The organism is Bradyrhizobium sp. 1(2017) (assembly GCF_011602485.2).
In the GTDB taxonomy this organism is placed as follows: domain Bacteria; phylum Pseudomonadota; class Alphaproteobacteria; order Rhizobiales; family Xanthobacteraceae; genus Bradyrhizobium.
Map to the genome: position 1 here is coordinate 1874908 of NZ_CP050022.2, position 228995 is coordinate 2103902.

The window sequence follows — 228995 nt, forward strand, 5'->3', positions numbered from 1 at the left end:
CAGAACGACTCTGGTCGCGGGAACGCCGGTGCTGCGTGCACAGCGCTGCGAATCGGATGATTGTCGATTTCGGAATAGTCGCATTCTGCCAGTGTTTTGCCCGACGTGTCAAATGGCGTTTGCGGTCATCCGGCCGGTTCCCGGTTTTGAGGCTTCGGTAAACCGCTGTGATTGCTCACCTCTCCTACTGTGCATGGGGTTGTTTTCGCACTTATTGTGTTGAGGGGGGCCTCTCGGCTCCCTCAAACGTCTGGGCAATGAGTGGCCGACCGTGCGGCGGCCGCTGGCTAGTCCACCGACACCCCGGCGAACTCGACCACCTTGCGCCACTTCTCGGTCTCGTCCGCGACCAGCTTGCCGAACTCCATCGGCGCCATCGCCTTGGGGAGGCCGCCGACTTCGGTGAGGCGGGCGACCAGCTTGGGGTCTTTCAGCGCTTCGCCGACGGCCTTGTTGAGGGTCTCGATCACCTCGGGCGGCGTGCCCTTCGGCGCGGAGATGCCGTAGAAGCCGACCGATTCGAAGCCCGGCACGGTCTCGGCGATCGCGGGCACGTCGGGCACGCTCGGCCAGCGCTGCGGCGAGGTCACGCCAAGCGCGCGGACATTTCCGCCCTTGGCCTGCTCCAGCGCGGAGGGCAGATTGTCGAAGATCAGCTGCACCTTGTTGGAGATGATGTCGGGGAAGGCGATGGCCGAGCCGCGATAGGGCACGTGCACCATGTCGCATTTGGTCATCACCTTGAACAGCTCGGCCGACATGTGCACCGAGGTGCCGTTGCCGGAGGAGGCGTAGGAGATCTTGCCGGGATTGGCCTTGCAATAGTCGACGAACTCCCGAACCGTCTTCGCGGGGAACGCGTTGGAGACGACCAGCATGTTGGTGAGCTGCATGATGCTCGCCACCGGCACGGTGTCGCGCAGGAAGTCGAACGGCAGCTTCTTGTAGAGCGAGGTCGAGATCGCGTTGTTGGGCGCGACGAACAGCAGCGTGTAGCCGTCGGGGGCTGAGTTGATCGCGGCCGCAGCCGCGATGTTGCCGCCGGAGCCGGTGCGGTTCTCGACGATGACTTGCTGGCCGAGCCGGTCCGACAGCCACTGCGCCATGATCCGCGCCACGATGTCGACCGGGCCGCCGGCGGCAAAGCCGATAAGCCAGTGCACGGGACGGTCGGGATAGGCGGCGGAGGCGGGAGGGATGTTGCTGAAAAGTGATGCGAGAATGACGAGCCCGAAAACACCTTGACGCAAAATTCGCAACATGACGCCTCCCATTGTTCTATTGTCGTTGGGGGCATGCTTTCACAAAATCGCGCTGCTGCCTACATCGTCGCAAGTCGGTGTTGACGCAGTTTCGTCAGGGACCACCATGAGATTCGCGACCATCGTTCTCGCTGCAGTGCTACTCGCCAGCCCCGCCGCTGCTCAAACCGGAGGCAACGCCATTCCGACCACGACGATCAGTTTGGGCACTGCGACGCCCGGCGGCGGCTTTCCGCTCTATGGCAACGCCTTCGCGGAGGTGATGAACGCGGTCGATCCGCAAATGTCCATCGCGCCCCGCAACACCAAGGGCAGCAACGAGAACATTCCGCTGCTGGAGAAGGGCGAGCTCGATCTCGCGCTGGTCGCGGGCGAGCCGGCCTATGAAGCCTTCGCCGGCATCGGCCGCGCCCCCGTGCGCCTGAAGATCCTCACGGCGATCTATTCCAACCCCGGCATGTTCGTGGTGCGCGCGGACAGTCCCTACAAGACCATCCGCGATCTCGTCGGCCAGCCGGTTGCCTTCGGGGCGAAAGGCTCGGGCCTGCCGATCCTGGCGCGCTATGTGCTGGATGGTCTTGGGTTGAAGCAGGACGAGGACTTCAAGGCGGTCTATCTCGACCGTGCCGGCGACGGTCCCGCGATGGTCGAGGACGGCCGCGTCGCCGCGCTGTGGGGCGCCGGCATCGGCTGGCCGGGTTTTGCCGCGGTGGCGTCGAGCCCGTCAGGCGCACGCTTCATCGCACCGAGCGCAGACGAGATGACGCGGATCCGCGCCAAGCATGCGTTCCTCAAGCCGCTGCTGGTGCCGGCAAACAGCTATCCGACGCAGACCGCGCCGATCGCTTCGCTGGGGTCGTGGAGCTTTGTCCTGACGCGCGAGGATCTGCCGGACGACGTCGCCTATCGCCTCGCCAGGACGCTGCACGGTGTCGAGGCGGCGTTCTGCAAGAAGCTCGCGCAGGCCTGCGAAACCACAGCCTCGAACACGGTCGCGGCCGCGCCAAAGGCGGAGCTGATCCATCCGGGGGTAATGAAATATTTTCGCGAGATCGGCGTGGTGAAATAGGGCGCTTACTTCCTTCTCCCCTTGTGGGAGAAGGTGGCGCGAAGCGCCGGATGAGGGGTTCTCTCCACTCGCAAAGCTGCTCGTGAGGATAGATACCCCTCACCCGGCTCGCCGCTATCGCGGCGAGCCACCCTCTCCCGCAAGGGGAGAGGGTGCACTGTCGTCGCGGCTACAAACTCGCCAATCTCACTTCTTCACCATCGCACAGGCCGGGTCCGGCGGACCGAACGCCTTGTCGCCGGAGATGGTCGTGAGGATCTTGTAATAGTCCCACGGATATTTGCTCTCCTCCGGCGTCTTCACCTGCACCAGCCAGAGGTCGTGCACCATCAGATTGTCCTCGCGCAATTTGCCGTTGCGGGCGAAGAAATCCTCGATCGGCTTCTCGCGCATCTTGGCGGCGACCTTGAGCGGATCGTCGGTGCCGGTCTCCTTGATGGCGTTGAGATAGTGCATCACGCTGGAATAGACGCCCGCCTGCCACATCGAGGGCATCTTGTTCATCTTGGCGAAATAGCGCTTCGACCATTCGCGGGTCTTGTCGTCCATGTCCCAATAGAACGACGTGGTCAGGAGCAGGCCTTGCGCGGCCTGCAGGCCGAGGCCGTGGATGTCGGTGATCAGCGCCAGCAGCGCCGCCATCTGCTGGCCGCCCTTGAACACGCCGAACTCCGAGCCGGTCTTGATCTCGTTCATGTTGTTGGGGGGACCTGCGGCAATGCCGATGATCTTGGCCTTGGACGCCTGCGCCTGCAGCACGAAGGAGGAGAGGTCCGGGGTCGCCAGCGGCGGCCGCACCGAGCCCAGCACCTTGCCGCCATTGGCAGTGACGACTGCGGAGGCGTCGCGCTCCAGCGAATGGCCGAAGGCGTAGTCGTCGGTGATGAAGAACCAGCTGTCGCCGCCGCGCTTGACCACGGCATCCGCCGTGCCGACCGCGAGCGCGCGGGTGTCGAACACCCATTGGATCGCGTAAGGCGAGCAGAACTTTCCGTGGAAATCCGCGGTGCCGGTGGAATGGGTGATGAACAGCCGCTTCTTCTCGTTGGCGACGTTCTGCACCGCGAGCCCGACCGCGGAGACCGGCACGTCGACGATCAGATCGACCTGGTCGACGTCGTACCAGCGCCGCGCGATGGTGCCACCGATGTCGGCCTTGAGCTGGTGGTCGCCGATCACGATGCTGATCGGCTTGCCGAGCACCTTGCCGCCGAAATCGTCGATCGCCATCTGCGCCGCCGTCACCGAGCCCTGGCCGGTCGGCGCCGAGGCCGGGCCGTTCATGTCGGTGAGCACGCCGATCTTGACGACGTCGTCGGACAGCTGCGCCGAGGCCGCACCGGACAGCAGCGCCGCCGTCAGGGCGGCCGCGACCGGCAGTCCAGATCTGATTGGATTCATGCTTTTCCTCCCTCGATCCGGCTCGTTGGCCGGTGTTGCCCGGGTATGCCCCCGGCTGAATTGGTTTCTTTTGCAACTATTTGGGGGCGGGCGTCAATGTCAGGCCGCGAAGCGGATCTGCCCGGCCGGCGAGGGGTCGTAGCCGGTCAGCTCCTCCGCACGCTGGCGCAGCCGCTTTTCGCCCACAAGCCGGAGCAGCGCCTGCATGGCCGGGCGGAAATAGCTGCGCTGCCGCAACGCAAGGTCGAAGTTTTCCCAGACCAGAGGCACGAAATCGAGGCCGGCCGAGCGCGCCGCCGCGCGCGTCGCGATGCCGCAATCGGCCTGGCCGGCGCGGACGATCTCGGCGAGGTCGGGCCCGGTCAGCGCCGGCGTCTCCACGCGGCGCAGATCCCGTGTCGAGGCACCCGCGCGCTTCAGGAGCACGTCCAGCAGCATCTGCGCGCCTGTGCCTTGTTGTCGCATCGCCATCCTGGCGCCGAGGGCGAGCACGTCGGACAGGCCGTGCAGATGCTTGGGATTGCCTGGCGGCAGCACGAGGCCCTGTTCGCGGCGCACGAATGCGACCAGCAGGGCATCATGCAGGTCGGGAGCTGCCCGCAACGCTTCGACGCTGGCATCGCCGGCGAGATTGTCGGACGCGTCCAGGGCGTGGAAATGCACCGCCGCCGCCATCACCTCGTTGCGCTGCAAGCGCTCGAGCCCGCGGGCGCTGCCTTCCGTCATCGATCCCAGGCCCGAGCCGGATTCGCGCAGGCTCCAATCCAGCAGCTCGTCCTGGCTGCCGCCGACGACCGGCGGCGGCTCGGCGATCAGCATGCCGGCTGGACGCGCGAGGCCCGACAAGACCCAGAGATCGAGCTCGTGCCGCGGGAAGAGCCACTTCCCGGTCACCTTGGTGCAGGGGATCGCGCCGGTGGTGACGAGTTCGTAGAGCTTGCGTTCGCCGAGCCGAAGATAGTCGGCGGCTTCGCTGGTGGTCAGGAATTCCATCCTGCATTCCTATGCAAATTCTTGCTTCTTTTTGACGTTCGACGCAGGTGGAATTCTGCACTTCAATTCGTGTCCGCCGGAACCATGCCCGATCATCTCGCTGCTTTGCAACACATCCGCGCGCGCGATCTTTGCTTTGGTGAACGATCCCCACAGCGCGCATCCTTGCCGAAATTTCCCGAGCGGGAAGCGCGAGGGAGGAGAGATGCGTCACGAGTGCGGCGCAATCGCGCGCCATCATGGCCATGTCTTGTCCAGTGGGAACCCGATCATGGCCGTCCGCCGCCTCTTCGTTGCATTCGCGCTTCTCTGCGGCCTTGCCGCGGGCGTTGCGGCGTCGTCCGCGGAGGACCGCAACATCGTCCTCGCCACGACGACGGCGACGCAGGAGTCCGGCCTGCTCGATCATCTGCTGCCGATCTTCCGCGCCAAGACCGGGATCGACGTGACGGTGATCGCGCGGCGTGCCGACGAGGTGCTCGACGGCGCGCGGAGGGGCGAGGTCGACGTCGTGCTGATGCATGCGCGACCGCAGGAGGAGAAATTCGTCGCCGACGGTTTCGGCGTGAAGCGCTTTGACGTGATGTACAACGACTACGTGCTGATCGGGCCGAAGAGCGATCCCGCCGCGGTGAAGGGCAAGGACATCGCCACCGCGCTGAAGGCGATCGAGGGCAAGGGCGCGCCGTTCGTGACGCGCGGCGACCGCTCGGGCACCCATGCCGCCGAGCTCGCGCTCTGGATCGTCGCCGGCATCGACATCGCGAGCGCCAAGGGCGGCTGGTATCGCGAGGCAGGCGCGGGCATGACGGCGGCTCTCGATGCCGCGCGTGCCGCGAACGCCTATGTGTTGTCGGACCGCGGCAGCTGGATCTCGTTCAAGGAGCGCGGCGATCTCGACATTGTCGTCGAAGGCGACAGGCGGCTGCTCAATCAGTACGGCGTGATGCTGGTCAATCCTCGGAAGTTCCCGAACGTGAAGGAGGATCTCGCGCAGACCTTCATCGACTGGCTGACCTCGCCGGAGGGACAGACCGCGATCGCCGGCTACAAGATCGACGGGCAGCAGCTGTTCTTCCCCAACTCGGACAGATCGGGCGGCTGAGGCGCGCCTCGCCGGCGGTTGCCAAAGCGGGCGATGCATGGTCCATCATGGCGCATGACCCAGCGCCTGCCGTCCTCGCTCACGCCGCTCGACACTGCGCTCGCCGCGTTGGTGCGCGGCGTTGATCCCGTCGCGCCGGTGGAGTTGTCGCTGCCCGACGCGATCGGCTGCATTGCGGCGGGCACGCTGCTGCTTGTGGCTTGTCCGCCCCGCGACATCGCCGCCGCAGACGGCTGGGCGCTGTCCGCCAACGATCTCGTCGGTGCGTCCGCCTACGCGCCGCTGCCGCTGGCGGTGGCCCCTGCGTGGGTCGATGCCGGCGACGCGATGCCGGAGGGATGCGACTGCGTGCTCGATGCGGGCGCGGTCGAGCTATCAGGTCCGATTCCCCAGGTGCTGGCGGAAGCCGTGCCGGGGCAGGGCATCCGGCGCGCCGGAAGTGATGCCGCCGCCCGCATGCCCGCCTGCGTCGAGGGCCACCCGGTCGGTGCGGCTGATGTTCTGGTCGCGCGCGTCGCGGGCCTGGAGAAACTTGGCGTGCGGCAGCCGCGGCTGCGTATCGTCAATGTGCCGGGCGCAACGGCAACGGCACGAATGATCGGCGACATTGCGCGCGCAGCGGGACTGGACGTGACGACGATTGAGGCCGGCGCGCGCGACGAAGCATCGATTGCCGATGCGCTCGATGCGTCCTCCTGCGATCTGCTGCTGACGATCGGCGGTAGTGGCGTCGGCCGCCGGGATGCCGCCATCGCAGCACTGGCCCGACGCGGTGACGTGCTGGCCCACGGGCTTGCGCTGCAGCCCGGACGCACCGCCGCGGTCGGACGGCTCGGACGGATTCCCGTGGTCGCCTTGCCCGGCTCGCCCGATCATGCGCTCGCGGCCTGGCTCGCGCTCGTGCTGCCGCTCATCGACCGGTTGTCGGCACGCCGCCGTCCGCGCCGGCAGGTGGCACTGCCACTTGCGCGGAAAATCGCATCCGGTGTCGGCATCGCCGAAATGGCCCTGTTGTCCTGGGAACATCATGCGTGGATGCCGCTTGCCGTGGGCGAATGGCCGCTGCAGGCGATGGCCCGTGCCGGTGCATGGCTGCTCGTCCCCGCCAGCCATGAGGGTTTCGCGGCGGGCATGTCCGTCGATGCCTATTTGATGCGGGAATGATATGGATTCCGGCATGCCGATGATTCCGAGATCGCCAGAGCGCAGCGCGCTCGAACAGGAGCAGTTCCTCAAGATCCTGTCGCGGGAAGAGGCGCTGGCACGCTTCGATGCCGCGCTGTTCCCGCGCGCGCTTCCGACCGAAATGCGCATGCTCGCCGATTCACTCGGTGCGGCGCTTGCCGAAGACGTCACGGCGCCGATCGACGTGCCGCCGTTCGACCGCTCCAATGTCGACGGCTTCGCCGTGCGCTCGGCGGACGTCGTCGCGGCGGGCGAAGGCAAGCCGGTTCGCCTTGTGCTGAATGGCGAGACCATCCATTGCGGCACCGCGCCGACGCTGCAAGTCGCGGCCGGCTCCGCAACGGCGATCGCCACCGGCGGGCCGCTGCCGCGTGGCGCCGATGCCGTCGTCATGGTCGAGCACACCCAGCCGGCGGGGACGGATGCGATCGAGATTCGGCGCGCCGCCTCCCCCGGGCAATTCGTCTCCTATGCCGGCTCCGACATCGCGCGCGGCGAAGCGCTGCTGCGCGCCGGCACCATCATCGGCTCGCGCGAGATCGGCATGCTGGCCGCGTGCGGCATCCCCGAGGTGACGGTCGCGCGCCGGCCGCGCGTAGCCGTCATCTCCACCGGCGATGAACTGGTGCAGCCCGGCCGGCCGCTCGCGCCCGCCGAGATCTACGACACCAACGGCGCGATCGTCACGGCCGCAATCGATGAGAATGGCGGTGAGGCGGTCTTCCTCGGCGCCATTCCCGACGATGAAGCCAAGCTCGAAGCCGCCATGCGCCGCGCGCTCGCGGACGCCGACATGCTGGTGCTGTCGGGCGGCACCTCGAAAGGTGCGGGCGATGTGTCCCACCGCATCATCGGCCGGCTCGGTGCGCCGGGCATCATTGCGCACGGCGTTGCGCTCAAGCCCGGCAAGCCGCTGTGCCTTGCGGTGTGCGACGGCAAACCGGTGGTGATCCTGCCGGGCTTTCCGACCTCGGCGATGTTCACCTTCCACGACATGATCGTGCCGATGCTGCGCAGGATGGCCGGGCTGCCGCCGCGCTCCGATGCCAAGGTGAACGCGACCGTGCCGGTCCGCATCGCTTCCGAGCTCGGCCGCACAGAATTCGTCATGGTCTCGCTGGTCGAGGGCAAGGACGGCCTCATCGCCTATCCCTCGGGCAAGGGCTCCGGTGCGATCACCTCGTTCGCGCAGGCCGATGGCTTCCTGCGCATCGACGCGCTCGCCGACCAGATGCCGGCGGGCACCGAAGCCGAGGTGACCTTGTTCACGCCGCATGTGCGCGTGCCCGATCTCGTCATCGTCGGCAGCCATTGCACTGGCCTCGATCTCGTCACCGCGCAACTCGCTCATGCGGGCCTGACCGTGCGCTCGATCGCGGTCGGCAGCCTCGGCGGGCTTGCAGCCGCGAAGCGCGGCGAATGCGATCTCGCGCCGATCCATCTGTTCGACGATCAAAGCGAGACCTACAACACCCCCTATCTCGTCGAGGGGCTCGAGCTCGTCCCCGGCTGGCGGCGGATGCAGGGCATCGTGTTCCGCAAGGGTGACAAGCGCTTCGAGGGCCTCGGTGCAAAGGACGCCGTCGCCGCCGCGCTCGCTGATCCCGCCTGTATCATGGTCAACCGTAACCAGGGCGCCGGCACGCGCATCCTGATCGACCGGCTGCTCGGTGGCGCGCGCCCGGAAGGCAATTGGAACCAGCCACGCTCGCATAACGCGGTGGCCGCCGCCGTTGCGCAGCACCGCGCCGATTGGGGCATGACCATTGCGCCGGTCGCCCATGCGGTCGGCCTCGGTTTCATTCCGTTCGCAGAAGAGCATTATGACTTCGCGCTGGTGACGGCGCGCAAAGGCCGGCCGGCAGTGCAGGCCTTTCTCGATGCACTCGGCTCGCATGAGGCGCGTGCGGCGCTCGAGCAAGCGGGTTTTCGGCCCGCCTAGACGACAGATGACGACGCGGCGTTCAAGCCGCGCGCGACGGGGGACGCGATGGCAAGGCCGCTTTCGGTTGCGATCGTCGGTGCCGGCATGGGCGGGCTTGCGACCGCCGCGGCGCTGCGGCGGGTCGGCATCAACGTGATGGTCTACGAGCAGGCCTCCCACTTCGCCCGCATCGGCGCCGGCATCCAGATCGGCTGCAACGCGATGAAAGTGCTGCGCGCACTGGGTCTCGAGGCGCGGATGCGCAAGCACTCCTTCTATCCGCGCTCCTGGAACAATCGCGACTGGAAGAGCGGCGACATCAAGTTCGACATGATCTTCGGCGAAAGCGCGGAAGAGAAATTCGGCGCGCCCTACCTGCTCGCCCATCGCGGTGATCTGCATGCAGCGCTGGCGAGCGCGGTCCCGGACGAATGCGTGCGGCTCAACCATAAGCTCGCCGGTCTCGACCAAACCAGTGACCGTGTCCGGCTCAGTTTCGCCGACGGCACGAGCACTGTCGCCGATGCAGTGATCGGCGCGGACGGCGTCCATTCATTGGTGCGCGATATCCTGTTCGACACCGCGCCGGCCAAATTCACCGGCCGTATCGCCTATCGCACCACTTATCCGGCCGCCCTGCTCGGCGGCGCAGGGATCGACGACTGCACCAAATGGTGGGGCGAGGACCGCCACATCGTGATCTATTACGTCAAGCCCGACCGCAGCGAAGTCTATCTCGTCACCAGCCAGCCGGAGCCTGACTTCCGCATCGAGTCCTGGTCGGCGAAGGGCGACGTGCGCGATTTGCGGGCATCGTTCGAGGGCTTTCATCCGCAGGTCGGCCAGGTGCTGGCGGCGTGCCCCGACGTGCACAAATGGGCGATCATGGATCGCGATGCGCTGGGGCGCTGGACCGACGGCAGGGTGACGCTGCTCGGCGATGCCTGCCATCCGATGACGCCCTATATGGCGCAAGGCGCGGCCATGGCGATCGAGGACGCCGCCGTGCTGTCGCGCTGCCTCGATGGTGTCGATCGAGACGGGGTCGCGGATGCATTCCGCCGCTTCGAGGCGACGCGCAAGCAGCGCACGACCAAGGTGCAGGAGACCTCGCGCGCAAATATCTGGCTGAAGGAACGGACCGATACCGGCTGGGTCTACGGTTATGACGCCTGGTCGGTGCCGCTGGCGACCTGAGTGGCCTGGTCCCGCTTGCGCTCACGATCCTCGGCCTCGGCAAGCGCGCGTCGTGCGGCGGGCGGCACCGGCTTCGGGTCCGGCGGAACCTCGACGATGTCATGCTTGCTCGGTTGTCTCGTGCGATCGATCGTCTCGGAGAGATCGAATACGTAATCGACGAATTCGAAAATGGTATTCAGGAGAGGGGCGGCCATGGCTCATCCGGGACTGTCCAGACCTGTGGTCGCTCCCGTGCCCGGCCCGGTTCAAGACGTCATGAACTTGGTTGGCCGCCATCGCGACCAAGGCATATGAACCAGGCCATGACCGCGTCAACGCCCCTCAATTTCCGCAAGATCGCTGCACTCGTCGCGGCGGCCGGCACGCTGTTCTGGCTCTACACCTTCCATTACATCGCGAATGTCCCGTCCGGCGACGGCAGCGGCTTTCAATGGCTCGCCGTGTTTCCGTTGGGTATGGTCTTCGGGGCGTTTTTCCTGCCGGCCTGGCTGCTGATTGCGATCGGCCGTTTGCCGCGCTTCACCATTGCCGTCGGCCTTTGCGGCCTGATCGCCTTTGCGATCATCTGGGCGCAGCTCCTCAACGAGATTCCGAAATCGTAAAATCGCTAGGACGCATCGAGGGCCGCCAGCCGCTCGGCCTCGGCGATGTCCTCGACCGTGTTGGCATTGAAGAACGGATCGAGTGGCTCGGCGGGCCACGTCACCGTCGCGAGCGGATAGCGTGCCGTCCAGCGGTCGATCTTGCGGAGGTCTTCAACGACCAATGCGTGACGCAGCTCGTCGCGTAAGGCGACGCGCCACAGGCCGATCACCGGATGTGACTGATCGCCTGATGCGGCGACCGCGAGCTCCGCGCTCTCGCGCTCTCGCGCCTCGTGCAGGCGGGCGACGAGGTCGCGGGGCAGGAACGGGCAGTCGCCGGCGGCGCTGAGCACCCACGCGATCTCCGGCCGGTTCGCCGCGGTCCAGTCGAGCGCCGCGAGAATGCCGGCGAGCGGACCGGGAAAGCCGGGCAGGTCGTCGGCGATCACCTGCAAGCCGAACGCGGCGAAGCGCGAGGGATCGCCGTTCGCATTGAGGATCAGCCCGCTGCACTGGGGCGAAAGGCGTGCGATCACGCGCTCCAGGATGGTGCGGCCGCCGATGGTGCGCATCGGCTTGTCGCCGCCGCCCATGCGCCGTGCGAGGCCGCCGGCGAGCAGCACGCCAAGAGTTGGTAGAATGCTCGTGGCCGGAAAACTAGTCGTCACCACCTTCACCCTTGCGCTTGTGCTTGGCCGATTCCTCCTCGACATAGGCGAGGTCCTGGTCGTAGACGATGCGTTCTTCGCCCGCGAGCACGATGAAGCGCTTGCCGCGGGTGCGGCCGACCAGCGTCAGCCCGACCTGCCTTGCGAGATCGACGCCCCAGGCGGTGAAGCCAGAGCGCGATACCAGGATCGGAATGCCCATGCGCACGGTCTTGATCACCATTTCCGACGTGAGGCGCCCCGTGGTGTAGAGGATCTTATCGGATGCGTCGACGCCGTGGCGATACATCCAGCCCGCGATCTTGTCGACGGCGTTGTGGCGGCCGACGTCTTCGGTATAGCAGAGCGGCGCGCCCTCCTTGCACAGCACGCAGCCATGGATGGCGCCGGCCTCCAGGTAAAGCGAGGGCATGGTGTTGATGGTTTGCGTCATCTGGTAGAGCCACGAGGTGCGCAGCTCCGCTTTCGGCAGCGCGACGCTCTCGACCGCCTCCAGGAGGTCGCCGAAGGCGGTGCCTTGCGCACAGCCCGAGGTCTGCGTGCGCTTCTTCAGCTTGGCCTCGAAATTGGTGTGGTGCGAGGTGCGGACGACGACGACCTGGAGATCGTCGTCGTATTCGACCTCGGTGACCACGTCATTGTATTTCAGCATGTTCTGGTTCAGCAGATAGCCGAGCGCCAGATATTCCGGATAGTCGCCGATCGTCATCATGGTGACGATCTCCTGCGAATTCAGGTAGAGCGTCAGTGGCCGCTCCATCGGGACCTTGATCTCGACCCTGGCGCCGGTCTGGTCGGTCCCGATCACGCTCTGGGTCAGGCGGGGGTCGTCCGTGTCAGGGACGATCAGGGGCACCGGGGTCTTGTCCATCTTCATCATGGCCACGACGTTAGCATGACATTCGGGTCAAGCCGATATATGCATGGCGGCGAGAGAGCGAAATGCCTCCGCGCGTCATTGCGAGCGAAGCATGCAATCCAGGATCGTTCCGCGGCGGCAGACTGGATTGTCCCGCTCGCAATGACGGGGAGGGGACGGTGGTTCCGTTGGCGAGCATTGGTTGCCGGAAAAGAGAGCTGGAATGAAGGTCATCGGCCTTGCAGGCTGGAGCGGGGCGGGCAAGACCACGCTGTTGACGCGGCTGATCCCGCATTTCAACGCGCAAGGTCTGCGCGTCTCCGTCATCAAGCACGCGCATCACCAGTTCGACGTCGACGTGCCCGGCAAGGATTCCTGGCGGCATCGCGAGGCCGGCGCGGCCGAGGTGCTGGTCGCGTCGTCAAACCGCTGGGCGCTGATGCATGAGCTGCGTGGCGCTGCGGAGCCGCGTCTGCCGGAGCTCCTGAGCAAGCTGTCAGCCGTCGATCTCGTCGTGGTCGAGGGCTTCAAGCGCGAGCCACACCGCAAGATCGAGGTGCATCGCGCGGCCAACGACAAGCCGCTGCTGTTCCCCGACGATCCCGGCATTGCCGGCATTGCGTCCGACGTCACGGTTGACACAAGGCTGCCGACTGTCCATCTCGACGATATCGAGGGCGCGGCGGCGCTGTTGCTGCGTGCGGCGATGCCGGTCGAGGAAGCGGTCGCAAGAAGCGCTGCGCTGCGCTGACGAGGCACCCATGGCGCAACTGTCTGACGATTGCTTTGCCTTCGGCGGGCCGATGATGTCGGTGGACGAGGCCGTTGGCTTGATCACGGCGCGCGTCAACGCCATCGCCGATCTCGAGACGGCGGCGCTGGTCGAAGCGGACGGGCGCGTGCTGGCGCGCGACGTTGCTGCGCCCCTGCCGCTGCCGCCGTTCACCAATTCCGCCGTCGACGGTTACGCCGTGCGCAACGCGGATATTCCCGATAGCGCGGAGCAGGCGTTGCCGCTCGACGGCCGGATCCAGGCCGGCGGCCTTGCACAGGCTGCGATCAAGCCCGGCCACACTGCGCGCATCTTCACGGGCGCGCCGATGCCGCCGGGCGCCGAAACCGTCTTCATGCAGGAGGATGTCCGCATCGACGATGCCGGCAGGATCGTGCTGCCGCCGGGGCTGAAGCCGGGCGCCAATGTCCGTCCGGCGGGCGAGGACATTCCGCAAGGGCACATTGCGTTGCGCGCCGGCCAGCGCCTGCGACCGCAGCATATCGCGCTTGCTGCCGCGTTCGGCCTGACGAGCCTCGATGTCGTCAGGCGCATCCGCGTTGCGGTGTTCTCGACCGGCGATGAACTGGCCTCGCCCGGCGAGCCGCGCACGGCCTCGCAGCTGTTCGATTCCAACCGCTTCATGCTGATGGCGATGTTGCGCCGGCTCGGCTGCGAGGTCAGCGATCTCGGCATCTTGCGCGACGAGCGCACGTCGCTCGCGACCGGCTTGAAGCAGGTTGCCGGCGGCCATGACTTGATCCTCACCACCGGCGGTGTCTCGACCGGCGAGGAGGATCACGTCAAGGCGGCGGTCGAGAGCATCGGCTCGCTGGTGTTGTGGCGGATGGCGATCAAGCCGGGCCGTCCCGTGGCGATGGGCATCATCGACGGCACGCCGCTGATCGGGTTGCCCGGAAATCCCGTCGCGAGCTTCGTCACCTTCGTCCACGTGGTGCGGCCGACGGTGCTGGCGCTGGCGGGCGCCCTGCCGGAGCCGCTTCTGCCGATCCCCGTGCGTGCCGCGTTCACTTACAGGAAGAAGGAAGGGCGGCGCGAATATGTCCGCGTCTTCCTGCGCAAGGGGCAGGACGATGCACTCGAGGTGACCAAGTTTCCGCGCGAGGGTGCGGGGCTCTTGTCGTCCCTGGTCGAGACCGCCGGCCTGGTCGAGCTCGGTGAAACCGTCACGGGTGTCGAGCCCGGGCAGAGCGTCGGCTTCCTGTCCTACGCCAGCCTGATCTGATGCCTCGTGCGTTGACGCCACCACTCGGCCCCGCCATGGTGCGGCGATGACCAGGACGACACTCGATCTCACCGGGCTGAAATGCCCGCTACCGGCCCTCAAGACGCGCAAGGCGCTTAAACCGCTCAGGGCGGGGGACCAGCTCGAAGTTCACTGCACCGATCCCCTTTCGGTGATCGATATCCCCAATCTGATCCGCGAAACCGGCGACAAGGTCGAGATCACCGAGCGCAACGAGGCGCGCATCGTGTTCCTGGTCGAAAAGGGCGAAGCCCCGTAGAAAGGCGAATATTCACGGCGGCGACGTTTGACTATGCTGCCACCGCGCGGGAAGCGGCCGGAACTTCGCTGCAATGCGAAAGGCGCCGATTATTGCGGTGGACGATCTCAAACCTAAGACATCGGGCATGACTTTCTCAACATCGAGGGCCAGCGCTGCCGCAAGTCCCGCGGTGGGCCGCGAGCCTGCCGTCAAGCTCGGCAAGACGAATACCGGGCCGGAGTTCAGCGCGCTGGCGCAGGCCTCCATCCTGATCGTCGACGACGAGCCGGGCATGCGCAATTTCCTGGTGCGCACGCTGGCGCCGCGCTGCAAGCTGGTGGACGAGGCAGCCGATACCGACCAGGCCTCGCGCAAGCTCGATTCCAACCGCTATGACGTCGTCATTCTCGACAACATCATGCCGGGCAAGAATGGCGTCGATTGGCTCGCCGAGCAGCGCGCCGTCGGCTTTTTCGCCGATGCCATCCTGATCACCGCCTATGCCGACCTCGACACCGCGATCCAGGCCCTGCGCGCCGGCGCGGCCGATTTCGTGCTCAAGCCGTTCCGCTCCAACCAGATCCTCAACGCGGTGGCACGATGCCTCGACCGGGTCCGCCTCCAGCGCGAGAATTATGTCCTGCGCTATGCGTTGCGTGCTTCGTCCGACCGCACCTTTCTGCGCGATAATCTGATCGGGGAGTCGGCAGCGACGTTGCGCGTGCGTGAGACCATCGCACGCGTCGCGGGCCTGCCGACCTCGATCCTCCTCACCGGCGAATCCGGCACCGGCAAGGAAGTGGCAGCGCGCTCGATCCATTCGCTGTCCGACCGCGCCGACAAGCCCTTCGTGCCGGTGAATTGCGCGGCGATCCCGCCCGAGATGATCGAGGCCGAGCTGTTCGGTCACATCAAGGGCGCCTTCACCGGAGCGGATTCTGGGCGCGAGGGTTTGTTCCTGTATGCCCACGGCGGCACGCTGTTCCTCGACGAGATCGGGGAGCTGCCGCTGCCGATGCAGAGCAAGCTCCTCCGTGTGCTCGAAGACCGTCGCGTCCGTCCGGTTGGCTCCGAACGTGAAGTTCCGGTCGATCTGCGGTTCATCTTCGCGACCAATGCCGAACTTCAGAAGGAGGTCGAGCGGGGCCGTTTCCGAGCCGATCTTTTCTACCGCCTGAACGTAATGCAGATCCGCCTGCCGCTCCTGAAGGACCGGGGCGACGACGTGCAGGAGCTTGCCGCCATCTTCATGAGCAAGCTGTCGGTTCAGCTCGGCATGCCGCCGGTGCCGATCGACGCCTCGGTGCGGGCGGCGCTCGCGAGCTATGACTGGCCGGGCAATGTGCGCGAGCTGCGCAATTTGATCGAGCGCACGCTGATCCTCGGCGCCTTCCCCGACGATTTCGCCGGCCTCCGCAACGACGGGCAGTCGGCGCCTGCCGACAGTCTCGCGGAGCTCGAGCGCCGTCACATTCTCGGCGTGCTGAAGGAGGTCAACGGCAATCGCGAGGAGGCGGCTCGGCGCCTCGGTATCTCGCGCAAGACCATCGACCGCAAATGCGCGTTGTGGGATGTCTGATGCTGCCGGCCGCAGCGGCGAGCTCGTGCGGGGACGCTCCGTCCGTTTCCGGCTGCTCGCGATCGCGCTGCTGCCGATGCTGGTCATCCTGCCGCTGCTGCTCGGCGTCGCGATCTATCGCTGGAACGCGAAATTCGACGCGACCCTGATCTCAAAGGTGAACGGCGATCTCACCATCGCCCACCAATATCTCGCCCGCATCCTGGAAAAGACCGGCGTCCAGCTCCGGGCGCTCGGCCTGTCGGCCCGCTTCCAGGAGGTGCTGGCGCCGGATGCGCGCGACTCCTTACGGGATCTGCTCGAGGAGACCCGCAAGGAAATCGGTCTCGATTTCCTGTATCTGACCAACGACCGCGGCGACATCCTGGCCTCATCGCCGCCGCTGCAGCATCAACCGAGAAGTGACTGGCCGATCATCAAGTCCGCGCTGTCGGGCGAGGTCCCTGCGACGGGCATCGACATTTTCGGCAATGACGAGCTCGCCGCGATTTCGCCGGCCCTGGCCGATCGGGCGCGATTGGACCTCGTGCCGACGCCGAACGCGGTGCCGACCGACCGCAGCACGGAAACGCGCGGCATGGTCGTGCATGCGGCGAGCCGGGCGATGCTGCCGGATGGAGGCGCGGCTGCGCTGGTCGGCGGCACGCTGCTCAACCAGAATCTCGAATTCATCGACACGATCAACGATCTCGTCTATCGCGCGGCGAGCCTGCCGGAGGGCAGCCAGGGCACCGCAACGCTGTTCCTGGACGATGTGCGGATATCGACCAACGTCCGTCTGTTCGAGGGACGGCGCGCGCTCGGCACCCGCGTGTCGGCGGCGGTGCGCTCGGCCGTGCTGGGCGAGGGGCGCACCTGGCTCGACAGCGCCTTCGTGGTCAATGACTGGTACATCTCCGCCTACGAGCCGCTGGTCGACAGTTACGGCAAGCGTGTCGGCATGCTCTATGTCGGCTTTCTGGAGAAGCCGTTCAGCGAAGCCAAATACCAGACACTGGTGATCATCATCGCGGCGTTCATCGCGATCACCGCCGCGACCGTGCCGATCTTCCTGCGCTGGGCGAGCTCCATCTTCATGCCGCTGGAGCGCGTCACCGCGACGATCAGCGAGGTGGAGCGCGGCAACCTCTCCGCCCGCACCAAGATGCCGGTGCTGGGCGACGAGATCGGCCGGGTCGCGGTTCATCTCGACAGCCTGCTCGACCAGATCCAGGAACGCGACCGACAGCTCCGGGAATGGAATGAGGAGCTGAACGTCCGCGTGCGGGAACGCACAAGGGATCTCGAGCACGCCAATCTCAAGCTCGAGGCAACCACCAAGCAGCTCATCATGTCGGAGAAGCTGGCTGCGATCGGCGAGATCACCGCCGGCGTCGCGCACGAGATCAACAACCCGATCGCGGTGATGCAGGGCAATCTCGACGTCATCCGTAGCGTATTCGCGGCCGATGCCGACAAGGCGAAGGTCGAGTTTCGCCTGCTCGACGAGCAGATTCACCGCATCAGCCAGATCGTGACCAAGCTGTTGCAGTTTGCAAGGCCGGAGGAGTATGCCGGCTATGTCGAGCGCCATGCGCCGACGAGCATCATCTCCGACTGCCTGCCGCTGGTGCAGCATCTCCTGAACAAGACCGAGATCGCCGTGGTCAGGGACGACCGCGCCAGCCGGCTGGTGCTGATGAACCGCAACGAGCTGCAGCAGGTCCTGGTCAATCTCGTCGTCAACGCCATCCACGCCATGCCGGACGGCGGAACCCTGACGCTGCGCTCCTTCGATGCCGAGCGCGAGGGCCATCAAGGCGTCGCCATCGAGGTCGCCGATACCGGCATCGGGATGAGCGCTGAGGTGATCGAAAAGATATTCGACGCCTTCTACACCACGAAACGGCGGCAAGGCACCGGGCTCGGCCTCTCCATCAGCCAGACGCTGATCAAGCGCCAGGGTGGGCAGATCACGGCGGAAAGCCGCGTCGGTTCCGGCAGTACATTCACGGTGTGGCTCCCGGAAGCAGCCTGATTGGACATTTTGTCCCAGGGTTTCAGGACATTCTGTCCGGCGCAGCACATTGCACTGCGGGAAGTCTTTGAATCGTCACGATGCGGCTTCTGGCACGCGCGTTGCTCATATCGAGACAGGGTGTTGAGGGGGGATGAGGGCGCGATAGCCGTCACTGCAACGCTGCTCGCGAGGCGAAGGACGTCGCCCGCGCTCAGCTGGTTGCTCGGCGCACATGACGCGATGCGCACCAGACCATTCCACTTCGACCTGAAGTCCGACCTGTCATGCGCGGCCGCCAGGCACGCACGACCGGTCTCAAACCGATGTGCCGGCAAGGCCGCGCTTGGGAGGTAATGCTTATGTCGACTGCCGATACCGTTCTTGCACCGGTTGGTGCCCCCGGCTTTCTCGATCGTGAACGCACGATCGCGACGGCCGGTTTCAATCGCTGGCTGGTGCCACCGGCGGCGCTGTGCATCCATCTGTGCATCGGCATGGCCTACGGCTTTTCGGTGTTCTGGCTGCCGCTGTCGCGCGCGATCGGCGTCACCGCGCCGAAGGCCTGCCCGGACATGCCGCTGTGGCAGGAGCTGTTCACCACCAACTGCGACTGGAAGGTCGCCAGCATGGGGTGGATGTACACGCTGTTCTTCGTGCTGCTCGGTATCGCGGCTGCGGTCTGGGGCGGTTGGCTGGAGCGCGTGGGCCCGCGCAAGGCGGGCTTCGTCTCGGCGCTCTGCTGGTGCGGCGGTCTGTTCCTCGGTGCGATCGGAATTTACACCCATCAGCTCTGGCTGCTGTGGCTGGGTTCGGGCGTGATCGGCGGCATCGGCCTCGGCCTCGGCTACATCTCGCCGGTGTCGACGCTCGTGAAATGGTTTCCGGACCGCCGCGGCATGGCGACCGGCATGGCCATCATGGGCTTCGGCGGCGGCGCCATGATCGGCGCGCCGCTGGCGAACCTGCTGATGAACTACTTCAAGACCCCGACCTCGGTCGGCGTCTGGGAGACCTTCGTCGCGATGGGCATCATCTACTTCGTGTTCATGATGATCGGCGCTTTCCGCTATCGCCTGCCGCCGCCCGGCTGGCAGCCGGAAGGCTGGACCCCGCCGGTCAAGGCCAATGCGATGATCTCGAAGAATAACGTCCACCTCAACGATGCGCACAAGACGCCGCAATTCTGGTTGATCTGGTGGGTGCTGTGCCTGAACGTTTCGGCCGGCATCGGTGTGATCGGCATGGCTTCGCCGATGCTGCAGGAGATCTTCGGCGGCAAGCTGATCGGCCTGCCGGACGTCGGCTTCAACGCGCTTGATGCCGGGCAGAAGGCGCAGATCGCGGCGATCGCCGCGGGCTTTGCCGGATTGCTCTCCCTGTTCAACATCGGCGGCCGCTTCTTCTGGGCATCGCTGTCGGACAAGATCGGGCGGAAGAACACCTACTACACGTTCTTCATCCTCGGCATCGTGCTCTATGCGCTGGCGCCGACCTTTGCGGCGATGGGCTCGAAGCTGCTGTTCGTGGTCGGCTTCGGCATCATCCTGTCGATGTATGGCGGCGGCTTTGCGACCGTGCCGGCCTATCTCGCCGACATGTTCGGCACCCAGTTCGTCGGCGCCATTCACGGCCGGCTGCTGACGGCGTGGTCGACCGCGGGCATCATCGGTCCCGTCGTGGTCAACTACATTCGCGAGTTCCAGCTCGCGGCCGGCGTGCCGCGCGACCAGCTCTACAACACCACCATGTACATCCTGTGCGCGATGCTGGTCGCAGGCCTGGTCTGCAACTACTTGATCAAGCCGGTCGACTCGAAGTGGCACATGAAGGACGCCGATGTCGCCAAGTTGCAGGCAGCGAGCGCCAGCGCTGCCGCTGCGGGGCCGCACGGCTCCTACGGAATCGGCTTTGGCGGGCTCGATGCCAAGGCAGCGCTGTTCTGGGCCTTCGTCGGCGTTCCCTTGGCTTGGGGCGTCTGGAAGACGCTGGAGAGCGCGGTCAAGATCTTCTGATCGCACATTCATCGCGAGCGGGAGCGCGCCAAGGGCGCGCCCCCGCCGCTCATTCGATTGTTTTAATCTGACCTCTGGGGGATTCGATGGTTCGTCAACTCGTTTGTGCCGCCGCCATGCTGCTGGTCGCCGGTGCCCTGCAATCCGCATCCGCACAGACCGCCGCGGCACCGGCCGCAACACCGCCCGCTGCGACCGAGACCAAGCCCGGCAAGATCAAGCTGACCGCGCAGAAGCTCAAGGACATGAAGGCCAAGTGGAGCGCCAACAAGTCGAAGCTCAAGGACTGCCGCAAGGACGTGAAGGCCAAGGGCCTCGCGGGCGACGATCGCTGGTTCTATATTGAGGAGTGCATGGGCAAGAGCTGATCGGTCCAGCACCGGGGCATGCAGGGTCATCTGCGGCCTCGAAGCGGGAGTGCGATACGATTTCGCTATCGCAGCATGGGAAGCCTTTATTGATCTCCAGGCCAATTCAGGCTTCGTTCTATCAGTTGGCGCGTTGCACGAACGCAGGGCCGTGTCCGGGCAGCGATCCCTGTTTGCCCTTGGGCCGCGCTTAACTACTTCCGCAAGCATGATAATTTACTTGGCATCTGGCATGCCAGGAGCTAGAACTGGAGCCGTTCTAAAAGACGAGATTGAGACGAATCGATGAGCGACGACGTGCACAAGATCCGCCCGTTCGAGCACCCCGGTGAGGGGCGCCGACGTGCCAAGGCCACCCCCAAAGGGCGCCAGGTTGATCCGACCGCCGCGCACGAGATCGAGCTTCTCCTTGGCGACAGGCCGCGGCGTCGCGATCTCTTGATCGAATATCTGCACCTGATCCAGGACAAGTACCATCAGATCTCGGCGGCGCATCTGGCCGCGCTCGCCGACGAGATGAAGCTCGCCTTCGCCGAGGTGTTCGAGACCGCGACCTTCTACGCCCATTTCGACGTGGTGAAGGAAGGTGAGCCTGACATCGCCCCGCTGACGATCCGCGTCTGCGATTCGCTGACCTGCGCGATGCTCGGCGGCGAGAAGCTGCTCGAGGATTTGCAGAGCGCGTCGGGCCCCGGCATTCGCGTGGTGCGCGCGCCCTGCGTCGGCCGCTGCGATACTGCGCCGGCTGCCGAGGTCGGACACAATTTCGTGGACCACGCTACGGTGGCCGATGTGATGGCGGCGGCGAAGGCTGGTGACACCCACGCGCATCTGCCGAACTATGTCGGCTATGAGGCCTACGTTGCCGGCGGCGGCTACAAGCTGCTCAATCGCCTCCGCTCCGGCGAGCTGTCGAAGGACGACTTTCTGAAGGCGCTCGACGACGCTTCGCTTCGCGGTCTCGGCGGCGCCGGCTTCCCGACGGGACGCAAATGGCGCGCGGTGCTCGGTGAGCCCGGCCCGCGGCTGATGGCGATCAACGGCGACGAGGGCGAGCCCGGCACGTTCAAGGACCGCGTCTATCTCGAAAGCGATCCGCATCGCTTCATCGAGGGCATGCTGATCGGCGCGCATGTGGTGCAGGCGAGTGACGTCTACATCTATCTGCGTGATGAATATCCGGCCTCGCGCGAGATTTTGGAGCGCGAGATCGCAAAGCTTCCACCGGGCGGACCGACGCTGCACATGCGCCGCGGCGCCGGCGCTTACATCTGCGGCGAGGAATCCTCGCTGCTCGAAAGCATCGAGGGCAAGCGCGGCCTGCCCCGGCACAAGCCGCCTTATCCGTTCCAGGTCGGCCTGTTTGGCCTGCCGACGCTGATCAACAACATCGAGACGCTATGGTGGGTGCGCGACATCGTCGACAAGGGTGCCGACTGGTGGAAGGGCAATGGCCGTCATGAGCGCCATGGCCTGCGCAGCTTCTCGGTCTCGGGCCGCGTGAAGAACCCCGGCATGAAGCTGGCGCCCGCGGGCATCACCGTACGCGAGCTGATCGACGAATATTGCGGCGGCATGGCCGACGGCCATCAGTTCTACGCGTACCTGCCGGGCGGTGCATCCGGCGGCATCCTGCCGGCGTCGATGGACGACATCCCGCTCGATTTCGGGACGCTGGAGAAATATGGCTGCTTCATCGGCTCGGCCGCGATCGTGATCCTCTCGCAAAAGGACAGCGTGCGCGCGGCGGCATTGAACCTGATGAAGTTCTTCGAGGACGAGAGCTGCGGTCAGTGCACGCCGTGCCGTGTCGGAACCCAGAAGGCGGCGCTGCTGATGCAGAAGCCGGTCTGGAACCGGGCTTTGCTGGAAGAATTGAGCCAGGCGATGCGCGATGCCTCGATTTGCGGGCTCGGACAGGCGGCGTCGAATCCGCTCAGCTCGGTGATCAAATATTTCCCTGACGAGTTCAAGGAAGCGGCGGAATGACCAAGATTACGTTCGAGCTCGACGGCAAGCAGGTCGAGGCCAAGCCCGGCGAAACGATCTGGCAGGTCGCAAAACGCCAGGGCCGCGAGATCCCGCATCTGTGCTATTCGCCCGCGCCCGACTATCGGCCCGACGGCAATTGCCGCGCCTGCATGGTCGAGATCGAGGGCGAGCGGGTGCTCGCCGCATCGTGCAAGCGCACGCCGTCGGTCGGCATGAAGGTGAAGACCGAGTCCGCGCGCGCAACTGCCGCCCAAAAAATGGTGATGGAGCTGCTGGTCGCCGACCAGCCGGCGCGCGAGACCTCGCACGATCCGGAATCGAAGTTCTGGCACTGGGCCGAGTCCACCGGCGTCACCGAGAGCCGCTTCCCCGCCGCCGAGCGCTGGGCGACCGACGCCAGTCATCCGGCGATGCGCGTCAATCTCGATGCCTGCATCCAGTGCGGCCTGTGCGTGCGCGCCTGCCGCGAGGTCCAGGTCAACGACGTCATCGGCATGGCCTATCGCAGTCACGGCTCGAAGATCGTGTTCGACTTCGACGATCCCATGGGCGAGTCCACCTGCGTTGCCTGCGGCGAATGCGTGCAGGCCTGCCCGACCGGCGCTCTGATGCCGGCGGTGATGCTCGACGAGGCGCAGACCCGCGTCACCTATGCCGACAAGAAGGTGGATTCGCTGTGCCCGTTCTGCGGCGTCGGCTGCCAGGTGACCTACGAGGTCAAGGACGAGAAGGTGATCTATGCCGAGGGCCGCGACGGCCCCGCCAATCACAACCGTCTCTGCGTCAAGGGCCGCTTCGGCTTCGACTACATCCACCATCCGCATCGACTGACCAAGCCGCTGGTGCGGCTGCCGAACGCGAAGAAGGATGCCAACGACCAGGTCGATCCGGCCAATCCCTTCACCCATTTCCGCGAAGCGAGCTGGGAAGAAGCGCTCGACATCGCCGCCAGGGGCCTCGTCAAGATCCGCGACGAGAAGGGCGTCAAGGCGCTGGCGGGCTTCGGCTCGGCCAAAGGCTCGAACGAAGAGGCCTATCTGTTCCAGAAGCTGGTGCGCACCGGTTTCGGTTCGAACAATGTCGACCATTGCACGCGACTGTGCCACGCCTCCTCGGTCGCGGCCCTGTTCGAAGGCCTGAGCTCGGGCGCGGTGTCGGCACCGTTCGCCGCCGCGATGGACGCCGAGGTCATCATCGTGATCGGCGCCAATCCGACCGTGAACCATCCGGTCGCCGCCACCTTCATCAAGAACGCGGTCAAGCAGAACGGCGCCAAACTGTTCGTGATGGATCCGCGCCGCCAGACGCTGTCGCGCCATGCGACCAAGCATCTGCAGTTCAAGCCGGGCTCCGACGTCGCGATGCTGAACGCGATGATCAACACGATCATCACCGAGGGCCTGACCGACGACCAGTACATCGCCGGCTACACCGAGGGCTTCGACGACCTCAAGGAGAAGATCAAGGAGTTCACGCCGGAGAAGATGGAGCCGATCTGCGGCATCCCGGCGCAGACACTGCGCGAGGTCGCGCGGACCTATGCGCGCGCGAAATCGTCGATCATCTTCTGGGGCATGGGCATCAGCCAGCACGTCCACGGCACCGACAACGCGCGCTGCCTGATCGCGCTCGCGCTGATCACCGGCCAGGTCGGTCGTCCCGGCACCGGCCTGCATCCGCTGCGCGGCCAGAACAACGTGCAGGGCGCCTCCGACGCCGGGCTGATCCCGATGTTCCTGCCGGACTATCAGCCGGTCAGCCGCGACGATCTGCGCGGCAGCTTCGAAAAGCTCTGGCAGCAGGATCTCGATCCCGTCCGCGGCCTGACCGTGGTCGAGATCATGAACGCGATCCATGCCGGCCAGATCACGGGCATGTATATCGAGGGTGAGAACCCCGCGATGTCCGATCCCGATCTGCAGCATGCGCGTCACGCGCTGGCGATGCTCGATCATCTCGTGGTGCAGGATCTCTTCGTCACCGAGACCGCCTTCCACGCCGACGTGATCCTGCCGGCCTCGGCGTTCGCCGAGAAGGACGGCTCCTTCACCAACACCGATCGCCGCGTGCAGCTGGCGCGCCAGGTGATCAAGCCGCCCGGCGATGCGCGGCAGGATCTCTGGATCATCCAGGAGATCGGCAAGCGCATGGGCCTGCCCTGGAATTACGCCGGCCCCGGCGACGTCTTCACCGAGATGGCAGAGCTGATGCCGTCGCTGAAGAACATCACCTGGGAGCGGCTGGTGCGCGAAGGCGCGGTCACCTATCCCGTCGACGACCCGAACAAGCCCGGCAACGAGATCATCTTCACCACGGGCTTCCCGACCGCGAGCGGCCGCGGCAAGATCGTGCCGGCCAAGGTCATCCCGCCGGACGAGATTCCCGACGACGAATATCCGATGGTGCTGTCCACCGGGCGCGTGCTGGAGCACTGGCACACCGGCTCGATGACCCGCCGCGCCCAGGTGCTCGACCAGATCGAGCCCGAGGCGGTCGCGTTCATGTCGCCGAAGGACATGCGCAAGAAGAAGCTCACGCCCGGCGATTTCATCCGTCTGGAGACCCGCCGCGGCGCCGTCGAGGTCAAGGTGCGCTCCGACCGCGACGTGCCGGAGAACATGGTGTTCATGCCGTTCTGCTACGCGGAAGCGGCGGCGAACCTGCTGACCAATCCGGCGCTGGACCCGTTCGGCAAGATCCCGGAATTCAAGTTCTGCGCGGCGCGCGCCGAGCGTGCCGAGATGCGGGACGCGGCGGAGTAAGGCTCCGCCGTCGCTTGGCTGTGCACGCCGCCGGCGCCAATCTCGCTGTCGTCCCGGCGAACGCCGGGACCCATACCGCGTGATCTCTCAATGGTCGGCGGTCGTAGTCCCGGGCCACGAGTCTTCGCCAAACTGCTCCCTGGGGTTATGGGTCCCGGCGTTCGCCGGGACGACGCCGTGGGTGTGACGCTCATCTGGGCCCACACCGTCATTGCGAGCGCAGCGAAGCAATCCAGGCTGTCTTCGCGGCGAGATTCTGGATTGCTTCGTCGCTTCGCTCCTCGCAATGACGGTGCTAAACGTGCTCCATGTCCAAGGTCACCCCCGCCACTCGAGCACTTGATGCCGCCGGTGCCGCCTTCACCGTTCACGTCTACGATTACGATCCTGACGCCGAGAGCATCGGACTGCAGGCCGCAGCTGCGCTCGGCGAGGATCCCGCCCGCGTCCTGAAGACGCTGATGGCGCAGGTCGACGGCAAGCCGGTCTGCGTGGTCGTGCCGTCGGACCAGGAAGTCTCGATGAAGAAGCTAGCCCAAGCTGCGGGCGGCAAATCGGCGCAGATGATGAAGCCGCCCGAGGCCGAACGCGTCACCGGCTACAAGGTCGGCGGCATCAGCCCGTTCGGCCAGCGCAAACCGGTTCGCACCGTGATCGAGCAGCGCGCGCTCGCGCATGATCAGGTTTATCTCAACGGCGGTCAGCGCGGGCTGCAGGTGCGGCTGAGGCCGGCCGATGTGCGGGACGTCCTCAAGGCGGTCGTGGCGGATGTGCTGGCGTGACGGCAATCGGGTGGGAACATGAGATGGCCACGGCTGCCGTGGCTCGCGGTGCTGCTCGGTATTGCGCTTCCGGCTGACGCGCATGAGGTCAACCTCGTAACGGCGCGCGCGGCGCTGAGCCCCGATCGCACGGTGAGCATCGAGCTCGGATTGAAGGGCAGCGATGTCGATCGCCTGATTGGCACAAGGATTTATGACGCGAGACGGGATGCGGTCGATCCTGCCGCGGTCGAAGCGGCCAGGTCCGCCATCCTCGCCTATATGGGCGCGCACCTGGCTGTGACAGGCGGTGGCAGAGGCTGCTTGGCCACAGATGCAGCGATCCTGGCCGACGGCGACGGCATCGTCTATCGCCAGAGTTTTGCCTGCGCCGACGCCGCCGGCGACATCATCTATCGCTCCGCCGTGCTGACCGAGAAGGACCCGGCCGCGCGACAGATCGTGCTGATTGCGCAGGGCCGCTCGGAGGCGCAGGCCTTGCTCGACGCCGGCAATACGACAGTCACGCTCTCGACCGCGCCGCCGTCGCTGTGGTCGACCATGCAGCGCTACGTCCTCACCGGCATCGAGCATATCTTTCTCGGCTACGATCACGTCGCGTTCCTGATTGCCGTCGTGCTGTGGGCGAGACGGCTTCTTCCCGTCGTCAAGATCGTGACGGCCTTCACCGTGGCCCATTCGATCACCCTGTCGCTGGCCGCGCTCGATGTCCTCGTCGTCCCGAGCCGCATCGTGGAGCCTGCGATCGCGGCCTCGATCGTCTTCGTCGCCGTGGAGAACTTCTTCTCGCGCGATGTCGACAGGCGCTGGCGCGTGGCTTTGCTGTTCGGCTTGATCCACGGTTTCGGCTTCGCCGGTGTGCTTCGCGAGATCGGGCTGCCGCCGAACGCCGCGGTGCCGGCGCTCGCGGCCTTCAACATCGGCGTGGAGATCGGACAGGTCGCGATCGTCGCGGTCGCGCTGCCGATGCTCGGCCTGTTGGACCGGCTGACCACGGCCGACCGGACCGCGCCGGCGAGGGCGGCGGGACTGGTCTACACGGTCTCCGCCGTGATCAGCCTGCTCGGCGGCTATTGGCTGATCGCGCGCGTCTTCGAGGCTTGAGCTCAGGCCTCGTCGCCGGCAAGACAAGCTCCATCTCTTCCACTCCGGCTCTTCAGCTCCGGCCTGTGCCCGTCACAGCTCGCCGTCCCCAGGCTTCTGCCCACTTGAGTTCGCGCAGGAGGACTGTATAGAACTGGAATATAAATAGAATAGTGTTCTATCAGACAGAACGCTCTCGAGCGAGGAACGAAACGATGGAGTCCGAACGCGTCCGTCAGAACGACGGCTCACCGGTGCCGTTCACACCCGATGCCGTCATCGCAGCCTTCAACACGATTCCTGATCTGCTGGCCCGCGACGAGGCCCTGACCGCCCGGGGCCGCTGGCTCGATGTCGATTGCCTGCTCGGGCCGAGCACGCACCCATTTCACCTCGCGATTCGGGCCGGACGGATCGTGGACATGGCGCCGGCGCCAGTGCTGATGCGCTCCTGGCGTTTTGCCTATCGCGCGACGCCTGCTGCCTTCGCCGCATACTGGCAACGGATGCCGCCGGCGGGCTGGCACGATCTGTTTGCGCTGACCAAGCGCGGGCAGGCGACGCTCGAAGGCGATCTGCATCCCTTCATGGCGCATCTTCAGTATTTCAAGGATCTGCTGGCGCTGCCTCGGCAGAACGGCTTTGGAGGCGTGTCATGAGCGGCTTCATCGAGCCGATCGTCGGCCGCTACGTGCATGTCGACATCGACGGCGAGATCAACAGGATCTATTTCGAGGAGAACGGCAGCGGCATTCCCCTGGTTTGCCTCCACACTGCCGGCTCCGACGCGCGGCAGTGGCGACATCTGCTCGTGGATGACGAGTTCACCAAGAATTTCCGCATCATCGCCTTCGACATGCCCTGGCACGGCAAGTCCAATCCGCCGGACAGCCGATATGACAGCGAATACCGGCTGACCACCGCAAGCTACACGGCGACGATTCGTGCCTTCTGCAATGCGCTTGGGCTGGAGCGGCCGGTGGTGATGGGTTGCTCGATCGGCGGTCGCATCGTGCTCAATCTCGCGATAGAGCACGCCCGCAAGTTTCGCGCTCTGATCGGGCTCGAGGCCGCGGACTTCCAGCAGCCCTGGTACGACACGACCTGGCTGAACCGGCCCGACGTTCATGGCGGGGAGGTGTGCGCCGCATTGGTGTCGGGCCTGATCGCCCCCGGCGGCCCCGAGGCTGCACGTGACGAGACGCTGTGGGGCTACAAGCAAGGCGGTCCCGGCATCTTCAAAGGCGATCTCTATTTCTATCGCGTCGATGGTGATCTGCGCGGGCGCACCGGCAGCATCGATGTCAACCAGTGCCCGCTTTATCTCCTGACCGGCGAATACGATTTTTCCTGCACGCCGGAGGACACGCTGCGGACCGCTGCCGGCATTCCCGGCGCGAAGGCCACCGTCATGGAGCGGCTCGGCCATTTTCCGATGAGCGAGAACCCAGGCCAGTTCCGTCGCTACATCGCGCCGGTGCTGCAGGACATCCTCGATAAGCAATAGTTGTAAACGGGAGGCGTATGTTATGAAGTTGCGTTGGATGATCGCGGCCGTTCTGGCTGCACAGACGGGGGCCGCGGTTGCGGCCGACAATGTCATCAGGATCGGCGTGCTCAACGACCAGTCCGGTGTGTTCGCCGACAACGGCGGACGCGGCTCGGTCGCCGCCGCAAAGCTCGCCGCTGAGGATTTCGGCAACGAGCTGCTCGGCAAGAAGATCGAGATCGTCTCGGCCGACCATCAGAACAAGCCGGATATCGCATCGGCCACCGCACGCAAATGGTTCGACAATGAGGGCGTCGACATGATCGCGGACGGTGCGGCCTCCTCGGCCGGCTTTGCCATCCTCGAAGTCGCCAAGCAGAAGAACAAGATCTTCGTCATCTCGGGTCCGGGCTCATCCGATTTCACCGGAAAGTCCTGCTCGCCGGTCAGCTTCCACTTCAACTACGACACCTATGCGCTGTCGAAGCTGACCAGCGACGCGATCACGCGGGCCGGCGGCAAGACCTGGTATTTCGTAACGGCCGACTACGCCTTCGGCCACGCGCTTCAGCGCGATGCCACGAAGTTCATCGAGGCCGCGGGCGGCAAGGTGATCGGCTCGGCCGCGCATCCGCTCGGCACCGCCGACTTTGCCTCCTTCCTGTTGCAGGCGCAGGGCTCGAAGGCCGACGTCGTCGGCCTTGCGACGTCGGGCGCGGACGTGCAGACCGCGATCAAGCAGGCGGGTGAATTCGGCATCGTCGAGGGTGGCCAGAAGCTCGCCGGCCTCCTGGTTTTCATCACCGACGTGAACTCGCTCGGCCTGAAGGTCACCCAGGGCTTGCAGGTGACGACTTCGTTCTACTGGGACCTCAACGAGCAGACCCGGGCCTGGTCGAAGCGCTACGCCGCCCTGATGGAAGGCAAGGTCGCGAGCATGGTGCAGGCCGGCGTCTATAGCGGCGTCCATCACTACCTCGCCGCCGTAAAGGCAGCCGGCACCACCGATGCGACCGCCGTCGCGGCCAAGATGCACGAGCTGAAGGTCAACGACATGTACAACAAGGACGTTGCCATTCGCCCCGACGGGCGCGTGCTGCACACCATGTATCTGGTGCAGGTGAAGAAGCCGGAAGAGTCCAAGTACAAGTTCGACTATTACCGGATCGTCAGCTCCAAGCCGGGCGACGAAGTGTTCCGGCCGATCAGCGAGGGCGGCTGTCCGCTGGTGAAGTAAGTAGGTCGGCCGGGCGGGATCGACACACCGCCCGGCCGCGCAGGATTTTCGAGGGAGAGTAAGGAATGTCTGGTTCGATTGGGTTCATCGGTCTTGGCGTCATGGGCGAGCCGATCTGTCGCAACCTGTTGCGAAAGAGCGGCCGGGCGGTGCTTGCGTTCGACCTTGCCGCGGAGCCGCTGGCGCGGATCGTGGCCGACGGAGCGACGGCAGCGAAGTCGGTCGGGGATATCGTCGCCGGCGCTGAGACGATCTTCCTGTGCCTGCCCAGCGCCAAGCACGTGATGTCGGTGTTCGAGAGCATCCTGCCTGCGGTCAGGCGCGGCCAGACCGTGATCGATCTCGGCACGTCCGACGTCGGCCAGACGCGTTCCTTCGCCAAGCAGCTTTCGGACAAAGGCGCGCTCTGGATCGATGCGCCGATCGCCCGCACCCGCCAGGCGGCGCAGGACGGCACGCTCAGCGTCATGGTCGGCGCGACGACCGAGCAGTTTGCCGCGGTCGAGCCGCTGATCCGGCATTTTGCCACGGATGTCACCCTCTGTGGCGGAACCGGCGCGGGGCAGGTGACGAAGATCCTCAACAACATGGTGCTGTTCGAGACCGTGAATGCGCTGGCAGAGGCCGTTGCAATCGCCAAGCACAGCGGCGTCGAGCCGAAGCTGCTGCTGGAGACGCTGTCCAAGGGATCGGCGGACAGTTTTGCCCTGCGTAACCACGGCATGAAGGCAATCGTCGCCAAGGAGTTTCCGCTGCGCGCCTTCTCGACCGAATATGCAATGAAGGATCTCTCCTACGCGCTGGAGCTGGGTGCGCAGGCCGGGCTCGACCTGCGGGGCGCGGCGCTGATGCGCACGATCTTCCAGGAGACGATCGACAAGGGCATGGGCGATGCGTATTTTCCCGTCATCGCAAAGCTCATCGATCCCTCCGGATTTCCCCAATAGGAGACCGCATGCCTTCGCCCGGCGTTGCAGCCGTCGACCGCGCTCTGAGCATCCTGGCGGCCTTCGAGGATGCACCGGAGCCGATGACGCTGGCCGAGCTCGCCCGGCGCACCAAGATGTACAAGAGCACGCTGTTGCGGCTGATGACGTCGCTCCAGGAATTCGGCTATCTCGTGCAGTTCGCCGACGGGCGCTATCATCTTGGTCCGACGCCGTTCCGGCTCGGTGCGGTCTACCAGCGCAGCAACAATCTGCATGATCGAGTGATGCCGCTGTTGCGCCAGCTCGTGGCTGACGGCACCGAGAGCCCCTCGTTCCACGTCCGGCACGATGCCAAGCGACGGCTGTGCGTCTTTCGCGTCGATTCCCAGCATTCGACCCTCGACCGGGTCGAGGCTGGCATGTTGCTGCCGCTCGATCGCGGCGCGGCCGGCCGGGTCATCCTCGCCTTCGACGGTGAGCAAGGCGCAGGCTACGACGAGATTCGAGAGGGCTGCATTGCCGTGTCCTTTGGCGAGCGCGATCCCGATTGCGCCGGGCTGGCCTGCCCGGTGTTCGGTCCCGATGGCAAATGCGCCGGCGCCTTGTCGCTCTCGGGGCCGAAGCCGCGCTTTACGCGCGACAACATCAAAGCGATGACGTCGCTGTTGCTGAAAGCCGCGATCCGGCTGACGCGCGCGCTGGGCGGCCCGACCGAGCTGCTCGACAATGCCTTGCCGGCGCCGGCTGAAGGGGCGCGTCCCGCGCGCCGGGTGAGGCGCTAGTCGTTCTACTGCTTCTGCAACAGCTTGAGCCGGCAGCGCAGCGCTTCGCGGATGTGCGCGCGCGCGAGCCGTTCCGCCGTGTCGCCGTCGCGCGCCGCGATCGCGTCGATGATGGCCTGATGCTCGTCGTGGCTGGTCGAGGGGCGGCCCGATACGGTGAAGGTGGTTGGGCCGAGCAGGGCGATCCAGTCCTGCAGCTCCCGCGAGGCATTGTCGAGATAGCGGTTGCGCGCGGCGCGGCAGACGGCCTCGTGGAAGGCGCGGTTGAGCCGCGCCATCTCGGCCGCATCGGTCGAAGGCGCATCGACAAAAGCCTGCTCGATATCGCGGAGCGCGCCGATCTCCGGTGGTGAGGCGTGGTCGGCGGCGAGGCGCGCGGCGGCGCCTTCCATGATCTCGCGCATGGCATAGAGCTCGAGCACCTCGGAGATGTCGAGATTGCGGACGATCAAGCCGCGGCCACCGGCAGGCTCGACGAAGCCGCGCGCGGCGAGCCGGCCCAGGGCTTCGCGAACCGGTGTGCGGCTGACCTTCAATCGCTGCGCGACCTCCTCCTCGCGCAGGCGGTCACCCGCGCGGTAGCTGCCGGCTTGGAGCGCCTCGCAGAGCGACCGGAACACGGCTTCGCCCAATGCGACACCGCCGCCACGCGCGATGGATCCACCTGCTTTTGCCGGGCGTCTGGCCATTGTCCCCTCGAGGCGCATCCTGCCCATGCAGAGAACGCCGCTTGCATCAGTATTGTATATCTTTGTATACAAAAGTACGCAATGGTGGACCGGCTGACCGGCGCCGCCCGGCGGGCAGAATGTCTCTAATTTCGTCGCATCGGACGGACGGCATGGGTAGCAAGTACGATGTCCTGGTGATCGGCGGCGGCAACGCGGCGCTGTGCGCGGCAATCGCCGCGCGCCGCGGCGGCGCGTCCGTGCTGGTGCTCGAGGGGGCACCGAAATTCTATCGCGGCGGCAACACCCGGCACACCCGCAACATGCGCTGCGCCCATGACGCCGCCACGGATATCCTCACCGGTCCCTACACCGAGGAGGAGTTCTGGGAGGATCTGCTGCGCGTCACCGGCGGGCAGACCGACGAGGTGCTGGCCCACCACATGATCCGGGAGTCCAAGGACATCCTGAACTGGATCGTGGAGCAGGGCGTGCGCTGGCAGCCCTCGCTCGGCGGCACGCTCAGCCTCGGCCGCACCAATTCGTTCTTTCTCGGCGGCGGCCGGGCGATGCTGAACGCGCTCTATCTCACTGCAGAGCGGCTCGGCGTCGAGGTCGCATACGATGGCGAGGTCACCGATCTCGTGGTCGAGGACGGCATGTTTCTCGCCGCGCGCCTCAAGCGGCCGGTCAACGGCGAGACCGAGATCCGCGCGACCTCGCTGGTCGCAGCAGCCGGCGGGTTCGAGGCCAATATCGAATGGCTCAAGCAATATTGGGGTGAGGCCGCCGACAACTTCCTGATCCGCGGCACGCCCTATAACCGCGGCTCGATCCTGAAGATGCTGCTCGACAAGGGCGTGCAGGAGGTCGGCGATCCCACCCAGTGCCATGCTGTCGCGATCGACGCCCGCGCGCCGAAATTCGACGGCGGCATCATTACGCGCCACGACTCCGTCGTGTTCGGCATCGTCGTCAACAAGCATGCGCAGCGCTTCTATGACGAAGGCGAGGACATCTGGCCGAAGCGCTACGCGATCTGGGGCCGGCTGGTGGCGGCGCAGCCCGACCAGATCGCCTACATCATCTTCGATTCGACCGTGGTCACGAGCTTCATGCCGACGCTGTTCCCGCCGATCGCCGGGCAGACGATCGCGGAGCTCGCCGGCAAGCTCGAGCTCGATCCGGTCGCGCTGGAGAAGACCATCACCGAATTCAACGCAGCCGTGCGGCCCGGGACGTTCGACCATACCATTCTGGATGATTGCGTGACGGAGGGCATAACGCCACCCAAGACGCACTGGGCGCGCAGGATCGAGACGCCGCCTTATCTCGCCTATCCGGTGCGGCCCGGTATCACCTTCACCTATCTCGGCACGCGGGTGAACAAGGAGGCGCGGATGCTGATGGCTGACGGCAAGCCGTCGGCCAACATGTTCGCGGCCGGCGAGATCATGGCCGGCAACGTGCTCGGCAAGGGCTATGCCGCCGGCATGGGCATGACCATCGGCAGCGTATTCGGACGGATCGCGGGACGGGAAGCGGCGAAACATGCACGGAACTAGGATCTTGGACGAAGCCGACCGTCTGATGACGGTGTGCAATTCCTGCCGCTATTGCGAGGGCCTGTGCGCGGTGTTTCCGGCGATGGAAATGCGCCGCGCCTTCTCTGATGGTGACCTCAACTATCTCGCCAATCTCTGCCATGGCTGTGGCGCCTGCTATGTCGACTGCCAGTTCTCGCCGCCGCACGAGTTCAACGTCAACGTTCCCAAGACACTGGCGATGGCGCGCGCCGAGTCCTATGCGGCCTATGCCTGGCCGCGGGTGCTATCCGGCACATTCGCGCGGAACGGCCTCGTCATCAGCATTGTCGCCGCGCTCAGCATGGCCGCCTTCATCCTCGGCTTCGCGGCCCTGAACGACCGCAGCGTACTGTTCGGCGTGCACACCGGCCCCGGCGCGTTCTACAAGCTGATGCCGCATAACGCGATGGCCGCGCTGTTCAGTGCCGTCTTCCTCTATGCGATCCTGGCACTCGTGCTGAGCGTGCGCGCGTTCTGGCGCGACATCGGTCCGTCGATCGGCGGCCGCGCCGACGGCGCCTCGATTTTTCAGGCGATCCGCGATGCCGGCGAACTGCGCTATCTCCATGGCGGCGGCGTCGGCTGCTACAACGAGGACGACAAGCCGACCGACCGGCGCAAGCTCTACCACCACCTGACCTTCTACGGCTTCCTGCTCTGTTTCGCCGCAACATCGGTCGCCACGCTGTATCACTATCTGCTCGGCCGCGAGGCGCCGTATCCGTGGTGGGACCTGCCCGTGGTGCTGGGCACGCTCGGCGGCATCGGTCTCATCGTCGGGCCGATCGGCCTGTTCACGGCCAAGATGCGGCGCGACCCCGCGCTGCTCGACGAGTTCAGCTACGGCATGGATGTCGGCTTCATCGCCATGCTGTTCCTGACCGGTCTCACGGGCATGGCGCTTCTGCTGCTGCGCGCGACCCCTGCGATGGGCCCGCTGCTGGCGCTGCATCTCGGCGCGGTGTTCGCGCTGTTCGTCACCATGCCCTATGGCAAGTTCGTGCACGGCATCTATCGTTTTGCGGCGCTGGTGCGTTACGCGCAGGAGCGGCGTAGCGAAGCCGGCTCTTGAGGGACGTGCGGCGCTGAACTATCCCTTGGGCCATTCGCAATGCGAATCGCACCGGGAGCCCGCGCTCATGTACATGTTTCTGCCCTTTCTGCTGGCGCTGGCAGGCTGCGCCAGCGTCTGGCGTTCGCGCGCCGGGCTGAGCTATGCGCTCTGGAGCGCCACAATCGCTGTCACCATCGCGTGGTTCTTTCACCACGCGACCGACCCGCTGGGATTTTCGTTCTGACCGCGCCAAGCATGGAAACGACGACAATGGGCGGACGACGATCGGTCGGCGCGATCCTGAACATGCTCGGGCTGCTCGGCGTCTCCTCGGTTCTGGCGGTCGCGTTCTATTATCAGCTTGCGCTTGGCGAATTGCCTTGCCCGCTTTGCCTGCTGCAAAGGGCCGGGTTCATCGCGATCGGCATGGGATTCCTGTTCAACCTGCGCCTCGGTGAGCGGCGCTCGCACGATGCGATGATCCTCATCGCCAGTCTCGTCACCGGCTTCGTCTCGTTGCGGCAGGTGTCGCTGCATCTCGCCCCCGGCGATCCCGGCTACGGCTCGACGCTGTTCGGGCTGCACTTCTACACCTGGGCGCTGATCGCGGCGGTCGGGGTCGTCTGCTATGTCGCGCTTGTCCTTGTCCTGAAGGATGTGGCCGGCGACCGGGACGGAGACGCGCCAACGGGCGGGCAGGCGTCCAACGCGGCGTTCGCGATCTTCACGCTGCTGGTCGCCGCAAATCTCCTGTCCACCGTGCTGGAGTGCGGCGCGGGTCAGTGCGAGGACAACCCGGTCCGTTATCTCCTGCTCAGGTGAGGAGGCCGTCGCACCGGACGCGCCATGGTGCGACGGTCGTGGGCTTCACGCCACCTCGCGGTCCGGCGATGACGCCTGCTCGCGGGCCATCGTCGTTGCCGTGACATAGTCGGTCTTGCCGGTGCCGAGCAGCGGCACCTTGTCGACCACCATGATCGTCGCAGGCACCGTCAGCTCGGACGCGCCGATCGTCTTGGCTTGTCCCTGCATCGCGCTGCGCTCGGCGTTCTTCTCGGTCGTCAGCAGCACGATGCGTTCGCCCTTGCGCTGGTCGGGGATCGAGACGGCGACGGATGCAGCCTGCGGCCATAGCGACGTCGCGATGGCTTCGACCGCCGACAGCGAGACCATTTCGCCCGCGATCTTGGCAAAGCGCTTGGCGCGGCCCTTGATGGTGATGAAGCCGGCCGCGTCGATCGAAACGATGTCGCCGGTGTCGTGCCAGCCTTCGGCGAGCTTTTCGAGCACGCCGGGATTTTCGGCCCGCAAATATCCGAGCATCACGTTCGGTCCGCGCACCGAGAGCCGTCCGCCTTCCTCGATGCCGGGGACAGGATCGAGCCTGCTTTCCATCAGCGGCGACAGGCGGCCGACGGTGCCGGGACGGTTCGCCATCGGTGTGTTCATCGCCAGCACCGGCGCCGTCTCGGTGACGCCATAGCCTTCGAGGATGCGGATGCCGTAGCGCTCCATGAACACCTGGCGGGTGCGGTCCTTCACCGCCTCGGCGCCGGCGATCACGAGGCGCAGGGTGCGGAAGTCGTAAGCGTGCGCCGAGCGTGCATAGCCGGTGAGGAACGTGTCGGTGCCGAACAGGATCGTGGCGCCGGTCTGATAGATCAGCTCAGGCACGATCCGGTAGTGCAGCGGCGAGGGATACATGTAGATCGGGATGCCGGCCAGCAGCGGCATCATCATTCCGCCCGTCAGTCCGAACGAATGGAACACCGGCAGCACGTTGAACACCTTGTCGTTCGCATTGGCGTCGACCCGCGCCAGCGCCTGCGCCGCGTTGGCGAGGATGTTGCGGTGGGACAGCACCACGCCCTTGGGCGTGCCTTCGGAGCCCGACGTGAACAGCACGACGGCCGGATCGTTGGCCTCGCGGGCGACGCGTGGCGCGGTGCCGGCGAGCAGGCCCTTGATCTTGTCGGCGATGCCGATCGAGGCACGGACGTCCTCGAGATAAACGACGCGCGCCTCTGCTGAGATCGCGGCCATCAGCTTGTCGAGCTTGCCCTTCTCGATGAAGGCCTTCGACGTCAGAACCGTCTTGACCTGCGCGGCTTTCATTGCGGCGAGGACGTTGACGGGGCCCGCCGAGAAGTTGAGCATGGCCGGCACCCGGCCGATGTTCTGCAGCGCCATGAAGACGACGGCGACGCCCGCCGAGTTCGGCAGCAGCACGCCGACATTCTCGCCGGCATTCGTGCCGGCCTCGAGCTTGCGGCTCAGGACCTGCGCACCGAGGATCAGCTTGCGATAGGTCAGCTTGGTGCCGAGCGCGTCCTCCACGATGACCTTGCCGGTGTCGCGGTCGCGATAGGCGTGTCCGAGCGCTTCGAACAGGGTGTGATCGAGCATGGCGTTCTTCACCATCGCATCGATCATCACGTCCTGGAGCGCGGCGCCCGCAGCGTTGCGGCGTGCCTTGCCCTTCAGCGCCGGATCGACCGGCAGCTTGACCGGCGGCAGGATGGTGACCGTGACGCGCGGGAACCAGGAGCGCTTGATCTGGCTGGAGTTGAGGTAGCTGAGATGGGAACGTTGCGCGCCTTCGATGCGCACAGGCACGACCACGGCGTCGGCCTTGTCCGCGATCATTGCGGTGCCGTCATAGACCTTCATCAGCGAGCCGGAGACCGTGATGCGGCCTTCCGGGAAGATGACGACCGGCTCGCCCGCGGCGACGAGCTTGATCAGGTCGCGCGCAGCCAGCGGCTTGCTCGGGTCCATGGTGTAGTGCTTGACCACGCGCAGGAACGGCTTGGCCCACCAGGCCTTCGAGATGCCGGTATCCACCGCGAAGCTGGCGTCGATCGGCAGTACGGCGTGCAGCAGCGGGCCGTCGATCAGGCTGACATGGTTCGGCGCGATCAGCATGCGGGTGCCCGGAGGGGGCAAGTTCTCAAGGCCACGAACCTCGGTGCGGAACAGCGCGCGGAACAGCAGTCCGCCGAAATCGCGCACGCCTTCCTTGCCCCATTTGGTCAGGACGAACCACACCGCGCCGAAGCTGGCGACGCCGAGGCCGAGGAAGATCCAGCCGACATGGAGACCGGCCGCCTGCAACAGTGCGACGAACAGCGAGCCGACCACCATGAAGGCGGCCTGCAACACGTTGCCCGCGGCAATGATGCGAGCACGCTCGGACGGCGCCGACCACGCCTGCACGGCGGCAAAGGAGGGAACGACGAACAAGCCGCCGCCGAAGGCGAAGGCGACGAAATCGATCAGCATGCGCAAGCCGGCGAACGAGGTCGCGAAACCGGCCGCGGTGATGTCCTGACCCTTGGCGGTCACGCCGATGGCCCAGGCGAGATCGAGGCCGGAACATCCCATGATGATGGCACCGATCGGCACCAGCGCGAGGTTTGGGCGAACATGGCTCAGGCTGGCGGCGAACAGCGAGCCGATGGCGATGCCGATCGCGAAGATCGCAAGGCACAGCGTCACCACGCCCTCGGTGCCGCCGACGACGTCCTTGACCAGCGCCGGCAGCAGCGACAGCACGATCGCGCCGACCAGCCAGAACCAGGACACGATCACGGTGCCGTCCCACAGGCGATGGTCGGCATGCAACGTCCTGAGCAGGCTCAGCGAGGTCCAGGGATTGGCATCGACGCGCAGGTCGGGCGCGGAGGGCGTCGTCTGCGGAATGCGGGCGGCGAAGGCCCAGGACAACAGTGCGAGCGCGACCACGGCCGAGGCGACCCAGCCCATATGCGCGGAGCCGGCCACGAACTGGCCGCCGGCGACGGTGCCGAGCAGGATGGCCATGAAGGTTGCACCTTCGACCAGCGCGTTGCCGGTTGCGAGCTCGCCGAGCTCGAGCTGGTCGGGCAGCATGGCGTATTTCACGGGGCCGAACAGGGCGGCGATTGTGCCGAACAATGCGAGCGCTGCGAACAGCAGCGGCACCGAATGCAGGAAGAAGCCGGCGGCGGCAAAGCAGGCGGCGAAGATCTCGGCGAATTTGAGCCGCCTAGCGACGACGGACTTGACGTATTTGTCGGCGAGCTGGCCGCCCAGCCCGGACAGGATGAAATAGGGGAAGATGAAGACGGCGCCTGCGACCGTCACCAGGGCATCGCCGTGGCCGGTCGCGGCACTGTAGAGCAGGATGATGACGAGTGCGTTCTTGAGCACGTTGTCATTGAGCGCCGAGAAGAATTGCGCCCAGAACAGCGGCGCGAAACGGCGTGACGACATCAAATCCCTGATCATGACTAATCCTGTTTTGAAAAGGCAGCCTGAGGTTCGTTACGTTGTCTGTGGAGCGTCACGACCGGAAGGATGGGGAGCGAACGATTGCAGGTGGCGACGCTCGCCGGCCTTGCTTTGCCCCCTCGATCCCTCTGATCCTGTTGGTCTCCAAGCGGTCTCGTTAGGTTCGCAAATATCTCGTCGCGGCCACGGTTCGAGTGGGAAGGGGCGCGCCTGGCGGGATATCGCGTGGGGCGATGAGGAAAAGCTGAACTGCATCGCCAAGGCCCGCGAAATCGGCTGCGAAAGTCGGGAGATGGTAATTCCTTCCTTGCAACCGGATCTTGCATTCGAGCCGATCGGAACGTGCCGGCTGCGCGCCTCAGGTGAGATGGGCGAGGTGGCGAAAGGGCGAGAAGCGGCCGAGCAGGCTGAACCGGCCGCCCTCGTGACGCGCGCGCGCACGGCTCGCCCGCCACATCCGGAAGGTCGCACGCCGCTCGGTGAGCACGCCGGCGATGTCGCAGGCATTGGCGATGCGATCGATCGGGGCCATGGCGAACCGCAGCAGGGCCCGGCCAAGGCTGGTCACGAGCGCGGCGGCGTCATCGACGAAGGTGGAGGCGATATCAACAGCAAGGGTTTGCATTTTGCAGGTCTCCGGGTTAATTTGAACAATGTTCACATGAGTAGCTTGAAAATGAACAATGTTCAAGAAGAATCGCTGCGCGAGCAGAAAAAATATCGGCGGCGGCTCCAGATCGTGGAGATTGCCCGCGACATCATCTCAGCTAAGGGGCTGAGATCATTGAAGGTTCGGGATGTTGCGGAGGCCGCGGGCTGCTCGGTCGGCAGCGTCTATAACGAGTTCGGCGACTTCGACGGTGTGATCCTGACCGTCAATCGGGAGACGGTTCAGGCCCTCACGGCACAGCTCCGCACCGTTCCTGCCGAGGATCCGGTCCGCCAGCTCTATGGCCTTGCCGCGACCTATCTCGACTTCTTTGCTGGACACGCCAATCTGCTGCGCTCGCTGTTCGAGCACCGGATGGAGGACGATCGTCCTTATCCGGACGACATCCTACAGATGGTCATGGACGCCTTCGCGCTGATGCACCCACCCCTGGTGCGGCTCCTGCCGGATGCGGATGATGTGAAGATCGCGCTGCTGTCGCGCACGCTGTTCTCCGCGGTGCATGGAATCATCTCGCTCGGTCTCGAGGAGCGCATGGTGGCCGTGCCGCCGCAGATGCTGCACCAGCAGATCGAGCAGTTTGTCGACGCCCATCTCGCCGGCCTCGGCATCTTGCCGGTGGCCGCAAGGCCATCTCGATGAGGCGCCGCCGCTACCAGGCGTATCGCAGGCTCGCGGTGCCGGAATAGGTGGTGCTAATTTGGCCAAGGCACCACAACGGGGCCGTTCCGTGGCCTTGGGCCTCACGCGAAGGCTGCTCCAGACGTCAATTGAGTGCGGCTCGGAGCGCCACTCGACCTGATCCCGCTTGCGTCCGAGCGGCGCGGTCCTGTGTCCGAAGCGGCTCGCGGGCGGTTATCAGCCGCGTGCCGCGATGGCCTCGCGCGGCCGTGCCGCCACGACGACGACGTCCCGTCGCCCGCCATCGACCTGAACCCGGTTACGTCCTTTTTCCTTGGCGCGGTAGCAGGCCGCGTCGGCGCGCCGCATGGCATCCTCGAGCGTGATGTTGCGGTCTGCGATGCAGGCGACGCCGATGCTGGCGGTCACCGCAAAGCAACGATCGTCCCAGGCGAAATTGAACAGCTCGAACGATCGGCGCAGCCGCTCGGCGATATCGACGGCGTTCGCGGGCGGGCATTGCGGCAGGATCAGGCCGAACTCGTCGCCGCCAAGCCGGGCCACCAGATCATGCCCATGCCGGTCCTGCTGCAGGAGGCGCGAGATCTGGCAGAGCAGGCGGTCGCCGGCGAGGTGGCCGCAGCTGTCGTTGACGCTCTTGAACTGGTCGAGGTCGAGCAGGATCAATCCCAGCGGCCCCGCCGCGGCACTGTCCAGCTCGCTTTGCAGGCGCGCCTCGAAGGCGCGGCGGTTGGAGAGGCCGGTCAGCCAGTCGTGCGACGCCTGCCAGGCCAGGCGTTCCTTCTCGGCATGCAATGCGTCTTCGAACGCCTGCCGTTGCTGCACCAACCGTCGTGTATGCCAGATCAGGAGCAGGATCAGCGTGACGGCGGTGACGACGTTGATACAGGTCAGCGTCACCTTGATCGCGCGCGAGCCTTCACCGAGGACGGTGGAGAACCTGTTGGCATGCACTGTGAATTGGGCATTGAGCTCCGAGAGTCGCGACGACAGGAATTGCAGGCGGCCGTCGTCCTGGATGGGGCCGTGCTGCAGCTCTGACCGGATGACTTCGCCGAACACGCTGAGCTCCAGCAGCATGGGATCGGTGGCGGCCCACTCCCGGATCGCTTCCTGCAGGAAGCTCACGCGGTTGAAGTAGCGAAACAGCCAGATCAATCCCGGCACGTCGTCGGGATGGTTGCCGCCTTGCAGGAAGCCGATGCGGGCGGCCTCGACGTCGACCGGATCACCTTCGAGCGCCCACCGCGCGAATTCGTCGCCGATGGGAACGGCGAGCGAGGATTGATATTGCGCGAACTGGCGTGCCTCGCCCGAATGCAGATAGAGATTGAGGAAATAGACGGCGTTCTTCTGCGAGCGCGACCACAATGCTTCGCCGGCGACATAGGCGCGGACCGAGGACATCACCTCGAGGCTGAATCCCGCGATTGCCGCCTGGAGCAGGACGACCGTCACGAAAGGCAAGACGAGTTTGATGACGTGAAGGAAGTTGTCTCCCTTCGTCGACGACGCTGCTCTGCGAAACACCCTGCGTTCCCCAAATCGACCAACGATCCCAACGGAGCGTTGCGCCTGCAACGCGAAGTAGAGGGGAAGGTTGCCTAACTCGACCTGAAAAGCGCGCAGGACTGCGCCGGACGGTGAAGGTAATGTGACGTGGATGCGGACAGATCGCTTCAAATGCCGCTTAAATCGGAGCTGGCGCGGTATCGGCGAACAAAGCCTTGTCATTGCGGGCGCAGCGAAGCAATCCAGACTGCCTCCGCGGAAGCATCCTGGATTGCTTCGTCGCAAGTGCTCCTCGCAATGACGGCGTAGCGGTGGGTGCGCGCTACACGCTCTCCATTGTCATGCCCGGGCTTGACCCGGGCATCCACGCCTCTCTTCGCGACGGCGCGCGGACCGCCGGGCAAGCGTTGACCTGATCGAGAGAGTTCGGCTTGCCGCTAGACCAGCACCGGCTTGCGCACGCGGCCGGCGTCGCCGAACACGCGCAGGTAACGCTCGATCTCCGAGGGCAGGCCGGTCGCTTTCTCCGGATTGTCGGAGAGCTTGACGGCCGGATGTCCGTCGACCGACGAGACCTTGCAGACCAGCGAGATCGGATCGAGATTGAACGAGCCGTCCGGCGCGCAGCCGACGAAGTCGTTGGTGAGGTTGGTGCCCCAGCCGAAGGAGAGCCGCACGCGGCCGGCGAAGTGGTGATAGGTCTCCTCGATCGAGTCGACGTCCATCGCGTCGGAAAAGACCAGCAGCTTGTCCCTGGGGTTGCGGCCCTTCTTCTGCCACCAGGCGACGATCTCCTCGCCGGCCTGGATCGGCGGCGCGCTGTCGGGGCGAAAGCCGGTCCAGTCGGCGACCCATTCCGGCGCATCGCGCAGGAAGGCCTTCGTGCCGAAGGCGTCGGGCAGCGCGATCAGGAGATTGCCGCCATAGGTCTGACGCCACTGGTCGAGGATGCGGTAAGGCGCCCAGCGCAATTCCTCGTCGTCCCTGGCGAGTGCGGCCGCGACCATCGGCAGCTCATGCGCGTTGGTGCCGATGGCTTCGAGATCGTTGTCCATCGCGAGCAGCACGTTGGAAGTGCCGATGAAGGACGGGCCGAGGCCTTCCTTCACTGCCTCCACGCACCAGCGCTGCCAGAGGAAGCCGTGGCGGCGGCGGGTGCCGAAGTCGGACAGCCGCAAATTCTCCAGCTTGCGCAGCCGCTCCACCTTGGTCCACAGCTTGGCCTTGGCGCGGGCATAGAGCACGTCGAGCTCGAAACGGCCGCGGCCCTTCATCGCCGCGCGCGAACGCAGCTCGTTGAGGATCGCCAGCGCCGGAATCTCCCACATCGTGGTGTGGGTCCAGGGGCCGTGGAAATGCAGCTCGTACTGGCCTGAGACCTTGCGCAGCTCGTACTCGGGCAGGCGGAATTCGGCCAGCCAGCGGATGAAGTCCGCCGAGAACATGTGGGTCTTGCCGTAGAAGGTATTACCGGCAAGCCAGATCAGCTCCTTCTTGGAGAAGCGGATGGTGCGGGCATGGTCGAGCTGGGCGCGCAGCTCGCCCTCGTCGATGGTCTCGGCGAGACGTACATGGCGTGAGCGGTTGATGACCGAGAAGGTGACCTGTTGATCCGGGTAATCTTCCCGAATCATCTGTAACATCAACAGCTTGTAGAAATCGGTATCAAGCAGGCTGCGGATGATGGGATCCAGCCGCCAGCTGTGATTGTAGGTTCGGCTCGCAATGTCGGTCACTGTCATGGGGCGATTTTAGCGTGGCGGCCCTCGCGCAACCAGTGGGTTTGGCGGGAATCAGGTTTTCGCTGCGGGGCCCGTCGCTCGGGCGGCCGCCGTCGCCGCGACGGTCTCGAGCTGGCTCCTGATCCAGCGATGAGCCGGGTCCTTCTGATAGCGCTGGTGCCAGACCATGAACATCGGCAGCTCGGCCAGCGTTCGCGTGCGGGACGCCAGCGGAATCCGCGTTTGCGCGAAGCCGCGCATGACGCCGGACGCGAGCAGGCTCGGCATGCTCGCGAGCATTTGCGAGCCGCGCAGAAATGACGGCACGCCGGAGAAGCTCGGCACCGAGATCGCGATGTCGCGGTGGAATCCATTGGCGGCCAGCCGGCGGTCGAAGTCGAGCCGCTCGTTGTCGGTATAGACCACGGTGATGTGGCGCGCCGCGAGATAGGCGCCGCGGCCGGCCGGAGCGTTGCGCGCCTTGGCGTCGTAATAGCAGACGTAATGATCGCTCAAGAGGCGCTTCTGCACGATGTCGACGCCGGATGGCGGCAGCGGCGTGATCAGGAGATCGCAGCGGTTTTCACGCAGCATCGCGGGCGAGGGCGACTGCGAGGGGATCACGCGCAGATTCAGGCTCTTCACTTGCGCCGCGACATGATCGAAGAACCACGGCAGCAGCAGGTCTCGCTGGAAGTCGTTTGCTGAGATCGTGAGCGAAAGCTGCGCGCGCGGCGGCTCGAACGTGACGCCCCCGGCAAAGCTTCGCATCTCGTCGATCAGCGCGCGTGCCTTGCCGGCCAGCGCCCGGGCATGGGCCGTCGCGACGATGCCGCGGCCGGACTTGGCGAACAGCGGATCGCCGGCGATCCGCCGCAGCTTGTTCAAGGCGTGGCTGACCGCGGATTGCGTCAGCCCGAGCCGCGTCGCCGCCGCCGTCACCGAGCCTTCCTCCAGCACGGCGAGGAACAGTTCGAGGGCGTGGCCGTCGAGGGCCAAATGATCGATTTCCTTCATGCAATTCATTATAATCGATCTATTTATCTTGAGAATAGATGATCACATGATCTCCCGACAAGCCGCGCGCCCGGATGGGCGTCAGAGGGAGAGACAACGCCGATGAACGTCCAGGCGCCAGCCTTGCAGGATCCCCGCCTCAACCGCCCCGAGCCGTTCACGCCGCGTGACGGCGGCTTCTTCCAGCGCGACCGCTCGATCCATCCGCCGGCGCATGCACCCGGCTACAAATCCTCGGTGCTGCGCTCGCCGCGCCAGGCGCTGCTGTCGCTGGAGAATTCGGTGTCCGAGATCACCGGGCCGGTGTTCGGCCACAACGATCTCGGACCGCTCGATAACGACCTGATCCGCAACTACGCCAAGGACGGCGATCCCGTTGGCGAGCGCATCATCGTCCACGGCCGCGTGCTGGATGAGACCGGCCGCGGCGTGCCGAACACGCTGGTCGAGTTCTGGCAGGCCAATGCCGGCGGCCGCTACCGGCACAAGAAGGACACCTATCTGGCGCCGATCGACCCCAATTTCGGCGGCTGCGGCCGCGCTCTCACCGACGCCACAGGCTACTATTACTTCCGCACCGTGAAGCCGGGCCCCTATCCCTGGCGCAACTTCGTCAACAGCTGGCGGCCCGCCCACATCCATTTCTCGGTGTTCGGCTCGGGCTTCGCGCAGCGGCTGATCACGCAGATGTATTTCGAAGGCGATCCCTTGATCCCGGTCTGCCCGATCCTGACGACGATCCCGGACAAGGACGCGCTCGACCGCCTCGTGGCGCCGCTCGATCTCAATGCCTCGACGCCCCTAGACTCGCTTGCCTACCGCTTCGACATCGTGCTGCGCGGCCAGCGCTCCACCTATTTCGAAAACCGCCCGGAAGGAAACTGAGCAATGCCGCAGCCGCTCAACTACCTCAAGGAAACCGCCTCGCAGACCGCCGGGCCCTACGTTCACATCGGTCTGATCCCGGCGATGGCCGGCTTCGACATCTTCGAGAAGAATTTTTCGAACGTTCTGGTGACGCCGGGCACCAAAGGCGAGCGCATTACGCTCGAAGGCCGGGTCTTCGACGGCAGCGGAACGCCGCTGCGCGACGTGTTGCTGGAAATCTGGCAGGCCAATGCGGCCGGCCGCTACAACCATCCGGCCGACCGCTCGGCGGGTGCGCTGGACCAGGCGTTTCGCGGCTGGGGCCGTGGCGGCTCCGACTTCGAAAGCGGCCTCGTGACCTTCGAAACCATCAAGCCCGGCGCGATCACCGACAGGACGGGCCGCAAATGCGCGCCCCATGTCAATCTCTGGATCGTGGCGCGCGGCATCAACATCGGCCTGAATACGCGGCTCTATTTCTCGGATGAAGAGGCGGCCAACGCCGCCGACCCCGTGCTCAACCTGATCGAGCCGCCGGTACGCCGCAAGACCCTGGTTGCCACGCGCAGCGAACGCGCCGGCAAGGTGGTGTACTCCTTCAGCATCAATCTCCAGGGGCCGGATGAGACGGTGTTCTTCGATGTTTGAGAGGGGCGGCCGCCGCCCCAGAATCATTCCACCCGGTCGTCGCGATTGATCGCTCCGCGTGGAAGGAATTGCGGTGACTGACGCATCTCGCGCGTTCCCGGCCGCTCGGCCGGATCGCGGCCCACTTGCGGCTTCAGTTCTGCCAGATCGATGAAGACGTCCGCCTGTCGGCGCAAGTCGTCGGCGATCATGGGGGGCTGAGTGGAGAGTGTGGAGACGACCGTCACGCGGACACCGCGGCGCTGCAACGCTTCCACCAGCGAACGAAAATCCCCGTCGCCCGAGAACAGCACGATCTGATCGACATGCCCGGCGAGCTCCATCGCACTTACGGCGAGGTCGACGTTGATGCTGCCCTTCAATTTGCGGCGGCCGGCCGTGGCGTCGAAGAACTCCTTGAGCTTGGTGACGACCGTGTAGCCGTTGTAGTCGAGCCAGTCGATCAGGGGGCGGATCGACGAATATTCCTGATCCTCGACGACGGTCGTGTAGTAGAAGGCCCGTAGCAGCGTGCCTCTGTTTTGGAATTCACCGAGCAGACGCCTGTAATCGATGTCGAAGCCGAGCGCTTTGGAGGTGGCATAGAGATTGGAGCCATCGATGAAGAGTGCGATCTTCCCAATCGAAGACATTATGCTCAAATCCCCAGTTCCGCACGAAACCGGCCGGTCCAGTCGTCAGGGTGCGGTATGTCGGCGGCCAAACACCGAAGTAGCCGGTGGCTTGCTGAAAAAGCGGCGCAGACGACCGGACAGGTATGGCCGTCTTGCGCCAAGGTTAGGGAGGTCCCATGCCACCAGCGCCAGGGCGCCGAATGCCGCCACGCTAAGGCGGTCGTGCTCCCCGCTCAATTGTACGGAGGTAAAGGGACGCTATCCAAAGGATGGGACCCCATATACGAAGGTAAGTGGCAACGAGGTCTATCGCGGTCTCGCTGCGTGGCTTCCGGCGCGTCAGCCCTCGTCGCCATGGAGCTGCGCCCGAAAGGCGCGCGGCGATAGTCCTGTGGCCGCGGCATAGACCCGGCTGAAATAAGCGGGGTCGTCGAAACCGAGCGCATAGGCGATCGTCGAGACCGGGAGGTTGGTGTAGACGAGGTTGCGCCGCGCCTCGCGGATCAGCCGGTTGAGGATCAAATGCGAGGCGGTGTCGCCGGTCGCCGCCCGCGTGATCCGGTTGAGATGCGTCGGCGTCACGGACAGCGCCCCGGCATAGTCGGCGACGCTCCAGCGCTCCAGATGATGCTGCTCCAGCAGCGCCTCGAAGCGGCGGAACAATCCGCTTTCCGCCGAACCGTTGCCGCCGCTCTCGCTCGCGAGGGCGCGCGCCACGAGCCCGATCATGGCCGACGACAAGGAACGCAGCACATGAGCGCGGCCGAAATCGCGCGCGGCGTGCTCGGCAAAGATCTGCTTCATGGTGGTGCGAATCTGCGGCGTGCCGCGCACCACGGCCGATCGCGACAGCGCAGCCCGCAAGCCTTCGGCGGCGAGCAGTGCCTCGTCGAGAATCTCCGCGGCGATGGTCAGCACCCACCCTTGAGTATCAGGCACGAAGCGGAAGCCGTGAACATGGCCGACGGGCACGTTGACGATCTGCATCGGCTTCAACGGCACCACGCGCCCGTCGAGCGTCGCCTCGCCGCCGCCACGCTCGATCAGCAGCACCTGGTGCAGCCGGGCGTGGCGGTGCACGGCCAGCGTCCAGTCGTGCAGCACCGAGCGGGATGCAATGGTCTCGCAATGCACGACATCGGGCAGATCGCCGGACTCGCCGAACAGATTGTAGACCCGGATCGCCGGGGCCGGGGCGGTGCTCCTCATGTTCGAATAGTACAAGACAAAGGCGAAACCCTCCATCGGTCCGCGGCGCTGAATCTGCAAAAAAGTGCCGACGGGAGGACGCAAAAATGAAGGTTCAGGTCTGTATCATCGGCGGCGGTCCCTCCGGGCTGCTGTTGTCCCAGCTCCTGCATCTGAAGGGCATCGACACCGTTGTGCTGGAGAAATACGGCCGCGACCATGTGCTCGCCCGCATCCGCGCCGGCGTGCTCGAGCACGGTTTCGCGAAGCTGATGCGCGAAGCACAGTGCGGGGAGCGGATGGACCGGGAGGGCGAGATCCACCGGGGCTTCGAGATCGCCCATGACGGCGTGCTCTCCAAGATCGACCTGCACAAGCATTCCGGCGGCAATTCGGTGCTGGTCTACGGCCAGACCGAGCTGACGCGCGACCTCTACGAGGCCCGCGACCGGCTCGGCGGCAAGGTGGTGCACAATGCCGAGGATGTGAGGCCGCACGATCTGACGTCGGACCGCCCCTATGTCACCTATCGCTCGAACGGCGAAACGATCCGCGTCGATTGTGACTACATCGTCGGCGCCGACGGGTTTCACGGTGTCAGCCGCAAGTCGATCCCGCAGGACGTGCTGCGTGAATATGAGAAGGTCTATCCGTTCGGCTGGCTCGGCGTGCTGTCGCGCACCAGGCCGGTGTCGCCCGAGTTGATCTACGTCAAGCACGAGCGCGGCTTTGCGCTCTGTTCTCTCCGCTCCCAAGTGTTGAGCCGCTACTACGTCCAGGTGCCGTTGACGGACAAGGTGGAGGACTGGAGCGATGAGGCGTTCTGGACCGAGCTGAAGCGACGCCTGCCGGAGGAAGTGGCTGGCCGGCTGATCACGGGTCCGTCGATCGAGAAGAGCATTGCGCCCCTGCGCAGCTTCGTCGCAGAGCCGATGAGCTATGGCCGCCTGTTCCTCGCCGGCGATGCCGCGCATATCGTGCCGCCGACCGGCGCGCGCGGGCTCAACAGCGCGGGTTCCGACATCTACTACCTCTATCATGCCTTGCTCGCGCACTATCAGAGCGGTGATGATTCCGGTCTTGCAGGTTACTCCGCCAAGGCGCTCGCGCGCATCTGGAAGGCGCAGCGTTTCTCATGGTGGATGACGATGCTGCTGCACCGCTTCCCCGACCGGCTCGAATATGAAGACCGGCTGCAGCAAACCGAGCTGGACTATCTGCTGTCGTCCGAGACTGCGCAGCGGCTATTGGCGGAGAACTATGTGGGGCTGCCGTTCTAGGCTAGATGACTTTGCCGCGCGCGATGCTGTTTCCCCTTCTCCCCTTGCGGGAGAAGGTGGCGCGAAGCGCCGGATGAGGGGTTCTCTCCGCGAATCTCATCGTTAGAGAGCGGAGAGAGACCCCTCACCATCTTGCCGCTATCGCAGCGAGCCACCCTCTTCCGCAAGGGGAGAGGGTAAAACGTCTTGCGGCTGTCGCCGTTACTTCCCTTCCAGCGTATTGACTGGCGCCCACTCGGGCGGTGGTGGACTTGCGGTAAATACGCGCGCGCGCTTCGCGAACATTGACGAGGCGGGATCGATCGTTGCCACGCTCTCGAACGCATTCGCCGCCTTGGCGAAATCCCTTGCCCGCCAGCAGGCGAGCCCTTCGGCATAGGCTGCGGCCACCTTCGTCTGCTCGTCGGTCGCGGCCGCTTTCTCCGCCAGCGGCTCGAACACCTTGATCGCCTCGCCGCGCCCCTGCACCCTGATCGCATCGAGCTCGCGCCAGGCGAACGTGTCGCCGGTCTGGGCCATCGTGGTTTCCGACGCCATGATCGCGGTGTCGTAGTATTTGTTGGCGCCTTCGAGCCGCGAGGCCACGTTCACGGTGTCGCTCATCACGGTGTAGTTGAAGCGGCGGCGCGAGCCGATATTGCCGACCACGGCCTCGCCGCTGTTGAGGCCGATACGATGCGACAGGCCGTGGCCGGCGAAGGCGGCGTTGCCGGCGTTGAGCTCTGCGAGCTTCTCGTGGCATTTCAGCGCGGCACGCACCGCATTGCGGGCATGTGCGGGGTCGTCGGCCGGGGCGCCGAACATGGCGACGATGGAATCGCCGATATATTTGTCGACATAGCCGCCATGGGCTTCGATGATGTCGGTCATGGCGGACAGATATTCGTTCATCAGCGTCACCAGTTCGCCCGGGGTCATCGTCTCCGCAATGGACGAGAAGCCGCTGAGATCGGAGAAGAACATGGTGACGTTGCGCATCTCGCCGCCGAGCGCCGGCATCTTGCCGGACGCAACCATGGTGTCGATCACTTCAGGGGCGAGGTAGAAGGCAAAGCTCTTGCGCAGGAAGCGCTCGTCGCGATCGGCCAGCACGAAGCGGTAGCCGATCATCATCGCGAGCGCGGCAAGGCTCGCAAGCGCAGGCTCGGCCAGCGGCAGCGCCAGTGCGTGGACGAACGCACCGAGGGCCACGGCGGCGTAAATGGCGGTGAGGCCGAGCCAGGCGATCAGCGCGCCGCCCGGCGCAAGCATGCAGGCCGCGCAAGCGACCAGAAGCGCGAACACGACAGTGAGAATGCTCCGCGCGGAAAAGCCGAGCTCAGTCACGGCATCGCGCTCGATCAGGTTGCGGATCACGGTGGCATGCACGAAGACGCCGGCGACGGCGCTGCGGGCGCGTTGCGCGGCACGCTCCGGCGCGGGGAGGGCGCATCGCGCCGCCGGCGTTCCGTCATATCCGCCCGACAGGCGCATCGAGGTGAGCTTGCGGTCGTCGAAATTGAGGACGCTGCCGAGCAGCACGACCTTGCCGTCGAAGGCGCGGCGGAAGAAGTCGCGGTCGCCCTTCTCGACGCAGGCACGCAGGTCGGCGAAGGAGAAGGTCGGAACGTCGCGGCCGAGCCCTCGAAAGTTGAGCGTCAGCGTGTTCGGCACCGCGCTCGGGATGGCATAGCCGGACAGTTCGGTCGCACCCGACGGCGCGATCCCGGGCTTCGCGCCGAGCGCGCGGGCCGCGAGCTCGACGGCCATGGCGGGCACCGGCTTGCCGTCGATGGAGAAGCTCAGCGGCATTCGGCGGATGACGTCGTCCGCATCGGTGTGGACGTTGAGGGCGCGGATGTTGGTTCGCACCGCCAATTGCTGCGCGCGGTAGGGCCGCTCCGGATGGTCGTTGCTGAGGATCTCGCCGAGCATCAGCTTGCCGGCGTCCGAGAGTTGTCGGAGCGCGATCAGATAATCCCGGTCGAATCCCCTCATGCGCGCGCCGAGCGGCGCCTCGCCAAAGGGAATCTCGGACTGCTCGATCGAGCTCGGAAAGATGACGTCGTAGCCGATGACCTTGGCGCCGCCCTCGCTGATGCTGCCGAGCACCCGTCCGATCTCGCGCGTCCAGGTTTGCGTCGGCGATCCCTTGAAGGGTGGTGTGTCGTAGGTCTCGCCGTCGATTGCCACCACGACGACCGGCGACGTCGCGGGATCGCGGCGCTCGCCGGCCAGCTTGGCGCGCATCGCCGTGAGGATGTCGAGCGAGAGACCTTGCAGCGCCTGAAGCGGCGGGGACGTGAAGATCGCGCCCGCGAGGAGCGCAATCAGCATCGCCGCTACGATGTCCCGTCCCCCGATCCGCCGCATCGCGCCGTCGCAGGCCCTCTATTCGAGACGCAGCAGGCGGCCGATGATCGGGGTCGGCGATGTGGTGGCACTGGCGTCGACCAGGAAGGTGTAGCGCTTGGCGCCGACAATGGCGAGATAGCTGCCGCCCGGGGTCAGCGACTTCCCGGCCGTGGCAAAATCATAGAATTTGTTGCCGACCATGTTGTCGCGCTTGAGCGTTATGCTGATCGTGGGCTCCTTGCCGTCGGTGCGCTCGATCACCAGCGTGCTGCCGCTCTTGGCCTGCACCAGCGGCGAGACGCCGTAGAGTGTCGGCAGCTTGGCCGGGGCGCCCTTGGCGTCCGATCGCATGGTGCGGAAGGTCGTCGCCGCGCTCTGGTTCGCCTCGCGCTCCGAGAGCCTTGCCGCATTGGTGTCGCACGGCACCTTCTCGCGTTTGACCTCACCCAGCTGCACGGTGCTCTGCTCGGCGCCAACAAGGACGACGCCTTCGCTGATCGTCTCGCGCTGGCAGGATTTCAGGTAGCTGAGCGTGATGCTGGCCTTGGGCCCGAGCTTGATGATCTTGCCCGGCGCCACATAGTCCATGAACGCGACGCCATCGACCTTGCCCTGGACGTCCTCGACGATCGCAGCGGGCGTCTCCGCCATGGCGGGGGCCGCAAGACAGAACGCGCCGGCCAGGGCGCCGATCAGGCTTCTCATGGGAGTTCTCATCCAATTCGACGATGTTTATCGGTGTCCGGTCCCGGTTCGATGCTTAGCAGGGGCTGCTCGAGGCAAGTGTGACCGGAATCACTCTCGGTGATTGGTGCCACTCTAGCAGGAACAGGTTCAAACCGGCGACCGGAGAAAAAACGAGCCGCGGCAAGGCGTTGGCGGATTGATGATTCTCAGGCGGCCGGGACGGGCGCAGCCGGATTGTCCCCGACCCGACGGCTCTCCGCCGCACGCTCCGTCATGGGAGCGAGGGAAGCTTCGATTCTCTGAAAAGGAAGCGCCTGTGGACCGGCGATTTCGACCACCTCGTCCCAGCGCGACAGGAAGGCCTCGACGCAGGCCGGGTCGAACTGCCGGCCCTTGTTCTCGACCAGGTAATCGCGCGCCACGTCGAGCGGCATCGGCTCCTTGTAGGGCCGCCGGCTCGTCAGGGCGTCGAAGACGTCGGCGACTGCGACCACCCGCGCGGCGACCGGAATCGAGTCCGCGCTGAGGCCGTTTGGATAGCCGGCGCCGTCCCAGCGCTCGTGATGGCCTGCGGCAATCTGCGCACCGAGCTGGATCAGCTCGCAGCTGGAGTCCGCCAGGATGCGCTCGCCGATCGCTGCATGTGTCCTGATCACCGCCATCTCCTCGGCGGTGAGCCTGCCGGGCTTGAGCAGGATATTGTCGGGAATGGCGACCTTGCCGACGTCGTGCAGGGGCGCGGCGAGATAGATGTCGCGGCAGAGCCGGGCCGGCAGGCCGAGCTGCTCGGCGATGATGCGGCTGTAGCGGGCGACTCGCAAGGTGTGCTCGCCGGTGTCGTTGTCGCGATATTCGACCGCGAGCGCGAGGCGCAGGATGATCTCTTCCTCGCGCTCGCCGAGCTTTCGTGTGGCTGCCGCGACTTCGCTGGCCAGATGTGCGGCACGATCGCTGAGCTTGCGCACGGCTGCACCAAGCTGAATCAGATTCCGCAGGCGCACCGTCATCTCGACGCTTTGCGGCGCCTTGGGCAGGAAATCGGTCGCACCGGCCTGCAGCGCTTCCATCTTGATGTCGTCGGTCTGTCGCGACGTGATCATCGCGATCGGAATGTCGGCGCAGCCGGGCAGGGACCGGAAGACACGAATGAAGCTGATCCCGTCCATGTGCGGCAGCTCGTAGTCGACCAGCACGAGGTCGAACATGCGCTCTCGCGCGCAGGTCAGCGCTTCCACGGGATCGAGGAAGGTGGTGGCCTCGACCAGGCCTTCGGCCTCGAGATGACGTTTCAGGAAGTTGAGGACGGAGCGGCTGTCATCAACCAGGAGCGCTTGGGTCAGCATCGGGTGGCCGGACTCGTTCGGATGCGAGGCAGGACCTTCACGCATAGCCTTTGCGATTTAACGCGGAGCAAACATCCAGACTGCGGCGAACCGACTCACGTCTGCGCACAGCGCATGAGAAACGAGCGAACCATGCAAGCTTGCGTGCATGCGCGAAGTTCTAGGGTTTGTGACCCGTAGTTGTACGGTGAAGTCCATTAGGGGTTTGCATACTCTCCCACGCGAATAGTCGCAGTGCAGGATTCGCGTCATGCGTGCAGCGAGTCCTGAGGAAATCTGGGGGACGAATGCCGTCTGATGTCACTGAGCCGAAGTGGTCCCTGCGGCTGCCTGCCGATTGCAGTATTGCTGCGATCCGCAATGTCTATGACCTGATCCGCGAAGCTTTCGGCCGGCAGGACCGGCTCGAGATCGATTGTTCGAGCGTCGACAAGGCCGACGTGACCTCGATCCAGCTTCTGCTGTCGACGGCCAAGACCGGTGAGGCGCAAGGCCGCCCCGTGGTCCTGACCTCCTTCTCCCAGTCCTTCCGCAACACCCTGCGCCGCGCCGGCTTCGCCAGCGAGGCGATGATCGATCAGCACTTCCCGCAAAAGAAAGATGGCATCTGATGGCCACGATTCTGACCGTCGACGATTCCCCCAGCATCCGGCAAATGATCAAGGTCGTGCTCGAGCCGGCCGGTCACAACGTGATCGAGGCCGGCGACGGCGCACAGGGGCTCGCCAAGGCGCAGGCCGGCAAGCTCGACCTCGTCATCACCGACCTCAATATGCCCGTCATGAACGGGCTCGAGCTGATCCGGGCGCTGCGCAAGCTGCCGAGCGCGGTCGGCATGCCCATCGTGTTCCTGACCACCGAGTCCAATGACACGGTGAAGCAGGAAGCCAAGAGCGCCGGCGCCACCGGCTGGATCACCAAACCGTTCAAGCCCGAGCAGCTGCTCGCCGTCGTCGGCAAGCTGGTGCGCGCATGAGCGCAATGGACCCGACCGAGATCTTTCGTCAGGAAGCAAGCGAGCTCTTCGAAGTTCTCGAAGGCGCCTTGCTCGATCTCGGCCAGCGTCCCGACGACCGCGAGCTGGTCGATTCCGCCTTTCGCGCCCTGCATACGATCAAGGGCTCGGGCGCCATGTTCGGCTTCGACAAGGTCGCCTCCTTCACCCACGAGTTCGAGACCGCCTTCGACCGCGTCCGCAAGGGCGAGATCAAGCCGACGCAGGAGCTGATCTCGGTCGCGCTCGCCGCCAAGGACTATATCCGCGCACTGATCGAGGACCCCCAGTCGACCGACGACATCATCGGCGAAGCCATTCTCGATGACCTCAAGCGCTTCGTTTCATCCGACCAGCCTGCCGCTCCGGTCGCCGAGATCACCGAAGCGCCGCCGCTGGCCCCAGCCGAGAGCAAGCAGGCCGGCTGGCACCTCTATCTCGAATTCGAATCGCACATCCTGCGCAACGGCTCGAATCCGCTCGATCTGCTGGAAGATCTCTGCAAGCTCGGCCCCTGCTTCGTCGTCCCGATCACGGACGGCATCCCGTTCCTCGACGAGATGGAGCCGGAAGACTGTTATCTGAAGTGGGACGTCAAGCTGCACGCGGCCTGCGACAAGGACGCAATCGACGACGTCTTCATGTTCGTCTCGGACGAGATGAAGCTGACGCTCTCGCCGTTGGAGCATGTCGAAGCGCCCGCGCCGATGCCGCTGTTCAATCTCCTCGACGAGGAGCCGGCTCCGGTGATCGAGATGGTTGCGCCGGCGGTCGAGGTTGCTGTCGCGCTTGCCGTCCCGAAGGCGGAGCCGAAACTCGAATCAAAGCCGGAACCCAAATCCGAGTCTAAGCCCGAGGCCAAGCGCGAAGAGCGCGGCATTGCCACCGTCCGCGTTCAGGCCGAGCGCCTCGACGAACTGATGGACCGGGTCGGCGAGCTCGTCATTGCCCAGGCGCGGCTGACCCAGCTCGCTTCGTCCGGCTCGGATCTCTCGATCAAGATGATTGCCGAGGAAATCGAGCGCCTTGCATCCTCTCTGCGCGACACCACGATGGGCGCGCGCATGGTGCCGATCGGCTCGCTGTTCGGCCGCTTCCGCCGGCTGGTGCACGATCTGTCGCGCGACCTGTCGAAGCCGGTCGAGTTCGTCACGACCGGCGAGGACACCGAGCTCGACAAGACCATGATCGAGTGCCTGGCCGATCCGCTGGTGCACCTGATCCGCAACGCCATCGACCACGGCATCGAGGACACGGCGACCCGCGCGGCCAACGGCAAGACCGAGCAGGGCCGGATCGAGCTCGCCGCCGTCCATTCCGGTGCGCAGGTGCTCGTCACCGTCAAGGATAATGGCGGCGGCCTCAACACCGCCCGCATCCGCGCCAAGGCGGAGGAGCAGGGGCTGATCGCCGCCGGGGCCGTGCTGACCGATCACGAAATCCATCAATTCCTGTTCCATCCGGGCTTCTCGACCGCGCAGACCATCTCGGCGCTGTCCGGCCGCGGCGTCGGCATGGACGTGGTCAAGCGCACCATCGAGAACATGCGCGGCTCGATCGACCTGTCGACCAGGCAGGGTCTGGGCACCACCGTGACGCTGCGCCTGCCGCTCACGCTCGCGATCATCGAAGGGCTGCTGATCCGCGTCGGCGAAGGCCGCTACATCATTCCACTGTCGGCGGTGGAGGAATGCGTCGAGCTGACCGCCGATGACGAGCGGTCGCGCGGCCGCAACTTCCTCAACGTACGCGGCGACCTGGTGCCGTTCCTGCGCCTGCGCGAGATCATGTCCGCGTCGGGTTCGCCCGACCGGCACCAGAAGACGATCATCATCTCGACCGGCGAGACCCGCGTCGGCCTCGTCGCGGACCAGATCATCGGCAACCACCAGACCGTCATCAAGTCGCTGTCCAAGCTGCACTCCGACGTCACGATCTTCTCGGGCGCGACGATCCTGGGCGACGGCACCGCGGCGCTGATCCTCGACGTCGCGCAACTGGTCTCGCTGGCGCAGTCGAAGGTCGAGAAGCAGCATATCAACGAGGCGGCGTGATGAACGAGGGGTTGGCGGGCGAGCATCAGTCGGGCGCGATGCAGGTCGTGATGATCGGCCTCGGCGAGGAGAAGTTCGCGCTCGACGCGGGCCTCGTGCGCGAGATCATCGACCCGGTCCCCGTGACCAAGGTCGCGGGCGCGCGGGCCTTCGTTCCCAGCGTCATCAACGTGCGTGGCAACGTCATCCCGCTCGCCGATTTGCGGATCCGTTTCGGGATGCCGCAACTGGACGATACCGCCGACACGCGCATCGTCGTCATCGAGCTCGAACTCGATGGCGAGCCGGTTCTGGTCGGCGTCACCGCGGACAAGGTCTACGAGGTCACGGAAATCTCGCAGACCGACGTGCAGCAGACGCCGCGCGTCGGCATGCACTGGAAGCCGGAGTTCATTCGTTTCATCGCGAAGTGGCGCGAAGAGTTCGTCATCGTTCCCAACATGGAACGCATCCTGAATTGAGGGGAAGTCTCGGGCGAGACTGGGGTAGGGGCTGGAGATGAGATTTACGGTCAAGGCAAAACTTGCCAGCGCGTTCGGCGTGGTCCTGCTGCTCTCGATGGCGGCGGGCGGCCTCGCCTATGTGAAGCTGAGCGAGATGATCGACACCGCCGACAGCCTCGTGTCGCGCGCCGGCCGGATGGATCGTGCGGCGGAAATCGAAAAGGGAATTCTGTCCCAGGTTCGGGCCGAGAAGAACCTGCTTCTCGCGCCGGATAGCGAGGCCGATCGCTTCATCGCGGAGATCGCCAAGCAGCGCGAGACGCTTCTGAAGCTGAAAGAGGAAATCCATGCTGCGGCTTCGGCCGAGGGCAAGAAGCTGATTGAGAATTTCGGCGCCGCCTACATCCGGATGAATGCCGTTCAGGACGACGTCCTCAAGACCGCTAGGACCGACAGGGCGAAGGCCGTCGAGCGCTCGTCGATCGAAGCTCGCAAGGCGGTCAGCGAAGCGATGGAAGCCGCCAGCGTCTACGTCACCAACGTCAAGAAGAACATGGCGGACCAGGCAGCCCGGGCGCATGAGGATGGCAACCGCGCCCACATGATGCTCGTCTCGGCTGTGGTGGCATCGCTCGCCATCGGCCTGATCGCCGCGTTCTGGATCTCGATGAGCATCGCCCGTGGCCTCAGCCGCGCGGTCGGCCTTGCCGGTGCCGTTGCGGGCGGTGATCTCAGCCAGACGATCAATGTTTCCAGCAATGATGAGATCGGCGATCTCGTCAAATCACTGAACATGATGGTCGAGAAGCTTCGTCAGGTCGTCGAGGAGGCTCTGACCGCGGCAAGCAACGTTTCCGCGGGCAGCCAGGAACTGTCCGCCAGCGCCGAGCAACTCTCGCAGGGAGCGACCGAGCAAGCCTCGTCCGCCGAGGAGGCCTCTTCTTCAATGGAGGAGATGGCCTCCAACGTGAAGCAGAACGCCGACAATGCCAACCAAACCGAGAAGATCGCCGCACGATCGGCCCAGGATGCGGAGGCCAGCGGCGTCGCCGTGGGCCGTGCCGTCGAGGCGATGCGGACCATCGCCGACAAGATCACGATCGTGCAGGAGATCGCCCGCCAGACCGACCTGCTCGCGCTCAACGCGGCGGTCGAAGCCGCTCGTGCCGGCGAGCACGGCAAGGGCTTTGCGGTGGTCGCCTCCGAAGTGCGCAAGCTTGCCGAACGCAGCCAGGCCGCCGCGGCGGACATCGGCACGCTGTCGACGGAGAGCGTGAAAGTCGCGCAGGAGGCCGGCGCCATGCTGTCCAAGCTGGTGCCCGATATCAAGAAGACCGCTGAGCTGGTGCAGGAGATCACCGCAGCTTGCCGCGAGCAGGACGTCGGTTCGGCCCAGATCAACCAGGCGATCCAGCAGCTCGACAAGGTCGGCCAGCAGAACGCCAGCGCCTCCGAGCAGGTGTCCTCGACCTCTGAAGAGCTTGCCTCGCAAGCCGAGCAGCTCCAATCGACGATCTCGTTCTTCCGCATCGAGCATGCCGGGCGCAACGAGAGTGCTTCACCCGCGCCGATCGACCGCGCCGTGACCCAGCTCCGCGCCAGGGCAGCGCACATGGCGGCAGCGGATCGGGGCGCGAAGAAGCCGGCGCCTGCCCGCAGGCCGGCGCGGGCGATGAAAGTCGCCGGCGGTGGTGGCTTCGCCTTCGACATGCATGACGGCGAAGACGATCGTGACGCCGAGTTTCAGCGCTGAACAACCGGTCCGGCCCCGTGCCGGACCGTACTCCATTTCCAAACCTTCGGACCCCTGGACTGCATCATGGCCGCCACCTCGCAATATCTGACGCTCGGGCTCGCCGGCGAGACGTTCGGCATCAGCATCCGCAATGTCCGTGAAATTCTCGACATGCGGCCGATCTCGCGGCTGCCGCACGCGCCAAACTTCCTGCTCGGCATGATCGACGTGCGCGGCAGCGGCTATCCCATCGTCGACCTCCGGACCAAGCTCGGGCTGCCGAGCGTCGCCGCCACCGAGGCGACCCGCATCATCATCCTCGACGTGCCTATGAAGGACCGCCTGGTCGGCGTCGGCTTCGTCGCCGACTGCGTGTTCGAGGTCACCGACATCGACGAGCAGGCGATCGAGCCGATCCCCGAGGTTGGCGGCAAATGGCAATCCGATTACGCCGCTGGAATCGGCCGCAAGGGCGAGAAGTTCGTCGTCATTTTCGACCTCGCCAAGTTGATGGCGAACGATGAGTTTCCGGGCGAGCGCACAACCAGGGACGATGCGCCCTGCGCCGCCTGAACTGAGATTACGAAGCGTAAAGCGTTAGCACCCCATTCGAACCCGACGGGACTGAAATGAGATTCTCGGTAAAAGCTAAGCTGGCCTCCGCATTCGGCGCGGTCATTGTTCTCTCGATGATCACGGGAGGCGTGGCTTATAACGGCCTCTCCGCCTTGACGATGCAGCAGCAACGAATCGTTGGCCAGGCCAACCGTACCAAGCTCGCTGCGGACGTAATGGACGCGCTACAAGGTCAACAGCGCGCAGAAAACCGAATGATCCAGGCGTTGTCGGACAAGGAGACCCAGGATAATCACGCCGGGATGCTGACCCGTCGTGAGAAGACGCTTAAGCTCTACAACGACCTGCATGGGCAGGCGAGCGAGGCCGGCAGGCGCGTTCTCGATCAAGCCTCTGGCCCCATGAAGCGAATGAACGAGCTGGAGGACCAGTCCGCGAAATTCGCGCTGCTCAACTCCAACAACAAGGCAGCGGAACTCTGGAAGACTGAGGGCGGGGCCGCGGCCAAGGATCTCGACGCGAAGTTCGAGGCTGTCGTTGCGGAAATGAGCAGGGGGGCATCGGACAACCAGCGCGCCGTCACCTCGATCTTGGAGGCTCGCGCGGACATTGCGCGCCTGTCCCGCGCGATCGTGATGGCCTACACGGCTACGAACACGCAGGACCTCGAGATCGACGTCAAGGACGCCACGCAACGGTTGGGCAACATCAAGGCGGCGGTGGCTCAGGCGGGCCAGGCTGGTACGTCAGCGGGAATGAACGCGCAATTGGAGCGCTTGGCCAAGGCAGTCGACAACGTCGCGCGCCTTGCGCTCGAGGCTGGTAATCTGAAGGCAGCGACGATCGCAAATGGTGAAGGCCGGAAAGTCTTCAACGAGACGCTGAGTGCCGTAGAGCAGTACGTCAAGCTGAATGAGAAGCAGATGGCAGATGTCGCGGAGGAGGGCGCCCAGGAGGCGTCCCTCGCCAAGACGCTGTTGGTCAGCATCATCATCGGCGCGCTGCTGATCGCGGTCGCTTCCGCGACCTGGATTGCCCTCAATATCAGCCGCGGTCTCGGCCGTGCGGTCGGGCTTGCCAATGCGGTGGCCGTAGGCAACCTCAGCCAGAAGATCGACGTGTCGAGCAATGACGAAGTCGGTGATCTCGTGGCGTCCCTCAACGCGATGACGGCCAACCTCAACGCCACCGCTGGGGTCGCCAACGAGATCGCGAACGGAAATCTCATGGTCGAAGTCAAGCCGCTCTCGGACAAGGACACGTTGGGGCTGGCCCTTGAGCGCATGGTCGAAAAGCTCCAGCAGATCGTAACGGAGGCGCTGACCGCGGCGCAGAATGTCTCGGCCGGCAGCCAGGAGCTTTCCGCAAGTGCCGAGCAGCTCTCGCAGGGCGCGACCGAGCAGGCCTCGTCCGCCGAGGAAGCCTCCTCGTCGATGGAGGAGATGGCCTCCAACGTGAAGCAGAACGCCGACAACGCCAACCAGACCGAGAAGATCGCGGCGCAGTCAGCCAAGGACGCCGAAGCCAGCGGCGCCGCGGTCGGTCGCGCCGTCAACGCGATGCAGACCATCGCCGAGAAGATCACGATCGTGCAGGAGATCGCCCGCCAGACCGACCTGCTCGCGCTCAACGCGGCGGTCGAAGCCGCTCGTGCCGGCGAGCACGGCAAGGGCTTTGCGGTGGTCGCCTCCGAAGTGCGCAAGCTCGCCGAACGCAGCCAGGCTGCCGCCGCCGAGATCGGCACGCTCTCGGCCGACACCGTCAAGGTCGCCCAGGAAGCAGGCGCCATGCTGTCCAAGCTCGTCCCGGATATCAAGAAGACGGCCGAACTCGTCGAGGAGATCACCGCGGCCTGCCGCGAGCAGGACGTCGGCTCGGCCCAGATCAACCAGGCGATCCAGCAGCTCGACAAGGTCGGCCAGCAGAACGCCAGCGCCTCCGAGCAGGTGTCCTCGACGTCGGAGGAGCTCGCCTCGCAGGCCGAACAGTTGCAGTCGACCATCGCCTATTTCCGCATCGAGCCGGGCGCGAAGAGCCAGGCGGCTGCGCCGATCGATCGTGCGGTCAACCAGTTGCGGGCCAGGGCGGCCACCATGGCGGCTGCCGAACGTCCGGCGAAGAAGCCGCAGGGCAGGCCGGCGCGCGCCGTGAAGGTTGCCGGCGGCGGCTTCGCCTTCGACATGAACGACGGCGAGGACGATCGGGACGCCGATTTTCAGCGCTGATATCAAACGCAGGGATCGGCCCGCCGTTACGTGGCGGGTCGATCTATCTCCGTAATAGTGTGAACGTTTAGGACGCAAGATGGCCCGTATGGCCCGACATTCAGTGCAGGCGGCGGCCATCCCGGGCGGGGGCATGCAGCGATGATGCCCGCTATGCAGGATACGGCCGTGCATCTGTCGGACCGCCACTTCCGCACCATCGCGGAGCTCATCGAGGGCCAGGTCGGCATCAAGCTGCCGCAGGGCAAGCGGCTGATGCTGGAGGGGCGGCTGCACAAGCGCGTGCGCGCGCTGAACTTCTCCGACCTCAACGAATATGTCGAGAACCTGTTCGAGGCCGATCATTTCGACATCGAGCTCACTCATCTCATCGACGTGGTGACGACGAACAAGACCGACTTCTTCCGGGAGCCGCAGCACTTCACCTTCCTGCGGGAGGTCGCGGTCCCGGCCTTGCTCAAGTCGCATGGACCCAAGAACGCGAACCTGAAGATCTGGAGCTCGGCAAGCTCCACCGGCATGGAAGCCTATACGACCGCGATGGTCCTTGACGACATGACGCGGAACGGCTCGCGCTTCCAGTACCGCATCCTCGGGACCGACATCTCGACCGCCGTGCTGCGCCTCGCCAAGACCGCGATCTACACGAGGGACGTGCTCGCTCCGGTGCCGGAGCCTTTCGTGAAGCGGTATTTCCTGTCGTCGCGGGACAAGTCGCGCGGTGAGGTGCGGGTGGTGCCGGAGTTGCGGCGCATGACGCATTTCATGAGGATGAATCTCATGGACGCGTCCTATCCCGTCGATCGCGACGTCGACATCATCTTCTGCCGCAACGTCCTGATCTATTTCGAGCGCGAGACCCAGCGCAAGGTGATCGAGCGATTGTGCAGCCATCTGCGGCCGGGAGGCTATCTGCTGGTCGGCCATTCCGAATCGATGATTCACAGCGCCGTGCCGGGCCTGAAGCAGGTCCAGCCCACCATTTTCCAGGTTTGATCGGAGCGCCGCCAAAAATGCCGAAGCAGAAAGTTCGCGTGCTGATCGTGGACGATTCGGCGTCGGTTCGCCAAATCCTGCAAACGATCCTCAGCGACGACCCCGAGATCGAGGTGATGGGAACGGCCTCGGATCCGTTCGCCGCGGCGCGTCGTCTCCAGAACGAGCTTCCCGACGTCATGATCCTCGACCTCGAGATGCCGCGCATGGACGGCATGACGTTCCTGCGCAAGATCATGGCGCAGCGCCCCATCCCGGTGATCATCTGCTCCTCGCTGACCGAGGAGGGCTCGGACGTGATGTTCGAAGCGTTCGAGGCGGGCGCGGTCGACATCGTGCCGAAGCCGAAGATCGACACGCGGCAGGCGCTGCTCGAATGCTCCGCGCGGCTGCGCGAGGCAGTCAAATCGGCCGCTCGCGCCCGGGTGCGCCCGCGCGCGGAGCGCCGGGTGATCGAGAAGAAGCTGACGGCCGACGCCATCATCCCGCCGCCGGTGCAGGGCAAGGTCCGGCCGACCACCGAGCGCATCGTGTGCATCGGTGCATCGACGGGCGGGACCGAAGCGCTCAACGACGTTCTGGAGATGCTGCCGGCCCACTGTCCGCCGATCGTCATCGTCCAGCACATGCCGGCGGGATTCACCGCGGCGTTTGCGCGGCGTCTCGACAGCGTCTGCCAGATGCGTGTCAAGGAGGCCGAGGACGGCGAGCCGGTGCTGCCGGGCTGCGCCTACATCGCGCCGGGTGCCCGTCACATGCTGCTTCAGCGCATCGGCCTGCGCTACCAGATCGCGATCAAGGACGGCCCGCCGGTGTCGCGGCATCGCCCGTCCGTCGACGTGCTGTTTCGCTCCGCGGCCCAGCACGCCGGCGCCAATGCGCTCGGCGTGATCATGACGGGCATGGGCGACGACGGCGCGCGCGGAATGCTGGAGATGCGCAAACTCGGCGCCTCGACGCGGGCGCAGGACGAAGAGAGCTGCGTGGTGTTCGGCATGCCCAAGGAAGCCATCGCCCATGGCGGCGTCGAGAAGGTCGTCTCGCTGCACCAGATCCCGCGCGAGATCATGCTCTGGTATCAGGCCGGGAACGCCGCGGTGGCAGGTTGATCGCAATGTCCGTCATTCCGGCCAGCACGCTCACCGAATCGATCGTCGCGATCGAGGACGTCTCCTCGCGGATCGAGGACGTGTTCGCGCGCGTCGGTCACGAGCTTGGACGCGGCCACCTCATCTTCAAGGAATTGAACCAGGGCCTCGCAACGCTTTCCTCGGAGCTCTCAGGTGCGGAGATCGAGGGCGCCGCGACGGCGTTGCAGGAGATCGCCGCGCGGCTGAGCGAGCTGGCGCAGGCGCTTCCGGCCGAGACCGCGCTGCTGGAGACGATCGGCAAGAGCACGGCGGAAGCATCCGCCTTGCTCAAGCCGCTGTTCAAGCACATCCAGATGATCGCCATCATCGCCCGCAGCGCGCGGATCGAGGCCGCCTCGCTCGACGGTGACCGCGAGGGCTTTCTCGCCTTCACCCAGGAGGCCTACGATCTCGGCAAGGCCGTGCAGGGCTCGATCGAGGGCTGCGCGCGGGATCAGCAGCGCCTGTCCGACGCCGTCGCCACCGCGTTCGGCCGGCAAAAGGAGTTCGAGGGCCGCTACCGGAATCAGCTGGCGGCGGAGAGCGTCGAGCTCGGCGCGGCCTATTCCGGATTGCGCGACCAGCGCGGCAACAGCCGCCATCTCGCCGACCTCACGAGCTCCAGCACCAGGAAGATCGCCGAAGCGGTGGGCAGCGCGATCATCTCCTTGCAGGCCGGCGACAGCACGCGCCAGCGCCTCGAGCATGTCTCTCACGGACTTGGTCTTGCCTCGGGACCCATTCCGAGCCTGGCGCCCTCATCGATGCCGAGCGACGACGGCGCGCGCGCGATTTGTCAGTTGCAGGCGGCCCAGCTCAGGGACGCCCAGCGCGAGTTCAGCGGCGACATCGGCCAGATCGTTCGCGCGCTGACCGCCATTTTGCGCGATGCGGGCGGTGTCGTCGGTCACGGCCGCACGCTGTTCGGCGGCGAGGACGGCGGCTCGTCGTCGTTCCTGGCGCGGATCAAGCAGACGCTGGCCCACGCCTCGACCCTGATCGCCACCTGCGAGGGCGCCGGCCGCTCGGTGGACGAGGCCCTCGCGATCGTCGAGGATACGCTGACGAAGTTTCGTCAGGCGATCGCGGGGCTTGCCGAGGCGACCGTCGACATCACGTTGATCGGGATGAATGCCGGTCTCAAGGCAAGCCACCTCGGCAGCCGCGGCAGCGCCTTCGTCGTCATCGCCAACGAGCTCAAGGCGACCGCCGATCAGGTGTCGGCGGGCGCCGCACGCCTGAGGCCGGTGCTCGACGGCATCGAGCGCTCGGCCGGGGAGCTGAAGCAACTCCGCGTGCAGGGCGATCCGACGCAGCTTGCCAAGCTCGAGCCGCAGATCCTTCAGGCGCTGCGCGAAGTCGAGGCCGGCAACGAGCGGCTCGGCAAGCTGATGAACCGGCTCGTCGTCGAAGGCGCCGAGTTCGAGGGACTGATGAATTCGGCGCAAGGTCTGATGAACGCGCTCGGTGAAGGCTCCGCGGCATTGCCCGCGGTCGCTGCCCGCCTCGAGACGGCCAGTGCCGGCGCCCAGAGGCCGCGTCCGCAGGACGAGGCCGTGCTCGATGAGCTGTTCGCGCGCTACACGATGGAGCGCGAGCGGGACATCCATCGCGACTTCCTGCAGGCGCTCGGGATCGCACCGATCGTCACCGCGCGCCGGGTCAAGGCGGCCGCGGCCGCCGATGACGGCATAGAACTGTTTTGAGTCCGCCTGCCGGGCTTTCTCGGCGTCGGCAGCAATTTGATGAGTTGGCTTTGCCTGGCGTTAACCGTGGCGGAATGCCTGCCGGATCGGTCATTGCCGCGCCCCAGAGTTGGTTGCAAATACCAGTGAATTCACGACGGATGTTTCCAATGCTGAGAGAAGGCAAATACGCTGCCTGGTTCAGGACACCGCATGGCCAGGGCACCGGTATCGTCCATCTGGCGGAGGGACGGATTTCGGGCAGCGACAGCTTCTTCACCTATGGCGGCTCCTATCAGTTCGACGATGATCAGCATTTCACGGCGGTTCTGACCACGCGCCGGCATGCCGAGGGTCCGTCGACCGTGTTCGGGCGCGACGAGGTCGAGGTCGAGCTCTCGGGCGTGTCCAGCGGCGCGATGGCGACCTGCTCGGGAACGTCGCGGCAAGCGCCCGGGGTCATGTTCGAGGCGACGCTGATCTACAGCCAGGACGACGCGCCGGCTGCCGGGGCCCGGGGTGCGGTCGTGAAGCTCAATGCCGACAAGCTGCCCAAGGGGCTCGACAGCCGTTCCCTGCCGCGGCACCCGTTCACGGCGGGCCCGCCCAGGTGAAAGCCGGAGCGGCGATGGGGCGCTGACTCTGCTCCCGCCCGAACCGGGCGCCGTGATTAGCGTTGCATTGACGCTGTTGTCTCGAATCGCGCCGCGGCCGTGATGCAGCAACTCAGCCTTTAGGAGCGAGAGCTAGCCTGCGGTCGATCAAGTGTGGTGGAAGAACATGCCTCAAATCTGGATGACATACGATGAACTCGGCGCGCTGTGCGCCTGCGGCGCAATGGAGGCCAGGAATCTCGCCATCAATTTGTCGCTCGATCGTCGCAGGAGTCGCGACGGGACGACGCGCGTGAAACTCGATCTGGCACTGACCGCCAGGTTCCTGGCATCCGTTCGTGAGTCCGATTTCGATCTCGATTGCGCCATTGAGGCGCTGCACAACACCCACCGTCAGATGGCCGAGCTGCTTTCGCCCGCCGAACTCCACAACAGGCGTGGGTTGGCCTGACCGCCGCGGGTTCCGTGTCAGCCCAATTCCCGCGATCGTCGTCCCGAATCAGCTTAAGCTCTGCAATGGAATTTCCGGCCGTCGTTGGGGTTCGATCGCGATGGGGCGCAGAGTCCGCAGGAGGAGTGCATGATCAAAGCCGTCTGTCGGCCCCCGGTGGCACTGTTGGCGACACTCGCGCTGGTCGGAAGCGTCGTGGCGACGAGCGCAACCGCAGCCGCGGAAGTCGTGAAGCTGCAATCCGAGCTCAAGGGAAGCAATGAAGTGCCTCCCAACAGCTCGACCGGCTCGGGCAAGGCCGAGGCGAGTTACGACACTGATACGAAAGTTCTGACTTACGTCGTCACCTATGCCGGGCTCACCGGACCGGTGATGGGCGCGCATTTCCACGGCCCCGGCGAGGCCGGCAAGAACGCCGGCATCGCCCTTCCGTTCAAGACGGTGGAAAGCCCGATCAAGGGCAGCGCGACGCTCACCGACGCGCAGGCAGCAGATCTGCTGGCCGGAAAGTGGTACGCGAACATCCACACCGCCGCGAACCCGGGCGGCGAATTGCGTGGCCAGATGATGAAGTGACGGCCGGTCGTGCATTCCACCGGTCATCTCCGCAAGGCCGGCCGCTTCAGGACGGCGGTCGGGGCAGGAACGCCAAGATCATCTGCGCGAGCATGACGCCGACCGTGCCTCCTGCCGCCTTCTGGAGCACGTCGAGGAAGCCCGGATCGCGGTCGGGGATGAACGATTGCATGAGCTCCAGCCCCACGGCGACCGCTATGACGAGAGAGCAGGCCAGGCTGAGCCGTCCCGGCAGCAGGAAGGCAAGAAGGAAGCCGAGCAGTCCATAGGCACTGAAGCGCTCGATCACCACGACCCAATAGGCCTCGTGATGCCCCATGAGCGCGGGCCTTCCCGCCAGCTTCGCCAGGGTGGCATAGACGATCAGCGCAAGGCAGATGCTCGCGGCTGCAATGAGGTGGTTCCTGCGCATGGCGCCAGCATACAGGGTTGGTCGCCGCTCAGGTTTGAAAGCCGAAATTATCGTTAAGGGGCCGCCGCCGGGCCGGCACAGATTTGCTTTCAAGACAGGAGTTCTGGAGGTTCGGGCTGCTCCGAGGACGCTGGAAGGGAAGTGGAAAGCCTGCCGCGCCGGTCAGGCCACCAAAGCCGTCTCGCCGGAGACCGTCGCGCCTGGCTGCACTGCCCGACGGGATTCGACGAGCTCGTTGAACCCGGCGAGAGGCAGGGGCGGCGCAACGAGATAGCCTTGGCCCTCCTCCACGCCGCATGCGATCAGGGCGCGGAGCTGCTCCTCGGTCTCGATGCCTTCCGCGACCACGGTCATCTGGAGATCTCTCGCGAGCGCCACCAGCATTTCCACGATCGTCGTCGTCGACGCGTCCACGGTGATCGTGTCCACGAAGAACTTGTCGATCTTGATCATGTCGGCGCCGACGCCCTTCAGCCGGGACAGCCCGCTATGGCCGACGCCGACGTCGTCGATGGCGACGCGGAAGCCATGGTCCCGCAGCTCGGCGACGACCGCCGCGGCACGCGCGAGATCGTCGAGCTCGTCGCGCTCGGTGATCTCGACCACGATCTGGCGCGCGGAGACCCTTGCCGTCAGGACCGTGCGACGCAGCGTTTCGACGAAACCAGCACTCAGCAGATGCCTGGGCACGACATTCAAGGACATCTTGAAAGCTTTGTTTGCCCTGAGCAATGGCCTCAGCTCGGCGAGCGCCGATCCCAGGATCTGCCAGGTCATGGCCTGGATGCGCCCGCTGGATTCGGCGAGCGGAATGAAGTTCATCGGCGAGACGACCGAGCCATCGCGGCGCAGCCAGCGAGCCAGAATCTCGCAGCCCCTGATCTGGCCCGTCCTGAGGTCGAAGATCGGCTGGTAGTATGGCTTGAATTCACCGGCCGCCAGCGCCCGATCGAGATCGGCGACCGGCCCCTCCGTTCGGCGGCTGCGCGCCAGCAGAATGCCAAAGATTGCCCCAAGTCCGAGCGCCACCGCGAGCACGGGCCAATATGCCTCGTTGTTCCAACTCGAAAGGACCGCGTGATCGAGCCGGATCTTGGCATCAAGCGGGAAGCGGGTGGAATTCCTGTCGAAGCTGATCGGCGCCGGCAAGGCTTTGTCGGCGTCGATCTGGAATTTGCCGAGCTTCTCGCCACTGCTCAAGGCAAGGATCACCTCGCTATGCGCGCGCAGTTCGGCGGGCATGATGTCGAACAGGCTGGCATTGATGCCGACGATGGCGACAAGGGCTGAGCTGCCGTTGATGTCCCTGAGCACGCCCAAGGCGTCGCCTCCGAACTGCTCCACGCGAAACAGCGAAAGCGTCCTGTCGTGCGAAGGCAGCATATCGCGGCGATCCGCCCATCCCTTGTCGAATTCGAGCGTCTCGGAATAAGCCGAGCAGATCACCGAGCCATTCGGCTTGACGAGACGGATATCCTTGATCGCCGGGCGCTGGTAGACGTGGAGGCGAATGGCTTGCAACGCCCCCGGCTCGCAGCTGGCGAGATTGCGCCCTGCGAGATCGTCCAGGCTGGCCGCGGCAAAATCGACCGCAAACTCGGAGCGGCGCAGAACGACCTCGGTCAACTCGTCGAGCTGATGGGCCTGCTGCTGGTGAATGACGGCCTCTGCGGCGAAATGGCCCGCCAGCCCGAACGCCATCGTACTCGCAAGAACGAGCGCGGCAAACGGGAGTTTCTGTCGCTGGAGTTTCATCCGGTTACTGCGAAATCAGGCGAGCCTGGGCGATTGATCCTAGCCAGCGGGGGCTAAGATAGGGTTTAACGGGCAGACCGGTCTGGAAGGACTTCTCCTGCCGTTGGTCGGGAGCTCGTTGCCTCGGCGCAGGGAACCGCACAGCCGCGAATTCCGCTTCGGACAGCAGGATGGAGCCTTCAAGGGAGCTAGCCGGGCTGTTCCCAGAAGAACACGCAAGACGAGGGTGAACGGCCGGACGAACCGAGGTGACGCTCAATCGGCGATCAGCGAGGGCGCACCGGAATGACCTCTGGGTAAGGTCGGTCGGGCCTGTCGATGTGGGGCATGGCGCGATGGCGGGTGGCCCACAGTCGAAGCACCACGAAGGCGATGTTAATCGCCAGCCAGATCAACATTGCGGAAATGGCAAAATTCACCATTGCCAGACCTCGTTGTGCAGCCTGTCGATAACACCTACGCGTTGCCTTGGTTCCCATCTGCCCCGGCGAAAAGCTCGGCCGCGCTGCACAAAAAGGGTTGCCGTCACGGTGCACGAGGGAATGCTGCGGTCCCCGACGCCCTGTCTCCGCGCGTTAGCCCTTCTTGCCGGCGTTCGGCTTCAACGAAAGGCCAAGCCGCAATGCCATGCGCTTGATCGCATCGGGCGAGCGCCCGAGAACCTTCGCCGCTTCTTCCAGCGAAGCCGATGACTTGGCCAGCTCCATGAGCCGGCGGTCTTCCTTGAACGACCAGGGCTTGCGCGCCATAACCGAAATGATCCTCTCGTCGACACAAGGACAAAGCCGCCAAGCGGACCCATGTTCGCTCGACGGCTTTGCTTGGGTGGGGCCGGGCTTGGGGGAGCCCGGTGCGAGAAGGGATAAGCCAAGCGCGAGACTTCGCAACAAGCAACGCGGATTAAGCTAACTGCTCAACCTTACCGCGATGAAGTTGGTGCATGGCGCTCCGTATAACCACGGATGTTTCCTCGATGCCGTCTGCAGTCGTCGGCAGCCGCGTTCGAAAAATGTCGAAGACGCCTTCATCACACGAAGCGCAGGCGTGCTCGGCCAAGAGTCTCAGCGCTGTCGATCTCGAAGTTCTTGCGACGACCAGATGAAGTAGGGCGGGAAGAACGTTCCGAAAAATGGGATGCCCTATACGCCCCCTCGATGGGAGCTGGTCGAAGCCCGCCCCCTTCATGATCGGGTAGAGCACTCTCCGAAAGAGTGTGTGGCGGTTATGAAAGGTCATGCTCAAACGACAACCTGAAAGCGTGACGATTGATCCCGATCGCATCGCGCTTCAGGCGGGCCGTCAACTGCTGTGGCCGTCGTGGCGAGCCGTAACCATGTGCGGTTAGGTTAATCCGGCGCCGTCCTTGAGAGTTTCGCAGCGGCAACCTAGAACGTGCCGGTTCATGGCGACAGTTTAGCCGCCTCGAGTTTTCGGGGCTCGCGTAGGTAGGCGTGGATGGCGTATGTGATTGCATTGCTGGGCGCGGCGAGCTGCGGCCTCGTTTTGACCGTATTCGTTTTGGCTTATGATCGGCGGTTGAAGGATCTTCCAGGGCCTTGGATCATGAACGAGGGCCATTCGAATGATTGATCAAACTCACGATGCGCCCCGCAGGTATTTCGTCGATGCCCAAGGGCATCGTGTTCTGATCGGCCTTTCGCTGCAGGAGACGGCGGAATTCGAGACGCTGGATCCCTCATCGAAAGAGACGGTTCAAATCGGAGCCCGAATCCGCGAGAATGAAGGAATTGCCGGGCCGGGCGAAATTCGGTGGCTCGAGCTCTATTCCAAGCACGAAGGAGCCTGGCGGGCGTGGATCGCACAAAGCCAGGCGGCTCAAACGCAAGATTTAAGCTTTGTTAACTATGTCTGACCGATGGTAGCCGCCTGAATCTCGAAGGTGGGATGGCCCAAATGTTTCAGCTGTTCCTGAGAGCGCGCGCACACAATCTTCTCGGCTCCCGCCGCGAGGACAAGACCTTCAAGGCGCGCTCCGCCGAGCGTGATGCGCAGACCGACCGCGCGCGGATCGGTGCCGTCCTGGCGGCGATCGAAACTGCATTGCAGGAAGCGGAGAGGGAGCAGGCCGGCCTCAACCGGCGTGTCGACGATGCCCTCGCGCGTGCGTCCGTCACCTTCGGAAACGGCACCGACGAATATCTCGAGCGGGAGCCGCTCGACAATCATCATCAGGATCTCTTTGCAGCCGACATCTCGAACGGCCAGCGGCGGCTGAAGGAGTTGGCAGGCAGCATTGCTCATTTGAAGTTCGTGAAGACCGCGATGCTCACGCGCTTTCCTGATTTCAAGCCGCCGCAGCTCAACAGCTAGAGCATGATCCGGAAAACTGTGCAGCGGCTTTCCGAAGAGATCGCGCTCTGACAATAACCCGAAGAGCGATGACGATTCGTCCTGATCTCGTCGCGCTTGCTTGAGGGCAATGCTCGCGATGCGCCGCCCCATGTCACGGCGACCGCGTGGCAATTCGGCGCCGGTTTGCCGTTTGGTGCTGCGATCCTTTTTGATATGGTTCGGGCAATCATTCACGGGTGAAGGAGCGAAGAGGTGCCGGTCAAGAATTTGCGGACGTTGGTTGGATTGGCAGGTGTTCTGACGCTGGGCGCGCCGGCGACGGCTTCGGCCATCACTGCCGAAGTGGCGCGCGCGTGCGACGCGGCCGTTGCCAAGGCCTTTCCGCCCAGGCAAGTGGGCAACCCTGCGGCCGGGAGCGCCAAGGGATCGGGCAAGGACCAGCGCGAATATTTCCAGAAATGCGTCGCCAATAACGGCAAGGTCGACGACATCCCGGCTGACGCGCCGAAAGGCAACAAGCCGGCCAAATAGGAAACAAAGGCGGCGTTATCGTCGCGGCGGCGGACAGGGCGAGTAGAACGCGCCGTTCGCCGCGTTGATGCGCTCGACGCACTGATTGGGATCGGTGATCGTCCCGGCCACGGTGAAGTCGTAGCCCATGCCCTTGACCACCACGATGTAGCGGCCGGGCGCGAGCGCGAAACCGTCTTGCTCCGGTTGAAGCAACAGCATTCTCGACTGGTCGTCGATCGGACCTACCTTGTAGGGGTAGGACATGCTGCGGATGACCCAGGAATCGCCGGCGCTGACGATGGCGGCTTTCCCGGTGGCATCGACGCCCATCGACCGTGAGACTTTCGCGATCACCCGAACTTCGGTCCCGCTTGCGTCGACACCCCCATCCGGCCTGAACACGACGAATTTGACGTCGCCGTCCATCAAGGTGGTCACGCTCGGCGTGTTGATGGCGGCCGAGATCGCGACGCGCCGGTCCGGGATCTTTCCGGGCACCGGCTTGAGCTCATGCAGATGGCCCTCGCTCAAGGCGTAGACGCCGAACGTCGTCGGCAAGGGCATAGAGGGGTATGCCGCTTGCGCCGGCTCCTTCGGGCTCTCCGGCGCCCGCTCGGCGGTTTCACCCACCGGGGGAGTTGTGATCGCGGTCGGCTGAGGCTCCGGGCTCTTGGGCGTTCGCTCGGGCCGTGCCACCTGCGACGATGCCGTCAGTTGCGCCTTCAGCCGCGGCCAATAGACGGCCGCGGTGCCGGCGCTCGCAATGAGCAGGAGGATGGCGGTCAATCGAACGAGAGAATTGGAAAACCCGCGCCGTCTGGGCTGGTCGGGCGAGCTTGACGGTGTGGCAGAGCGGCGTGGTGTCTCTGCAGCCTTCGGAATGGCTGGTGAAGCCAAGGCAGCCGGAATCGGAATGGGCGGGAGAACGGAGACGTTGACCGGCGGAGAATTCGCCGCGGGGGCCGAAGCATCCTTGTCCGATGAGGACTTCTCGCTTCGCCCAAAGGAGCGTTCGACCTCCCGAATGGCGCGTTCAAGGACTTGCTGGAGTTCCCGCGCTTCCCGCGCGTCGGCATGGGTGAATTGTTCCAGGAGCCTGATGCGGGCCAACTCGTAAACGACCTCCCGCATCTCCCGAGGGTCGTCCGAGATCTCGCGGATCCGCGCTGACAACAGGCGGACAAGTCCGGCCTTGATCTCTTGCGCCGCCAAGGCGTTGGCTGCTGTGTCGCCGGGCTCCGTCATCAAGGCCGATCAACTAGCCCGGATAGTGCTGTTCCGCTAGGCTTTTTCACCCCCGGCTACAATGGGGCGCTTTGATGATCCGGCTGCAAAGGTCCCGCGCGATCAGCTCGAAGAGCTTGCTTTTGAGCAGAAACCTGTGACATTTCGCGCAGCTCCTCTTTCCGGTGTTTGACCATGCGCGGCGTTTTGACAGCGATCATGTTTTCGACCTTTCTGGTTCAATCTGCTTTTGCGCAAGGGACCAAGGACCAGGCCAACACCACCAGTTCCAGCATCGTGACGACACCGGATAAGAAGAAACAGACCACCCAGGCTGCCTCCCGGCCGACCGCCGTCCGGAATGTGACGGGAAGCCTTCCCGCCGGGCGGGCGGCCCAAGGCGTCTGGAGGAACGGCAAGCTGATCGCCGTGCCTCGGTGAGGTCGCGCAACGAACCGTGAAGGAACGGTGTTCGCCTCCCTGACGTTCCTGCTCGGGAGATGTCGCACATGAAACGCTTAGTCTTGATCACATTCGCGCTTGTCGCGCCTGCCGGTGCCTGGGCCCAGGGCGTCAACGATCCGTCGACGCCCAATCGCAACGTGATCATCGTCAATCCGTCGCAGCCCTCGGCCCGCAATGCGACGCGGAATATTCCGAGCCGGATCGAGGGTCCCGTGACGACGACTTACGGACGGGCCCGGCCCTATTACGGGAACAGAACCCGGGGCAGCGGGTCGAGCCGTCGCTACTAGGGCCTCTGCGCAACTGACGATTTTATCCCGATCTCATCGCGCTTTAGCCGCGGTGACCCCTGCCGGGCGTGTGCACGCTATTGCGGGTTGACTTCGACCTCCAGGGTCGACGTTCCGAGGTCGTGTCGGTTCTTGCCCGAGATCAGCAGCGTAAACTTGTCCGCGCCGGGCGTTCTGGTTTCTGCCGAATAGCGGAAGCCGGACCCGACCACCGCCAATTGTCCACGTGATGGTCCGCTCACGACCGATACGTTGAAGATCTGCATGTATGACCAGCGCAGTCCCTGAATGCAGTCGGCTCCAGGAGCGATCGACATCGTCCATTTCACCGTATCGTCCGACAAGGCGAACGGCGTGCGTTCCTTGATGCAGAGGGGGCTCGCCTGCGCCGCGAGGCCAGACATGGCGGAAGCCACAACGACAACAGCCAGCAGCAATATCGGTCTTGCACGCATTCCCGGCAACTCCACGAGGGGATGCCGACGCTAGCAGCAATGACCTAACGAGGTCTTAGAATGGAGCTGTTGGCCCTCGGCCGATCACATGACGCGGAGCGCAGGGGCGCAACCGTCAGCCGGCCTGTCTCCGGACCATGTCATCCTATCCCTGTTTTGCCCGACGCGTCAATCTAATTTCGGAAAAGTCGTATCTCATTGTTTTTGCTGATACCGGCTACTGTGCATGGGGTTGTTTTCGAGCTTTTGATGGGACGGCTCCGAGCTGAAGGTCAGGCGTCCGACCATTGCCCGCTAGCGAAGTCCTCAAGCCAAGGGAAATCTGGCCCGCGGATGCGCTTCCCTGCAATTTGCTGCAAGGATATAGACTGAAGGACTAGGAACGACTGCTTCCGGCCAATCGTCGTCCTTACGATGTGTCCCTTGGAGTGACTGGCGTGCGCACCGCTCGACGTGACCAATTGCCAGCCGACCGACGGCGGCCTGGGGTGCGGGCTGGAGCGATCATCACCATTGCCAGTGCATTCGGCCTCGGTCTCGCCTGCCCGTCATTGTGTCTTGCTCAGAGCGAGCCGGAGCCCTCGCTCAACGACTATCTTCCACCGCGCGAGCCGGAAGTCTCGCGCGACGAATGGCGGCAGCGGATCGAGGAGGCACGGCGGCGGTCCAAAGAGATCTCGCGCGAGCGGCGCGAGCATCCCGAGCTCTACAAGCCGATCCCCAAGGATCCAGACCTTGTCGCGAGCGAACGTCTCCTCCGCGACGACAGCCTGCAACGAGGCGACATCGTCACGACCAAGAAGGGCATGTTCGTCTATCAGGGGCGATCCGACCAACCGCGCCGCGACCAGGACTTCGTGCCGGTCAACCCGAAATCCGTGCGCTGAGCCAAAGCATGATCCGGAAAAGTGCGAAGCGGTTTTCCGGAAAGATCATGCGTAAACAACAACCAAAAGCGCGATGACGATCCATCCAAGTCTCATCGCGCTCTAGTACCGCCGCAGAATCTCGTTGAATCCGGGATCGGTCACCTTCGTGGTCTCGAGCAGCAGCGATTTGCCTTGCGGCGTTGCCTGCACGTAGGCCGCGATCAGCAGTGGCTCGTAGCGAGAGCGATTGGCCAGCGCCGATCGAATATCGGATTGCGCCAGCAGCTTGATCTCATCATCGGTCGCAGCGGCGCTCGAGGTCACGGTCCGGACGCGCGAGAAGGCAACGTCGATCGGGACCGATCCGGTCAGGTACGACATCTTGACCGCCGGCGTTGCCGCTTGGCCCGTCTGGGCCTGCAGCGTGCCGAGCGTGAGCCATAGCGCCGGCCTGACCGGTGAGACTTTCAAGGCGGCCACGACCGCGCTTTGGGCTGCCTTGTTCTCGTTGGCTTTGCCGACCGCATCGGTCGAAGGGCGGTGAAGAATGTCAGCGGCCACCGCCGCCGCGTAATTCGCCAGCAGGTCGCCATCCCACGACACGGATGCCAGAACGCCCGAGGCGGCGAGCTTCGCCTTGCCGGGCGGAATCTCGCCCGAGAACAAATCGCTGGCGTGAAAGCTCGGTCGTACGAGATCGCCATAGAACGCGATGCCGGCGTGAAGCGCCAGCACGATTGCGGTCAAGATGCCGATGACGCGAAGCAGGATCACCGAAGTTCGGCCCAAGCTTTCAAATTGCGAGAAGACTATCGCCTTGGATCGTCAATAGCGTCAAGTTTCCGGTCGCATATGCACCGGTGTCGATGTTGATGCGGTTTGGGCGGATATCGGGCGCGCTGACCGGCGTGTGACCATGCACGATATATTTGCCGAAGCGCTCCTCCGAGGCGAGGAATTCCTCGCGGATCCAGAGCAGATCCTCGTCCTTCTGGCGATCGAGCGCGACGCCCGGTTTGACGCCGGCATGGACGAAGAAGAAGTCGCCGCAGGTGAAGGACGAGGGCAATTGTCGGAGGAAGGCCAGGTGCTCCGGCGGCAGCGTGCGTTTCAGTCCCTCGATCAGTTCGACCTGCTGCTCCGCGGACGGATTCATGGTTGGCGTGATGCCGTAGGAGACCAGCGTCAAGAGGCCGCCATAGTGGCGCCACTCCTGCAGACGGGCGGGGTCCTTGAGCACCTCGAGCAGGAAGACCTCGTGATTGCCCTTCAGGCAGACCGTCTCGTGCGACTTCGAACGCGCGATCAAGAGATCGAGAACGCCCCGTGAATCCGGACCGCGGTCGACATAGTCGCCGAGAAAAACCTGGATGGCGCGCTGGGGGGCCGAGCGGGCAAGGTCGGCGTCGATGACGGTTAACAGCGATTGAAGCAGATCGGCGCGGCCGTGCACGTCGCCGATCGCATAAACGCGAACGCCATCGGGAAGCCGAGGCTTGGTCTTCTTTCGAAAGCGTGAGGAAAGGCCCATCAGGTCGGTCGAATCGCATCCAGCGTCACGAGCGGAACGTCGTGACCGCTCTTAGCAGAACAAGTCACACACCGGTATTCTTAATTGTTTCCGAACGATGAGCCCGCATTTTGATTAAAGAACCGTGCGGCCCTTGAGCCGTATCTCAAGACGTCTCGCGTAGCGTCTCCCCAACAAGAACGGGGAGCGCGACATGCGCAAAGTGGTAAAGTTCCTGGCGGCCGTGGCCGCAATCGTGGTTGCTGCGGGGGTGCAGCAGAAAGCGGAAGCCGCCTTCGTCGGTGCGCCCATGGGGCTGCGCGGTGCCATCCAGTACATCAAGTTCGACCAGCCGACGCTGGCGCCGATGGCGTTCACCATCTTCTGCCTGAAGTACAAGGACGAGTGTAAGCCGCGTCGGCAGCAGATCGTGTTCCGCGGCGGTCGCCTGAAGCTTACGGCCGAGCGCATCGCGCAGATGCAGGAGGTCAACCAGCGGGTCAACACCGCGATCCGCCCGGAGGCCAATCTGGAAGGGCTGCGCGGCGAGAAATGGCTGCTGCATCCGGCGAGCGGCGACTGCAACGATTACGCTGTGACAAAACGACACGATTTGATCGCCAAGGGCTTTCCGGCGCGCTCGGTGCTGCTGAGCGAGGTCGTGACCAGCTGGGGCGAGCATCATCTGGTGGTGGTGGTGCGGACCTTCTCCGGCGACCTCGTGCTGGACAATCTCTCCGGCCACATCGCGCCGTGGTCGAAGAAGCCCTATCGCTGGGTTCGCATCCAGTCGCCCAAGAACCCGAACTACTGGGCTTCACTCGGCGATCGCGCGGTCTGATCACCCGCGCTCTATCGTGATGCCGATTGGCTGATGCTCTGCGAGAGCCCCAATCCCACGATCACCGAAAGGCACAGGATTGCTGCCGGCCGCAGCAGTCCGGGACCTGCGAAGCTCTGCATCAGCGCAAAGAGAACACAGGCCGCGGCCGACGCGGGGAAGAACGAGTCGCGTCCGCGCTTCAGAGCCCCGAAGAACAGGCGGACCGTGGCGATCAGGCTCACCGCGATCATGGCAGCCAAGCCGAGCCATCCCATCTCTGCAAAGATGGCGATCGCCGTCGAGGGCGCGGTCAGAACGGCTCCGGCGTCGCTCTGATAGATTCCGCCCACCGCAGCAAAGGTCCCGGCGCCGGCGCCGAACCAGCGCGTGTCCGCCAGCATGCGCTCGAGGGCAGCCTCCGTCTCGGCTCCCAAATCCGGGACCAGCCGCAGGAGGAGCGGTCCGGAGCTGTTCTCGAAGAGGAAGGTCAGAACGATCGCCGCTCCGATCAGAGCTGCTGCCGACAAGGCGGCCGCTGCCAATGGCGAGAGGTCCAGTCTGCGGATGACGAGGATCAGCAGGATCAACACGACACCGAAAGCGGCTGCGATCGCGCTGCTCGTTCCGGCCAACCCAAAGATCGCGGCTGCGCTGGCCGAAGCCCCGGCAAGGCCGCAAAGGCCGATCACGACGGAGCGAAGGACCGAGTGATGGGTTTCGGCCCGCTCCGCCGCGAGCTGCATGATCGCCAGATTGAGCATGAGGCCGAGGCCGGCCAAGGCGGTCGCGAGGTCGAAAGGCGCGGCTGCAGCAAGCCCTGGCGAGAGCCGATGCAGGTCCAAGATCAAGGCGGCGACCCCCGTTACTCCGCCCAGCACGAAGAGAACCAGCTCGGCACGGCTGCGGTTGCGGACCACCAGGATGGCGACGCCGAGCAATGAGACCGCTGCGAGCGCCAACACCAGTGCGTCCAGAGTCAAACCGATATCGGCCGTGATCGGCCCGAACGAGAGGCCGCCGAGGACGTCGTGGGCGCTGGCCCAGATTGGATGTGCAAAGCTCAGGGGAAGGGGGACGAGTTGGGCCGCGATGCACAGCGGAATGGCGATCAGGATCCAGCGGCCCCAGGACGTCGCGCGGACAAAGTGCTCGTAGTCGGCTTTTCGCGTACTCCGGGCGGCTGCCAGCAGGCTTAGCGCTGCGGCCATCGACCCCAGCTGCGCACCGAACTTGGCACCGGCGATTTCGAGAGCGGAAGCGGAAACGATGGAAACGATGAGAGCAAAGTAAGCGAGGGACAAACGGCGCGCTCGAAGCAAATCCTGAAACGGTCAGGTCACCATACAAGCGGGCGGTGGGTTTTCAAACAGAGGCCTGTTTCGGACCAACGCCTCGACGTGGGCCGATCGCGCGCGCGGCCTCGTCTCGTCGTCGATCGGTGCGATCAGCGGGTGACCTTGACCGGACGACCGAAGATCCGGGTCGCACGCGCGGCAGCGAGGCCAAAGCGCGCTCCAGAACCAAAGAGATAGCCGCCCTGGAGGGCAATGGCTGCGAACGCCAGGCCCTTCAGGCTCTCGAGCACCGTGAGATCGACCAGCAAGCCGACCGGGATGGCGGCGAGCACCATAATGAAGGTCAACGGCAGCAGCACCAGGACGCGAAAGCGTTGGCCCAGCACGGCACCCGTGAGAAAGCTGAAAATCAAAAACGCGGTCATCCGAAACACTCTCCGTGCGCCGGACCCTAGGTTTGCCGCCTAAAAAGACCCTTAAGTCGTATGGCTAAATTTGGCCTATCGGCCACAATTTGCCAGCAGCGAATGATAGGCCTCCCGCAGCCCGTTAAGGGCCACCGTGCCCTTGATCTCGCTGTCGCCCTCCCTGACCACCACGGACAGCGAGGGCGTCGTCTGCCACTTTCCGGCGGCGAAGGCCGAGACCTCGTCCGGCAACTGCACGGCAGCCCCGGCGGCGGCCATGCTGCCCTCAAAGGTCAGGGTGCCGCCGCCGCTCGCGGCAATGGTCACCTTGGGGTGGCTCCGGGGCGGGAAGGGACGGATCAGGGCCACCAGCACGTCGACCTTGCCCCTTGGCGCACACCGGACGATCAGGCCGGCAAAGTCCGGGTCCGACAGGGCCGTGTCCGCCGTCTTCATGATGGCGGCGAAGCTTTCGCCGTCCCTCGCGCCTTGCGTCCGGGTAAATTTCCAGATGGATGCCGCGGCGGGGTTGGCCACCGCCACGATGGCCGCTCCCCGACATGAGGATCCCGAGCTGCCGGAGCAGGGGGCGGCAGGACGACCCCGATCGGCGGTGCCAAGGAGGGAACCTGCCAATAGCGGGATCAGAAAGAGGCCAGACACGTGGAATTCCTGCTCTTAACGGATCCAGCTGTAGCAGACGGCGGCCAGGCCAAAAAGCCTCGCTTTCGACATGTCGAGCCCTTGAGTGGGGCGGTTCGCTTGCCGGCCGAGCACACGAAATACAATAAATGGTCACAAAGGGTTAAACTAAGCCGCAAAGAGTGGCCCGCCCGCAACAGTAGCCAGCCGATCGCTCCGTTAACCACCGGCAACACTTGTCGCACCACCCCCTAGGCCGTACCACTTTACGTCACTTGGGGACCCTCGGGCACGATTCATGTCATCCATTGCCAAGACCTATGTTTTGAAGTTTGCGTTTCTGGCCGCCGCCTTGGCGCTCGGGGCATGCTCGACCAATCCCGGCTCGGGTCCGCTGACGGACGACGTCAACAATAAGATCCAGACCGAAAACGCGCCGGCCTACGAGCTGGTGCCGCTTAATCCGGCGACCGTGAAGATCCTGCACACCCACGAGCCCAAGGGGCTTGCTGGCGTGTTCACCGACCGCCGACCGCCCGCCAGCATCGTGTTCGGCATCGGCGACGTCGTCAGCGTCACCATCTTCGAGGCCGCGGCAGGCGGTCTGTTCATCCCGGCGGAAGCCGGCGTCCGTCCGGGTAACTTCGTGACCATCCCGGACCAAGCGGTCGACAATGATGGCTTCATCACGGTGCCCTATGCCGGCCAGGTCAAGGCTGCGGGCCTGACGGCGGTCCAGATCCAGCGCTCGATCATCGACAAGATCGGCAACCGCGCCATCGAGCCGCAGGCGGTCGTTGCGATGTCCTCGCAGCGCACCCAGCTCATCAGCGTGCTCGGCGAAGTCAATACGCCGGCGCGTTATCCGGCGAGCGCGGCGGGTGCCAAGGACCGCGTGCTCGACGCGATCACCCGCGCTGGCGGCATCAAGGGCCAGGGCTTCGAGACCTGGGTCATGCTGGAACGTGGTGGACGTCGTGCGACCGTGCCGTTCGAAAATCTCGTGATGACGCCCGAGAACAACGTTTATGTTCGCCCCGACGACAGCATCTACGTCTATCGCGAGCAGCAGAAGTTCCTGGCGTTCGGCGCCAGCGGCCAGAGCGGCGAGTTCAACTTCGATGCCTGGCGCATCAATCTTGGCGAAGCGGTCGGCAAGTCCGGTGGTCTCCTGGATGGCCAGGCCGATCCGGCTGCCGTGTATCTCTATCGCCGCGAGCCGCGTGAGGTCGCAGCCCAGCTCGGCATCGACGTGAGCAAGTACACCTCGGAGACGATTCCGGTCATCTTCAACGTGAACTTCCGCGATCCGGGCGGCTTCTTCCTCGCGACCAAGGTCATGATGAAGAATCAGGACATCATCTATGTTTCGAACTCGCGCAACGTCGAAGTTGCCAAGTTCCTGACCTACCTGCGTGTGATCATGGCGACCGGCAGCGATGCGGTGAACCTCTCGAACGACGCCCTGATCTTCCGCAACAACATCAAGCTGGCGCCGTAAGGCGGGGCTGGCCTGATCGACCGAAGCCGATGGCACCGGGCTTTGTCCCGGTGCCATTTTCGTTTAGCGACCCAATGGATATGATCTGGCCGCGGGGGGCGCGCCAGTGTTGATCACCCCGCAGCGTCGCAAGGGGCTTCATGCGCTGTCGAGCATTCTGGCGTCTTCTGGCTTTCATTCCTCTCGCCTTCGGGCTTGCACCGGTCGGCAAGGCGCTCGCCGCCGCAGCAGAGCTGGGCGTCCGCCACCGGATCGACGTGATGGTCTCCGCCGAGCCCGATGCCCCGATCTTTCAGCGTCTGCGCGGCGCCAAGGGGGAGCTTTCGTTCACGGTCCGCCTGTCGGCCAACTCCAAGGAAAGCAAGTTCTTCGGGATGCTGCGCCCGTCCTTCGCGGATATTGTCGTCCCGGAGGGGCCGGGCCAACCGCTGGTCCAGCAGACCAAGCTCTGGGAAGAGGATATCTGCCATCAGCGCCGTGGCATGCCGAAGGTCACCGTGACCCAGCTCGGCGGACATTTTGCGGAAGGCGAGGGGCGGATCGAGATATCCGCCATCAACCGGCACATTGGTCTTCTGGTGCCGCCCGACGAATTAACCCCCGGAATAAAACTCGATCAGGGCAGTGACAGCTTTGGGGTATTCTATGCGTTCCGGGCGCAGAGCCGGAACAGCCGCCTCAACGTGGATCTGAAGATCTATCCGATTGATTGTTTCCTCTAAAAGCTAAGGCAAGGCTCGCCTTAAGAAACGACAATGCGCCTTTGGCCTTCCAAGATTCGCTGGTCGTGGAGCTTGCCCGCGGCCTTCATCCTGTTCTTCGTGGCAGCCAGCGCGCCGTTTCCGTTCGGCTCGACCAACGATCTGTCGATCGCGTTCTGGTGCCTGTGTCTCGGGATCGCGGTGATCCTCGCGCCGACGCGCGATCTGCGGGCGCCGCATCTATGGCTCCTCGCCGGGATCGCAGTGATCGTCCTCGGTTACGCGTTCGTGTTGCATGAGCAGCTCTCCGACCATCCCTGGGTCGCGCCCTTCCAGCCGATCTGGAAACAGGCCTCGGATCTGCTGGGCGTGCCGATCGCGCCGTCCGCCTCTATCGTGAAGAACGAGGCGTTCTTCGCGCTCGGCGCACCGCTCGCCAACATCCTCGCCATCATCCTCGGCATCACCGTCGGCGCCGATCGCGAGCGCGCGCGACGATTGCTGTGGATCATCGCGATCTCGGGCGCGGCCTACGCGCTCTACGGCGTGCTCTCGTTCCTGATCGAGCCCACCATGCTCCTGTGGCGGGACAAGACGGCCTATCTGGGCAGCGTCACCGGCACCTTCATCAACCGCAACACGGCGGCGGCCTATTTCGGCTCCTGTGCGGTGATCTGGATGCTGCTGATTCTGGAGGATGTCCGGCGGCGATTGCCGGAGCGCAGGATCATCTGGAAGCGCGTCTCGCGCGACGTTTCTGACATTCCTCTGCGTGAGATGCTGCCGAAGGTCTTGGCGTTAATGATCTGCTTGATCGCGATGTTCATGACCGGTTCGCGAGCGGGCGTCGGCCTCTCGCTCCTTGCCATGATCGTCGCCGTCACATTGTTTTTACGGAGAGATCTGCCGCGCCGCACAGGCATCTTGAGCTCTCTTGCGGCGAGTACGGTGGTGGCGCTTGGCCTGATCTACTTGCTTGGCGGGCGGGTGAGCAATCGGTTTGATTTGCAGGGGCTCGCTGACGAGGGACGGGTGGAAGCCTGGAAATCCACCCTGAAGATCATCGGCAATAACCCGTGGTTCGGGACGGGAATGGGCACCTTCCGATGGGCCTTTCCGCCCTATCGGAGTCCTCATATTTCCATATATGGCGTCTGGGACCGTGCGCATTCGACGCCACTCGAACTCACCTCCGAAGTTGGAATCCCGCTGACGCTCCTCGTCGGGCTCGCCTGGAGTGTCATGTTCGTCGTCATGGCCCGGGGGATTTTCACCCGGCGGAGAGACGTCATTATTCCGCTTGCGGCAGCTGCGACCGCCAGTCTGTCACTGCTGCATTCGTCACTGGACTTCACGCTGCAGATCCCCGGCTATTCCATCCCATTCTTTGCTCTGTTTGGCGTGGGTTTGGCGCAATCCTTCCGGAGCCGGCCGGCAAGCGGGGAAGAAAGCAGGTCATCAATGATCGAGTTGGATCAACCCGGACGAGGTTTCCCGATTGACCGAGCCTCTGCTCCAACAATCCAAAAAAACCTCCGCCTTTGAAGCACTTAGGGCTTTAACGAAGATATCGGATTTGGTGGACAGCTAGCGGTTGTTTCGATAGGTTCACACGGACAGTTTAACAATGCTTCGTTAACTATGTTTTGGAATGGCTCATTTCAGGGGGTATCCATGAGCGTCTACAAATTCGCGCTTCGGATGGTTCTTACCGCGCTATTTGCGATCACGGTGACCGCCGCAGCGAACGCAGCGATTTACCCGCCGAGCCGGCAGCTTGCAGCCCAGACCATCTCGGACTTCAAAGCATCGCCTGCGAGCCTGCTGCAGCAGTTTGCTGCTGGCGGTGCCCAGATGATCTCGCGCGTACGCGATCTCGGGGCCTCCGATCCGACCACCGTGCCGGCCTTGATCGCTCTCCTAAAGGATCCCACGACGACGAAGGATCAGATGCGGGCGATTGTGGCTGGGCTCGCGCAGCTTGCACGCATGGCGGCACAGCAGGACCAGGCGTTCGCCAGCGAAATCCAGGCCGCGATCGCAGGGACGGGAAATCCGGACGTAATCGCTGCCTACCAGGCCGCAACCGGCGACGTCCAGATCGCGGCGACCGGCGGTGGCGGCGGCGGTGGCTCCGGCGCAGGCGGACCGACCAGTAACAACGGCTTTGCGTCGGGCGGATCGAGCGGAACTGCTTCCCCGTTTGGCGGCCTGCATTACCCGAATACGACGACAAGCTATACCGGCTCGACCAGCGCCTCGACCGTTGGCCAGTCAGTAAGTCCTTGATCAATGGCGCCTCGAGCCACCGTCTCTACCTCGATGTAGACAACGGAGCTCTGCCGGCGATGTCTGAAAAGCAAAACAGCGCTCAATCGGCGCTGTTTTGTTTTGTTTTGGTCGTTGAGCTCCGTTTCTTTTTCTCGTCTTGCGGCAATCCCGTGATCCACCGGGTTCTTTTTGCAGGTGGCGGCATGGTAGAGCCAATTGCGTTCGATGTCGCAGACCTAATGCCCTGGCTTTACAGCAAGACTTTTGCCGACAGACGATCCGGAGTCGGCAAGGATTGGCTTTGGAAATTGACCCATGCTGCAGCTAAATAAGCCGTCTTCCGAGATCAACCGTGCGATTGGTGACGTCGAGGATCCGTCGCCCCAGACGCTGAGCACGCTGATCGGTATGGTGAGGCGTCAGCTCCCGACCATACTGACAATAGTCCTGGGCTGCCTGATCGTCGCGCTGCTCTATCTGTTCACCGCTGCTCCGCGGTACAGCTCCACCGCATCGATAGTCATCGATACCCGTAAGGTGCAGCTGTTTCAGTCGCAGTCGGCGTTCGGAGATGTCGCGGTCGACTCTGCTACGGTCGAGACACAGGTCGAGATCCTTAAGTCTGAAAATATCAGCCTCACCGTCATTCGCGATCTGCATCTGATTGACGATCCCGAATTCGCCGGCGGCAATGGTGGACTTCTTGGTGCAGTCGTCGGTTCGATATCTGGGCTCTTTTCCGGCAGCCATGTTGCATCGGAGTACGAGTTGACGCGTGGAGCGCTGCAGCGCTTTGCGAGCAACCGCACCGTAAAGCGCGTTGGTCTGTCGTATGTGATGGAGATCGGTTTCACTTCTCACGATCCGCAGAAGGCCGCGCGGATCGCCAATGCAATCGCGGACGCCTACATCGTCGACCAGCTGGAGGCAAAATATCAGGCAACGCGCCGTGCCAGCGTCTGGTTACAGGACCGCATCAGGGAACTGCGCACCCAAGCCTCGACCGCTCAGAGGGCCGTGGTTGACTTCAAGACCGCCAACAACATCGTCGACACTGGCAAGGGCTTGATGAACCAGCAGCAGCTGACGGAGGTCAACACACAGCTCATCTCTGCACATACGGCAACGGCCGAAGCCAAGGCGCGGCTCGATCGCATGAACGACATGCTGAAGCAGGAGATTCCGGACGCTTCCGTGGCCGACGCCCTGAGGAATGAGACTATTGTCAAGCTCAGGGGCCAGTATGTCGACATGGCTTCGAAGGAGGCAATCTGGTCTGCCAAGTATGGTTCGGATCACCTTGCCGCGGTCAATCTCCGCAAGCAGATGGCGGAGATCAAAAGGAACATCACGGACGAGCTCAAGCGCATCCAGGAATCCTACAAGAGCGACTACGATATCGCGCTGACCCGTGAGGACGCCATCAAGTCCAGCCTCAACAGTCTGGTGTCGGAATCGCAGCTTACCAACCAAGCGCAGATTCAATTGCGCGAACTGGAAAGCAATGCTCAGTCGTACCAGGCGATGTACGACAATTTCCTGCAGCGCTACATGGAGAGCGTGCAGCAGCAATCATTCCCGATCACCGAAGCGCGCGTCATCAGCGCAGCAACGACCCCCCTGGTGAAGAGTTCGCCCAAGACGTTGATTGTTCTGGCTGCGGCACTGCTTGGAGGCCTGATCCTCAGTCTTGGCGCCGCGATAGCGCGCGAGCTTACGGATAAGGTGTTCCGGACTGCAGGCCAGGTGGAGGCCTCGCTCGGCGCAAACTGCATCGCTATTTTGCCTGCATTGGGCGATGAGGCTGGCCAGTCGACGCTCTCTGGCAGGTTCGGCAAAAAGGATCTGCAACCGAATCTGTTGCGCTATGTTGTCGAAAATCCGCTATCCCGTTTCGCGGAGGCCGTGCGGTCTCTCAAAGTGGCCGTGGACCTGAACTCGATCGTGCGCGAGAATCGCGTGCTGGCGATCACGTCCACACTGCCTGACGAAGGCAAGAGCACGCTATCGACCAATTTGGCACAGTTGATGGCGCATGGTGGCTCGCGCGTGATTTTGGTCGACGCCGATCTGCGCAATCCCTCGCTGTCTCGCTCGCTCGTGCCGGACGCGAAGTGCGGTCTCGTAGACGTCGTGGCGCAAAAAGTGCGGCTAGAGGATGCGTTGATAGTAGATCCCGAAACGCGGCTTTCCGTTCTCCCCGCCGGCGTCACCTCAAAGCTTCTGCACACCAACGAGATCCTTGCTTCCAAGGCAATGCGCGACTTCGTTGCGCTGTTGCGCTCGAAGTTCGACTACGTTGTGCTGGACATGCCGCCGATGGCGCCTGTGGTTGATGTGCGCGTCACTGCATCGTACGTCGATTCCTACGTGTTCGTTATTGAGTGGGCCAAGACCAACATTGACGTCATTATGCACAATCTACGCGGTGCACCCGTGATTCAAGAGAAGCTGCTCGGGGTTGTGCTGAACAAGGCGGATATCAATGTGCTCGCGCGGTACGAATCCCACTATGGCCGCTATGACAAGTACTACGGCCGTTATGGATACACGGAGTAGGAGCAATTACGAAGCGAAGCTGGCGCGCGTGCCTCTGCTGTTGCTCGGTTTTGCCAGTGTTCTTTGGTTCTATCTTGCCCTGCCATCAATACGGTCGGCTGCGGCAGTCCGTGACGTCACCGCGCGCATTCTGTCGGATGATCGATTGAAGCCGGGTGCCATCAGCAAGACGGCAGCACAGATTGCGGATCAGCCAAAGTTGAAGGTCGAGCACAGTGAGGCCGTGCGCGGAGAAGCCCTTATCCTGCTGCGTGCGGCTGAGGAGGCCACAGGGAAAAAGCTCCCGGACGAGGTGGACCGGGAGGTGAAAACCGCTGAAGAGAAGATTCAGTTTTCGCTTTCCGTGAACCCAACAGATGCTTTTCTTTGGTTGATGCTTTACTCAACGACGATTAGTCGCGACGGTCTCGATTCCCATAAGATCAGATATCTTGATCAGTCCTATATCATCGCGCCCTTCGAGGGCTGGATCGCGCTAAGGCGCAACAGAGTGGGGCTTGCGGTCTTTCCGATCTTGGCGGAGACAACCGGGAATAAAGTTGTTTCCGAGTTCGCTGCATTGATCGATAGCAATTTCGTCGAAGAGGCCGTGACAAATTTCGAGAGCGTGAATTCGGCCGAGCGGGGACGTCTTCTAAGCTCTCTGGAACGGGTAAACAGGGTTTCGCTCGAAAGCTTCGCCAAAAAACTGGGCCGCAATGGTCTGAAGGTGAGCGTGCCTGGCGTGGAGATCGATGCTCGGCCATGGCAATGATCGCGGAGATCCGTGGGTCCTTTTGTGGTCTTCGCCAAACGAGTGAAATGACAGTTGGTCCTGCACGCACCAAGATCGAGGCTGCACTGGTCCGAACGTTGTGAGGTCGGCCTCAGTAGGCCGAGGGTCGTCCGAACGTGACAACGATGGTCCGCAGCAGAATGAAGAGGTCCAGCGGTAAGCTCCAGTTATTGATGTACCAGAGATCATGCTCCACCCGCTTCTCCATCAGTTCGAGCGCGCTTGTCTCTCCACGGTAACCATTCACTTGCGCCCAACCTGTGATGCCCGGCTTCACGTGATGGCGAAAGGCGTATTGGCTGATGATCTGCTCATATTCAAGGTTGTGGGCGGCGGCGTGGGGGCGGGGACCGACCAGCGACATGTCTCCGCGCAATACGTTGAAGATCTGAGGTAGTTCGTCGATCGAGGTCTTGCGCAGCCATTTGCCGATGCTGGTCACTCGCGGGTCGCTTTTGCTGGCCTGCACGATCGTCGGGCCGTCCTCTTGAACGCGCATGGTACGAAATTTGAAGATCCGAAAGGCGCTTCCGTTGAAGCCGTTGCGCGTTTGGCGGAAGAGCACTGGCCCGCGCGAGCTCGCCTTGACCATGATGGCCGCGAGCAACATTACGGGGGCGAAGATGATCAAGGCAAACGAGGCGCCTACGAGATCAAGCGTGCGTTTGATGGCCCGCTCTTTCCAGCTCAAGGGCGCGCGTCTGAGCTCGGCCGTCCACGTGCTGCCTGCGCTGATCAGAGGGGAGCTCAGGAAGCGCGAGACGTTTACATCAGGGACCAGATGTACAGGAATGGGGAGTATCTTTAGCGCGTCCAAGACGCTGTCGATTGCGTGCTGGTGACCCCAGCTCATCAGCAGGAATACGTGCTCGACCTGATTCTTCCGCGCGTAGACGATCAGCTCTTCGATACAAGGGCCCACCCGCGACATCAAAAGCGGTGAGGTCAGCAGGTTGGCACGAACCTCGAGCGTTCGCATCACACGGTAGTGTTGGCAGAGCTCCATCATTGCTGCGGACGAGTCCGGAAGACCCATCTCGGCAATGACGACGCTTCGGCTGTTGGCAAACGCACCTTGGCGCAACGCGCGCGTGATCCATCGTGAGGCGATCGTCTTCCAGACGAGCAACGTTGCAAGGCCGATGACGTAAAACGATAGAATTGCGCCTCGGGAAAACTCACCGCTTACCTTCATCGTGAAGGCGATCGCGAACAGAGCTGCGAACACACCAGTCCAAGTCGTCGCGACTATTCGGCATTGCCGCCGCAGGTTCGTCATGCTGGTCAGACGATAGCCCTGCTGGATTGTGACCATGAGGCTGAAGTGGATCGCAACCAACAAGCTGGCCGCGGCGTAGACATCGGCCTTGCTGATCGCCGACCAGGAGAGAAGGTGGTATATTACCGCGCAGACTATCCCGCAGGTGACGATCAGAAGTCCATCGGCTGCAGTCATGAGCCGCTCGATAATCTCCGGACGGAGCCAAGTTGGACCTGACCAGCCCGAAGCTGCTGCGGAGCGTTCCGAAATCTGAGTTTCTATGCTGCTGTCCGCGGTGGAGCCCGAAAGCTTCGAGCGGAAGGAAGTAACTGACATTGCAATGAAATCCATAAAACTAGGAAAATATTCAGTATGCAATTGACACGCAATTTAAGCAAAGCTGTAACTAAAACAACGATTAGCAGGATGTAACCCTACCATCGTCGCCATCGTGCCGCACGTTCAGAATAGCTGACGCATTTTCCTGGGGATTTCTGTGGTTCGAACACGATCGCGGCGAAGGTCCGGGCGCCGGCGCCGGTACCTGTGGATCGTGCTGGCCGCTTTCGCCGCGCTGGCTGTTTTCGGAGCACTTGTCCGAGTGCTGCAACCCGAACAATGGCCTGTCGCCGGGAGGCGCGAACCGGTCCCGAAAACGGCGATGCTGCTGGACGGCTTGTTCGGAGCTCGATTCGCCGGCGAGATGATCGCAGACAAGGAAGGATTTTTTCCTCCGAACGTGGTGCTCCGTGCCAGGCCGGATGATCCCGACTTTGTCGCGACGGTCGCGCGCGAGCACGCGATCGGGGTCACCACCGGCCAGAAGTTCCTGCTTGGCGCCTGGCGTGGCATTCCCGTCACCGCTTTCGCGGCAAGTCGGCTCGACACGTCTTCGGCGATCTTCACCTGGGAGAGCTCCGGCCTGCGGAGCCCGGCCGATTTGGTCGGTAAGCGCATCGGCTATCGCAGGGGCAGCGAGGGCGAGGTGCTCTTCGATGTCCTGATGGCCCAGCTTGGCCTTCCGCGCAGTCAGATCGTGAAAGTACCTTACCAAGACGGCCTCGACGCATTGCGATCCGGCGCCGTGGATGCCGTTATCGTCGAGGTCGGTCAGGAGTTTACGCCGTCTGATCCTGATTTTGCGCGCCTGAAGATAATCAAACCTCAGGATTATGGAATTCACGCGCCCGGAGTGGTCTATTTTGCCAGTTCGGCTTTGCTTCAGGATCGCCCCTCCACCATGGGGCAGGTCCTTGAGGGCCTGATCAAGGGCTGGCAGTTCGTTTACGACGACTATTCACGTAGCGTACCCGCTCTGGTCGGCTATGATCGGATAGGGCTTAGCGCCGACCGCGTAAGGCTTGAGCTCCAGCAGCAGCGAGCCCTGGTCGTGCCAGCGGCCGGCCGCATAGCCGAGTACGACGAAAGTCGCTGGAAAATGCTGCGTGACGCCCTCATTTTTTCGAAATTGGGGGAGGAGACCGTGCCAATTTCCCAGGCAGTCAACTACCAACTCTTGCGGGATACCTACCGCCGATCGCCCAACCTTGCAGGTCAGGGGGCTTGGAGCGGGGTACGGGCGGTCAAATAAGTCACAGGTCCGATCTGTATCGCCGCAAACCCAAGTTCCGATAGCTGCATCAGTTGCTTGGCGCGTCATGAATTGATAGCGTCTCGCAAGTTTTTAGGGTGCCGGTCTTGTTGATCGCTGGTCCGGGTCGCCGGCTCGGGGTGGCGATTGACGTCAGACTACCTGAGGGGCAGGGAGCTTTTCCGAATGTTGAGGACCTTTGCGCGGCTAGGACTTTTGGCGTTGGCCGCATCCGGCTTTGCTGCCAGCAGCGCGAGCGCCATGCAAGTACCAACCAGCCGGGCCTTGCTCATCGGTGAGAGCCAGACAACGCCAATTACCTTCTGGGCCCAGCCTTATCCTTATCGCTATGTGCCTTCGCGCCATTGCCCTCTGGTTCGCGTTGAAACTCCGTATGGTTGGTACTGGGATCGCGTCTGCGCTACCGCCAGAGAGCCCATTCTGCGCCGCGCTTATTGATCCCAATCCAGATCGCGAGTTGGCGACCTAAGTGCTGGAGCAGCTTGACATCCTCCCGGATCTTGCGCCGTCCACGTCCAAGCGCATTCACTATTAACAACATTAGCATGTGACACGACTCGTCCGCCGGGCAACATTGTGGCAGTGAGTTCTTCTACGATTCGCATAGACATTTATTGCAAGGGACACTCAATGAACTTGTTCGGTTCTACGATTTAAAGAAGTGAGCTCGCCGGGTGCGAGCCTTCGCACGTCTACCCTCCGCACTTTTCATCCCAAAGCCTTGATGCCGCTCGCTGGAGCGCTTCGGATATCCATTTGCACAAATGGGTAATCACTCGGGCTGCATTTTTAACCTAGGTTCATTCCCCGATCTGTTATGGAAAACCCTATCATTCGCACGAACGTACTTGGCATTCCTGTAAGCCTCGTAAATTTGGTCCAAGCTGCTAAGCAAATTTCAGCCTGGGCGCTCGATGGCAGTAAAGCTTACTCGGTGTTCGTGCGCGACGTCCCCAGTCTTATGTTGGCGCTGAGACAATCGGAGCTCTGCGATCTGCATCAAACCGCCGATCTTGTCGTCGCTGACGGGACGCCCCTGGTCTGGGTCGCGCAAATGAAAGGCCATGGAAACGAGATCGGTCGCGTGCCGGGCGCCGACCTCGTGGAGGAAGTCTGCAAGTTCTCATTGTCATCGGGACAAAGTCACTTCTTTTACGGCGGAAAGCCCGGCGTCGCCCAAAGAATGGCTGACAACCTCACTCGGAGATATCCGGGGCTGAGGGTCGCGGGCATCAGTTCTCCTCCGATGCTGGATATTGGTCCGGATTTTGACCTGCTCAAAGCGTGCCGAGAAGACATAGAAGATATTCGCGCACGCAACCCGGACGTAATTTGGGTCGGCATCTCCAGCCCCAAACAGGAGTACTGGATCGCGAAAGCTGCGGCGACGTTAGACCGTGGCGTGTTTATCGGTGTCGGAGCCGCTTTCGACTTCCATTCTGGAGCGGTCAAAAGAGCGCCAGCCTGGATGAGGAATAACGGACTCGAGTGGTTGCACAGACTCATGAGCGACCCGCGTCGTCTCTGGCGAAGGTACCTTGTGCTCGCGCCGATGTTTGTCGTTAAGGCCCTCGGAGAATTGCTTTTGGCGGGCAAACAGCGAACTGGATAGCTCTTCACTAGATGGCATGAAAGAGCAGGCGTGTCGGCGGCCATGCGCGCCCAACTGGCGTGATGTCCGAGTTTCAAGAGGCGTAGGTAATGAAGCTCTCTAATGAAAAGAGATCGCGCTCGAGCGAACTTCGCGTCCTTGTCGCGACCCCTCTTGGACTCAACGGTCGCGGTGGTATTGATCGATTGAACGATGCGATCTTCGAGGCCCTCGGTGCAACGTCGGATACGACAGTCGTTGCGGAGCGGCTGGTAACTCGCGGTCAACGGGGACTTTTCGCGGCCCAGTTCGTATTCTTCCTTGCGCTGATCAAGCTCATCCTGCGTCGTGTCACCGGGAAGATAGATCTGCTGCACATTCATTTGTCGGACTGGGGAAGCAGCTATCGCAAGGCGACACTAGGCGCGGCTGCTCGCATGCTGGGAATTCCCTATGTTGTGCATCTGCACGGGGCAGTGTTTGATGAATTCTGGGGTGCCGCCCCCCGAAGATTAGGAACCGCAATCGACAATCTGTTTCGGTATAGCCGAAAGATAATCGTGCTGGGGAATTACTGGGCGGAAACGGTCAAGAGCAGAGTACCTGACGCTGCGGACAGAATTGTCGTTCTGCCTAATGCGACCAGGGCTGCATCGCGTGCTCGAACTCCGCCGACGGACTCGCGCGTCCGAATAACGTCGTTGGGACAACTCGGCGAACGCAAGGGGACACCTCAGCTGATCGAGGCTCTTGGCCAGCTTTCCTCGAAGCCGGGCTGGGTTGCCACAATCGCGGGGGATGGAAGCGTCAACGAAGCGCGCTCTCGCATTGCTGAAATCGGCCTCAAAGACCGAGTCGCCGTGCCCGGTTGGCTCGGGCCGGACGATACCGCCGAATTGCTCTCAAGAACCGATGTCCTTGTGCTTCCGACGTTTGCAGAGAATCTGCCGATGGTCATCCTCGAGGCCTTTGCCCACGGCGTTCCAGTTGTTTCAACTCCCGTTGGTGCCATTCCGGAAGTCGTTCAATCGGGAAGGAATGGCCTTCTTGTTCCGGTTGGAGATGTTGAAGCGCTCGTTGCCGCGATCGACCAATTGATCGAGAGTCCAACGATGCGCGCCTCGTTCGGGGAGGCCGCACGAAGAGATCATTCAGCAAAATATGAAATCACCACTTACGTAAGCACGCTTGCCGAGATCTGGCTGGATCTGGCGGCGACACCGAGTTTCGATTCGCGTACCTCCATGGGATTGGGTGAGGTCCGTTCATGACCAGCGTCAGCGTGATCATCAAGGCGTACAATGAGGAAGCTCATATTGCAGCTGCAATCGAAAGCGCCTTGGCAGCCTTGAACGGCTTGCAGGGGGAAGTGCTGCTGGTGGACAGCGCTTCAGTCGACGATACGGTCAAAATCGCATCGAAATATCCGATCTCGATCCTTGAAATCAGGGACGTGAATGAGCGCCGCTGTGGGGCAGGCGCGCAGGCTGGTTACCTCTATGCGAAAGGCGAGTTCCTCTATCTCATGGACGGCGACATGGTTCTCGACGCAACGTTCTTGCGGAAAGCGCTTGACTATCTCACTGCGCACAGCGACGTCGCCGCAGTGGGAGGACGCATCAGCGAGATGTCGACGAAGAACCTGGAGTTTCAGAACAGGGCGCAAAAGCTTGCCCAGTTAAGCCCGTTGGGAGACGTCGATCGCTTGGCGGGAGGAGGACTTTATCGGCGAAAGGCCATCGACGAACTGGGCTATTTGACGGATCGGAATCTTCATGGGTATGAGGAGTTCGATCTAGGCGTTCGCCTTCGATTGCGGGGGTGGAAGCTTATCCGGCTCGATGCGGCCGCCGCCGAACACTACGGTCACTCGATGAGCACCTATCGGCTGCTTTGGCATCGGGTGAGAATGGGATATGTTCTCGCAACCGGCGAGCTTCTGCGCGCGTCATTCGACGGAAACTATCTCGTTCAAGTGACGAGAGCACTTCGTGAGTTCCGTCTCTGGATCGCCGTGCTGACTTGCTGGCTCGTGTTTGGTGCAATGTCGCTGTATTTCTCGAGCAAGCTGGTTGTGCTCGGTGCATTGGCGGTTCTTGGCCTCATCATAACCATCTTGACGGTGCGCAAGCGGTCACTGTCCAACGGCATCTACATGCTGTTGGGCTGGCAAGTCTTCGCGCTCGGTATGCTTTTTGGTCTACTCCGGAAGAGGGTTCCTCCGCGCCAACCGTTGCGGATCGAGGTACTAAAATTCACCTGACGGGGCGCTCGGAGAGATGTTTTGGGTCAACCTGAGAAAGGAGATCGGGGCGAATAAATCCCTGCGCGTGAAGATCTTCATTTTGGTCTTCCGCCTGACCAGTTATTCCTTTCACTCTGATCGAACAAAGATTCTCTATTTCGGTTGCAACCTCTTCTACAAGCTGACGTGCTTCCTGTTCAAGATTGACATCTTGGCGCGAACCGAAATCGGGTGGGGATTGCGGATATTCCACCCCTTTTGCATTTGCATTCACCCGGATGTAAAAATCGGCGCGCGGTGCATCCTTCGGCACGGCGTCACGCTCGGCAATGCAGGCGAGGACTCCGATACTGTGCCGTCGGTAGGAGACGATGTTGAATTCGGCTGCTACGCGACAGTCATTGGGGACGTGCGGATTCCTGACGGTACAAAGGTCCGGGCTCTCTCCCTTACGACGGCCACCAGGCGACCATCGTGAGTTCATCCCTCCGCCGACAATTTTGGTGCTCGCGTAGCGACCTGCGTCGTCGATCAGCTCCGGAAAAGCCATCGTGAATATCGCCCGCCCGGTACCAAACTTCCGCCGCGCACTTCAGATCCACTACTCCTTCAAGTTCACCAACCTGGTGCTGGGCTTCGCGTTTCAGATCTTGGTCGTCAAGACCTTGAGCCCGAACGACTACGCAATCTATGCGTTCTTCCTCGCATTGCTATTGACGATGGAGCGGGTTTTCTCGCTTGGCATCGATCGCACCCTGCTGCGGTACGTTCCGGCATATTCGGCCGACGGAAATTTCGAGAGCCTGAGCATCCTGCTTCGGAAGGCGGCAATAGCGAGAGTGGCTTCAATATCTGTGGCGGTTTCACTGGTCTATCTGATGGCAGTATACGGGGGTGGCGGTGTGCTGCCGGACGAAAGTCCCTTGACGCTGTATGGCTTTTGCATTTGGTACATTAGCTATGCTGTTATGACCGACCTTGAAATGCTTGCGCAAAGCTGGGTCCTGCACGCCACGACAGCAGTCGCAGGAACACTCGATGTCCTCGCCCGAAGTGCATCAGTTCTTTGCCTGGTCGGCTTGGAATACAAGATCTCTGGTGTGACCATTATTGTCGTATCGGCCATCACCACGTCTTTGGCGTCGGTCTTCGTATTGGCGAGAATGGTATGGTTCAGATCGCAAATTGCCCATCTCGTGATCGAGCGCGACAAGGAGCCTTCTCATCTTGCGGTGCGGGGCGCCCCCGTTTTCGCGCTCTCGGTCTATGCATCGAACCTTGGTTGGTTGATGACAAGCCCATCCGTCATCAGAATACTCGCAAAGGGAGGGCTTGATGTGGTCGCCTTCTCTGCTTTTTCCTTCGCGCAAGCTCTGTGTGTGTCGATCCAGCGATCATTTCCAGGCCCGATGGTTCTGCCAAGCCTTGAGCCGATATTCGCGAGGTTCTCAACCTCTCCCAATCTCATGTCCGAGTTGGTGGCCATCATCTTCAAGTTCGAGTTGATATGCTTCGCGTCATTCTCAATCGTAACGGTTCTTGCCGGAGAGCAACTTATCGCGATCATCTCGCGGCCTGAGTACGGGCAGTACTATTATTTGTTTCCCGCGATCATGTTCGTGCTTTTGCTCCAAACGATCTACCGCGTCGGCGAACTTGTCGCGAGTCTTCAGCTCACGCATATGGTGTTTCTTGTCCTTTGGCCGGTATCCATTTTGGGCACAGCCTCCCTCTATTTCACAGTCGAAAAATGGGGGATGGTCGCAATTCTGTTGATTCCTATTCTGGAAAGCATGGTGCGTATTGCGATTGTCATGCATTACAACCGCCATTCGGTTGGATGGCGGGCGATCGATCCGGTTCGTTCACTGCAGGTCTGTCTGTCTGCGAGCGTGGTGATCGTGATGGCTCTGCTGGTTCGCAAAGCGTTTCCAGAGTTTCAAATTGCCTTGGCAATGGGAAGTCTGCTTGTTTTTTTCGGCTCACTCTTTGTCGCTCGCCCGTTTCGCAAGGAGGAGTTGGAGTCCCTTGCGCTCGCGGTTCCGTCGTCCCCGCGAGTCCTGACCAGGTCGATAGCTCGTTTGGCGAGATAAAAGATCGCCGCCGCTCCCGTCGAACGCACAAATCAAGCTGCGTGAACTAGACTTGATCGGCGAGCCTATGGCGGTGATCCGGTGCCTATTTTCCAAGCCGCAGCGCGTCGATTATATCGGGATCGAAGTCGTACGGCGGGCTGGATGAGGCTATCCCGAAGCAGTCGCCTTGCAGCTGATGGATAGTAATCAAACCCAGTTTGCTCGCGTCAGAGATGTCGCGTATTGCTCGAATGAAATTGAAGGCGCTAACGGCCGATGCCTTGCCGGAGCACCCATCCTGATCATGATTCACGCCAAACTCTGTATTCATGATCTGCCTTCGGGATAGATGATGCTTGTCTGCCCACGCTGTGACCACGTTGAGTCGCTTCGATAGCAGTTCCACATTGCCGAATTCGGTTGAATACTTATCGAAACTATAGCTGTGGGACCCCCGATAAACGAAGCCGAGCACCAGCTTGAATTTTTCCAACAGCGAGAGGCTTGGATCATCGATGACGGTATTTCGGAACATCTCCTTGGCGCGTCTCATCGCTGCTTCGTCACCGGCCGGAAAGGGAAGTGCGCGAACATGGGAGAAAAAGCCAGGGTAGCCTTGGTGCGTGAACGTCGCGGATTCGTATGGGTGAATTGCAAAGCCCGTGTTGGCGTCAAATTGTTCGGGCCTCAGATTGACAACGCCGGCCGAGGGGTCGCCGCTGATCAGCCCGTCCAGCCCCGCGTATCCCGTGCCGGCGACGATCAAGGTGTGGCTCGGCAGAACGACGCGGATCTGCCTCCAGTAGTATTCGACCTGCTCATTCCATGCTCGTCGAGTACGGAAAGACTCAGGGGGAGGAGGTTCGTTGAAGAGCTCAACCGCGACTTCAGCGGCCGAGAAATGATCGCGTACTGCCTGCGCCAGTTTGCGGACAACATGGATCAAGCGTTGAAAGCGCGGGCCATCTGGCCCATCAATCAGATCAACGTCGGCAAAACCAGGGACCGGATGAGTACCAACAGGAAATGGATGTACGTCGACGATTACCCGTAATCCGCTTCTTATCCTTCGTGAGATGCCGATTCCTATTTGCTCGACGAGTGCATCCAGCTGAGGCTCGGTCTCCGCGGACATTAGCGCTCCGACGTCCACAACCATCCGCAGACAGTCAAAGCCCAGTGACTTCGCCAGCTCCAATCTTGAGTTCGGCAATACTTGCGTGTCAGAACCGCCATTTTCGAACGGACTAGCGGTGTAGACCGCTGATCCAGGCGGGCCAATTGACTTTCCGTAGCCAAAGGGCTGAAAAACGTTCATGCAGACAAGAGTTCTTCCGCTGTCGGAGAAGGCCAGGGTGTCGTTTTGCAGTCCTGCCGCTGCCAGCGTTCCGCAAATCCAGAGGTAGATACCAACTCCGACAACGGTCGTTGAGGAAAGCCGCTTTGAGGCGTCGTTGAGGCATTTCCGAAGCGGCAAGCGGGGCGGGCTCAACGAGTGGCGCAGGAATCTGCGACCATACGTCCTCAATAAGCGATTCAGAGCCGCTCGTAGAAGCTTGAATGCTCGTGCTTCTTCAGCAATAGCTACCATCACGAAATACGCGCCAAAGGTTGCCGTCGAGAGTCGGACTCGATGGGATGATCAGCTGTGCCGAGCAGCGGAGCTCCCACAATTAGCTCAGTTGATGGGGGCGGCGCGTTTTCTTCAGTGGCATATCCTGCCTAGGCCTCAACCTTTACAGGACCCAGATTGGGCCTGCGATGCCGACCGTACCGAGCGGCGTTGCCTGCAGCAGAGTTGTTCACGCGAACCAACATGGTGGCGGCCAAAGCCATCAGAAGAGGCCAGAGCGAGTTCGCGGCGAGGAAGCCACTTTCTACCACATTGAGCTGGATGGCATGGAACACCACACATATGGGGAAGGTGGTTTCCAGACTGGGGGCGTTCGACGCCAATAACAATCGTGTTCCCTGGAAAATCAGCCAGCATAAATAGAAAATCAGGACCACCAGCCCGACAAGCCCAAACGAAACTATGATGTCCAGATAACCATTGTGGGTGCTTCCCAGATCCAGGCTTGTGATGGATGCGATGGTTGCCCCAATCGACAAAAAGCCGGAAAAGTAACCATAACCCATAAGCCAATGTTGGCCCATGAACGAGAGAACGTAGTTCCAATAAAGGGTCCGCCCCGTAAGGTCTGGAGATTTTCCTAGCGCTTCCAGGGCGAGTGCTACGGCGCTATCTGCAAAAGAAAAGAAGAGCGCGACGATCGCCGTGAAGAGCAGAAGCACGGCTAATCTCAAGTCCAGTGGCGTCCTGATAACCAACTGCATCAATATGCCAATCAGGATCAGATTGAGGGCCGTGACAAATCCGGTGCCAGACCCTGCGAAGGTAAGGCATATTGTTGCGGCAGCAATGGCCGCCGCGCGAAGGAATGGAGACTTTGTGACTAGTCGCCCGTAGAGAGCCAGCATGCCGAGGGTAAATCCGGCAACCGCTCCGAGGCTGTTCTTGTGCGAGAACACCCCGCGCCACCGCCCGGCATGAATGGGCTCAAGTGCGTCGGAGGCCTGATGTACGCCGGCTTCTGGAAACGCGGTAGCCCAGATCATGCTCAGTAGCATCACAAGGATAAGTGCTCTCAGGACGAACCTTATCGTATCCTTCAGCGTGTATGACGAGCCAAGAGCTAGAGCAAAGAGAATTGTCCCAAGAAGCGCGAACGAACGCCTAATGGTCAGCTCCGCGTCTGGAGCCCATAGGGCGGACGCGAACGCCATTGCTGGAAGTAGAAAGATCGGCCATGCGCGAACGACGATGACGAAGGGCTGCGAGGTCCGCGCGAACAGCATTAACGACACGAGGTAGATCGTCGCCGTGATGATCTGCGACAGCATAGAGCCGTCGCTGAATTGTCTGGGAAGGCTGGGGTCGACGCCCGCAATTTGTAGCGTAAATGCGCCCGTAAGAACGACGAAGCCGCCCAAAAAGAAAGTGGCGCGCGCGACCTCGTGAGCGTTCGCAAACCTCAGCGAGAATGAGCCTCTGAACGGTCCGCTGGCACCGAAAAACAGGTCCTGCTTGTGCCGAGATTGCTGCAAGTATTGTAACTCCAAATTGCCTCGACCGACACATTGGCACCGAACGATTGAAAGCAGAGACGACCTGCCATTTGAGGCGCCTACCTGAGCAATGAGGGTAAGGAGCACGGACGTTGGGACGAGCAGGACATATATCGAGAGGCGGCATAGCCAAAAGTGCTTGTTGATAGCCCATTGTACCCCAATCGGCCACGGAAATCTGTGTGCCCCCGGGGCTTACCGGGGGCAACGATCGGGATACGCTTAACCTGCCAAAGTGTTCCCGGCACCGATGTAGGCGCGAAGAATCCGTCTTGCGCAAATGGAGCAACGATAGGTCGACGGAGCTGGTCGGCTAGTGCACGGTCGACGATCGTTGATGTGCGGTTTGCCGGGGGAGTTCGCGGATGGCGGTGAGTTCGTGCTTCGGCGCGCCTATCGCCGAGACGGAAGCCGCTTTTGCGTCGGCCCTCCGGCGTGGACGTGTCGGTTAATGACTTTGCCTCTGCTCTCCTGACGAACGCAGGTCTTTCCGGAAGCGAGAAGCCTTCATAGCGGCTGCCGATCGTTCGGCGATCGCGCTGCACTCGCGCGCGACCCTGGGGCGGAGAACCCAGGCTGCTGCCGTTCGAGAAGTTAGCGAACTCATTAAAATCCAAGCGCTTCCGAATGTCAGATCTTATGGCGCGGTGAGCTATCAGTCCCGACGTTTCCAGCGCCGTTTTGTTTAGTGCAGATTCTCGGGGGACGAGTATGACGACTACCTCAGCAGCGACCGTCGGCGTGAATGTCAGCGGCGCGGAGTATTCATGGATGCCCTTCGTAGGGGCTGGGGATCTCGATTATCTTGCGAGCCAAGGCGTCTCGCTCATTCGTTTGCCGATTAGCTGGGAGAGGATGCAGCCGACGTTGAACGGTCCCCTCGATCCCACCTACCTGTCAGGCCTGGAGACCGTCCTGAGCGAAGCTGCGGCTCGCGACATCAAGGTCATTATCGACCTTCACAACTATGGTAGATACAACCTTAACTATGCAGCAGATGCCGCTGCGAACTACGGGATTGTTGCTCCTAACGCTGCAGGTTCTTCGGTGATCGGATCGTCCGAGGTTCCCGTATCAGCATTTGCCGATTTCTGGAGCTTGCTGGCTGGCCAATTGAGCGGACATGCCGGTCTGGCCGGATATGATATCATGAACGAGCCCTACAACATGGGGAGCTCGACGATCTGGCCCGAAGCGGCCCAAGCGGCTGTCGATGCTATCCGGGCAGCCGACATGAAGACGCCTATTTATGTCGAGGGTTACCAATGGGCGAGTGCGGAGAATTGGCTGGTTCACAACGCAAACCTCCACATCAATGATCCTGCCAACAAGATCATCTACGAGGCGCATCAGTATTTCGATGCCAACGGGAGTGGGCAATATGCGCAATCATACGTGCAGCAAGGGGCGACCTCGAGTTTAGGAGCAGAAGATCTTCAACCGTTTCTGGATTGGCTGGCAGCCAATAACTACCAGGGATTTGTGGGGGAGCTCGGCGTTCCCGGCAATGATTCGAACTGGACCGCACTCCTCAACAGCGCCCTCACTCAATTGCAGGCCGCCGGCGTGTCCAGCACTGTGTGGAACTACGTCTACGCAGACCCTTCTGGGAAAAATTCGTGGTGGCCGGTCGCAGACTCCATGAGCATCAATCCCAAGGAGGGATGGGGGGCGGCGACGATGGAAGCCATTTTCGCGCATTCGGCTCCGACCGTGGTCTCGTTCTCGCCGGACAGTGCAGTGGCCGGCGATGGCATCACCAATGTCAACCACGTCACGCTGACGGGAACGGCGGCCGCCGGCGCCACGGTCCAGGTGTTCGACGGGGCGAAGCAGATCGGGACGTCGATCGCCAATGCGAGCGGCGACTGGAGCTTCGCCACCGGCAAGCTGGCCGATGGCAGCCATGCTTTCACGAGCAAAGCGGTGAACGCGGCGGGCAACGTCAGCGCGACGTCCGCGGCGTTGACCGTGACCGTGGATACCGTGGCACCCTCGGCTCCAACGGTGGCTTCGTTCTCGCCGGACAGCGCAGTGGCGGGCGATGGCATCACCAATGTCAACCACGTCACGCTGACGGGTACGGCGGCGGCCGGCGCCACGGTCCAGGTGTTCGATGGGGCGAAGCAGATCGGGACTTCGACCGCGAATGCGAACGGCGCCTGGAGTTTTGCTACCAGCACGCTGGTTGATGGCAACCACGCTTTCACGAGCAAGGCGGTGGACGCGGCGGGCAATGTCAGCGCAGCGTCCAAGGCGCTGACCGTGACGGTGGACACCGTGGCGCCCTCGGCTCCGACTGTGGCCTCGTTCTCTCCGGACAGCGCAGTGGCGGGCGACGGTATCACCAATGCCAACCGCGTCACGCTGACGGGAACGGCGGCGGCGGGAGCCACAGTCCAGGTGTTCGACGGAGCGAAGCAAATCGGGACTTCGATCGCGAATGCGAACGGCACCTGGAATTTTGCCACCAGCACGCTGGTTGATGGCAACCACGCCTTCACGAGCAAGGCGGTGGACGCGGCGGGCAATGTCAGCGCAGCGTCCAAGGCGCTGACCGTGACGGTGGACACCGTGGCGCCCTCGGCTCCGACGGTGGCGTCGTTCTCTCCGGACAGCGGAGCGGCGGGCGACGGTATCACCAATGCCAACCACGTCACGCTGACGGGAATGGCGGCGGCCGGAGCCACAGTCCAGGTGTTCGACGGGGCAAAGCAAATCGGGACTTCGACCGCGAATGCGAACGGTACCTGGAGTTTTGCTACTGGTACCCTGGCCGACGGGGTTCACGCGTTTACCAGCAAAGCGATTGATGCCGCAGGCAACCACAGCGCTGTGTCTGCGGAGTTCGACTTGACGGTGAACTCAACTTGGTCCGGTTCTGCCACTTCGGTCGGTCAGGTCAATGGCCATGGCGAAGCGATGTCGACCGAACTTGTTACTTTCGAGGGAAATACCGCCAAAACAATCCGTCTGGACTCGAAGGGATCCATGCTCGGCGCTGAGGTTTGGACCTCTGATGGAGCAAGTGCCACAACCACGTATTTCAACGATGCTTGGCACCGAACAAAAGCCGATGTCACCACTGTGAGCGGCAATCAGTCTCAAACCGTACATTTGGACGCCGGCTGGCACGTAGTTGGCGCGGAATTGACGACAGTGAATGCGAATAGCGCCACGACTATTCAGTTCAATGCCGCGTGGCAGCAAATTGGAGCCGAAATATCGACGATCAATGGCTCCACGAGGCAGACGCTGTATTTCGACGAAAAATGGGTCATGACCGGGGCGCAGATTACGACTGTTGAGGGTAATGCCACGACTGCCATGTCTTTTGATACGAATTGGAAAATGACTGGTGCAGTCGTGTCGACCCCGGATGCCGCTACATCTTTTGATGGAAATTGGCATCAGACACCGACCAATTCGTCCGCCGGACGATCGGATCTCACTGTAATGAGTGGCACTGCGGAGAACGACGTCTTTGTCTTTCACGGCGAATTTGGAAACAGCGTGATCAGAAACTTCCAAGCGCTTGGTGCAAGCCACGATGTCATCCAAATCGACCAATCGACTTTTGGCGATTTCAGCGCAGTCATGGCGAACGCTGTTCAAAGCGGCGATCATGTGGTTATCACGGCGCACGAGGGCTCCATCATTCTCGAGGGAATGCAACTCGCGGACTTGAACCGCTACGATTTTCACCTGGTTTAGGAGGAAGCGTTGGAGAGCCGTGTATGAAGCGAGATGCACGTCGACAAGTTGCGAGCTCAGGCCGTTGCCTGGCCTGATAACTCAGCTCCGCCCGTTTGCCCTCGAACCCATTCGACCGGATGGCCTCGTGAACGTCGTCTTGGTACCACCCTCTCTTGGCTATGGCGATTTCGATGATCGAGGCCAAGTCAATTTCGCCGGTTCTTCGATCGCGCTCGGGGAGAACACGAACCGCATGGATGAGCTAGCGGTGCATATCACTGGCAATTGACAGGTCCGGACGACGAGGTAAACAGCGGGAACGGATCCACGACAGATACCGTTCGAGTTTACCTTTTCAGCGGTCGGGGGTTGACCGAGGCATCCGACATATCCAAAAAGGGATATATCTTAGCTCGGCGCGGTGCACTCAGCTGAATATTTCATGCTGCGATCGCTATTGTTTGAACAAGGAATGGCATGCAAAAGCAGGTCGCTTTAATCTCGCGCCTGGCGGGACAGGACGGCGCTGATCTTGCTGAACACCTGATCTCATTCTTCCATACCAAACCACGTCCCATGTGGAACACTCGTTCGAAGACCATTTTGCGGGGGAAGCGCGGCCAGGGATCTCACGGCGAACTGGGAGGTCACGATGGCCGCTGCTCCATTTGAACTGAAGGGTAAGAGCGTCTACGTCGCGGGCCACAACGGCATGGTGGGAGCGGCATTGACGCGTCGGCTTGCGCGGGAGGATGTTCGTCTCGTGACGGTCGATCGTAGCAAGGTCGATTTACGCGACCAATCCAAGGTGTTCCGCTGGTTTGCTGAAGTGCGGCCGCAGGTGATCTTTCTTGCCGCAGCCAAGGTAGGTGGCATCGTCGCCAACGATACTCTGCGCGCTGAGTACATCTACGACAACATCGCTATCGCAGCGAACGTAATCCACGCGGCGCATCTCAATGGCGCGGAAAAATTGATGTTTCTGGGTTCGTCCTGCATATATCCAAAACTTGCTGCGCAACCCTTGCGTGAAGATTCGGTGCTGACGGGGCCCCTCGAGCCAACCAACGAGCCTTATGCAATTGCGAAGATCGCTGGGATCAAGATGGTGGAAGCTTATCGCAGCCAGTACGGTTCTGACTTTATCAGTGTCATGCCGACAAACCTTTATGGTCCCGGCGACAACTATCATCCGGAATATAGTCACGTCGTTGCGGCCTTGATTCGCCGCTTCCACGAGGCGAAGTTGGCAAACGCAACAAGCGTCACGATCTGGGGCACGGGCGCGCCGCGTCGTGAATTCCTTTACGTGGATGACATGGCAGATGCCTGCGTGCACCTGATGAAGACTTTCTCAGGTCCCGAGCTGGTCAATATTGGCGTGGGTAAGGACATCACAATCGCCGAATTCGCGCGCATCGTTGCCGCCATCGTCGGCTATCGCGGAGAGGTAACGTTCGATCACTCGCGCCCTGACGGTACGCCCCGTAAAATGCTCGATGTTACGCGACTGGAGAAGCTCGGCTGGCGTGCTCAGACTTCACTTACGGATGGGATCGAACTCGCCTATCAGGCGTATCTGTCGGCTGGGTAGCTCCCTACTGAAAGCTCAGTTGCAGAAGTGGCCGTAGGCTTCGTCCATGTCGCATGGGGTGGCCGGAATCGCAGGATTGCCTCGCGCGAATCCCGCAGGCGATACCGGCCGGAATGAAAGTTCGATCGCAACTCTCATCATTGGTGTTGATAGAGCTCTCGCGAAGCGTACCAACATGCTTGTTTTATTTATCTCCATGCATTGGAGAGGCTCGGACTATTCGTGCCTGGCAAAGTAGCGGAATCCGTGTTTCTTGATGATCTCGTCGCGCTTGGCGGATTCGAGGTCTTCCTTCATCATTTCTCGAACAAGGCTTTCGAACGACGTCTTGGGCTCCCAGCCGAGCTTCTGCTTGGCCTTTGACGGATCACCGAGGAGCGTCGCGACCTCGGTAGGACGGAAGTAGCGCGGATCGACCGAAACAACGCATTTTCCCGTAGCAGCGTCGTATCCCTTTTCTTCGACGCCGCTTCCTTCCCATCGAATTGTCATGTCGATTTCGCTTGCGGCGACGTTGACAAAATCTCGGACAGAGTGCTGCACTCCGGTAGCAATCACGAAATCTTCCGGCTTATCCTGCTGCAGCATCAGCCATTGCATCTCGACATAGTCACGCGCGTGTCCCCAATCGCGCAGGGCGTCCAGGTTGCCCAGATAAAGCCGCTCCTGCAGTCCCAGATGGATGCGCGCCATAGCACGCGTGATCTTTCGGGTCACGAAGGTTTCGCCTCGGACCGGAGATTCGTGGTTAAAGAGAATGCCGTTGCAAGCGTACATCTCGTAGGCCTCACGGTAGTTCACCGTGATCCAATAGGCATAAAGCTTGGCGACCGCATACGGTGAGCGGGGATAGAAGGGCGTGGTCTCCTTTTGGGGAATCTCCTGGACCAAGCCGTACAGTTCAGACGTTGAGGCCTGATAGAAGCGCGCCTTCCTCTCCAGGCCGGTAATGCGCATAGCCTCAAGGATGCGCAACGTGCCAAGGGCGTCGGAATTCGCCGTGTATTCGGGTTCCTCGAACGAAACCGCAACGTGGCTCTGCGCCGCGAGATTGTAGATCTCGTCCGGCTGCACCTGACCAACGATCCGGATCAGACTCGAGGAATCCGTGAGATCGCCGTAGTGAAGCCGGAACGGCGGATCGGGCTCATGCGGATCGAGATACAGATGATCAATACGATCGGTGTTGAAGAGGGAAGTCCGGCGCTTGATGCCGTGGACCTCGTAACCCTTCTGCAAAAGAAGTTCCGCCAAATAAGCGCCGTCCTGGCCGGTGACGCCGGTAATAAGTGCCCGTTTCTTTGTCATATCAGTCCCAAAATGGAAATTCGTGATTACACGAGATTGACCTGGTTAGGGAGGGCGGCGCAGAGCAAAAATCAAGCTTAGATTAACAACGGGGTCCAGCGGCGGTGCTGCGTTTGGCAGCAGGCCGACCACCAAATCTTCGATCCGCGCGCAAAAGGGCCGTCAGACCGGGCCAGGCTCTAGCCGATCGGCGCCTGTTTGCGAGCTCGCAGGAGCAGGGGCTTTGGATCTGATCCCTGTTCGCGGCCTGTCATCGGCAACGATCGGAAGCTGCCGACCGTCACGCCGAAGTTCGGAAAATCACATCTCGAATGCCGCGCGGCTTTGGCGCGCGAGGCGCGAGCAAGCCTGTCTCAGGCCCTCATGGCGAACTTCCCTGTTATCCTGGTCAGACATATTCGTGCGATTGCTCTTTCGCGGCACGGCGTGCGCTCAAGCAAAACGGCCGCCACTCGGTTATCCCGAGTGGCGGCCGTCGTCAGTCGAACTTGACTTGGCGGAGCCGGTGCTTACCGGACGTACCAATATCCCCACCAGCGTTGAGACACGGGCCGTGCCTGTGCCTTCATGGCTGCGACTTCCTCGACGGGGCGAAGCTGGGGGCCGTAGATCGCGGGCGGATAAACGTCATCCCACAGCACGAGACCGCCTTGGGCGGCGGCCGCTCGCTGATGTCCCGGAGCAACGGCGAGCTCGGCGGCCGGCGCGACAGATGCCGTCAGGGCGAGGCCAAGAGCGGACAGGGCAATGGATGGAATAAGGGCCCGGAAAGTCATTGGATTGAATCCCCTCTGAAATGCGATGCGAATAATGCGACGGCGGCCGGTCGGTTGCAAGGGCATCGGTCGATCGATCTGCCCGAAATCCTCGTTGCGGACACACGTCGGTCCGCCCGACCACCAGGTCGCGCGGGCAGCTCTCTCATAAGGATGTCTCTTTGATAGAGAGTGTGGTCGCCATATCAACAGTTCTCGGTGTTCGTCGCCGATCCGACGGAACGTGGTGATGGTCGAGATGCGTGGCACGAGCGCTGCATGCATGCGTACGTACAAGAGATCGGACATTGAACAATCTTTCGGCGCTCATGAGTCATCGAGAACCATCATGTCGACACACTGCTCGCTCTTGATGAGTCGGACTATCCAGGGCGACTCTCATGACTTCTGCGTTTTTCTCCGCTTCCATCTTCGGCGCTGGCCTCATCCTCGGATACGCGCTGCGCGCCTGGCGCGTCCAACGACGCGGTGCGAGCTCGTCCTACGGCGCCTCGCGCCAGACGCCCGAGCCCACCTCGACGTTCGGCCACGCCCGACGAGCCTTTTAGATATCGTCTAGTTGGCTGTCGGCACCCAGCTTCACACTGAAACGACGGGGCATGACGACATGAATGAGCCCAAGAACGACGCTCCACGACGTTACATCGTGGATGGCGCCGGGCAGCGCGTGCTCGTTGGTCTGACGATCTCAGAAACCATCGAGTTCGAGGCGCTGGACAAGCCGGACGCCCGCCCTGGCGCCGCCGACTTGCTCGGCGAGGCGGCGCGCGTTCGTCAGGCGAGGCATGGCGAACGTTGGGTCGAGCTCTACGTCAAGCACGAACGCGCCTGGAGCGACTGGATGGCGCAGACGCGTGCGAAACCGGAGAAGGCGCCTCTGCTCAACTAGGGCGCGATCCGAGAAGGACGTTCCTACCTTGCGAACCGTCTCGCGTGTCGGTAGTAGACAGTCGCCGTGACGTCACACCGCGAGCATGCGGCTTCCCTGGATGCTCATCAGGGTGAGATTTCCGGTTGCATAGGCGCCGGTATCGATGTTGACGCGGTTCGCCAGGAATTCGGCGCTTCGGACCGGCGTATGGCCGTGCACGACATATTTGCCGAACGGCTCCTCGCTTCGCAGGAATTCTTCGCGAATCCAGAGCAGATCGCGCTCCGTCTGCTCGGCCAATGGGACGCCCGGGCGAACGCCGGCGTGAACGAAGAAGAAGTCTCCGCAACTGAAGCTCAGCCGCAGATTGTCCAGGAATTCCAGATGTTCGGTCGGCATTGCGCGAATCAGATCGCGCAATATCGATGCCGGTTCGTCGCGCTTCAGGTCCGGAGGAGCGAGCCCGTAGGACATCAATGTCTGGGTCCCGCCGACGGCAAGCCAATCCTCGAACAGTGACGGGTCTTCGAACAGCCTCACCAGAAATGCCTCGTGGTTGCCCTTAAGGAAGACCGCATTTCCCCGACGGCTCCGCTCGACCAGGATGTCGAGCGTGGCGCGCGTGTCCGGGCCGCGATCGATGTAGTCACCCATGAAGACTTCGATCGCATAGCGCGGGCGGCTGCGAGCCACGTCGACGTCGATCACCCCCAGCATGGGCCGGAGCAGATGCGCACAGCCGTGAATGTCCGAGATCGCATAGATGCGGACCCCTTCCGGCAAGTGCGGCTTGTGGATCGGCAGACTTGGTCGGGCGAGAGATTTCATGGCGCACAATCGATCGGGTTGTCGAGACAATTTCCCCAAGTCGCCGGCACCGGAGGACTCCCCATCTGACACGACTAATTCGAGATCGCCAGGGTGGCGTCGTGGTTTTCCGGCTTGATCATGCCAAAAGAAGGGCGCGGAAGTTTTTGCCTATCTTGCATGCGACAGCCTGCGCAAAAATCGGCACGTACGAATTGCATCGCTGAAATGCAGCGCGCGGCAAAGATGCATGCCTCATGCAAAATCCAGGATACATCCGCAGATAGAAATCCATCGATATTCCCGCAAATGACTCGTTCGCGGTCTCGCGAGAGGATGGATCGCCTCAAAGATGGGCGAAGACGCGCTCGCGCGTCTGCTGCGGCATCGTATGGGATGCGGAACTTGATTCAAAATAGGGCAACGCGTCGCTGATATGTCAGCACTGTGACGAGTTTTTCAGCGCATCGAATGTCGATGCGCATTCCGTGATGGCGCATCATCCGTGCATCGCAAAAGTTTTGCGTGCGACGCCACAATGTCGCTGCGATCACTCAACACTTTCCGCGCGGGGAATTGACGAGTCTTCAGCATCACGATGAGCGTCAGACACTCTCTCGATAAGGCAGAGGTTCGAATGGCTGTTGCAACTTACGGTTCTGAAAGCGCGCATACATTGGCATCCATGCGCGGCGGCGCTCTTCAGAGGCCATTTCAGATCGTCGTCATCGCTGCTGACTTTCTGCTGATCCTGTTGAGCTACGCTGCCGGAGCTTCGCTGTATGGCGCGGCCGTCGCTTCGCCCACCGACGGCGCGTCGGTGGGAGCTGGCCTGTTCGTCGGCGTGGTCTTTGTCGCGGTTGCCTATTTCCGGGACGTCTATGCCACGCACCGCCTGCTCAACCTCGTTTGGCAGCTTCGAAAGGCCGTCTTCATCTGGCTGACGTCGCTGACGATCCTCGCCGTGGCGGCGTTCCTGCTCAAATCGACGGACAATCTGTCGCGCGGCACCGTCCTCGTCTTCGCCGTGATCGGCGGGCTTGGCCTGGTCAGCCTGCGCTTCGTCTGGCAGGCGGTGTTCGGCACCAGCTTTGCGAGGAGCCGGCTGGTCGACCGCAAGGTGATCTTGCTCAGCCTGAAGCCGCTCGATTTCACCTCCAGCCGCTTCAAGGACCTGCGCAGGAACGGCTTCGACGTCATGCGCCATTTCGTGCTGGGAGCTGACCGGGACGATGGCAATTGGGAGCGGCAGATTCGGGACGTGATCCGACAGTCCCGTACGGCCGATGTCGACGAATATCTGCTTGCCATCGATTGGAACGAATTGCCCATGCTGCGAAAGCTGGGGCCTTATCTGCGTGCGGTTCCGCAGCCGATACGCCTGCTGCCGGACGACCCGATCGCCGATCTGGTGGCCCGTCCCTATCTGCCGGTCAGCGGAACCGTGGCGGTCGAAATCCAACGACCGCCGCTCACCATTCTCGAACGGCTGCAGAAGCGCTGTCTCGACGTCGGTGTGGCTCTGTTCGCGCTCGTGCTGCTGACACCGCTGCTGCTGACGGTCGCGGTGCTGATCAAGCTGGATTCCCCGGGCACGGTGATATTCCGGCAATCACGCCGGGGCTTCAACGGCAGGCCCTTCGAGATCTGGAAATTCCGTACGATGACCGTCAGCGAGAACGGCGACATGGTTACGCAGGCGACCAAGAAGGATGCCCGCGTCACGAAGATCGGTCGTTTCCTTCGCATGACCAGCATCGATGAGCTGCCGCAGCTCTGGAACGTATTGCGAGGGAACATGTCGCTGGTTGGGCCGCGTCCACATGCGCTCGCCCACGACAATTACTATGACGAGCTCATCAGCAAATACGTCTATCGCCATCACATGAAGCCGGGCCTGACCGGCTGGGCCCAGGTGAACGGGTTCAGGGGGGAGACGCCGACCATCGATCTGATGGAGAAACGGGTCGAGTACGATGTCTGGTATGTCAGCAATTGGAGCATCTGGCTCGACCTGAAGATCATGGCCCGCACTGCGTCTGCCGTGATGTTCCAGGAAGCCTACTAGCCGCTGAGTTCCGGACGCGGCCGCTGGCCAAATCCCAAATCCTCCGGAACTTGCGAGGTTCAGGTTCCGTCGCGCGAGGATTTGCCGAAAAAGCGCACAAGAGTATCGCGCAAGGCAAGTAGCGACGGGACGAGCACGAAGAAGGCTCCCATTGCGACGGAGGCCAGGACGTGGCGGACCGAGAAGGGTTCGTCCTGCTCAATTTCTCTTCTCTTGGGATCGATGGGAGCCGGCGTCAGCGTCGACGCTATCGGCTGCCGACGCGGCTTGCGCGGGGGAACCACGATCAACACGAACAGGATGTTGAGCAGGACCCAAATTGTCAAAATCGTAAGAACGATCAGCATCCAAGCCACCGAAAACAACTGCAAGTATGAACCGAGGTTAGCGCCAGGGATCCAAGAAGGAAAGATGCCTAAAGATTCGGCATCTCGATGCATAAGGACCGGGTCTGTCGCCGCTTTTCGGGTAGCTTGGCAGCTGGCGCAGTGTCCTAGCCAATCATAGTGCTCGTCAATCCTTGCTTTTGGGCTAGAGCAATAACTGCAAGTTGTGGATTCCGGACGAATACGGAGGCCGGAGGGCCAGGAGCGGCAGCCGGCAGGGTTCCAGGCCGTTCCCTGGCGCGAAGCCGCGCTTGACAGCCTCGACAGACAATTCCGGCGAAGCATGAAAAAGGCCCGCTGCCGGAAGGCAGCGGGCCCGGGTCGTTCCAGCTCGGCTGCGAGGCGCCGGCTGCGGCCTAAGCGTGCTCGTGCTCGACGTAGTAGCTGTTGTGGTGCTTGCCCTTGTAGGCCTCGATGCGCTTGAGCATCTTCGGGTTAGCGCGGTTGAGCACGGCGCCGATCAGCTTCTTCTGGAGGACTTCCGACCCTGAAACCGACTCCTGGAGAGCGGTTCGCGTGGTCTGGCCCCATTCGATCACGTAGACCATGGCGTCGATCAGGAAGCTGACGGCCTTCGAGTCCGCCACCGGCATCACCGGGGCAAGATCGATGACGATGTACTCATAGTGCTCCTTCAGCGCCTTGAGCAACTCGGCCATGGCCTTGGACCCGATGACGTCGGCCGAATTGACCATGCGCGAGGCCACGACGGAGGGCAGGAAATCCAGTCCCGTCTCCTTGCTTCGCTGCACATGGTAGCCGAGGCTCGCCGGGTCGTTGAGAGCCTCGACCAGACCGCTCTTGGCGTTGGGCGCGAGCTCCCGCGTCAGCGAGCGCGTGTGCAGATCGCCGTCGATCAGGACCGTGCGGTGCCCGGTCAGGGCGATCAGCTGCGCAAAGTTGGCGGCCACCGTCGTCTTGCCCTCCTTTGGAAGCGAGGAGACGATGCCGATCACCTTGATCTCGCGGGTCAGGCGCGCGACATCGATCGATACCTTGATGTTGCGCAAGGTCTCGGCGAACCGCGAGAATGGATGATCGACGACGTAGCGGGACAGATCGGGGGGGCCCGTCTTCGCGGACGTCGAAAGCAACGCGCCGGTCTTCGTCGGCGGACGAATGTCCGGCAGGACGCCGAGGCACTTCACGCCGAGCTCATCCTCGACCTCGCCCGGGGTCCGCAACACGTCGCTCAGCAGCTCACGCGCAAATGCCGCGCCGAAGCCGAGGCAGAGGCCGCCCACCAGGCCGCCCACGAGGGCGAGCACCGTCCGCGGGGAGCTCTTGCGGTCCGGCTTGGCGGCGGTGCTGATGAGGCGCGACTCGCTGAGCGGGAAGCTCTGATTCTGCGTCGCGCTCTGCAGCTTCTCGAGGAAGTTGTTGTAGAGATTGCGGTAGGTGTCGGCCGCGCTTTCGAGATCGCGCAGCTTGACCTCGGCCTGGCCCTTGTTGCCGGCCTGGGCGACGAGCTCCTTCACGTTCTTTTCGAGCGAGGCCTCCCGGCTCTTTGCGATCTCGTAGTCGCTGCGATAGGCGTCTGCGATCCGGCGCAGCTCGTCGGCGATGTTCTTGCGCAGTTCGTCCATCTTGTTAGCCAGGTTGACCGCCGCAAGGTGGGTCTTGCCGTAGCGCCTGGACCAGTCGGCATATTGGGCCTGGAGGTCGAGATATTGAGCGCGCAGACGGGTGATCACCGAGTTGTTCAGGGCGTCCGTCACGGTTGATTGTGCAACATCCTGATCGGAGATCGTATCGATCCGGTCAAGCCGGGCCTTGGCTTCGGCGGTCGCAGCCCGCGCCTGAACGAGCTGCGTGTTGAGGTCCGACAATTGCTGCTCGGACATCAAGCCGCGGCTGGTTCCGACAATGTTGTTCTCGGCCTTGAAGGTCTGGACGGCGCGATCGCTGGCCGACGCCTGCTCGCTCAGCTCGAGGCTGCGCTGCTGCAGCCATTCGGTGGCCCGCTTGGTGGACTGATATTTGGCCTCCAGGGCGCCGACGAGATAGGCGTTGGCGATCGCGTTGGCGATCTTGGCGGCCTTGTCGGGGCTCCGCGCGCGATAGTTCAGCGACAGGACATATGTCGTCAACACGCGTTCCGTTCGCAGGTTCTTCTGAACCTGCTCGACCACGGCATGTTCGAGTCGTTCCTGGCTCGCCGGTTCGCCGGAGCCGAACGGCGACGTGATCTTGCCGATAATGATGGAGAGAAGGCCTGGATTGGAGCCGTTGAACTCCGGATCCTCCGTCAGCTTCAGCCGCCGGACGACGGAGAGAATCAGGTCGTCCGAGTTGATGACCTCGACCTGGCTGTCGACGTAGCCGGTATCGATGAGGGCGCTGTTGGCGTTGCTGTCCTTGTCCAGGACCTGCGCCTGACGCGTATCCATCATGATGCGGGCATTTGCCGTATACATGGGTTTCGCCGTGATCAGATAGACCAACACCAGCGCCAGCGACGCGCCGGTGCATGCCGCGACGACCGGCCATTGGCGGCGCAGGACGTCGGCCACGCGCTCGAAGCTGAGGACGGCCCCGCCGAATTCGATGCCGAATCGGTGTCCCGATTGGAAATGTTCTCTAGGCTGGTACATTTGCTAATTCGCTGCCTTTGACGAGCATGGATCAATTCGGAAGGGGGACGGGCTTGAATGGATTGGCCAGCTTGGTCTTCCATTCGCCTTCGAGGAGAGCGCCGCCGCGGGCCGGCTGCGCCGGGCCCTTGTCTTGCGATTGGGCCTGGACGCCGGGGTTGTCCTCGCCTGCGGCGGAATACCCGGCTTGCACGTTGAGATCGCCGATCCGTTGCACGAAATCCCGGATCTTGCGCGCAGAGTCCGGTTTCGTCGACGTGCAGCGCCCTTCGGCAATGCGCAGCGCGGCACCGATGGATGAGCGATCGGTTGCCGCCGACGCCGAGATGAGCGTCTGGACGGACGGCAGCACCGAAGGACTCGTCGCGACATAGCCCGCGAGCCGATATCGCAGCTTCTCCTTGTCGTTGCGCAGCCTCTCCAGTAGCGAGGAGGGGGACTTCACGAAGGTGTCGAGTTCGAGCTGCGAGGCACGGTCCGAAAATTCGACGCACTGAGCGCGGCAAGCCTCGACGCTCGCCACCATCAGCGCAGCGCCTATCAAGACGATCGGTAGCCATCGCGGCTGTGCATGACGTCGGGTTAGTCCGCGGCCCATCCGTGTTCCTTAGCTTCTGTTGCAATAGGAGAACACACGAAACTTGGCAGGTAACTGTGTCATTTTTTGTGCGGCGCAAAAGTTGACGCGGGAAGCCAACAACAAATGCGTTGCCCGCCCGCCCGGTTGCAGAAACGCAATTTGCAATGCCTGCGAGATCGGCATGCCGCGCTCATGAATGTTGCAACCTGAAAACATAAGAGGCAGTCAGCACAGCTGCGCGTCGCAAAACCGACACAAGTCGCAACGCGCTGCCATCGTTCCTATCGGTGGAGAGATTTTCTCGTGCGACATCTGCACGCAGACAGATCAATGTTGTTCCGGAGGCACTATCGCATCAGCGCCGAATTTCGCGCACACTTTGCGCGCAAATACGCGCCATCATGACATTCGGATCGCCTTGCACGCCGACGCACGCGCTCATCGGATGAAAAGTGGCATGATCTTGGCGCTCGCATGTCCGAATGATCTGCAAGCTTTGAAATTATCGTCGGTCGTCATGCGCTGAGTGCGAGTCCGCGATCGCAGAGATTGAATATGCGCGCGACCTCCTGATACACAGTGCTGCGGTGCAATAGCTACGGAATGTTGATGTGACGGAGTTGGTTCATCGTGAGAAGGCGCATGTTCTGCCGCTCGACAGTATCCGGGGGATCGCCGCGACTTCGGTGGTGATTCACCACCTCCTTCTGATGCCGACTTTTCTCGCGGCATTCCCGCACAATGCGTGGATCAACTGCTCCTTCTTCAGGAGTGCGTGGCTGCTGGTCGATCTGTTCTTCGTGCTCAGCGGGATCGTCATGGCGCTCAGCTATGTCGAGAGCGATTTCGGACGCTTCTCACTGCGCGAGTTCATGGTGCGGCGTCTGGCGCGGGTCTACCCGCTGCACATCGTCATGCTGCTGGCAAATCTCGTCTTTCGTCTCCTGCGCATTGGCCTCGTCATGGCTGGAGTGGTGGTGGCGGCGCCCGCGGCGTTCGAGGTCAACAACGCCTATTCCTTCGGCCTCAACGTGCTCCTGCTGCATTCGATGGGGTTCATCGACTATCTCAGCTGGAACGCGCCGAGCTGGAGCATCAGCGTCGAGTTCTACACCTATCTGGTGTTCGGTCTGATTCTGCTGCTGGCCCAGCGTCTGCGTTCGCTGTTGTGGTTCTATATCCTTTGCGGGGCGCTTGCGGTCGGCAGTTTGGTCTTCATCATCTTCGTGCTCGACAAGAGGAGCCTCGGGCTTCAGACCGATTTCGGCATCCTGCGCTGCTTCGTCAGCTTCTTTCTGGGCGTGCTGGCGGTCAGGATCGTCGACCGCCTGCCGGCCAAGCCGGGCCCGGCGGTGCAAGGCATGGTGCAATTCGTCGCCATGATCGCCAGCATCGTCCTGGTGTCTCTGGCGGAGACCAATCCCGCGGCAACTTTCCTGGCGCCGGTCACGTTCGCGATCTTCCTCGGCAGCTTGCTTGCCTTTCCGGATGCGCTGCTGGTGCCGCGCATGCTGGTCGCCAAGCCGCTGGTCTGGCTCGGGCGCCGTTCCTACTCCATCTATATGGTGCACGCGCTCGTGGTGCTGCTGGCCGAATATTTCGTGCGGGCCGTGGGAGCAGGGCGTATCGCTGCGCTGGATTCGGTGTGGGCAGGCCTGCCCGCGTCGATGAACCTCGTCGTCTCGCTGACCGCGGTGCTGGTCGTTTCGCACTTCACCTATCTCTACATCGAGATTCCCGGCGGCAGATTCATGCGAAATGCACTCGGAAGCCGTCCGGATTTCACGCCATCTCCCGCGCGATCGGCGCGGCTGACCAACTGAGCCCGGCATGAGCATGCTCGCGCTGCACCGGCCGCGAATGACGCTGATCAGCCTCAACATCGAGGGGATCGCGCTCGGGATGTATCTGGTCCGCGACGCCTTCGGCGGCGTGATGCGCTACTATACCAGCATCTATCACCTCGATGCGCTATGGTTCCTGCCCGACGCCGTCGCGATGCTGTGCCTGGCCCAGTTCTTCATGCACTGCGTCCTGCGCAACCGCAGCACTCTGGCCCTGCTCGTGCTCGTACAGATCATGCTGTCGCTCGTGCTCGGCTACTTCATGATGGGTACGATGAACGCGGCGATCTCGTCCTTCAAGATGATGTTGCCGGTGTTCGTCGGGTTCTGCTTCTGCGATTCGAGCCTCGGCTCGTATAAGAAGCTGCTGTCGGTCGTCGCGGTGACCTTCTACCTGTCCGTGATCGGCGTCTTCCTGACCAAATTCTTCCTGATGCCCTGGGTCGGCTACAAATACGAGTCGTTTGGCGCGGTGCGCGAGGCGGGCAGGCTGTGGTGGGCCTATGGCGGCGACGACCAGCGCCTGATGGGCTTTGCGGCCGACAATACCATGGCTGCCTTCTTTATCCTCATCTCGTTCGCGATCACGTCGATTCGCATGAGCACCACGTGGTGCCTCTTGTTCGGTTCCATTGCGATCTATGCCATCAAGCTGACCACGAGCAAGACGACCATGATCGTCCTCGTGCTGTACCTCATTTTGCTGGTGTTCGTGCGGCTGCTGCCGGAGAAATCGCGTTTCCCCGCAATCCGATCGATCGCGCAGTGGTCCTTCATCGCGATCTTCGTGCCGTTCTTCATGATCGTGGTTGCGTCCGGTACCGCCGCGGTGCCGCACTCGACCCTGTTCAGCATCGTCGACCGCATCAACAACAGCTGGCAGCTGCCGTTCGTCTATATGAGCCAGCTCATGCCGGTCGGCCTCATCACCGGTTGCGGTGCCGGCTGCTTCAATTATCCCCAGAAGCTGTTCTCGCCGCTCGCGCATTTCTGGGTGCCGGTCGACAATTTCTATATCGGCACGTACCTGATGTTCGGACTCCCGTTTGTGGCGTTCATGGTGATGGTGTTCCGGGCGACATTCGGCGCCACCGACGTCTACAAGCTGACGCTGATCTTCGTCGTCAATTTGTTCACGATTACGGTCCTGAACTACGGTCCGGCATCCGGCCTGCTGATCATCGCGTTGAGCTTTAGCGAGGTGTTCTCGCGGCGTGCGACCTCCGCGCGGGCAGGCGATGCCGTGCCCATTGTCATGCGGCCACCGATGCCGCCATTGGAAGGCTTCCGCCCGGACATGCCGGCGGCGAGCGGAAGCAGGTGAGAACGAATGATGCATAAACGGCTCGCATTCATCGACACGTTGCGCGGCATTGCCGTGTTGTCGGTCCTGGTCCAGCATGTCTTCGAGGTGATCGTCGAGAAGCATCCGACGGGCGCCTATTACTGGCCCATCCACGATGTGTTCGGCTACTACATGAACTTTGGCCGGTTCGGCGTGGTGCTGTTCTTCTTCGTCAGCGGCTTCGTCATTCCGTTCAGCTTCCCGGACAGCGCCACGCCCGTGCGGGATTTTACGATCAGCCGCTTCTTCCGGCTTTATCCGGCCTATTGGACCTCGCTCGTGGTCGGGCTCGTGGTGATGCAGCTCCTGGAGTCGAAGGCCTATCCGCTGGGGCAGGTCGCCGCGAACGTGACGATGTTGCAGACTTTCGTGAACGTCCCGAACCTCTGGGTGTTCTACTGGACGCTGGCGATCGAGCTGCTGTTTTACTTCGGTTGCACCGTTCTCTTTGCGATGGGGCTGCTGAACCGGCGCTTCACGGCGGTGACCATCGTCGCTGCGGCCGCGCTGGTCGGAACCACCGCTGCACTCTTCGTCGAGAACAGGACGGTCTCCTCGGTGATGGAGGTCGGGCTGAACCTGTCGGCGATGTTCCTGGGCAAGATCATCCGCGACACCGTCATCAGCGGAAAGCTGCGATGGACCCATGTGGCCGTCTGCACGCTCATGTATGCGATCTTCGCCATCACCCTGTCGGACCGCAGGTTCGGCGGCGAGTATCACGAGAATTTCTTCTACAGCTATTCGATCGGATCGGCCTATGTCTGCGCGGCGCTGGTCTTCATCGGCTTTGCCGTGTTCGGCGAACGAATGGCGTGGCGCCCGATGGCGTTCGTCGGCGTGATCAGCTATTCGGTCTACCTGATGTCGCCGTTCGTGATCGTCGTCATCCATCGCCTCGCCTGGTTCGGTGACGGGCCGCTCGGATGGTCGATCTTCCTGGTCGTGATCCTGGCGTTGTCGATCCTCGTCAGCTGGATGACATTCGCGTTCATCGAGAAGCCCAGCATTTCCTTCGGACAGAGGTTCCGCTCGGCGCGAAGAAAGCCTGTTGTCCTCGAGCCGGCCCTCAGCACCCAGGGTGCCGCGGAGTGATCAAGGCATCCCACCAGCCGGGCGCCGCGTATGATGGATCGTTCGTTCCTTCGGTCCAGGGCCTTCGTGCCATCGCGGCGCTGAGCGTGCTGATGGACCATTTCTACGACATGCCGAAGGCGGGCATGTACGACATCCCGAATCCCGGCTTCCTGCCGCCGCTCTGGCTCTGGCTGCAATCGGTGATCAATGTCGGCGGGCACGGTGTCGAGCTGTTCTTCATGATCAGCGGCTTCCTGATCCCGGCGAGTCTCGTGCGCCACGGTTCGCTGTCGCGGTTCTTCTACGACCGCGTCCTGCGCATCATGCCGGTGTTCGTCGTCCTGCATCTTGCGCTGTTCGTGATCGGGCCGATCGTGGCCTACAAGTTCTTCCGCGGGATCGATCTGACCAGCTATCTCGGGATCTTCGCAGCCAACCTGTTCTTCGTGCAGGATGCGCTCGGCCTGCCCATTGCTCAGCAGAACGCCTGGACATTGACCTATGAGTGGGCGTTCTACATCTGGTTTGCGCTGACATTCTCGATGTGGCGTGGCGGGGGCAAGCTGTTGGCGGCGCCCCTGATCCTGCTGGGTCTGGCCTGCCTGATGCGCTGGCCGATCACCGCATTCTTCTGCATCGGAATGCTGTTCAGCGCGACCGGATTTCGCATCTCAATTCCCGGACGCCTGGGGCTGCTCGCGGGCCTCGCCTGCGGGGCTGCCCTGTATGCGAGCCTCGTGCTGTTTCACCCGTTCGTGGGGCTCATTCCCGGATTTCTGCTGTTCGGCATGGTGCTTGCCCCGGAATCGGGCCTCGGCAGGGCTCTGAGCACGCCGGCGCTCCAATATATCGGCAAGATCAGCTACAGCCTCTATCTCGTGCATCCCTTCGTGCTCTTCCCCCTGCAGGTGATCGGCCTCAAGCTGGTCGCTGCCGGCGTCGACCGTTGGCTGCTGTGGGCCGCCTTCATCGGGCTCGGGCTGGTGATGTCACTCGTTGCGAGCGCGATCACGTATGAGCTGATCGAGGTCAGGCTGAGGCGCCTGCTGCACGGTGCGATCCGCGGCCTGTTCTTTCGACCGCGGATCGAGCAATCGGTTTGAGGGACCGCTGCTCGCGGTCAGCTCACGGTACGAGCGGCGAGCCTGTGATAGGATCCAAGCAACTTCTCGGCGATACGGTCCCAGTTCAGCAGGCCAGCTGCGGTCTGCCGTGCGCCCTCCGTCAATGTCGCGGCGAGAGACTTCGAGGTCAGCACGCGTTCGAGTGCGTCGGCGAGCGCAGTGGCATCGCCGGGCGGAACCAGCAGCCCGTTGACGCCGTCCGTCACGACATCGGGGATGCCGCCGGTGGCGCTGGCAACGACGGGCCGGGAGTTGCCATAGGCGGATGCCAGCACGCCGCTCTGCGTCGCGTCCTTGTAGGGCAGGGCAACCACGGTGGCGGATTGAAACAGCCGTCCGGTCTCTGCAGGCGAAATATAGGCGTTGATCGTCTTGACGGTCGGCATCGCCTCCATCCGCGCGCCCAGTCGCGTCATCTCGGGGCCGCGGCCGGCGACGATCGCTTCATGCGCCACGCCGCGCTGGGCCAATATGTCGATTGCATCGATAAAGACGTCGAGGCCCTTGTAGGCCCACATCCGTCCGAAGAACAGGATCCGCGCGGCTTCCGGCGCGCTGACCGCGCCTTTGGCCGGCGGAACCATCAGCACGCCGTGCATGCTGGAGACCGTCTCGCCCTTGAAGTCGGGCGAGGCGCGGCGGAAATCGGCAATGCAGCTCTCGCCATGCGTGGTGACGATCGATGCGGCTGCGCGCATGCGCCCGCGCCAGGCATCTTCACGTGGCGAGGTGCCGGAGCCGCCTTCCGAATGGGGGATTGCATCGTGAACGGTCAGCACCAGGGGGATGCGGAACGGACGAAGCAGCTGGATCAGCCTGGACGTGTAGATCTCCGGAACTTCGTGACAATGAATCACGTCTGGACGAAACGATATTATGTCCATGAACGAGGCAGGGATGCCGATCGCGCCGCCGCGGCGCAGGCTCAGGTCACGGATCCGTGTCTCGAAGGGCGCCGCCACGGCGATATCGGCAAGTTCCCACTGTTGATTCGCATCCTTGCGGTTGAGCACGAGACGGACGTCGCAATGATGCGCCAATCCCGCTGCGAGCCGGTAGGAATATTCCGCAAAATGCGGTGCGTAGATGGCCACACGCAAGCGCCTGGAGTTACGGAGAGAACGCTCGGCAGGCGAATTCATCAAGGCATCCATTTTGCATCACTTCGCAAGGTTGATGGGAGTGTAGTCCACGATTTGAACTCACTTCCACTCTAAATCGGAAACGTGACGGCTCTCATCTGATTGCCATCACTCCGTCGTAATGTAGCGAGCAATCAGGACTCCGCCGCGATCGGAGATGGTGACGTCGCGGCAGCATCTGTGCCACGTCGTCTAGTCTGCGAATGTGGTTGGATCTGTCGGAATTGGGTCGAATTGTTGATGAATGTCACGCAGGGCAAACAACATCAGGTCGTGGTTGCCTTGTTCTGGTCGCTTGCCCAGAATTGGGGCGGCCGGGCGCTTTCGTTCGTCTTGTTTCTGGTTCTGGCCCGGCTGCTCAATCCCGCGGATTTCGGTCTTGCAGCGCTCGTCGCCTTCATTCTGCTGCTGTTGAGCTCGATCGCCGAATTCGGCTTCGGCGATGCGTTGATCCAGCGGCGCACGCTCGAGCCCGTCGATGTCACGCTGCCCTTTTTCTGCTCCTTTGCTGCATCGACGATCCTGGCGGTCCTGATTGCTTTCCTGGCGACGGATATCGAGCATTGGCTCGACGTGAAAGGGCTCGCGCCGTTGTTGACGGCTGCCTCTCTCGCCCTCCCGATCGGCACGGCGACCCTGTTCCAGGAGGCGCTTTACAAGCGCCAGATGGACTTCCGCGTGCTGGCGCTCAGGACCATGGTCGCCACCGCCATCTCCGGTATCGTGGGAATTGCCTGTGCCTATGCTGGATTCGGCGCGATCAGCCTCGTGATCCAGGTGGTCGTTCAGAGCGCGATCAGCGGCCTCTGGCTCTGGAGCCAGCCGCGGTGGCTGCCGATGCGCGGCTACGATACCGGAAGCTTTCGCGAGCTCTCCGGCTACAGCGTCCATGTCGTGCTGAACAGGCTGCTGGATTTCGCCATCGTTCGCACGATCGACATGATCATCCTGTCGCTCTATGGCGTCGCGGCCCTCGGCATCTACACGGTCGGCGCGCGGGTCTACATCATCCTGATGCAGCTGCTCACCCAGGCGGTCATGGACGTCGCGTTGAGCGCGCTGTCCAAGATCGCCCACGAGCGTGACCGCATCGCCGGCGCCTATCTGCGCAGCGTCAGTCTCGGAGCGTTGGTGGGTTCTCCCATCTTCGTGCTGCTCGCGGCGATCGCGCCGGAGTTTTCCCTGTTGCTGTTCGGCGCGAAGTGGAGCGGCAGCGAAGCGGTGATGAGGCCGCTGATGCTCATTGGCGCGATTCAGACGGTTCAGTTCGTCAACAGCGCCTATTTCGGCGCGCTCGGCAAGCCGAACTACGTCTTTGCGCTCAACATCCTCAAATTCTGCGCGGTCGTGCCCGCGATGTTCCTGCTTCCCTCGCGCGATATCGGTCAGCTGGCGACGATCTTCGCGTTCGCGCAGCTCGTGGTGACCCCCGTGACATTCGCGCTGGCGCTCCGGCTGCTGGGCCTGAGCTGGAGCCAGTTCCTGAAACCGATCGCGGGCTGTCTTTGCGCCATCGTGCTGGCCTATGGCGCGGTCGTGCTGTGCCGCCACGCGACGCCGGACATGAATCCGTATCTGCGGATGGGGCTGCTGTCGTCATGTTTCGGCGCGACCTATCTGCTGAGCATTCTGCTGTTCTGGCGGAAGCAGCTGTTCTCGCTGATCGATTTCGTCGTGAAGCGCGGCGCGACCGCCTGATGAAGACGAGGAGGACGATTTGAAGCAATTGATCCCGGTGCCCGTTCGCAGGCAGCTCCGAGGCTGGCTCAACAGCGCGAAGAACACGCCCTTCGCCGTTGATCTCCTCGAGCTGCGCAGGTGGCAGATCGCCCGGAAGGACGTCGGCGTCAATGCGGCGCCGCGCAACAATCCGCGCCGGCTCGTGCTGTTGCCGTCGGATCCCTGGAGCATTCATCAGTCGCGCGGCGATGAGGCGATGATCGAAGCCGCCGCCGGCGAGATGAAGCGGGTCTATCCCGACCTCGAGATCTACATCGTCACCGCCACCAGCGCGGCAAGTGCGGACGTGCGCGCCATGGGTTTCAGGCCGCTCGAGATCTGGAAACAGCCGTTTTCCTACGAGACGGTCGCACAGGAGCTCTCGCTCACCCGCCCGGATTTCGGGGTGGTGCTGGGGGCCGACGTGCTCGACGGCTATTATTCTCCGGTGGATGCCGCGCGCATGCTGCTCGTCGCCGACCTGATGGCGGCGTTCGGCGCCAAGGTCAGTGTGCTCGGCTTCAGCTTCAATTCCCGTCCGGCCAAGGCCCTGCGCGAAGTGTTCCGGCTGCTTGATCCGGGCGTGGTCCTCAATCTACGCGATGCGATATCGCTTCAGCGCTTCGACGATTTCGCCCAAAAGCGCGCGCGCCTCGTCGCCGATGCTGCCTTCATGCTGACGCCGCGCGCCGACACCGCGGCAGTGAAGCAGATCGCAGCCACGGTCGCGCGGCAGCGCGAGCAGGGCCGCAAGGTCTTCGTCTTCAACATCCACCCGATGTTGTTCAAGAAACCGGAGCCGGCCAAGCTGGAGCGGATGATCGAACTCGCGGCGGACGCCATGGCGCGCCTGTCGCGGCAGCACAACGCGAGCTGGCTGCTGCTGGCGCATGACTACCGCCCCGGAATTGCCGACGACAATTGCCTGCGGCCGCTGGCTGCCCGGCTCAAACCCGCCCTTGGGGAACATGTGCATCATGTCGAGCAGGTTCTGTCGGCGGGCGAGATCAAGGCCGTTGTCGGATTGGTCGACGGCGTGATCACGGGCCGCATGCATCTGGCGATCGCCGCGCTCGGGCAGGGCACGCCCGTGGCGGCGATCACCTACCAGGACAAGTTCCAGGGCCTGTTCGGGCATTTCGGCATCAGCGAGTCGCTGTTGCTCTCGCCGGCCCAGTTCCTCGTCGGAGACAGCTTCGATGCGTTCCTGCTGCACTTCCTCGGGGCCTACGAGGCTGCTGGCGAGCAGGTGCGTCAGATGCTGCCCGACGTCATGGACTTGTCCCGAGCCAATGTCGCGCCTTTGCTGGACGACAGCGCGATGCGGATCGTGCCAGAGGCCGGCGGCAAGGTCGCCTGAGCGCCCGGATGCCTTCCGGACGCGTCAGTTGACCGCTCGCTCGGTGTTCTCGAAGCGCAGGGGCGTCTCGGCCGTCGCCGGCCGGACCTTGCGGGAGGACACGAGGTCGGTGTCGGCCAGGCGGTTGAGGAGGCGCCGCGCCGGATTCTCGAAATAGGCATAGGTGCGGTCTGCGAGGATCGTCAGCACGACGCAGCAGGCGAGGGCGAAGAGGCCGAATTGATCCGGACGCAGTCCGAGCCAGGTCCATAGCGGCTTGAACACGGCAATGAGAACGGCATCGTGCAGCATGTAGATTGCGTATGAGGTGTTGCCGAGCCGTCCAAGCAGGCGGGCGCCGGGGAATTCGGTGAAGGCGCTTTCGCCGACCGCGGTGAGCAGGATGGCGCAGGAGAACAGCAGGATGGCGAGGTCCGGCTTGGCGAAGACGTTGAGGACGAGCACGGAGATGCCGAACATGGCGATGCCGGCAAACACGACCCGCTTCTGCCGGTAGGGCTGCGACATCCGGAACAGGATCGCGAGCAGGATGCCGTTCAGGAAGCTCGGCAAGGCGCGGAGCATGCCGTAGTCGTAATTGGCTCCGTACATCTGCGACCGATCCTGCCAGATCGGCAAATGCCCGTGTGCCAGGACCAGATACAGCGCCGCGACGAATGCAGCCAGGACCAGGGGATGCAGCTTGCGCGCGAACAACATCAGGGCCGGGAAGATCAGATAGCAGAAGAACTCCGCGCTGATCGACCAGGAAGGCGAGTTGAAGCTGAGGTGGTCGGTGACGCCCCAAGCCTGGAGCAACAGCAGATTGTAGAAGAAGTCGAGCGGGGTCGACCGCGCCGTGCGCTCTAGGCCGACAGCGATCAGCACCACGAAGATGAGCAGGCTCAGCAGGTGCAGCGGATAGATCCGCGCGATGCGGCGGATCATGAAACGGGAATAGGCGCGTAGGCCGCGCGCGTCGGACGGGTAGGAGTATGAGATCACGAAGCCGGACAGGATGAAGAACATGTCCACGAACAGGCCGTAAGACCCGTTCCAGGCCGGCGAGATGCCCGTGTCGATCAGCTTCAGGTGGAAGATGAAGACCCCGAGAGCGGCCACGAAGCGGTAAAAATCGAGAACGACAAAACGTCTTGCTTCACTGGCTTCCATCGGGCCTCGGAGTCCTTGCGCGGTTCGCCCCCCTTCTAGGGACGAATTGTGACGCAAGTTCGCAGGCGCGCCGGCCGATGCCGCGCGATCGCGGCAGTCCGCCGGAATTCATGCAGAATTCATGGCGCCCATCCCATTGCGAATGGCAGTCGGCTCCCCTGCTCCCTGATGAGGCAGGTGCCTAAGAAAAAGAAGGGCCGGGAACCTCTGCATGGTCCCGGCCCATCGCGATGTTGGCGCCCGTTTGGGCAGATTTCGCCGTGCTCAGACGAACAGGAAGTCGTGGCTCGTCAGGTTGGAGACATAGACGTTCTTTAGCAGGATCGTGTCGTTCGCCGAGAACGTGATGAGCGCGTTCGTGCCGGACTGCGTCATCTGCAGGTGGCTGTAGTCGGCCGCCAGCAGCTTCGAGATCTGGATCACGTCGTGAGTTGCCCCGGCGCCGGCTTGGAAGTTGAGGATCTGGTCCTGGCCATGATCGTATGCGATGGTGGTCGAGCTTGGCGCGGCCGAGAACACGTCGTTGCCAGCCCCGCCATGGATCGTGACGCCGCTCGCGACGGCCGTGACGTTGTGGGTGCCGTCGGTCTTGGTCTGATCGAAGAACTGGAGCGCGTTGGCGGCGTTGTAGTTCTCGTGCTGGGTCGTCCCGGCCTGTCCGTTGAAGTTGAACAGGAAGACGTCCTTCGAGCCGTTGGCGTTGTTGGCGATCTCCTGGGTCTTGACGCCGTGGCTGTTATAGATGTCGGTCAGCTTGCTGCCGTCGTCGTGGATGACCTGGGTATAGTCCAGAGTGCCGTCGGCGTGGGTCCGAGTGAGCTCGACCAGCTTGCCCGAGGCATCGAGGTGCTGATGCTGGGTGGTGTAGGACTGCCCGGTGACGTTGTAGTTCCAATTGTCCGACGTGCCGTCGGCATTCTTGATGTAGGCAGCGGTCTTCACGCCGGCGGTGTAGACGGTCGTGGAGTTGTAACCGTCGCTCTTGGTCGTCACCTCGCTGGTGATGACGCCCTTGGCGTCGTACCAGTCCGAGGTCTTGGTGCCGTCGGCCGTCTGCGCCAGCGTGAAAGCCAGGCTGTTGTCGGCGTGGGTGCGCACGATGTGGGTGAGGAAGCCCGTCGCATCGTACGTGTCGTGCTCGTTGCTGTAGGTCTGGCCGACGATGTTGAACTGGAAGACGTCCTTCGAGCCGTCGGCGTGGTAGTCGGTTTGCGTCTTCTTGACGCCGGCCGCATCGTAGTTCGCGACCACGCTGCTGCCGTCGTCGTTGACAATCTGGGTGTAGTCGAGCGAGCCGTCGGCGTGCCAGCGGGTCACCTCGGTCGTCTTGCCGGTCGGGTCGAGGTGCTGGTACTGCGTGGTATAGCTCTGGCCGGTGATGTTGTAGCTGTAATTGTCGTGGCTCATGTCGGCGTTGGTGATGTACGCCGCGGTCTTCACGCCGTTGGTGTACACCGTGGTCGAGCTGTACCCGCTCGTCTTCTGGAGCACCTCGCTGGTGAGGACGCCGTTGGCGTCGTACCACTCCGTCGCCTTGGTCCCGTCCTTGTCCTGTACCAGCTTGAACGCCATGCTGCCGTCCGCGTGCTTGCGGATCAGCGTGGTGAGGAAGCCGGTCGCATCGTAGACGTCGCGCTCGGTCGTGTAGTTTTGGCCGGTGATGTTGAAGAGGTAGACGTCCTTGCTGCCGTCGGCGTGGATGTCGGCCTTCTTGATCCGCGTTCCCGCGGCATCGTAGTTGGTGACGACGCTGCTGCCGTCGGCGTTGATCACCTGCGTATAGTCGAACGTGCCGTCGGCGTGCTTGCGGGTCACGGCCGTGATCTTGCCGGACGGATCGACGTGCTGGATCTGCGTGGTGTAGCTCCTGCCGGTGAGGCCAAAGGCGTAATTGTCCTGGCTGCCGTCGGCATTCTTGACGTAGGCGTTGGTCTTGACGCCGTCATTGTAGAGCGTGGTGGAGGTGGTGCCGTCCGCCTTCTGCACGACCTCGCTGGTGAGGCTGCCGGCGGCATTGTACCAATCGGTCGTCTTGGTGCCGTCGGCCGTCTGGATCAGCTTGAAGGCAAGACTGCCGTCGCTGTGCAGGCGCGTCAGGTTGGTGAGGAAGCCGGTGCTGTCGTAGACGTCGTGCTCGGTCGTGTAGTTCTGGCCCTTGATATTGTAGGTCCAGACGTCCTTGCTGCGATCGGCATGATAGGCCGTCTCGACCAGCTTGACCCCCGTGGCGCTGTACGTGGTGATCACGCTGCTGCCGTCGCTGTTGTAGACCTGGGTCGAATCCAGCGAGCCGTCGGCATGGCTGCGGGTCACCGAGGTGACCTTCCCCGAGGCGTCGAGATGCTGAACCTGGGTGGTGAAGCTCTTCCCCGTGATGCCGTAGGTATAGTTGTCCTGGGAGCGGTCCGCGTTCTTGACATAGGCCGCGGTCTTCACCCCGTTCGTATAGAGCGTGGTGGAGTAATAGCCGTCGGACTTCTGGACGACCTCGCTCAGAAGGGTTCCGGACGTGTTGTAGGTGTCCGTGGTTCGGGTTGCGTCGGTGTCGATGTGGACGAATTTCGTCTTCACGCCGCCGGTGTAGCTGATCAGGTCCTTGGAGCCGTCGGTGTAGGCGACGGTGGTCGAAGTCGGTTGCCCGCTTGAATTGAGGCCGGTGTCGGACTTCGAGAGCAGCTTTCCGCTCGCATCGTACGTCTTGGTGTTGGTCCAGGTCGCGGCCGAGTTCGTCACCGAGAACGAGTATCCGCCCTGGATCTTGGAGAGGGCGCTGCCGTAATGGGCGATGATGTAGTCCATGGTCGCCTTCGAGGCGACCTGCAGGACGTGCGAGTCGGTCAGCGTGATGGTCTGCAGCGCCGTCGAGTCGCTCAGGTCGGACAGTTGCGGCACGATCTCGGCAGCCGTCCCGGTGACACTGGTCCGTGTGTCCGGCGGCGTTGTGGTGGCCGGGGGCGCATCGATCTCGATGATCAGCGGGTGATCGCTGACCGGAATGGTGATGGTGCTGACGTCGGTGTAGCTGGCGATCGCCGTGGTTCCCGTCAGCGTGTCGTACACCTTTACCGAATGATGCACGCCGCCGAGATTCACCGTGACGGTCTCGGTCGGATTGGAAATCTCGGTATCGTTGGCGTCCTTCCAGAGCTTCGGCTCCGCCCATACGACGAGTTCGTAGGCGCCGTTGCTCTTGCCGAGCACCATGCTGTTGCCCGAGGCCGGCATGTTGCTCAGGGTGTAGTTCAGCGGATCAGTCGGCTGCTGGCCGCCCTTGCCGTCGTCAGCCAGAATGGTCGTCAAATTGTGAATCGCCGTCGCGGCGAGCTTGGGCGTTCCGTCGGAGTTGAACAGGCCGAAATTGGCTTCAGGATTGGTATTGCCCGCGGACGAGTCGCGGTCGAACAACTCGTAGAGATACGTCGCGCTCACGCCGGCCTTGTAGGCATCGACCAGCGTGTTCAGGATCGACTTGGCCTGCACCGTCTCATTGACGCCGAGATATTGGGTGTTGGACTGGGTGGTGTAGCCGGTTTCCGTGATAACGACGGGCTTTCCCGGTGCCGCGTGCATGACCGCGCTCAGCGTCGCCGCGATGGAGCTGCCGGGAGTCAGGCTTGTGCTGACATAGGCGTGGGCGTTGGCGTAGTCGACGGAGCCCGACATGTTGCCGAGCTGGCTGTAGCCCTGGGGATCGTTGTAGGCCAGTGACAGATTGTAGACGGGGATGCTGGCGAGCGTGGCGTTGGCATTGACCGCCTGATAGAGCGCGCTCTGGAACTGAGCTGCGGCGGTGAGGCTCGAGCTGCCATTGTAGCTGAAGGGCTGGTGATTGGCTTCGTTGAGCCCCTCGATGGCGCTGATGCTGCCTGCATGGTTCGTCACGAACTTCTGGAGCGATGCGATGTAGTTCTGCAGCCCGGCCGTGCCGGTCTGGGGCAGGGCGGACGACACCAGGAAGTCGAACTTGTAGCCGGCAGCGGCCAGACCTTCGACGACGGGTTGCGCGGCGGGGCTGGTCCCCATCGCGTCGCGGAGATGGGTGACGCCGAGATACTCCAGGTCCTCGACCATCAGCGCGAGATTGTTGTAGCCGGTCCAACCGAAGCCGGCGTGCGTATTGACGCCGATGGAGTTGACGAAGCCGGAGGCGGACAGGATGGTTTGATCAGGCATTGCACACTCGAGTTTTCAGCGCGAACAAAATTGCTCGCAGGGATTTGCGTCGAAGCTTCTCTGTCGAGTGTGAATTTCAGATAAAAATCGATGCTACAAATCGCGAGTGAAATGCGGTTCCTTGCGCAGGAACAGCTCGACTCGAGTCGCAGCAGAATATGCATGCGATGCCGGTGCAGGATGGCGTGAGAAAGGCGCTTTCAAGATTTTCGCGATTTGCACTGCTGAATTGATGCGCAGCTTGCGGGAATTCGATTGATGCGCGTGTGACAATCGCATGATCCTCTCCCTTGCCTCATGCAATCGAGCGCAGAGCGCCTCCGTAGGTGCCTCTTTTGTAGGCGCGTATTCTGCTAACTATAACCGTAAAGGTTGTATCCGTAATTTCCCGGATATGTGATTCGATGGCGCAACGGTTCGTGCAGAGACTGATCAGCCCGTCGTCCGACGGCTCAGTCCGGCGCGCGATGCGATTTGATGACGCCGGGTGCGACGATTTAGCCGCGGCGGGCCAGCATCAGAAAATCTCCGCGCCATCCGACGATCGCCGTTGCGATCGCGGCGATCACGATCTTGCCGGCGAGCCACGCCGCGGGCTCGGTCGGCATCGTGCCGAGGGATCCGATCAGGATCGCGGCCACCAGCGCCTGCGCGACCAGTGACCAGCGCGGGAATGCCTCGAAGCGCAGGGTGGGACCGAGCGCGACCAGGATCGTTGCGAGCGTTGCGAGCGAAGCGCAGCCGACAGCCTGTCGTGGCGACAGGCCGGCCGATACCGCGGCCAGCGCGGCGGCTGCGACGATCGCGAGCTGACCGGCCGCAACCACCACGAGCCGGGTCGCGAGCTTCTCCAGGTGCGGAACGACTGCGATGGTGGCCTGGAGATGTGTGTGCAGGAAATAGAAGGCGGCCACCGTGGGTGCCGTCGCCAGGAATCCGTCAAGGCTCTCTTGCGGCACCAGGATACGAGCAGCATCCGGAATGAAGCCGATCAGCCCGCCGAGCAGCACGAGGGTCGTGCAGATCATGAACTCGAACATCCGCCGCGCCGATTGAATCGACTTCACGACGGTCCCCCGCTCGAAGTCCTTGACCACTTCGGGATAGCTCACGGTGTGGATCGCTGCGTTGAGGACCCAGAACGGTCGTTGCAGCAGGTCGAGCGCGATCGAAAATCCGGCACCTGCTCCGGTCGCGCCCAGCCGACCGATGATGATGAAGCGGAGCAGAACCGGCACCGACAGATGGATGACGGAAGCGCCCGCCGCGAGCATGCCGTAGCGGGCGAAGGTCTTCCAGTCGGCGAGCATCGTCTGCAGCGAAGCGCGCTCCAGCGGCGTGCGGTATGCGATGAGGCCGGCGACGAGCCCCAGCATGTGACCGGACGCGATCCCCAGCAGCACGGCTTCAGCCGTTCCTGAAATCGCTCCTCCCATGACGGCCCCGGCCAGCAGCGCGGTGGCACGCAGCGCCAGAAGAGAAGACGAGACGCCCAGCCGGTCGGACAGGCGGATCGACAGAAAATACAGATCCGTCAACCCCTGCAGCACGGATATGCCGAGGCCGAGCGCGATGATTGCTGCCGGGAACGCGCTGACCAGGGATGCGCCGCTTCCGACCACGACGAGCGCGCCCGCACTCGCGAGGCCCGCTCCAAAGAGCGACCATCTCAGCCGAGCCGCCTCATCCTCCCCGGCTGCGGCCAGAAAACGCAGTCCGGCGAGTTGCAGCCACTCGAACATCAGGACGCAGAGCAGTTGGCTCGAGGCCAGCGCGAGGGAAAAGCTGGTGTAGTCGGCCGCGGGCAGCAGATGACTGATCGCGAAGATCAGGATGATCGCCGCGGCGCTCTGATAGACGTAGCCCGCCATGGCGAAGAGGCGTGTCATCGCGGAATGAGGCGCTCCTTGCGGACGACGGCCCGTCCTTGTGACGCTTCATTCGTTGCTGCGCGCACGTGCGACATCCGCTGCTCGCGCAATTGTTCATACAGGTTCTTGTACGAAGACAGCACGTCGGAAAAGATCCACTTGTTGGTATCGGCGATGAGGCGCCGGCTGATCTCGTCGATCTTGTACGGATCCGACGCGACGGCGAGCATGCTCTCCGCCAAAGATTCCGGATCGGCTTCGGTCAGCCAGCCGGTCACGCCGTGCTTGATGACCTCGGGCATTCCACCAAAGCGCGTTCCGAGCAGCGGCCTGCCGGCCGCCTTGGCATCGGCGACGACGAGCGGACCTGGGTCGTGCCAGATCGAGGGGGCGATCACCACGTCGACCTGCTTGTAGAAATCATCCGGCGACACAAAGCCCATGAACTCAATCCGCGCATCCGGAGCGAGCGCCCTCAGGCGCCGCTGCTCCTCGTCGCTGACGCGACCTGCGATCATCATCCGGATACGATCACGGGGCATCATGGCAAGGGCTCGCATCAGATTGTCGATGCCCTTTTCTTCGGTGAGGCGGCCGATGAATCCGAACGTCACCTCCGTGGTGCAGACCGCGCGGGGATAGGGTTCACGCGGCGGCTCGGTCGAGGCGTTGCGGATCACGGTACGGATCGGCGTCTCCGCGAACATGCCCATGTCGGTATGAATGGACAGCACGCGCTCGCTCACGCCGACCACGGCGCTGAGCCAATGCGTGGCACGCTTGCGATGAAAGCTCAGGATTCCGCAGCTCGTGCAGGTGTGCTCGCAGGACCGTCCCTTGTCGAAACGGGAGCATCGCGGACAGGTCAGATAATAGTCGTGAAGCGTATGCAGCACGGGGACGCCGAGCTGGGCGGCGACGCGCCAGATCGCGGTGGTGAGGCCCGACAGGTTGTTGGAGTGCAATACGTCCGGCTTGAAAGCCCTGATTCGCTCGGCGATCAAGGGGGCCTGCATCTGCCAGTCGTCGATGGCGTGCCAGATGCTGCGCAAGCCGACGTTCTTCTGCTCCGTGAAAGGCACGTAGATGTTCTGCACCGGCGCGGAATAGACGTTGATGCCGTTGCAGCTTTCGCGCGCCTGTCCGGGCGAGGATGCGGCCCGGATCACTTCCACCTCATCACCGCGCTGCGCCAGGCCTTCGGCAAAGCGCCGCGCGAAGACCTCTGCGCCGCCGACGATCTTTGGGGCCTGAGGCGTCGGATAAAGCGTGGACGTCAAAAGAACTTTCATCGCATCAACCTCATGTCTGCAAAAAATTGCGTCTACCGCGCCGGCCTTATCTCGAGGGCGGGAACGGCACTGTCATTGGCTGCAATCAGAACCGGCGTGCTTGAGACGGGGATCCAGACCCCCGACGCGGGCTTTGCCGTTTGGTCGCACGGCATTGCAAAGCTCGTGCCTTGCTGATCGCCCTTGAGCCGGATTTCGTAGCGTCGGTCCGGTGCCTCCGACCAGACCGCAACTCTGCCGCCGGAGGCCGTCGATGCATTGATCGACACGACGCCGCTGGCTAGCTCTCGCCGTTCGGCGCTCAGGCTGGAGCGAATGAAAGCCCAGGCGTCCTGAGCCGCACAGGCGACCGGCTTCGGCGCATTGTCGAAACGATAGAGTCCGAAATTGTCCTCCAGCTCCGTTGGGTTCTTTCCACTGTCCTTCAGCTCGTAGAGCCACATTCCCTTGAGCCAGCGCGCCGCGGTCGACGCCCACAGGATCAGTTGCGCCGTATTGTCGGCCTGGGCCTGTTCGTTGACGCCGCACTTGTTGGTGGCCGTGGTCCAGCCGGTCTCGGTCACATAGATCGGGTAGTCGGGGTTTCCGCTCGCCTGGCCCACGAGGCGGTGAAACGCCGTCAGCCTGTCGATGATCTCGGCCGAGGTGCGTTTGCTCGGGCCCATGCAGAAATTGTAGAGGTGGATCGAAGCGCCGTCCGCATATTGAAGAATGCCGGACCGCAGCATCTTCTCAGTCCATGTCCAGCCTGGATCGTCGCCGAGCGCTCCGACCAGGAAAGGCGCATTCGGCGCCACCCGCTTCACCGCCGGTCGTGCAACCTTGGCAAGCGCCAGATAGTTTTCCGGCGAGAACGCGGCATCCTTCTTCGCCGCCAGATTCCATTCGTTCCAGAGCTCGAAGATCGGATGCTGCGGCACGACCGATTGTGCCGCCGCGGCGGCATAATCGGCGAAGCGCTGCCGCGCCTCATCGGTTGTCGGCGGCGTGGAATTCGGAACGAGATGATGGCCAAAGGCGAGGATCAGGAGGGGACGTGCGACGCCGGACCTGACTTGCGCTTCGAGCCTGCCGAGCCTGGGCGTGAAGCCCATCCGGCGTCCACCCACCTCGAAATCGGACCAGGGAAAATCGTCGCGGAAGGCGTTGAAGCCGAGCTGCTTGATCTGGGCGACGTTCTCCGAAGGCACGTATCCGCGCGCGCTCACCGGGCCTCCCAGCCCCTGATGCGTGCCAACCCCCAGCAGGAATCGGGCATCGAGCGGTTGGGCCTGCTGTGCGCAGACGGAGGCCGGCAAGAGTATGGATGCGATGAGGCTCGCGAGGCGGAGGCTGCCGCGAACCAAGGTGCGTGAGGATGTCATGGGCTAGATCATGCTCGCGAGCGCTGCGTTCGCGGTGACACCCAATCCGGTCCATGACATCGCCATCGCGATCTCCTGCATCTGCGAGGGCAAGCGTGCACGTTGAGCCGTCCAGTCATCAGAAATTCTTGGACAGATCCGACTGCAGCCCCGTCTTCGCTTCGACCGGGGTCCGATCGTCCTGGAGCAACTCGGCATAGACCTGCTGCAATTGCCCATGCGTCTTCTGAACGTCATAAAACTGCTTGAACCGGTCGTAGCCGCGCTGCCCCAGCACCTTGAGATCAAGGTCGAGCGCTCGCCGGAAACCGTCGACGAGCGGCTGGACCGCGACGGGCTCGCAAAGCACGCCGGTCACGCCATCGACGACGATCTCGGGCAATGCGCCGCTGCGGAACGCCAGGATGGGTTTGGCCGCGCGCATCGCTTCCAGGGCAACGAGGCCGAAGGCTTCCCATCGTGACGGGATCACGACGAGATCGGCGGCCTCGAGTTGGGTTTCGATGGTCGGGCGGTCGAGCCAGCCCAGCAGGGAGACGTTGGACGGGACGGCCGGACCTTCGTATTTGTTGACGACGGAGGCGCCGATCATGCGGATGTCCAAGACATCCTCGAGCGTGCGCGCCGCTTCGATCAGGAGGTCGAAGCCCTTCTGCCGGTCCAACCGTCCGATGAACAGGACCTTGATCTTCTTGGACGTCCAGTCAGCCGCGACGGGTTGCGGCGTCCGGCTCTTCGAGATGCCGTTGTGGACAAGAGTGAGGCGCTCGGCCGGAATTCCGGCGCGCACCGCCTCGTTGAATTCGTCGCCGGAGATGCAGATGATTCGGTCCGACGTCCGTGCAAGGAGATTTTCCGCCGCTTTCGTCACGAGATGGCTGAGGCGGCCGGTCTCGCGCGAGAACGCCCAGCCATGTGGACAATAGACGACGCTCGGACCATTCGAGCGGGCCGCCAGCGCCGGGCGCAGCACGAGGCCGGCAAACGAGGAATGCAGATGCACCACGTCCGGCTTGAAGGCGTCCAGCGCCTGCATGCTCGCGCGAAACATCTGGAATAGCCCGGAGACGCTGCGGCCCGATCGTTCGAACGTTGTGATCTGGCTGTCATCGACCGCGCCGAGGTCGCGGCGATGGTCCGAAGGCACGACATAGTGCACGTTCTCGGCGCCGAAGCTCGCCTCCTGCTGTGGATGCAGCTCATTCAGGTAGCTCGCAATCCCGCCACGAATCGTCTCGGCGATGTGCAGCACTTTCATCGTTTGCCTTCCGTAGAGCCGCCCAGGAGAGCCGGACATCGTGTATCCCTGTTACGAGTTCGCTAGTGCGAAATACAGTTCCTCGAATACGTAGCGATAATGGGGCAGCGATGTGGTGATGTTGCGCCATGATCATTCGCGCGCGTGCGATCGTTATAAAAACAAAAGAATTTTCATGGAACCAGGCATCAGGCGGCAGGTTGCAAAAGGTTTGTGCAGGAACCATTGCGCGCGACAGGCGAGTTGCGTGAAATTTCAAGCAGCGCTGGCGACGTTAGCCGGCCCTGCAAGGTGATCGAGCAGAGCTTTTGCCGATCTCTTCCACGAATAGAATGCAACGCGATCCTGCTGTCTCATGCGTTCCTGATCAGAGATAGCGCCCGCTGCCAATCTTTCGAGCATGAGCTGCTTCAGCGCTTCGGCGTCGCTGGCGCGAAAATACGCAGCCGCATCACCGCAGGTCTCAACGACCGCATCGGCGGTCGAGGCGATGACCGGACAGCCGAAGATCATGGCTTCGAGCGGCGGCACGCCAAAGCCCTCGTAGAGCGAGGGAAACACGAACGCCGATGCATGCGCATAGAGCGCTGCGATCTCGCTGTCCGTCAGGCGTCCGGCCAGTAGCAGGCCGGCGGCGCCTTCGCCCGAATTGTCTTGGAATACCTTGCTGTTGTCGCCGCCGACGATGACCAGGGGAACGTCAGGGCGGTCGAGCAGCTGGACGGCACGGATTGCGACGGAGAGATTCTTGTTCTTGGTCCGCGAGCCCACATAGAGAAAGAATTTCTGCGGCTGAAGGCCTAGTTTGGCAATGATGCCGGGATCGGACTTCGTCTTGGCGAAGTGCTCTGCGCTGTTGGGCAAGACCGGGATCCCCGCTGGCGACAAATTCAGCACCTCGGCGAGTTCTTTGCGCGAAAAAGCTGAGACGGTTGCGATGCTTGCGTGCCGGGCGAGCAACCGGCCCATGGTCCGGTGAACTGCCAGATAGCGCCAGTTGAAGAAGTCCGGCCTACGAAACACCTGTGCGTCGTGGATCACGACAATGTGGTCGCGATGGAACACGGGGCCGGAATTGGCAAGACTGATCAAGCGGCCTCCCGCAGCGGCGCGCGCCAGCTCGATTTGATCCCAGGCGTGCCCGCGCAAGCGGCCGACGGTCCGAATCTTGATTCGTTCGAGGTGAAGCTCCTCGCTTGCATCCACGGGCGTCAGCAACTGCCAGTCCGCGCTCCGCAGCGCGGCGGGAGTCTGCTCCGACGACAGCTGCGCGTCGATCGCCTTGACGATTTCAGCGGCATAACGCTGAACGCCGGTGAGCTTTTGCGACAGAAAGCGGCCGTTGATGAAGAATTTCAATTGGCTACCACGTTGGTTGATCGGAGTCAGGACGGGCCCTGCCCGACGCGGGCGATGGACGCACAGCGCAAAGGAGCAACCCTTAGGTACAGAAATATGACGCAGCTCTGCAGAGGTTGGCGCTCCGCATGCATGGCTGGGCGCCGCCTTGCTGCGTCTGGGGTCGCGGTGTAGATGTCGCGCATGAGCGATGACACCTATACCCTTCGCAGCGGTGCTCTCACCGCGGCCGTCAAGGCGCACGGCGCCGAGCTGTGCTCGCTGAGGGACGGGGACGGCATCGAATACCTCTGGCAGGCCGGGCCGGAATGGCCGCGCCGTGCGCCGCTGCTGTTTCCGATCGTCGGGCGCCTCGCCAATGACGAATTGCGGCACCGGGGCAAGACGTATCGGATGACCCAGCACGGCTTTGCGCGCGACAGCCGCTTTGCGTGGGGGGAGCGGGCCGAGAGAAGCTGCACGCTGGTGCTCGAGGACAGCGAGGCGACGCGCACGCTCTATCCGTTCGCGTTCCGGCTCACGGCGGCCTTTGCCCTCGATGAGTCCGGTCTTGAGCTGACGCTCATCATCGCCAACACCGGCAAGGAGACCTTGCCGGCTTCGATCGGTGGCCATCCCGCCTTCAATTGGCCGCTCCGATCCGGGTTGGCGAAAGAGAGCTACGCCCTGTCTTTTGCGCATGCGGAATTGTCTCCGGTCCGCCGTCTCGATGGCGGATTGCTGCGCGCCGCCGCAGAGCCTGGACCCGTCAGGGGCACGGTGCTTCCCTTGTCCGAATCCCTGTTCGTCGATGACGCCATCATCTTCGACCGGATCGACAGCGATTCGGTTCGCTACGCTGCGGGACAGGGCGCATCGGCTGGGCCCTGGCTGAAAATGTCCTGGCGCGGCTTTCGCGAGCTCGGCGTCTGGTCGAAACCGGCGGGCGCGCCCTTCCTCTGCATCGAGCCCTGGCGCGGCTATGCCAGTCCTGCCGGTTTCGAAGGTGAGTTCGCCGACAAGCCGGGCCTGATGCATATCGCACCGGGTGCGGAAGAACGCTTGTCGTTCCGAATCGAAGTCGGCTCGTCCTGAGATCGCCGTCAGACCTCGATGCGCGTGAGGTCCTCGCCGAGCACGACCGGTCCTGCATAATCCTGTCTGACATCGTCAAGCAGCGCGCTCAGCATGGCATCGTCGGTGCGCGGACGGTGATGGGTCAGTGCGAGCTTCTTGACCCCAGCCTTGGCCGCGATCTTGCCGACCGTGTCGCCGCAGGCGATCGTGAATTTCGCAAGGCGGCGGAGGTGCTCATTGTTGATCTCGGGCGTTGCGAGGAAGCAGCACTGGACGAGCAGGTCGGCGCCCTCGGCCAGCCGCTCGAGACCGGGGCAGGGGACCGTGTCGCCTGAAATCGCAATGACCTTGCCGTCCGCCTCGAAGCGGTAGCCGAGGCACATCCAGCGCTGGAGGAAGGCCGGCGGCATGTCGAGGCCGTCGCCATGCGAGACGAGCTCGGCGCTGATTTTCCAGCGCCCCGTATCGAGCACGGGGCCCGGCACGATGTCCGTTGCGACGACCGGTTTCCAGCCGCCGAAGCTCGGCTCGCCTCGATCCCGCCAGGTGATGTCCTTGTCGTAGACCTGTGTGATCAGGGTATTGACCAGCCGTTCGGTATCCGGCGGACCATAGATGCGCAGCTCGTCCTTGCGCCCATGCATCCATGAATTCAGCATCACGTCGTAGAGGTCGCCGATGTGGTCGAAATGGTGATGGGTGAGAAAGACCGTATTGATGGCGCCGAGCGGCACGCCGGCGTTGCTGAGCTGCACCATGACGCCGCGCCCTGCGTCGATCAGGATGTTCTCGCCGCCAAGCCTGATGAGCGTGGTCGTCGCCATCCGGCGCGGATCCGGGCGTGGGCCGCCGGTGCCGAGCAATATGACCTCCATGACGCGGCCTCCGGGTGCTGGATTCGGACGCACAGTAGATGCGAAGCGCGCGGCGGAGCAACCGCACGAGACGGGATCGATTTTTCCGAACTAGGAAGCCCTGCCGGCGCGATGGTGCGCCGGATGAGAATTGTGGGGCAATTCATACTTAATGCGTCAAGTTCATGAGCATTATTGTTTGGGCATCACAACACGCCTAGTATCGCGGTGGGTAATTTCGGGGGCTCGAACAGGTCGTGAATGGTCGTTCACATGGCGGCGCGTTGCGCGACGACCTGAATTTTCAGGCAGAGCCACAGGCACATGGGGCATCCAAGATCGTGGCTGATTCCGCACGTCAGGAGTTGCGTCCTAGCGGCCGCGAGCGGCTGATCGTTGTCGAAGACGATCCGGTGACGCGGACGATGCTGGTCGGCTATTTCAACGAGAACAATTTCGACGTGGTCGGGGCCGGCTCCTGCGCGGAATGCCGCCAGGCGCTGCGCGCGCGCACCGACCTCGTCTTTCTCGACGTGCAGCTGCCGGACGGCGACGGTTTCGAACTCGCCAAGGAGATCCAGGCGACCAGCAACGCCGGCATCATCTTCGTGACGCGTCGCGACACCGACGTCGATCGCATCCTCGGCCTCGAGATCGCCGGTGACCACTACGTCACCAAGCCGATCAATCTGCGCGACCTGCTCGCGCGTGCGCGCAGCGTGCTGCGGCGGCGCTCGATCGACCGCAAGGCGGCGCGCAACCACAATTCGATCGCCTTCGGCGACTGGATCATCGACCTGACCCGGCGCGAGCTGCTCGGCAGCGACGGCAAGCCGGTGGCCTTGACCCGTGCCGAATTCGATCTGCTGGCCGCGCTGGTCGGCGCCGACGGCAGGCCGCTCAGCCGCGACTATCTGATCGAAGTGGTCAGCAACCGCCAGGCCGAGGTCGACATCCGCACGGTCGATGCGCTGGTGGCGCGGCTGCGCCGCAAGCTCGTCGGCAGCGGCACGCCCGTGATCGCGACGGTCGCCGGCGTTGGTTACAAGCTCGCGCTCAGCGAGCGGCTCTAGAGTCTGATCCGGAAAAATGTTCAGCGGTCTTCCGAAGAGATCATGCTGAAACGATAGCGGTATCGCCGTCACCGCGATGCGACGCGCTTCCACCTGGCTTTGATGCGCGCCTTGATCTGGCTGATGCGAGCCTCATGGGCCGCCCAATAGGCGCGGCTCGCGGCGGCGGTCCCCTGGCGATAGCGGGCATAAACGGCCTTGGGCGGCGTCGAGATCTGCGGGGCGCTCGCAGCTCTTTCCGGTGCCGCAGGAGCTGCGGGCTTTGACCCGGGCGCCGGATCCGGAGCGGCCGCGACCTCGGCATCCAGGGCCTTCGAATTCATCGCGAGAAGACGGTTACGGGCCCGGTTGCAATAGACTTGCGACCGCGGCGTCATCGCTTCCTCGCCGTGACCGGCCCGGTATTTCATCAGAGCGCGACAGAGGTCCCCGCCCGTGAGACGCCAAGCGCGACTGAGATAAAGCACCCCGTAATGGATGTTGATATCGGGCTCTGCCAGCTCCGCATTGCTTCCGCGGAATCCCAGCATGGCCGCGGTCTCGGGCCGCACCTGCATCAGCCCGATTTCGCCGACGCTGCCGATCACGCCCGGGTTGTAGCCGCTTTCGACGAAGACGACCGCTTCGGCGATATCGGCAGGCAGGTTGGTGCTTGCGGTCTCCCGCTCGATGATTTTCCGGATCGCGGCGCGGGAAGCCGGCGTTTCTCCGGCGCCGAGCTCGCTCGCGCCATCGGCGAGCGTCGCCGTCGTGCGCGGCTCGTCCGGGCCATTGTCCCTGGCGTGCGCACAGATCGGGACGGACAAAAGCGCGGCGAGCGCCAATCGTCTCCACATCGCATTCAGATTGAAACGTGTCCGATCCCCCGGCATGGGCCTCTGATAGAGCTTTGGAGTTAACAAACCGGCCTTTCGGCGCGGCTATCGCGCGCGGGCGCTCTGGTCCTTCGCAGGTCCCTGCGTGGGCCCGGCCAGCCGGTCGTCGACCGCATAGAGCGTGCAGGTGGGGGACCATTTCATGCAGGCGCCAAGTGAATCGCGCTGGGCGTCATCGACGGTCGCGCGGCCCGCACGCCAGCCGTAACCGCCGTTCGGCGACACGGCAAACGCCTTGTGCGGCAGCATGCTGGCGAGATAGCGCGCGAACTCGGCGCGCGCGGCCTCGTTCAGCTGGCGCGGCGGCGGCAGGGGATCGGGCGGGCCCAGGATGTCGCGGCCGACCAGGCCGCGCTCGCGCAGGAAGGCGTCGACATAGGGCGTCCATTGCGGACGGCCGGCGACCGAATAGAGATAATGGCCGTCCTCGCCGTAAGGCGGCGCCGCGATGAACGTCGCATTACCGCCATTGGTGCGAAACCCGTCATGCAGGCGGCGCGCGAGAGCGAGGTCGAAATACGAATCGTTGCTGGCATAGACCCACAGCATCGGCACGCGCGAGGTCCTGCCGAAGGTGGCGAAGGCCTGCACCAGCCCATCCGGATTGCAGACGTCGTCGTCCTCCCGCGAGCCGCGGCCGCCGGCAAAGCTGATCGCGGCGACCAGGCCGGGCGGCGCCTGCGCAGCGAGCGCGACGGTGGCCAGCCCGCCGGCGGAATGGCCGGCCGCGATCATGCCCGTCGTCGTGACGTCAGGCCGGCGCGCCATCGCGTCGATCGCGGCACGCAAATCGGCGACTGCGATTGCGGTTGCCGGCAGGTAGGCAGCCTTCGCACAACCGCCGAGGCTGTCGATCCGCCCGCCCGGCGAGGTGCCGTAGCCGCGCCGCATCACGACCAGCGCCGCAAAGCCGCGCCGGGCATATTCGAGCGCGATGCCGTAATATTTGTGCGCCGACATGGCCGCGCGGTCGTCGAAGCTGCGCGGTGTGCCGTGGCTGAGCAGCGCGAGCGGATAGCGCTTCGGCCCCGCCGGCCGCACCAGGAACGCCTCCAGCCCCTGCGGCCCGGCCTCCGCCATGGGGATGCGAATGTCCTCGGTGTAGAATTCCGCGGCCACGGCACGGGACGGCGCGCTCGCCAGCACAAGCCAGATGGTCAGCAGATGCAACAGCTTGCACGAAGGCGCCATGACACGATTCGAATGGCCGGAATGCCTCCAGGATAGCATGATCCTGCAAAAAGCATCGCGGGAACGACAACCACTTGTCGTCCCGCCGCCTTCACCTTTGGACCGGCGCCCCGGAGTTTGCCGTGTCGCCATGGAGTTCGCGTTCGAACCGGCGTTTGATCTTGGCGAGGTCGTGATCCACGGCGGCGTTGCGCAGCATGGGGTTGAGTTCGATGTCGGTTCGCTCGACGTGCGCCGGGGACGCAAGAGTCAAGGAACTGGCGAGCAGCAGGGCCGTTGCGAAAATGGTCATGCCGCTATCCAGGCGTCCAAATGCGGCCATTTGTTGCCGGGATGGGTTGGCGGGTGAAAGCCCAATGCTATGGTGCAGCACGACCTCAATTTGACAACGACGAGGTACTTCAGTGGCTGATGTTCATCCCGCGGCGGGCAAGCAGGCCTCGCCGGACGCGCTCACCAACATCCCGCGGCTGGTGACAGCCTATTTCGCCGGCAAGCCCGATGTGTCCGACCCCGGGCAGCGGGTGGCGTTCGGCACTTCGGGTCATCGCGGCACCTCGTTCAAGAACACCTTCAACGAAGGCCACATCCTCGCGACCACGCAGGCCATTTGCGATTACCGGCGAGAGAAGGGGCTGACCGGCCCGCTATACATCGGCATCGACACCCATGCGCTGGCCGAGCCCGCGCTCGCAAGCGCCGTCGAAGTATTCGCGGCCAACGGCGTCGAGATCATGATCGACAAGGACGGCGGCTACACGCCGACGCCGGTGATCTCGCACGCGATCCTGACCTACAACAAGGGGCGCACGAGCGGCCTTGCCGACGGCGTCGTCATCACGCCATCGCACAATCCCCCCGAGGACGGCGGTTACAAATACAATCCGCCGCATGGCGGCCCCGCCGACACCGACGCGACGTCCGTGATCGAGAAGCGCGCCAATGCTTATCTCGCCGACGCGCTCACGGGCGTGAGGCGCATCGACTACGCCAGGGCGAAGAAATCCGCGAACGTCCACGCCTACGACTTCATCACGCCCTACGTCGCCGATCTCGGCAATGTCGTCGACCTCGACCTCGTGAAATCCGCCGGCGTCAACATCGGCATCGACCCGCTCGGCGGCGCCGCCGTGCATTATTGGCATCCGATCATCGAGCGCTACGGCCTGAAGGCCACCGTGGTGAACGAGGCGATCGACCCGACCTTCCGCTTCATGACGGTCGATTGGGACGGCAAGATCCGCATGGACTGCTCCTCGCCTTACGCGATGGCGAGCCTGATCGCGATGCGCGACCGCTTCGACGTCGCCTTCGCCAACGACACCGATGCGGATCGCCACGGCATCGTGACGCGCACCGGCGGCCTGATGAATCCGAACCATTATCTGGCGACCGCGATCTCTTACCTGTTCGCGCACCGCCCGAACTGGGGCAGGGACGCCGCGATCGGCAAGACCGTGGTGTCGAGCTCCATCATCGACCGTGTCGCGAAGAAGCTCGGCCGCAAGCTGGTCGAGACGCCGGTCGGCTTCAAATGGTTCGTCGACGGCCTTCTCAGCGGCTCCTTCGGTTTCGGCGGCGAGGAGAGCGCGGGCGCCTCGTTCCTGCGCCGCGACGGCACGGTGTGGACCACGGACAAGGACGGAATCATCCTCGGCCTGCTCGCCGCCGAGATCACGGCCAAGACCGGCCGCGATCCCAGCCAGCTCTTCAATGATCTCACAGCCGAGTTCGGCGTGCCCCATTACGCGCGCATCGACGTTGCCGCGACCGGGCCGCAAAAGAACATCCTGAAATCGGTCACGCCCGAGCAACTCGGGCTGAAGGACCTCGCCGGCGATCCCGTTCGCACGACGCTGAGCAAGGCGCCCGGCAACGGCCAATCCTTCGGCGGCATCAAGGTCGAGACCGATTTCGGCTGGTTTGCCGCACGGCCGTCAGGCACCGAGGACGTCTACAAGATCTATGCGGAAAGCTTTCGTAGCACCGAGCACCTGAAGCGGATTCAGGAGGAAGCCAAGGCGGGGCTGGCGCGGGTGTTCGGGGCTTAGGACACACCGAGGCCGGGGTCGCTCTCACGCCTCTCCCGGGGAGGGGCGCCGTATCCTCCGGTGTCATCGCCCGCGCAGGCGGGCGATCCAGTACTCCGCGGCGGAAGTTTTCCAGACGACTGACCGCCGCGGAGTACTGGATTCCCCGCTTTCGCGGGGAAATGACACTGATTGCTGCTTGTATACATTCGCCCGAGCATAGGTAATATAATACGCCATTTTTGAACTTGAATGCTTTCTCACCTCCGGTATTGTATACAAAGCGCATACATAAGCCTCGGGAGATCGCCGGTGACAAAACCCTTCCCCATGAATGCCTGGTACGCCGCCGCCTGGGACGCCGAGGTGAAGCCGGCGCTGCTGCCGCGGACGATCTGCGGCAAGCACATCGTCATGTACCGCAAGGCCGATGGCTCTGTGGCCGCGCTGGAGGACGCCTGCTGGCATCGCCTGGTGCCCTTGTCCAAGGGCCGGCTCGAAGGTGACACCGTGGTCTGCGGCTATCACGGCCTGAAATACAATGCACAGGGCCGCTGCACCTTCATGCCGTCGCAGGAGACCATCAATCCATCGGCCTGCGTGCGCGCCTATCCCGTGGTCGAGCGTCACCGTTACATCTGGCTCTGGATGGGCGATCCCGCACTGGCCGATCCCGCGCTCGTCCCCGACATGCACTGGAATCACGACCCGGCCTGGGCCGGCGACGGCAAGACCATCCACGTCAAATGCGACTATCGCCTCGTGCTCGACAATCTCATGGACCTCACCCACGAGACCTTCGTGCACGGCTCTTCCATCGGCAACGATGCCGTGGCCGAGGCGCCGTTCGACGTCACCCATGGCGAGAAGACGGTGACCGTGACGCGCTGGATGCGCGGCATCGAGCCGCCCCCGTTCTGGGCCAAGCAGCTCGGCAAGCCCGGTCTCGTCGACCGCTGGCAGATCATCCGCTTCGAGGCCCCGTGCACCATCGCCATCGACGTCGGGGTCGCGCCGACCGGCACCGGCGCGCCGGAGGGCGATCGCTCGCACGGCGTCAACGGCTTCGTGCTCAACACGATCACGCCGGAGACCGAGAAGACCTGCCACTATTTCTGGGCTTTCGTGCGCAACTATCAGCTCGGCGAGCAGCGCATCACAACCGAGATCCGCGAGGGCGTCTCCGGCATCTTCCACGAGGACGAGCTGATCCTCGAAGCGCAGCAGCGCGCGATGGACGAGAACCCCGACCGCATCTTCTACAACCTCAACATCGACGCCGGTGCGATGTGGACGCGCAGGCTGATCGACAAGATGGTGGCGAAGGAAAATCCGCCGCAGCACCTTCAGGCCGCGGAGTAGGCGGACATGGCCGAACGTGAGGTCGACCGTTCCGTCTCGCAGACCGTGAAGGCGCAGCTCGCGCTGCGCGACCAGATCCTGTCGGGCACCTTGCGCCCTGGCGAGCGCATCTCCGAGCTCCAGGCGGTGGAGACGACCGGCGCCTCGCGCACGCCGGTGCGCATGGCGCTGGTGCGGCTGGAGGAGGAGGGGCTGCTGGAGGCGATACCCTCCGGCGGCTTCATGGTGAAGGCGTTTTCGGAGCGCGACATCTCCGATTCGATCGAGCTGCGCGGCACGCTGGAGGGCCTCGCCGCACGTTTCGCCGCCGAGCGTGGCGTCTCCGCGCGCGAGCTCGAGCCGCTGAAGGAGTGCTTGGCTGCGATCGATGAATTGCTGCGCCAGGTGCCGATCTCGATCGAAGCGTTCTCGTCCTACGTCGCGCTGAATGCGCGCTTCCACGCGCTGCTGACTGAACTTTCGCGCAGTCCGCCTTTGATCCGGCAGATCGACCGCGCCTCGGCGCTGCCGTTCGCATCCCCAAGCGGCTTCGTGATGGCGCAATCCGCGCTACCCGAGGCGCAGCAGATCCTGATCATCGGCCAGGAGCACCATCGCGTCGTGATCGACGCCATCGAGAACCGCGAGGGTGCGCGCGCCGAAGCCATCATGCGTGAGCATGCGCGGCTCGCCGTGCGAAATCTGCGCCTTGCGCTGCGCAACCGGACCCATCTCGACCTCTTGCCGGCGCTCGCGCTGATCAAGACCACAACCGATTGAGGGCCGCCGCCATGCGCTTCATCGAAACCTGGATTCCGGCAACGCTGGTCTCGACCCGCGACCTCGCCCCCGGCATCCGCGAATTCCTGATCCGGCCTGACCAGTTCGACGGCGCGGCCTATCCGGTCGGCAGCCACATCAATGTCAGCGTCACCATCGACGGCTTGCCGGAGACGCGCTCCTACTCGCTGGTTGGCGAGGCCTCGTCGCAGGGATTCAGGATCGCGGTGCGCCGCGCTGAGGATTCCCGCGGCGGCTCGCGCTACATGTGGCAGCTCAAGCCGAGCGCGCGGCTCGACATCACCCAGCCCGCATCGCTGCTCGCGGTGGACTGGGCCCGCGAAAGCTATTGCCTGATCGCCGGCGGCATCGGCATCACGCCGATCCTCGGTGCCGCGCAGGCGCTGTCCCGCCGCGGTGTCGACGTCACGCTGCACTATGCCGTGCGCTCGCGTCGCGAGGCCGCCTATCTCGACGAGCTCGCCGCGATGCTTGGCAATCGCCTCGTCGTCCATGCCGGCGACGAAGTCAATCGGGTCGATCTCGATGCGCTCTTTGCCGCAGTGCCCAGGGGCGCGCTCGCGCTGTTCTGCGGTCCGATGCGCATGCTCGACGCCGCGCGCCACGCCTGGATCGGCGCCGGTCATCCGCTGCCCGACCTGCGCTACGAGACGTTCGGCTCCAGTGGCACGCTGCCGACCGAGACGTTCCGGGTGCGTCTGAAGGGGTCGAATGTCGAGCTTGAAATCCCGCGCGAGCGCTCGATGCTGGATGTGCTCAATGCCAGCGGCCACGACGTGATGTATGATTGCAAGCGCGGCGAATGCGGCCTTTGCGCCATCGACGTGGTCAAAGTCGACGGCGAGATCGACCACCGCGACGTCTTCTTCAGCGACCACCAGAAGAGAAGCAACCAGAAGATCTGCGCCTGCGTCTCCCGCGCGCGCGGCACCATCACGGTGGATACGCTGCTGCGGGCGGATGCGATTTGATCGAGATCGAATCCGGACCGGCGAGGGAGCGCACCTCCGTGGCGGCAGCACCGATTGTAATCCGATCGAGTCCTACGCCGCGTAGATCGCCCGGTACGTTTTCGTGTCCAGCAACGCCATCACGCCATCGGCGGCCACGGGGCGGCTGATCAGATAGCCCTGCACTTCGTCGCAAGCGATCTGGCGCAGATATTCGAGCTGGTCGGCGGTCTCGACGCCTTCGGCGACGACGCCGATCTTGAGGTCGCGCGCGAGCGAGATCACCGACTTCACGATGGCGGCGCAGTCCGGCTGCACCAGCATGTCACGGATGAAGGACTGGTCGATTTTGATGCGGCTGAACGGCAGCTTGCGCAGATAAGTCAGCGAGGAGAAGCCGGTGCCGAAATCGTCGAGCGCCACGGTGACGCCGAGTTGCAAGAGCGCGTTCAGGACCGAGGCGGCCGAGCCGTATTTCGACAGTAGCATCGATTCCGTGATCTCGATCTCGAGCCGGCTGGGCGAGACCTTCGCATCGGCCAGCGCCTGCACGATGGTTTGCAGGATCGCCGTGTTGTGAAATTGCGCCGCGGAGAAGTTCACGGCGACCCTGATCTCATCAGGCCATTGCGCCACCGTCGTGCAGGCGCGGCGGATGACCCATTCGCCGATCTCGTGGATCAACCCGGTCTCCTCCGCGATCGGGATGAATTCGCTCGGCGGCACCAGTCCGCGCGTGGGATGCTGCCAGCGCAGCAGCGCCTCGAAGCCGGTGATGCGGTTGTCGCCGAGATCGAGGAACGGCTGGAACACCAGGAACAGCTCGTTCCTCGCGATCGCGCCGGCGAGATCCGATTGCAGCGCCTTGCGATCGCGCGACGCCTTGTCGTCGGTTTCCTCGAAGAAGCAGACCGTGCCAGCTCCCGCCTTCTTGGCGCGGTAGAGCGCAGCGTCGGCGTTCTTCATGATGTCGAGCGTCGTGTTGCCATCGCGCGGCGCCACCACGATGCCGACGCTGGTCGCGCCGACGATCTGGCGGCCCTCGATCTGGAACGGCTCCGCGAACGCCGCGACGAAGCGCTCGGCGATCTCGAGCGCATCTTGGGGCCGCGCCAGATTATTCATGACCAGCGCGAATTCGTCGCCCCCGATGCGCGCGACATGCTCGGCGGCGCGCGTGCAGCGTTGCAGGCGGCTGGCGACCTGGACCAGGAATTCGTCGCCTGCGGGATGGCCGAACTGGTCGTTGACCTCCTTGAAGCGATCGAGATCGAGCAGCAGCACCGCGAACTCCTCGCCGGACAGCGTCAGCCGCTTCAGCGCGGCGTCGAGCGTCTCGTTGAAGGCGACGCGGTTGGGCAGATGGGTGAGGGGATCCTGCCGCACCGTGCGCTCCGCCTCGATCTGCCGCATCACGCGCCGCGCGAACGCGGTCGAATTGACGAACACGCCGCGCAGCAGCACGCTGCCATAGACCACGACGAGGAAGGCGATCAGCAGGAAGGCGAGATCGCCGTTCCTGCCGAGGCAGATGGCGATGCCGAGGAAGATCGGCGCCGTGAAGGCGATGGCCGCGATCGGGATCGTGGCGAAGGCCAGCGCGCCGCCGGCCAGCATGCCCGAGCAAAGGCAGGTGATGACGAGCTGGCCGCCGGTTGAGGCATCGGCGAAGAAGGCGACCGGGACGATGCCCCAGGCCGCGCCGAGGATGAAGGCGTTGCGCACCAGCCGATGCATGGCGCGGCGCGAGACGAATTGCGGCTTGGTGATGCGGCGCGCGGCGTGCGATTGCATGCCGAACCCGATCGCGGCGCTCGCGACGGCCGCGGCCCAGATCAGGCCAGGTATCCTGTCCGGCGACTGCCACAGCGCGATCGCCAGCACGATGGCGTTGCACGCATTGGCGAGCATGATGCCGACGGAATAGCCGAGCACGAGCGACATCTGTTCGGCGCGGATATGGCCGGCCACGGCTTCGTCGGTTGCAGGACCGCCAAAGGCCGACAGATCGCCGGCGAACAGCCGCGCGAAATAGCTGGTCGTTTGAGTCCGCATTCCAGGGCCTAGCAGCTTGGGCCGGTGGTCCGGCACGGACTTGAGAGTTCGCCGCAAACCTTTGACGAACTATGAATTTTCCGCCCTGGTGGCGGTCGGCGTGACCACATCTGCGTGTTCAAATTCGAGGTATCGATAACAAATCGATACAAATGCGCCCTCCCGCGTTACAGGTGTAACGGCAGGAAGCCTTCGGTAAGACTGTTCGTTACTAACTCCGCTGTCATGTCCCGGCTTGACCGGGCATCCAGTACGCTGAGGCCCCTCGGTTCAATCACCGTCCTCCCGGATTGCTGGATCGCCGAGCGGGGCGGTGACACCGATGCTGAGTGGCGGGTCACCGCCCCAACTGCTTCGGATCGTAATAGAACCGTTCCTCGACGAGTTGATCGCCCCGCCAGGTCTGCCACGCGATCTCGTCGAGCGTGCGCGTGATGCCTTCGGCGTTGGTGAAGCTGAAGCTCCAGCGCGTCGCGACATGGTCGCCGTCGATCAGGCTCGGCCCGATGCGCACGGCCCTGACCTCCTTCGAAGCGGCCAGCACGCCGCGCTCCTTGGCGATGAGCTTGTCGCGCCCGATCGTCGGAGCGGCGTTGTTTTCATAGGTCACGGCATCGGGCGTGCAGAACTGCTCGATGGCGCCGACGAAGTCTCCGGCCTCCAGCCGTCGCGCAAAGGCTTCAACCACATCACGGCTTGGCATGGCGCACCTCGTGATAAAACCGACTATTAGTCGGTAAATACCGACCGCTGGTCGAAAAGTCAACTGGCCCGCTGACGCCGATTGGACTAGACGAGACGCATGGCAAAACAGGCGGAACGGCGCGCAGCGACGACCGAAGCGATCCTGACGGCGGCACGCCGCCTGTTCGGGAGCCGGGGCTTCGCCGCCACCACCATGGACGAGATTGCCGAGGCCGCCCGCATCGCCAAGGGCGCGGTCTATCATCACTTCAAGACCAAGGAGGCAGTGTTCGAGGCCGTGTTCGACCAGGTCTCGCGCGACCTCGTCGTCGAGATCGACAGCGCCGCGCGCGCCGAGAAGGACGTGCTCGCCGCCATGGTCGCAGGCACCCAGCACTATTTTGCGACGACCGCCAACGGTCCGACCGGTCAGATCATCCTGCGCGACGGGCCGGCCGTGCTCGGCTGGGAGCGCTGGCGCGAGATCGATGCTCGGCATTTTGGCGGCAAGCTGCCCCGCGCGCTCTCCGCCGCGATGGAGGCCGGCCTGATGGCGCGCCAGCCGGTCGAGCCGCTGGCGCGGCTGCTGCTCGGCGCGGTGACGGAAGCCGCAGTCGCCTGCGCCGGGCGTGCCGATATCGCAAGGGCAGGCGCGGAATATGCCCGTGCGTTCAAGTCGCTGGTCGAGGCGCTGCGCGTGCGGGAATGATTGTGCTAGTGACGACACGGAAACGCCCACTCAAGCAAGAAGAACAGTAGCGCATGAACGCAACTTCCTCCCTCCCATCCTTCGATTCCGAATTCGATTACATCATCGTCGGCGCCGGCTCCGCCGGCTGCGTCCTTGCCAACCGGCTGTCTGCGAACGGCAAGCACAGCGTGCTGCTGCTCGAAGCGGGCCCGAAGGATTCCAACATCTGGATCCACGTGCCGCTCGGCTACGGAAAGCTGTTCAAGGAGAAGACCGTCAACTGGATGTATCAGACCGAGCCGGAGCCCGAGCTGAAGGGGCGGCAAGTGTTCCAGCCGCGCGGCAAGACGCTGGGCGGATCGAGCTCGATCAACGGCCTGCTCTATGTCCGGGGCCAGCACGAGGACTATGATCGCTGGCGCCAGCTCGGCAACACCGGCTGGGGCTATGACGACGTGCTGCCGTACTTCAAGAAGGCTGAGAACCAGTCGCGCGGCGCCGATCAGTATCACGGCACGGGCGGACCGCTGCCGGTGTCCAACATGGTCATGACCGATCCGTTGTCGAAAGCCTTCATCGACGCCGCGGTCGAGACCGGGCTGCCCTACAATCCCGATTTCAACGGCGCCACGCAAGAAGGCGTCGGCCTGTTTCAGACCACGACGCGCAACGGTCGTCGCGCCTCGACGTCGGTAGCCTATCTCGGCCCCGCCAGGACGCGCGGCAATCTCAAGATCGAGACCTCCGCTCACGCTCAGCGCATCCTGTTCGAGGGGCGTCGCGCCATCGGGGTCGAGTACCGGCAGGGGTCGGCCGTGCGCCGGGCGCGCGCGCGCAAGGAGGTCGTGCTGTCGAGCGGCGCCTACAACTCGCCTCAGCTGCTTCAGCTCTCGGGCGTCGGCCCCGGCGATCTCCTGCGCAAGCACGGCATCGAGGTGGTGCTGGACGCTGCCGGCGTAGGCCACGATCTTCAGGACCACATGCAGGTCCGCATCGTGATGCGCTGCTCGCAAAAGATCACGCTGAACGACACCGTCAATCATCCGCTTCGCCGCACCATGGCGGGTGCGCGTTATGCGCTCTTCCGCAAGGGCTGGCTGACGATCGCCGCCGGCACGGCGGGCGCGTTCTTCAAGACCAGCCCGCGGCTGGCTTCGCCCGACATCCAGGTGCACTTTCTGCCGTTCTCGACCGACAAGATGGGCGAGAAGCTGCACGACTTCTCCGGCTTCACCGCCTCGGTGTGCCAGCTCCGGCCCGAGAGCCGCGGCTCCTTGCGCATCAAGAGCGCCGACCCGAGCGTGCCGCCGGAGATCCGCATCAACTACATGTCGACCGAGACCGACCGCACCACCAACGTCGAAGGCATCAAGATCCTGCGAAAGATATTGAACGCATCGGCGCTGAAGCCGTTTGTGGTCAGCGAGTACGATCCCGGGACAAAGGTATCCACGGATGCCGAGATACTGGATTATTGCCGTGAGCGCGGCAGCACCATCTACCATCCCACCTCGACCTGTCGTATGGGCAATGACGCGCTCGCGGTGGTGGACCAGCGGCTGAAGGTGAAGGGGCTCGAAGGCCTTCGCGTCGTCGACGGTTCGATCATGCCGGACCTCGTATCCGGGAACACCAACGCGCCGATCATCATGATCGCCGAAAAGGCCTCCGACATGATATTGGAGGATGCGCGGTAAACCGCGTCTTGAGAGGGTTTGGACTTGGCTACTCGATTTCGGATCGGCACCCGCAAGAGCGCGATGGCGCTGGTACAGACGGAAGAGATCGCGCTCCGCATGAACGCCGCCGTACCCGGCCTCGACGTCGAGATCGTCAAATTCGACACATCGGGCGATCTCGACCAGGCCAGCAAGCTGCTGCCGCATGGCGGCAAGGGCGGCGCCTTCGTGGCGCAGATCCGCGCCGCCGTGCTGTCGGGCGAGCTTCATGCGGCCATGCACTCGCTCAAGGACATGCCGGGCAACGAGGACACGCCCGGCCTCGTGATCGGCGCCACGCTGTCGCGCGATCCGCCCGGTGACGCGCTGGTGCTGCGGGATGGCGTGACGCTGGAAGCGCTGCGCCGGTCGCGCGGCAAGGGGATCAAGATCGGCACCAACGCGGTGCGCCGGGCCGCTTATGCGCGGCGCCTGTTCCCGGACGTGGAGGTGATCCACTTCCGCGGTGCGGCCGATACGCGGGTGCGGAAGCTCGACAACGGCGAGAAGCAGCGCCTGCCGGACGGCGGCGCGGTCGGGCCGGCCGATGCCCTGATCATGGCGCGTTCGGGCCTCGACCGCGTCGGCTTGTCCGGCCGTATCGCCTACGAATTCACCGCGGCGGAGATGCTGCCCGCGGTTGGGCAGGGCATCGTCGCCGTCGAATGCGCGGCGCAGGATTGGCAGACGCGTCAGATCCTGTCATCGATCGACGATCCCGCCGCGCATGCCTGCGCCGACGCCGAGCGCGAGGTGCTCTGGGTGCTCAACGGCCACTGCAATTCGCCGGTCGCGGGGTTCTCGACCATCGCCGGCGATCAGATGTCGCTGACGGCCTCCGTGCTCGACCTCTCCGGCAACACCATCATCGAGGCCTCGCGCGCGGGCCTTGCCAATCGTCCGCGCGAGCTCGGCCGTGCGGTCGGGTTGGATCTGCTGGCGAAGGGTGCCGCCGAGATCATCGAGCGCAGCCGGCCGCGCTGAAGTGGGTCATCACAGCGCGACGCGTAGTGGGCCAACGAGCCCCGTCATTTCCTGGCTGCGCAGACTGACCTGTCCAAATCAGTGAGTTCGACCGCGGCAACATGACAGCGTTGCTGTCACACCGATCGCCTTCGACGTTGCGCCATATCAAAACGCGCTGGATCACTCCTCAGCCTCTGTGCTCTTATAGATATCGCGACCCTTCCCAGGGCGCGCCGTGAATGAGTCACGACAGATGTCCATCGCTGCTTCCTCCGTTCGGATCGAGGCTCGTGTAGCGCAGCGCTGGCCTGGCCCCCGCGCGTCGATCATGCAGCCCGCGCCTGCGATGCAGCGGATCGCCCTGATCGCTCAAAATCTCAGGCGCCATCTCGATGCTATTTTCTGTCCACGAGCGTTCACAGATTTGAACGTTGCATCGCGTTCGCCGGGTCGGAAGGGGACTCTGTTGCGAAATTTCCTGCAGGAAGTTTGTCTCGTAGGTTCAAACAACAGAACTGGAGGAGCACATGGCTAGCGCAACTCAACACTTCGACGCTGTCGTGATCGGCGCGGGCTTTTCCGGCCTGCACATGCTGAAGTCGCTGAGAGACAAGTTGGGGTTGAAGGTCCGAGTGTACGAAACGGGAGACACTGTCGGCGGCACCTGGTACTGGAACCGCTACCCGGGAGCGCGCTGCGATTCTGACGCCTACATCTATTGCTTCACCTGGGACAAGCAGCTCCTGCAAGAGTGGGAATGGTCCGAACGCTATCCTGAGCAGCCCGAAATTCTTCGTTACCTCGAACATGTCGCGAAACGTCACGACCTCAAGCGCGACATTCAGTTCAATACACGCGTGACCGGGGCTGAATTCGACGAGAATACCAATCTTTGGATGGTTCACACCGACAAGGGAGAAGAGGTTGCCGCGCGGCATCTCATCACGGCCGTGGGCACCTTGTCGGATACGAACATGCCCCCCTTCAAGGGCTTGGAGAAATTTAGGGGCAAGTGGTATCACACCAGCCGCTTCCCGCACACCGGCGTAGACTTCACCGGCAAGCGCGTGGGTGTGGTCGGCACCGGAGCCACCGCGGTCCAGGCGATTCCCGAAATTGCGCAGCAGGCCAAACAGCTGATCGTGTTCCAGCGCACGGCCAACTATTGCGTGCCAGCGCGCAACGGCAAGGTGGATCCCGAATTGGTCAAGACACGAAAGGCGGACTACGAGGGTATTGTTCAGAGGATTCGGGAATCGTTCTTCGGTCAGGAGCACTACTTCATTCCGAAGTCCGTTCTGGAAGCAACGCGCGAGGAACGCGAGAGCGTGTTTGACCGCATGTGGGATGCAGGCGGCTTCGCCTTCTGGCTTGCCAACTATCAGGACATGTTCTTCTCGCAGGAGGCCAATGATGTCTGCGCTGACTACATCAAACGCAAGATCCGCAGCACCGTGAAAGATCCGCGCACCGCGGAAAAACTGATACCCAAGGGCCACGCCTACGGCACCAAACGGCAGCCGCTCGACACCAACTACTACGAAACCTTCAACAGGGACAGTGTGCAGCTGGTCGATGCGAAAACCGACGGCGGAATTGAAGAAATTACCGAAACTGGAATTCGCGCCGGCGGCAAGGAATATCCCCTCGATATCATCGTGTTCGCCACCGGGTTCGACGCCATGACGGGTCCGCTGAAGGCATTGAACCTGAGGGGCCGCGCTGGGCGCACGTTAACTCAGGAGTGGCACGACGGTCCGCATACCTATCTTGGCGTCGCCATCGCCGGCTTTCCGAACCTGTTTACCATCACCGGCCCGCAAAGCCCCTCGGTGCTGTCGAACATGCCGGTATCGATCGAACAGCATGTGGAGTGGATCACCGACTGCATCGAGACGATGCGCAAAAGCGGAAAGACCTGCATCGAAGCGACGCCATCGGCACAGGATCAATGGGGTGCCCATGTCAATGAAATCGTCAGCGCGACGCTGATGACGACTGCCAATTCCTGGTACATGAGCGCCAACATCCCCGGCAAGCCGCGCGCGTTTTTGCCTTACCTGGGACCGGAAGGGGTCGGCGGCTACAGGAAGAAGTGCGACGAGATCGCAGCCAAAGGCTACGAGGGTTTCGAACTTGCGTAGAAAAACGCGGCCAGGGCAAATGGGCGGGAGGGCATAGCCAGCCTTGCCGCCCAACAACGAGATGAGGGAGGGCGATCATGATCGATAACAGCTATTACTCTCAGGAGGTGCACGGTCCCTACGAGCTGTACGATGTCGGTAATCTTGAGCTGGAGGAAGGCGGTACAATTCGCGCCTGTAAGCTCGCTTACGCGACTTTCGGCAGCCTCAATGCCGCGAAAGACAATGCCATTCTGATTCCCACCTGGTATTCCGGCACAAACAAGATCATGGAGCAGGTCTATATCGGTCAGGGTCGCGCGCTTGATCCCGACAAATATTTCATCGTGGTCATCAATCAGATCGGCAACGGCCTTTCCACCTCACCGCACAACACGCCGCCGCCGTCCGGCATGGCAAATTTCCCGCACGTGCGCATCGGTGATGACGTGCGGGCGCAGCATAAGCTCCTTACAGAACGCTTCGATCTGAAAAGTCTTGCGCTTGTTGTCGGCGGCTCCATGGGCGCTCAGCAAACCTACGAATGGGCGGTGCGCTATCCCGATATGGTAAAGCGGGCGGCCCCGATCGCCGGTACTGCCAGGAATACGGTCCATGATTTCCTTTTTACGGAAACGTTGGTCGATGCGATCACCTCCGACCCCGGTTTCAATCGCGGTTTTTATACGTCACCGGCGGACGTGAGGGAGGGCTTGTTGCGCCATGCAAAAATGTGGGCCGTGATGGGTTGGAGCACGGAGTTTTTCCAGCAGGAGCGGCATAAGGCGCTGGGCTTTTCGTCGATGGACGATTTCATCGTAAACTTCATGAGCGCCTATTTCGGTGTCATGGACCCCAACGATTTGCTGTGCATGGCGTGGAAATGGCAGCGTGGCGATGTGAGTCGTCACACCGGCGGTGACTTGCGGGCCGCCTTGGGCAGGGTCAAGGCCAAGACCTTCGTCATGCCGATGTCGTCGGACATGTTCTTCCCGCCGTCCGATTGCCAGGCGGAGTGGCGATTGCTTCCCAACGCCGAGTTCAGACCAATCCAGACGGTCGATGGTCATCTTGCACTCTTCGGCGCGGATCCGAATGCGACCGCTCAACTCGACAAGCACCTTGGCGAATTGCTCTCAACTTAGATGCAAACAGACGCCCCGGGGCGGTCTTTGCAACCCACGTGTAACGCCCTGGCCCGCCGCGAAATCACGATCGGCGATCATGCCATCGTGCTCCTGTTTTGCCCGACGCCGAAGGCGCGGGGCGGGTCATGGCAGCCCAACGTTTTCAATGACTTGTGTACTGTGCATGGGGTTGTTTTCGCACTTTTTGTCGTCTCGACCCCAGGGATGAAACAATCACCCCCGCACGCGCTTCAGCATCTGCTCGACATGGACGATCGGCGTTTCCGGCTGAATGCCGTGGCCGAGATTGAAGATGAACCGTCCTTGCGCAAAATTTGCCAGCACGTTGTCCACCGCGCGGTCGAGCGCCGCACCGCCGGTGATCAGCACCAGCGGATCGAGATTGCCCTGCACCGCGACCCTGCTCTGCACGCGCTCGCGGATGAAGGCGGGCTCCGCGGTCCAGTCGATGCTGACGGCGTTGACGCCCGTCGCCTCGACGTAAGCAGGCAGTTGCGCGCCGGCCCCGCGGGGAAAGCCGATGATCTTCGCATCCGGTGCCTTCGCACGTACGCCCTCGACGATGCGCCGCGTCGGTTCGACCGACCAGCGCGCGAATTCGGCCGGCGGCAGCACGCCGGCCCAGGTGTCGAAGATCTGCAAGACATTGGCGCCGGCTGCGAGCTGTAGCAGGAGATACTGGATCGAATTCTCGACCAGCACGTCGATGATCTCCGCAAACGCCTCCGGATGCCGATAGGCCATCATGCGCGCCGGCGCCTGGTCGGGCGTGCCCTGGCCGGCGACCATGTAGGTCGCCACCGTCCACGGCGCGCCGCAGAAGCCGATCAGCGCGACTTTGGGATCGAGCGTGCCGCGCACGATCTTCAGCGCCTCGAACACCGGCTCGAGCTTGCCGAAGTCGGCGCGCGGCGCGAGCGTGGCGACCTTCGCCGGATCATCCAGCGGATCCAACCGCGGACCTTCACCGGCCTCGAAGCGCACGGAGCGGTGGAGTGCGTAGGGGATCACCAGGATGTCGGAGAAGATGATCGCCGCATCGAAGCCGAACCTGCGGATCGGTTGCAGCGTCACCTCGGCGGCGAGCTCCGGGTTGAAGCAGAGATCGAGGAAGCCGCCGGCCTTGGCGCGGACCTCGCGATATTCCGGCAGATAGCGGCCGGCCTGCCGCATCATCCACATGGGTGGAATGGCCTGGCGCTGGCCGGAGAGCACGTCGAGGAAGGGCTTGGTCGAAGACTGGGGCACGAATGGTCCTGGCGAGGGTTTATGGCTCCTGATACACCGCAGCGGCCCTCAGCGGAACAGGGGAACCAGGCCAATCGGGCCGCGTTGATCAGCCAATGGAGGAGATCATGGCTGAGACATTCAATCCTGCGCCGCACGACAAGCATGCCGACGATCCGCGCGAGGCGCTCGCCGCCGATCGGCAATCCAAGCTCGACGCCGGGCTGAAAGATAGCTTTCCGGCATCTGATCCAGTTAGCGCCGCCCAGCCGACACCCTCGAAGGCCGATGCGGATGCCGACAACCCCTCGCTCTGGGCGAAGGTCAAGGCCATCTTCAGCTAGCGGCGGGAGACGCCGGATTCCGATAGGGCCGCTAATGGCTTGTTAGCGATGCGCCGATCCCGGCGTCCGTAGGACTACTGGAAAAAGGCAGATCGCCGCGTATTCCGGTAGTGACTTCAGAGTTCAATAACAGAAGCGGCAGAGTTTCCGAACGATCGGAGAATTCTGCTGCATGGGTGCTGCAAGCCAAAGAGCCGGATGGAACCGTCTGCCGCTGCGCGCGGCGGCGTTCGTCGTGCTGACCTGCGCGACCATCCTCGGCGTCAGCGCCTGGCGCGAATGGGCTGCGCGCGACGCGGTGCTCAGAGGTGCCGAGGCCGAGATGGCGAACGTTGCGCGTTCACTGACGCAGCATGCGGAGGACAGCCTCGATCTGCTGGATTCCGGCGTCGTCGGCGTCGTCAGCCGTCTGGAGGTGGACGGCGCCGGACCTGCCACCGTCACCAAGCTCGACAAGGTCCTGGAGGCACGCAAGACGGCGATCGCGCGCATCAACAGCGTCGCCATCATCGACGACCAGGGCAACTGGCTGACCTCACCCGGCACGATCGGCTCGACCCTGACCGACGACGGGTTCTTCCGCTATCACCAGCTCTCGGCGAAGCGCGAGGCCCATGTCGGTCGCCCGGTGAAAAATCAGGAGGACGGCCAATGGGTCGTCACCCTGTCGCGCCGCTTCAACAAGCCGGACGGCAGCTTCGGCGGCGTCGTGCTTGCGACCATCAGCGCCAACTATCTCTCGCATTTCTACGAGCAGTTCGAGATCGGTCGGAACAGCGCCGTGGCGCTCGTGCATGGCGATGGCATGATCATCGCGCGCAACCCGAGCAATGACAAATTCGTCGGTCGCAACGTCGCCGACACGCCGCTGTTTCGCGACGCCAGCCTGCAGCGGCCGGGCGGCGCGTATCATTTCAGGTCGCCGCTGGACGGCGCCGAGCGGGTCAGCTTCTTCAAGCGCAGCAGCCGTTATCCGCTGGTCCTGCTCGCCACCGTCGACAAGGACGAGCTGCTGGCGCCGTGGCGCGAGGCCGCGATCTCCCGCATGCTCTACGTGGTCGCGCTGGTTCTGATGATCGCGATCATCGGTGCCGTGCTGGTGCGGCAGTTGCAGCGGGGCCAGCGCATGGCCGCGGCCCTGACCGAGAAGGAGGCTCACTTCCGCCTGCTCGCGGAAGGCTCCAGCGACATGGTGACCCGCATCGGGCTCGACGAGCGGCTGCGCTACGTCTCGCCCTCGTCGGTGCGCGTCGTCGGCTGGCGCGCCAATCAACTGATCGGCACGCCCGCGCTCGCGGGCATCAATCCGGAGGATCTGCTGCAGGTCCAGGCGATCGTCGATGCCATGAAGCGTGGCGAGAAGGAGGAGGCGCGCCTCGTCTATCGCAACGCGCACCAGGAGAACGGCGAGGTCTGGCTCGAATCGACCATGCGGGTGACACGCAAGGACAATGGCCGGGTCGACGGCGTGGTGGCGATCTCGCGCGATATCACCGAACACAAGAAGCTGGAGACGAGGCTCGAGACGCTCGCGATCGAGGACAGCCTCACCGGCCTTGCCAACCGCCGCCGCTTCGACGAGCGGCTGAAGGAGGAGTGGGCGCGCGCCTATCGCGACCGCTCCAGCCTCGCCTTGCTGATGATCGACGTCGACCATTTCAAATCCTACAACGACGAATACGGCCATCCCGCCGGCGACGCCTGCCTTCGCCTCGTGGCGCAGATCATCGCGGCCGAGACGCAGCGCCCCGGCGATCTCGCGGCGCGCTATGGCGGCGAGGAATTCGCCATGCTGCTGCCGAACACCGATGCCGCAGGCTGCGCCCGCATTGGCGACCGGATCCGACGGGCGATCCGCGAGGCGGGCCTCGTCCACACCACCAACCACGCGACCGGTTACGTCACCGCTTCGCTCGGAGGCGCGGCCTGCCGGCCGGTGCTGGAGCGCACGGCGGGCGTGGTCTCGCTCGTCGAGGCGGCTGACCGGGCGCTGTACACCGCCAAGGAAGCCGGACGCAACCGGCTAATGATGTCGGGCGAGGTTGCCAGCCTGATGGCCAAAGCGTCCGGTCAGTAGCTCATCGTCTCAATAATGCGGTGGCGGCTCGTTGGCGGGGCCCGGCGCATTCGCCTCGGCCTCCTGGAGCCGTTCATTCAGCTGTCCGATCTGACGCGTCAGCGCATCGATCTGCTTCCACTGCGCGGTGATGGTCTGGTTCAGCGTTTCGATCGTGTCGTCCTGATAGGCCAGGCGCGTCTCCAGCGTGTCGATGCGCTCGCTCAACGTCTTGATCTCATTCGTCACGGTCGTGCCCCATGTTTTGTCCGAGCAAGCCCCGCTCGCGCAAGCCGTGGCCGAGCGCGACGCGCTCGTCGAACACGAAGCATTCGCCGCGCCAGCGGCTCTGCGTCTCCGGCACCTCTTCCAGATATCGCAGAATGCCGCCCTTGAGGTGATAGACCTCGGCAAAGCCGCGTGCGAGCAGATGCGCGCTCGCCTTCTCGCAGCGGATGCCGCCGGTGCAGAACATCGCGATCCTGCGATGCTTGGCCGGATCGAGCTGTCGTGCGGCAAAGTCCTTGAACTGGCCAAAACTCTCGAGGCCGGGATCGACCGCGCCCTCGAATGAGCCCATCGCCACCTCGAAGGCGTTGCGGGTGTCGAGCAGTAGGGTGTCGGGCGCCGCGATCAGCGCGTTCCATTCGCTCGCATCGACATAGGTGCCGACCTGCCTTGTCGGATCGGCGGCGGCATCGCCGAGCGTGACGATCTCCTTCTTCAGCCGCACCTTGAGCCGGCCAAACGGCATCGCAGCGGCGTTCGAGAATTTGAGCTCGAGATTGTCCAGCCGGCCGCCGAACATCTCGCCGCGCGCGAGCTCGTGCGCGAAGGCGTCGATGGCATCGGCCCCGCCCGCGACAGTGCCGTTGATCCCCTCCTGAGCCAGCAGCACGCTGCCCTTCAGCGCCAGACCGGCGCAGTAGGCGCGCAGCGGCTCCCGCAGTTCGCGGTAATCCGGCAGGGCGGCGAACTGATAGAAGGCGACAACCTTGGTGAGCGAATTCGCGTCAGACATGGCGGCCCGTTTAGCAGGCGGCGGAGGTCCGGAAAACCCGCCATGGCCGAAAGCCCGATCCGACCATACGCCCAGCGGATGGCAGCCATTTCGCTGGTATGCCAGCATTGCCGAGAGCCGCCGGAATGTGCCATGTAGACCCGGTTTTTCCGAGATGGCGCGCCATCCGCAGCCCCGGCCCAGGTGGGCCTCAAGAGAGCCTAACGAGAGCAAGAATTCGCATGAGAAACTTCCATTTCCCCGGCAGATCCACGGTTCACGCCACCAACGCGATGGTGGCGACCTCGCATCCGCAGGCCTCGCTCGCCGCGATCGAGGTGCTGCGCGAGGGTGGCACGGCGGTGGACGCGGCGGTCGCCGGCTCGGCCCTGCTCGGCGTGATCGAGCCGCAATCAACCGGCATCGGCGGTGACTGCTTTGCGCTGATCCAGCCGCGGGGCGAGGGCAAGATCATCGCCTATAACGGCTCCGGCCGCGCACCGAAGGCTGCGAACGCCGACTGGTATCTCGAGCGCAAGATCAACTCCGTGCCGCTGACCTCGGCGCATGCGGTCTCGATCCCCGGCGTGATCGACTGCTTCGCGACCGTGCTGCGCGATCACGGCAAGTTCGGCTTCGACCGGCTGCTCCAGCCCGCGATCAAGGCGGCGGAGGAAGGCTACGTCGTCGCGCCCCGTATCGCCTTCGACTGGAAGAACCAGTTCGAGAAGCTGAAGGGCGGCACCAACACCGTGCGTTACCTGCTGCCGGGCGGCAAGCCGCCGGTGGCCGGCGACGTCATCCGCCAGGCCGAGCTCGGCAAGACGCTGCGCGCCATCGCCAAGGACGGCCGCGATGCCTTCTACAAGGGAGCGATCGCGGAGGACATGGTCGAGACCCTGCGCGGCATCGGTGGTCTGCACACGCTCGACGACTTCGCCGCGCACATCACCGAGACGACGACGCCGATCGGCACCATGTACAAGGGCTACGACGTCTGGCAGTGCCCGCCGAACGGCCCCGGCGTCACCGCGCTGCTGATGCTCAACATCCTGTCGCGCTTCGACCTGACCAAGTACGCGCCCGTCAGCGTCGAGCGCTTCCATCTCGAGGCGGAGGCCGCGCGCATCGCCTACATGAACCGCGAGATGCATGTCGCCGACCCCGATCATATGAAGATCAACGTCGCCGAGATGCTCGAGAAGGGCTTTGCCGACGAGTATATCAGCAAGATCCGGATGGACGGCATGCTCGACCTGCCGAATGTCGCGCCGCCAATGAACCCCTCGACCATCTACATCACCGTCGTGGACAAGGACCGCAACGTCTGCTCGTTCATCAACTCGATCGCGCATTCCTTCGGCTCGGCGATCGTCTCGGACAAGACCGGTGTCTTGTTCCAGAACCGCGCCGGCGGCTTCCGCATCCAGCCCGGCCATCCCAACTGCATCGCCGGCGGCAAGCGCCCGCTGCACACGATCATGCCGAGCCTGCTCACCAAAGGCGGCCGCTCCGTGATGCCGTTCGCGGTGATGGGCGGGCAGTACCAGCCGGTCGGACAGACCCACGTCGTGACCAATATCCTCGACTATGGCTGCGACGTGCAGGAGGCGATCGACATGCCGCGCGGCCTGCACTACGAGGGCCAGTACCAGCTCGAGGACAGCGTGCCGGCCAGCATCGTCGAGGGCCTGAAGAAGCTCGGCCACAAGACCACCAGCGTGGTCGGCCCGCTCGGCGGCGCCCAGGCGATATGGATCGATTGGGACAAGGGGACACTCACCGGCGGTTCCGATCCGCGCAAGGACGGCTGCGCGCTGGGCTATTGAGCGGTCGCGCGGTTCCCCGCGTAAGATCAGGAAAAGTTGACGAAGGGCGATGCCGCATTTGCTGCATCGCCCTTTTCGCGTTCGGAACAGAGCTCATTGCTTCAGGTTAAGGGGCGATGGGCGGTGCAGGCGTGCGCTGCTTTGCAGATCAGCGGCGGAGGCGGCGATGTCCGACAAACCAGGTTCCAGACAATCAGCATTCGATCGGCGCGCCTTCATGGCCGCAGCCGCCGGCAGCGCGCTTGTCCCGATGACGGCGCGCGCGGCCGCAGAGGATGCCAGGACTCCGGCCGCGCAGGATCCGGCCCTTCCTGTCGACGTCACGCTGCGGGTCAATGGCAGGGAGAAGCGGCTGAGCATCGATGCGCGCACCACGGTGCTCGACGCGCTACGTGAACATCTCAAGCTCACCGGCAGCAAGAAGGGTTGCGACCACGGCCAATGCGGCGCCTGCACGGTGCTGATCGAGGACCGCCGCGTGGTGTCGTGCCTCACCCTTGCACTCGCCGCCGAGGGGCAGGAGATCACCACGATCGAAGGCCTCGCCACCGACGATCGCCTGCATCCGATGCAGCAAGCCTTCATCGACAACGACGCGTTCCAGTGCGGCTATTGCACGCCCGGCCAGATCATGTCGGCCGTCGCCTGCGTCAAGGAGGGCCATGCCGGCAACGAGGCCGACATCCGCGAGTATATGAGCGGCAATATTTGCCGCTGTGCCGCCTATCCCAACATTGTCGCCGCGGTGAAGCAGGCCGCGCCCGAGATCTTGAAAGGCTAGGTGCATGCGACCGTTTTCGTATCAGAGGGCAACAGACCCTGACATGGCCGTGCAGGCGCTCGGCGCCGCAGCGGCCGCGAACAATCCGTTGACCCAGGCTCGCGCGCAGCCGCTTGCCGGCGGCACCACGCTGATCGATTTGATGAAGCTCGACGTGATGCGGCCCGCCGCGATCGTCGACATCAACCCGCTCGCGCACAGCTGGTCCGCGATCGAGCCCAAGGACGACGGACTGCGCCTCGGCGCGCTGGCGAAGATGTCGGACGTTGCCGCCCATGGGGAGGTCCAGCGCCACTATCCGGTGATCGCAAATTCGCTGAAGCTCGCCGCCAGCGCCCAGCTGCGCAACATGGCGACGCTCGGCGGCAACGTGATGCAGCGGACGCGTTGCAGCTATTTCCGCGACGTCTCGTATGAGAACTGCAACAAGCGCAATCCCGGCTCGGGCTGTGCCGCCATGGACGGCGTCAACCGCATGCATGCCGTGCTCGGCGTCTCCGACCAGTGCATCGCGACCTATCCCGGCGATTTCGCGCAGGCGCTGATCGCGCTCGATGCCGTGGTCGAGATCACGGGCAAGGCCGGCACGCGCAGCATGCCGTTCGCGCAGCTTCACAAGGCGCCGGGCACGACGCCCGACATCGAGACCACGCTTCAGCCCGGCGAGCTGATCTCGGCCTTCTCGATTCAGGGACGCTGGCCGCGCTCGGTGTATCTGAAGGCGCGCGACCGCCAATCCTACGAGTTCGCGCTGTCCTCGGCTGCGATCGCGCTCGACGTGCAGGACGGCACGATCAGGGACGCGCGCGTCGCGCTGGGCGGCGTCGCCACCGTGCCCTGGCGGGCGCGCGAGGCGGAGGCGCTGCTCAAGGGGCAGAAATTCGATGACGGACTGGCGCAACGCGTTGCCGATACCGCCTTCGCGGACGCGAAGGGGCGGCGGCACAACAGCTTCAAGATCGCGCTCGGCAAGCGCGTGATGGCACGCGCGCTCCAGCAGGCCGTAACGATGGAGATCTGATCATGACCGCTGCTGCTCCCGAGCCGAAGACGAACATGGGCCGGCCTGTGCCGCGCTATGATGCGGTCGTGAAGGTGACGGGACGCGCGACCTACGCGTCCGACATGCCGCTCGCCGATCCCGCCTATGCGTTTCTCGTCACCAGCGCGATCGCCAAGGGCCGGGTCGACCGCTTCGATCTCGATGACGCCAGGCGCGTCCGCGGCGTGATCGACATCGTCACCCACGAGAACGCGCCGAAGCTGCGGGAGTCGAAGCTGTTCAGCAATGGCGGCTATGCGGGCACGACGATCCAGCCGCTGCGATCGGCCGACATCGCCCATGACGGCCAGATCATCGCGGTGGTCATTGCCGAAAGCTACGAGGCGGCGCGCGAGGCCGCCAACCGTGTCAAGGTCAGTTACACGGCGGCAACGCCAAGCGCGACCTTCGACTCGCCCGGTACGACAACCGCGGCCGCGAAGGGACAGAATGCCCAATTCAAGGAAGACCCCAAGGTCGGCGATTTCGCCAAGGCGTTCGAGGAGGCCGAGGTCAAGCTGACGTCTTCCTACGAGACGCCGGCGCAGCATCACAATCCGATGGAGCTGTTTTCGACCAGCTGCGCCTGGATGGGCGACAACCTCGTGATCTACGAGCCGAGCCAGTTCGTCTACGGTCTCAAATACGGCGTCGCCGAACAGCTCGGCATCGACGCCGACAAGGTCCGTGTGGTCAACCCCTATGTTGGCGGCGGCTTCGGTTCGCGCGGCTCGATGACGCCGCGCACCGCCATCATTGCCAGTATCGCCAGGCGCCTGAACCGGCCGATCAAGCTGGTCCCGACCCGCGACCAGGGCTTCACCATCACCACCCATCGTGCCGAGACCCGCCACGAGATCAAGCTTGGTGCGCGTCGCGACGGCAAGCTCGTCGCGCTGAGGCACGAGGGCGCCGAGGTGTCGTCGCGCCCCGACGCCTATTGCGTCGGCGGCACCAAGACGACGACGCGGCTCTATGCCTGCCCGAATGTCGACAGCTTGGTCTCGATCGTTCGCGCCGACCGCAACACGCCCGGCTTCATGCGCTCGCCACCGGAGGTGCCGTATCTGTTCGCGCTGGAAAGCGCGATGGACGAGCTCGCGGTGAAGCTGAACATGGACCCGGTCGAGCTTCGCCGCATCAACGACACCACGAACGAGCCAATCAGTGGCAAGCCTTACACGTCGCGCTCGCTGATGGCCTGTTTCGACGAGGCCGCCAAGGCGTTCGGCTGGGCGCAGCGCTCGCCTGAGCCGAAATCGATGTCGGATGGCGACTGGCTGATCGGCTATGGCTGTGCCGCCACCTGCTATCCGGCGCAGATGGGACCCGCGGCCGCACGCGTCCGTCTGCAGCGCGACGGCCGCACCCGCGTCGAGATCGCCGGCCATGAGATCGGCACCGGCGCCTACACCGTCATCGCGCAGACGGCCGCCGAGCGGCTCGGCGTGCCGCTCGAGAAGGTGGCCGTCTTCATCGGCGACAGCGATCTGCCGCCAGCGCCCGTTGCCGGAGGCTCCAACTCCACGGCCAGCACCTGCTCTGCAGTGATGATGGTATGCGACCAGATCCGGCAACGCCTGTTCCAGGCGGTGATGCCGAGCCAGAGCCTGACGGACAAGGCCAAGGAGACCGTGGGCATCGGCCAGACGCCGGCGACGCAGGCGGCGAAGGGCGATCGACCGCTCGACCTGGAGAAGGCTTTCGATGCGCTGGGTGTCGGCGTCGTCGAGGAATACGGCGAGTGGAAGCCGGAAGGCGCGCCGCTGGATTCCTTCCGCGCCATGCACAGCGGGCAGGTGCGGCTCGTGGGCGGTCATTCCATGAAGGACCAGATCGCCTATGCGTTCGGCGCGGAATTCGTCGAGGTCCGCATCAACCGCTTCACGCACGAGATCCGCTGCCCCCGCTTGGTCGGCGCCTTCGCCGGCGGACGCATCATGAATCCGCGCACGGCACGCAGCCAGCTGATGGGCGGATTGATCTGGGGCATGTCGTCTGCGCTGCTGGAGGTCACCGAGATCGACGAACGCTATGCGCGCTACGTCAACGACAATCTTGCCGACTACCTCGTGCCGGTGAATGCGGACGTCCCCGGCGTCGAGGTCATCTTGCTCTCCGAGCAGGACGACCGCATCAATCCCGCCGGCGTGAAGGGCCTCGGCGAACTCGCCAATGTCGGCACCAATGCGGCGATCTGCAATGCGATCCATCACGCCACGGGCCAGCGCATCCGCAAGCTCCCGGTCCGGCTGGAAAATATCGAGGCGTGAGGGGTGGAAACCTCACCCGCGTTGCGCTAGACACCTCCCGCCTCAAACGGAAGGTGCCTTATGCAGCGTTTCCAGCGCGCGCTTCTCGCCCTGATGTCGGCACTCGCGATCACCGTGATCGCCGGCGTGTCGCATTTCGTTTCCACCACGGCCTCGGCCCAGACCGCAGGAAAGACCATGACAACAGCTTCAGGCTTGCAGATCATCGACGGCGTCGTCGGCACTGGCGCTTCGCCAAAGCCGGGCCAGATCTGCGTGATGCACTACACCGGCTGGCTGTACGAGAACGGCCAGAAGGGCAAGAAATTCGACTCGTCCGTCGACCGCAACGAGCCGTTCGAATTCCCGATCGGCAAGGGACGCGTCATCGCCGGCTGGGACGAGGGCGTTGCCTCGATGAAGGTGGGGGGCAAGCGCACGCTGATCATCCCGCCGCAACTCGGCTATGGTGCGCGCGGCGCCGGCGGCGTGATCCCGCCCAACGCGACGCTGATGTTCGAGGTGGAATTGCTTGGAGTGAAGTGACGGCGCAGCCGTCAATTCCGGGACGGTGCGAAAGCACCGAACCCGGCGCAAACAAAAAGACCGGCCTTTCGGCCGGTCTTTTCGCTTTCAGCGAGATGTCGCTATTCAGCTGCGCGACGCGCGGCCGCCGCAGCGCGATCCATTGCTTCCTTCGCAGCGTCCTTGGCATCTCCCATGGCCTGCTGGCCCTTGCCCTTTACTTCCTGCACCACGCCTTCGCCCTTCATGCGATCGGAACCGGTGGCTTCACCGATGCCCTGCTTGGCCTTGCCGATCGCCTCGTTCGCGGTGCCCTTGATCTTGTCGGTCGTGCTGCCCATGAAAATCTCCTTTCCGTTTGCTCGGAATGACAACGCTGGGCGGCTACGGGGGTTCCGATTTTGGTATGGCTAGCGGATGCGGCTTTGGGTTAATTTGCCGCGCACGGAACCAACAGAAAGCAAGTCCCATGAGCGGCCATGATCATTCGCATTCCCACCATGACCACGATCATGATCGCTGGAAGCATGACGGCGTGCGTGTCATTCCCGGCAACCAGCTCGACACCAACGTGCCGTCGACCGCCGGTATGGACCGTGCGGCCGCCATCAATTTCGCGCGTGTCGGCGCACAGAAATTGTGGGCGGGTACGGTCAGCATCAAGCCCGACGCCAAGACCGGAGCGCATCACCATGGCCATCTCGAAAGCGTCATCTACGTCGTGAAGGGCAAGGCGCGGATGCGCTGGGGCGAGAAGCTGCAATTCACCGCCGAGGCCGGCCCCGGCGATTTCATCTTCGTTCCGCCCTATGTGCCGCATCAGGAGATCAACGCCAGCCCCGACGAGGTGCTGGAATGCGTGCTGGTGCGCAGCGACGGCGAGGCGGTGGCGATCAATCTCGACATCGAGCCGGTCGAGAAGCCCGAGACCGTGCTGTGGATCGACCCCGTCCACCGCGATCCCAACGAGAAGAAGTAGGCTTCGAAACGGCGCGGGGTTCGGTGCGACAGAACCCCGCAGGCGCGACCCCCAAAAAAATATCCGGAAGCGATGTCGGGTGGGTGTCGGCCGGTCCGTCCTTGGGAGTACCCGCCAAGGAGCTTCCGATGCCCAAGATGATCTTCGTCAGCCTGCCGGTGACCGACCTCAAGCGCGCCACTGCCTTCTATGAGGCGGTCGGCGCGGTCAAGAACCCGCAATTTTGCGACGACACGGCGTCTTGCATGGCTTTTTCCGAGACCATCTTCGCCATGCTGATGACCCACGACAAATTCCGTCAGTTCACGCCGAAGCCGATCGCGAATGCCAGGACCTCGAACCAGGTGCTCCTCTGCCTGTCCGCTGACAGCCGCGGCGACGTCGACGATATCGTCGCCAGGGCCGAGGCCGCGGGCGGAGTGGCCGATCCCAGCCCCAAGGACGAATATAGCTTCATGTATGGCCGCAGCTTCGAGGATCCCGATGGCCATATGTGGGGCGTGAACTGGATGGATCTCGCGGCGGCCCCTCAGCAGCCCGACCTCGCGAACGCCTGATCGTTGCCCGGAACAGGAGCATTCACATGTCCAAGGTCACACCCTGCCTGTGGTTCAACGGCGATGCCGAAGACGCCGCGAACTTCTATGTCTCGCTGCTGCCCGATTCCAAGATCGTGCACGTCCAGCGCAACGTCTCCGATGGCCCCTCCGGCAAGGAAGGTTCGGTGCTCGTCGTCGAGTTCACGCTCGGCGGGCAGCGTCTGGTCGCGCTGAATGGCGGCATGAAGATGGAGTACACCCACGCGATATCGCTGATGATCGATTGCGACGACCAGGCCCAGGTCGACAGCGTCTGGAACGCATTCCTCGCCCATGGTGGCAAGGAAGAGCAATGCGGCTGGCTCAGGGATCGCTGGGGCGTGGCCTGGCAGGTGGTGCCGAAGGCGATGTTCGAATTCCTGTCGAGCGCGGACAAGGCAGCGGCGGCGCGCGCCGTGCAGGCCATGATGAAGATGGTCAAGCTCGACGTGGACGTGCTGCGTCAGGCGTTCGAGGGCAAGTCCGCGGCGTGAGACCAATGTCCGCGCTCCAATCTCGCTGTCATCGCCCGACTTGATCGGGCGATCCAGTACTCCGAGACGGCGATGTGATACGGGGATGCTGCGGCATACTGTCATGCCCGGTCAAGCCGGAGCATGACAGCGGTGGGCGGGCGACCGCGCGGAGCTCGCCTTAATAATTGATCCGCAGCCCCACGCCGCCGTGGATGGTGTTGCCGACCGGCTGCGGGCCCAGCGTGCCGTTGGCGAAGAGATCGACGATCCAGCCTTTTTGCACGCGGAAGCCGAGCCGGCCGCCATATTCGAACCAGCCCTGGTTGCCCATGGTCGGCACCACCACGCCGTTGCCGGTCACGGTCGCCACGATGCCGCTGTGACCCGCGAAGGACTGCACCCAGCCGCCGTTGATGTTGGTCTCGATGTTGCTGCCGTAGAGATGCGTCCACTGGCCGCCGATCTTGACCAGGCTGGTGCGGTCGGTACCGGTCGCAATCGTGGCGTCGAACGGATTGAAGGCCACCGTACTGTCGGTGTAGCCCGACACGCGCTGCCACAGCTGCCAGACCTCGACGGAGGCCGCGACCTCGTCGCGCGGCGACAGGCGGCTGATCCATCCGGCGCGGCCATAGACGGCGTAGTTCGAGGCGTTGGTCGAACTGGTCACGCTCACCGGGCCGAGGCTGGTGTCGTAGCTGCGGGTGTAGCGTGCCTTCTCCCAAGGCGTCAGGACCGTGCCGACGTCGAAGAACGGGCGCGAGGAGCCCCAATTGGTGAAGTCGTAACGCAGCGCGAAGGCGCCGATCGGCGCGCTCGTGATCTTGTAGCCGCCCTCATCGTAGTGCGTGTAGGCGATGCCGGCGAGCAGCGACAGATTGTTGGTCAGCTCCTTGCGGCCGTGGATGCCGGCGGAGAACGAGCCGGCCGAGCCGAACGCGCTGACACAGTCGCCGCAATTGACCTGCTCGTTGACGCCGAGCAGCACCGTGCCGAGCACGCGGTTGGTGATCATCTGGTTGAAGCGCTGATTGGCGAGGCCGCCGATCGAATTGCCGCTGGAGTCCGCGCCGGTCGGCGATGGAATTGGTATCGGCGAGGGCGAGGGAGAAGGGGAAGGCGAGGGGCTTGGTGAGGGTGACGGCGATTGAGCCGCGGCCGAACCGATGCCGAGCGCGGCCGAGCAGAATGCAACGGCGAGAAGGATCGCCGCCCGCATCGCGCACTGTCTTGCCCGCTTCACCATCGTCACCGCCCGCACAGCATGCCGTCGTCCTGGACGGCAGGCGTGATGGTCGGCGAGGCGCCGGCATATTGGTTGACGGCGCAAAGCCCGGCGCTTGCCGCGCAGTTGGCAGCGAAGGTCCAGGGCGGCGTGTTGGTCTTGGTGATGCTGACCTTGCCGCCGGTCGAGGTGATGATCGCGGTGTCGCCGGGCTGGGTGAGCTGCACGCATTGGGACTTCGTCGCGCAGACGCTGGCAGCGCCGTCCTGAAGTACCACGACGGAGCGGCCGCGCTGCGAGAGAATGTCGAGCGTGGTGCCGCGCACGCCGATGGTCGCGAGCGGCGTCGTAATCTTGTAGGCGGCCTTGTCGGAGTTGCCGGTGACGAAGCGGAATGCGCCGGTGGTCATGCGGATCGCGACGTCGCGATAGCTGTGGTCGTCATTGAAGACGGTGCGGTCGAGCTTCAGCGTCGCGCTGGGCCCCAGCGACAAATTGGTGCTGTCGGCCATGACGAAGCGCGCGGCGCTGTCGGCGCCGGTGCGCACGGTCTCGTCGCGCAGCATGCTGTCGCCGACATTGATCGGTGTGGTGGTCGCGGCGACGCGCACCACTTCGTTCTGGATCACGACGGCTTGGCCGACGCGTGTTTGTGCCTGCGCGCAAGGGGATGTGCACAAGGCGGCCGACAGCAGAGAGGGGAAAAGCCAAAAACGCAAATTCATTTCGTAACCGATCGATATGTCCCTGATCGTACCGGATCGCGCGCGCTTGCGATGTGGCGGAATTATCACAAGCGGCGCGGGACGTGCGCTATGCTTAGTGACAGCCGCGGCAGAATGCGTTCAATGAAACTTGCGATCTCTTTTTTTGCCCGCGGTGACGCAAATTTGCCACGCAAAACATCCCCACAGCAGACGCTGGAATTGGTTGCGGTTCCAAAGGTGTCGCGAAGCGCAGTGATTGCTGTCGCGATATTCCTGATCGCTCATCTTGTGCTGCTGATCGGTGTTGTGACGCCGCAGAAGTTCGTCTTCGATGAGGTGCATTACGTGCCGGCGGCGCGGCAGATGCTGGCGCCTGCAATGTCGCAGCCGATGCTCAATCCAATGCACCCGCCGCTGGGCAAGGAGCTGATCGCGGCGTCGATCGCAGTCTTCGGCGACAACGCGCTTGGCTGGCGCTATCCGGCGACCTTGTTCGGCGCACTCGCCGTCGTCGCGATCTATCTGTGCGGCCTTGCGCTGTTCTCCGCGCAAGGGCCGGCGATCGCGGCGGCGCTGATCGCGGGCAGCAACCAGATGCTCTACGTGCAGGCGCGCATCGCCATGCTCGATATTTTCGCGCTCGGCTTCGGTCTGCTTGCAACCGCCGCTTTCATGCATGGTTTTCGACGGGAGCGGCCGCACGCGCCGTTCGCGCTCGCGGGCAGCCTGTTCGGCTGTGCTGCGGCGTGCAAATGGAGCGGCCTGTTCCCGCTCGGCGTCTGCATCGTCGTTGTCGCGGTGATCCGCCTGATGCAGGGCTGGCGCACCCAGTTTGCCGACGCCAGGCCGAGCGACTGGTACCGGCCGGACCTCTGGGCCGGTTTTCGCGCGCAGCATGCCGCGCTCTGCTTCGTCCTCCTGCCGGCGACGACGTATCTCGCCGCTTTCGTTCCGCTCCATGGATTGTCGTTGCCGGACCTGATCGAGGCGCAGCGGCGGATCTTCGCCGACAACACCACGACCGCCATCGCCGGCCACACCTATATGAGCGCATGGCCATCCTGGCCGTTGCTGGCGCGTCCGGTCTGGTTCCTGTTCGACAAGACGGCGGAGGACCACGTCGCCGCGATCGTCTTTCTCGGCAATCCGCTGGTCGCATGGCCGGCGTTGTTCGCGCTCGCCGTTGTGCTGCGCGACTTCGTCGTCGCGCGGCGCTGGGACGCCTTCCTGATCGCGGCGTTCTATTTCGGCCCCTGGCTCGCCTGGGCGCTGCTGCCGCGCACGCTGGGCTTCATCTACTATTACCTGCCGGCCGCAACCGCGGCGTCGCTTGCTCTGGTCTATGTGCTGCGGCGGGAGGGGCTGCCGCGCTGGCTGCTGTGGGCCTATGTCGGCCTCGCCGCGGCCGGCTTTGCAATCATGCTGCCGATTTCCGCGGCCTTCATCGGCGTCTCGATGCAGACCTTCAACCGGTTGATGCTGTTCCAGAGCTGGATATGACAACGCCGCCTGCCGGAGAGGGCAGGCGGCGTGGTTGTTGCGACGAACGGGTGGCGCTTATTTCGACGCGGTCTTGGTGTCCATGTTCACGACCTGGACGCGGCGGTTGACCGGGTCGGCGCCGTTGGCGGCATCCTTCAGCTTGGTCTCGCCGTAACCGACGGTGACGAGATCGGTGCCGTTCAGGCCGTAATTCTGCATCAGGTACTTTTTGATGGTGTCGGCGCGCCGTTCGGACAGGCCTTGATTGTACTCTTCGCCACCGGTCGCATCGGTGTGGCCGGCGACCACGAAGGTCGAGCCCTTGAGCGCCGGATCGGCCAGCGCCTTGCCGAGCGCGTGCACCGAGGCCATCGAGGTCTTGGCGATGTCGGCCGAGTTGTAGTCGAACTGGATCTCCAGATCGATCTTCGGCTTGGTCGCCGCGAGCTCGGCGATCTGCTCGCGCTCGCCCGTCGAGAGCGACCGGGTCGAGCGGTTCCGCACGGTGTTCAGGAAGGTCGCTTCCTTGGCCTGCGCGGTCGTGTCGGTCTGCGGGCCCACGGACAGGCCGCGGGTTGCCGGCTTGGGCTTCAATGCATCCAGGATCTTGTCGGTGGAAACGTTGTTGTCGCCGGCCAGGGCCAGGCCCGCCGTCATCGACAGCGCGGCGGCAAGAGTCATCGCCTTCAGTCCAAAGAACTTATCAAAACGGGTCATCGTCATATCCTCGCTGTTACGCCTGATGGCGATTTGATGCTGCGAGCCTAGGGCAGGTTCAAAGGCCTTGATGTGATCTTGGTCACATTCAAGATCGCGGCGGGAGGACACTCTGCTGCTGTCGAGATCTCTTGCTCGAACCGGCTCCCTGGGTTCCCGGAAACCCGCGTGCACCGATCGTCGCAAAGGCGTCGCCTCGCGGCCCGCGCGCGAACAAGAATTCGTCCAGATGCCCGCCTAGCAGGCTTCAATCATTCGACAATTCGTCCGCGAGAGGAGCCGAGTTTCACCCAGTGCCGAGGCCGAGCGACTACCAACGTGACAACCAGTTCTATCGCAGCGGTCCGCCGGATCGGACAGTGTCCCTGAGCTCGATGCCCATCTATATCGGCGCCGCGATGATCGCGGTGGCGATCCTGCTGTCGACGTTGATCACCGGGCTGACCTCCCGCTATGTCGGCCTGGAAGGGCCGACCGAGGAGAACATGTGGCTGGTCGATCGTCTCACCGGCGACGTCTATCGCTGCCAGTCGGAGGGGCGCGGCAAAGCGTCGTGCGCGCCGGACGTCGCCACGGGCAGCGTCGGGGAGCGCCCAAAAGCCGCACACTAGAAGGGACGAAAATATCTTCTCTGCGAGCCGTTGTCCCGGAAAGATAGATGCTGCGTTGGCCGGCATGTAGCCGGCTTCGTTTCCGGGAAGGAGAAATTGATGAAGACTCTGTTGCTCGCGGCAACGTTCGTTGCACTTGCTCTGTCTCCAGCATCCGCCGCCAAGATGGCGTGCACCAGCGCGAACATGGCAAAGCTCGTGGCCGGGATGGGCGGCGAAGACACGCCGGCCAAGATGGCCGCGAGGAAGTCCATGGCCTCGGCCAATTCCGACATGAGCAAAGGCGACATGCGCGGCGCCTGCAAGCACTACATGAATGCCGAAAAAGCGATGGCGATGAAGTAAGGCTTTCTGCCGAACTTGCACGTTCTGGCCGCGCTGGCAGCAGATGGCAGCGCGGCCTTTTCGTGAGCCCGTTGCTTCGCCGTCTCTGTTTTTCCCGGCACGAATCCCGCTACATTGCTCCCCGCAATGTCCCGCGCCCCGAAACCTCTCCCCCTCTCGACGACACAGGCCCGGCAGATCTGGCTGCATGCCCAGCGGCTGGATGAGCGCGCCCCGTTCGGCGAGGGCGCGCAGGCCGTCGCGGACGCAGTCGCGCATCTCGGCTATGTGCAGATCGACACCATCAATGTGATCGAGCGCTGCCATCACCACATCCTGTTCAGCCGTATCCCGTCTTACCGCCGCGCCGACCTCCGGCATGCGCAGAGCGCCGACAAAAGCGTGTTCGAATACTGGACCCATGCGCTGTCCTACGTGCCGGCGAACGACTTCCGCTTCTTCCTGCCGGCGATGCGCGAGCACCGGCGCGAGGGGCACAAATGGTTCGCCTCGGTGACGCCGGCCGACACGCGCAAGGTCATGCGGCTGGTGCGTGCCGCACCGTTGACGATCCGCGACATCGAGGACGACGTGCTCACGGAGAAGGAACATCTGTGGCAGAGCCGCAAGCCCTCGAAGCGGGCTTTACAGCTCGCCTTCTATACCGGCGCCGTGACCATCAGCGCCCGCCAGGGCATGCTGAAGACCTATGAGCTGATGACGCGGCATTTTGGCTGGGACCAGCTGCCCAGGCCCGCGTCGGCGAAGGAGATCACGGCCTATCTGCTCGACCGCGCGCTGCGCTCGCAAGGTGTAGTCAGCCTGGATTCGATCTGTCATCTCGACGCCCCGCGCAAGAAGGCGATCGCAGGCCTGATCGCCTCGCGCGTCCGCCGCGGCGAGCTCGTGCCGATCGCGCTCGAGGGCGCAGGCAAGCAGGAGCATTGGGCCCCGCCCGCCGCACTGGAGCCGCATGAGGTGTCGCCCGATCTCGTCCACATCCTCTCGCCGTTCGATCCCCTGATCATCCAGCGCAAGCGCACCAATCTGATCTTCGGCTACAACCATCTGTTCGAAGCCTACGTGCCGAAGGCCAAGCGCAAGCTCGGCTATTTCGCCTTGCCGGTCCTGGTCGGCGACGAGATCGTCGCCGCGCTCGACCTGAAGACGGACCGGCAGAGCAAGAAGCTGTTGATGCAGAAATGGACCTGGGTCGGGCAGGGCAAGAAGACGGCGCGGCGCAAGGAGCTCAAGCGCGTGATCGAGGATGAGCTCGATCGCTTCGAGCGATTTCAACTGGCGGAGTGAGCCCCTCGCCACCGTGTCGGTCTCGTAGGGTGGATTAGCGAAGCGCAATCCACCACTTCACTTTCCGCGGACGCAAACAGCGGTGGGTTACGCCTTCGGCTAACCCACCCTACGCAGTTGGGCGAGCCGATCGATCCAGACGCCAACCGCAATCCCCACCGCATAAGCCACCAAATTCCATAGCGAGAAGATGCGACCCAGCAGCAGCGCGCCGGCCGTGGTCAGCCGGAACGCATCGAGCCACGGCACATGCACCAGGCGGGAGAACTCGACGACGATTGCGATTGCTGCCGCGCCGGCTGCAAGTTGGCTCCGCGTCAGCCGCGGCAGCAGGACCCCGACCAGCAGAAACACCATCGTCGCCCACAATAGCGAGCCGCCGTACTTCACCACGAAGGCGGGCAGGCCGAGTGAAAAGCCATACCAGCGCAAGGATAGCCCGGAGACGATGACCGCGAGCGCAAGGGCGGCGCGGACCAGCGATGTCCACCGCGGCGTCACAGGGTGGTGCGGCTGCGCTCCATGCATTGCTCGCTCCATTGACTCTTCATTCGCGATGCTCAAAACCGCCACTCAGCCCTAGAAAAGCAACAACCCGGGGGACGCCATGAGCCAGACCACCACCTATGCCGGTTCCGCCGGCGGTGCCAAGAACGCCAACAAGAGCGAAATCGAGACCTCGACCATCCGCGCCATCTCCTGGCGCCTGATTCCGTTCCTGGTGCTGGCCTACTTCTTCTCCTATCTCGACCGCGTCAATCTCGGCTTCGCCGCGTTGACCATGAACGCCGAGCTGAAGTTCACGCCGCTAATCTTCTCCTGGGGCGCCGGCATCTTCTTCATCGGCTACTTCATCTTCGAGGTGCCGAGCAATCTGGCGCTGGAGAAGTTCGGCGCAAGCCGCTGGATCGCCCGCATCATGGTGACCTGGGGCATCATCTCGGCACTGATGGCGATGGTCAGCGGCGTCACCAGCTTCTACGTCCTGCGCTTCCTGCTCGGAGTCGCCGAGGCCGGCTTCTTCCCCGGCATCATCCTCTATCTCACCTATTGGTATCCGGCCGAATATCGCGCCCGCTTCCTCGCGGCCTTCGCCGTCGCGGTGCCGGTCTCGACCGTGATCGGCGCGCCGATCTCCGGCCTGCTGCTCGGGCTCGACGGCATGATGGGCCTGAAGGGATGGCAGTGGCTGTTCATTCTCGAGGGCATCCCCTCGGTGCTGCTCGGGATCGTCACCTGGTTTTACCTGACCGACAGGCCTGAGAAGGCGGACTGGCTCTCGGCCGAGCAGAAGGCCTGGCTCAAGACGAAGCTTGATGCCGAGATCGCGGCCAAGCAGGCCGCGAAGCATCTGACGCTGGGCGAGGCGCTGTCCTCGCCCAAGGTGATCATGCTGAGCCTGATCTATTTCGGCTTCGTCGGCGCGCTCTACGGCATGCAGTTCTGGCTGCCGCAGATCGTCAAGGCGTTCGGTCTCACCAATGCGCAGACCGGCTTCGTCACCGCGATTCCGTATCTGTTCGGCACGATCGCGATGATCCTGTGGGCGCGGCACTCGGATGCCACGCGTGAGCGCGTGATGCATGTCGGTGCGCCCATGATCCTGATCGCGGTCGCGCTCGCCATCTCCAGCTATCTGACCGACCCCACCTTGACGATGGTGGCGCTGACCTTCGCCGCCATCGGCGTGTTCTGCGTCTTCGGCGTATTCTGGACGTTGCCTACGGCATGGCTCTCGGGCACCGCGGCGGCCGGCGGCATCGCGCTGATCAACTCGATCGGCAATCTCGCCGGCTTCGGTGGCCCCTATCTGATCGGCTGGGTCAAGGAAGCGACCGGCCAGACCTCGCACGGCTTGCTGGTGCTCGCCGTGATGCCCCTGATCGCCGGCATTCTCGTCTTTGTCGGCGGCCACGAGACCAAGCACGAGTTCGCCGAGCAGGGGCGGTAGAGCCCTGTAGACGGTCCTGTAGGGTGGGCAGAGCGTAGCGTGCCCACCAGACCGTTGTTGCGATCCTCAATTGAGAGACGGTGGGCACGGCGCTAGCACGCCTTTGCCCAGCGATATCTCGCCTGACGCCCGGGATTGCTCCGCGCTCCATTCGGGCGACGGGCGTCATCCCGCCCTAGCATCTCACGTCTCAAGCACCCGTCGTCCTAATCCTTACCACCCTTTAACGATCACGCTTTCCTGATGACTGACGATTATTGACTTTTATCAGTGATTAGTCGACATTCCTCTCATTCGAGCTGCAGGGAGTGTTCTTCGATGTTCGTCCGGTCGGTATTGTCCAGCTATTCCAAGCTCTTGGCGGGTGCGTCGCTGGCCCTGATGGCCGCCGCGCTGGCCGGGTGCAATGACACCGTGGCCGAAAAGGCCGAGCCGCCGCGCCCGGTTCTGGTCGCAACGGCCCACTACGACGCCGAGACGCCGGAGCGGAGCTTCGTCGGCACCGTCAGGCCGCGGATCGAGAGCGACCTCGGCTTCCGCGTGGCCGGCAAGGTAGCAAAGCGCGTGGTCGAGGTCGGCCAGACCGTCGAGATCGGCCAACCGCTCGCGACCCTCGACGAGGTGGATCTGAAGCTCCAGGCCGAGCAGGCGCTGGCCGAGCAGACCGCCGCGACCGGCGTGCTGGCCCAGGCCGCCGCCGCCGAGCAGCGCGCCAAGGATTTGAAGGCCAAAGGCTGGACCACGGACGCGCAGATGGATTCGAGCCGGGCCGCCGCAGACGAAGCCCGCGCGCGTCTGAACCGCGCCGAGCGCGCGCTCGAACTGAGCAAGAATTCCCTTTCCTACGCGACGCTCGTTGCCGACGCCCGTGGCGTCGTCACCGCAACGCTGATCGAGCCTGGCCAGGTGGTCGCCGCGGGCCAGGCTTCGATCCGCGTCGCCCGCTTTGCCGAGAAGGAAGCGGTCGTCGCGATTCCTGAGACGCTGGTTGGACGCGCCAAGTCGGGCGTCGCCAGCGTCACCCTTTGGTCCGAGCCGGGCAAGAAGTACACAGCCAGGCTGCGCGAGATCGCGCCTGCGGCCGATCCGGCCACGCGCACCTATCTCGCGAAGTTCTCGCTGCCCGAGGCCGACGACAAGGTCGCGCTCGGCATGACCGCGACGCTGACGCTGTCGGACGCCGCCAGCGAGCGCGTCGCGCGGCTGCCGCTGTCGGCACTGTTCAACGAGGGCGGCAAGCCGTCGTTCTACGTCGTCGACGACAACGGTGGCGTCACGCTCAAGCCCGTCACGGTGAAGTCCTACGAGAGCAACGACGTCGTCATCACCGGCGGCGTCGACGAGGGCGCCAAGATCGTCGCCCTCGGCGTGCAGAAGCTCGATCCGGGCCAGAGGGTGCGGATCGTCTCGTCGCTGTCCTTTTAATTTCTGTCATTCCGGAGCGCCCCGAGGGGCGAACCCGGAATCTCGAGGTTCCGGCTCTGGTCCTTCGGACCATCCCGGAACGACGTGGGAAGTGAGTTTCGTCGTGTGAGGTGAGTTTCGGCCGGAGCGCAAATGCGAAGGCTGAAGCGGCGAAGCGATCCAGAACCTGCCCAGCCCCCTGGATTGCTTCGCTGCCTCGCGACGACGCCTGAACAGAGCGGCTGTCGTTTTTTTGGCAATTGGATCGTTTTTCGGAGAGTGCGATGAAGCGCTTCAACCTTTCGGCCTGGGCCGTCAGCCATCCGACGCTGGTGCTCTTCCTGATGATCATACTCGGTGTCGCCGGATTCTTCTCCTATGAGAAGCTCGGCCGCGCCGAGGATCCGTTCTTCACGGTGAAGGTGGTCAACGTCTCCGTGATGTGGCCGGGCGCGACCGCGCAGGAGATCCAGACCCAGGTCGCCGATCCCATCGAGAAGAAGATCCAGGAGCTGCCCTATTTCGAGAAGGTGCAGACCTATTCCAAGCCCGGCTTCACCGCGCTCCAGGTGACCTTCCGCGACTCGACGCCGCCGAAGGATGTGCCTTATCTCTTCTATCTGCTGCGCAAGAAGCTGGTCGACGTGCAGGGCCAGCTTCCGTCCGGCATCCTCGGACCCGTCGTCAACGACGAGTTCTCAGACGTCGATTCCATCCTCTACATGATGACCGGTGACGGCGCCGATTATGCCCAGCTCAAGAAGGTCTCCGAAGGCTTCCGCCAGCGCCTCTTGAAGGTGCCTGGCGTGACCAAGGTCGACGTCTATGGCAATCAGGACGAGCGCATCTTCGTCGAGTTCAGCCATGCCAAGCTCGCCACGCTCGGCATCACGCCGCAGGCGCTGTTCGATTCGCTCGCCAAGCAGAACAATGTGACGCCCGCCGGCACGGTCGAAACCTCGTCGCAGCGCGTGCCGCTGCGCGTCACCGGTGCGCTCGACGGTGCCAAGGCGGTGGCGGAGACCCCGGTCGAGAGCAATGGCCGCGTCTTCCGTCTCGGCGACATCGCTACCGTCACCCATGGCTATGTCGATCCGCCAAGCTTCGTCGTGCGCCAGGAAGGCAAGCCCGCGATCGGCATCGGCGTCGTTACCGCCAAGGGTGCCAACATCCTCGATCTCGGCAAGGAGGTCGAGAAGGCGACGGCCGACTTCATGAAGGCCGTGCCGCAGGGCGTCGACGTCAAGCTGATCGCCGACCAGCCCAAGGTGGTCGAGCACGCCGTCGGCGAGTTCGTGCATTCCTTCATGGAAGCGCTCGTCATCGTGCTGTTCGTCTCGTTCCTGGCACTCGGCTGGCGTACCGGCATCGTGGTCGCGCTCTCGGTGCCGCTGGTGCTCGGCATCGTCTTCATCGTCATGAATACGATGTCGCTCGACCTGCACCGCATCACGCTCGGTGCGCTGATCATCGCGCTCGGCCTGCTCGTCGACGATGCCATCATCGCGGTCGAGATGATGGTGGTGAAGATGGAGCAGGGCTGGGACCGCATGCGCGCGGCGTCCTTTGCCTGGGAATCAACTGCGTTTCCGATGCTCACGGGAACGCTGGTCACGGCCGCTGGCTTCCTCCCCATCGGCTTTGCCAATTCCGCGGTCGGCGAATATGCCGGCAGCATCTTCTGGATCGTGGCGATCGCGCTGGTCGCCTCCTGGTTCGTGGCGGTGATCTTCACGCCCTATATCGGCGTCAAGCTGCTGCCGGAGATGAAGGCCCACCACAACCACGATCCGCACGCGGTCTACGAGACTCGGATGTACCGCGGGCTGCGCGCCATCGTGCAATGGTGTGTCAACCACCGCATCACGGTGGTGGTCGCGACCGTCGGCGTCTTCGTCGCCTCGATTGTCGGCTTCGGCCATGTCCAACAGCAGTTCTTCCCGCTCTCGGAGCGGCCCGAGCTGTTCCTCCAACTGCGCCTGCCCGAGGGCACCGCCTTCAACGTCACCGAAAAGGCCGTGAAGAAGGCCGAGACCCTGCTCAAGGACGACAAGGACATCGAGACCTATACGTCCTATGTCGGCCAGGGCTCGCCGCGCTTCTGGCTCGGCCTCAACCCGCAGCTTCCGAACGAGGCGTTCGCCGAGATCGTCATCGTTGCCAAGGGCGTCGAGGCGCGCGAGCGCATCAAGGCCAAGATCGAGAACGCGGCCGCCGAAGGCATGCTGTCGGAGGCGCGCGTGCGCGTCGACCGCTTCAATTTCGGGCCGCCGGTCGGCTTCCCGGTCCAGTTCCGCGTGATCGGCCCCGACGCCAACAAGGTGCGCGAGATCGCCTACCAGGTTCGCGACGTCATGCGCCAGAACAAGAGCGTCAAGGACGTGCAGCTCGACTGGAACGAGCAGTCGCCCTACCTGAAGCTCGTCGTCGACCAGGATCGTGCCCGCGCCATGGGCCTGACCCCGCAGGACGTCTCGCAGGCGCTGGCGATGCTGATCTCGGGTTCGCAGGTCACGACCGTGCGCGACGGCATCGAGAAGGTCGGCGTGGTTGCCCGCGCGATCCCGTCCGAACGCCTCGACCTCGGCGGCGTCGGCGATCTCACCATCACCTCGCGCAACGGCGTGGCCGTGCCGCTGCAGCAGATCGCCAAGATCGAATATGCCCATGAGGAGCCGATTATGTGGCGGCGTAACCGCGACATGGCGATCACCGTGCGCTCCGACGTCGTCGACGGCGTGCAGGCGCCCGACGTCACGGGCCAGATCACGCCGAAGCTGAAGGCGATCAAGGACCACCTCGAGCCGGCCTACCGGATCGAGCCGGGCGGCGCCTTCGAGGAATCCGCCAAGGGCAATGCCTCGATCTTCATCCTCTTCCCGGTGATGGTCATGGTGATGCTGACGCTGCTGATGATCCAGCTGCAGAGCTTCTCGCGCCTGATCCTGGTGTTCCTGACCGCGCCGCTCGGCATCGTCGGAGCCTCGCTCGGCCTCAACGTCGCCAACGCCCCGTTCGGCTTCGTGGCGCTGCTCGGCCTGATCGCGCTCGCCGGCATGATCATGCGCAACACCGTCATCCTGGTCGACCAGATCGAGACCGACGTCTCCCACGGCATGACCCGCCGCGAGGCGATCGTGGAGGCGACCGTCCGTCGCGCCAGGCCGGTGGTGCTGACGGCGCTGGCCGCCATCCTCGCCATGATCCCGCTGTCGCGCTCGGCCTTCTGGGGTCCGATGGCGATCACCATCATGGGCGGCCTGTTCGTCGCGACCTTCCTGACGCTGCTGTACCTGCCGGGCCTCTATGCCCTCTGGTTCAGGAAGAGCCTGGACGAGGCTGGTTCGGCCGAACGGCCTGCCGCGCCGCAGCATGGCAGCGATGAACATCCGGCAATTCCGCTTGCTGAAGCGGCTGAATAAGTGAGAAGAAGTGGTGACGAACGAGTCCTGACAAATGACACTGGTTGCGGAACATATCGAAGGCGACACCCGGGACCGTATTCTCGAGGTGGCCGAGCGGCTGTTCCGCCAGATCGGCTACCAGAAGACGACGGTCGGCGACATCGCCAAGGAGCTCAGAATGAGCCCCGCCAATGTCTATCGCTTCTTCGAATCGAAAAAAGCGATCCATCAGGCGGTGGCCCGCTCGCTGATGGGCGAGGTCGAACTGGAGGCCCAGCGGATCGTGGCAAGGCCCGGCCCCGTGCCGGAGCGCTTCCGCGAGCTGCTCACCACCATCCACCGCATGAACACCGAGCGCTATGTCGGCGATAACAAGCTGCACGAGATGGTCGCCATCGCGATGGAGGAGGACTGGGACGTCTGCGTTGCCCATATGGAGTGCATTGCCGGGGTGATCGGCCAGGTGATCGCGCAAGGCGTTGCCTCCGGCGAGTTCGAGGCGCCCGACCTGCAACTGGCCTCGCTCTGCGCCTGCACCGCGATGATACGCTTCTTCCACCCCCAGATGATCGCCCAGTGCGCCACCAAGCCGGGTCCGACCATCGACCAGATGATCGATTTCGTCATCGCGGGTCTGTCGCCGCGCCACTGACGGGGCGGCGGGTTTCTGCCTATAAGCCCAGTTGCCGTCATTCCGGAGCGCGCGCAGCGCGAACCCGGAATCTCGAGATTCCGGGTTCGGTCCTGTGGACCGCCCCGGAATGACGGGCCAGTGGAGACCCGCGGTGACCGACAAAGACCTTTACTTCTACGAGCCCTCCAAGGGCCACGGCCTCAAGCACGATCCCTTCAACGCCATCATCGCGCCGCGGCCGATCGGCTGGATCTCCTCGCGCGATGCGAGGGGCCACGTCAACCTCGCGCCTTACAGCTTCTTCAACGCGTTCTGCTACGTGCCGCCGATCATCGGGTTTTCCTCCACCAACTGGAAGGACACGGTCTCGAACATGGAGCAGACGCGGGAGTTCGTCTGGAATCTCACCACCATGGATCTCGCCAAGCACATGAATGCGACCGCCGCGCATGTCGCCCCCGAGGTCGACGAGTTCGAGGTCGCGGGCCTGACCGCTGTGCCGGGCAAGCTCGTCAACGTGCCGCGCGTGGCTGAGAGCCCTGTCGCCTTCGAATGCAAGGTGTCCGACATCGTCCGCCTCAAGGGCGCCGACGGCAAGGAGGCCGACGCCTGGCTGACGCTCGGCGAGGTCGTCGCCGTCCACATCGACAAGGCCATGATCAAGGACGGCGTCTACCAGACCGCCGCCGCCCGTCCCATCGTCCGCGCCGGCCGTCGCGGCGACTATTTCGAGATCAAGCCGGAAAACATGTTCGAGATGGTGCGGCCGGATTAGGCCAGCCAAGCTCTCCCCACGCCGTCATTCCGGGGCGACGCGTCAGCGTCGAGCCCGGAATCCATTCATCGACCAACGCTGCCGCACCATGGATTCCGGGCTCGCGCCTGATGGCGCGCCCCCGGAATGACGGTGGGGCATTCAGCCCGAATCCCTCCCGGAACTGCCCGCGTGCCCTGGCCGTTATGGCCGTTGGGCGGTCGCCCGACCGCGTCAATTCGCATCATTTTGCAGGTGAAGTGTTCACTCACCCCGGCCACTTTCCGCTAAAATACCCGACATCCGCGCCGATGCATGAGGTCCGCCATGAGCTTCCGCCGCGACAAAATCACAAAGCCGATCTTCTCCTGGGCCCGCGGCGTGCTGCCGGCGATGTCCGACACCGAGCGCGAGGCGCTGGAGGCCGGCGACGTCTGGTGGGATGCCGATCTCTTCACCGGCAATCCCGACTGGTCGAAGCTGCTGAAGGTGCCGCAGGCGAGGCTGACCGACGAGGAGCAGGCCTTCCTCAACGGCCCCGTCGACGAGCTCTGCGCCATGCTCGACGAGTGGAAGATCTTCTGGGAATGGCGCGACCTGCCGCCGGACGTCTGGCACTTCGTCAAGCGCGAGAAATTCTTCGGGATGATCATCCCGAAGGAGTTTGGCGGCCTCGGCTTCTCGCCCTATGCGCATTCGGAAGTCGTGCGCAAGATCTCGACGCGTTCGATCGCGGCGGCGGTCACGGTGATGGTGCCGAACTCGCTCGGGCCGGGCGAACTCCTGATGCGCTTCGGCACGAAGGAGCAGCAGGCGCGCTGGCTGCCACGGCTCGCCGACGGCCGCGACATTCCCTGCTTCGGCCTCACCAGCCCCGAGGCCGGGTCCGATGCCGCCTCGATGGTCGACACCGGCATCATCTGCAAGGGTGATTTCGAGGGCCGCGAGGTGGTGGGCCTCAGGCTCAACTGGCACAAGCGCTACATCACGCTCGGCCCCGTCGCGACGCTGCTCGGTCTCGCCTTCAAGGCCTATGATCCCGATCATCTCGTGGGAAGCCAGGAAGAGCTCGGCATTACCGTCGCGCTGATCCCGACCAATCTGCCCGGCGTCGAGATCGGGCATCGTCATCTGCCATCGATGCAAGTGTTCCAGAACGGCCCGAATTGGGGCCGCGACGTCTTCATCCCGCTCGATTACGTCATCGGCGGCAAGGAGCGGCTGGGACAGGGCTGGAAGATGCTGATGACCGCGCTCGCCGCCGGCCGCGGCATCTCGCTGCCGTCGCTCTCGGCTGCGGGTGCCGCCTATGCGGCACGCACCACCGGCGCCTATGCCCGCATCCGCGAGCAGTTCGGCATCTCCATCTCCAAGTTCGAGGGCGTCGAGGAGCCGCTCGCACGCATCGTCGCGACCGCGTATCAGTTGGATGCGGCGCGGCGACTGACCTGCGCGGCACTCAATGCCGGCGTCCATCCCGCCGTCATCTCCGGCATCATGAAACTGCATGCGACCGAGCGGATGCGCATCGCGATCGATGATGCCATGGACATCCACGGCGGCAAGGCCGTGATCGACGGCCCGCAAAACTATCTCGGCAATCTCCATCGCGCCGTGCCGGTCGGCATCACGGTCGAGGGCGCCAACATCCTGACCCGCAACCTCATCGTGTTCGGGCAGGGCGCCATCCGTGCCCATCCCTATCTGCTCGACGAGATGAATGCGCTCGCCGACACCGATCGCGAGCGCGGGCTCACCGTCTTCGACACCGCGTTCTGGAAGCATGTCGGCCACAGCTTCCGCACGCTGTTCCGTGCCTTCGGCCGGAGCTGGACCTTTGGCGCCTTTGCGCTGACGCCCGATGCGGGCGACGCCACGCCATTCTACCGACAGCTCTCGCGCTACTCCGCCGCCTTCGCGCTCTGCGCCGACATGGCGCTACTGACACTCGGCGGCGCGCTCAAGCGCAAGGAGATGTTGTCGGCGCGGTTTGGCGACATCCTGTCGGAGCTCTATCTGCTCTCGGCGGCCTTGAAGCGCTGGCAGGACGAAGGCCGGCAGAAGGAAGACTTTGCCGCGCTGGAATGGTGCATGGCGACGGGCTTCAAGACCATCGAGAACCGGCTTGCCGAAATCCTCGCCAATCTGCCCAATCGCTTCGTCGCAGCCTTCCTCAAGCTGGTGGTCCAGCCGTTCGGCGCCCGCGTGCTCGGCCCCTCCGACCGCGTCGTCCACCAATGCGCTGGCATCGTGCTGGAGCCCTCGGCGGCGCGCGAGCGCCTGACGCCGGATCTCGCCCATGTCGATGACGATGGCGGCTTTGCCCGGCTGGAGCGCGCGTTCAAGCTGGTCGCAGCTACCGATGCTATCGCCAAACGCCTGCGCGCGGCGCATGTCAGCGACTGGAAGGAAGCAGTCGCCACAGGCGTGATCACGCAAGCCGAAGGCGAGCAGCTTGCTGCGGCTCATGAAGCCGTCACAAAAGTGATAGAGGTCGACGATTTTGGACCGGAGGCGTTGTCGCCGATTTACAAGAAAACCGGCGACGTGCATCAGTTCTTCCAGGAACTCGGTGAACAGAGGGCGGCGAGCTGATGGCGCGACCGGTTTTCATCGTCGACGGCAGTAGGACGCCGTTCCTGAAGGCGCGTTCGGGCCCCGGACCGTTCACGCCGGTCGATCTTGCCGTGCAATGCGGCCGGCCGCTGCTGGCGCGCCAGCCGTTCTCGCCCGACAGCTTCGATCAGGTCATCCTCGGCTGCGTCAACGTGATCGCGGACGAGATGAATCCGGCCCGTGTCGCCGCGCTGCGGCTCGGCATGGGCGAGGACATGGTCGCCTTCACGGTGCAGATCAATTGCGGCTCCGGGATGCAGTCGATCGATACCGCCTATCGCTACATCCGCGAAGGCCATGCCGACATGATCCTCGCGGGCGGCGCCGAGGCGCTGAGCCACGCGCCGCTGGTCTGGCCCAATTCCGGCGTGCGATGGTTTGCCGGTCTTGCCACCGCCAGGGGCGTGGCGGCGAAGCTCGCGGCTGCCTTCAAGCTGCGCCCCCGCGATCTCAAGCCGATCATCGGGCTCGAGCGTGGGCTGACCGATCCCGTCACCGATCTGAACATGGGCCAGACCGCCGAGGTTGTCGGCCATCTCTTCGGCATTACGCGGGCGCAATCCGATGCCTATGCCGCCGAGAGCCATCGCCGGCTCGCGCATGCGCAAACCGGAGGTTTTCTCAAGGGTGAGGTCGAGACCGCGTTCTCCCGCGACGGCAAGTTCTTCGACCATGACGATGGCGTGCGGCCGGACTCGACGGCCGAGACGCTGGCCAAGCTGAGGCCGGTGTTCGAGCGTCCCTGGGGACAGGTCACCGCGGGCAATTCCTCGCAGATCACCGACGGCGCGTCCTGGGTGATCGTGGCGTCCGACGCCGCGGTCGCCAAACACAAGCTGACGCCGAAGGCCGTCATCGTCGACAGCAACTGGGCGGCACTCGATCCCAGCATCATGGGACTCGGTCCGGTGATGTCGGCGACGCCGCTGCTCCAGCGCAACGGCCTTGGCGTCAAGGACGTCGAGACCTGGGAATTGAACGAGGCTTTTGCCACCCAGGTGCTCGGCTGCCTTGCGGCTTGGAACGACGACAAATTCTGCCGCGAGATACTCGGCCTCGACGGTGCGGCCGGTGAGATCGACCGCGAAAAGCTCAACGTCGATGGCGGCGCCATCTCGCTCGGCCATCCCGTCGGTACCTCCGGCAATCGCATCGTGCTGCATCTCGTCAACGCGATGAAGCGGCTCGGCACGCGGCGCGGCGTCGCCACCGAGTGCATCGGTGGCGGGCTCGGCGGTGCCATGCTGATCGAGGCGGTGTGACCATGGATTCCAAGATCATGACCGCGCTTGGCGATCGCGTGCTGACGCTCGGGCCCAAGCCTGCGACGGACAGCCCGTATAAGCACTTCAAGCTGACGCGCGATGAAGACGGCGTCGCCTGGCTGCTGTTCGATCGCGCCGACACAAGTGCCAACACGTTGTCCGCGGACGTGATGGAGGAGTTCGACGCCGTGCTCGCGGCGATCGAGACCGAGCGCCCCGCCGGCCTCGTGATCCGTTCGGCAAAGCCCTCCGGCTTCATTGCTGGTGCCGACGTCAACGAATTCCGCGGCGCGTCCGATCCCGGCATGGTGGAGACGCGCATCCGCGCCGCGCATGCCGTCGTCGATCATCTCGAAGCCTTGAAGCTGTCCACGGTCGCAGTCATCCACGGCTTCTGCCTCGGCGGCGGGCTCGAGGTCGCGCTGGCCTGCCAGTCGCGCATCGCCATCGAAGGCGCGCGCTTCGGCTTCCCCGAGGTGATGCTCGGCTTGCATCCCGGCCTCGGTGGCACCGCGCGTTTCACCGCGCTGGTCAATCCGGTGCAGTCGATGTCCCTGATGTTGACTGGCCGCACCATCGATGCACGCCGTGCCAAATCACTCGGCCTCGTCGATACCGTGACGCAGGAGCGCCACGTTCGTAACGCGGTGAAGGATGCGCTGTTCGGACGCCTGAAGCGGGCGCGGCCCGGCCTCCTGACCCGCGCGGCGAATGCCGGTCTCGTGCGCGGGCTGCTCGCCAGACGCATGCGCTCGGAGGCGGCAAAGGCTGCATCCCGCGAGCACTATCCCGCGCCCTACGCGTTGATCGATCTCTGGGAGGCGCATGGCGGCAGCAAGACCGCGATGCTGAAGGCAGAGCAGGCCTCGTTCGCAAAACTGATGGTGACGCCGACCGCGCAGAACCTGATCCGCGTCTTCTTCCTGCGCGAGCAGATGAAGAAGGCCGCAGGCGGTGGCAGCACGATCAAGCATGTCCATGTCATCGGCGCCGGCGCCATGGGCGGCGACATCGCCGCCTGGTGCGCGGGGCAAGGCTTGCGCGTCTCGCTCGCCGACATGAAGGCCGAGCCGATCGCGGGCGCGGTGAAGCGTGCCGCCGAGCTCTACGGCAAGATCATCCGCAAGCCGACCGAGGTGCGCGACGCGCTCGATCGTCTCATCCCTGACATGAACGGGGAGGGCGTTCGCAACGCCGATCTCATCATCGAGGCGGTGCCGGAGAAGCTCGAGCTCAAGCAGAAGGTCTATGCCGGGCTCGAGCCGCGGATGAAGCCGGACGCGATCCTTGCGACCAACACGTCGAGCATTCCGCTGCAGGACCTGCGCACCACGCTGGCGCGGCCGGAGCGGCTTGTCGGCCTGCATTTCTTCAATCCGGTATCGCGCCTGCAACTGGTCGAAGTCGTCAGCCACGACGGCAACGACCCGCGGGTGCTGAAGGACGCGCTCGCCGTCGTCGGCGCGATCGACCGTCTGCCACTGCCCGTGAAGAGCTCGCCCGGCTTCCTCGTCAACCGCGCGCTGACGCCGTACATGCTGGAAGCGATGGTGATGCTGGACGAGAAGATCGACCAGCGCCTGATCGATGCCGCGGCCGAGCAGTTCGGCATGCCGATGGGGCCGATCGAGCTCGCCGATCAGGTCGGCCTCGACATCTGTCTCGACGTCGGCGACATGCTGCGCACCAAGTTCGGCGATCTCTTGCCGCCGACGCCGGCCTGGTTGCGTGAGAAGGTCGCCAAGGGCGAGCTCGGCCGCAAGACCGGCAAGAGCTTTTACGTCTGGAAGGACGGCAAGGCGGAGAAGGCGCAGCTTCCCGAGACCGGTCCGCGCGTCACCGACCAGATGATCGATCGCCTGGTGCTGCCGATGTCCAACGTCTGCGTCGCCGCGCTACGCGAGGGCATCGTCGACGATACCGACGCGGTCGACGGCGCCATGATCTTTGGCACCGGTTATGCACCGTTCCGCGGCGGCCCGCTGAACTATGCGCGTACGCGCGGCGTGGAGAATGTCGTACCCAGCTTGCGCGCGCTGGCCGAACGATTCGGCGAACGTTTCGCGCCTGATCCGGGCTGGGACAATTTCAAGTGAGAAAGACATGAGCCAACATGCCACCACCGCGCCGAGCGGCGATCTCTGCATCCGCACGCTGGCGATGCCCGCCGACACCAACGCCAACGGCGACATTTTCGGCGGCTGGCTGCTCAGCCAGATGGACGTCGGCGGCGGCGTGTTCGCCTCGAAGGCTGCGAAGTCGCGCACCGTGACAGTCGCGATCGAGGCGATGAATTTTCGCAAGGCGGTCTATGTCGGCGACCTCGTTTCGGTCTACGCCAATCTCGTCCGCGTCGGGCGCACCTCACTCACCGTGCATCTGGAAGCCTGGGCGCTTCGCCGCGGCGAGGAGCATCCGTTTCTCGTCACCGACGGCAATTTCACCTACGTCTCGATCGACGAGCACGGCCGCCCGCAGGCGGTCCGCGCGACCGACACGACGATCGCGACGTAATCGCGCGCGACCCTCTGCCTCATCTCACGAACACGTGCAGCATCGCCAAACGCGGCGTGACTGAGTCATCGCGTCGCGGCTTTGCCAAGAACCAGTCACAAAACGGATGAGGTCGCGGCGTACTCAATTGCGTGTCGATTCGGGGTGGAAACGGTCTCAAATGCCCAGGAACCTTTGGGCAGGAGTGCCGTTGTTTGCCCGCACTGAGGAATCCACGGGCCATGCCGGACAGCTACATCATCGAAGTCAACTCGCAGACCGCGGGCATCGTCGTTCGATCTCAAGGAGGCTACTGCTTCTTCGCCTCATCCCATCGCTTCAACCGCCTCGAAGGCCAGCTCTTCCGCAACGCCCGCGAAGCCGAGCGCGCGGCGCGCAAGCTGGTTAACGGCGATGTGAAGGAGGCGGCATAATCTTCCGCTTCGTTCCGGGTACGCGTAGTGCGGGTCGGAATTTTTTGCCGCCTACACGACTGCTCTCGCTTTTTCCCTTGGGAGAAGGTGGCGCGAAACGCCGCATGAAGGGTTAGATCCGCGAACTCAACTGTGAGAGGTGTGCTGGCGGAGGCAACCCCTCACCGGTCCCACCGCTACGCGGCGGGCTACCCTCTCCCACAGGAGGGAGAGGGTAAGCATCATCATCACAATTTCGTCGCCGCCCGCGACAGCAGCTTCCATTCGTCGCCCTGCTTCTGCCAGTTCATCAGGATGTGAAGGTTGGTCGATACTTTTTTCCCATCGGCCGCCATCTCCTGTTCGCCGAGCCAGTGGAAGCGAACGATCGCGGCAGGGCCGACGACCTTGATGGTCGGGTCCTTGTATTCGATCGAGAGGAATTTCGACTTGCCGTCCGTGGCGTTGGCGATGAAGGTCGCCTTGTCCTCGACCTTGCCGCTGGAATGGCTGTAGCTCAGATCGTCCCAGCACAGCGCGCCGAGCGCCTTCGGATCGGCGGCGATCTGGGCGAGCCGGAAGGCCTCGACCTTCTTCGCCACCGCCTCTTGGTCTGCCGAGGCGGCGAATGCCGGTGCCGTGATGGCGAGTGCGGAGACGGCGAGAGTCGAAAGGGCAAGGTCGCGTCGGTTGATCATCGTTTCCTCCTTTTTGATCTTGCGACGAGTGTTGCAGCCGCGCGCGACTTTGTCGAGTGTCGCATTGTGATCATGTGGATGCGCCATTGCGCGTCGGGGGGCGTATTGATACGCCTTTCGCATCGATGCGACGTTGATTTTGGAAAGTAGGGAAATGATCGAAGCAATCGGCAGGGCATTGTTGTTCGACATCGATGGCACGCTCGCCAACACCGACCCGCTGCATCTCAAGGCCTTCAACCAGATACTGGGACCGCGCGGCCATGTGTTCGATCACGCGCGCTTCTCCAGGGAGCTGCAAGGCTTCGCCAATGCGTCGATCGGCGAGCGCTTTCTGCCCGACGAAACGGTCGAGCGGCGCGCCGCGATCCTCAGCGAGAAGGAAGAGGTCTTCCGCGCGCTCGTCGCCGGGCAGATCGAGCCGCTGCAGGGGCTGATGGCGCTGCTCGACCGTGCGGATGCGGCCGGCGTTCCCATGGTCGCCGTGACCAACGCGCCGCGGCTCAATGCCGAATTGCTGCTGTCGGGCCTCGGCATCACCGGGCGGTTCAAGGCCATCGTGATCGGCGACGAGCTGGCGCACGGCAAGCCGCATCCGCTGCCCTATCAGGAAGGGCTGCGCTTTGTCGGGGCCAGTGCTGCGGCCTCGATTGCGTTTGAGGATTCACGCTCCGGCGTCCAGTCGGCGGCCGCCGCCGGCATTCCGACGATCGGAATCCGGACCAGCCTCAGCCATGCCGATCTCGTCGGCGCCGGCGCCGTTGCCTCCGCCAGCGCCTTCGACGATCCGGACCTGCTCATGCGCCTTGCTGCCGCGATGGCTTGGTGAGCCGCCTCATCCGTTAACCGTGATCGTCTCCCGCATTGACCGAATGCGCGAACCGCCGCACCATGGATCGTTCCGATTTTGAGGTTTCGCCGTGACCGGACTGACCCATCGCCAAGCCGAAATCCTCAACATCGCGCGCGCCTCCGGCCGCGTCATGGTCGAGGAACTCGCGCGCAGGTTCGAGGTCTCGGCGCAAACCATCCGCAAGGATCTCAACGATCTCTGCGAGCGGAGATCGCTGACCCGCATCCATGGCGGCGCCATCATCGCCTCGGGCGTGGAAAACCTCGCCTATGAGGCGCGCCGCTTTGTCGCCGCCGACGAGAAGAAGGCCATTGGCGCTGCGGCGGCCTCACTGATCCCGAACGGCTGCTCGCTGTTCATCAACATCGGCACCACGACGGAAGAGGTCGCGAGCGCGCTGACCTCGCACGAGGATCTGCTCGTCATCACCAACAATCTCAACGTCGCCATGCTGCTCTACCGCCATCCCCGCATCGAAGTGGTCGTCGCAGGCGGCACGGTGCGGCGTGCCGACGGCGCGGTGGTCGGCTCGACCGCGACGCAGCTGATCGGCCAGTTCAAGGTGGACTACGCCATCATCGGTGCGTCCGCGATCGACGAAGAGGGCGCCTTGCTCGACTTCGACTACCGCGAGGTGCAGGTGGCGCAGGCCATTATCGCCAATGCCCGCAGCGTCATGCTGGTCGCCGATTCCACGAAGCTCCGCCGCAGCGCGCCGGTGCGCATTGCGCACATCACCCAGATCCAGACCTTCGTCACCGACCAGGAGCTGCCCGAGCGCCTCGCCACCATCTGCCACAGCAAGGGCATCGAGGTGGTGGAGGCGTTGCCAAAGGGCGCCGCCGAGAGCGACGAATCTCAGGCCGATGCGCAGGACGGCGCGCCTGAGGCCGCGCCGGTGGTGCGGCTGAGATAGGGGCGTAATCCTCCCGTCGTCACCGGGCTCGTTCCGGCCATCCACACCCTGCTCGAGCACAAAGAAGGCATGCCCGGGCGTTCGCCTCTCCGAAGGGGCTTTGGCCCCGCAGGCGGGACAAGCCTGTGCATTTGGCTGAATCCATCGCTCCCGAGAAGGGGGAGGCTGTCCCTCCCTGCCCATTTCCTCGTCCCGCCTGCCTGCAAAAAAGTTCCTCTTTCACTTCCTTTCGCTTCTCTTTCATCTTGCTTTCGTTTTGCGGTGTGATCTAATCAAAAGCGAAAGTAGCCGCCCGAGGGAACGGGCGGCCGTCGGGGGATGCGTCTGTTGGAGCGTATTTTCGACCTCGCCATCATCGGAGGCGGCGTTAACGGCTGCGGCATCGCGCGCGACGCGGTGGGCCGCGGTAACACGGTTTTCCTGTGCGAAATGAACGACTTGGCAAGCGGGACGTCGTCCTGGTCGACCAAGCTTGTTCATGGCGGCCTGCGCTATCTCGAATATTACGAGTTTCGGCTGGTCCGCGAGGCGCTGATCGAGCGCGAGATCCTCTGGGGCATTGCGCCTCACATCATCCGCCCCCTGCGTTTCGTTTTGCCGCATCATGCCGGCCTGCGCCCGGCCTGGCTGCTGCGCCTCGGCCTCTTCCTTTACGACCACATCGGCGGCCGTCACCTGCTGCCCGCGACCCGTTCGGTGGACCTAAAACGCGACGAGGTCGGCCGCCCGCTGATCCCGAACCGCTACGCCCGCGCGTTCGAATATTCCGACTGTTTCGTCGACGACGCCCGCCTCGTCGTGCTCAACGCACGTGATGCCGCCGACAAGGGCGCCGAGATCCGCACCCGCACGCGTGCCACCGAAATCCGCCAGTCCGACGGGGTCTGGACCGTCGGCATGGTCAACACGCTGACCGGCGAGCGTTCGCAGATCCAGGCGCGTGCCCTCATCAATGCCGGCGGCCCATGGGTCGAGGACGTGCTCGGCCGCGGCGCGGGCGTCAACGCAAAGGCCAAGGTGCGCCTGGTCCAGGGCTCGCACATCGTGGTCAGGAAGCTCTACGACCACGACCGCGCCTACATGTTTCAGAACGCCGATGGCCGCATCATCTTCGTCATCCCCTACCAGGACGACTTTACCCTGATCGGCACCACCGACCGCGATTATGACGGTGACCCCGCCAAGGTGAAGGCGACGCCCGAGGAGATCCAATATCTCTGCGCCGCGGCGAGCGAATATCTGGCCAAGCCCGTGACGTCGGACGACGTGGTTTGGACCTATTCTGGCGTGCGTCCGCTCTATGACGACGGTGCCAGCGAAGCCAAGGCCGCGACCCGCGATTATGTGTTCGAGCTCGACACGCCCGGCGGCGTGCCGCTGCTGTCGATCTATGGCGGCAAGATCACGACCTATCGCCGCCTGGCAGAGGAAGCGCTGGAGCGGCTCGCGCCCTATCTTCGCAGCGCAAAAGCGCGCGAGGGCTGGACCGGAAAATGGCCGCTGCCCGGCGGGGACATGAACGTGTCGGACATCGACGGGCTGATCGCCGAGCTCCAGCGCGGCTATCCCTTTCTCAGCCACGAGCATGCGCGGCGCCTTGCGCGCGCCTATGGCACCAGGGCGATCAAGCTGCTGGGCGATGCGAAATCGGCCGCCGATCTCGGCCAGTCCTTTGGCGCCACGCTGACCGAGCGCGAGGTTCGTTATCTCATGGCCAATGAGTGGGCCGTCACCGCCGAGGACGTCGTCTGGCGCCGGTCCAAGCTCGGCCTGCGACTATCTGCCGACGAGATCGCGGCACTTGACGACTGGATCAGGACCCATGCCGTGCAGCAAACTCCCCTGCTGGAAGCAGGAGGACGTTCATGACCGTGACGCTCGATCACGTGACCCGGACCGTCGAGGGCGTCCCGCACATCCGCGACGTCTCGCTGACGCTCGAGAGCGGCACACTCAACGTGCTGCTGGGACCGACGCTGTCGGGCAAGACCTCGATCATGCGGCTGCTCGCCGGGCTCGACAAGCCCACCACCGGCAAGGTGCTGGTCAACGGCAAGGACGTCACCGGCGCCGATGTGCGCCAGCGTTCGGTCGCCATGGTCTATCAGCAGTTCATCAACTACCCCTCGTTCACGGTCTACGAGAATATTGCCTCGCCCCTGCGCGTGCAGGGCAAGCCGCGCGATGAGATCGCGGCGCGGGTCGCGGAGGCCGCCAAGCTGCTGCGACTTGAGCCCTTCCTGAAGCGCACGCCGCTCCAGCTCTCCGGCGGCCAGCAGCAGCGCACCGCGATCGCGCGCGCGCTGGTCAAGGGCGCCGATCTCGTGCTGCTCGACGAGCCGCTCGCCAATCTCGACTACAAGCTGCGCGAGGAGCTGCGCGCCGAACTGCCGCGCATCTTCGAGGCTTCGGGCGCGATCTTCGTCTATGCCACCACCGAGCCGACCGAGGCGCTCTTGCTCGGCGGCAACACGGTCTGCATGTGGGAGGGCCAGGCGCTCCAGATGGGCGAGACCGCCAACGTCTACCGCCGGCCGCAGACCCTGCGCGTCGCCCAGGTGTTCTCCGATCCGCCGCTCAATCTCGTCGGCATCGAGAAGAAGAACGGCTCCGTGCAATATGCCGGCGGCACCGCCTCGCCGTCCTCGGGCCTTTATTCATCGCTCGCAGACGGCACCTATCGTGTCGGTTTCCGCGCGCATCAGCTCGGCCTTGCCAATGGCGAGGCCGACCGCCACGCATTCCACGCCACGGTGACGGTGACCGAGATCACCGGTTCGGAGAGTTTCGTGCATCTGACCCGCGACGGAATGAACTGGGTTGCGGTGCTGCACGGCGTGCACGAGTTCGAGCCCGGCCAGACGCTCGAGGCGGTGCTCGATCCGAATGATGTTTTCGTATTTGACGCGGCGGACCGCCTGGTCGCTGCCCCGAGCTCCTGAGGAGATGCGCCATGGCTCGCATTGACCTCGTCGATCTCGCTCACTCCTACGGCGGCAACGATGCCGCACCGGAAAGCTTTGCGCTGAAGCCTGTCACCATGACCTGGCGCCAGGGCGGCGCTTATGCGCTGCTTGGCCCGTCCGGTTGCGGCAAGACCACGCTCTTGAACGTCATCTCCGGCATCATCACGCCGTCGCGGGGCAAAATCCTGTTCGACGGCAAGGACATCACACCGCTGTCAACCCAGAAGCGCAACATCGCCCAGGTGTTCCAGTTTCCGGTGATCTACGACACCATGACGGTGGGGGAGAACCTGGCGTTTCCGCTCAAGAACCGCGGTGTACCGAAGGCCGAGATCGACAAGCGCGTCGCCGAGATCGGCCGCCTGCTCGATCTCGAGCCCTATCTGAACCGCAAGGCGACGCGGCTCACCGCCGACGCCAAGCAGAAGATCTCGCTCGGCCGGGGCCTGGTCCGCTCCGACGTCGCCGCCGTGCTGTTCGACGAGCCGCTGACGGTGATCGATCCCGAGCTGAAATGGCAGCTTCGTTCCAAGCTGAAGGCGCTGCATCGCGAGCTCGACCTCACGATGATCTACGTCACCCACGACCAGACCGAGGCGCTGACCTTCGCCGACACGGTGGTCGTCATGCATGACGGCCGCGTGGTGCAGAGCGGCACGCCGGCCGAGCTGTTCGACAAGCCGGCGCACACTTTCGTCGGCTATTTCATCGGCTCGCCCGGCATGAACATCCTGCCGGCGGAGGTGAGGGGACGCGAGGCCAGGATCGACGGTCACGTCATCGCGCTCAACCGCTCTTATGACAATCTGCCTGCGGGCGCGAAGATCGAGATCGGCGTGCGTCCCGAATTCGTCGCGGCCGTCGCGCCTGCGCCGGGTCTGCTCACGGCGAAGATCGAGCGCATCGACGATCTCGGCCGCATCCGCTTCGCGCGGACGCGCCTCGGCGACGCCAAGCTCGCGGCACGGGCGCCGGCGGGCTTCACCGGCGCGGACGGCACGGCCGGGCTGAAATTCGATCCGTCGCATGTCCACGTCTATGCCGACAACCTTCTGGTGGAGGGAGCCGCCTGATGGACAAGACCGTCAACCAAAAAGCCTGGTTCCTGGTGCTGCCGGTGTTCCTGGTCGTCGCCTTCTCGGCGGTGCTGCCGCTGATGACGGTGGTGAACTATTCGATGCAGGACACCTTCGGCAACAACCAGTTCTTCTGGAACGGCGTCGGCTGGTTCAAGGAATTGCTCGACCCCTCGACCGATCTCGGTGGCCGCTTCCTTGCTTCGCTCGGGCGCAATTTGTTCTTCTCGCTGGTGATCCTTGCGATCGAGGTCCCGCTCGGCATCGTCGTCGCGTTGTCGATGCCGCGCCAGGGCTGGACGGTCGCGGCCTGCCTGGTGATCCTCGCATTGCCGCTGCTGATTCCGTGGAACGTCGTGGGCACGATCTGGCAGATCTTCGGCCGGCCCGACATCGGCCTGCTGGGTTATGTCCTCAACGCCATGGGCATCGATTACAATTACGTCTCCAACGACATCGACGCCTGGGTCACCGTGATCGTGATGGACGTCTGGCACTGGACCAGCCTCGTCGCGCTCCTGTGCTATGCCGGCCTGAAGTCGATCCCGGAAGCCTATTACCAGGCCGCCCAGATCGACGGCGCCTCGCGCTGGGCCGTTTTCAAGGCGATCCAGCTGCCGAAGATGAATCGCGTGCTCTTGATCGCGGTACTGCTGCGCTTCATGGACAGCTTCATGATCTACACCGAGCCGTTCGTCGTCACCGGCGGCGGGCCCGGCAACTCCACGACCTTCGTGTCGATCGAGCTGGTCAAGATCGCGCTCGGCCAGTTCGACCTCGGCAAGGCCGCGGCGCTGTCGCTGGTCTACAATCTGATCATCCTGATCGTCTGCTGGATCTTCTACACCGTCATGACCAATGCCGGTGTAGAACGGAAAGTCCAGGCGGAGAGCGAGCCGGCTGTGGAACCCAAGCCTTCGGCCGCGCTCAAGCCCGTGCCCGCGCTCAAGCCAAAGGAAGGAGTGGCCTGATGCATTCGATCCCCGGCCGCCGCCTCATCATGGGGCTGTTCCTGATCTTCCTGCTGTTGCCGATCTACTGGCTCGTCAATATGAGCTTCAAGACCAACGCCGAGATCGTCTCGACGATGACGCTGTGGCCGCATACGCCGACGCTCCAGCACTACAAGCGCATCTTCACCGACGAGAGCTGGTATTCCGGCTACATCAACTCGCTGGAATACGTCGTCCTCAACACCGTCATCTCGATCTCGGTCGCCTTACCTGCGGCCTACGCGTTCTCGCGCTACCGCTTCCTCGGTGACAAGCATCTGTTCTTCTGGCTGCTGTCGAACCGCATGGCGCCGGCCGCGGTCTATGCGCTGCCGTTCTTCAACCTCTATTCGGCGATCGGCCTGTTCGATACGCCCTGGGCGGTCGCACTCGCGCATTGCATCTTCAACGTGCCGCTGGCGGTGTGGATCCTCGAAGGCTTCGTCTCGGGCGTGCCGCGCGAGATCGACGAGACCGCCTTCCTCGACGGCTATTCGTTCCCGCGCTTCTTCATCAAGATCCTGGTGCCGCTGATCGCGAGCGGCATCGGCGTCGCCGCCTTCTTCTGCTTCATGTTCTCCTGGGTCGAGCTTCTGCTCGCGCGTACGCTGACCTCCGTGTCGGCCAAGCCCATCGCGGCGATCATGACACGCACGGTGTCGGCCGCCGGCATGGATTGGGGCCTGCTCGCCGCAGCTGGCGTGCTCACCATCATTCCGGGGGCGCTCGTGATCTGGTTCGTCCGCAATTACATCGCGAGCGGTTTTGCGCTCGGTCGCGTGTAAGGAGTAGAGTATGGAATCCATCGCATGGATGGCCTGGACGCTACCGACGGCGATCTTCTTCGCCGCGATCGCCTGCACGCTCGGCGTGATGACGTGGCTTGCGGCGGTCTATCCCGAGGCCGAGCGCGTCGGTGTGTTGCGCATTCCGACCACGCGCGGTGATCGCCTGTTCATCTCGCTGATCACGGCGGCGGTCATCCACCTGCTCTGGATCGGCCTCTTCGGCACCGATGCGATCGCTACGCTGCCGATCGGAGAGGAAGGGGTCGAGGTCTCGCGCCTGTGGCTCGCAAGTGGAATTTCGCTGGTGGCGGCCGTGTTCATTTTTCGCACGGTCTGAAACTCGCGAAGAGACGGCCAGATCCGGGACCAATCCGGGTCTGTATAAAAGTTTGTCGCTGCAACGGAGGAACAACATGCGACAGTTTAGGAGAAGGAAAGGTCCATTGACCAAGAATAGCTTTCTGACCGTGTCCAGCGCCGCTGCGATCGTCGCGGTGTCGCTCGCTCTGTCGGCGCCCGTTCGCGCTGCCGACGAGGCCGCGATCCAGAAGTGGATCGCGGAATTCCAGCCCTCGACGCTGTCGAAGGACGACCAGAAGAAGGAGCTGGAGTGGTTTGCCAAGGCGGCCGAACCGTTCAAGGGCATGGAGATCAACGTCGTCTCCGAGACGATCACGACCCATGAATACGAGGCGCAAACACTCGCCAAGGCATTCTCCGAGCTCACCGGCATCAAGCTCAAGCACGACCTCATCCAGGAAGGTGACGTCGTCGAGAAGCTGCAGACCCAGATGCAGTCGGGCAAGAACGTCTATGACGGCTGGATCAACGATTCCGACCTGATCGGCACGCATTTCCGCTACGGCCAGACCATCGCGCTGTCGGACTACATGACCGGTGAGGGCAAGGACGTCACCAACCCGATGCTCGACGTCAACGACTTCATCGGCAAGTCGTTCGGCACCGGACCGGACGGCAAGCTCTATCAGCTGCCCGACCAGCAGTTCGCGAACCTCTATTGGTTCCGCTACGACTGGTTCACCAACGCGGACTACAAGGCCAAGTTCAAGGCCAAGTATGGCTACGAGCTCGGCGTGCCCGTGAACTGGTCCGCCTATGAGGACATCGCCGAGTTCTTCACCAACGACATCAAGGAGATCAACGGCGTCAAGGTCTACGGCCATATGGACTATGGCAAGAAGGACCCCTCGCTCGGATGGCGTTTCACCGACGCGTGGCTGTCGATGGCCGGCAACGGCGACAAGGGCATTCCGAACGGCCTGCCGGTCGACGAATGGGGCATCCGCATGGAAGGCTGCCGTCCGGTCGGCTCTTCGGTCGAGCGCGGTGGCGACACCAACGGGCCGGCGGCAGTCTACTCGATCACGAAATATCTCGAGTGGATGAAGAAGTATGCGCCGCCGCAGGCCCAGGGCATGACCTTCTCCGAGTCCGGCCCGGTGCCCGCGCAGGGTAACATCGCCCAGCAGATGTTCTGGTACACCGCCTTCACCGCCGACATGGTGAAGCCCGGCATTGCCGTGATGAACGCCGACGGTACGCCGAAATGGCGCATGGCTCCCTCGCCGCACGGCTCGTACTGGAAGGAAGGCATGAAGCTCGGCTATCAGGACGCGGGTTCGCTCACGCTCCTGAAGTCCACTCCGCCGGATCGCCGCAAGGCTGCCTGGCTCTATCTCCAGTTCATCGTCTCCAAGTCGGTGTCGCTGAAGAAGAGCCATGTCGGTCTCACCTTCGTGCGTGAATCCGACATCTGGGACAAGTCGTTCACCGAGCGTGCGCCGAAGCTCGGCGGCCTGGTCGAGTTCTACCGCTCGCCTGCCCGCGTGCAGTGGACCCCGACCGGCAACAACGTGCCCGACTATCCCAAACTCGCCCAGCTCTGGTGGCAGAACATCGGCGATGCGTCGTCCGGTGCGAAGACGCCGCAGCAGGCGATGGATGCCCTTGCGGCCGCTCAGGACTCCGTCATGGAGCGCCTGGAGAAGTCCGGCGTGCAGGGCGCCTGCGGTCCCAAGCTGCACAAGAAGGAATCGGCCGAATACTGGTTCGCCAAGGCCCAGAAGGACGGCACGATTGCTCCGCAGCGCAAGCTCGCCAACGAGAAGCCGAAGGGTGAGACCGTTGACTACGACACCCTGATCAAGTCGTGGCCGGCCACACCCCCGAAGCGGGCGGAAGCGAAGTAAGCCGCGCAGTGCGCCAAACAGGAAAGGCCGGGAGCGATCCCGGCCTTTTTCTTTCTTCGCCTTGTTGCGCGCTGCCTCTCCACGTCATTGCGAGCGCAGCGAAGCAATCCAGAGTCTTCGCCCCTTACTCCGCCGGTTCGGCCGCGAGCGCCGGATAGTCAGTATATCCCTTCGCCCCGCCGCCGTAGAACGTGGCCTTGTCCCAATCGTTCAGCGCGGCGCCCTGCTTCAGCCGCTCGACGAGGTCGGGGTTGGAGATGAAGGGCTTGCCGAAGGCGATCAGGTCGGCCGCATTGGCGTCCAGCACCTTGCCGGCGAGGTCGAAATCGTAGCCGTTGTTGGCGACGTAGGCGCCGGCAAAGCGCTTGCGCAAAGATGCATAGTCGAACGGCGCGATGTCGCGCGGACCGCCGGTGGCGCCCTCGACGACGTGGAGATAGACGAGCTTGAGCGCGCTGAGGCCGTCGACGATGTGATCGAACAAGGCTTGCGGGTTGGAGTCGGAGAGGTCGTTGGCCGGCGTCACCGGAGAGATGCGGATGCCGGTGCGGTCGCTGCCTGCTTCGGCCGCGACGGCCTTGGAGACTTCCAGCATCAGCTTGGCCCGGTTCTCGATCGAGCCGCCATAGGCGTCGGTGCGCTTGTTGGCGCCGTCCCGTGCGAACTGGTCGAGCAGATAGCCGTTGGCGCCATGGATCTCGACGCCGTCGAAACCGGCTTCGAGCGCATTCTTCGTCGCGCGCTTGAAGTCGTCGATGATCCCGGGGATTTCGGAGAGCTCGAGCGCGCGCGGCTCGGAGACGTCGGCGAAGCCGCCGTTCACGAAGGTCTTGCCCTTGGCGCGGATCGCGCTCGGTGCCACCGGCGCTGCGCCATTGGCTTGGAGATCGACATGCGATATGCGGCCGACATGCCAGAGCTGGATAAAGATCTTGCCGCCGCGCTCATGGACGCGGTCGGTGACCTTGCGCCAGCCGGCGACCTGGTCCTTGGAATAGATGCCGGGTGTGTCCTGGTAGCCCTGGCCCTGCTGCGAGACCTGGCTCGCCTCGGTGATCAGCAGGCCTGCGGAGGCGCGCTGGCCGTAATAATCCACGGCGAGCGCACCGGGCACGAACGTGCCGGGCACGGCACGGTTGCGCGTCAGTGGCGCCATCACCAGGCGGTTGGCCAGCGTGATCGGGCCGAGCTTGTAGGTCTCAAACAATTTGGTCGGACGGCTCATGGGGAATGCTTCCAGGCAATGAGAGGTCACGAACACTTGTGCATCGCGACATCGGGCGCAAGGGCGGAACCATATGGAAAGTGCAAGCGAGCTGCGCGGCAAGGACCGCGCAGCATAATTCGTGTGCAATTTCGGCCGTGACAGCAGAATTCCGCTACGTGGCCATGCGATCCGGCAAATCAGTTCGCGCCGAGGAAATCGCGCTTGCCGATCTCGACGCCGTTGTGGCGTAGAATGCCGTGGGCGGTCGTGGCGTGGAAATAGAAGTTCGGAAGCGAGAACGCGCTCAGGAATTGCTGGCCGTTCATCGTAGTGGTTTTGTTGGGACCGGACGGAAAGGTGACGTCCTTTGTCTCCGCGCCTTCGAACTGCTCGGGCTTGAACGACTTCACGTAGTCGATTGTCCTGGCCAGCCGCTGCTTCAGTTCGGCAAAGCTCGTCTCGGTGTCGGGGTTGGACGGCACTTCGCTATGGGTCAGCCGGGCGCAGCCCTTGGCGGCGAAATCGCTGACGAGCTGGATCTGCTTCGACAGCGGCAGCATGTCCGGGAAGAGGCGAGAGCCAAGCAAGACGCTCGGATCGATCTTTCTGGCCGCGCAATGCGCCTCGGCCTTGGTGAGCAGGCCGGTGAGGCTGTTCAGCATTTGCAGATAGGCGGGGACGGCCGCGTCGTAGAAGGACATGTGATGCTCGCTTGTGATGAGGAAATCTCAGGAGAAAACCTGAGTCACTCACATGGGAGTCTCATGGAAAAATACAATCGCGGAAAGCGGCTTGTGCGATGCGAAAATTCTACTTCGTCACCCTTCGTTGTCATCGCCGCCACATCTTCGCATGACTACGCGTGGCGCTTCTACCGCACCGTCGCCTGTGGCTGAACCTGCGCCGTGCCGCCGCGCATCCGGGCGAGCAGCTCGGCGGTCGGCCAGGAATCGGCCGGCAGGCCGTACTTGATCTGCATCGCCTTCACCGCCGTGCGGCTCAATTGCCCCATCACGCCATCGACCTTGCCGACATTGAAGCCGGCGCGGACGAGGTGCTGCTGCAATTCCTTCAGTTCGTTGAGCGGCAGTTGCACAACCGGCACGGCGGACTGCCGCATCGGCGCGGCGCCGGCGATGCGGCTGGCGAGATAGGCGGCGGTGGTCGAATAGATCAGCGAGTTGTTCCACTCGGTGTAAGCCGCGAAATTGGCATAGGCGAGGAACGCTGGCCCGGTGCGACCCATCGGCAACAGCAGCGAGGCGGGCAGGTCGTCGTTCGGCAGCGGCCGGCCATCGGGATAGGTGACGCCGAGTTGCGCGAATTTCGCGCGCGGCAGCTTGATCGTCAGGTCGGCCTGGTCCCACGGAAAGTTCGTGGGCGCGCGCACTTCCTGCAGCCATGGCTCGCCACGCCGCCACTTCAGTCCGGTGGCGATGTAGTTCGCGGTCGAGCCGATCACGTCGGGCGCGCTGCGCAACAGGTCGCGATGGCCGTCGCCGTCATAATCCACCGCATAGTTGAAATAATGCGTGGGCAAGAACTGCGTCTGCCCGAGCTCGCCCGCCCAGGAGCCGATCATCTCGGATGGTGAGAGATCGCCGCGGTCGATGATCTTGAGCGCCGCGATGGTTTCCTTCTGAAACATCTCGGAGCGGCGGCAATCATAGGCCAACGACACCAACGACGGCAGCGTATGCAGCTTGCCGAGCTCGGCGCCAAAGCTGCTCTCCAGTCCCCAGAACGCGGCGATGACCGCCGGCGGCACGCCATATTCCTTCTCGGCGCGGGCGAACGCCGCCGCATGCATCTTGATGCGCGCCTGCGCGTTCCTGGCCGCGCCCTCCGAAGCCCGGTTGCGTGAGAATTCAGTGAACACCTGGCCGAACACGCGCTGGCCGCGGTCGCGGTTGACGATGCTCTGGTCGTAGGTGAGGTATGGCGCAGCCTCGGCGAGCGCACGCTGCGACACCCCCTCGGCGACCGCCTGCTGCTTCACGTCGGCCAGGAAGCGATCGAAGCTCGCGCCGTTGTGGCAGGAGGCCGCGCGCGGCGAGGGGGCGGCGGCTTTCGGCGCTGCGGGCCTTGCGGGAGGCGGAAGCATTTGGGCGAAGGCGGTGGCGGTGCATGCGAGGAGCGCGACGGCCGCGATCATTAATCGGGTCTGGACCATGGGGTTCCGGCGGGGAGAACGGGCGTGGATTCGACCGAAGTCTAGGTGAAGTGACGGCCTCAGGCCATCCCCACCCTGCGTTCGCCACTGATCCGGTCTGGAGGACGATAGGTTGCCCGCCTTGGTGCGTAGGGCATGTGTTCGGACATCAAGCGCTTGGCCCGGTTGGATCAAACCCGCCGAATCGGGGTTGACCTGTCGAACCCGCTATTGAAAGGCGCGTCCCCATGGCCGAGTTGGCTCCGGCGTCGTCGCAACGAACACCGGCCGTGCGAGCCGCGTCCTCGCCCATGCTCACAGCCGGCGGCATCGTCCTGGCCATCGGAGCCCTCTATCTCGGCCGGGAAATCTTCGTTCCTTTTGCTCTCGCGATCCTGCTGAGCTTCGTTCTCACGCCTTTGGTCAATTGGCTGAGACGTTCGAAAGTGCCCCGCATTGCAGCGGTACTGATCGCCGTTTCCATTGCTTTTATCGTCGTCGCGGGGGTCGCCTTGGTCGTTGGACGCCAACTGGTCCAGCTCGCCAGCAACCTTCCCAATTATCAGACCACCATCACCGAGAAGATCCGTTCGTTGCAGACCTCCGCGCCAGGCGGCGGTGTCCTCGACGCCGTCACCACGACGATGCAGGATCTCGGCAGGGAGATCTCGGGAGACGAGAAAAAGTCGGGCAGCGTGCCGTCCCGTCTTGGCGCCGGTGGTGAGAGCCGGGAGCCTGTCACCGTGCGGTTGGAGCCGCCACAGCCGAGACCGCTGGAGGTCATTCGCTCTGTCATTGGTCCCCTGCTGGCGCCGCTTGCGACGTCCGGGCTGGTGGTCATTTTCGTGATCTTCGTGCTGCTCGAGCGCGAAGATCTGCGCGATCGATTCATCAAACTGGCGGGAGCCGGTGACCTTCAGAAGAGCACTCAGGCCATCAACGATGCTGCGTCGCGGGTCAGCCGTTATCTGCTGATGCAGCTCGTCGTTAATCTGACTTACGGGGTGCCGATCGGTGTTGCACTCTACTTTGTCGGCGTACCGAACGCGATTCTTTGGGGCCTGCTCGCAGCGGTACTCCGGTTCATTCCCTATCTCGGTCCTTTTCTGGCGGCGATCTTTCCTGCTGCCCTGGCCATCGCCGTCGATCCAGGCTGGACGATGCTGTTCTGGGTCGTCGGTCTGTTCCTCACGGCTGAACTCGTCAGCAACAATGTCATCGAGCCTTGGCTCTACGGGTCCAGCACCGGACTGTCATCCCTTGCGATCATCATCGCCGCGATCTTCTGGACGATGCTGTGGGGACCGGTCGGGCTATTTCTGGCGACACCTCTGACCGTCTGCCTCGTCGTCATCGGGCGCTACGTCCCGCAGTTGGAGTTCTTGGGCATTCTTCTTGGCAGCGACCCCGTGCTCGCGCCGGAGGAGCAACTCTACCAGCGGCTATTGGCCGGCAACCTGGAGGAGGCGGTTGAATTTGCCGAGAACTATGTCGACGAGTATTCCTCGTGCGAGCTGTACGATAACGTCGGCATTCCAGCGTTGCGCCTGGCGGAGAACGATCGTCAGCGCAGCAGCGTCGATATCAACTACCGGCGCCTCGTCGCAGATACGGCGATCTCGGTTGTGCGGGAAGTTGACGACCATATCCGCGAGACTCCGCCTGCAGTGGAAGATGGAAATCGGACGGCGCAGCGACCATGCGTCCTCTGTCTCGCGGGACGCATGGAGCTCGATCATGCAGCGGCGGAGATGCTCGCGCAGGTGCTTGAGGAACGCAACATCGGCGCCAAGGTCTTGCCGCCGATCGTGGTCAGTCGGGGAGCATTGGAGCAACTTGATCTGCAGGGGGTCGACGTGGTGTGCCTGTCCTACTTTCACCCGCAGCCGCAGGTCTATGCCCGCTATGTCTTTCGTCGCCTGCGCCGTCGAGCTCCCCAGGTCAAGCTTGCCGTCTGCTGCTGGAATTTGATCGCCGGAACGGACCAGACGGGAGAGCTCAAGACTCAGACGGCTGCCGACGCGGCGTTCGCCTCCCTCCGAGCTTGCGTCGAGCAGGTTGAAGCATGGGTCGGTCGCGCGGCAGCGCTCGGCGATACGCCCCAGCTCACGGCCGACGCCGAACGTGCGCAGCTCGCCGCGCTGCGCGACCTCGGCTTGGACGCATCGAAACGCCAGGACCTGGACGAGGCGTCCCGAAAGGTCGCACAGGCCTTCAACGTTCCGATCGCGCTGGTGACCTTGGTCGATAATATGCAGCCAGCCGCCGCTGACAGCCGCGCCCAGGACGCTCAAGCAGGCCTGCAGGGCAATCACGAGGGCTCCCTCGACGCGCATGTGATCGCTGCAGACGATATGCTGGTTTCGGAGGATGTCACCGGGGACCCGCGCTTCGCTGATGATCCGCATGTGCTGGAAAGGGGGATTCGCTTCTACGCCGGAGTTCCGCTACGGACTTCATCCGGTCATGTTGTTGGTTGCCTTTGTGTCATCGATACTCAGCCGCGGGAGTTCACTGACCGAGATCGTGACCGCCTGAAGGAGATGGCGAACCAATTGATGGTCGATATCCAGAGCACCCAAGCGACGACGGGCGTCGATACGGATAGCTTGAGAGAGGCGCATCCCGCGCCCTAGCGGAGAGGAAGCCGACATTGCCGCTATGATCGCGTGGCGCTAGCCGAACAGCCGCATCAACAGCGCCTTGCCGACCGGGAGCGCCCTGACACCGCGATAGGCGCGGACGTATTCGCCGGCATAGAACGCCCGGATCGCATGGACGCGCGTGTCCATGCCTTCCTCAAACCGCACGGCAAATCCATCCATGGTCCGGCGTACCACGATCGCCGCGATCGCGCGGCCATAGATCTGGCACTCGATGGTGCTTCCAAGTGCCGGCGGATCGGGGTCGATCAGCCGCGCGCCGGTGATGGAGATGTCGGCGAGCCGCGCGAGATGCGACCTGCCGTCCTGGCGCAGCAGAACCGGCTCGTTGCGACTGAAGCGCTCCGCCTTTCGCTTGCGCGGCTGCTCGATGCAGACGAAGCAGACCACGGTGAGGATGAATGCGTTGTAGAAGCTCCAAGCGAGCGCCAGTCCGCCATAGGCGATGTTCTCGCCGCGCTGCTGCAGGATGAAGGCATAGGCGATGGACGCGAGGGTGATGAAGAGTGCGCAGCCATAGATTCGCAGCAGCGGCCATTCGACAAATCGCCTGTCGCGGTCGCCGCCCTTCGCGGTGACCTTGAACTTGTGTCCCTTCGGCTTCAACAGGCCGGCGGCAACCGCCTTGAGCACGGCGGGCGCGGCGATGAGCTGCGAGACGTCCGTCATCATCGCGAGCGAGCGGCCGCGCGACAGCCAGGCCATGCTGAGGCCGTGCCAGATGTAGAAGGGCAAAAAGACGCGCAATAGCTCGGTGAGGTCGGCCTGCACCGCCTTGATGCCGAACAGCAGGAACAGCCATGGCACCACGAGGCCCGCCACCTTCGATGTGTAAACCGCAGACCAGCTCATGAAGGCGTCGACCAGCGAGAGCCGGTCGATGAGGGACAATTTGGAGTCGCGCGAGAACGGTCCGCTGCGCCCGCGTACGATCTGCATGAAGCCGAGGCACCAGCGGGCGCGCTGCGTGATGTATTCCTTCAGCCCTTCCGGCGCGAGCCCGATCGTCAGGCGCTCGTTGAGATAGATCGTGTTGAGCCCGTATTCCTTCAGGCGCAGCGTCACGAGGTAGTCTTCCGTCACCGAGTCGGTCGGAAACCCGCCGATCTGCATCAGCCCGGCATAGCGGATCAGGGACGAGGTGCCGCAGCAGAACGCGACACCCCAGGCGTCCTTGGCCGGCATCAGGATGTCGAAGAAAAAGCGTTGCTCGTCGGGCCACACGTCGGTCGCGGCGAGGTTGGTCTGGATCGGGTCGGGATTGATGAAGTGCTGCGGCGTCTGCACCACGCCAACCGAAGCATCGTCCATGAGCGAGACGGTGCGCGCGAGGAAGTCGGGCCGCGGCACGAAGTCCGCATCGAGAATGGCGACGAATACCGGCCGCTCCGGCAGCGCGCCGACATGCTTGAGTGCATGATTGATGTTGCCGGCTTTGGCGTGGTGGTTGTCGGGCCGCGTCAGATAATGGCAGCCGAGCTCGCCGGAAAGCCGTCGCAGCCAGGGCCGCCTTCCGTCGTCGAGCACCCAGACGCGGTAGTTGCCGTAGTCTATGCCGGTTGCGCCGATGATCGTGCGCTCGAGGATCCCGCGTTCCTCGTTGTAGGTGCAGATGAACACGTCGATCAGCGGCGCGCGCGGATCGGTGGCGCGGCCGTCGATCCGCGCCGCGCCGGTGCGGTCGCGCGTCCGGCTCAGGAACAGCAGGGACATTGTGACGGCAACGAGCGAGGCCGCTTCCAGCAGCATGAAGGGGTAGCCGATGGCGGCATCGACGGTCAGATGCGGCGGCGGGAGCGTCGAGGTGACCCGCCAATAGAGATAACGCAGCAGCAAGGCCACCGACACGATGGCCAGGAACGAGCGTGCCATCGTGCTGTCGCGCCTGAGCAGCGGCACGATCGTCATGAAGGCGCCGAGCGCGATCAGGCCGGGCGTCAGTGCCGTCGTCACGGGGCGGTCTCTTGCCGCGCAAACACGACGCGGCCGGTGCGCCCCACGGTGCACGCGCGGGCTGCGGCATCGCGCGAAGCCACGGTCACGCGATAGGGCTCCTTGCTGAGCGCATCCGGATTGATGGCGAGATTGGCGGGCGCGCCGGCGGCGCCGGTCAGGTTGACCACGGTGCCGGAGATCGGCTCGCCGCCGTCGTTCGGCTCGAAGGTGGCGCGATCGCCGAGCTGCAGGCGGTTGTAGACGCTCTCGGTGACGTTGGCGGTGATGACGGCGCCGCTGCAATCGAGCACCTTGAGCAGCGGCTGGCCGGCCTGCACGTCCTCGCCGGGCGAGGTCATCATCTCCCAGACACGGCCTGCGACCGGTGTCGTGATGTTGGCCTCGGTGAGATCGGCGAAGCGGACCTCCTCGACGATGATCTCGTTGGCGAGCCAGGCAATCTCGGTGTCGGTGCGGGCGAGATCGGCTTCGAGGTCGCCGGCACGCTGGCGCATCTCCTCCTCACGCTGCACCGAGCTTGGCCGGTCGTTGTAGCTGTCGCCGAGGAACGAGCCGTTCTGTGCCGCGGCGAGCTCGACCTTTGCCGCGTCCAGCCGCTTGCGCGCACCGAGCTCGGTCTGCTGCGACACCGAGAGCTCGCGCGTCAGCCGCGCCAGCTCGACGCTCGAGACGTTGCCGGATTTCGCCAGCGAGGAAGCGCGTTCGACGGCGGCACTGGCCTCGTCCCGCCGCGCGGCCGCCGCCTCGATCGAGGTCTGGATCTCGGCGATGCGCGCCTCGAGCTGGAGCACGCGCCCGTCGCGGAATTGCGCGGCCTGCCGCGCCAGGTCCTTTTGCGCGGCCTGGGCCGAGGCGAGCTTCGCCGCAAGGCTCGGCCGCTCGTTCTCCAGGCGCGATTTCTGCCGCCGGAGATCGTCGAGCCGGGTCCGATCGCCGCGCGGGTTGAAGACGCGCAGAACGACGGTCCCGGCCTCGAGCTTGGCCTGGTCGGGGACGCGTTGGGCGGCCGCGACGCGGCCACCGATGGGTGTGCGCAAGGTGACGAGGCGGGAATTCAGCACGGCCTCGACGCTCGAATTCTCCCAGATCGCGCGCAGCGGCAGCCAGCCGAACACGGCGACGATGGCGAGCCCGATCGCGACCTTGGCGCCGCGCCGCAGACGTGGCCAGCGGCGCCCCGGTTCCTGCCCGGTCTGCGTCTCGGCGGCATGGCCGGACTCGTCATTGGCGAACAGGTGCTCGTGCAGAGCGTCCTGCAAACCCTTCGCATCAGTCCCGGTGCTCTGAGGGGAGGGAGCGGGTGAAGAGTCGACGGAAGCGGCGCTCGAGCGGTCTACCATGACGGTCACCTTGCTGACGGGAGGCCAACGGAACCGGTCAATGCACAAGGGCCGTGCCGCGTGCCCGGTTACCGCGAGTTATGCCGAAATCGCGCTTTCCAGGTTGCTAAGCCCCCAAGTGTGTTTTTGCGCAAATCCCGGTCAAGCTTTAGCGGCTGGCGCAAGGCTGGCTGCTCCGCCGGTGTCTGCGGCCCCACGACGCACGATCCTTGCAGTGGCCGGCCGCATTCATACTTCGAGGGAGCCGGCCAGAGGTTTGCCCGCGGCCGCCCCAGGAGACGGCCATGAACTATTTTCGTACCGCAATGCTGCTCGCAGGCCTCACCGCCCTGTTCATGGGCGTGGGCTATTTGATCGGCGGTGCCTCGGGCGCCATGATTGCGCTCGTCATTGCCGCCGCAACCAATCTCTTCACCTACTGGAACTCGGACCGCATGGTGCTGTCGATGTACGGCGCCCATCAGGTCGACCGTGCCAGCGCGCCGGAGCTGGTCGGGCTCGTCGCCGAGCTTGCGGGGCGCGCCTCGCTGCCCATGCCGCGCGTGTTCGTGATGGACGAGGTCCAGCCCAACGCGTTCGCGACCGGCCGCAATCCCGAGAATGCCGCGGTCGCCGTCACCACCGGCCTGATGAACCAGCTGAGCCGCGAGGAGCTCGCCGGCGTGATCGCGCACGAGCTCGCGCATATCAAGAATCACGACACGCTGCTGATGACGATCACCGCGACCATCGCGGGCGCGATCTCCATGATTGCCCAGTTCGGCATGTTCTTCGGCGGTGGCAATCGCGAGAACAACAATGGTCTCGGCATCGTCGGCTCGATCCTGATGATGATTCTCGCCCCGCTCGGCGCCATGCTGGTGCAGATGGCGATCAGCCGCACCCGCGAATATGCCGCCGACGATCTCGGCGGACGCATCGTGGGACAGCCGATGTGGCTGGCCTCGGCGCTGGTCAAGATCGAGGGCGCCGCGCATCAGGTGCCGAACTACGAGGCGGAGCGGAATCCTGCAACCGCGCACATGTTCATCATCAATCCGCTGTCGGGTCATGGCGTGGACAATCTCTTCGCCACCCATCCCTCGACCCAGAACCGCATCGCGGCGCTCCAGCAGCTCGCGGCCGAGCTCGGCGGGCGGGCGGCGCCGTCGGTCGGCGCCAACGAGAACTATCCGCCGCGTAGCCCTTGGGGGCACTCCTCGTCGCGTGGTCCTTCACGTGGTCCTTGGGGCTGATGCGGAACCGGCTCGAATAAGCGCCCGGCTTTGTGACTTGGCGCACACTGGATCGCCGGAGGCGGTGCTAACACCTCGGCGAGACCATTTCTTCGAAAGGGGATGGGTGGCCGGCCCGGTGCCGGCCGCCGTCGAAGATGACCAAAGCCGTGGTGTCATTGCTGATCGTGCTGTGCGTGCTCATCGGGCTGTCCACGCACATGGTCGTCAATTGCGGCGACGAGGACGATCCCGATATCTGCTCGGCCGTGATCGGCTTCTCGCCGCTGCGCGGCTCGCTGATCGCCTTTGCCTATGAGGGGCGTGGGCGGATCGCGCTGCGCCACGGCGACTTCAAGCGTGCGATCGCCGATTTCGACGCGGCCATCCAGCTCAATCCCAACCGCGGCTCGCTCTATCGCGACCGGGCGCTTGCGCGCCGGCAGAATGGCGATCTGGAGCTTGCGGTTGCGGATTACGACGAGGCGATCGCGCATGATCCCAAGCGCGCCGCACCCTATCACCAGCGCGGTCTTGCGCTCGCCGCCATGGGCGATCTCGACCGCGCCATCCTGAGCTATAACACGGCGGTCCGTCTCGATCCCTCGGATGCGCAGGCCCGCCTCGACCGCGGCCTGGCCTTCCTCGCCCGCGGCCAGACCGATGACGCACGCGCCGATCTGGAGGCCGCGCTGGCGCTGCCGCCAGGCAAGGATGCCGGCACCCGCGATGCGGCACGAGCCAAGCTCTCTGAGCTCGCCACCGCCGAGCCGACCCAGCTCGCCGCACCGAGAAGGTGAGGGGGCTCCCTCCGCGAGACCGGAATCGTAGGGTGGGCAAAGGCGCGTTTGCGCCGTGCCCGCCATCCATCCAACGCTGCAACAGAAGTGGTGAGCACGCTGCGCTTTGCCCACCCTACGAAACTCACTTCTTGGCTTTCGCCTTCTTCGCCTTGGCAGCCTTCTTGGCCGGCTTTTCGTCCTTTGCTTTCTTCACCGGCTTGGTCGCGACCGGCGCGCTGGCGGCGAGGCGCATGGCGCGGGCGTAGCTGTCGGCGACGTTGTCGGCGGACATCTGCAGCCGCTTGGCGGCGGCGCTGGCCTGCTCCAGGGTGGCCTTGGCCAGCATCTTGAAGCGGTCGCCGGTCTCCTTGCCCTTGGCCTTGGCCGCGAGGCCGTTGAAGCGATCCCGCCGCTCCTTGGCGCGGGTCATCAGGCCCGTATGCAGCTGTCTGGCCAGTTGCCGGATCACGACATCCAGGTCGGCGTCCGCCATGTTGTTCTATCCTCTCCGAAAACGGTATCGATGCGGGCGGGACTATGCAGATCGGGCCCCGCCTTGGCAATTGCCGGCTGCGCGTCATCCGCAGCTTCCGGCCTAAAACAAAAAAGCCGCGCATTTCGCGCGGCTCTGTTGTGGTTTGACGCGGGAGCGGCGGCGCCGGCCTCACTTCAGCGAGGCAACCGGACCGCTTGCTGATGCCGGGTCGGGATCGAAGCCGAACACGCCGACCAGGTATTTGTAATAGTCGGGCATCTTCTCCTTGAGCGCCTCGCGCGACTTCGGATCGTGGAATTCGCTTTTCCCGGCCAGGAAGATGCTCGCGGTCACGGCAAAGAACTCCATGGGATTCTTCATCGCATAGGATTCCTTGGGCAACAGGTCTTTGGACTTGGCCAGGGCAAAATAGGCGATCACGCCCTTGTTGGCGTACCCGTCCGGCAACAGCCGCGCGTGATAGGCGTGCAGGAGCTCGTGCAGCAGCACTGCCTCCTTCTCGTAACGCATCATGTCCGGCCGCAGCATGATCACGCCGAGGCCCGAATCGACCGCAAGGTCGATCGCATTGGGATTGGTCCAGCGCTGCTTGTTGGGGTCCCAGACCGTCAGCGTCCGGGGAGCACTGCGCTGAATGTCCGGCGTGGCCCGGCCGTAGCACGCGGTCGCGGCGCCTTCGTCGAGGCAGGCCAGCTCGCTCGCGACGATCGGAACGGTATGGAAGAAGCGCAGCACGCGCGGCGACAGGCCGACGCTTTCGACGACGTCGATCTGGCTCTTCAGATTGTTGGTGAGCTTGTCGCCATCCTTGCGGTCGGAATTTTCCGACAGGTCGAACATGTAGCCGCGATAGCTCTGGAAGCCTGGCGGCAGCGGCTGCGTGGCCTCGGTGGACGGATCGAGCGACCCGGCAATGGCTGGATTGGCGAAGAGCGCGCCGACGACGGTCGCTGTGAGCAGCAACGCAATGCGCATGATGAACCCCCTGATCTCACATCGCCCGGCAGGATAGGCCACCGTTGTTTGCGAAACGTGAGTAGGGCAAGACTAAGGCAGCGATGTTGAGGCGTGCTTAATCCCAGGTTGCAGTTCACGGCGGCGGATTAGGGCGGGGTTAACCACGTGGATCGGCGGCGCACTTCGGCGTAACATTCGCTCCGGGCACCAGGCCCGACAGTCCAGATAGCCGGAAGGAGGATGCCATGTATGCCGCCATCCGTCAGGCCAAGGCGAAAAGCGGGAGTGCGGAGGAGCTGGCGCGCCGCATCAAGGACGGCGCCGTTCCGATCATCAGCGATGTCGACGGTTTCCGCGCCTATTACGTCGTCTATGCCGGCGATGACACCGTGACTGCGATCTCGATCTTCGACAAGTTCGAGCAGGCGGAGGAGGCGAACCGGCGCGCAATCGCCTGGATCGAGAAGGAGCTCGCGCCGCTGCTCGCCGGGCATGCGAGCGCGGCGGCCGGGCCGGTGATCGTGCATACGCTGGCGTGAGGGTGGCGCGAACTCTCTCCTCGCGTCGTCCCGGCGAAGGCCGGGACCCATACCGCGTGATCTTTCGGAGAATGGCGGTCTTCGTACCGAAGCATGTGCAACGACGATCCTCCGCCAAACCTCTCCCTGTGGCTATGGGTCCCGGCCTTCGCCGGGACGACAGCGAGGGTGTAGCGTAGGCCTACCGCCAAACGCTGCCTCACAACTCCCGCGCATTCGAGAACGCGAAACTCGACACCCGCCGCGTGGTCTCGTCCAGGATCAGCGTGCGCGTGATCGGCGGCTCGGCGCGCTGGGCGCAGTTTTCGCGCTCGCAGAGGCGGCAGTTGACGCCGATCGGCGTGCCCTCGGTCTTCTCCAGGTCGATGCCTGCGGCGTAGGTCAGGCGGGCGGCGTGGCGGATCTCGCAGCCGAGGCCGATGGCGAAGCGCGGCTGCGGCAGCGGATGCGGCGCGACGGGGCGGCGCACCATCTGCGCGATCGAGAAATAGCGCGTGCCGTCGGGCAGCTCGATGACCTGCTTGAGCATGCGGTCCGGCGTGTCGAAGGTCGAGTGCACGTTCCACAAGGGGCAGGTGCCGCCGAATTTCGAGAACGGGAAGGTGCCGGAGGAGAAACGTTTGGAGACGTTGCCGGCATTGTCGACGCGGAGCAGGAAGAACGGAATGCCGCGTGCGTTCGGGCGCTGCAGCGTGGTGAGGCGATGGCAGACCTGCTCGAAGCCGGAGTTGAAGCGCTGCGACAGCACGTGGATGTCATAGTTCAGCGCCTCCGCTGCGGCGAGGAAAGCCGGATAGGGCATCATCACGGCGGCCGCGAAGTAATTGCCGAGCGTGATGCGGAACAGCCGGCGCGGCGCATCGTCGAGCGGGCCGGCGCGGCCGATGATGGTCTCCAGGGCTTGCGTGCATTCGCCGAGGCCGAGCTGGAAGGCGAGCTGGAATGCGCGCCCGGGCGGGTCGACCAGCTCGGAGATCAGGAGCTGGCGGCGGTGGCGGTCGAACCGGCGGAGCGTCTCGCGCATGACATCGACGGGCATGATGCGGGTTTGGATCGAGTGCTTTTCGCGCAAGCGCGCGGCCAGCGCCGCATAGAGCCCTTCGGCCGGCACGTTCAACTCGTCGCGAAGAGTCTCCGCGGCCTGCTCCAGCTCCGGAAAATAGTTGCGATTGGCCTCGATCAGCTCGCGCACGCGCTCGACCGGATTGGCCTCATAGCGCGTTCCGACGTCGCGGTCGGCCATCTGGGCCGCCGCCAGCGTCTCGCCCTGACGGGCCTCGGTATAGGCGGCGTAGAGCCGTTGCAGCGCATGGGTGACGCCCGGGCAGAGCTCGGCGAGGTCGCGCAGTTCCTGCTTGGGAACGTCGATCTGGCGGAACAAGGGGTCGGAGAAGATCTCGTTGAGCTCGGCGAAGAAACGGTCCTCGTCGGCGGTGGCGAGGTCGCGCAAATCAAGGTCGTAGGTCTCCGCCAGCCGCAGCAGGATCTGCGCCGTCACCGGGCGCTGGTTGCGCTCGATCAGGTTGACGTAGCTCGGCGAGATCCCGAGACCCTCGGCGATCTGGGTCTGCGACAGGCCCAATTGCTGCCGGATGCGCCGGAAGCGCGGGCCGACAAAGAGTTTCTTGCCGGATTCGGCGGGCATTTCCAGTATCTCCTGGGCATAAGGGACAGTCTGGCTGACCTTTATATTTTACAGAATTTACAAATTAACATCTATTACATGTTCTGATGTTACATGACATCACCATTAAAAAACAAGCCGTCTATCCTAAGTTTCCATTTTCGCGTTTAGCTCCTGACACGCATTTCGCAATGCATTGTCAAGAATGTCGATGGCAACCATCGTCATCGTCAGCGAAAGGATTAGCACATGAACTACCAGCCCCGTGGCATCAGCACCCTTCAGGGCCCGGCCTCGTATCAGGACGAGGTCAAGGCGGCCCAGGCGCTCCTCGAGACCAAGCCGACCTGGAACGGGGTGTCGGCCGAGGCCGTCGCGCGCATGCGCCTGCAGAACCGCTTCAAGACCGGCCTCGACGTTGCCCGCTACACCGCGGCGCTGATGCGGGCCGACATGGCGGCCTATGACAACGATCCGACCAAGTACACCCAGTCGCTGGGCTGCTGGCACGGCTTCATCGCCCAGCAGAAGCTGATCTCGGTCAAGAAGCACTTCGGCGGCAAGACCGATCGCACCTACCTGTATCTGTCGGGCTGGATGATCGCGGCGCTGCGCTCCGAGTTCGGCCCGCTGCCTGACCAGTCGATGCACGAGAAGACCTCGGTGCCGGCGTTGATCGAGGAGCTCTACACCTTCCTGCGCCAGGCCGATTCGCGCGAACTGAACGACACCTTCCGTCTCCTCGACAAGGCGCGCAAGGAAGGCGACAGCACCCGCGAGAAGGAGCTGATCGAGAAGATCGACAACTTCCAGACCCACGTCGTCCCCGTCATCGCCGACATCGACGCGGGTTTTGGCAACGCCGAGGCGACCTATCTGCTCGCCAAGAAGATGATCGAGGCGGGCGCCTGCGCGCTCCAGATCGAGAACCAGGTCTCGGACGAGAAGCAGTGCGGTCACCAGGACGGCAAGGTCACCGTGCCGCATGAGGTGTTCATCGCGAAGATCCGTGCCTGCCGCCACGCTTTCCTCGAGCTCGGCGTCGAAGACGGCATCATCGTCACCCGCACCGACTCGCTCGGCGCCGGCCTCACGCAGCAGATCGCCGTCAGCCACAAGCCGGGCGACATCGGCGATCAGTACAACAGCTTCCTGGATTGCGAGGAAGTGACCGCGGAGAACGCCCGCAACGGCGACGTCATCATCAACCGCAACGGCAAGATGATGCGTCCGAAGCGGCTGCCCTCGAACCTCTACCAGTTCCGTCCCGGCACGGGCGAAGACCGCTGCGTGCTCGACAGCATCACCTCGCTGCAGAACGGTGCCGACCTGCTGTGGATCGAGACCGAGAAGCCGCATATCGAGCAGATCGCCAAGATGGTCGACCGCATCCGCAAGGTCATTCCGAACGCCAAGCTCGCCTACAACAACTCGCCGTCGTTCAACTGGACCATCAATTTCCGTTGGCAGGTCTACGACGCGATGAAGGAAGCCGGCAAGGATGTCAGCAAGTACAACCGTGCCGAGCTGATGAAGCCGGAATACGACGATACGCCGCTGGCGATCGAAGCCGATGAGCGCATCCGGACCTTCCAGGCGGATTCGGCCAAGCGCGCCGGCATCTTCCACCACCTGATCACGCTGCCGACCTATCACACGGCCGCGCTGTCCACCGACAACCTCGCCAAGGAGTATTTCGGCGAGCAAGGCATGCTCGGCTACGTCAAGAACGTGCAACGCCAGGAGATCCGTCAGGGCATCGCCTGCGCCAAGCACCAGAACATGGCCGGCTCCGACATCGGCGACGACCACAAGGAGTACTTCGCGGGCGAAGCCGCCCTGAAGGCAGGCGGCGCCCACAACACGATGAACCAGTTCGGCTAACGGCGGATCGGACCGGTCTGGAAGCCTGATGGGAATCCAGACCGGTCACGCACCTCAACAGGAGACTGACAATGACCAAAGGCAGCAATTTCTGGGTGATCGGCGGCGAGTTCGGTTCGATGAACTTCCACAAGCTCGTGGAAGGCTCGGCCCAGGTCAAAGGCCCGTTCAAGACCCGCAAGGAAGCCGAGGACTGCTGGCGCGAGGTCTCGGAAGAGAGCCGCCACAAGGCCGGTGTCCGTTTCTCCATCGTCGAAGAGCCGTCGCGGGTCTCGGCCTGACGCACTGAATCAAGAAAACGTCCAAGGACGGATGGTCCCATCCAGGCTCTGCCTGGGTGGGATCGTCTGTTTTTGACACAGGTGAAACGTCTGTGGGTGTCGTAAGTATCTGGAATTGCGGACCCTTTGCGGGCGCTGTGGTTGCTGATAGGTTAACCATGGTGTTTGAGCACGAGGCCGACAATGTCAGAGCCCGAAACCAGCGAGATCCATCCCAGCCAGCCGCGTCCGGTGCGGCTGCGCGATGCGCTGTTGCGCGCCCGGATCGAGGCCGCCGACCGGACCGGCGTGGTCGTCGATCTCAGGGACGCCGAGGTGGCGCGGCTCGAGATCCTCAACGACGCGCTCGATGCGCTGTTCGCGCAGGTGCCTGACAAGGTCGACCTGTTCGACCGCGGCATCAGCCAGGGCGATACGCCGAGACTCTGGATCGACGTCGTCGCCCACGTGATGATGGGGCGCGACAAGCGCATGTACCGCTTCGTCCAGGACACCCGCTTCGGCCGCATCGTGCTCGCCGAATCGCACGACACCGCTGTCATCGTCGAGGCCGTTACCGACTATGTCGCGCGCCGCATGATCGAGCGCGAGCACGCGATGGTGGTCCCGCCGGAACAGCAAGCCGCGGCCACCGAGCCGCCGCGCCGCTCGCGCTTCTGGCCGTTCGTGTTCGGGTTCATTGTCGGTGCTGCCGCCCTGTTCGGCGTCGCCGTGGTCGCGGCCCTGCGGAGCTGGTGAGTTTCTCTTCACCGTCATTCCGGAGCATGCGAAGCATGAGTCCGGAATCCATCGGGCCACAGCGCGTGCAGTTGAATGCATTGCAGGCTCGCGCTGCCGCGCATCCCGGAATGACGGCCACTAAATCAACCGCACATGCTTGATCTGCCCGACCTGAAATCCAGCGCCCAGGCTCCGCACCGTCTGATCGCAGCGCCAGCCGGCATTGTCCTTCTCGATTCTGAGCAGGTTATACGCGGCCGCCGGGTAGCGTCCGTGCGCGAGCGCAGAGGCGGAGGGCACGCCGAGCGCGGGAATGTTGCCGTTCGGACCCTCGAACCACATCGTCGAATGGATGTGGTCGTGCCCGTGCAGGATCAGCTCGACGCCGTGGCGCTTCAGGAGTGCCAGCAGCGCGGACGCGTCCGTCATCCGCTTCTGGCGCGCGGCCGATTTGAGCGGATGGTGCACCAGCAGCACGCGGAAGACGTCTTCAGTCGCGAGCCGTTCGAGCACTTCGGCGAGGGCGGCGAGCTGATCGCGCCCGAGCGTGCCCGTCGCCATCAGCGGCAGGGTCGGCACCGCCGTGGACAGGCTGATCAGCGCGAGCGGGCCGCGCCGGCGCACGGCGGGAAAGACCGGGCCACCCGGCGTGTCCGCGGCGATGTAGTGCAGGAAGGTCTCGCCGAAGCGATGACGCGTCGCGCTGACATAGGCGTCGTGATTGCCGGGGATCGCGGTGACGCGGTCGGGCGTGCCGACGCTTTCGAGCCAGGCCAGGGCCGGCGCGAACTCGGCCTCCAGCGCCAAATTGACGAGATCGCCGGTCACTGCGATGTGGTCGGGCGACTGGACCTTGATGTCGGCGACCAGCGCGTCGAGCACCTCGCGGCGCTGGTATTTGTACCGATTGCGCGTCCAGTTGACGTAGCCGAGCGCGCGCTTGCCGGCGAGCTCGATCAGCCGCGGCTTCGGCAAGGGCGGCAGATGCGGATCGGACAGATGGGCGAGCGTGAAGGGGACCATGGCGCGCGATTGCCTCGCTATTGCTCCGCTGTAATGGCAAGGTCGCGAGGAACGTGCAAGCAGGGCCTGAAACGTGGCGTCAAGGAAGCCTGATGGGGGAACGTCTGAACCGTCTGCGACAGAAGGCCGAGCCGCTGCTGCGGCGGGTCTTCCACGCCTATTTTCTGCTCGTCCGCGGCATGACGCTCGGCGTCCGCGCCGTGGTGCTCGACCCCGAGAATCGGGTGTTTCTGGTCAAGCACAGCTACGTCAGCGGCTGGTATCTCCCCGGCGGCGGCGTCGACTTCGGCGAGACCATGGAGGGGGCGCTGCGGCGCGAGCTCAAGGAGGAGGGCGACATCGATCTGGTCGGAGATGCTGTGCTGCATGGCATCTTCCTCAACGACCATGTCTCCCGCCGCGATCACGTCGCGGTCTACGTGGTCAGGCAGTTCAGCCAGGACCGTCTCCCGGAGCCCAACCGCGAGATCATCGAATGCGGGTTCTTCGCGATCACCGCGCTGCCGGAGGGCACCACGCCCGGCACGCGGCTGCGGATCGCGGAAGTGCTGGGCGGCCGGGCTCCGATTGCGACGTGGCGGTGAGATTTCAATGCAAAGCCGCGATGGGGCGGAAGGAACTTCCTTTTCTCGCGGGCTTGGTGTGCTAGGAAGAATGCCGCATGGGGCAAAGCAACTTCATCCCGAGACTTGAATCTCTTCGCGGTGTGGCTGCCGTTCTGGTCGCCGTCTACCATTGCGGCGTCATGTACTTGCAATACCCGGCGTCGGGGTCTTCGCGACTCTATTTCGCGTTCGCCAATGGTCTTGGCTGCGTCGTCGTTTTCTTCGTCATCAGCGGATTTGTTCTCGCCCGAAGCCTGGACAGAGCCGATTCCATTTCCTTCGTGTCATTTGCCAGGAACAGAGCCTTTCGTCTCTTGCCGGCATCCATAGCGGTCGTCGGCCTGCTCACGTTCCTTCATGAACGTTTTGGATTCTATGTTGGCTTTGAGGCTTCGTTTGCACCAATCAACGTCTTGCTCAACATGCTTCTCATCAAAAGCGACATCAATGGCGTGATGTGGTCGCTGACGGTCGAGATTGCCGCGACCCCACTGATCTTCATGTCTGTCCGAGCATACAGGAAACACGGCAGGACACCTCTTCTCGCGGTTGCCGCCGTTCTGTTTGGCCTGTCCTTCGTCGGCCAGTATCGCGATCTCATTGGCGCGAATTTGGCCCCGCTTTATGCTTTCCTTGCAGGAATTCTCGTTCATTTTGAGGGACCGAAGATCGCGCGCTCCGTTTCCCCGCGAACTTCGATTTGGATTCCCGTCCTCGGCATAGCACTGTTCCTCGTGGCGGGCATGCTGAAGCAAGACGCCGGTCTGATGATCTTGATGGATTGCATCGGCGGAGCTTTGCTCGTGTTGGCGATTTCGCAATGGCCGCATCAGCGCATGATGAAACCGCTCGATTGGCCGCCGGTGCGCTTCTACGGTCGGATATCTTATAGCTTCTATTTGCTGCACATGCTCACGGTCGCGCCTGCGATAGCTCTGGGTGCTCGGTTGTTCGAGGACTTGAACCCCTGGACAACTGCGATGACCCTGTCGATGCTGACGATCCTCGCAGCGGCCGTGCCTGCGCTGGCCTGCTACAAGCTGATCGAAATTCCCGGGATGAACCTCGGTCGGCGGCTGGCCGGTCTGAATGGCTTGCGCAACCGAGCCATTGCGCAGTAACGGTCCTGTCTGTCCTCATGCCCGCGAGCGAAATTGGTTAAATCGATGGATCTGACCGAACCTTCTTCGAAAAGCGTAAGGCAAGTTGAGGCATTCCATCGGGTGACCGCGCCTGAACTCGAACTGACCGTTTTGATGCCTTGCCTCAATGAGGCCGAAACGCTGGCAGTCTGCGTTGCCAAGGCGCAGTCCTTTCTTCGCCGGGCCCAGATCGCGGGCGAGGTTTTGATTGCGGATAATGGCAGCACGGATAGTTCGCGGCACCTCGCTGAGGCCGGCGGCGCTCGGGTCATTGACGTCCCCATGCGTGGCTACGGCGCAGCCCTCCGTGCCGGTATCGCGGCGGCCCGCGGCCGCTACATCGTCATGGGAGACGCCGACGACAGTTATGATTTCTCACGCCTCGATGCATTCTTGGAACGCCTGCGGGCCGGTGATGATCTGGTGATGGGAAACAGGTTTCGCGGTGGCATAGAATCCGGCGCTATGCCCTTCCTTCATCGCTATCTCGGAAACCCCATCCTGAGCTGGTTGGGCCGTCTATTCTTTCGCACACCCCTCCGTGATTTTCATTGTGGCATGCGGGGCTTTTCCAGAGATCCAATTGCGAACCTGGACCTGCGCACCACGGGAATGGAGTTTGCGAGCGAGATGGTTGTTCGTGCGACCATCGTCGGGCTCAAAATCTCTGAAGTGCCGACCACGCTGTCGAAAGACGGCAGATCCCGTCCGCCCCATCTCAGAACGTGGCGCGACGGCTGGCGTCATCTGAAGTTCCTGCTGCTATATTCGCCGAGATGGCTGTTCTTCTATCCGGGCGCGCTTCTTGTTGCCGCGGGTACCGTTCTGAGCAGCATCCTCTTGTTCGGGCAGATCAGCATCGGTGGAATCGGCTTCGATATCCGGACGATGCTCGTCGCATGTACCTGCCTCATCGTGGGCATCCAGGGCATTTGTTTCGCAGCCATCGCCCGCAGTTTCGCCAAGGATATGAACCTTCTTCCGCCTTCCGAGAGATATGGCCGCATGCTCGAAGCCTGCACGCTCGAGTTCTTCGTATTCGGGGGGAGCGCGATCTTCGTGCTCGGGATCGCTGGCCTGATTACAGCTATCATCCAATGGAGCGAGGTGAATTTCGGACCGCTCGACGTATCGAGCCTGCTCCGCGTCGTAGCGCTTTCGACGACCGCGATCACCGTCGGAGCCCAATTGATATTCACCGGCTTCCTCGCGGGGCTGATGTCCATCAAGCACTCCTAGCGTCTGATGTCTGCGGTCCGGGTCACGGTGATTGGATGAAGTTTCTCAAAATAGCTTTCGGCCTGATCTGTGTTCTGATTCTCGCCAGCAACGTTCGTTCGATGTCGCATTGGACTGAAGCCCGCGGCGTATGGGACGACATATGCTATTTGCGCCAGGCGCACCTGTTTCAGCTCTATGGTATCGGCGGGCTGGATACGGATTTGTCACGGGATGAAGATCGCTTCCTGCAAGGTAAGCTGACGGAGATCGGCTTCCCCGAAGGACGTCTTGCACCATGCCATCCTCCGACGGCCAGCGGAAAATATGTAATGCAGTATCCGCCAGGTACCGGCTTCGTGCTCGCGCTGTTTCCACAGGGCTATCAGGTGGTGCCGCTATATGTCAGCGTCAATCTGATCGTCTGCGGATTTGCGTTGCTCGCCATCTTCTACGCGCGGTCGCTGTCGTCGGTGTTCGCGGCTGGCGTGTTTGGCGCCCTTACCGTCTACATGATGATCAACCCGGCGAAGGCCAGCTATTCCATCGCGCCCACGATGGCGCTCTGCGCCGTCGTGGGTTATCTGACTGCCCTGTGGCTTATAAAGACGAAAGACAGTGTTTGGCTCGTCCTGTTGATCGGTCTCCTGCTCGGATTGTCGGTCAATCTCAGGCTGCCAAACCTATTCCTGGTCGCAGGCTATGTCCTGTTCTTGGGCGTGGCCTTCCTCCGCTCGCGCACGGCAGCGACGTTCGTACGCGGATTGGTCTTTGGCCTCGCCTTTACCATCGGCATGGTTCCGACACTGGTCGCCAATGCCATCAATGCCGGCAGTCCGTTTGCGACCACCTATAGTTCCGACGATGCCACGGCCCCCGAAATCAATCTTGCGATCCTGAGCCAGTATCTGCACGATATGCAGTTCGTCCTGATCCTGCTCGCAGTCGGCTCGACCGCGTGGCTGCTGCTGACCGGCCGGGGCGGAGCACGGCAGGTCGCCCTCGTGGTCGGCGGCAATCTTCTCGTCAACCTCATATTCTTCGTTAGCCATCCGACGTTCACGCCCTATTACGTCGTTCCCATCACTATGCTCTCATTGTGGAGCGTGTGTTTCGCTCTCGCGCTGCAACCTGCTGAATCTGCGGAGCAGACCCGGCTCGCCCAGGCGGCACGCACGTGAGGGGGCAGCACAGCTCGATGGACCTTACTGCGCGCAGATGCTACTCCGCCGGTTGACATGAACGATCTCTCACTGACCATCCTTCCCGAGGCCGCCGGCGACGCCCAGGCGGTCGAGCGGCTGCACGAGCGCACCTTCGGTCCCGGCCGCTTCGTGCTCAGCGCCTATCGGATTCGCGAGCACGTGGACCATCTGCTCGAATTGTCCTTCACCGCCCGCATCGGCACGCTGCTGGTCGGCTCCGTCAGGCAATTGCCGATCCTGATCGGCGACACGCCCGCGTTGCTGCTCGGGCCGCTCACCGTCGAGCCGCCGTTCCGCGACCGCGGCATCGGCCGCCTCCTGATGGAGCGCGCGCTGAAGGACGCCAAGGCAAAGGGCCACGCCATCGTGATCCTGGTCGGCGACGAGCCCTATTACAGCCGCGTCGGCTTCAAGCCGGTGCCGAAGGGCCGCATCACCATGCCGGGCCCGGTCGACGCCGCCCGCATCCTGGTGTTCGAGCTCGTCGACGGCGCCTTCGAGGGCGTGTCGGGGCAGGTAGGCCCCGACTGGAGCAAGGCGCGGGCGGGGTAACTCGCAGCCCGGGTGAGCGAAGCGAAATCCGGGAAACCTGTCGCCCCAGATGCATTGCCCCCGATGTCGCTTCGCTCATCCGGGCTACGACGCTCTCAGACGGAGTATCGCCAATGCAGGTGCGGCCCGCTGATATGGCTGAGATCGATCATCTCGCACGGCTGTGGCACGACGTCTGGCATGAATCGCACGCGACGCTTGCCCCACCTGAGTTGGTCCGCCTCCGCACGCTCTCGAGCTTTCGCGATCGGCTGGCGGTCATGCTTCCCGATGTCTGCGTCGTCGGCCCGGCCGGCGCGCCGCTCGGCTTGTGCGCCATCAGGGGTGACGAATTGTACCAGCTCTTCGTCTCGTCCCAAGCGCACGGGCTCGGTGTGGCCGCAGCGCTGATCGCCGATGCGGAGGCACGGCTCGCCGCGCGCGGAGTGGAGCTGGCCTGGCTGGCGTGTGCCGTCGACAATCATCGTGCCGCGCGGTTCTACGAGAAGAGCGGCTGGCGCATGGCCGGCCAGTTCGTGATGTTGTCGGAGACGTCGAACGGCCCGTTCCCCGTCGACCAGTGGCGCTTCGAGAAGCGGCTTGCGCAGAGCCCGTAGCCCGGATTTCGCTTCGCTCCATCCGGGCTCGCAATGACGGCTCAAGCCGGGGCCTTACCCCCGGCTTGAGCAACATCAGAACTTGAAGTTCGCGAATGCCCGCACGCCGATGCCGGGCATCAGCACCTCGTCCTTGGTGTAGGACACCGAGTTGCGGATGTTCTCGTTGAGGAGATTGTTGCCGACGATGCCGGCCATCATCTCGCGCGCGCCGAACCAGTTGCGATCGAGCTTGGTCTTGTAGCTGATTTCGGCCTTCAGCAGATTGTAGCCCGCGGTCGGCGTCTCCGCGATCTCGGCGACGTCGTTCTGCGCGAAGGCGTGCAACAGGTTGACGCGCATCAGCCAATTGTCGTCGCGCCAGAACACGCCGCCGCCCATTCGCAAGGGAGGAATCCGCGGCACGTTGGTGCCGTCGCTGAAGGTGGCGCGCACGAAGTCGAACTGGTTCTCGATGCCCCAGATGCCGCCCTGGAAGGCGCCGACGTCGAGCTGCGACTGGAATTCGCCGCCGCGGAAGTTGGCGTTGCGCTGCGAATACACCGCCTGGTTCAGCTCTGCGCCCGGCGTGCCGCAGGACGCAAAGTCGTCATCGCACGACACGCCGGTGAGGCGGCGATAGATGAAATTGTCGAAATGCGTGTAATAGACGGTCGCCTCGAACCGGAACGGTCCGGCCGCCTTGCGGACGCCGAGCTCGACCGATTTCGCGGTCTCGATGGTGAGGTTCGGATTGCCGATGTCGAAGGTTGCCGTCGCGTCGTGGCCGCCGCGCGAAAACAGCTCGGCCGCCTTCGGCGCGCGCTCGACATATTGCGCGGTGATGCTGCCGACCATGCCGCCTGGCAGGTCCTGCAGCAGGCCGATGCTGCCGCTCTTCGGCGTAAAGGACGGATTGCGCGCGATCGCCACCTGCGGCGTGCCGTCGGGCAGGTAGTCAGCCGGGAAATTGGGCGTGGTGCCGTGCAGCTCGACATGCTCGATGCGGCCGGCGACCTGCGCCCGCGTCGCCTCCGTGAACCTGAACTCGTTGAAGGCGTAGCCGGCAACGCGCGTGTTGTTGTTCGGGTCCCACAAGCCGTTGAACAGCGTGCCGGGATTGTCCGGGCTTGGCGCGCTCAATTCCTGATGCCCGACCTGGAAGCCCAGCGCCGTCGTCACCTCGGCGAAGCGCGCGTTGAACGGCATCAGCTGCACCTCGGTGCGGATCTCCTGCTCCTTGTTGGTGAAGGTCTGGCGCACGCCGTCGCTGTTGGGGTCGGCGGGATCGGCAAGGCCGATCTCGTTGTGACGGTAGTCGGTTGCGCCGGCCCAGAAGCGGATCGCGTCGATCGCGGCCGCGTCGGGACGGTACTCGCCCTTGACGTTGATCTTGGTCTGGTGCGCGTCGATCCGCGTGTTGTGGTCGGCGCCGTCGATGCCGGGGATGTGGTAGAGCGAGTCGTTCTGCGTGATCGACGCGCCGATATAGCCGCCCTGGAAGAAGTAGGAGCCGCCGATCGAGGCGCCGTCCGAGCGCGTCGCCGAATTGGGCTGGCGACCATTGGTGATGCTGCGCGTCTGGTCGTTCAGATAGGGATAGCTCGGAATGCCGTAGTCCGTGGTGCTGCGGCCAAAGACGTCGGCATGGAACGCAAAATTGCCGCCGCCGGTGTCGAGCAGCACGCCGCTTTCGACGCCGCGGTCGACCGAGCTGAAGGCGGTGCGGGTCTCGGCGGTGACGCAAGGCGAGGTCGAGGCGCTCGCGAGCGGGGCCTTGGTCGGCATGCCGTAGGTCTGGAACGACGGCGCGCAAGCCGGCATCGCGTCCGGAATCCGGTTGTTGGTGGCGCTGACGATGCCGCCGATCGAGGTCGAGCCGTAGCGCAGCGCCGCGGGCCCGCGCACCACTTCGACCTGGTTGGTGGCGAGCGGGTCGATCGGAACGAAATGATCCTCGCCGAGGTCGGAGGCGCCGCCGGCATTGGTGCCGTTCTCGACGATGCCGACGCGGTTGACGTCGAGGCCGCGGATGATCGGCCGGCTGGAGGCGCCGGGCGCGAAGCTCGAGCCGGTGATGCCGGGCTTGGAGAACAGAAGATCGCCGAGCTGGCCGCCGCCCTCGCGGCGGATCTCCTCGTTCGGCACCACGGTGACCGTCGCGAACTGGTTGGTCACGACCGGCAGCACGCCCTGCTGGGGCGCGGCGGGCGCCTGGGCGGCCGGCGTTGCTTCCGCCGTTTGCGCACGGTTGCGAACCCGCGCGGTCCGCGTGCCGCGGCCTGCGGTGCGAGACGGCACCACCGCCCTGCGCACGATCGGGCTCGGCGCCGTCACGGTGACGGAGGGGAGCTCGGTCGACGATTTGTCTTGCGCAGGCTGTTGTGCCGGCGCTTGTACCGGTTCTTGTGCCCGCTCTTGGGCGAACGCAGATGTGGCGGCGGCGGCGGCGAGCAGGAGCAGGCTTGCTCCGCCAAGACGCTGCGCGCGTCGCAATTGAAATGACATGGTCCTGATTCCAGTCAGGCCGTCCGCATGTTGTCTGTTGATCGGAGGCGGCCTGCCGTCGCAGCGCGACGGAATTCGACTTCAAACTTGTCCCAGGGATTCGCCGATGCGCGGCGAGGCTGGGCGTGATCAAGCGCTGGAGGTCAGGACGCGGGAGGGGCGCGCGGCTGGAATGCCGTGCCGGCCGATTTCAGATGGATGAATTCGGCATCTGTGCTGCGGTGGAGCAGCTCGATCGCCTGCGGCAGCAGCAGCACGGGCGGCGTCGCCGATACGACGGTGCCTGCCATCGCGATGATGGCGCAGATGGCGCAACCATCGTCGCCCGAATGCTCGCGGTCGGGACTTGAGGGCGCTGGCTTGTGGACCGCGGTGCGGTCGATCGCGGCATCGCCCTTGTTGCCGTCCTTGGCGCCGCTATCGGTGTGCTGGAGCGCGGATTGAGCGAGGGGGGCGGCCTGTGCGAACCAATGGCTGTGACCGAACGTCAGCGCGAACTGCACCAGCAGCGCGAACAACGCGAGCCGGGCGCCGTGCCTGATATTCGACCGGAACCACTTCATCTGAAACGCCCCCACACCGGGGCGTCAAATTCAGGACGCCGCGATGTTACAATGTAACATCGCCAGATCGGTGAGAGATGTCAACGGCGGGCGGATCGGCGCATGCAGGCCATTGACCCGATGTGTCGTTCGGGCAACTAGCGCCCTTCGCGGACCCAGGTCGCGGCGAAGGCGCCGAGCAGCAGCAGAAGGCCGATCACGCCGGCGAAGATCGGGAGCACGCCGACGCCTTTCACCACGCTGGCATCGCGCATCCGCACGCCCATCCAGCCTTCGCCATGGAACATGCCCACCGAGCGCACCGGCAGGATCCGCGGCAGCTCGACACTGGAGCCGCTGGCCACGCGGACGGCGTCGCCGCCGGTCGCCTGCGCCAGTGGCTTCAACGTGTCGGTGGTGGAGGTGACTTCCGAAAACTCCTTCGGATTGGTCGGGCCGACATTGATCAGGGCCTTCAGCGTGCCGTCGGTCGCCTGCCACAGGCCGAGCTCGCTGGCCGGCAGGCTGGCGCGCCATTCGCCGGGATCGGCAGCCGCGAGCGTCAGGTCGTGCGACACCCCGGACGGCGAGGTCACGTTCACCGGCTGAACGCTGTCCGACATGGTCTGGCGCACCACGACGAGGTTCTTGCCCTGCACCTGGAGGCGCAACGCCTCTTCGTCGAGATCGGGCTGCTTCATCAGCCAGTGCGACATCCGCCTGAGCAGGTCAAGATGCGGGCCGCCGCCTTCATAGCCGCGCGCCCACAGCCAGATGTG

Annotated in this window: 202 protein-coding genes (1 of these 202 running past the window's edge); 130 read left to right on the plus strand and 72 right to left on the minus strand. The window is 63.6% G+C overall.

Features of this window, described 5'->3' with window-relative positions:
- Nucleotides 1-287 precede the first annotated feature (287 nt).
- On the minus strand, nucleotides 288-1262 hold the full coding sequence (locus tag HAP40_RS09025) for a Bug family tripartite tricarboxylate transporter substrate binding protein (RefSeq protein ID WP_166818141.1): 975 nt from the start codon (nucleotides 1260-1262) through the stop codon (nucleotides 288-290).
- 106 nt (nucleotides 1263-1368) lie between these two features.
- On the opposite strand from HAP40_RS09025, the gene HAP40_RS09030 reads away from it, so the two are divergent.
- Nucleotides 1369-2331 (plus strand): TAXI family TRAP transporter solute-binding subunit, encoded by a 963-nt coding sequence (locus HAP40_RS09030; RefSeq protein ID WP_166818140.1) that lies wholly within the window; start codon nucleotides 1369-1371, stop codon nucleotides 2329-2331.
- A gap of 186 nt (nucleotides 2332-2517) precedes the next feature.
- On the opposite strand, the gene HAP40_RS09035 is transcribed toward HAP40_RS09030, so the two are convergent.
- Complete coding sequence (locus HAP40_RS09035) at nucleotides 2518-3732, minus strand: ABC transporter substrate-binding protein (RefSeq protein WP_166818139.1); 1215 nt, start codon at nucleotides 3730-3732, stop codon at nucleotides 2518-2520.
- Nucleotides 3733-3831: 99 nt separating this feature from the next.
- Entirely contained in the window at nucleotides 3832-4725 is an 894-nt protein-coding gene (locus HAP40_RS09040; RefSeq protein ID WP_166818138.1) for a helix-turn-helix transcriptional regulator, read from the minus strand.
- 271 nt (nucleotides 4726-4996) lie between these two features.
- Between HAP40_RS09040 and HAP40_RS09045 the strand changes: the two genes are divergently transcribed.
- The 4 genes from HAP40_RS09045 to HAP40_RS09060 are packed head-to-tail and all read left to right on the plus strand — an operon-like array spanning nucleotide 4997 to nucleotide 10136.
- Nucleotides 4997-5830 (plus strand): substrate-binding domain-containing protein, encoded by an 834-nt coding sequence (locus HAP40_RS09045; RefSeq protein WP_166818137.1) that lies wholly within the window; start codon nucleotides 4997-4999, stop codon nucleotides 5828-5830.
- 54 nt (nucleotides 5831-5884) lie between these two features.
- Nucleotides 5885-6994: a molybdopterin-binding protein gene (locus tag HAP40_RS09050; protein ID WP_166818136.1), complete on the plus strand. Its 1110-nt coding sequence runs from the start codon at nucleotides 5885-5887 to the stop codon at nucleotides 6992-6994.
- 13 nt (nucleotides 6995-7007) lie between these two features.
- Nucleotides 7008-8957, plus strand: a complete 1950-nt coding sequence (locus HAP40_RS09055; protein WP_166818135.1) for a molybdopterin biosynthesis protein — start codon at nucleotides 7008-7010, stop codon at nucleotides 8955-8957.
- 48 nt (nucleotides 8958-9005) lie between these two features.
- Nucleotides 9006-10136: an FAD-dependent monooxygenase gene (locus HAP40_RS09060; protein WP_166818134.1), complete on the plus strand. Its 1131-nt coding sequence runs from the start codon at nucleotides 9006-9008 to the stop codon at nucleotides 10134-10136.
- Here HAP40_RS09060 and HAP40_RS09065 read toward each other — a convergent pair.
- On the minus strand, nucleotides 10103-10333 hold the full coding sequence (locus HAP40_RS09065; protein WP_166818133.1) for a hypothetical protein: 231 nt from the start codon (nucleotides 10331-10333) through the stop codon (nucleotides 10103-10105). The genes HAP40_RS09060 and HAP40_RS09065 overlap by 34 nt on opposite strands.
- A 108-nt stretch (nucleotides 10334-10441) precedes the next feature.
- Here HAP40_RS09065 and HAP40_RS09070 point away from each other — a divergent pair, with 108 nt between their 5' ends.
- Nucleotides 10442-10741, plus strand: coding sequence for a hypothetical protein (locus HAP40_RS09070; RefSeq protein WP_166818132.1), 300 nt, complete (start codon nucleotides 10442-10444; stop codon nucleotides 10739-10741).
- A gap of 5 nt (nucleotides 10742-10746) precedes the next feature.
- Here HAP40_RS09070 and mobA read toward each other — a convergent pair whose 3' ends face one another.
- Both mobA and fdhD read right to left on the minus strand, forming a co-directional pair.
- On the minus strand, nucleotides 10747-11436 hold the full coding sequence (gene mobA, locus HAP40_RS09075; RefSeq protein WP_414645378.1) for a molybdenum cofactor guanylyltransferase MobA: 690 nt from the start codon (nucleotides 11434-11436) through the stop codon (nucleotides 10747-10749).
- Nucleotides 11381-12271 carry a formate dehydrogenase accessory sulfurtransferase FdhD gene (fdhD, locus tag HAP40_RS09080; protein ID WP_166819572.1) on the minus strand — a complete coding sequence of 297 codons (891 nt, stop codon included), beginning with the start codon at nucleotides 12269-12271 and terminating at the stop codon, nucleotides 11381-11383. Before fdhD ends, mobA begins: the two co-directional genes overlap by 56 nt.
- Nucleotides 12272-12473: 202 nt before the next feature.
- Here fdhD and mobB point away from each other — a divergent pair, with 202 nt between their 5' ends.
- The 16 genes from mobB to HAP40_RS09160 all read left to right on the plus strand — a co-directional run bounded on the left by mobB (nucleotide 12474) and on the right by HAP40_RS09160 (nucleotide 31544).
- Nucleotides 12474-13001, plus strand: coding sequence for a molybdopterin-guanine dinucleotide biosynthesis protein B (gene mobB / locus HAP40_RS09085; protein WP_166818130.1), 528 nt, complete (start codon nucleotides 12474-12476; stop codon nucleotides 12999-13001).
- A gap of 10 nt (nucleotides 13002-13011) precedes the next feature.
- Nucleotides 13012-14268 (plus strand): gephyrin-like molybdotransferase Glp, encoded by a 1257-nt coding sequence (gene glp / locus HAP40_RS09090; RefSeq protein ID WP_166818129.1) that lies wholly within the window; start codon nucleotides 13012-13014, stop codon nucleotides 14266-14268.
- Nucleotides 14269-14314: 46 nt separating this feature from the next.
- Nucleotides 14315-14548, plus strand: coding sequence for a sulfurtransferase TusA family protein (locus HAP40_RS09095; RefSeq protein ID WP_166818128.1), 234 nt, complete (start codon nucleotides 14315-14317; stop codon nucleotides 14546-14548).
- A gap of 127 nt (nucleotides 14549-14675) precedes the next feature.
- Entirely contained in the window at nucleotides 14676-16109 is a 1434-nt protein-coding gene (locus HAP40_RS09100; RefSeq protein ID WP_166818127.1) for a sigma-54-dependent transcriptional regulator, read from the plus strand.
- Nucleotides 16102-18126 carry a sensor histidine kinase gene (locus HAP40_RS09105; RefSeq protein ID WP_166818126.1) on the plus strand — a complete coding sequence of 675 codons (2025 nt, stop codon included), beginning with the start codon at nucleotides 16102-16104 and terminating at the stop codon, nucleotides 18124-18126. Before HAP40_RS09100 ends, HAP40_RS09105 begins: the two co-directional genes overlap by 8 nt.
- Nucleotides 18127-18467: 341 nt before the next feature.
- Nucleotides 18468-20120, plus strand: coding sequence for an L-lactate MFS transporter (locus HAP40_RS09110; protein WP_166818125.1), 1653 nt, complete (start codon nucleotides 18468-18470; stop codon nucleotides 20118-20120).
- Nucleotides 20121-20206: 86 nt separating this feature from the next.
- Entirely contained in the window at nucleotides 20207-20488 is a 282-nt protein-coding gene (locus tag HAP40_RS09115) for a hypothetical protein (protein WP_166818124.1), read from the plus strand.
- Between the two features lie 285 nt (nucleotides 20489-20773).
- A complete protein-coding gene (locus HAP40_RS09120; RefSeq protein WP_166818123.1) occupies nucleotides 20774-22477 on the plus strand; it encodes an NADH-ubiquinone oxidoreductase-F iron-sulfur binding region domain-containing protein in 1704 nt (567 codons plus the stop codon).
- The gene (gene fdhF / locus HAP40_RS09125) at nucleotides 22474-25242 is read left to right on the plus strand and encodes a formate dehydrogenase subunit alpha (protein WP_166818122.1); all 2769 of its coding nucleotides are present in this window, start codon (nucleotides 22474-22476) and stop codon (nucleotides 25240-25242) included. The genes HAP40_RS09120 and fdhF overlap by 4 nt, the downstream gene beginning before the upstream one ends.
- A gap of 308 nt (nucleotides 25243-25550) precedes the next feature.
- Nucleotides 25551-26024, plus strand: a complete 474-nt coding sequence (gene ybaK / locus HAP40_RS09130; protein ID WP_166818121.1) for a Cys-tRNA(Pro) deacylase — start codon at nucleotides 25551-25553, stop codon at nucleotides 26022-26024.
- Nucleotides 26025-26042: 18 nt separating this feature from the next.
- The gene (locus HAP40_RS09135; protein WP_166818120.1) at nucleotides 26043-27128 is read left to right on the plus strand and encodes a HupE/UreJ family protein; all 1086 of its coding nucleotides are present in this window, start codon (nucleotides 26043-26045) and stop codon (nucleotides 27126-27128) included.
- Between the two features lie 194 nt (nucleotides 27129-27322).
- Complete coding sequence (locus HAP40_RS09140) at nucleotides 27323-27766, plus strand: hypothetical protein (protein ID WP_166818119.1); 444 nt, start codon at nucleotides 27323-27325, stop codon at nucleotides 27764-27766.
- Nucleotides 27763-28614: an alpha/beta fold hydrolase gene (locus HAP40_RS09145; protein ID WP_166818118.1), complete on the plus strand. Its 852-nt coding sequence runs from the start codon at nucleotides 27763-27765 to the stop codon at nucleotides 28612-28614. Before HAP40_RS09140 ends, HAP40_RS09145 begins: the two co-directional genes overlap by 4 nt.
- Nucleotides 28615-28636: 22 nt before the next feature.
- Entirely contained in the window at nucleotides 28637-29833 is a 1197-nt protein-coding gene (locus tag HAP40_RS09150) for an ABC transporter substrate-binding protein (protein WP_166818117.1), read from the plus strand.
- 65 nt (nucleotides 29834-29898) lie between these two features.
- The gene (locus tag HAP40_RS09155) at nucleotides 29899-30780 is read left to right on the plus strand and encodes an NAD(P)-dependent oxidoreductase (protein ID WP_166818116.1); all 882 of its coding nucleotides are present in this window, start codon (nucleotides 29899-29901) and stop codon (nucleotides 30778-30780) included.
- Nucleotides 30781-30788: 8 nt separating this feature from the next.
- Nucleotides 30789-31544 carry an IclR family transcriptional regulator gene (locus tag HAP40_RS09160; protein ID WP_166818115.1) on the plus strand — a complete coding sequence of 252 codons (756 nt, stop codon included), beginning with the start codon at nucleotides 30789-30791 and terminating at the stop codon, nucleotides 31542-31544.
- 5 nt (nucleotides 31545-31549) lie between these two features.
- Here the strand turns inward: HAP40_RS09160 and HAP40_RS09165 are convergent, their stop codons facing one another.
- Nucleotides 31550-32233, minus strand: a complete 684-nt coding sequence (locus tag HAP40_RS09165) for a GntR family transcriptional regulator (protein ID WP_166818114.1) — start codon at nucleotides 32231-32233, stop codon at nucleotides 31550-31552.
- 152 nt (nucleotides 32234-32385) lie between these two features.
- Here HAP40_RS09165 and tcuA point away from each other — a divergent pair, with 152 nt between their 5' ends.
- The 4 genes from tcuA (at nucleotide 32386) to HAP40_RS09185 (ending at nucleotide 35674) form a co-directional block, all read left to right on the plus strand.
- Nucleotides 32386-33777: an FAD-dependent tricarballylate dehydrogenase TcuA gene (tcuA, locus tag HAP40_RS09170; RefSeq protein ID WP_166818113.1), complete on the plus strand. Its 1392-nt coding sequence runs from the start codon at nucleotides 32386-32388 to the stop codon at nucleotides 33775-33777.
- Nucleotides 33764-34870, plus strand: coding sequence for a tricarballylate utilization 4Fe-4S protein TcuB (gene tcuB, locus HAP40_RS09175; protein WP_166818112.1), 1107 nt, complete (start codon nucleotides 33764-33766; stop codon nucleotides 34868-34870). Before tcuA ends, tcuB begins: the two co-directional genes overlap by 14 nt.
- A 67-nt stretch (nucleotides 34871-34937) precedes the next feature.
- Nucleotides 34938-35096 carry a DUF5993 family protein gene (locus HAP40_RS09180; protein ID WP_166818111.1) on the plus strand — a complete coding sequence of 53 codons (159 nt, stop codon included), beginning with the start codon at nucleotides 34938-34940 and terminating at the stop codon, nucleotides 35094-35096.
- A gap of 26 nt (nucleotides 35097-35122) precedes the next feature.
- Nucleotides 35123-35674 carry a disulfide bond formation protein B gene (locus tag HAP40_RS09185; RefSeq protein WP_166818110.1) on the plus strand — a complete coding sequence of 184 codons (552 nt, stop codon included), beginning with the start codon at nucleotides 35123-35125 and terminating at the stop codon, nucleotides 35672-35674.
- Nucleotides 35675-35719: 45 nt separating this feature from the next.
- Here the strand turns inward: HAP40_RS09185 and HAP40_RS09190 are convergent, their stop codons facing one another.
- The gene (locus HAP40_RS09190; protein ID WP_166818109.1) at nucleotides 35720-39121 is read right to left on the minus strand and encodes an acyl-[ACP]--phospholipid O-acyltransferase; all 3402 of its coding nucleotides are present in this window, start codon (nucleotides 39119-39121) and stop codon (nucleotides 35720-35722) included.
- A gap of 679 nt (nucleotides 39122-39800) precedes the next feature.
- Between HAP40_RS09190 and HAP40_RS09200 the strand changes: the two genes are divergently transcribed.
- Nucleotides 39801-40436: a TetR/AcrR family transcriptional regulator gene (locus tag HAP40_RS09200; RefSeq protein ID WP_208024951.1), complete on the plus strand. Its 636-nt coding sequence runs from the start codon at nucleotides 39801-39803 to the stop codon at nucleotides 40434-40436.
- A gap of 216 nt (nucleotides 40437-40652) precedes the next feature.
- Here HAP40_RS09200 and HAP40_RS09205 read toward each other — a convergent pair whose 3' ends face one another.
- The 3 genes from HAP40_RS09205 to HAP40_RS09215 form a co-directional block, all read right to left on the minus strand.
- Nucleotides 40653-41966 (minus strand): GGDEF domain-containing protein, encoded by a 1314-nt coding sequence (locus HAP40_RS09205; protein WP_166818107.1) that lies wholly within the window; start codon nucleotides 41964-41966, stop codon nucleotides 40653-40655.
- A gap of 419 nt (nucleotides 41967-42385) precedes the next feature.
- On the minus strand, nucleotides 42386-43690 hold the full coding sequence (gene pncB, locus HAP40_RS09210; RefSeq protein WP_166818106.1) for a nicotinate phosphoribosyltransferase: 1305 nt from the start codon (nucleotides 43688-43690) through the stop codon (nucleotides 42386-42388).
- 51 nt (nucleotides 43691-43741) lie between these two features.
- Nucleotides 43742-44695, minus strand: coding sequence for a LysR family transcriptional regulator (locus tag HAP40_RS09215; protein WP_166818105.1), 954 nt, complete (start codon nucleotides 44693-44695; stop codon nucleotides 43742-43744).
- A gap of 93 nt (nucleotides 44696-44788) precedes the next feature.
- Here HAP40_RS09215 and pcaH point away from each other — a divergent pair, with 93 nt between their 5' ends.
- Both pcaH and pcaG read left to right on the plus strand, forming a co-directional pair.
- Nucleotides 44789-45571 carry a protocatechuate 3,4-dioxygenase subunit beta gene (pcaH, locus tag HAP40_RS09220; protein ID WP_166818104.1) on the plus strand — a complete coding sequence of 261 codons (783 nt, stop codon included), beginning with the start codon at nucleotides 44789-44791 and terminating at the stop codon, nucleotides 45569-45571.
- Between the two features lie 3 nt (nucleotides 45572-45574).
- On the plus strand, nucleotides 45575-46201 hold the full coding sequence (gene pcaG / locus HAP40_RS09225; RefSeq protein WP_166818103.1) for a protocatechuate 3,4-dioxygenase subunit alpha: 627 nt from the start codon (nucleotides 45575-45577) through the stop codon (nucleotides 46199-46201).
- Nucleotides 46202-46224: 23 nt separating this feature from the next.
- On the opposite strand, the gene HAP40_RS09230 is transcribed toward pcaG, so the two are convergent.
- Together HAP40_RS09230 and HAP40_RS09235 are read right to left on the minus strand one after the other, a co-directional pair.
- The gene (locus HAP40_RS09230; RefSeq protein ID WP_208024796.1) at nucleotides 46225-46833 is read right to left on the minus strand and encodes an NYN domain-containing protein; all 609 of its coding nucleotides are present in this window, start codon (nucleotides 46831-46833) and stop codon (nucleotides 46225-46227) included.
- Between the two features lie 321 nt (nucleotides 46834-47154).
- Nucleotides 47155-48060 carry a helix-turn-helix domain-containing protein gene (locus HAP40_RS09235; protein ID WP_166818102.1) on the minus strand — a complete coding sequence of 302 codons (906 nt, stop codon included), beginning with the start codon at nucleotides 48058-48060 and terminating at the stop codon, nucleotides 47155-47157.
- Nucleotides 48061-48110: 50 nt separating this feature from the next.
- Between HAP40_RS09235 and pobA the strand changes: the two genes are divergently transcribed.
- Entirely contained in the window at nucleotides 48111-49283 is a 1173-nt protein-coding gene (pobA, locus tag HAP40_RS09240) for a 4-hydroxybenzoate 3-monooxygenase (protein ID WP_166818101.1), read from the plus strand.
- Nucleotides 49284-49484: 201 nt separating this feature from the next.
- Here pobA and HAP40_RS09245 read toward each other — a convergent pair whose 3' ends face one another.
- The 3 genes from HAP40_RS09245 to HAP40_RS09255 all read right to left on the minus strand — a co-directional run bounded on the left by HAP40_RS09245 (nucleotide 49485) and on the right by HAP40_RS09255 (nucleotide 53647).
- Nucleotides 49485-51635, minus strand: a complete 2151-nt coding sequence (locus HAP40_RS09245; protein ID WP_166818100.1) for an adenylate/guanylate cyclase domain-containing protein — start codon at nucleotides 51633-51635, stop codon at nucleotides 49485-49487.
- Nucleotides 51636-51653: 18 nt separating this feature from the next.
- A complete protein-coding gene (locus HAP40_RS09250) occupies nucleotides 51654-52322 on the minus strand; it encodes a hypothetical protein (RefSeq protein WP_166818099.1) in 669 nt (222 codons plus the stop codon).
- Between the two features lie 188 nt (nucleotides 52323-52510).
- Nucleotides 52511-53647 carry an HD domain-containing phosphohydrolase gene (locus tag HAP40_RS09255; RefSeq protein ID WP_166818098.1) on the minus strand — a complete coding sequence of 379 codons (1137 nt, stop codon included), beginning with the start codon at nucleotides 53645-53647 and terminating at the stop codon, nucleotides 52511-52513.
- Nucleotides 53648-53934: 287 nt separating this feature from the next.
- Between HAP40_RS09255 and HAP40_RS09260 the strand changes: the two genes are divergently transcribed.
- From HAP40_RS09260 to HAP40_RS09320, 13 genes are all read left to right on the plus strand, one after another.
- On the plus strand, nucleotides 53935-54258 hold the full coding sequence (locus tag HAP40_RS09260) for an STAS domain-containing protein (RefSeq protein ID WP_166818097.1): 324 nt from the start codon (nucleotides 53935-53937) through the stop codon (nucleotides 54256-54258).
- Nucleotides 54258-54623, plus strand: coding sequence for a response regulator (locus HAP40_RS09265; protein ID WP_008142319.1), 366 nt, complete (start codon nucleotides 54258-54260; stop codon nucleotides 54621-54623). The genes HAP40_RS09260 and HAP40_RS09265 overlap by 1 nt, the downstream gene beginning before the upstream one ends.
- Nucleotides 54620-56695: a chemotaxis protein CheA gene (locus HAP40_RS09270; protein ID WP_166818096.1), complete on the plus strand. Its 2076-nt coding sequence runs from the start codon at nucleotides 54620-54622 to the stop codon at nucleotides 56693-56695. Before HAP40_RS09265 ends, HAP40_RS09270 begins: the two co-directional genes overlap by 4 nt.
- The gene (locus tag HAP40_RS09275) at nucleotides 56695-57156 is read left to right on the plus strand and encodes a chemotaxis protein CheW (protein ID WP_166818095.1); all 462 of its coding nucleotides are present in this window, start codon (nucleotides 56695-56697) and stop codon (nucleotides 57154-57156) included. Before HAP40_RS09270 ends, HAP40_RS09275 begins: the two co-directional genes overlap by 1 nt.
- Nucleotides 57157-57193: 37 nt before the next feature.
- A complete protein-coding gene (locus HAP40_RS09280; RefSeq protein ID WP_166818094.1) occupies nucleotides 57194-58891 on the plus strand; it encodes a methyl-accepting chemotaxis protein in 1698 nt (565 codons plus the stop codon).
- 66 nt (nucleotides 58892-58957) lie between these two features.
- Complete coding sequence (locus tag HAP40_RS09285; RefSeq protein ID WP_166818093.1) at nucleotides 58958-59446, plus strand: chemotaxis protein CheW; 489 nt, start codon at nucleotides 58958-58960, stop codon at nucleotides 59444-59446.
- 56 nt (nucleotides 59447-59502) lie between these two features.
- Nucleotides 59503-61674 carry a HAMP domain-containing methyl-accepting chemotaxis protein gene (locus tag HAP40_RS09290; protein WP_166818092.1) on the plus strand — a complete coding sequence of 724 codons (2172 nt, stop codon included), beginning with the start codon at nucleotides 59503-59505 and terminating at the stop codon, nucleotides 61672-61674.
- Nucleotides 61675-61815: 141 nt separating this feature from the next.
- Nucleotides 61816-62670, plus strand: coding sequence for a CheR family methyltransferase (locus HAP40_RS09295; protein WP_166818091.1), 855 nt, complete (start codon nucleotides 61816-61818; stop codon nucleotides 62668-62670).
- 17 nt (nucleotides 62671-62687) lie between these two features.
- Nucleotides 62688-63779, plus strand: coding sequence for a protein-glutamate methylesterase/protein-glutamine glutaminase (locus tag HAP40_RS09300; RefSeq protein WP_166818090.1), 1092 nt, complete (start codon nucleotides 62688-62690; stop codon nucleotides 63777-63779).
- Nucleotides 63780-63784: 5 nt separating this feature from the next.
- Nucleotides 63785-65506, plus strand: a complete 1722-nt coding sequence (locus HAP40_RS09305; RefSeq protein WP_166818089.1) for a chemotaxis protein — start codon at nucleotides 63785-63787, stop codon at nucleotides 65504-65506.
- Between the two features lie 149 nt (nucleotides 65507-65655).
- Complete coding sequence (locus HAP40_RS09310; RefSeq protein WP_166818088.1) at nucleotides 65656-66099, plus strand: hypothetical protein; 444 nt, start codon at nucleotides 65656-65658, stop codon at nucleotides 66097-66099.
- Between the two features lie 166 nt (nucleotides 66100-66265).
- Nucleotides 66266-66550, plus strand: coding sequence for a hypothetical protein (locus HAP40_RS09315; protein ID WP_166818087.1), 285 nt, complete (start codon nucleotides 66266-66268; stop codon nucleotides 66548-66550).
- A 129-nt stretch (nucleotides 66551-66679) separates the two neighbouring features.
- A complete protein-coding gene (locus HAP40_RS09320) occupies nucleotides 66680-67126 on the plus strand; it encodes a CHRD domain-containing protein (protein WP_166818086.1) in 447 nt (148 codons plus the stop codon).
- 46 nt (nucleotides 67127-67172) lie between these two features.
- On the opposite strand, the gene HAP40_RS09325 is transcribed toward HAP40_RS09320, so the two are convergent.
- The 4 genes from HAP40_RS09325 to HAP40_RS09340 all read right to left on the minus strand — a co-directional run bounded on the left by HAP40_RS09325 (nucleotide 67173) and on the right by HAP40_RS09340 (nucleotide 70042).
- Nucleotides 67173-67538 carry a VanZ family protein gene (locus tag HAP40_RS09325; RefSeq protein ID WP_166818085.1) on the minus strand — a complete coding sequence of 122 codons (366 nt, stop codon included), beginning with the start codon at nucleotides 67536-67538 and terminating at the stop codon, nucleotides 67173-67175.
- Nucleotides 67539-67700: 162 nt separating this feature from the next.
- Nucleotides 67701-69293 (minus strand): EAL domain-containing protein, encoded by a 1593-nt coding sequence (locus HAP40_RS09330; protein ID WP_166818084.1) that lies wholly within the window; start codon nucleotides 69291-69293, stop codon nucleotides 67701-67703.
- A gap of 266 nt (nucleotides 69294-69559) precedes the next feature.
- Nucleotides 69560-69715 (minus strand): hypothetical protein, encoded by a 156-nt coding sequence (locus tag HAP40_RS09335; protein ID WP_166818083.1) that lies wholly within the window; start codon nucleotides 69713-69715, stop codon nucleotides 69560-69562.
- Nucleotides 69716-69868: 153 nt separating this feature from the next.
- Nucleotides 69869-70042: a hypothetical protein gene (locus HAP40_RS09340; RefSeq protein WP_166818082.1), complete on the minus strand. Its 174-nt coding sequence runs from the start codon at nucleotides 70040-70042 to the stop codon at nucleotides 69869-69871.
- Nucleotides 70043-70875: 833 nt separating this feature from the next.
- Here HAP40_RS09340 and HAP40_RS09345 point away from each other — a divergent pair.
- The 3 genes from HAP40_RS09345 to HAP40_RS09355 all read left to right on the plus strand — a co-directional run bounded on the left by HAP40_RS09345 (nucleotide 70876) and on the right by HAP40_RS09355 (nucleotide 72137).
- The gene (locus HAP40_RS09345) at nucleotides 70876-71166 is read left to right on the plus strand and encodes a hypothetical protein (RefSeq protein ID WP_166818081.1); all 291 of its coding nucleotides are present in this window, start codon (nucleotides 70876-70878) and stop codon (nucleotides 71164-71166) included.
- A gap of 41 nt (nucleotides 71167-71207) precedes the next feature.
- On the plus strand, nucleotides 71208-71624 hold the full coding sequence (locus HAP40_RS09350) for a hypothetical protein (RefSeq protein WP_166818080.1): 417 nt from the start codon (nucleotides 71208-71210) through the stop codon (nucleotides 71622-71624).
- Nucleotides 71625-71858: 234 nt separating this feature from the next.
- Entirely contained in the window at nucleotides 71859-72137 is a 279-nt protein-coding gene (locus tag HAP40_RS09355; RefSeq protein ID WP_246741149.1) for a hypothetical protein, read from the plus strand.
- A gap of 15 nt (nucleotides 72138-72152) precedes the next feature.
- On the opposite strand, the gene HAP40_RS09360 is transcribed toward HAP40_RS09355, so the two are convergent.
- The gene (locus HAP40_RS09360; RefSeq protein ID WP_246741148.1) at nucleotides 72153-72905 is read right to left on the minus strand and encodes a hypothetical protein; all 753 of its coding nucleotides are present in this window, start codon (nucleotides 72903-72905) and stop codon (nucleotides 72153-72155) included.
- Between the two features lie 633 nt (nucleotides 72906-73538).
- Here HAP40_RS09360 and HAP40_RS09365 point away from each other — a divergent pair.
- Complete coding sequence (locus HAP40_RS09365) at nucleotides 73539-73784, plus strand: hypothetical protein (RefSeq protein WP_166818078.1); 246 nt, start codon at nucleotides 73539-73541, stop codon at nucleotides 73782-73784.
- Between the two features lie 68 nt (nucleotides 73785-73852).
- Entirely contained in the window at nucleotides 73853-74098 is a 246-nt protein-coding gene (locus HAP40_RS09370; protein ID WP_166818077.1) for a hypothetical protein, read from the plus strand.
- Between the two features lie 77 nt (nucleotides 74099-74175).
- Here HAP40_RS09370 and HAP40_RS09375 read toward each other — a convergent pair whose 3' ends face one another.
- Complete coding sequence (locus HAP40_RS09375; protein WP_166818076.1) at nucleotides 74176-74553, minus strand: hypothetical protein; 378 nt, start codon at nucleotides 74551-74553, stop codon at nucleotides 74176-74178.
- Between the two features lie 488 nt (nucleotides 74554-75041).
- Between HAP40_RS09375 and HAP40_RS09380 the strand changes: the two genes are divergently transcribed.
- Entirely contained in the window at nucleotides 75042-75440 is a 399-nt protein-coding gene (locus tag HAP40_RS09380) for a hypothetical protein (RefSeq protein ID WP_166818075.1), read from the plus strand.
- Nucleotides 75441-75542: 102 nt separating this feature from the next.
- Here the strand turns inward: HAP40_RS09380 and HAP40_RS09385 are convergent, their stop codons facing one another.
- Nucleotides 75543-76196 (minus strand): hypothetical protein, encoded by a 654-nt coding sequence (locus HAP40_RS09385; RefSeq protein WP_166818074.1) that lies wholly within the window; start codon nucleotides 76194-76196, stop codon nucleotides 75543-75545.
- A 19-nt stretch (nucleotides 76197-76215) separates the two neighbouring features.
- The gene (locus HAP40_RS09390; protein ID WP_166818073.1) at nucleotides 76216-76953 is read right to left on the minus strand and encodes a metallophosphoesterase family protein; all 738 of its coding nucleotides are present in this window, start codon (nucleotides 76951-76953) and stop codon (nucleotides 76216-76218) included.
- Nucleotides 76954-77146: 193 nt separating this feature from the next.
- On the opposite strand from HAP40_RS09390, the gene HAP40_RS09395 reads away from it, so the two are divergent.
- Nucleotides 77147-77773 (plus strand): transglutaminase-like cysteine peptidase, encoded by a 627-nt coding sequence (locus tag HAP40_RS09395; protein ID WP_166818072.1) that lies wholly within the window; start codon nucleotides 77147-77149, stop codon nucleotides 77771-77773.
- Between the two features lie 11 nt (nucleotides 77774-77784).
- On the opposite strand, the gene HAP40_RS09400 is transcribed toward HAP40_RS09395, so the two are convergent.
- The 3 genes from HAP40_RS09400 to HAP40_RS09410 all read right to left on the minus strand — a co-directional run bounded on the left by HAP40_RS09400 (nucleotide 77785) and on the right by HAP40_RS09410 (nucleotide 80000).
- The gene (locus HAP40_RS09400) at nucleotides 77785-78963 is read right to left on the minus strand and encodes a hypothetical protein (protein WP_246741147.1); all 1179 of its coding nucleotides are present in this window, start codon (nucleotides 78961-78963) and stop codon (nucleotides 77785-77787) included.
- Nucleotides 78964-79199: 236 nt separating this feature from the next.
- Complete coding sequence (locus HAP40_RS09405; RefSeq protein ID WP_166818070.1) at nucleotides 79200-79475, minus strand: hypothetical protein; 276 nt, start codon at nucleotides 79473-79475, stop codon at nucleotides 79200-79202.
- Between the two features lie 75 nt (nucleotides 79476-79550).
- Nucleotides 79551-80000 (minus strand): hypothetical protein, encoded by a 450-nt coding sequence (locus HAP40_RS09410; protein ID WP_246741146.1) that lies wholly within the window; start codon nucleotides 79998-80000, stop codon nucleotides 79551-79553.
- Nucleotides 80001-80397: 397 nt separating this feature from the next.
- Here HAP40_RS09410 and HAP40_RS09415 point away from each other — a divergent pair, with 397 nt between their 5' ends.
- The 7 genes from HAP40_RS09415 (at nucleotide 80398) to HAP40_RS09445 (ending at nucleotide 87885) form a co-directional block, all read left to right on the plus strand.
- Nucleotides 80398-81600: a polysaccharide biosynthesis/export family protein gene (locus HAP40_RS09415; protein WP_166818069.1), complete on the plus strand. Its 1203-nt coding sequence runs from the start codon at nucleotides 80398-80400 to the stop codon at nucleotides 81598-81600.
- Between the two features lie 260 nt (nucleotides 81601-81860).
- A complete protein-coding gene (locus HAP40_RS09420; RefSeq protein WP_246741145.1) occupies nucleotides 81861-82322 on the plus strand; it encodes a hypothetical protein in 462 nt (153 codons plus the stop codon).
- A 33-nt stretch (nucleotides 82323-82355) separates the two neighbouring features.
- Nucleotides 82356-83846, plus strand: a complete 1491-nt coding sequence (locus tag HAP40_RS09425; protein ID WP_166818068.1) for an O-antigen ligase family protein — start codon at nucleotides 82356-82358, stop codon at nucleotides 83844-83846.
- A 129-nt stretch (nucleotides 83847-83975) separates the two neighbouring features.
- Complete coding sequence (locus tag HAP40_RS09430; protein WP_246741394.1) at nucleotides 83976-84590, plus strand: hypothetical protein; 615 nt, start codon at nucleotides 83976-83978, stop codon at nucleotides 84588-84590.
- Between the two features lie 59 nt (nucleotides 84591-84649).
- A complete protein-coding gene (locus tag HAP40_RS09435) occupies nucleotides 84650-84904 on the plus strand; it encodes a hypothetical protein (RefSeq protein ID WP_166818067.1) in 255 nt (84 codons plus the stop codon).
- Complete coding sequence (locus HAP40_RS09440) at nucleotides 84888-87131, plus strand: polysaccharide biosynthesis tyrosine autokinase (protein WP_166818066.1); 2244 nt, start codon at nucleotides 84888-84890, stop codon at nucleotides 87129-87131. Before HAP40_RS09435 ends, HAP40_RS09440 begins: the two co-directional genes overlap by 17 nt.
- A gap of 28 nt (nucleotides 87132-87159) precedes the next feature.
- On the plus strand, nucleotides 87160-87885 hold the full coding sequence (locus HAP40_RS09445) for a hypothetical protein (protein ID WP_166818065.1): 726 nt from the start codon (nucleotides 87160-87162) through the stop codon (nucleotides 87883-87885).
- A 112-nt stretch (nucleotides 87886-87997) separates the two neighbouring features.
- Here the strand turns inward: HAP40_RS09445 and HAP40_RS09450 are convergent, their stop codons facing one another.
- Nucleotides 87998-89362 carry an undecaprenyl-phosphate glucose phosphotransferase gene (locus HAP40_RS09450; protein ID WP_166818064.1) on the minus strand — a complete coding sequence of 455 codons (1365 nt, stop codon included), beginning with the start codon at nucleotides 89360-89362 and terminating at the stop codon, nucleotides 87998-88000.
- 358 nt (nucleotides 89363-89720) lie between these two features.
- On the opposite strand from HAP40_RS09450, the gene HAP40_RS09455 reads away from it, so the two are divergent.
- The 4 genes from HAP40_RS09455 to HAP40_RS09470 all read left to right on the plus strand — a co-directional run bounded on the left by HAP40_RS09455 (nucleotide 89721) and on the right by HAP40_RS09470 (nucleotide 94633).
- Complete coding sequence (locus tag HAP40_RS09455) at nucleotides 89721-90758, plus strand: ABC transporter substrate-binding protein (protein ID WP_246741144.1); 1038 nt, start codon at nucleotides 89721-89723, stop codon at nucleotides 90756-90758.
- Nucleotides 90759-91596: 838 nt separating this feature from the next.
- Nucleotides 91597-92391 (plus strand): WecB/TagA/CpsF family glycosyltransferase, encoded by a 795-nt coding sequence (locus tag HAP40_RS09460; RefSeq protein WP_166818063.1) that lies wholly within the window; start codon nucleotides 91597-91599, stop codon nucleotides 92389-92391.
- A gap of 89 nt (nucleotides 92392-92480) precedes the next feature.
- Nucleotides 92481-93641 carry a glycosyltransferase family 4 protein gene (locus HAP40_RS09465; protein WP_166818062.1) on the plus strand — a complete coding sequence of 387 codons (1161 nt, stop codon included), beginning with the start codon at nucleotides 92481-92483 and terminating at the stop codon, nucleotides 93639-93641.
- Nucleotides 93638-94633: a glycosyltransferase gene (locus tag HAP40_RS09470; protein ID WP_166818061.1), complete on the plus strand. Its 996-nt coding sequence runs from the start codon at nucleotides 93638-93640 to the stop codon at nucleotides 94631-94633. Before HAP40_RS09465 ends, HAP40_RS09470 begins: the two co-directional genes overlap by 4 nt.
- Here the strand turns inward: HAP40_RS09470 and HAP40_RS09475 are convergent.
- Entirely contained in the window at nucleotides 94626-95165 is a 540-nt protein-coding gene (locus HAP40_RS09475; RefSeq protein WP_246741143.1) for a hypothetical protein, read from the minus strand. The two genes, HAP40_RS09470 and HAP40_RS09475, sit on opposite strands and share 8 nt — an antisense overlap.
- 1 nt (nucleotide 95166) lies before the next feature.
- On the opposite strand from HAP40_RS09475, the gene HAP40_RS09480 reads away from it, so the two are divergent.
- Nucleotides 95167-96708: a hypothetical protein gene (locus HAP40_RS09480; protein ID WP_166818059.1), complete on the plus strand. Its 1542-nt coding sequence runs from the start codon at nucleotides 95167-95169 to the stop codon at nucleotides 96706-96708.
- Nucleotides 96709-96793: 85 nt separating this feature from the next.
- Here the strand turns inward: HAP40_RS09480 and HAP40_RS09485 are convergent, their stop codons facing one another.
- Nucleotides 96794-98281, minus strand: coding sequence for a cellulase family glycosylhydrolase (locus tag HAP40_RS09485; RefSeq protein ID WP_246741371.1), 1488 nt, complete (start codon nucleotides 98279-98281; stop codon nucleotides 96794-96796).
- Nucleotides 98282-98412: 131 nt separating this feature from the next.
- Entirely contained in the window at nucleotides 98413-99798 is a 1386-nt protein-coding gene (locus tag HAP40_RS09490) for an O-antigen ligase family protein (RefSeq protein ID WP_166818057.1), read from the minus strand.
- Between the two features lie 732 nt (nucleotides 99799-100530).
- On the opposite strand from HAP40_RS09490, the gene HAP40_RS09495 reads away from it, so the two are divergent.
- Both HAP40_RS09495 and HAP40_RS09500 read left to right on the plus strand, forming a co-directional pair.
- Nucleotides 100531-103533 carry an Ig-like domain-containing protein gene (locus HAP40_RS09495; protein ID WP_166818056.1) on the plus strand — a complete coding sequence of 1001 codons (3003 nt, stop codon included), beginning with the start codon at nucleotides 100531-100533 and terminating at the stop codon, nucleotides 103531-103533.
- A gap of 634 nt (nucleotides 103534-104167) precedes the next feature.
- Nucleotides 104168-105109: a GDP-L-fucose synthase family protein gene (locus HAP40_RS09500; protein ID WP_166818055.1), complete on the plus strand. Its 942-nt coding sequence runs from the start codon at nucleotides 104168-104170 to the stop codon at nucleotides 105107-105109.
- Between the two features lie 216 nt (nucleotides 105110-105325).
- On the opposite strand, the gene gmd is transcribed toward HAP40_RS09500, so the two are convergent.
- Complete coding sequence (gmd, locus tag HAP40_RS09505; RefSeq protein WP_166818054.1) at nucleotides 105326-106417, minus strand: GDP-mannose 4,6-dehydratase; 1092 nt, start codon at nucleotides 106415-106417, stop codon at nucleotides 105326-105328.
- Nucleotides 106418-106926: 509 nt separating this feature from the next.
- Entirely contained in the window at nucleotides 106927-107481 is a 555-nt protein-coding gene (locus tag HAP40_RS09510; protein WP_246741142.1) for a hypothetical protein, read from the minus strand.
- A gap of 92 nt (nucleotides 107482-107573) precedes the next feature.
- Between HAP40_RS09510 and HAP40_RS09515 the strand changes: the two genes are divergently transcribed.
- Entirely contained in the window at nucleotides 107574-107741 is a 168-nt protein-coding gene (locus HAP40_RS09515; RefSeq protein WP_166818053.1) for a hypothetical protein, read from the plus strand.
- A gap of 59 nt (nucleotides 107742-107800) precedes the next feature.
- Nucleotides 107801-108082: a hypothetical protein gene (locus tag HAP40_RS09520; protein WP_166818052.1), complete on the plus strand. Its 282-nt coding sequence runs from the start codon at nucleotides 107801-107803 to the stop codon at nucleotides 108080-108082.
- A gap of 72 nt (nucleotides 108083-108154) precedes the next feature.
- Here HAP40_RS09520 and HAP40_RS09525 read toward each other — a convergent pair whose 3' ends face one another.
- On the minus strand, nucleotides 108155-108892 hold the full coding sequence (locus tag HAP40_RS09525; RefSeq protein WP_166818051.1) for a metallophosphoesterase: 738 nt from the start codon (nucleotides 108890-108892) through the stop codon (nucleotides 108155-108157).
- A 616-nt stretch (nucleotides 108893-109508) separates the two neighbouring features.
- Between HAP40_RS09525 and HAP40_RS09530 the strand changes: the two genes are divergently transcribed.
- Nucleotides 109509-110939, plus strand: a complete 1431-nt coding sequence (locus HAP40_RS09530; protein WP_166818050.1) for an undecaprenyl-phosphate glucose phosphotransferase — start codon at nucleotides 109509-109511, stop codon at nucleotides 110937-110939.
- A 59-nt stretch (nucleotides 110940-110998) separates the two neighbouring features.
- Here the strand turns inward: HAP40_RS09530 and HAP40_RS09535 are convergent, their stop codons facing one another.
- The 3 genes from HAP40_RS09535 to HAP40_RS09545 form a co-directional block, all read right to left on the minus strand.
- Nucleotides 110999-111286, minus strand: coding sequence for a hypothetical protein (locus tag HAP40_RS09535; RefSeq protein WP_166818049.1), 288 nt, complete (start codon nucleotides 111284-111286; stop codon nucleotides 110999-111001).
- Between the two features lie 395 nt (nucleotides 111287-111681).
- On the minus strand, nucleotides 111682-113919 hold the full coding sequence (locus tag HAP40_RS09540) for an AAA family ATPase (protein ID WP_166818048.1): 2238 nt from the start codon (nucleotides 113917-113919) through the stop codon (nucleotides 111682-111684).
- Nucleotides 113920-113950: 31 nt separating this feature from the next.
- On the minus strand, nucleotides 113951-114445 hold the full coding sequence (locus tag HAP40_RS09545; RefSeq protein WP_166818047.1) for a hypothetical protein: 495 nt from the start codon (nucleotides 114443-114445) through the stop codon (nucleotides 113951-113953).
- Nucleotides 114446-115110: 665 nt separating this feature from the next.
- Between HAP40_RS09545 and HAP40_RS09550 the strand changes: the two genes are divergently transcribed.
- The 4 genes from HAP40_RS09550 to HAP40_RS09565 are packed head-to-tail and all read left to right on the plus strand — an operon-like array spanning nucleotide 115111 to nucleotide 119868.
- On the plus strand, nucleotides 115111-116322 hold the full coding sequence (locus HAP40_RS09550; protein WP_246741141.1) for an acyltransferase family protein: 1212 nt from the start codon (nucleotides 115111-115113) through the stop codon (nucleotides 116320-116322).
- 7 nt (nucleotides 116323-116329) lie between these two features.
- A complete protein-coding gene (locus HAP40_RS09555; RefSeq protein ID WP_166818046.1) occupies nucleotides 116330-117667 on the plus strand; it encodes a hypothetical protein in 1338 nt (445 codons plus the stop codon).
- A 6-nt stretch (nucleotides 117668-117673) separates the two neighbouring features.
- On the plus strand, nucleotides 117674-118783 hold the full coding sequence (locus HAP40_RS09560; RefSeq protein WP_246741140.1) for an acyltransferase family protein: 1110 nt from the start codon (nucleotides 117674-117676) through the stop codon (nucleotides 118781-118783).
- The gene (locus HAP40_RS09565; RefSeq protein WP_166818045.1) at nucleotides 118780-119868 is read left to right on the plus strand and encodes an acyltransferase family protein; all 1089 of its coding nucleotides are present in this window, start codon (nucleotides 118780-118782) and stop codon (nucleotides 119866-119868) included. Before HAP40_RS09560 ends, HAP40_RS09565 begins: the two co-directional genes overlap by 4 nt.
- 17 nt (nucleotides 119869-119885) lie before the next feature.
- Here HAP40_RS09565 and HAP40_RS09570 read toward each other — a convergent pair whose 3' ends face one another.
- Nucleotides 119886-120983, minus strand: a complete 1098-nt coding sequence (locus HAP40_RS09570) for a glycosyltransferase family 4 protein (RefSeq protein ID WP_246741139.1) — start codon at nucleotides 120981-120983, stop codon at nucleotides 119886-119888.
- Nucleotides 120984-121271: 288 nt separating this feature from the next.
- Here HAP40_RS09570 and HAP40_RS09575 point away from each other — a divergent pair, with 288 nt between their 5' ends.
- Together HAP40_RS09575 and HAP40_RS09580 are read left to right on the plus strand one after the other, a co-directional pair.
- Nucleotides 121272-122729: a lipopolysaccharide biosynthesis protein gene (locus tag HAP40_RS09575; protein ID WP_166818043.1), complete on the plus strand. Its 1458-nt coding sequence runs from the start codon at nucleotides 121272-121274 to the stop codon at nucleotides 122727-122729.
- A gap of 19 nt (nucleotides 122730-122748) precedes the next feature.
- Nucleotides 122749-124110, plus strand: a complete 1362-nt coding sequence (locus tag HAP40_RS09580) for a polysaccharide pyruvyl transferase family protein (RefSeq protein ID WP_166818042.1) — start codon at nucleotides 122749-122751, stop codon at nucleotides 124108-124110.
- A 24-nt stretch (nucleotides 124111-124134) separates the two neighbouring features.
- On the opposite strand, the gene HAP40_RS09585 is transcribed toward HAP40_RS09580, so the two are convergent.
- The 7 genes from HAP40_RS09585 to HAP40_RS09615 form a co-directional block, all read right to left on the minus strand.
- Nucleotides 124135-125262, minus strand: a complete 1128-nt coding sequence (locus HAP40_RS09585; RefSeq protein ID WP_166818041.1) for an acyltransferase family protein — start codon at nucleotides 125260-125262, stop codon at nucleotides 124135-124137.
- 264 nt (nucleotides 125263-125526) lie between these two features.
- Nucleotides 125527-129435, minus strand: coding sequence for an RHS repeat protein (locus HAP40_RS09590; protein ID WP_166818040.1), 3909 nt, complete (start codon nucleotides 129433-129435; stop codon nucleotides 125527-125529).
- 497 nt (nucleotides 129436-129932) lie between these two features.
- Nucleotides 129933-131324, minus strand: coding sequence for a hypothetical protein (locus HAP40_RS09595; RefSeq protein WP_166818038.1), 1392 nt, complete (start codon nucleotides 131322-131324; stop codon nucleotides 129933-129935).
- Nucleotides 131321-132598, minus strand: coding sequence for a glycosyltransferase family 4 protein (locus HAP40_RS09600; protein ID WP_166818037.1), 1278 nt, complete (start codon nucleotides 132596-132598; stop codon nucleotides 131321-131323). Before HAP40_RS09600 ends, HAP40_RS09595 begins: the two co-directional genes overlap by 4 nt.
- Nucleotides 132599-132630: 32 nt before the next feature.
- Nucleotides 132631-133806 carry a cellulase family glycosylhydrolase gene (locus HAP40_RS09605; protein WP_246741138.1) on the minus strand — a complete coding sequence of 392 codons (1176 nt, stop codon included), beginning with the start codon at nucleotides 133804-133806 and terminating at the stop codon, nucleotides 132631-132633.
- A gap of 274 nt (nucleotides 133807-134080) precedes the next feature.
- Nucleotides 134081-135220 (minus strand): glycosyltransferase, encoded by a 1140-nt coding sequence (locus HAP40_RS09610; RefSeq protein ID WP_166818035.1) that lies wholly within the window; start codon nucleotides 135218-135220, stop codon nucleotides 134081-134083.
- A gap of 255 nt (nucleotides 135221-135475) precedes the next feature.
- Nucleotides 135476-136579: a glycosyltransferase family 4 protein gene (locus HAP40_RS09615; RefSeq protein WP_166819562.1), complete on the minus strand. Its 1104-nt coding sequence runs from the start codon at nucleotides 136577-136579 to the stop codon at nucleotides 135476-135478.
- Between the two features lie 183 nt (nucleotides 136580-136762).
- Here HAP40_RS09615 and HAP40_RS09620 point away from each other — a divergent pair, with 183 nt between their 5' ends.
- On the plus strand, nucleotides 136763-137653 hold the full coding sequence (locus HAP40_RS09620; RefSeq protein ID WP_166818034.1) for an aldose 1-epimerase family protein: 891 nt from the start codon (nucleotides 136763-136765) through the stop codon (nucleotides 137651-137653).
- 8 nt (nucleotides 137654-137661) lie between these two features.
- On the opposite strand, the gene HAP40_RS09625 is transcribed toward HAP40_RS09620, so the two are convergent.
- The gene (locus HAP40_RS09625; protein WP_166818033.1) at nucleotides 137662-138510 is read right to left on the minus strand and encodes an MBL fold metallo-hydrolase; all 849 of its coding nucleotides are present in this window, start codon (nucleotides 138508-138510) and stop codon (nucleotides 137662-137664) included.
- Nucleotides 138511-138746: 236 nt separating this feature from the next.
- On the opposite strand from HAP40_RS09625, the gene HAP40_RS09630 reads away from it, so the two are divergent.
- Nucleotides 138747-139562 carry a response regulator transcription factor gene (locus tag HAP40_RS09630; RefSeq protein ID WP_166818032.1) on the plus strand — a complete coding sequence of 272 codons (816 nt, stop codon included), beginning with the start codon at nucleotides 138747-138749 and terminating at the stop codon, nucleotides 139560-139562.
- Between the two features lie 68 nt (nucleotides 139563-139630).
- Here the strand turns inward: HAP40_RS09630 and HAP40_RS09635 are convergent, their stop codons facing one another.
- The 3 genes from HAP40_RS09635 to HAP40_RS09645 form a co-directional block, all read right to left on the minus strand.
- Nucleotides 139631-140398: a transglycosylase SLT domain-containing protein gene (locus HAP40_RS09635; protein WP_414645379.1), complete on the minus strand. Its 768-nt coding sequence runs from the start codon at nucleotides 140396-140398 to the stop codon at nucleotides 139631-139633.
- An 84-nt stretch (nucleotides 140399-140482) separates the two neighbouring features.
- The gene (locus HAP40_RS09640) at nucleotides 140483-141628 is read right to left on the minus strand and encodes an alpha/beta hydrolase family protein (protein ID WP_166818030.1); all 1146 of its coding nucleotides are present in this window, start codon (nucleotides 141626-141628) and stop codon (nucleotides 140483-140485) included.
- A 91-nt stretch (nucleotides 141629-141719) separates the two neighbouring features.
- The gene (locus tag HAP40_RS09645) at nucleotides 141720-141920 is read right to left on the minus strand and encodes a hypothetical protein (RefSeq protein ID WP_166818029.1); all 201 of its coding nucleotides are present in this window, start codon (nucleotides 141918-141920) and stop codon (nucleotides 141720-141722) included.
- A 112-nt stretch (nucleotides 141921-142032) separates the two neighbouring features.
- Here HAP40_RS09645 and pgm point away from each other — a divergent pair, with 112 nt between their 5' ends.
- The 4 genes from pgm to HAP40_RS09665 all read left to right on the plus strand — a co-directional run bounded on the left by pgm (nucleotide 142033) and on the right by HAP40_RS09665 (nucleotide 146771).
- Nucleotides 142033-143679, plus strand: coding sequence for a phosphoglucomutase (alpha-D-glucose-1,6-bisphosphate-dependent) (gene pgm, locus HAP40_RS09650; protein ID WP_166818028.1), 1647 nt, complete (start codon nucleotides 142033-142035; stop codon nucleotides 143677-143679).
- 291 nt (nucleotides 143680-143970) lie between these two features.
- Complete coding sequence (locus HAP40_RS09655; RefSeq protein ID WP_166818027.1) at nucleotides 143971-145020, plus strand: aromatic ring-hydroxylating dioxygenase subunit alpha; 1050 nt, start codon at nucleotides 143971-143973, stop codon at nucleotides 145018-145020.
- 6 nt (nucleotides 145021-145026) lie between these two features.
- Nucleotides 145027-145779 carry a GntR family transcriptional regulator gene (locus HAP40_RS09660; protein ID WP_166818026.1) on the plus strand — a complete coding sequence of 251 codons (753 nt, stop codon included), beginning with the start codon at nucleotides 145027-145029 and terminating at the stop codon, nucleotides 145777-145779.
- 11 nt (nucleotides 145780-145790) lie between these two features.
- Nucleotides 145791-146771: a PDR/VanB family oxidoreductase gene (locus tag HAP40_RS09665; RefSeq protein ID WP_166818025.1), complete on the plus strand. Its 981-nt coding sequence runs from the start codon at nucleotides 145791-145793 to the stop codon at nucleotides 146769-146771.
- 72 nt (nucleotides 146772-146843) lie between these two features.
- Here the strand turns inward: HAP40_RS09665 and HAP40_RS09670 are convergent, their stop codons facing one another.
- Both HAP40_RS09670 and HAP40_RS09675 read right to left on the minus strand, forming a co-directional pair.
- Nucleotides 146844-148805, minus strand: coding sequence for a putative bifunctional diguanylate cyclase/phosphodiesterase (locus tag HAP40_RS09670; protein WP_166818024.1), 1962 nt, complete (start codon nucleotides 148803-148805; stop codon nucleotides 146844-146846).
- Between the two features lie 337 nt (nucleotides 148806-149142).
- Complete coding sequence (locus HAP40_RS09675) at nucleotides 149143-149508, minus strand: nuclear transport factor 2 family protein (protein WP_166818023.1); 366 nt, start codon at nucleotides 149506-149508, stop codon at nucleotides 149143-149145.
- A gap of 99 nt (nucleotides 149509-149607) precedes the next feature.
- Between HAP40_RS09675 and HAP40_RS09680 the strand changes: the two genes are divergently transcribed.
- From HAP40_RS09680 to HAP40_RS09700, 5 genes are all read left to right on the plus strand, one after another.
- Complete coding sequence (locus HAP40_RS09680; RefSeq protein ID WP_166818022.1) at nucleotides 149608-150198, plus strand: TetR/AcrR family transcriptional regulator; 591 nt, start codon at nucleotides 149608-149610, stop codon at nucleotides 150196-150198.
- A gap of 53 nt (nucleotides 150199-150251) precedes the next feature.
- Nucleotides 150252-151877: a GMC family oxidoreductase gene (locus HAP40_RS09685; RefSeq protein ID WP_166818021.1), complete on the plus strand. Its 1626-nt coding sequence runs from the start codon at nucleotides 150252-150254 to the stop codon at nucleotides 151875-151877.
- Between the two features lie 24 nt (nucleotides 151878-151901).
- Complete coding sequence (hemC, locus tag HAP40_RS09690; protein WP_166818020.1) at nucleotides 151902-152882, plus strand: hydroxymethylbilane synthase; 981 nt, start codon at nucleotides 151902-151904, stop codon at nucleotides 152880-152882.
- A gap of 509 nt (nucleotides 152883-153391) precedes the next feature.
- On the plus strand, nucleotides 153392-155008 hold the full coding sequence (locus tag HAP40_RS09695) for a flavin-containing monooxygenase (RefSeq protein WP_166818019.1): 1617 nt from the start codon (nucleotides 153392-153394) through the stop codon (nucleotides 155006-155008).
- A gap of 77 nt (nucleotides 155009-155085) precedes the next feature.
- Nucleotides 155086-156132, plus strand: a complete 1047-nt coding sequence (locus HAP40_RS09700) for an alpha/beta fold hydrolase (RefSeq protein WP_166818018.1) — start codon at nucleotides 155086-155088, stop codon at nucleotides 156130-156132.
- 216 nt (nucleotides 156133-156348) lie between these two features.
- Here the strand turns inward: HAP40_RS09700 and hemE are convergent, their stop codons facing one another.
- Complete coding sequence (gene hemE / locus HAP40_RS09705; RefSeq protein WP_166818017.1) at nucleotides 156349-157383, minus strand: uroporphyrinogen decarboxylase; 1035 nt, start codon at nucleotides 157381-157383, stop codon at nucleotides 156349-156351.
- A 107-nt stretch (nucleotides 157384-157490) separates the two neighbouring features.
- Here hemE and HAP40_RS09710 point away from each other — a divergent pair, with 107 nt between their 5' ends.
- Both HAP40_RS09710 and HAP40_RS09715 read left to right on the plus strand, forming a co-directional pair.
- Nucleotides 157491-157706, plus strand: coding sequence for a hypothetical protein (locus HAP40_RS09710; RefSeq protein ID WP_166818016.1), 216 nt, complete (start codon nucleotides 157491-157493; stop codon nucleotides 157704-157706).
- Nucleotides 157707-157878: 172 nt separating this feature from the next.
- Entirely contained in the window at nucleotides 157879-159783 is a 1905-nt protein-coding gene (locus tag HAP40_RS09715) for a diguanylate cyclase (protein WP_166818015.1), read from the plus strand.
- A gap of 9 nt (nucleotides 159784-159792) precedes the next feature.
- On the opposite strand, the gene HAP40_RS09720 is transcribed toward HAP40_RS09715, so the two are convergent.
- Both HAP40_RS09720 and HAP40_RS09725 read right to left on the minus strand, forming a co-directional pair.
- Nucleotides 159793-160011 (minus strand): SlyX family protein, encoded by a 219-nt coding sequence (locus tag HAP40_RS09720; RefSeq protein WP_166818014.1) that lies wholly within the window; start codon nucleotides 160009-160011, stop codon nucleotides 159793-159795.
- Nucleotides 160001-160783: a rhodanese-related sulfurtransferase gene (locus HAP40_RS09725; RefSeq protein ID WP_166818013.1), complete on the minus strand. Its 783-nt coding sequence runs from the start codon at nucleotides 160781-160783 to the stop codon at nucleotides 160001-160003. The genes HAP40_RS09720 and HAP40_RS09725 overlap by 11 nt, the downstream gene beginning before the upstream one ends.
- A 221-nt stretch (nucleotides 160784-161004) precedes the next feature.
- On the opposite strand from HAP40_RS09725, the gene ggt reads away from it, so the two are divergent.
- The 5 genes from ggt (at nucleotide 161005) to HAP40_RS09750 (ending at nucleotide 167212) form a co-directional block, all read left to right on the plus strand.
- Entirely contained in the window at nucleotides 161005-162591 is a 1587-nt protein-coding gene (ggt, locus tag HAP40_RS09730; RefSeq protein ID WP_166818012.1) for a gamma-glutamyltransferase, read from the plus strand.
- 166 nt (nucleotides 162592-162757) lie between these two features.
- Nucleotides 162758-163372 carry a (2Fe-2S)-binding protein gene (locus HAP40_RS09735; protein ID WP_166818011.1) on the plus strand — a complete coding sequence of 205 codons (615 nt, stop codon included), beginning with the start codon at nucleotides 162758-162760 and terminating at the stop codon, nucleotides 163370-163372.
- A 43-nt stretch (nucleotides 163373-163415) separates the two neighbouring features.
- Nucleotides 163416-164393: an FAD binding domain-containing protein gene (locus tag HAP40_RS09740; RefSeq protein WP_246741136.1), complete on the plus strand. Its 978-nt coding sequence runs from the start codon at nucleotides 163416-163418 to the stop codon at nucleotides 164391-164393.
- Between the two features lie 2 nt (nucleotides 164394-164395).
- Complete coding sequence (locus HAP40_RS09745) at nucleotides 164396-166687, plus strand: xanthine dehydrogenase family protein molybdopterin-binding subunit (protein ID WP_166818009.1); 2292 nt, start codon at nucleotides 164396-164398, stop codon at nucleotides 166685-166687.
- A 60-nt stretch (nucleotides 166688-166747) separates the two neighbouring features.
- Nucleotides 166748-167212, plus strand: coding sequence for an FKBP-type peptidyl-prolyl cis-trans isomerase (locus HAP40_RS09750; protein WP_166818008.1), 465 nt, complete (start codon nucleotides 166748-166750; stop codon nucleotides 167210-167212).
- A 101-nt stretch (nucleotides 167213-167313) separates the two neighbouring features.
- Here the strand turns inward: HAP40_RS09750 and HAP40_RS09755 are convergent, their stop codons facing one another.
- On the minus strand, nucleotides 167314-167532 hold the full coding sequence (locus HAP40_RS09755; protein WP_166818007.1) for a CsbD family protein: 219 nt from the start codon (nucleotides 167530-167532) through the stop codon (nucleotides 167314-167316).
- Nucleotides 167533-167660: 128 nt separating this feature from the next.
- Here HAP40_RS09755 and HAP40_RS09760 point away from each other — a divergent pair, with 128 nt between their 5' ends.
- The 3 genes from HAP40_RS09760 to HAP40_RS09770 all read left to right on the plus strand — a co-directional run bounded on the left by HAP40_RS09760 (nucleotide 167661) and on the right by HAP40_RS09770 (nucleotide 169242).
- Nucleotides 167661-168170 (plus strand): cupin domain-containing protein, encoded by a 510-nt coding sequence (locus tag HAP40_RS09760; protein ID WP_166818006.1) that lies wholly within the window; start codon nucleotides 167661-167663, stop codon nucleotides 168168-168170.
- 128 nt (nucleotides 168171-168298) lie between these two features.
- On the plus strand, nucleotides 168299-168727 hold the full coding sequence (locus HAP40_RS09765; RefSeq protein ID WP_166818005.1) for a VOC family protein: 429 nt from the start codon (nucleotides 168299-168301) through the stop codon (nucleotides 168725-168727).
- Between the two features lie 26 nt (nucleotides 168728-168753).
- Nucleotides 168754-169242, plus strand: coding sequence for a VOC family protein (locus HAP40_RS09770; protein ID WP_166818004.1), 489 nt, complete (start codon nucleotides 168754-168756; stop codon nucleotides 169240-169242).
- A 160-nt stretch (nucleotides 169243-169402) separates the two neighbouring features.
- Here the strand turns inward: HAP40_RS09770 and HAP40_RS09775 are convergent, their stop codons facing one another.
- Together HAP40_RS09775 and HAP40_RS09780 are read right to left on the minus strand one after the other, a co-directional pair.
- A complete protein-coding gene (locus HAP40_RS09775) occupies nucleotides 169403-170443 on the minus strand; it encodes a hypothetical protein (RefSeq protein WP_166818003.1) in 1041 nt (346 codons plus the stop codon).
- A gap of 29 nt (nucleotides 170444-170472) precedes the next feature.
- A complete protein-coding gene (locus HAP40_RS09780; protein ID WP_166818002.1) occupies nucleotides 170473-171174 on the minus strand; it encodes a FecR family protein in 702 nt (233 codons plus the stop codon).
- 51 nt (nucleotides 171175-171225) lie between these two features.
- Between HAP40_RS09780 and HAP40_RS09785 the strand changes: the two genes are divergently transcribed.
- Nucleotides 171226-172656 carry a phospholipid carrier-dependent glycosyltransferase gene (locus tag HAP40_RS09785; RefSeq protein ID WP_166818001.1) on the plus strand — a complete coding sequence of 477 codons (1431 nt, stop codon included), beginning with the start codon at nucleotides 171226-171228 and terminating at the stop codon, nucleotides 172654-172656.
- 57 nt (nucleotides 172657-172713) lie between these two features.
- Here HAP40_RS09785 and HAP40_RS09790 read toward each other — a convergent pair whose 3' ends face one another.
- The gene (locus tag HAP40_RS09790) at nucleotides 172714-173355 is read right to left on the minus strand and encodes an OmpA family protein (protein ID WP_166818000.1); all 642 of its coding nucleotides are present in this window, start codon (nucleotides 173353-173355) and stop codon (nucleotides 172714-172716) included.
- A 374-nt stretch (nucleotides 173356-173729) separates the two neighbouring features.
- Here HAP40_RS09790 and HAP40_RS09795 point away from each other — a divergent pair, with 374 nt between their 5' ends.
- The 3 genes from HAP40_RS09795 (at nucleotide 173730) to HAP40_RS09805 (ending at nucleotide 175598) form a co-directional block, all read left to right on the plus strand.
- On the plus strand, nucleotides 173730-173966 hold the full coding sequence (locus HAP40_RS09795; RefSeq protein WP_166819561.1) for a hypothetical protein: 237 nt from the start codon (nucleotides 173730-173732) through the stop codon (nucleotides 173964-173966).
- Nucleotides 173967-174065: 99 nt separating this feature from the next.
- Nucleotides 174066-174311 (plus strand): hypothetical protein, encoded by a 246-nt coding sequence (locus HAP40_RS09800; protein ID WP_166817999.1) that lies wholly within the window; start codon nucleotides 174066-174068, stop codon nucleotides 174309-174311.
- Nucleotides 174312-174437: 126 nt separating this feature from the next.
- On the plus strand, nucleotides 174438-175598 hold the full coding sequence (locus tag HAP40_RS09805; protein WP_166817998.1) for a winged helix-turn-helix domain-containing protein: 1161 nt from the start codon (nucleotides 174438-174440) through the stop codon (nucleotides 175596-175598).
- A 99-nt stretch (nucleotides 175599-175697) separates the two neighbouring features.
- On the opposite strand, the gene HAP40_RS09810 is transcribed toward HAP40_RS09805, so the two are convergent.
- Nucleotides 175698-176126 (minus strand): DUF2809 domain-containing protein, encoded by a 429-nt coding sequence (locus HAP40_RS09810; protein WP_166817997.1) that lies wholly within the window; start codon nucleotides 176124-176126, stop codon nucleotides 175698-175700.
- A gap of 79 nt (nucleotides 176127-176205) precedes the next feature.
- Here HAP40_RS09810 and HAP40_RS09815 point away from each other — a divergent pair, with 79 nt between their 5' ends.
- The 10 genes from HAP40_RS09815 (at nucleotide 176206) to HAP40_RS09860 (ending at nucleotide 190553) form a co-directional block, all read left to right on the plus strand.
- Nucleotides 176206-177549, plus strand: coding sequence for an MFS transporter (locus HAP40_RS09815; protein WP_166817996.1), 1344 nt, complete (start codon nucleotides 176206-176208; stop codon nucleotides 177547-177549).
- Nucleotides 177550-177867: 318 nt separating this feature from the next.
- Nucleotides 177868-178974 carry an efflux RND transporter periplasmic adaptor subunit gene (locus tag HAP40_RS09820; RefSeq protein WP_166817995.1) on the plus strand — a complete coding sequence of 369 codons (1107 nt, stop codon included), beginning with the start codon at nucleotides 177868-177870 and terminating at the stop codon, nucleotides 178972-178974.
- Between the two features lie 263 nt (nucleotides 178975-179237).
- Nucleotides 179238-182375: an efflux RND transporter permease subunit gene (locus tag HAP40_RS09825; RefSeq protein ID WP_166817994.1), complete on the plus strand. Its 3138-nt coding sequence runs from the start codon at nucleotides 179238-179240 to the stop codon at nucleotides 182373-182375.
- Between the two features lie 34 nt (nucleotides 182376-182409).
- The gene (locus tag HAP40_RS09830; protein WP_166817993.1) at nucleotides 182410-183009 is read left to right on the plus strand and encodes a TetR/AcrR family transcriptional regulator; all 600 of its coding nucleotides are present in this window, start codon (nucleotides 182410-182412) and stop codon (nucleotides 183007-183009) included.
- A gap of 133 nt (nucleotides 183010-183142) precedes the next feature.
- Complete coding sequence (locus HAP40_RS09835) at nucleotides 183143-183766, plus strand: flavin reductase family protein (RefSeq protein ID WP_166817992.1); 624 nt, start codon at nucleotides 183143-183145, stop codon at nucleotides 183764-183766.
- 306 nt (nucleotides 183767-184072) lie between these two features.
- Complete coding sequence (locus tag HAP40_RS09840) at nucleotides 184073-186340, plus strand: acyl-CoA dehydrogenase (RefSeq protein WP_166817991.1); 2268 nt, start codon at nucleotides 184073-184075, stop codon at nucleotides 186338-186340.
- Complete coding sequence (locus tag HAP40_RS09845; protein ID WP_166817990.1) at nucleotides 186340-187623, plus strand: acetyl-CoA C-acetyltransferase; 1284 nt, start codon at nucleotides 186340-186342, stop codon at nucleotides 187621-187623. Before HAP40_RS09840 ends, HAP40_RS09845 begins: the two co-directional genes overlap by 1 nt.
- Nucleotides 187624-187625: 2 nt before the next feature.
- Nucleotides 187626-189722, plus strand: coding sequence for a 3-hydroxyacyl-CoA dehydrogenase NAD-binding domain-containing protein (locus tag HAP40_RS09850; protein ID WP_166817989.1), 2097 nt, complete (start codon nucleotides 187626-187628; stop codon nucleotides 189720-189722).
- Between the two features lie 7 nt (nucleotides 189723-189729).
- Nucleotides 189730-190140, plus strand: coding sequence for an acyl-CoA thioesterase (locus HAP40_RS09855; RefSeq protein WP_166817988.1), 411 nt, complete (start codon nucleotides 189730-189732; stop codon nucleotides 190138-190140).
- A 221-nt stretch (nucleotides 190141-190361) separates the two neighbouring features.
- Nucleotides 190362-190553 (plus strand): hypothetical protein, encoded by a 192-nt coding sequence (locus tag HAP40_RS09860; protein ID WP_024341426.1) that lies wholly within the window; start codon nucleotides 190362-190364, stop codon nucleotides 190551-190553.
- Between the two features lie 227 nt (nucleotides 190554-190780).
- Here the strand turns inward: HAP40_RS09860 and HAP40_RS09865 are convergent, their stop codons facing one another.
- A complete protein-coding gene (locus HAP40_RS09865) occupies nucleotides 190781-191230 on the minus strand; it encodes a nuclear transport factor 2 family protein (protein ID WP_166817987.1) in 450 nt (149 codons plus the stop codon).
- Between the two features lie 154 nt (nucleotides 191231-191384).
- Between HAP40_RS09865 and HAP40_RS09870 the strand changes: the two genes are divergently transcribed.
- From HAP40_RS09870 to HAP40_RS09910, 9 genes are all read left to right on the plus strand, one after another.
- On the plus strand, nucleotides 191385-192059 hold the full coding sequence (locus tag HAP40_RS09870) for an HAD family hydrolase (RefSeq protein WP_166817986.1): 675 nt from the start codon (nucleotides 191385-191387) through the stop codon (nucleotides 192057-192059).
- 91 nt (nucleotides 192060-192150) lie between these two features.
- Nucleotides 192151-192999, plus strand: coding sequence for a DeoR/GlpR family DNA-binding transcription regulator (locus HAP40_RS09875; RefSeq protein WP_166817985.1), 849 nt, complete (start codon nucleotides 192151-192153; stop codon nucleotides 192997-192999).
- 318 nt (nucleotides 193000-193317) lie between these two features.
- The gene (gene glpD, locus HAP40_RS09880) at nucleotides 193318-194868 is read left to right on the plus strand and encodes a glycerol-3-phosphate dehydrogenase (protein ID WP_166817984.1); all 1551 of its coding nucleotides are present in this window, start codon (nucleotides 193318-193320) and stop codon (nucleotides 194866-194868) included.
- Complete coding sequence (locus HAP40_RS09885; RefSeq protein ID WP_166817983.1) at nucleotides 194865-195941, plus strand: ABC transporter ATP-binding protein; 1077 nt, start codon at nucleotides 194865-194867, stop codon at nucleotides 195939-195941. The genes glpD and HAP40_RS09885 overlap by 4 nt, the downstream gene beginning before the upstream one ends.
- A gap of 11 nt (nucleotides 195942-195952) precedes the next feature.
- On the plus strand, nucleotides 195953-197038 hold the full coding sequence (locus HAP40_RS09890) for an ABC transporter ATP-binding protein (RefSeq protein WP_166817982.1): 1086 nt from the start codon (nucleotides 195953-195955) through the stop codon (nucleotides 197036-197038).
- Entirely contained in the window at nucleotides 197038-198012 is a 975-nt protein-coding gene (locus tag HAP40_RS09895; RefSeq protein WP_166817981.1) for a carbohydrate ABC transporter permease, read from the plus strand. The genes HAP40_RS09890 and HAP40_RS09895 overlap by 1 nt, the downstream gene beginning before the upstream one ends.
- A complete protein-coding gene (locus HAP40_RS09900) occupies nucleotides 198012-198818 on the plus strand; it encodes a carbohydrate ABC transporter permease (protein WP_166817980.1) in 807 nt (268 codons plus the stop codon). Before HAP40_RS09895 ends, HAP40_RS09900 begins: the two co-directional genes overlap by 1 nt.
- A gap of 10 nt (nucleotides 198819-198828) precedes the next feature.
- Nucleotides 198829-199158 (plus strand): DUF2160 domain-containing protein, encoded by a 330-nt coding sequence (locus HAP40_RS09905; protein ID WP_166817979.1) that lies wholly within the window; start codon nucleotides 198829-198831, stop codon nucleotides 199156-199158.
- Nucleotides 199159-199234: 76 nt separating this feature from the next.
- Nucleotides 199235-201031, plus strand: a complete 1797-nt coding sequence (locus HAP40_RS09910; RefSeq protein ID WP_166817978.1) for an ABC transporter substrate-binding protein — start codon at nucleotides 199235-199237, stop codon at nucleotides 201029-201031.
- A gap of 124 nt (nucleotides 201032-201155) precedes the next feature.
- Here the strand turns inward: HAP40_RS09910 and HAP40_RS09915 are convergent, their stop codons facing one another.
- The 3 genes from HAP40_RS09915 to HAP40_RS09925 all read right to left on the minus strand — a co-directional run bounded on the left by HAP40_RS09915 (nucleotide 201156) and on the right by HAP40_RS09925 (nucleotide 204411).
- Entirely contained in the window at nucleotides 201156-202256 is a 1101-nt protein-coding gene (locus tag HAP40_RS09915) for an alkene reductase (protein WP_166817977.1), read from the minus strand.
- A 179-nt stretch (nucleotides 202257-202435) separates the two neighbouring features.
- Entirely contained in the window at nucleotides 202436-202939 is a 504-nt protein-coding gene (locus HAP40_RS09920; protein ID WP_166817976.1) for a DUF1993 domain-containing protein, read from the minus strand.
- 170 nt (nucleotides 202940-203109) lie between these two features.
- Nucleotides 203110-204411 carry a lytic murein transglycosylase gene (locus HAP40_RS09925; RefSeq protein ID WP_166817975.1) on the minus strand — a complete coding sequence of 434 codons (1302 nt, stop codon included), beginning with the start codon at nucleotides 204409-204411 and terminating at the stop codon, nucleotides 203110-203112.
- Nucleotides 204412-204638: 227 nt separating this feature from the next.
- Here HAP40_RS09925 and HAP40_RS09930 point away from each other — a divergent pair, with 227 nt between their 5' ends.
- Nucleotides 204639-207026, plus strand: coding sequence for an AI-2E family transporter (locus tag HAP40_RS09930; protein WP_166817974.1), 2388 nt, complete (start codon nucleotides 204639-204641; stop codon nucleotides 207024-207026).
- A 39-nt stretch (nucleotides 207027-207065) separates the two neighbouring features.
- Here HAP40_RS09930 and HAP40_RS09935 read toward each other — a convergent pair whose 3' ends face one another.
- Together HAP40_RS09935 and HAP40_RS09940 are read right to left on the minus strand one after the other, a co-directional pair.
- Nucleotides 207066-209006: a glycosyltransferase gene (locus HAP40_RS09935; protein ID WP_166817973.1), complete on the minus strand. Its 1941-nt coding sequence runs from the start codon at nucleotides 209004-209006 to the stop codon at nucleotides 207066-207068.
- On the minus strand, nucleotides 209003-210268 hold the full coding sequence (locus tag HAP40_RS09940) for an HlyD family secretion protein (RefSeq protein ID WP_246741134.1): 1266 nt from the start codon (nucleotides 210266-210268) through the stop codon (nucleotides 209003-209005). Before HAP40_RS09940 ends, HAP40_RS09935 begins: the two co-directional genes overlap by 4 nt.
- 365 nt (nucleotides 210269-210633) lie before the next feature.
- Here HAP40_RS09940 and htpX point away from each other — a divergent pair, with 365 nt between their 5' ends.
- Nucleotides 210634-211584: a zinc metalloprotease HtpX gene (gene htpX, locus HAP40_RS09945; RefSeq protein ID WP_166817971.1), complete on the plus strand. Its 951-nt coding sequence runs from the start codon at nucleotides 210634-210636 to the stop codon at nucleotides 211582-211584.
- A gap of 137 nt (nucleotides 211585-211721) precedes the next feature.
- Entirely contained in the window at nucleotides 211722-212363 is a 642-nt protein-coding gene (locus tag HAP40_RS09950; RefSeq protein ID WP_208024794.1) for a tetratricopeptide repeat protein, read from the plus strand.
- A 124-nt stretch (nucleotides 212364-212487) separates the two neighbouring features.
- On the opposite strand, the gene HAP40_RS09955 is transcribed toward HAP40_RS09950, so the two are convergent.
- The gene (locus HAP40_RS09955) at nucleotides 212488-212838 is read right to left on the minus strand and encodes a hypothetical protein (protein ID WP_166817970.1); all 351 of its coding nucleotides are present in this window, start codon (nucleotides 212836-212838) and stop codon (nucleotides 212488-212490) included.
- Between the two features lie 171 nt (nucleotides 212839-213009).
- Nucleotides 213010-213816, minus strand: coding sequence for a hypothetical protein (locus tag HAP40_RS09960; protein ID WP_166817969.1), 807 nt, complete (start codon nucleotides 213814-213816; stop codon nucleotides 213010-213012).
- Nucleotides 213817-214043: 227 nt separating this feature from the next.
- Between HAP40_RS09960 and HAP40_RS09965 the strand changes: the two genes are divergently transcribed.
- The gene (locus HAP40_RS09965; protein ID WP_008560970.1) at nucleotides 214044-214337 is read left to right on the plus strand and encodes an antibiotic biosynthesis monooxygenase; all 294 of its coding nucleotides are present in this window, start codon (nucleotides 214044-214046) and stop codon (nucleotides 214335-214337) included.
- A 199-nt stretch (nucleotides 214338-214536) separates the two neighbouring features.
- Here HAP40_RS09965 and HAP40_RS09970 read toward each other — a convergent pair whose 3' ends face one another.
- On the minus strand, nucleotides 214537-215982 hold the full coding sequence (locus HAP40_RS09970; protein WP_166817968.1) for a helix-turn-helix domain-containing protein: 1446 nt from the start codon (nucleotides 215980-215982) through the stop codon (nucleotides 214537-214539).
- A 228-nt stretch (nucleotides 215983-216210) separates the two neighbouring features.
- On the opposite strand from HAP40_RS09970, the gene HAP40_RS09975 reads away from it, so the two are divergent.
- The 3 genes from HAP40_RS09975 (at nucleotide 216211) to HAP40_RS09985 (ending at nucleotide 218864) form a co-directional block, all read left to right on the plus strand.
- Nucleotides 216211-217845: an isocitrate lyase gene (locus tag HAP40_RS09975; RefSeq protein ID WP_166817967.1), complete on the plus strand. Its 1635-nt coding sequence runs from the start codon at nucleotides 216211-216213 to the stop codon at nucleotides 217843-217845.
- Nucleotides 217846-217916: 71 nt separating this feature from the next.
- On the plus strand, nucleotides 217917-218126 hold the full coding sequence (locus HAP40_RS09980; protein WP_008560963.1) for a DUF4170 domain-containing protein: 210 nt from the start codon (nucleotides 217917-217919) through the stop codon (nucleotides 218124-218126).
- A gap of 183 nt (nucleotides 218127-218309) precedes the next feature.
- Entirely contained in the window at nucleotides 218310-218864 is a 555-nt protein-coding gene (locus tag HAP40_RS09985) for a hypothetical protein (protein WP_166817966.1), read from the plus strand.
- Between the two features lie 120 nt (nucleotides 218865-218984).
- Here HAP40_RS09985 and HAP40_RS09990 read toward each other — a convergent pair whose 3' ends face one another.
- Nucleotides 218985-219869, minus strand: coding sequence for a metallophosphoesterase family protein (locus HAP40_RS09990; protein ID WP_166817965.1), 885 nt, complete (start codon nucleotides 219867-219869; stop codon nucleotides 218985-218987).
- Between the two features lie 92 nt (nucleotides 219870-219961).
- Here HAP40_RS09990 and HAP40_RS09995 point away from each other — a divergent pair, with 92 nt between their 5' ends.
- The 6 genes from HAP40_RS09995 (at nucleotide 219962) to HAP40_RS10020 (ending at nucleotide 225187) form a co-directional block, all read left to right on the plus strand.
- Nucleotides 219962-220453 carry an NUDIX domain-containing protein gene (locus HAP40_RS09995; RefSeq protein WP_166817964.1) on the plus strand — a complete coding sequence of 164 codons (492 nt, stop codon included), beginning with the start codon at nucleotides 219962-219964 and terminating at the stop codon, nucleotides 220451-220453.
- A gap of 77 nt (nucleotides 220454-220530) precedes the next feature.
- Nucleotides 220531-221595, plus strand: a complete 1065-nt coding sequence (locus HAP40_RS10000; protein WP_166817963.1) for an acyltransferase family protein — start codon at nucleotides 220531-220533, stop codon at nucleotides 221593-221595.
- A gap of 45 nt (nucleotides 221596-221640) precedes the next feature.
- Nucleotides 221641-222855, plus strand: a complete 1215-nt coding sequence (locus tag HAP40_RS10005; protein ID WP_166817962.1) for a glycosyltransferase family 2 protein — start codon at nucleotides 221641-221643, stop codon at nucleotides 222853-222855.
- Nucleotides 222856-222890: 35 nt separating this feature from the next.
- Nucleotides 222891-224015, plus strand: a complete 1125-nt coding sequence (locus tag HAP40_RS10010; protein WP_166817961.1) for a hypothetical protein — start codon at nucleotides 222891-222893, stop codon at nucleotides 224013-224015.
- Nucleotides 224016-224072: 57 nt separating this feature from the next.
- Entirely contained in the window at nucleotides 224073-224591 is a 519-nt protein-coding gene (locus HAP40_RS10015) for a GNAT family N-acetyltransferase (RefSeq protein ID WP_166817960.1), read from the plus strand.
- A 113-nt stretch (nucleotides 224592-224704) separates the two neighbouring features.
- Nucleotides 224705-225187, plus strand: a complete 483-nt coding sequence (locus tag HAP40_RS10020; RefSeq protein ID WP_166817959.1) for a GNAT family N-acetyltransferase — start codon at nucleotides 224705-224707, stop codon at nucleotides 225185-225187.
- Between the two features lie 75 nt (nucleotides 225188-225262).
- On the opposite strand, the gene HAP40_RS10025 is transcribed toward HAP40_RS10020, so the two are convergent.
- The 3 genes from HAP40_RS10025 to HAP40_RS10035 form a co-directional block, all read right to left on the minus strand.
- On the minus strand, nucleotides 225263-227674 hold the full coding sequence (locus tag HAP40_RS10025) for a TonB-dependent receptor (protein ID WP_166817958.1): 2412 nt from the start codon (nucleotides 227672-227674) through the stop codon (nucleotides 225263-225265).
- Between the two features lie 143 nt (nucleotides 227675-227817).
- Nucleotides 227818-228237 carry a DUF2946 domain-containing protein gene (locus tag HAP40_RS10030; RefSeq protein ID WP_166817957.1) on the minus strand — a complete coding sequence of 140 codons (420 nt, stop codon included), beginning with the start codon at nucleotides 228235-228237 and terminating at the stop codon, nucleotides 227818-227820.
- 137 nt (nucleotides 228238-228374) lie between these two features.
- On the minus strand, nucleotides 228375-228995 hold the 3' end of the coding sequence (locus HAP40_RS10035) for a hypothetical protein (RefSeq protein WP_166817956.1). 1443 nt of this gene lie beyond the right edge of the window; only the last 621 of its 2064 coding nucleotides appear in the window; its start codon lies off the right edge, out of view — the gene reads right to left on this strand; the stop codon is at nucleotides 228375-228377.

Excerpts from the sequence above, each read along its gene's own strand:
- HAP40_RS09475 (WP_246741143.1), bottom strand. The coding sequence starts at position 95,165 with ATGGCTTTTCCGGAGCTGATCGACGACGCAGGTCGCTACGCGAGCACC.
- HAP40_RS09750 (WP_166818008.1), top strand. The coding sequence starts at position 166,748 with ATGCAGCGTTTCCAGCGCGCGCTTCTCGCCCTGATGTCGGCACTCGCG.
- HAP40_RS09025 (WP_166818141.1), bottom strand. The coding sequence starts at position 1,262 with ATGTTGCGAATTTTGCGTCAAGGTGTTTTCGGGCTCGTCATTCTCGCA.
- HAP40_RS09885 (WP_166817983.1), top strand. The coding sequence starts at position 194,865 with ATGACCGTGACGCTCGATCACGTGACCCGGACCGTCGAGGGCGTCCCG.
- HAP40_RS09140 (WP_166818119.1), top strand. The coding sequence starts at position 27,323 with ATGGAGTCCGAACGCGTCCGTCAGAACGACGGCTCACCGGTGCCGTTC.
- HAP40_RS09255 (WP_166818098.1), bottom strand. The coding sequence starts at position 53,647 with ATGCTGACCCAAGCGCTCCTGGTTGATGACAGCCGCTCCGTCCTCAAC.
- HAP40_RS09415 (WP_166818069.1), top strand. The coding sequence starts at position 80,398 with ATGTCATCCATTGCCAAGACCTATGTTTTGAAGTTTGCGTTTCTGGCC.
- HAP40_RS09235 (WP_166818102.1), bottom strand. The coding sequence starts at position 48,060 with ATGGAGGGTTTCGCCTTTGTCTTGTACTATTCGAACATGAGGAGCACC.
- HAP40_RS09530 (WP_166818050.1), top strand. The coding sequence starts at position 109,509 with ATGGCTGTTGCAACTTACGGTTCTGAAAGCGCGCATACATTGGCATCC.
- HAP40_RS09535 (WP_166818049.1), bottom strand. The coding sequence starts at position 111,286 with ATGCTGATCGTTCTTACGATTTTGACAATTTGGGTCCTGCTCAACATC.
- HAP40_RS09975 (WP_166817967.1), top strand. The coding sequence starts at position 216,211 with ATGAACTACCAGCCCCGTGGCATCAGCACCCTTCAGGGCCCGGCCTCG.
- HAP40_RS09460 (WP_166818063.1), top strand. The coding sequence starts at position 91,597 with ATGGAAAACCCTATCATTCGCACGAACGTACTTGGCATTCCTGTAAGC.
- HAP40_RS09510 (WP_246741142.1), bottom strand. The coding sequence starts at position 107,481 with ATGTCCGATCTCTTGTACGTACGCATGCATGCAGCGCTCGTGCCACGC.
- HAP40_RS09315 (WP_166818087.1), top strand. The coding sequence starts at position 66,266 with ATGCCTCAAATCTGGATGACATACGATGAACTCGGCGCGCTGTGCGCC.
- HAP40_RS09895 (WP_166817981.1), top strand. The coding sequence starts at position 197,038 with ATGGACAAGACCGTCAACCAAAAAGCCTGGTTCCTGGTGCTGCCGGTG.
- HAP40_RS09685 (WP_166818021.1), top strand. The coding sequence starts at position 150,252 with ATGAACGCAACTTCCTCCCTCCCATCCTTCGATTCCGAATTCGATTAC.
- HAP40_RS09645 (WP_166818029.1), bottom strand. The coding sequence starts at position 141,920 with ATGACCATTTTCGCAACGGCCCTGCTGCTCGCCAGTTCCTTGACTCTT.
- fdhD (WP_166819572.1), bottom strand. The coding sequence starts at position 12,271 with ATGATGAAGATGGACAAGACCCCGGTGCCCCTGATCGTCCCTGACACG.
- HAP40_RS09260 (WP_166818097.1), top strand. The coding sequence starts at position 53,935 with ATGCCGTCTGATGTCACTGAGCCGAAGTGGTCCCTGCGGCTGCCTGCC.
- HAP40_RS09320 (WP_166818086.1), top strand. The coding sequence starts at position 66,680 with ATGATCAAAGCCGTCTGTCGGCCCCCGGTGGCACTGTTGGCGACACTC.
- HAP40_RS09520 (WP_166818052.1), top strand. The coding sequence starts at position 107,801 with ATGAATGAGCCCAAGAACGACGCTCCACGACGTTACATCGTGGATGGC.
- HAP40_RS09600 (WP_166818037.1), bottom strand. The coding sequence starts at position 132,598 with ATGAAAGTTCTTTTGACGTCCACGCTTTATCCGACGCCTCAGGCCCCA.
- HAP40_RS09815 (WP_166817996.1), top strand. The coding sequence starts at position 176,206 with ATGAGCCAGACCACCACCTATGCCGGTTCCGCCGGCGGTGCCAAGAAC.
- HAP40_RS09230 (WP_208024796.1), bottom strand. The coding sequence starts at position 46,833 with ATGTCTTCGATTGGGAAGATCGCACTCTTCATCGATGGCTCCAATCTC.
- glp (WP_166818129.1), top strand. The coding sequence starts at position 13,012 with ATGGCGCAACTGTCTGACGATTGCTTTGCCTTCGGCGGGCCGATGATG.
- fdhF (WP_166818122.1), top strand. The coding sequence starts at position 22,474 with ATGACCAAGATTACGTTCGAGCTCGACGGCAAGCAGGTCGAGGCCAAG.
- HAP40_RS09900 (WP_166817980.1), top strand. The coding sequence starts at position 198,012 with ATGCATTCGATCCCCGGCCGCCGCCTCATCATGGGGCTGTTCCTGATC.
- HAP40_RS09955 (WP_166817970.1), bottom strand. The coding sequence starts at position 212,838 with ATGGCGGACGCCGACCTGGATGTCGTGATCCGGCAACTGGCCAGACAG.
- HAP40_RS09610 (WP_166818035.1), bottom strand. The coding sequence starts at position 135,220 with ATGAAAGTGCTGCACATCGCCGAGACGATTCGTGGCGGGATTGCGAGC.
- HAP40_RS09095 (WP_166818128.1), top strand. The coding sequence starts at position 14,315 with ATGACCAGGACGACACTCGATCTCACCGGGCTGAAATGCCCGCTACCG.
- HAP40_RS09465 (WP_166818062.1), top strand. The coding sequence starts at position 92,481 with ATGAAGCTCTCTAATGAAAAGAGATCGCGCTCGAGCGAACTTCGCGTC.
- HAP40_RS09585 (WP_166818041.1), bottom strand. The coding sequence starts at position 125,262 with ATGGAAGCCAGTGAAGCAAGACGTTTTGTCGTTCTCGATTTTTACCGC.
- HAP40_RS09055 (WP_166818135.1), top strand. The coding sequence starts at position 7,008 with ATGCCGATGATTCCGAGATCGCCAGAGCGCAGCGCGCTCGAACAGGAG.
- HAP40_RS10015 (WP_166817960.1), top strand. The coding sequence starts at position 224,073 with ATGAACGATCTCTCACTGACCATCCTTCCCGAGGCCGCCGGCGACGCC.
- HAP40_RS09285 (WP_166818093.1), top strand. The coding sequence starts at position 58,958 with ATGGCCGCCACCTCGCAATATCTGACGCTCGGGCTCGCCGGCGAGACG.
- HAP40_RS09470 (WP_166818061.1), top strand. The coding sequence starts at position 93,638 with ATGACCAGCGTCAGCGTGATCATCAAGGCGTACAATGAGGAAGCTCAT.
- HAP40_RS09765 (WP_166818005.1), top strand. The coding sequence starts at position 168,299 with ATGCCCAAGATGATCTTCGTCAGCCTGCCGGTGACCGACCTCAAGCGC.
- HAP40_RS09855 (WP_166817988.1), top strand. The coding sequence starts at position 189,730 with ATGAGCCAACATGCCACCACCGCGCCGAGCGGCGATCTCTGCATCCGC.
- tcuB (WP_166818112.1), top strand. The coding sequence starts at position 33,764 with ATGCACGGAACTAGGATCTTGGACGAAGCCGACCGTCTGATGACGGTG.
- gmd (WP_166818054.1), bottom strand. The coding sequence starts at position 106,417 with ATGACAAAGAAACGGGCACTTATTACCGGCGTCACCGGCCAGGACGGC.
- HAP40_RS09785 (WP_166818001.1), top strand. The coding sequence starts at position 171,226 with ATGTGGCGGAATTATCACAAGCGGCGCGGGACGTGCGCTATGCTTAGT.
- HAP40_RS10025 (WP_166817958.1), bottom strand. The coding sequence starts at position 227,674 with ATGTCATTTCAATTGCGACGCGCGCAGCGTCTTGGCGGAGCAAGCCTG.
- HAP40_RS09290 (WP_166818092.1), top strand. The coding sequence starts at position 59,503 with ATGAGATTCTCGGTAAAAGCTAAGCTGGCCTCCGCATTCGGCGCGGTC.
- HAP40_RS09910 (WP_166817978.1), top strand. The coding sequence starts at position 199,235 with ATGCGACAGTTTAGGAGAAGGAAAGGTCCATTGACCAAGAATAGCTTT.
- HAP40_RS09390 (WP_166818073.1), bottom strand. The coding sequence starts at position 76,953 with ATGGGCCTTTCCTCACGCTTTCGAAAGAAGACCAAGCCTCGGCTTCCC.
- pobA (WP_166818101.1), top strand. The coding sequence starts at position 48,111 with ATGAAGGTTCAGGTCTGTATCATCGGCGGCGGTCCCTCCGGGCTGCTG.
- HAP40_RS09920 (WP_166817976.1), bottom strand. The coding sequence starts at position 202,939 with ATGTCCTTCTACGACGCGGCCGTCCCCGCCTATCTGCAAATGCTGAAC.
- HAP40_RS09035 (WP_166818139.1), bottom strand. The coding sequence starts at position 3,732 with ATGAATCCAATCAGATCTGGACTGCCGGTCGCGGCCGCCCTGACGGCG.
- HAP40_RS09295 (WP_166818091.1), top strand. The coding sequence starts at position 61,816 with ATGATGCCCGCTATGCAGGATACGGCCGTGCATCTGTCGGACCGCCAC.
- HAP40_RS09790 (WP_166818000.1), bottom strand. The coding sequence starts at position 173,355 with ATGACCCGTTTTGATAAGTTCTTTGGACTGAAGGCGATGACTCTTGCC.
- HAP40_RS09365 (WP_166818078.1), top strand. The coding sequence starts at position 73,539 with ATGCGCGGCGTTTTGACAGCGATCATGTTTTCGACCTTTCTGGTTCAA.
- HAP40_RS09305 (WP_166818089.1), top strand. The coding sequence starts at position 63,785 with ATGTCCGTCATTCCGGCCAGCACGCTCACCGAATCGATCGTCGCGATC.
- HAP40_RS09325 (WP_166818085.1), bottom strand. The coding sequence starts at position 67,538 with ATGCGCAGGAACCACCTCATTGCAGCCGCGAGCATCTGCCTTGCGCTG.
- HAP40_RS09430 (WP_246741394.1), top strand. The coding sequence starts at position 83,976 with ATGAGCGTCTACAAATTCGCGCTTCGGATGGTTCTTACCGCGCTATTT.
- pncB (WP_166818106.1), bottom strand. The coding sequence starts at position 43,690 with ATGACAGTGACCGACATTGCGAGCCGAACCTACAATCACAGCTGGCGG.
- glpD (WP_166817984.1), top strand. The coding sequence starts at position 193,318 with ATGCGTCTGTTGGAGCGTATTTTCGACCTCGCCATCATCGGAGGCGGC.
- pcaH (WP_166818104.1), top strand. The coding sequence starts at position 44,789 with ATGAACGTCCAGGCGCCAGCCTTGCAGGATCCCCGCCTCAACCGCCCC.
- HAP40_RS09525 (WP_166818051.1), bottom strand. The coding sequence starts at position 108,892 with ATGAAATCTCTCGCCCGACCAAGTCTGCCGATCCACAAGCCGCACTTG.
- HAP40_RS10000 (WP_166817963.1), top strand. The coding sequence starts at position 220,531 with ATGGGGCAAAGCAACTTCATCCCGAGACTTGAATCTCTTCGCGGTGTG.
- HAP40_RS09840 (WP_166817991.1), top strand. The coding sequence starts at position 184,073 with ATGAGCTTCCGCCGCGACAAAATCACAAAGCCGATCTTCTCCTGGGCC.
- HAP40_RS09400 (WP_246741147.1), bottom strand. The coding sequence starts at position 78,963 with ATGGCCGCAGCGCTAAGCCTGCTGGCAGCCGCCCGGAGTACGCGAAAA.
- pcaG (WP_166818103.1), top strand. The coding sequence starts at position 45,575 with ATGCCGCAGCCGCTCAACTACCTCAAGGAAACCGCCTCGCAGACCGCC.
- HAP40_RS09890 (WP_166817982.1), top strand. The coding sequence starts at position 195,953 with ATGGCTCGCATTGACCTCGTCGATCTCGCTCACTCCTACGGCGGCAAC.
- HAP40_RS09635 (WP_414645379.1), bottom strand. The coding sequence starts at position 140,398 with ATGTGGAGACGATTGGCGCTCGCCGCGCTTTTGTCCGTCCCGATCTGT.
- HAP40_RS09335 (WP_166818083.1), bottom strand. The coding sequence starts at position 69,715 with ATGGTGAATTTTGCCATTTCCGCAATGTTGATCTGGCTGGCGATTAAC.
- HAP40_RS09495 (WP_166818056.1), top strand. The coding sequence starts at position 100,531 with ATGACGACTACCTCAGCAGCGACCGTCGGCGTGAATGTCAGCGGCGCG.
- HAP40_RS09045 (WP_166818137.1), top strand. The coding sequence starts at position 4,997 with ATGGCCGTCCGCCGCCTCTTCGTTGCATTCGCGCTTCTCTGCGGCCTT.
- HAP40_RS09200 (WP_208024951.1), top strand. The coding sequence starts at position 39,801 with ATGAACAATGTTCAAGAAGAATCGCTGCGCGAGCAGAAAAAATATCGG.
- HAP40_RS09405 (WP_166818070.1), bottom strand. The coding sequence starts at position 79,475 with ATGACCGCGTTTTTGATTTTCAGCTTTCTCACGGGTGCCGTGCTGGGC.
- HAP40_RS09625 (WP_166818033.1), bottom strand. The coding sequence starts at position 138,510 with ATGGAGGTCATATTGCTCGGCACCGGCGGCCCACGCCCGGATCCGCGC.
- HAP40_RS09190 (WP_166818109.1), bottom strand. The coding sequence starts at position 39,121 with ATGATCAGGGATTTGATGTCGTCACGCCGTTTCGCGCCGCTGTTCTGG.
- HAP40_RS09715 (WP_166818015.1), top strand. The coding sequence starts at position 157,879 with ATGGGTGCTGCAAGCCAAAGAGCCGGATGGAACCGTCTGCCGCTGCGC.
- HAP40_RS09395 (WP_166818072.1), top strand. The coding sequence starts at position 77,147 with ATGCGCAAAGTGGTAAAGTTCCTGGCGGCCGTGGCCGCAATCGTGGTT.
- HAP40_RS09350 (WP_166818080.1), top strand. The coding sequence starts at position 71,208 with ATGTTTCAGCTGTTCCTGAGAGCGCGCGCACACAATCTTCTCGGCTCC.
- mobA (WP_414645378.1), bottom strand. The coding sequence starts at position 11,436 with ATGTCGAGGAGGAATCGGCCAAGCACAAGCGCAAGGGTGAAGGTGGTG.
- HAP40_RS09150 (WP_166818117.1), top strand. The coding sequence starts at position 28,637 with ATGAAGTTGCGTTGGATGATCGCGGCCGTTCTGGCTGCACAGACGGGG.
- HAP40_RS09905 (WP_166817979.1), top strand. The coding sequence starts at position 198,829 with ATGGAATCCATCGCATGGATGGCCTGGACGCTACCGACGGCGATCTTC.
- HAP40_RS09620 (WP_166818034.1), top strand. The coding sequence starts at position 136,763 with ATGAGCGATGACACCTATACCCTTCGCAGCGGTGCTCTCACCGCGGCC.
- HAP40_RS09590 (WP_166818040.1), bottom strand. The coding sequence starts at position 129,435 with ATGCCTGATCAAACCATCCTGTCCGCCTCCGGCTTCGTCAACTCCATC.
- HAP40_RS09270 (WP_166818096.1), top strand. The coding sequence starts at position 54,620 with ATGAGCGCAATGGACCCGACCGAGATCTTTCGTCAGGAAGCAAGCGAG.
- HAP40_RS09135 (WP_166818120.1), top strand. The coding sequence starts at position 26,043 with ATGAGATGGCCACGGCTGCCGTGGCTCGCGGTGCTGCTCGGTATTGCG.
- HAP40_RS09300 (WP_166818090.1), top strand. The coding sequence starts at position 62,688 with ATGCCGAAGCAGAAAGTTCGCGTGCTGATCGTGGACGATTCGGCGTCG.
- HAP40_RS09735 (WP_166818011.1), top strand. The coding sequence starts at position 162,758 with ATGTCCGACAAACCAGGTTCCAGACAATCAGCATTCGATCGGCGCGCC.
- HAP40_RS09265 (WP_008142319.1), top strand. The coding sequence starts at position 54,258 with ATGGCCACGATTCTGACCGTCGACGATTCCCCCAGCATCCGGCAAATG.
- HAP40_RS10020 (WP_166817959.1), top strand. The coding sequence starts at position 224,705 with ATGCAGGTGCGGCCCGCTGATATGGCTGAGATCGATCATCTCGCACGG.
- HAP40_RS09965 (WP_008560970.1), top strand. The coding sequence starts at position 214,044 with ATGTATGCCGCCATCCGTCAGGCCAAGGCGAAAAGCGGGAGTGCGGAG.
- HAP40_RS09780 (WP_166818002.1), bottom strand. The coding sequence starts at position 171,174 with ATGAATTTGCGTTTTTGGCTTTTCCCCTCTCTGCTGTCGGCCGCCTTG.
- HAP40_RS09280 (WP_166818094.1), top strand. The coding sequence starts at position 57,194 with ATGAGATTTACGGTCAAGGCAAAACTTGCCAGCGCGTTCGGCGTGGTC.
- HAP40_RS09850 (WP_166817989.1), top strand. The coding sequence starts at position 187,626 with ATGGATTCCAAGATCATGACCGCGCTTGGCGATCGCGTGCTGACGCTC.
- HAP40_RS09120 (WP_166818123.1), top strand. The coding sequence starts at position 20,774 with ATGAGCGACGACGTGCACAAGATCCGCCCGTTCGAGCACCCCGGTGAG.
- HAP40_RS09770 (WP_166818004.1), top strand. The coding sequence starts at position 168,754 with ATGTCCAAGGTCACACCCTGCCTGTGGTTCAACGGCGATGCCGAAGAC.
- HAP40_RS09665 (WP_166818025.1), top strand. The coding sequence starts at position 145,791 with ATGCGCTTCATCGAAACCTGGATTCCGGCAACGCTGGTCTCGACCCGC.
- HAP40_RS09540 (WP_166818048.1), bottom strand. The coding sequence starts at position 113,919 with ATGTACCAGCCTAGAGAACATTTCCAATCGGGACACCGATTCGGCATC.
- HAP40_RS09670 (WP_166818024.1), bottom strand. The coding sequence starts at position 148,805 with ATGCGGACTCAAACGACCAGCTATTTCGCGCGGCTGTTCGCCGGCGAT.
- htpX (WP_166817971.1), top strand. The coding sequence starts at position 210,634 with ATGAACTATTTTCGTACCGCAATGCTGCTCGCAGGCCTCACCGCCCTG.
- HAP40_RS09250 (WP_166818099.1), bottom strand. The coding sequence starts at position 52,322 with ATGAGAAGCCTGATCGGCGCCCTGGCCGGCGCGTTCTGTCTTGCGGCC.
- HAP40_RS10030 (WP_166817957.1), bottom strand. The coding sequence starts at position 228,237 with ATGAAGTGGTTCCGGTCGAATATCAGGCACGGCGCCCGGCTCGCGTTG.
- HAP40_RS09925 (WP_166817975.1), bottom strand. The coding sequence starts at position 204,411 with ATGGTCCAGACCCGATTAATGATCGCGGCCGTCGCGCTCCTCGCATGC.
- HAP40_RS09065 (WP_166818133.1), bottom strand. The coding sequence starts at position 10,333 with ATGGCCGCCCCTCTCCTGAATACCATTTTCGAATTCGTCGATTACGTA.
- HAP40_RS09180 (WP_166818111.1), top strand. The coding sequence starts at position 34,938 with ATGTACATGTTTCTGCCCTTTCTGCTGGCGCTGGCAGGCTGCGCCAGC.
- HAP40_RS09710 (WP_166818016.1), top strand. The coding sequence starts at position 157,491 with ATGGCTGAGACATTCAATCCTGCGCCGCACGACAAGCATGCCGACGAT.
- HAP40_RS09560 (WP_246741140.1), top strand. The coding sequence starts at position 117,674 with ATGATGCATAAACGGCTCGCATTCATCGACACGTTGCGCGGCATTGCC.
- HAP40_RS09960 (WP_166817969.1), bottom strand. The coding sequence starts at position 213,816 with ATGCGCATTGCGTTGCTGCTCACAGCGACCGTCGTCGGCGCGCTCTTC.
- HAP40_RS09915 (WP_166817977.1), bottom strand. The coding sequence starts at position 202,256 with ATGAGCCGTCCGACCAAATTGTTTGAGACCTACAAGCTCGGCCCGATC.
- HAP40_RS09245 (WP_166818100.1), bottom strand. The coding sequence starts at position 51,635 with ATGCGGCGGATCGGGGGACGGGACATCGTAGCGGCGATGCTGATTGCG.
- HAP40_RS09185 (WP_166818110.1), top strand. The coding sequence starts at position 35,123 with ATGGGCGGACGACGATCGGTCGGCGCGATCCTGAACATGCTCGGGCTG.
- HAP40_RS09680 (WP_166818022.1), top strand. The coding sequence starts at position 149,608 with ATGGCAAAACAGGCGGAACGGCGCGCAGCGACGACCGAAGCGATCCTG.
- HAP40_RS09805 (WP_166817998.1), top strand. The coding sequence starts at position 174,438 with ATGTCCCGCGCCCCGAAACCTCTCCCCCTCTCGACGACACAGGCCCGG.
- HAP40_RS09695 (WP_166818019.1), top strand. The coding sequence starts at position 153,392 with ATGGCTAGCGCAACTCAACACTTCGACGCTGTCGTGATCGGCGCGGGC.
- HAP40_RS09760 (WP_166818006.1), top strand. The coding sequence starts at position 167,661 with ATGAGCGGCCATGATCATTCGCATTCCCACCATGACCACGATCATGAT.
- ybaK (WP_166818121.1), top strand. The coding sequence starts at position 25,551 with ATGTCCAAGGTCACCCCCGCCACTCGAGCACTTGATGCCGCCGGTGCC.
- HAP40_RS09845 (WP_166817990.1), top strand. The coding sequence starts at position 186,340 with ATGGCGCGACCGGTTTTCATCGTCGACGGCAGTAGGACGCCGTTCCTG.
- HAP40_RS09930 (WP_166817974.1), top strand. The coding sequence starts at position 204,639 with ATGGCCGAGTTGGCTCCGGCGTCGTCGCAACGAACACCGGCCGTGCGA.
- HAP40_RS09345 (WP_166818081.1), top strand. The coding sequence starts at position 70,876 with ATGATTGATCAAACTCACGATGCGCCCCGCAGGTATTTCGTCGATGCC.
- HAP40_RS09330 (WP_166818084.1), bottom strand. The coding sequence starts at position 69,293 with ATGAAACTCCAGCGACAGAAACTCCCGTTTGCCGCGCTCGTTCTTGCG.
- HAP40_RS09545 (WP_166818047.1), bottom strand. The coding sequence starts at position 114,445 with ATGGTGGCGAGCGTCGAGGCTTGCCGCGCTCAGTGCGTCGAATTTTCG.
- HAP40_RS09060 (WP_166818134.1), top strand. The coding sequence starts at position 9,006 with ATGGCAAGGCCGCTTTCGGTTGCGATCGTCGGTGCCGGCATGGGCGGG.
- HAP40_RS09370 (WP_166818077.1), top strand. The coding sequence starts at position 73,853 with ATGAAACGCTTAGTCTTGATCACATTCGCGCTTGTCGCGCCTGCCGGT.
- HAP40_RS09810 (WP_166817997.1), bottom strand. The coding sequence starts at position 176,126 with ATGCATGGAGCGCAGCCGCACCACCCTGTGACGCCGCGGTGGACATCG.
- HAP40_RS09110 (WP_166818125.1), top strand. The coding sequence starts at position 18,468 with ATGTCGACTGCCGATACCGTTCTTGCACCGGTTGGTGCCCCCGGCTTT.
- HAP40_RS09825 (WP_166817994.1), top strand. The coding sequence starts at position 179,238 with ATGAAGCGCTTCAACCTTTCGGCCTGGGCCGTCAGCCATCCGACGCTG.
- HAP40_RS09800 (WP_166817999.1), top strand. The coding sequence starts at position 174,066 with ATGAAGACTCTGTTGCTCGCGGCAACGTTCGTTGCACTTGCTCTGTCT.
- HAP40_RS09420 (WP_246741145.1), top strand. The coding sequence starts at position 81,861 with ATGGTCTCCGCCGAGCCCGATGCCCCGATCTTTCAGCGTCTGCGCGGC.
- HAP40_RS09985 (WP_166817966.1), top strand. The coding sequence starts at position 218,310 with ATGTCAGAGCCCGAAACCAGCGAGATCCATCCCAGCCAGCCGCGTCCG.
- HAP40_RS09830 (WP_166817993.1), top strand. The coding sequence starts at position 182,410 with ATGACACTGGTTGCGGAACATATCGAAGGCGACACCCGGGACCGTATT.
- tcuA (WP_166818113.1), top strand. The coding sequence starts at position 32,386 with ATGGGTAGCAAGTACGATGTCCTGGTGATCGGCGGCGGCAACGCGGCG.
- HAP40_RS09450 (WP_166818064.1), bottom strand. The coding sequence starts at position 89,362 with ATGACTGCAGCCGATGGACTTCTGATCGTCACCTGCGGGATAGTCTGC.
- HAP40_RS09145 (WP_166818118.1), top strand. The coding sequence starts at position 27,763 with ATGAGCGGCTTCATCGAGCCGATCGTCGGCCGCTACGTGCATGTCGAC.
- HAP40_RS09745 (WP_166818009.1), top strand. The coding sequence starts at position 164,396 with ATGACCGCTGCTGCTCCCGAGCCGAAGACGAACATGGGCCGGCCTGTG.
- HAP40_RS09155 (WP_166818116.1), top strand. The coding sequence starts at position 29,899 with ATGTCTGGTTCGATTGGGTTCATCGGTCTTGGCGTCATGGGCGAGCCG.
- HAP40_RS09050 (WP_166818136.1), top strand. The coding sequence starts at position 5,885 with ATGACCCAGCGCCTGCCGTCCTCGCTCACGCCGCTCGACACTGCGCTC.
- HAP40_RS09660 (WP_166818026.1), top strand. The coding sequence starts at position 145,027 with ATGGCCGAACGTGAGGTCGACCGTTCCGTCTCGCAGACCGTGAAGGCG.
- HAP40_RS09575 (WP_166818043.1), top strand. The coding sequence starts at position 121,272 with ATGAATGTCACGCAGGGCAAACAACATCAGGTCGTGGTTGCCTTGTTC.
- HAP40_RS09070 (WP_166818132.1), top strand. The coding sequence starts at position 10,442 with ATGACCGCGTCAACGCCCCTCAATTTCCGCAAGATCGCTGCACTCGTC.
- HAP40_RS09310 (WP_166818088.1), top strand. The coding sequence starts at position 65,656 with ATGCTGAGAGAAGGCAAATACGCTGCCTGGTTCAGGACACCGCATGGC.
- HAP40_RS09820 (WP_166817995.1), top strand. The coding sequence starts at position 177,868 with ATGTTCGTCCGGTCGGTATTGTCCAGCTATTCCAAGCTCTTGGCGGGT.
- HAP40_RS09435 (WP_166818067.1), top strand. The coding sequence starts at position 84,650 with ATGTCTGAAAAGCAAAACAGCGCTCAATCGGCGCTGTTTTGTTTTGTT.
- mobB (WP_166818130.1), top strand. The coding sequence starts at position 12,474 with ATGAAGGTCATCGGCCTTGCAGGCTGGAGCGGGGCGGGCAAGACCACG.
- HAP40_RS09980 (WP_008560963.1), top strand. The coding sequence starts at position 217,917 with ATGACCAAAGGCAGCAATTTCTGGGTGATCGGCGGCGAGTTCGGTTCG.
- HAP40_RS09485 (WP_246741371.1), bottom strand. The coding sequence starts at position 98,281 with ATGGTAGCTATTGCTGAAGAAGCACGAGCATTCAAGCTTCTACGAGCG.
- HAP40_RS09040 (WP_166818138.1), bottom strand. The coding sequence starts at position 4,725 with ATGGAATTCCTGACCACCAGCGAAGCCGCCGACTATCTTCGGCTCGGC.
- HAP40_RS09990 (WP_166817965.1), bottom strand. The coding sequence starts at position 219,869 with ATGGTCCCCTTCACGCTCGCCCATCTGTCCGATCCGCATCTGCCGCCC.
- HAP40_RS09340 (WP_166818082.1), bottom strand. The coding sequence starts at position 70,042 with ATGGCGCGCAAGCCCTGGTCGTTCAAGGAAGACCGCCGGCTCATGGAG.
- HAP40_RS09640 (WP_166818030.1), bottom strand. The coding sequence starts at position 141,628 with ATGGCGCCTTCGTGCAAGCTGTTGCATCTGCTGACCATCTGGCTTGTG.
- HAP40_RS09995 (WP_166817964.1), top strand. The coding sequence starts at position 219,962 with ATGGGGGAACGTCTGAACCGTCTGCGACAGAAGGCCGAGCCGCTGCTG.
- HAP40_RS10005 (WP_166817962.1), top strand. The coding sequence starts at position 221,641 with ATGGATCTGACCGAACCTTCTTCGAAAAGCGTAAGGCAAGTTGAGGCA.
- HAP40_RS09740 (WP_246741136.1), top strand. The coding sequence starts at position 163,416 with ATGGCCGTGCAGGCGCTCGGCGCCGCAGCGGCCGCGAACAATCCGTTG.
- HAP40_RS09215 (WP_166818105.1), bottom strand. The coding sequence starts at position 44,695 with ATGAATTGCATGAAGGAAATCGATCATTTGGCCCTCGACGGCCACGCC.
- HAP40_RS09860 (WP_024341426.1), top strand. The coding sequence starts at position 190,362 with ATGCCGGACAGCTACATCATCGAAGTCAACTCGCAGACCGCGGGCATC.
- HAP40_RS09425 (WP_166818068.1), top strand. The coding sequence starts at position 82,356 with ATGCGCCTTTGGCCTTCCAAGATTCGCTGGTCGTGGAGCTTGCCCGCG.
- HAP40_RS10010 (WP_166817961.1), top strand. The coding sequence starts at position 222,891 with ATGAAGTTTCTCAAAATAGCTTTCGGCCTGATCTGTGTTCTGATTCTC.
- HAP40_RS09160 (WP_166818115.1), top strand. The coding sequence starts at position 30,789 with ATGCCTTCGCCCGGCGTTGCAGCCGTCGACCGCGCTCTGAGCATCCTG.
- HAP40_RS09950 (WP_208024794.1), top strand. The coding sequence starts at position 211,722 with ATGACCAAAGCCGTGGTGTCATTGCTGATCGTGCTGTGCGTGCTCATC.
- HAP40_RS09865 (WP_166817987.1), bottom strand. The coding sequence starts at position 191,230 with ATGATCAACCGACGCGACCTTGCCCTTTCGACTCTCGCCGTCTCCGCA.
- HAP40_RS09700 (WP_166818018.1), top strand. The coding sequence starts at position 155,086 with ATGATCGATAACAGCTATTACTCTCAGGAGGTGCACGGTCCCTACGAG.
- HAP40_RS09500 (WP_166818055.1), top strand. The coding sequence starts at position 104,168 with ATGGCCGCTGCTCCATTTGAACTGAAGGGTAAGAGCGTCTACGTCGCG.
- HAP40_RS09105 (WP_166818126.1), top strand. The coding sequence starts at position 16,102 with ATGTCTGATGCTGCCGGCCGCAGCGGCGAGCTCGTGCGGGGACGCTCC.
- HAP40_RS09440 (WP_166818066.1), top strand. The coding sequence starts at position 84,888 with ATGCTGCAGCTAAATAAGCCGTCTTCCGAGATCAACCGTGCGATTGGT.
- HAP40_RS09100 (WP_166818127.1), top strand. The coding sequence starts at position 14,676 with ATGACTTTCTCAACATCGAGGGCCAGCGCTGCCGCAAGTCCCGCGGTG.
- HAP40_RS09275 (WP_166818095.1), top strand. The coding sequence starts at position 56,695 with ATGAACGAGGGGTTGGCGGGCGAGCATCAGTCGGGCGCGATGCAGGTC.
- HAP40_RS09165 (WP_166818114.1), bottom strand. The coding sequence starts at position 32,233 with ATGGCCAGACGCCCGGCAAAAGCAGGTGGATCCATCGCGCGTGGCGGC.
- HAP40_RS09870 (WP_166817986.1), top strand. The coding sequence starts at position 191,385 with ATGATCGAAGCAATCGGCAGGGCATTGTTGTTCGACATCGATGGCACG.
- HAP40_RS09555 (WP_166818046.1), top strand. The coding sequence starts at position 116,330 with ATGAGCATGCTCGCGCTGCACCGGCCGCGAATGACGCTGATCAGCCTC.
- HAP40_RS09755 (WP_166818007.1), bottom strand. The coding sequence starts at position 167,532 with ATGGGCAGCACGACCGACAAGATCAAGGGCACCGCGAACGAGGCGATC.
- HAP40_RS09970 (WP_166817968.1), bottom strand. The coding sequence starts at position 215,982 with ATGCCCGCCGAATCCGGCAAGAAACTCTTTGTCGGCCCGCGCTTCCGG.
- HAP40_RS09595 (WP_166818038.1), bottom strand. The coding sequence starts at position 131,324 with ATGACACGCCTCTTCGCCATGGCGGGCTACGTCTATCAGAGCGCCGCG.
- HAP40_RS09515 (WP_166818053.1), top strand. The coding sequence starts at position 107,574 with ATGACTTCTGCGTTTTTCTCCGCTTCCATCTTCGGCGCTGGCCTCATC.
- HAP40_RS09115 (WP_166818124.1), top strand. The coding sequence starts at position 20,207 with ATGGTTCGTCAACTCGTTTGTGCCGCCGCCATGCTGCTGGTCGCCGGT.
- ggt (WP_166818012.1), top strand. The coding sequence starts at position 161,005 with ATGAGAAACTTCCATTTCCCCGGCAGATCCACGGTTCACGCCACCAAC.
- HAP40_RS09675 (WP_166818023.1), bottom strand. The coding sequence starts at position 149,508 with ATGCCAAGCCGTGATGTGGTTGAAGCCTTTGCGCGACGGCTGGAGGCC.
- HAP40_RS09030 (WP_166818140.1), top strand. The coding sequence starts at position 1,369 with ATGAGATTCGCGACCATCGTTCTCGCTGCAGTGCTACTCGCCAGCCCC.
- HAP40_RS09375 (WP_166818076.1), bottom strand. The coding sequence starts at position 74,553 with ATGCGTGCAAGACCGATATTGCTGCTGGCTGTTGTCGTTGTGGCTTCC.
- HAP40_RS09795 (WP_166819561.1), top strand. The coding sequence starts at position 173,730 with ATGCCCATCTATATCGGCGCCGCGATGATCGCGGTGGCGATCCTGCTG.
- HAP40_RS09725 (WP_166818013.1), bottom strand. The coding sequence starts at position 160,783 with ATGTCTGACGCGAATTCGCTCACCAAGGTTGTCGCCTTCTATCAGTTC.
- HAP40_RS09775 (WP_166818003.1), bottom strand. The coding sequence starts at position 170,443 with ATGCGGGCGGCGATCCTTCTCGCCGTTGCATTCTGCTCGGCCGCGCTC.